Here is a 226269-nt window from a genome sequence, read left to right as displayed (position 1 = left end):
GCCAGACGCTCATCGGATGTCGGCGCTCCGTCGATGACCTTCGTCGCGCGGGCGATGATGCGTCCCCGCAGATCGGCGATCAGGACGCGCACGTTCCGCGGCCCTGCATCGATCCCCGCGACGACAGAGCTCGTCGACTCCAGCGCATAGCGTCGGGCCGGCCGTCCTCCGCTGCTGGCGGCCTCGGCAGCAGCGGCCTCCGCGACGAGACCTCGTGCCTCGAATCCCGAGATGACCGATTCGATCGTCGGGCGTGACAGCCCCGTTCGCGCGGCGATGTCGCTGATCGACAGTGGCTCCTCCACGGAGCGGAAGGCATCGATGCATGCGAGCGCGTTCGCGTGGCGGATGTTCGCCGGCCCGAGTGTGTTCATGTGCATCCTGCCTTCAGATGTGTGCGGGAGTAACGCTACCAGGTTACATAACCAGCTTATTAAACCTGAATTACGCCTGTGTTACAAGTGCGAGGGCACAGCAGATCTGCCTGCAGCGCAGGCGGTTAAGGACGCGAGTCAGATCGCGGGAGCCGCCGTCGTCGTCCCCGCACGGAAGCGGCAGGTGAAGTGCAAGGACGCCGACGGCTCGCCGCGCAGCATCCGCGCGACCTGCTCCCCCGCCGCTCTGCCCTTCTCCACGGCGGGCTGCACCATGGTCGTGAGCATGTGGGGACCGATGCCATCGACTCTGATCCCGTCGAATCCGGCGACGCTGAGGTCGTCCGGCACGCGCAAGCCGAGGTCTTCCCCCGCGCGGATCACGCCGGCCGCGAGAAGATCGCTCTGCGCGAGGATCGCGGTGGGTCTGGTGGTGGGATCGCTGAGCAGTGCGCGACCTGCGATCAGACCGTCGTCTATCGAGCTGCTTCCGGCAGAGATCGCAGGCAGCCCAGGGAAGACGTCCCGCGCGCCGGCCAGTCTCTCCAGCGTGACGTCGATCGTGGCGCGCTCCAGACGGTCCTCGGTGATCCGACCGCGGACGCGATCGCTGTCCAGCGGCAGAGTCACGGCGGCGACGCGCTCATGACCGAGGCCCTTCACATGCCGGGCGACCTCGGCCGCCGCCTCACGGTTGTCGAGCGTGATCCGCGGGATCCCCTCCCCCGCATCGCCTTCGATCACGACGACCGGGATCCCTCTACTGCGCACGATCTCCAGTGACGCCCGAGTTCGTCCGGAGCATCCGATCAGCACGACGGCATCGACCGGCGCCGAGGTCAACGCCGGGGCCTCTCCGTCCCCCGGCTCGTCACGCAGCAACAGCACTCCGGCGCCGAGTGAGGCAAGGCCGTCGGTGAGCCCATCCATCATCGGAATCGTCACCGGATCGAGGAACGCAGCGCGCAGGTGGCCTTCGAGCACGACGGCGACGATGCCACTGCGCCCGCGTCGAAGTGACGCCGCGCGCGGGTCCGGCCCGGCGTAACCGAGATCGGCCGCCGCGGCGAGCACACGCTCGCGTGTGGCATCCGAAACCTTCGTCCTGCCGCTGAAGACGACGGATGCCGTGGACGTCGACACGCTCGCCGCACGGGCGACGTCCGCAAGCGTCGCCCGACGCGGTGCGGGGGACAGGGCAGAGGACGATGTCATGCTCTGAGGATAACCCCGACCATTTCCAGAAATCGAATCGATTCGATACGCTCATTCCATGGACCACGCTCTCACCCGTTCGCAGTACGTGCGCTGGCGCAATGCGATCTTCGCGATCTTCCTCGCCAGTGGTGTCTCGATCGCGACGTGGGCCTCTCGGGTGCCCGACATCAAGATCGCCCTCGGCATCGACAATGCGCAGATCGGGTTGCTGCTGCTGGGCATGGGCATCGCGTCGATCCTCGGCATTTCGACGAGCCCGGCGGTCATGGCGCGCACTGGCGCCCGCCGAGGGATGCTGTCGTTGATGATCATGCTCTCGATCGGTCTCGTACTGATCGGCGTCGGCACCACGGTGCTCGAGTCATTCCCCGTCGTCATCATCGGCCTGGCACTTTTCGGGTACGGCAACGGATGCCTCGACGTGATGATGAACGTCGAGGCGACTGCCATCGAGCAGGAGGCGGGAAAGACGATCCTGCCGCTGTTCCATGCGTTCTTCAGCTTCGGCACTGTGATCGGCGCCGGCCTCGGCTGGGCGGCGACCAACTGGCACATCGCCGTCGCACCACACGCGATCGCCGTCGCCGCGCTCATCCTCATCGGCGCGTTCATCTGCATCGCGAACGTGCCGAACCGCGATGCGACGCTCGACCCCGAAGAGTCCGGCGAGAAGCCGCACTGGCGCGAGCGTATGCACGTCGCGATGTCCGCGTGGCGCGAACCGCGCACCTACGCGCTCGGCGTCGTGATGCTGGGCATGGCCTTCGCAGAGGGCGGCGCCAATGACTGGCTGGCACTCGGCACGAGCGAGGACCACGGCGGCGGAGCCGCCATGGGGGCTGCAGCACTCACAGTGTTCTCGGTGGCGATGACGACGGTGCGCATCTTCGGCGGCCCGCTCGTCGACAAGTTCGGTCGCGTGCTGGTGCTGCGCATCCTCGCGGTGGCTGCGACCGGCGGCATCCTGCTGTTCATCCTCGCGCCATCGCTCCCTCTCGTCTTCGTCGGCGCCGCGCTGTGGGGAGTCGGTGCGTCACTCGGATTCCCGCTCGGCATGTCCGCGGCGGCTGACGACCCGACCAAGGCCGCAGCCCGCGTCAGCGCGGCGGCCACGATCGGCTATGTCGCGTTCCTCGGCGGTCCGCCCATCCTCGGGCTGATCAGCGAGCACATCGGCCTGCTGAACACGCTCTACATCCTGGTCGTGCTCGTCGCCGCATCCGGCCTCGCGTCGGGGGCGGCGAAGCCGCTGAAGGCGAAGGAGCCATCCGCCTGAGTCGCGAAGCTCAGCGCTCCCGCAGCTCCGACGTTCGCGAGATCGCACCCGCGTGCACGAGTGCGGCGGCATGCGACCTGCTCCTCGCGCCGAGCTTCGCGAGCACGCTCGACACGTGGGTCTTCACCGTCGGCACCGAGATGCGCAACCGCTGACCCAGCTCTGCATTCGACAGCCCCTGCAGGATGCCGGTGAGGACGTCCTGCTCCCTGTCGGTGAGCTCAGCCGACCGCTCCGCCGATGCCGTCGACCCCTCGCCGCCCGCTATCGCGGCGAGCGCACGCCTGGTGACACGCGGGTCGAGAACACCGTCGCCGGCGGCGACCGTGCGCACAGCATCGATGAGAGTGCCAGCATCCGCAGTCTTCAACAGGAAGCCGGACGCTCCTGCCCTGAGCGCCCCCAGCACCAGCTCGTCTTCGTCGAAACTCGTGAGGACGAGCACGTCGCTCAGCCCGCGCTGGACGATCTCGCGTGTCGCCGAGACACCGTCGCGGCCCGGCATCCGCAGGTCCATGAGCACGACGTCGGGGCGGAGCGCAAATGCGTTGCGCACGGCGATGTCTCCGTCCGCTGCCTCGCCGACGACCCGGATACCGTGCGATTCGAGCATGATGCGCAGCCCTTCGCGGATCGCACCGTGATCGTCGGCGAGCAGCACCGTGACCGCGGTCATGTCCGCACCGTCAACGGCAGCTCTGCGTGAACCGACCACCCACCGTCCACCGGCCCGGCATGGAATGTGCCCTCCAGCGCCCGCACGCGTTCATTGAGCATGCTCAATCCCCAGCCGTTGCCCGCCGCGTGCGCACGCGGTGACCCTCCGCGCGACTCGACGCTCACCCCCACGCTGCCGTCTGCGTGGGCGATCACGACATCGACCTTGGCGCCGGCGGCATGCCGAACGCAGTTCGCCAGCGACTCGCGCACGATCCGGACGAGAGTCTGCTCCACGACGACCGAGAAGCGCTCATCCGATCTCGTCTCCGTCACCTCCAGACCCGTTCGCCTGGCCTCAGTGATCACGCCGTCGAGATCCTCCAGCCTGGGTGCCGCCGCAAGTTCGCCACCACCGCCGCGCAGCACGGAGATCATGGTGCGCAAAGCGGTATGTGCATCCAGGCCGGCATCACGCACGGCCTGAAGTGCAGCACGATCCGCCGTTTCGTCGGGGCTCGTCGACAACGCGGCCTCGGCACGGATGGCCATCGCCAGCACGTGCCCAGCGACCGCGTCGTGGAGTTCACGCGCCATCATCTCTCGCTCACGGTTCACGGCCTCCGTACGATCGCGCTCCGACTCGTGCTCGGCGGCCTCGGCGCGCTGCCGGTGCAGGTCGGCGAGTTCATTCGCCTGCGCGACCGCCACCGCCCACCAGTAGTCGGTTCCGAAGATCGCACCGAATTGGATGGCGATGAGGAACGCGATCGCGAATGGCAGCTCGGCGACGACCAGTGCCGCCGCGAACAGCGCGATGATCGAAGCCCCGAGAAGAAGGAGCAACGTCCGTCTTACACGTGGGGAGGCGACGAACACCGCCAGCCACAGCACGTCGAGCAGGACGACCAAGGTTCCGACACCCCCGACTGTGAGGATGTCGATCGCGAAGAGGACGGCGACGGCGGTCAGTACGAGCATCGGAGCACGATGCTTCAGCAGTGCCAGACCGCACGCGGGAAGGGCGAGCACGAGCGCCCACCATGGGGACACGTCCACCGGCAGCAGTGAATACGACCCCCAGATACCCCGGAATCCGAAGGCCGCCATCACGACGCTGAGCAGCGCCATCGCGATCGGGTCGAGCACCCAGCGCCACCTGCGATACCAGGCGTCGAGTCCTCCTGAAGCCTGTTCCTGCATGACCTCATGCAACCATGTCGTGCGCGGGGTCGCATCCGACCAAAGGATGAGCGGCCACTGCAACCTTCGCCTGATCCGCTCTTGCGTGGACGCCATCATCGTGGAGTCATGGAAATCTTCGCCGGAGCGCCGCTCCTGCTGTCATTGGCCGTCCTCGCTCTCGTGGACAGCCTCAGCATCGGCACCCTCCTCATCCCCGTCTTCCTCCTCCTGAGTCCTGGGAAGGTGCGCGTGGGAAGGGTCCTGCTCTACCTCGTGACGATCGCGGCGTTCTACCTCGCGGTGGGTCTGCTGTTCCTGTGGGGGCTCGTCAACGTGGTGGATGTGGCGGCGGACTTCCTCACATCTCCCACCGGGGCGATCATCCGTCTCGTCATCGGGGCCGGCCTGCTGATCGGATCGTTCCTGCTCCCGACGTCGCAGAAGAAGGACGCGAATCAGCCCGTCTCCACCGCCTCGGCCTCCTCGCTGGAAGGATTCGCGAGCCCGGATGCCGGAACGGATGCTGGAACGGATGCTGGAACGGATGCGGGAACGGATGCGGCCACGACATCCGCACCGGCGAAGCCCGGTCGCGTCATTCGCTGGCGCGACCGCCTGCTCGCTCCCGAGACCACGCGTATCGCTCTGATGTCCGTCGCGGTCGCCGCCGGTCTGGTCGAAGTCGCCACCATGCTGCCGTACATCGTCGCGATGACGATGCTCGCCGACGCCGGCATAGACACGTCTGTGCGGATCGTGTCGCTCGTCGGATACTGCCTGGTGATGATCGTCCCGGCACTCATCCTTCTGCTGCTGCGGATCGTCGCAGCACCGCTCATCACCCGTCCACTGGAACGACTCGCCGAGTGGATGCAGCGCACCGGAGCGGAGAACACCGCCTGGATCATCGGCATCCTGGGGTTCCTCATCGCACGGGCGGCGGCGAACGATCTCGGGCTCTTCAGCCTGCTCTCGCAGATCGGGTAGTCGGCCGACGGCCGGCAGTCGGTCCAGAAGAAGTCGATCGGCGGTTAGGCTCGACGAGTGCGTCTCGTCATCGCCCGCTGCGCTGTTGATTACACCGGCCGGCTCAATGCCCACCTTCCCCTCGCCACGCGTCTGCTCGTCCACAAGGGCGACGGTAGTCTGCTCGTGCACTCCGACGGCGGCAGCTACAAGCCGCTGAACTGGATGAGCCCGCCCTGCACGCTCGTGACCGAGGAGCCAGGTGAGGAAGAGGCCAGTGCCGGTGTCACAGATGTGTGGCGCGTCACGCACAAGAAGACCGGCGACGCCCTGCGCGTGCAGATCTACGAGGTACTGCACGACTCGGCGCACGAGCTCGGAATCGACCCCGGTCTGCAGAAGGACGGTGTCGAGGCCGACCTGCAGCGCCTGCTCGCCGAGCAGGTCGACCGGATCAGCGAAGGCGCGACCCTCGTGCGTCGCGAGTACCCTACGGCGATCGGCCCCGTCGATCTCATGGTGCGGGATGCTTCGGGTGCGGCCATCGCCGTGGAGATCAAGCGTCGCGGCGACATCGACGGTGTCGAGCAGCTCACCCGGTACCTCGAGCTCCTCGGTCGCGATCCGCACCTCGCCCCGGTGCAGGGCGTGTTCGCTGCCCAGGAGATCAAGCCCCAGGCGCGCGTACTCGCCGAGGACCGCGGCATCCGCTGCCTGGTGCTCGACTACGACGACATGAAGGGCATCGAGTCCGGAGTGCCGCGCCTGTTCTGAGGCACAGGCGACCCGTCCGACCCGAATAGGCTTGAGGCATGCCCGACTCCCCCTTCTCCTGTGTGCTGTGGGATGTCGACGGCACCATCGCCGACGCGACGCCGGGCATCTTTCCGCGACTCATGGAAGTGCTCGCATCCTTCGGCCAGCCGGCACCCGACCCTGCATCGTTGTCGCGCTGGGTCGGGCCGCCGATGTACGAGTCGTTCCAGAGCCTTGCGGGGCTGAGCGCAACCCAGGCCGAGGATGCGCTCGTCCGCTACCGCACGCTCGCCGCCCGTGACGGCTACGCGGCATCAGTCGACATCTATCCGGGGGTCCCCGATGTCATCCGTGCCGTCGCCGCGGCCGGCATACCCCAGGCGACAGCGAGCACGAAGCCCGAGAACCAGGTCAGAGCGATTCTCGAGCACAACGATCTGCTCGGTCTCTTCGCTGCCGTGTCAGGCGCACGCAGCGGTACGATCGGGCGCAGCGACAGCAAATCCGACGTCGTGGGATGGGCGATGGAGCGGCTGCGTGCGGCGGGGGTCGACACCTCGAAGCCCGTGCTCGTCGGCGACCGGTATCACGACGTGGACGGCGCGGCCGAACACGGCATCCCGGTCATCTTCGCCGAATGGGGCTTCGGCGATCCGTCAGAGGGCGACGCGGCTGCCTTCCGCGTCGAAGACGCCGACGCGCTGCGCACGCTGCTGCTGCCCTGACAAGCACAACACTCCCCGCCGGAGCACGCTGTTGACGTGCGCCGGTGCGGGGAGTGCGGTGCTATCGCCTCAGATGGGGCGGATGTTCTCGGCCTGCAGGCCCTTGGGGCCCTGTGCAACCTCGAACTCGACGCGCTGGTTCTCGTCGAGTGAGCGGTAGCCGCTTGCTTCAATGGCGGAGTAGTGCGCGAAGACGTCAGCGCCGCCGTCATCGGGGGAGATGAAGCCGAAGCCCTTCTCCGAGTTGAACCACTTGACCGTGCCTTGGGTACTCATTTACTGCCGTTCTGCTGGGATGTCGTCGACGCAGGGTGCCCCGACGAAGCCCACAATATCTGTGCAGCGCGGGAGCGGAATAGCCCGGAGCAGAAGGTAACGCAAATGTTGCACGAGCGTCATGTCGAAGGTGCACAGGGGCAAAAGAGTGCGGCCCCCACCGCGGGGGGAGCGGTGAGGGCCAAAGACGACCGGAGGGTGCGTCATGAAATACCCTAACCCCAAACTGCAGATTTGTCCCCCATTTGGGGGACAAATCTTAGAAAACGTGGGATGATGAGCCGATAGTGGCCCCCTCGAATAGACCATTGGGGACTGACCTACTCGAAAGGGCCAATCGCATGCGCGGATCGTCAGGCTGTGGGAAGCCTAAATCCGTCATCTGGGGAAGACGGTGACGATCAAACCCCGTGCGCATGCACCTTCACATTAGGGGAGGATGAGTGACCTCGTCCAGGAGGATCCAAGACGAGGTCAATGAAGGTTCTGGGGAAAATGATCCCGCGCGGATCGCAGGTTTCGGGACGAGATGGGATGCACAGCACGGAGTCCACCTCCGGCATCTCATCCCTCCCGAACCGCGGGATCGCGCCCGCCATACGCGGATGCCGAACCCGCCGCGCGACCAGCACTAACCCTCGTCGCCGCGCCCGTCAACCCCGTCGCCGAATCTCGATGCCGGTGTGAGAGTCGATCACACGGATCACCTGATCCCGACGAAAGGAATGGATCGATGGGTATTGGAGACAAGGCGAAGCACGCCGCTGAAGAGGCCATCGGCAACATCAAGGAAGCTGCCGGGAAGGCCACGAACAACGACAGCCTCAAGAACGAGGGGCGCGCCGACCAGGCGAAAGCGGACGTGAAGCAGGCAGGCGACGACATCAAGGATGCCTTCGACAAGTGATGCCGCCATCCACGTGATCGCCGCAGGCACATGACGTACTTCGGCATAGAGGAGGAGTACTTCCTTCTCGATCGCAAGACCCTCGCGCCGGTGCCCCTCGGGCCACCGGCGCGAGAGGTCATAGCGGCCGGAACACTACCGGGGACAGTGTCCGCCGAGTTCCTGACCTGCCAGGTCGAGTACTCCACATCGCCGGTGACGGCGCTGGCGGATGCCGGGACGGAACTCCGTGATGCTCGTGCCGCTCTCGCCGGCTTCGCACGGGCCAACGATGCGATCGGTGCGAGCAGCGGCACTCCGTTCGGCACAGGAGCACCGGCGACGACCTCTCCATCCGCCCGCTATGCCACCATCAGCCGCTGGCTGGGCGATCTCGTCGGGGAGCATCAGGTCAACGGCACGCACATCCATGTGGAGATCCCGGATGCTGAGGATCGTATCCGGGCCATGAATGCGCTGCGCCCCTGGCTGCCCGTTCTGCTCTCGCTGTCGGCGAACTCCCCCTACTGGCACGAGAGCGACACGAACTTCCGCAGCTGGCGCAGCATACTTCTGCGTCGTTTTCCGACGTTCGGCTCCCCGCCGCACTTTCAGGACGCGAGCCATTATGAAGCGACGGTGAACCGGCTGATCGACAGCGGCGGCGTACCCGACGCCGCGTCGTTGTCATGGATGGCGCGCATCTCGGAACGCTTTCCCACCGTCGAAGTGCGAGTCTTCGACGCCCAGCTCACCGTCGATGATGCCCTCCTGCTCGCATCTCTCACCCGAGCACTGCTGCTGTCCGCACCGTCTCCGACCGCGCCCATTGATACGGACACCATCGACACCTCCCTCTGGATCGCAGCGCGAGAGGGCCTCGACGCGCGCCTCACTCACCCCCTGTCCGGCGGGGTCACCGCCGCACGCGCGCTCGTGCGGCTTCTGCTGCGGATGCTCGCTCCCGCTCTACAAGCCAACGGCGACCTCGATTTCGTCGAGGATCGACTGATGAGGACTCTGCGAGACGGCACGGGTGCGGACCGGCAGCGCGCGGCATTCGACGCGAACGGGATCGACGGTCTGCGCTCACTGCTCGTCGGGCAGGAGCGGGCTTCAGCCGCGTAGGACCCGGCTCGACGCCTTCTGCGACCAGCGGATGCGCGCTGGACGCGGCGCCGATCAGGGCGCCGCGTCCACTCAGCCCGCGGTCCGATCAGCTCACGGCGTGAACGACGCTGCCGATGAAGACCGAGAGGATGGTCGTCCATCCGATGATCGCGATGGCCTGCCAGAACAGAACGCGTGCCTTGCTGACACCGGTCGCTGCGAGCATCGTCGCGGTGAACTGCGTCGGCAGCAGGAGCGGACCGAGCAGGCTGACGCCGGGGACACCGTAGCGGTCGAGCGCATTCCGGAACTTCGCCTTACGGGCGGCACTGCGGCTGCTCTCGCCGTCGACCTCCGCCTCTACGACGGTGACACCGCCGGCCGTGCCGTCAGCGGCAGCCAGACGCGCCTTGCGCTCCTGGTTGCGGGTGACCACCGCGTTGCGCGCCCCGGAGCTGAGCAGCACGAGCACCAGCACGCAGAGGAAGTTGCCCGCGATGGCTGCCACGGCGGCGATCACAGGGTGGATACCGCCGATGATGCCGATGGTCGCCGCGCCCTCGCCCTCGATGAAGGGCACGGCACCGGCCAGGGCGACGATGAGCGGCTGCACCAGCTCCGGCACCTGAGCGACCAGGTTCTGGAAGGTCTCGATGAGGTTCATGGGATGTTCCTGTCCGTGCGACTGCTGGGGCGTCTCCCCGGCGATGATTCCAGTCCATCGGTTTCATCCGGTACGCAGAAGTGTCGCGCTGTCACCGGTTTCCGGGGTGTTCACACCCCCGATGGGTGACATGTGTCATGGCCGTAATGTGGACGACATGAGCAGTGCGTCCGCCCCCGTTCCCAGCGGTTCCCCGACGGCGGCGCAGAACAGTTCCCTGCGCCTCGCCAGGGGCGTCACGGCAACCTGGTTCTATACCGTCGCGGCACTGCTGTTGTTCGAACTCGGTATCGCGCTCGCGACGACGCTGGTCGTGTGGGGATCCGTCGCGCTCCCGCCCGTGGCGGCCATCACCGTCGCCTTCGGCGGGCTGGCCTGGGTGGGATCGACCGTCGCCCTGATGATCGACTACCGTCACCGCACGGATGCCGCGCCGTTGGTGCTGTGGCGTCGGCAGCTGCTCCCGCTGCTGATCACCCTGGCGTACGCGGTCACCGCCGGCATGGTCTCCGGGCTGTGGATCGTCGGCGTTCTGCCGCTGCTGCAGTCGCTCATGCTTCTCAACTGGCAGTCGGGCGTCCGCCTCCGGGTGGTGCTCGCCGCCACTGTGGTGCTCATCGGCCTCGCAGTGATCGATATCAGGATGTCCGACGTCGGTGTGGCGACCAGTTTCGGTCCCCTCATCTCGTTCTCGCTGATCCTGCCGGCCATGACGGTCACCTCGCTGTGGTGGTGGGATGTGCTGGTGCGGCTCGATCGGGCTCGCGCGTCGGAGAGCCGTCTTGCCGCGACGCAGGAACGCCTTCGCGTCGCGACGGACGTGCACGATCTGCAAGGACATCATCTTCAGGTCATCGCGCTCCAACTCGAGCTCGCGGAGCGGCTCATGACGAAGGATCCGGATGCTGCACTCGAGCAGCTTCGCGCGGCAAGAGGCAGCGTGGCGGAAGCACAGCAGGGCACGCGAGACCTTGCGATGCGGTTCCGCTCCGTGCCGCTGAGCGACGAGATCGCCAACGCCGTCGATCTGCTTCGTGCGGCTGGTACCTCGGCAGAGGCGACAGTCGATGCCGGCGCGGATAGCGCTCCGGCATCCGTTCTGGGCCCCGTCATCCGTGAGACGACGACGAACGTGCTGCGGCACGGCGGCGGCAAGTGGGCGCATCTCTCTCTGAAGAGGGAGGAAGATTCGTGGAGGTACGAGATCGTGAATGACGCGTCCGGCGATTCGGCGGCATCCGTTGACGGCTCCGGGCTCGACGGAGTCGGGCGGCGCGCTGCGGAAGCAGGCGGGACGCTGGAGGTGCAACGTGGCAAGCAGGAGTTCGCAGTCGTGGTCGCGGTTCCGGCCAGTGCCGCGGGGGAGGAGGCGCGATGATCCGCGTGCTGCTCGCCGATGATGAGGCGATGATCCGTTCGGCGCTGGCCGCCCTGCTGCGCCTGGAGGACGACATCGACGTCGTGGCCGAGTGCGCCGACGGAGAGGAAGCGCTCGCGGAGGCCATCCGACTGACGCCGGACATCTGCCTGCTCGATCTGGAGATGCCGGGACTCGACGGGGTCGAGGTCGCCGAGCGTCTGCGACGCCTGACATCGATACATTGCGTCGTCGTGACGCGGCATGCCAGGCCTGGGGTGCTGCGGCGAGCGCTGGCATCGGGAGTGGCGGGGTTCCTGCCCAAATCGCGCGGCGCGAACGAAGTCGCGGCGGTCATCAGGCGCGTCGCGGCCGGTGCGCGCTACGTGGATCCGGAGATCGCTGCCGACGCGCTGAGCGATGAGCGCAGTCCGCTCACCGATCGAGAACTCGACGTGCTCCGGGCGGGTCGCCGCGGAGAGACCACCGGGCAGATCGCGCGGGCGCTGGCGCTCGCGCCGGGAACCGTGCGCAACCACGTCTCGACGGTGCTGGGAAAGCTCCACGTCGCCACCCGCCAGCAGGCAGTTCTGCTGGCCGAAGAGCGAGGTTGGATCTGATGCGAAAGGCGATGCCGTGAAGACGATCGGGGTGCTCGGCGGCATGAGCTGGGAGTCGTCGCTGGAGTGGTATCGGCTCGCGAACGAGCGCGTCAGGGATCGCCTGGGCGGGCACCGTTCCGCTCGCATCCTGCTGGATTCGCTCGACTTCGCCGACATCGAGACGCTGCAGGCACGAGACGACTGGGATGCGGCCGGGCATCTGCTCGCCGGGCGTGCCCTCGCCCTCGAGAACGCGGGCGCGGAGCTGCTGGTGCTGTGCACCAACACGATGCATCTGGTCGCCGAGCAGATACAGGATGCCGTCAGCATCCCCTTCCTGCATATCGTCGACGTCACGGCCGAGGCGATCCGACCCTCCGGGGTGCGCACAGTCGGGCTTCTTGGCACCGCATTCACCATGGAGCGACCGTTCTACGCCGAACGGATGGCCGCACACGGCATCCGTACGATCGTGCCCGACGAGGAAGAACGACGAGTCGTGCACGATGTGATCTACGACGAGCTCGTGCACGGCGTCGTGCGGCCGGAATCGCGGCAGCGCTACCAGCGCATCATGGCGGCTCTCGTCGATCGCGGTGCCGAAGGCATCATTCTGGGCTGCACTGAGATCGAACTGCTCATCAGTGAGGGCGATGCCACCGTGCCGGTCTACCCCACGACCTCGCTTCACGTCGATGCCGCGCTGGCTGCCGCGCTGGGCGACTGACGGCGATGTTCGGACTCTCTGGACTCTTCGGGTCGATGTGGCGCCCGATGCGCCACCGCCGTCGCGGAGTCGTCGAGTTGAAGTGGCTCACTGCCCGGGTCGTACACGACGAAGTGGTACCCGCAGGGCATCGACTTCGGTACCTGGCAGGGCCGGCGAACGCTCGCCGTCAGTTGGTTCCGAAGGGACAAGACGGGTGCGCATCTCGCGTCACGCGTGACGTTCATCGATCTGGAGCGCTCTCGGCACCTCGATGTCGCCCTCACGATCGAGGGGGAGGATGGCGAACTCGTTCCGGCTCAGATCCACGCCGGCGGTCTCGCCTGGTTCGGCGATCGGCTCTTCGTCGCCGCCACAGGGCAGGGGATCTGGGAGTTCGACCTCAGCGAATCGCGGCGACTGCGAGGCGCGGCGGCTCGACGAGTGGTCGGAGCGCGAGGACGCGGCTTCGGTGCGGTGGCATTGGCTGCGGTCAGGACCCAGGTGCACCCGGTTCCGCTGCGATGCTCGTTCCTGGGTCGGGTGTTCGACACCGACGGCGCTTCCCTGCCCCGTGTGCTCATCGGCGAGTACCGCGGCGACAAGCTCGGACGCATCGGCGAGTTCACGATTCCGGACGAAGTCGACGGCTCCTTCGGGTCGGTCGCCGAGACGTCTCCGCAGATCGCGCGCATGCAGGGCGTCGTGCAGTGGGGCACTCGACGCTTCATCTCGCAGTCGCGCGGCCTGCAGCCGGGGGCGCTGTGGGACGGCGATGGCACCGCGCCACAGCGCAGCGACGTCCCGCTGCCGATCGGCTGCGAGGATCTCGCGCTGGATCCGGAAGAGCGGATGCTGTGGTCGCTGGGCGAGCATCCATGGCGACGTGTCGTGCGCGGCATCCCGTTCGCCCGGCTCGGCTTGTGAGCCGAACCGGCCCGGTGGTCTACGAAGCGAACTCCGCGAGGCGTCCTGCGAGTGCGCGCCCCTGCGCATAGCCCCCACGCGCTGCGGGCGGACGCGTCGACGGATCCAGCGCATTGGCATTGAACACGTCGCCGGAGCCGGCGTCGGGAAAGACCGTCTCGACCGTGCTGCCGCCCGCGCGCAGTTCGTCGACCTGGGTTGCGAGATCGATCCCCCACTCCAGCGGCTGCCGCGATCTGCCGCTGAACGGTTCGAGCACGAGCACCCGGGCGCAGCCGGCCGCGAGGTCGGCGTTCGAGCCGCGGCGATAAGCGCCGTTGAGATAGCGGTGCTCGCCGATGGGATACGGCGTCATCGGCGAGGTGCTGGCGGCGACGGCATCCACCAGCTCGATTCCGCTGTCGCGATCGAACACGACCGGTTCTGCCGTGTGAGCGTCCACCGCCGTGATGAACACGCGCTGTCGTGGCCATTCGCTGGTGGGAAGCCGGGCCTCGACGATGCTGCGCCAGCGCGCACCATCGACTCCGTCCGACGTGTCCAGTTCGAGCGCAGCCGCAGCGAACCTGCGGCGCATGTCGGATGCATCCCTCGAAGAGGCGATGATTGCGTCCGACCACTCCATATACGCCGGACCGGAGACACGTGGAGCGCGGTGCTGACCCGGTCCGGTTCTGCGAGCAGCGGGCGGAGGGTCTTCGGCAACGATCGCGGCATACAGGTCGGACGGTCGAGTTCCGCTTGTGATCTGGGCGGCCACCGTGGATCCTGCCGATGTCCCGATGACCAGGTCGACCGCGGTGAGATCGATTCCGACATCGCCGAGGCCTGCGATGAGACCGAGCTGCCAGGCGTTACCGGCAGCTCCCGCGCCTGCGAGAACCAGAGCCGTGCGGTGGGCGTGTGCGGAGACCGCGCCGGAGGGCGTGGCAGAAGAGTTGCGAGGGGAGTGATTCATGGTCGTCGCTTTCGAAGAGTGCTGAAAGCGCTCCGCGCGACCGCTGCGTCAGTCGCGAGATCGTGAACTCGAAGGAGCGCCCAAAGTGGACTGTGTGTGCATCGGGCTCACCTCCTCGAATCGTGTCACGTTCGCCGAAAACTGTATCAGTGTAAGAAAAGGCCCCAGGCCTGAATCCCAGGTCTGGGGCCTTTCACTCGCTGTGCGCGAGGGGGGACTTGAACCCCCACGCCCGTAAGGACACTGGCACCTGAAGCCAGCGCGTCTACCATTCCGCCACTCGCGCGAGCGTCTCGTTCCGAAGAACTCAACTTCCCGAGGATATCATGCACTTTCGCTGCCGCTTAACTCGCTCGACGAGCCACGCTGAGCCGACACCATTCGGCGAGAATGGTATTCCTGCACGAGAAGGTCGCAGGTAGCGACAGTCTCATGCCGCAAATCAATTCTCGTGCTCGTCGGCGGCCGCAAGACGCCCTCGGGAGGCACATATACAGTTCACCTGGCTACGATGTTGCTACCGCCGCCATGCCAGAGGAGCCCAGTGGGACTACTTGACAGCTTTGAGAAGGGTCTTGAGCGCGCCGTCAACGGCGCATTCGCCAAGACCTTCCGCAGCGGCATTCAGCCGGTGGAGATCGCCTCGGCGATCCGCCGCGAGGCCGACATCAAGGCCGCGGTCGTCAGTCGCGATCGCATCATCGCCCCGAACAGCTACGTCGTGCGTCTCAGCGCCGACGATCTCGAACGGATGCAGGGACTCGGCGGTGCGCTCACAGAAGAGCTGCACGCATTGATCAACACCCACGCCAAGGCGCAGGGCTACAGCTTCGCCGGACCGGTCTCGATCGCTCTCGAAGCGGACGAGAAGGTCGCCACCGGGACGGTGCGCGTGAACTCCGGCACCGTCGAGGGGCGCGTCAGCTGGCAGGCCGTCGTCGACGTCGACGGGCATCGCCACTCGATCACCAAGGCGCGCAGTGTCATCGGACGCGGCAGCGATGCCGACATCGCGATCGCGGATGCCGGCTCCAGCCGTAAGCACGTCGAGATCCTCTGGGACGGCGAACGCGCCATGATGCGCGATCTCGGCTCCACGAACGGCACGAAGGTCAACGGCACCAAGGTGCGCGAGGCACCGCTGCCCACCGACACCACCATGACGATCGGGCGCACCGACCTGGTTTTTCGCGTCGTCCCAGTGACGGTCGACCGCCCGTCGGGAGCCGGCCGATGAGCGAACTCGTCCTCCTGCTGCTGCGCATCGGCTTCCTCGTGCTGCTGTGGTTCTTCGTGTTCGGCGTCGTGTATTCACTGCGCGCCGATCTGTTCGGGGTGAAGGTGCGCAAGCTCCCCGCGGAGGCCGCCGGCGGTGCTCCGGCTGCGGCTGCCGCTCCGGCCGCCGCGCCGAGAGCCGCCCCGTCACCGCGCGCCGGTGGCGCTGCACGAGTGAACAGCGTCTCCAAACTCGTCATCACCTCCGGACCTAAGGCCGGGCTCGAACTTCCGCTCGGCACCGAGCCGATGACGATCGGCCGCTCGAGCGAGTCCGGCCTCGTCATCCGCGATGACTACACCTCCAGCCACCACGCGCGCCTCCTTCTGCGCGGCGATTCCTGGGCCGTCCAGGATCTCGATTCCACCAACGGCACCTTCGTCGGCGGAAAGCGCATCTCGGGAGCACCGGTCCCGATCAACATCGGCGACGCCGTCAAGGTCGGCGCCACGACCTTCGAGCTGCGAGCCTGACGTCGGCATGGTCTTCGAAGGGTCGAGCGCGGCGATCTCCCATACCGGGAAGGTGCGCTCCAACAACCAGGACTCCGGTTACTCCGGCGCGAACCTGTTCGCCGTCGCCGACGGCATGGGCGGACACGCCGGCGGCGATGTCGCGTCCAGCATCGCCGTCCAGCGGCTCGAGCGGCTCGACCAGTCCTTCCCCGACGTCGACGAGGCGCAGGCCTCTTTGCAGGCAGCAGTCACCACTGCCGCCGGCGACCTCATCCGCGCCGCCAAGGAGCGCCCGGAGCTCGCCGGACTCGGCACAACGGTCAGCGCGATCATCATGGTCGACGATCACGCCGTCATCGGCCACATCGGCGACTCGCGCATCTACCTCTACCGCGACGATGAACTGACGCAGATCACGGCCGACCACACGTTCGTGCAGCGGCTGGTCGACTCCGGCCGCATCACGCCGGAGGAGGCGCGCTACCACCCGCGCCGTTCGGTGCTGATGCGTGTGCTCAGCGACATGGACCACGACCCCGAGTTGGACATGTTCGTCATGCCCACGTTGCCGGGGGATCGCTGGTTGCTCTGCTCCGACGGACTTTCCGGTGTCGTCGACGAACTGCACATCCTCAAGGCGATGCGGCTCGGCCTTCCGCCAGGACGCACCGCCGACAACCTGCTCAAGCAGGCACTCGACGGGGGCGCCCCTGACAACGTCACCGTCGTGCTCGTCGAGGTCGGCGGCGTGCACCCGGTCTCCTCGGGGACGGCGACGATCGTCGGCGCAGCATCCAACCCGTCGGGTGTGCTGATCCCGGCCGCCCGCGCAGGACGCACGAGCTGGCTGCACCCGGTTCGCCAGGCGGCGAACGAACCGTCGCACTTCGAACCCGCGGCCGACTACCTCGAAGAGCTCATCGAGGAGGATCGCCGCCGCGCGAAGCGTCGCCGGATCGGCTGGATCTCCGCACTGATCGTCGTTCTGCTCGCCCTCACCGGCGCGGGAATGCTGGCGTACAGCTGGACGCAGACGCGCTATTTCATCGGCGCGGATGACGACAGCGTCGTGATCTTCCAGGGCGTGCAGCAGAGCATCGGACCTATCTCGCTGTCGACCGAGATCGACGACACCGGCATCCTGCTGGCCGATCTGCCGCCGTACCAGCGCGCCTCTGTGGAGCGGACGATAAACGCCCGTTCGCTGTCCGATGCCATGGCGATCGTGGACCGCCTGCGTGCCGGCTCAGAGGCTGTCACGGGTGAGACACCCTCGCCGACTCCGCCGCCCACGCCGCTTCCCACTCCGACGCCCGCTCCCACGGGAACGGGCGGAGGAGGTGCCGGATGATGAGCACTGACGTCGCCGCCGACACCGCGGTCATCAAAGCCCTCAAGCGGATGCGATTGCCGCAGACGCAGCGCAACCGTGAGTTCTGGCTGCTGCTGTTCGCCTGTGCGATCAGTGGCGCAGCCCTGTGCCTGGTGCAGCTCGGCGCACTCGGCCTGATCGACCCTTTCATTCTGTTCATCGGCGGCGGGCTCGCGGTGCTCGCCTTCGCCCTGCACTTCGTGCTGCGGATCGTGGCATCCGATGCCGACCCGTTCGTGCTGCCCATCGCGACCCTGCTGACCGGCCTCGGCATCGCGATGATCTATCGGATCGACATCGCGCTGCACAACACCGGTTGGGCGGCGTACTCGACCAAGCAGCTCGCCTGGACGGGCATCTCACTCGCCGGCGCCATCGCGATCGTCATCCTTCTGCACAACTACCGCGTGCTGTTCCGGTACACGTACCTGTTCGGGCTCGCCGGAATCGTGCTGCTGCTTCTGCCGTTCGTCCCCGGGCTCGGAGCCTCCGGGTCGAATGCCGACGTGTGGGTCACCCTGGGCGGAATCTTCGCGTTCCAGCCGGGCGAACTGGCCAAGATCTGCCTGGCGATCTTCTTCGCGGGCTACCTCGTCCGCACCCGCGAGAGCCTCACCTCGGTCGGGAAGGTCTTCCTCGGCATCACGTGGCCGCGAATGCGTGAACTGGGCCCGGTGATCGTCGTGTGGCTGATCTCTCTCGGCATCATCGTCGTGCAGCGCGACCTCGGCACCGGCATGCTCATCTTCGGCATGTTCATCGCCATGCTCTACGTCGCCACCGGCAAGACCAGCTGGGTGCTCATCGGCCTGGCGATGGTCGCAGCTGGAGTCGCCGTCGCCACGCAGATCCTCAGCTACGTGCAGGGGCGCTTCACCAACTGGCTCGATGCGTTCAACCCCGATGTCATCGCGGCGCAGGGCGGGAGCTACCAGCTCGTGCAGGGCATCTTCGGCCTCGCGCACGGTGGCCTGATCGGCACCGGTCTCGGGCAAGGGCGCCCGACTGTGACCCCGCTCGCGCACAGCGACTACATCATCCCCAGCCTCGGTGAGGAACTCGGTCTCATCGGCCTGTTCGCGATCCTCGCGCTGTACATGGTGTTCGTCAGCCGCGGCGTGCGCATCGGCATCGCCGGGCAGGATGACTTCGGCAAGCTGCTCGCGACCGGCCTGTCGTTCACCATCGCGCTTCAGGTGTTCATCATGGTCGGCGGTGTGACGCGCGTCATCCCCCTGACCGGTCTCACCACCCCGTTCCTGGCCGCCGGCGGATCGTCGCTGGTCGCCAACTGGCTCATCGTGGCGCTGCTGCTGCGCATCTCAGACGGCGTGCGCCGTCAGCCCAGGGTGGTGATCGGATGACCAAAGAGCTCCGCAGGCTCACCATCGTGATGCTGTTCATGTTCCTGTCGCTGTTCGCTGCGACCAGCTGGATCCAGGTCGTCGCGGCCGACGAGCTCGGGCAGGCCGAGCGCAACACGCGCTCTCTGCTCGACAGCTACGGGATCCAACGAGGCTCGATCATCGCCGACGGCGTGCAGATCGCGCACTCCGTAGCCAGTGAAGACGAGTTCCAGTACCAGCGCGTGTACGCCGACTCACCGATGTGGTCGAGCGTCACCGGATTCTTCAACCCTGCACTGCAGTCGTCGACCGGCATCGAGAACGCGTTGAACGCCGATCTCTCCGGCACCGGTGCCAGTGCGTTCCTCGCGGAGATCGAGCGGATCGTCTCGGGCCAGGCGCAGACCGGGTTCAGTGTCGAACTGACCTTGGATGCCGAGGCCCAGCGGGCCGCATACGAGGCGCTCGGCGACCTGCAGGGCGCCGTGGTGGCGATCGAGCCGTCGACGGGACGGATCCTCGCAATGGTGTCGACTCCCGGGTACGACGCCAACGCGATCGCCGTCCACAGCGCCTCACAGGCTGAGGCCGCGTACGACGCGCTCGACGCGCTGAAACCGAACCCGTTGCAGAACCGCGCGATCGCGGGCAACCTGAACCCCCCTGGCTCGACGTTCAAGATCGTCGTCGCTGCGGCAGCCTATGCGACAGGCGAGTGGACGCCGGAGTCGGAGCTTCCGAACCCCGCCCGCTACACGCTTCCGGGTTCCTCCTCCCAGGTCTCGAACGCCACGGGTGGCACGTGCGGCTCCGGTGCGACCGTCACGATCGCGGACGCCATACGTCTCAGCTGCAACATCCCGATGGCCGAGCTCGCGGTAGAGCTCGGCGATGCGAAGATCCTCGAGATGGCGGAGAAGTTCGGATTCAATCAGAGCTTCTCCACACCGCTGGAGTCGACGCCTTCCCGCTACCCGCGCGGACTCGACGACGCGCAGACGGCACTCACCGGATTCGGTCAGGGTCAGGTGACCGCAACGCCGCTGCAGATGGCCATGGTCTCCGCAGGGCTCGCCAACGACGGCATCGTGATGAATCCTCGGCTCGTGGATGCCGTGATCGGAAACGACCTCTCGGTGGTCCGCCAGTACGAGAACAGCGAGTTCGGTCGCGCGACCGAGGCTGATGTCGCGAACGCGGTGAGCGACGCCATGACGGCGAGCGTCGCAGACGGCGCGGCGACGGGTGCAAGAATAGACGGCATCGACGTAGCCGGTAAGACGGGGACCGCCGAGAACGATGGCGACGAGCCGTACACGTTGTGGTTCACCGGTTTCGCACCGGCGGACAATCCACAGGTAGCTGTGGCGGTCGTCGTCGAAGACGGCGGCGGAATGGGACAGTCGGGATCCGGTGACACGCTCGCCGCCCCGATCGCGAAGAAGGTCATTGAGGCGGTGCTTAACGGATGAGGCCGACGCAGGGTGTGTCGTTCGGTGGTCGATACGAGCTCCAGTCGCGTATTGCGATCGGTGGCATGGGCGAGGTCTGGGAAGCGACGGACCACGTCATCGGACGGACCGTCGCCATCAAGATCCTCAAGGACGAGTACATGGGGGATCCGGGATTCCTCGAGCGCTTCCGCGCCGAGGCCCGTCACGCCGCACTCGTCAACCATGAGGGCATCGCCAGCGTCTTCGACTACGGCGAGGAGAACGGCAGTGCCTTCCTCGTCATGGAACTCGTCCCCGGTGAAGCACTCTCCACGCTCCTCGAGCGGGATGGGGCGCTGAGCGCCGACAAGACGCTCGACATCGTCGCACAGACGGCATCGGCGCTGCAGGCCGCGCATGCCGCGGGTCTCGTGCACCGCGACATCAAGCCCGGAAACCTGCTGATCACTCCGGACGGCCGGGTCAAGATCACTGACTTCGGCATCGCACGCATCGCCGACCAGGTGCCGCTGACCGCAACGGGTCAGGTCATGGGCACCGTGCAGTACCTCTCGCCGGAACAGGCCTCGGGGCACCCGGCCTCGCCCGCGACCGACACGTACTCGCTCGGAATCGTGGCGTACGAGTCGCTGGCGGGCAAGCGCCCGTTCACGGGCGAATCGCAGGTGGCGATCGCGATGGCGCAGATCAACGAGCAGCCGCCGCCGCTGCCGCCGACCGTGCCGATCCCGGTGCAGAACCTCGTGATGGCGATGATCGCGAAGAAGCCGTCCGACCGGCCTTCTTCGTCAGCCACTGTCGCACGCGCTGCACAGGCGCTGCGCCGCGGCGACCTGAACTCCGCAGCGATCGCCGTACCGGCCATCGCCACCGGCGGTGTCGCTGGCGATGACGCCACCCGCATCCTCACCGCCAGCGGCGACGACGGCACGACACGCATCCTCCCGACCACTGCGCAGCTGCCCGCCGACGGTGCCGGCACAGACGCAGAGGGCAAGAAGAAGAAGCGCAGCCCATGGACCTGGCCGCTGATCGCGCTGATCGTGCTCATCGCTATCGTGCTCGCAGGAACGGTGTTCGCGCTGATGAACCAGGGCGATCCGGACCCCGTCGAGAGCACCACCACATCCGCGCCACCGTCTCCGACGCCCAAGCCCACCACGCCCGCGCCGACGCCCCCTCCAGAGCCCGATCGCGTGGACGTGGCGTCGCTCAACCTGGTGGGCCTCGACTGCGCCGCCGCGACGACGACGCTGAAGGACAACGGTTTCTCGGACATCAGCTGCGTCACGGGCGATGCCGCACCGTCCGATGACCAGGTCGGCAAGGTCTACAAGGTCGAGCCGCTCGGGAACGTGGCGGTCGATCAGACGATGACGCTGACCACCTACGGCGACCGTGCTGCGCTTCCTGCGCCGACGGATGCGCCCGCGATCACCGGTGATCCCGTCGCCGACGGGACCGTGACGATCTCGTGGGGCGCTGACTTCGTCTGCCCGAGCGGATCCAACCTCACCCGCTACACCGTGCAGCTCACCAACGGCACCCCCGTCTCCGGGGGGCCCAACTTCCCGCCGACGCAGCGCAGCGCCGAGGTCAAGGTGGCGAACGCGGAAGGCCAGCAGCTGATCGCGACGTACACGGCGACATGTGCCAGTGGCGACGAACGTGTCACCCCGTCGTCTCCGCCGCTGTCCGTGACGATCCAGCCGGCCTCGATCCTTCCCGGCGACGGGGGCGAACTCCCCGAAGGCTGAGAGTTATCTCAGGGGAGCTGAGGGTAACCTTAGGAAGTCCATGCCATTGTCGCACCAGGGGGAGTCACCAGTGTCCGCAGAGCCGCGCATCATCGCTGAGCGATACCGCGTGGACGAACTCATCGGCCGGGGCGGCATGGCGAAGGTCTATCGTGGCTACGACATCACGCTCGGACGTGAGGTCGCCATCAAGATCCTCGATCCTGATCTCGCGCGGGATACGGCGTTCCGCACGCGTTTCCGCCTGGAGGCGCAGGCGGCGTCCCGCATGTCGCACCCCTCGATCGTGCGCGTCTTCGACGCCGGCGATCCCACTTCCGCACCGCACGGCGTCCCCGCCGGATCCGCCGGCAGCGAGCCGTACATCGTCATGGAGCTGGTCCAAGGTCGCCAGTTGAAGGAGATCATCGCCGAGGGTCCGGTCCCCGTCGAGGACGCGGTGCGCTATGTCGACGGCATCCTCGAAGCACTCGACTACTCGCACCGCGCAGGTGTCGTTCACCGCGACATCAAACCGGGCAACGTCATGGTCACTGCCGCCGGCAAGGTCAAGGTCATGGACTTCGGCATCGCCCGCGCCGTGTCCGACTCGTCCTCGACGGTCGCCGAGACCACTCAGATCATCGGCACTGCGGCATACTTCTCGCCGGAACAGGCCAAGGGCGAACCTGTCGATGCACGCGCCGACCTCTACTCGACCGGCATCGTGCTCTATGAGCTGCTTACCGGACGACAGCCGTTCCGCGGCGAATCACCTGTGGCGGTCGCCTACCAGCACGTGAGCGAGACGCCGCTGGCTCCGACCGAGGTGAACGACCAATCCCCTGGTGCTCTCGATCCGATCGTGCTGCGCGCCCTCGCGAAGGATCCCTATCAGCGGTATCCGGATGCCGCGCACTTCCGCGCGGCACTCGATGACGCCGTCGCGGGCAAGGCGCCGAGCAAGAAGCAGCTCGGTGCGCTCACCAGCGAACTCTACGGCCCGAGCCCTCGTCAGGCGCAGGAGACCGCGCGTTCGCTGCGTCAGCTCAGCAGCGACACCACGATGACGCGCACGCAGTCCGGACCGCCGGTGGTGTGGATCTGGGCGGGCGTCGCCCTGCTGGCGGTGCTGCTCATCTCGGTGCTGGTGTGGGTGCTCACGATGCCGCGCGGCGAGCAGATTCCCACGTCGTCGCGCACCGTCCCCGACCTGATCGATGTGTCGTACGAACGCGCGCAGGAAGACCTCGAGGCTCTCGACCTCCAGTCCACGCTGGTCTACGAGGCGAGCCCGAGCGTCACCGAGAACAACGTCATCCGTACCGACCCGGAGGCGGGCCAGTCCGTCGAGGCCGGTCAGCGGGTCACGATCTACGTCTCCTCAGGTACAGAGACGGTTGAGGCCCCTCCGCTCGTCGGGCTCTCGCAGACGGCGGCGAAGGAAGCCTTGAGCAAGGCCGGCCTCGCACTCGGCAATGTGATTCAGCGCAATGATCCGGACAGCGCCGCCGACACCGTGCTCGAAGCGAGCGTGGAGGCCGGTGCTGAGGTCGCGCCCAAGACTGTCGTCAACCTTGTCGTCGCCAGCGGCCTGGTCACGCTGCCCGACGTCTCCGGTTGGACGGTGGATGCGGCGACCGCGAAGCTCGAGGAGCTCGGACTCACCGCGGTCGCGACCGAGCAGGCCGATTGCCCCGCCACAGATCCGACGACCGTCGTCTCGATGTCCGTGGCCCCCGGCGACGTTCCCGTGCACTCCGAGGTGCTGCTGCGGTACTGCAGCGCCCCCGCGAAGTGACCCGGTCCCGCTGCTAGCGTGCGAGCGGATGCAGTCGGGATGAAACTTCGACGGCATCCGGATAACCGACCTGCGCCAGCCAGTTGGCCAGCAGGCGGTAGCCGTGAGGGGTGAGCACGCTCTCCGGGTGGAACTGAACTCCGTGGATCGGCAGCTCACGATGCGTCATCGCCATCACGGTTCCGGATGCCGTTCGCGCAGTGACGCCGAGCTCCGTGGGAAGGTCGGTCTCGGCGATCGCGAGCGAGTGATACCGCCCGACATCGAAGGGCGAGGGGATGCCGTCGAACAGGGCAGAGCCATCGTGGGCGACTGCGGAAACCATGCCGTGCATGAGTTCCGGCGCTTCGGACACTTCTGCGCCGAATGCGGTGCCGATCGCCTGATGCCCGAGACAGACCCCGAGCAGCGGCATGCGGCGCTCAGCGGCGAGCGCGACGATGTCGACTGACGCCCCGGCGTCCCGTGGCCGGCCGGGGCCCGGCGAGAGCAGCACCGCGTCGAAGGCGGGCAGGAGGCGGGCGAAGCCCGCGGCGTCCGCAGCATCCGCTTCGATCAGTTCGACGCGCGACCCGAGCTCTCGCAGATACCCGACGAGCGTGTGCACGAAACTGTCGTGATTGTCGACGACCAGCACCCGTACGCTCACGCCAGATCGACCTCACCGGGAGTGATGAGCGGACTCACCCAGGGGAACACGTAGAAGAACAGCCCGTAGAGGATCGCGGCGACCACCACCAGCAGGATGAGCAGCCGCAGCCACCATGGGCCCGGCAGAATGCGCCAGATCGCTGCGTACATCAGGAAGCCCCCTCGGCGGACGGTGTCGCGGGAGCGACCGGCGACAACGAATCGGGTGCGCCCTCTGCGCGCGGTTGGAAGTTCTCGAACACCCCGTAGGCGACGATCCGCTCGTCCAGAGAGTACAGCGGCGAACACGCGGTCAATGTGATGTAGCGCTCGCCTGTCGTCAGCTGCGGCGCCTGCGGCACGTCGAGGAGTACATCGACTTGCGACGGCTTCACGTATTCGAGCGTACGGAAGCGATAGGTGTACCAGCCATCGGGCGTTTCGACCACGATCGCGTCGTTCAGCTTCAGCTTGTCGAGCTGGTTGAAAGGCTTGCCCCACGTCGTCCGGTGACCGGCCAAGGAGAAGTTGCCGACCTCGCCCGGCATCTTCGAGTTCGTGTAGACGCCGATCCCCAGGTTGTCGAGAGTGCGCGCACGGCTGGTGCCGCCGTAGATGCCGACGTTGTAGTCCGTGCCGAAGCGCGGGACGTGCATCTGGGCGAACCACTGTGCGTCGGCGGGCGCTGCGGGTATCGGAGGTTCGTAGTAGGTGGTGCCGTCGTCGGCTTCGACGAGCGGAGGAGGCTCAGGTGCCGGTTCCTGCGCGAGCTGTTCTGAGACGGCCGCGCCCTCTTCGTTGTTCTGTGCAGCGATGATGATGTCACCGATCCACATCTGCCAGGCGACGAAGAGAAGAACGAGCACTCCGGCCGTCAGCAGCAGTTCCCCGAGCACACTCGTGAAGGTCGCCCGGGATGCTCGACGAGGCCGGCGGGCGGGCACGGTCGCGGCCGCCCCAGATGCACTCATAGCGGCGATCTTATCCCGCGCGGGTGCACACCGGATTTCGGAGATGGGAGTCATCGCTCTCTTGGGTAGACTGACCCCATGGCACGAGACCGTAAGAGCGAAGAACCCGCTGTCGAGCGCGCTGAAGGCGAGGCGGCACCGAACGCCGTGTGGTTCAAGCCGGTGATGCTCGGCTTCATGCTGCTGGGACTCGTGTGGATCCTGGTGTTCTACATCTCGGGCATGCAGTTCCCTGTTCCGGGCATCGGTTCATGGAACCTGGCCATCGGCCTCGGCATCGCGCTGATCGGGTTCCTCATGACGACGCGCTGGCGCTAACCGCAACTTTTATTCAGAGGGCCTCTCGCTTCGCGAGGGGCCCTCTCTCGTTGGTGTCCGGACTTCGTAGTGCAGTTATCCACAGGCTTGTGCACAGCCTGGGGAGAATTACACCGGTGTTATTCACAGGGGTGGAGAACGCTGTTAACAACTTCTGACCGGGGGTGAATGCACCCAGTCAGGATTTCTCAGACGGCGCCGACGAGGAGGGGCGGGATGACGAAGACCGCGACGAGGAGAACGGCGGCGAGGGCGATCAGGAGAAGGATCTGCCAGACGCGCTGCTCCCGCTTGCGGGTGCGGAGCACGATCAGTCCGACCAGCGCACCGACGACGGCTCCTCCCACATGCGCCTGCCATGCGATGTTGAAGCCAGGGATGAAGCCGATCACCAGGTTGATGCCGAGCAGCACGAACAGTCCGGTCATATTGGCGCCCAGGTGCAGGCCGATCACCAGCAGCGCTCCGAAGAGCGAGAACACTGCGCCGGACGCGCCGACCGTCGCGGACCCCGGGGAGAGGATTCCGACGGCGACTGATCCGCCGATACCGCCGAGAACGTAGAGCGCGAGGAAGCGCCATCGTCCGAGCATGGGCTCGAGGCTGCGGCCGATCATCCACAGCGCGAGCATGTTCAGACCGATATGCCAGATGCCGCTGTGCACCAAGGCTGCGGTGATCAGACGCCAGGGCTGGAACGGCGCCCCGGAGAGCTCGGGGAAGAGGTAGCCGACCCAGAACTCGAAGAGCCCGGTGATGTTGAGTCCCGGAACCAGCTGAAGCAAGCCGACGAACGCGGTCACCGCGATGATCCCGTAGGTCATCAACGGCCGGCCGGACTGAACGGTGGCGATCGACCCGCGAGAGCGAGCACCCCGGCCCCACTGCCGCTGCGCGCGCTTCTGCGCGGGTGTGCGATTGCTGCGCTCGGCCTTCATGCACTCCGGGCAGATGACGCCGACGGCCGCCTGCGTCTGGCACTCGGGGCAGATGGTGCGCATGCACCGCTGGCAGAGCACGAAGCTCTGCCGATCCGGATGGCGGTAGCAGAAGTTGTCACGATTGCTCGTGAACTCGGGTGTCGTCATCCGGATCGGCCTGAGAGTCAGAACTCAGACGGCAACGATGTCGACCGACTGGAGGACGACGTCCTCCAGCGGCTTGTCGCCGGCGGCGGTGGGAACAGCGGCGATCGCGTCGACAACCTTCTTGGAGGCGTCATCCGCAACCTCACCGAAGATCGTGTGCTTGCCCTGCAGCCACGGGGTCGGGTCGGTCGTGATGAAGAACTGCGAGCCGTTCGTGCCCTCGGCCTTGCCGGTGATCGCGTTGCGGCGCAGGCCCGCGTTGGCCATGGCGAGGATGTAGGGCTCGTTGAAGTTGAGCTCCATGTTGATCTCGTCGTCGAAGTTGTAGCCGGGGCCGCCGACGCCCTGACCGAGCGGGTCGCCGCCCTGGATCATGAAGTTCGGGATGATGCGGTGGAAGATGACGTCCGTGTACAGGGCACCGTCGCCGGGCTTGCCCGTTGCGGGGTCGGTCCACTCCTGGGTGCCGTCGGACAGGCCGACGAAGTTCTTGACCGTCTTCGGAGCGTGGTCGCCGAAGAGGTTGACGACGATGTCGCCGTGGTTGGTGTGCAGGGTTGCGACATGTGAATGCTGAGCCATGCGTCCATTCTCGCAGAGCTTGCAGTGTGCTGGCCGGAAGTGCCGACACGTTAGCGCGCGCAGTTCCGGTTGACAAGGGCCAGCGCAATCACTGCCAGCATCCAGTCTCATCTGGCAGTATGGGATTTCCGTACTCCAATGGACAGGAGAACACCGTGAGCATTAGCCGCAAGCGCAAAAAGCAACTGCGTCGCCTCCAGAAGGACGCCAACGAGCTGTGGGAATCGCAGCAGGTCGTGGTCGGACACGCAGCCGATGTCGCCCGCGAGGCCGGCCGTCAGCTCAGTGGCCTCGGTCGTGAGCAGGTGGTTCCCGTCGTTCAGGACGCCTACAACCATCGGATCGCCCCGACTGTGAATCGCGGCGTGAAGTTCGGTCGCCACGTCGTGGACGACAAGGTCGTCCCGATCATCGGCGGCGTCGTCGGCTCCGCCCTCACGGCGTGGGATGTGGCGAACGCCAAGCGCCAGGGACTCGAGTTCGCCAACGGACGCATCGTGAAGAAGAAGCAGGGTCCGGGCATCGGCTCGGTCATCGCGATCATCCTCGGCGCGGCTGCGGCCGTCGGCGTTCTCTACGCCGCATGGCAGGCACTGCGCACGGACGACGAGCTCTGGGTCGCGGACGACCCGCTCTCCGCACCCGACGCGTGACCCCCTCGGCTTCTGCCGCTTCGACCCCTGAGCCTTCGATCGGCTCAGGGGTCGAAGTCGCGTCGCAGCACGCGCGCGTGCGGGATGCCGCGGCGGCCCGCGGTCTCGACATCGAGATCCGCGAGCGTCCGAAGGCGAACAGCCTGCATGAGGCGGCGGCACTGCTCGGTCTCGACCCGTCAGGCATCGTCAAGACGCTCGTCGTCAAGCGCGCCGATGACACCTACCTCTTCGCACTCGTGCCAGGCGGGCGATCGATCTCGTGGCCGAAGCTGCGCGCCGTCGTCGGCGTGAACAAGCTGCGCCTGCCCGAGGCCGAACTCGCACTGGCCGCGACCGGATACGAGCGTGGCACGATCGTTCCCATCGGCAGCACCACCGACTGGCCGATCTATGCCGATGAGTCGATCGTCGGCCAGCGCGTCGCCATGGGCGCGGGCGCACACGGTTACAGCCTCTTCGTCGATGCGGACGACCTGATCGACGCCTACGGCGCGACGGTCGCCGATATCACCGTGCCGGAGCAGCCGCGCGACTGATTGCACCCGTCCCGCGGGTCAGAGAATTTCCGCCATCCGCAGCGCGATGTCGACGAGCTTCACTCTCTGCAGCTCCGCCAGTGCGGGCAGCGAGAACCAACCCGCCATGTCGGTGGAGCCGTTCTCCTCGAAGCGCAGCTTTCCCCCGCTGATCTTGGCGCGGTACACGATTCGCAGGGTGTGCAGCGGTGCGCCCGACTTCTTCACACGTCGGCCGGCGGGTATCACTCTCGAATGGATGCCGAGAAGCCCTTGTACGTGCACGGTGTAGCCGGTCTCCTCGCGGACTTCACGACGAACAGCGTCTTCGGGATCCTCCCCGGGTTCGAGCCCACCGCCTGGCATCGTCCATGCGACGCGGCGGCCCTCGGTCCACCGGGCGAGCAGCACCCTGTCGTCGTCATCGGTGACGACCGCATATGCTGCAACGCGCAGATCCATGGCCTCACACTACCCGGAGCCATGAGACCCGCCCTGCCGTGTGTCCTAGGCTGTGGCCATGCCGAACATCAGAGTGGAACTGCTCCCCGGACGCACTGTCGATCAGCGCCGCGCCTTCGCTGCGGCAGTCACATCCGCTGCAGTCGACGCCCTCGGCGCGCAGCGCGAGCACGTGCGGATCATGTTCGAAGAGGTCGCCGCCGACTTCGTCGCCAACGGCGGCGTGCTGGCGAGTGAGGACGACGACCGCGCCACCGCCGTGGCCCGCGCGGCATCCCACTCAGCCTGACCTCGGATCAGGGCATGCGGGTGCCGCCGAGATAGGTGGCCTGCACCCGCGTTTCGGCGAGCTCCTCGGCCGTGACCGTGACCGGATCCCGGTCGACCACGATGAAGTCGGCGAACAGTCCTGGTGCCAGGCATCCGACCTCACGCTCGCTGAACAATTGCCACGCGGCGTTCGTCGTCTGTGCCGCGACGGCCTGGGCGCGCGTGACGGGTGTGCCGCCCGGCATCCGGAACCCTGAACGCGTGGTGCGCGTCTCGGCGACCGCCATGTTGCGGAACGGCTCGTTCGGCGTGACCCAGCCGTCGTTATGGAATGTGGCGCGATGCCCCGCGGCGAATGCTGCACCGGCATCCGCCCACGCGCCGCCATGCTCGGCGCCGAACAGGTCGTCGACGAGCACCTCACCCCAATAGGTGATGTGGTCGACGAACAGGCTGACGGTGACTCCGAGGGCTGCCGCGCGAGTGAACTGCGCCGGTGTCATGGCGCCGCAGTGCTCGAGCCGGAAACGGTGATCGGTCAAGGAGTGCTTCGTGATGATCTGCTCGTAGACATCGAGTGTGGCCTCCACTGCCAGATCGCCATGCACGTGACAGGCGAGCTGCCATCCACCGGCCGCATAGGGCTCGGCGATCGAGAGCAGTTCGTCCGCCGTGTAGTTCGCCTGCCCGATGTGGTGCGGCTCGAGGCCGAGTCCGCGGGTTGCTTCGGTGTCGAGGTAGGGGAACGATGTGGCGATGTTTCCGACCCAGGGGGATCCGTCCGACCAGGTCTTCACGCCGGCCTGACGGAACATCGGGTCTTCGCTGCCGCGTTCCGCGGGAAGGCCGCCAGGGCGCGACATCTCGTACGTGCGCAACCTGACCGGCAGGAGGTTCTTCTCCTGCAGCGCCGCGACGAGCGGATTCATCTCCGGGTTCCAGGTGAGATCCGACACGGTCGTGATGCCGCGCAGCGAGAGGTCGCGCAGGTGACCGGCGAAGATCTCCGGCAGGTGCGCCTTCGCTGTCGCGAGCAGCGGGGCGATGATCTGTCCGACCGCCGCCTCCTCGAAGGCCACTCCGCTGAGCTCACCGTCCGCTTCTCGTCCGAAGCGGGATCCTGCGGGGTCGGGGGTGTTCCGGTCGAGTCCGGCCGCTTTCTCGGCGGCGGTGTTGAAGTACGCGGAGTGGCCCGAGTTGTGGATCACGACGAGCGGGATGTCACCCGCGAGATCGTCGAGGAATGCACGCCGCGGTTCCGGAAGGCCGCGCTGGAGCAGCGCATCCCACCCGTTCGCGAACACCGCCTTCCCATCAGCGGTGGCGACGGCTTCCTTGAGCGCAGAGAGGACTCCCGCGGCGTCTGAGAGCGTCACAGGGCGGATGTCGACGACGAGGTGCGACAGCAGGATCGACGAATATCCGGGATGCCCGTGCGGTTCGATGAGTCCGGGCATGACCCAGCCGTCCAGAGCTACGGTGTCGGCATCCGGATGCTGCGCCGTGAGCTCTGCGGTCGATCCCAGCGCGACGACCCGACCATCGGCGACGGCGACGGCCTCGACTTCCGTATCGAACGCTGGTGCGAGCGGGCGGATGCGGCCGGTGAAGACTGTCGTCATGGCGCCAGTCTGGCAGGGCCGCGGGCCGAAAGGTTGAGACGGACGATCAGAACCGCCCAAGACTCGAGGCGCATCCCGGAGTAGCGTGGCAGGCGTGAGCAGCCTGCCTTTCCCCGCCTCCGTGTATGCCGCCCGACTCGAACGCGCCGCAGCCCTCGCTGCAGATGGCGGATTCGATGCGATCGTCGTCGGACCAGGTCCAGACCTGCAGTACCTCGTCGGCGTGGAGGGTGACACGATCGAACGCCTGACCGTGCTGCTGATCGGTCCGTCGCTCGCGCCGACGATCGTCGTGCCTCGGATGGAGCTCGCGAAGGTGCGATCGACAGCGGTGGGGGAGCTCGGTCTCACGGTTCTCGACTGGGTGGACGGTGAAGACCCCTACGCTCTGGTGAGCAGTGCGCTCGACCGGGTCACTCGCGTCGGTGTCTCGGATGCGCTGCCGGCTCTGCACGTCATCCCGATCGGCGAGCGCCTCGGCGTGCGGCTCGAGCTCGCGACGCCTGTGCTCCGCGAGGGGCGCATGATCAAGGATGAGACCGAGATCACCGAACTGCGCCGTGCCGGTGCCGCGATCGACGCTGTGCACCGCCGGGTTCCGCAGTGGCTGCGCGCCGGACGCACCGAACGCGAGGTCGCCGCCGACATCGCCGAGGCGATCGTGGCAGAGGGGCACCGGACGGTCGAGTTCGTGATCGTCGGCTCCGGCCCGAACGGCGCCGACCCGCATCACGAGGTCTCGGATCGCGTGATCGACGACGGCGACATCGTCGTAGTAGACATCGGCGGCGCGGTGCCCAGCGGTTACAACTCGGACAGCACCCGCACGTACGTCGTGGGCGATCCCGACCCTGACGTGGCCGAACGGATCGCGGTGCTCGTGAGCGCTCAGCAGGCCGCCGTGGACGCCGTACGACCGGGTGCGACGGCATCCGAGGTGGACGCCGCCGCCCGGGAGGTGCTCACTGCCGCCGGTCTGGGCGATGCGTTCCTGCATCGCACGGGGCACGGCATCGGAGTATCAGTGCACGAGGAGCCGTACATCGCCCCCGGCAACGACCTGGTTCTGCGCGAGGGCATGGCGTTCAGCATCGAGCCCGGCATCTACTTCGCGGGCGAATGGGGAGCGCGCATCGAGGACATCGTCGTGGTCACTGCCGACGGTTGCGAACGGCTCAACGTCGCTCCGCACGAACTCACGCGGGCGGACGGCTAGAGTCCAAGGCCGCAGCGAGCCGTGACACCGTTCCCTCGACATCGGCGAGCTTGTCGAGGCCGAACAGCCCGAGCCGGAAGGTCGAGAAGTCCTCCGGCTCATCGCAATGCAGCGGCACGCCGGCGGCGATCTGAAGTCCCAGCTCCTTGAACGCCGCACCCGACTTCAGAGCAGGGTCATCCGTGTGCACGACGACGACACCCGGGGCGGCGAACTCAGCGGCCGCGACCGACGAGAATCCGTGTTCGGTCAGCAGCTCCCGCACCCGCGTGCCGAGTTCGATCTGCGCTGCGCGCAGCTCATCGAAGCCGCGGCTCTGCGTCTCGAGCATGGCGGCGAGGTTGTGGGTCAACGGGTCGGTGGGCATGGTCGCGTGGTACGCGGCACGGCCGGCGCGGTACTCGTCGGCGATGACCAGCCACTTTCCGAGGTCGGCGGCGAAACTCGTCGAGGTCCGGTCGCGCACAGCATCCGCACCCGCTTCGCTGAGCATGACGAAGCCGGCGCAGGGGGAGCCGCTCCATCCCTTCTGCGGTGCGCTGAGCAGCACGTCGACGCCGAGGGCCTTCATGTCGACCCACATCGCGCCGGAGGCGATGCAGTCGAGCACGAGCAGGCCGCCGACCTCGTGCACGGCATCCGCCAACGCGCGCACGTAATCGTCGGGAAGGATCATGCCCGCTGCGGTCTCGACGTGCGGGGCGAAGACCACCTCGGGGCGGCGAGCGCGAATCGCCGCCACCACCTCCTCGAGAGGCGCCGGCGCCCATGCGGCCTGAACATCGTCGGAGTCCGGTCGGGCGGCGAGCACCGTGACGTCGTCGCTGATGCCGCCGGTCTCGAGGATCTGCGACCAGCGATACGAGAACAGACCGTTGCGCACGACGAGGACGCGTCGGCCGGTCGCCAGTTGACGCGCGACGGCTTCCATCGCGTAGGTGCCGCCGCCGGGAACTATCGCCGAGGTGTGCGCGTTGTACGCCGCGCCGAGGATCTCGAAGGTCTGCTGCATCACCGCGACGAAGCGCGCGGACATGTGATTCAAGGACCTGTCGGTGAAGACCACCGAGTATTCCAGGAGGCCGTCTGGGTCGACATCGGCGTGCGGAAGGCTCATGCGCCCAGCATCCCACAGGGCCCCGCACACGGCGATCCTGTCGCCGTGGATTTGAGGTCGCACCACGTGCATGACAGTGTGGAAGACGGACCGATGCTGTTTCACCCAGCGGAGATCACACCCAATGGACACCAATTCTTGCGAGCTGCACACCCCGATCCGGGACGGTGACACGCTCTGACTTCCCCCGGCTCTGTCGAGCCGAGCACGTCAGCACAGGCCGCGCATATCGATGCACGGTCGGGTGAGACGAGCCTGATCCGGCCGCCCCGCATCGACGAGGGAGTCGAACTCTGGCGCATCGCCCGCGATTCGCGGACGCTGGATCTGAACTCCTCGTACGCGTACGTCCTCTACGCTCGCGACTTCGCCTCGACGTGCCGCATCGCACTCGTGGGCGGTGAACCGGCCGGCTTCGTGATCGGCTATCGCCGTCCGGCAGACCCCTCGTGCCTGTTCATCTGGCAGGTCGCCGTCGACGCCCGCTTCCGTGGGCTCGGCCTCGCCGGACGGATGCTGGACGATCTGCTCCACGACCGGACCATCACCCCTGCCGTGCGCACACTGCAGACCACCATCACCGACGACAACGTCGCGTCGCAGCAGACCTTCCGCAGCCTCGCCCGCCGCTGGAACGACGCGCCCGTGACCGTCGCCCCCCTTTTCGAGAGCGCGCATCTGATGCACCCGTCGGATGCGGCGCATCACGAACCCGAACGGCTCTACGAGATCGGTCCGCCGATGTAGCCGTCGACTCCGCCCACCCGGGGCGGCGTGCGCTCCCCGCACGTGATCAATCAAGGAGGAGAACCACCACGCAATGAACATCTTCACCCAGCTGGAATCCGAAGTCCGCAGTTACTCGCGCGCATGGCCCGTCGTGTTCGATCGCGCGATCGGCAGTCTGATGTACGACGAGGACGGCAAGGAGTACCTGGACTTCTTCACCGGAGCCGGTGCGCTCAACTACGGGCACAACAATCCCGAGCTCAAGCGCGTACTCCTCGACTACCTGGCCGATGACCGCATCGTGCACTCGCTCGACATGTTCACCTCTGCCAGGCGCGACTTCCTCGAGACGCTCGACGAGGTCATCCTGAAACCTCGCGACCTCGACTACAAGGTGGTCTTCCCCGGCCCCGGCGGAGCCAACGCCGTCGAAGCCGCGCTGAAATTGGCACGCAAGGTGACCGGTCGCGAATCAGTGGTCAACTTCACCAACGCCTTCCACGGCATGACGCTCGGCGCCCTGTCCGTCACCGGCAACTCGCTCAAGCGCGGCGGCGCCGGCGTGCCGCTCGTGCACGCGACACCCATGCCGTACGACGACTACTTCGACGGCGACTACCCCGACTTCTTCTACTTCGAGCGGCTGCTCGAAGACTCCGGCAGCGGGCTCAACATCCCGGCCGCCGTGATCGTCGAGACGGTGCAGGGCGAGGGTGGCATCAACGCGGCACGCGCAGAATGGCTGCGACAGCTCGCTGCGCTCTGCACGCAGCACGACATCCTGCTCATCGTCGACGACATCCAGATGGGCTGCGGTCGTACCGGCGACTTCTTCAGCTTCGAAGAGGCAGGCATCGTGCCCGACATCGTCTGCCTGTCGAAGTCGATCTCCGGCTACGGCATCCCGATGGCGCTCACCCTGATCAAGCCCGAGCTCGACGTCTGGCAGCCGGGGGAGCACAACGGCACCTTCCGCGGCATCAGCCCGGGCTTCGCGACGGCCGCTGCGGCGCTGCGGCGCTACTGGTCCGACGACGAGCTGCGCGACTCCACGATCACGAAGGGCGCACGCGTCGAGGGATGGTTCAACACCTTCGTCGCCAGATACCCGCAGCACGAGCTCATCGCCAAGGGGCGCGGACTCGCCCGCGGTCTGCAGTTCCCCTCCGGCGAGCTGGCGGATGCCGTGTGCCAGGCCGCCTTCGAACGCGGACTGCTCATGGAGACCTCCGGACCCGAGGGCGAGGTCATGAAGATCCTCCCGGCCCTGACCATCACCGACATCGAACTCGAGCGCGGCCTGCGCATCATCGACGAGTCCGTGCGCGCCGTGCTCGGCGAGCCCGACCCGCATGCCGCGGATCACACGGTCGACCACGATGCAGACCGCGCAGACCACAACGCAGAGAACAAGGAGCACACCCCCGCATGATCGTCCGCACACTCGACGAGATCACCGACACCGACGCCGACATCAAGACCGAGAACTGGCGCAGCAAGCGCATCGTGCTCGCCAAGGAGAAGGTGGGCTTCTCGGTGCACGAGACCACGCTCTATGCCGGCACGGTGAGCCGGTTCTGGTACGCCAACCACATCGAGGCCGTGTTCGTCGTGGCGGGCGAGGGAGAGATCACCGAACTCGCCAACGGGAAGACGCACCAGCTCGCACCCGGATCGCTGTATCTACTGAACGAGCATGACAAGCACGAGGTGCGCCCGCGCACCGAGATGCGCGTCGTGTGCGTGTTCAACCCGCCCGTCACCGGCCGGGAGGTGCACGACGAGAACGGGGTCTATCCGCTCGTCACCGAACCCGCATGATCGGGATCACCCCAGCATCCGCATGAGAAAGCACCCGCAGAAGAAACAGGAGAACGAAGCATGACGACCACGACCACCGCAGAGGACCTGTTCCCGACCCGGCTGGCACAGCCTTCCGACTTCATCACCCGAACGCAGCCCGCTGTGTGGGGATCGGCCGGCGACGGTCCCTTCTCGGCGACCGAACTCGAGACCCACGAGCGGCGCGGGTTCACGATCCTCGACGACTTCATCTCGTCCGATGATGTCGCCCTGTACTCGAGTGAGCTGGACCGGCTCGCATCCGATACCGCGCTGCAAGGCGACGACCGGCTGATCGCCGAGCGCGCCACCGGCACCGTGCGTTCGGTTTTCGAGGTCGAGAAGCTGAGCTCAGCACTCGACGCCCTCGCCCGCGACCCGAAGGTGCTCGACCTTGCACGCCAGATAGTGGGTTCTGAGGTGTATCTGCACCAGACGCGGATCAATTACATGCCGAGCTTCACCGGCACCGGGTTCTACTGGCACTCCGACTTCGAGACCTGGCATGCGGAGGACGGCATGCCGGTGCCGCGGGCCGTGAGCCTGTCGATCGCGCTGACCGACAACTACCCGTTCAACGGCGGGCTCATGGTGATGCCCGGTTCGCACCGCACGTTCGTGCCTGCGGTGGGGGAGACTCCCGACAACAACCACGAGCAGTCGCTGCAGGCGCAGGAGGCGGGCGTGCCGAGCCATGCGGCCATCACGGCGCTCGCTGACCAGTACGGCATCGACCAGTTCACCGGGGCCGCCGGTTCTGCGCTGTGGTTCGACTCGAACATCATGCACGGCTCGGGCAACAACATCACCCCGTATGCCCGCTCGAACGTGTTCATGGTGTTCAACAGTGTCGAGAACGCCCTGGTCGATCCGTTCGCCGCGAAGTCTCCGCGGCCTGAGCACATCGCGAACCGAGACTTCACCCCGCTGGTCTGACAGTGTGATGCCACCGACGCCCCCTGCTGCCGCCGACGCGCTCCGTGCATCGAACGCAACAGGGGGCGCGGACGGCGGTGGGCGGCGCCGATGCCTTCGCGGATGGGGTAGTGTCTTTCGCATGACAACCCGTTGGTATGCGTATTTCGAGTCGGCTCTGGAGGGGCCGGCGCTGATCTAGCGCACACCGACACCTTCAGAGCCGACAAGCCAGAGCATTTGCTCTGGCTTTCGCCGTTTCATCGGCGGGCTCTGCATCCGGGTCCGCCTTCAGACAGGACAGGACCCATGAGCACCATCCACGCCGAGACCACTGCCGACCTGCACGTCGCGAGATTCACGACTCTCCCCGCCCCCAGCGACATCGCCGCTGAGCTCCCGATAGGTGACGAGCGGGCCGCCCTCATTGCGCGCACGCGCGACGAGGTCCGCGCGATCATGTCCGGGGACGACGACAGGTTGCTCGTGGTCGCCGGGCCATGCTCGATCCACGACCCCGCGGCGGGGCTCGAGTACGCCGGGAGGCTGGTGAGGGAGGCCGAGAAGCACCGGGATGACCTGTTGATCGTGATGCGCACATACTTCGAGAAGCCTCGTACGACCATCGGCTGGAAGGGCCTGATCAACGACCCGCACCTCGATGGCAGCCACGACATAGAGGAAGGGCTGCGTCTCGCACGCGGCTTCCTTCGCGATGTCACCGCACTCGGGATGCCGTGCGCCACCGAATTCCTCGAGCCGATCAGCCCGCAGTACACCGCTGACCTCATCACATGGGGTGCGATCGGTGCACGCACCACCGAGAGCCAGATCCATCGACAGCTGGCTTCAGGCCTGTCGATGCCGATCGGCTTCAAGAACGGCATGGACGGTGGACTGCAGGTGGCGCTGGATGCTGCGGCAGCGGCATCCAGCCCGCAGGCGTTCCTCGGTATCGGCTCCGATGGCCGTGCGAGCCTGGTGGCGACGACGGGCAACCCCGACACAGGCGTGATCCTGCGCGGCGGCGCCGACGGACCGAACTACGGCGCCGATCACGTGCGGCGCGCTGCTGAGCGCCTTTCAGCGGCCATGTTGGCGCCGCGCCTGATCATCGACGCGAGTCATGGCAACAGCGGTAAGGACCACGTTCGTCAAGCGACCGTGGCCGCAGAGCTCGGCGAGCAGATCGCGACGGACGGCTCGGCGATCGCCGGCGTGATGCTCGAGAGCAACCTCGTCGCGGGTGCGCAGAAGCTGGACGTGTCGGCGGGTCGGACCCGGCTCACGTACGGTCAGAGCGTGACGGATTCCTGCATGGGTTGGGATGCCACGGAGGGCGCGCTCGCCCGTCTCGCCGACGGTGTGCGTCGTCGTCGAGCATGAGACGGCCCGCCGGCCGACGGATGCCGGTGCTTCAGGCGGTCGCGCGAACGCTGAGGAGCTGCCAACCCTCTGGGACCTTGGCGTGCAGCGCGTCCATGTCATCAGCCTCGATCTGCTCGATGCGGTCACGGCTCTGGAAGGTGCCCTTCGCCTTGAGGATCGCGGCGCCCTTGATCATCTCGACAGGGGCGGAGATGAGGTCGAAGCCTTCAGGACGGTGGGTCGAGAGCTGAGCCTGCACGCCCGCGAGATCAGCGGCCTCGACGTCGACGGAGCGAGTTTCCACAGGACGCATCAGACCGATCAGCACCCTTCGATCCTACGTCGGAACGCGAGAGAGTCCCGGTCGACGCCGGGGTTCTCGTGCTGCATCCTGTGCTTCGTCCGACTGTGTCAGCCGGAATCCTGCAGCCGCTACTCAGTCGCCGAGCGCCGCCAGAGCCGCCCGACGACGACCAGTGTGCTCCGTCCGGTTGCCAGCCGTGTTCCGCGCACCCGTCACGGTACGACGTATCCGGCGGCGCGGAACAGGTCATACCACTCGGCGTGTGTGAGCGGAATCTCCGAGCCCTGGGCTGCAGCTGCCACGCGTTCCGGGGTCGTGGTGCCGAGCACGACCTGCATCTGCGCGGGGTGGCGCGTGATCCACGCCACCGCGATGGCCTCTGGTGGGACGCCGTACTTGTTGGCAAGACGGTCGACCGCTGCGTTCAGCTCAGGGTAGCGAGCCGAGCCCAGGAAGGGTCCGTCGAAGAAGCCGGCCTGGAACGGCGACCACGCCTGGATCGTGATGTCGTTCAGACGGCAGTAGTCGAGGATGCCGTCGTCGCGCGTGATCGACTGATCCAGCTTCTGCATGTTGGCGGCCACGCCCTGCGCGATCATCGGCGCGTGCGTGATCGACAGCTGAAGTTGGTTGGCGACGATCGGTTGCGTGACGTACTTGCGCAGCAGATCGATCTGGCGAGGCGTCTGGTTCGATACGCCGAAGGCGCGTACCTTGCCTGAGGTCGATAGCTCGTCGAATGCCCGGGCCACCTCTTCCGGTTCCACGAGCGCGTCGGGACGGTGCAGGAGCAGGATGTCGAGGTAGTCAGTACCGAGCGCCTCGAGTGAGCCGTTCACAGACTCGATGATGTGCTCGTACGAGAAGTCGAAATACGGGCCCTCGCGCACGATGCCTGCCTTCGACTGGATCACGAACTGTTCCCGCTCGGCGGACGTGAGCTGCATCGCCTCTGCGAAGCGACGCTCGCAGCCGTGCTTGCTCGAACCGTACACGTCGGCGTGGTCGAGGAAGGTGATACCGGCGTCGCGGGCGGTGTTCACGAGCGTGCGCACTTCTTCGTCGGTCTTGTCCTGGATTCGCATCAGGCCCAGGACGACGTTGGGCACCACCAGATCGGTGTGCGGAAGGGTGAAGGTTCTCATGGGTCACTTTCGGTAGGTCGACGGTGAATGAAGCCGAAGTTATGGGTCAGGCGGACAAGCGAGCAACCTGCTCGATGGTGAGCGTCAGACCCGTCGCCGCTGCAGAGTCACGGATGCTCTCGGGGCGCGAGGCGCCGGGAATAGGAATCACGATGGGAGCGAGGGCGAGCTCCCACGCGAGCGCGACCTGATAGACGCTCGTGCCCAACTCGTCCGCCACCTCCTGGAACGCGCCGTGGCGGTCTGCGAGGTCCTTCGCATCTTTTATGCCCCCGAGCGGGCTCCACGGCAGAAACGCGATGCCGAGCTCGGCGCAGTGCTCGAGTTCGCCCTGGCTGGAACGGAAAGCCGGAGAGAACTGATTCTGGACGGACACCAGACGTCCGCCGAGAACTTCGCGGGCCTCGTCGATCTGGGCGACGTCGGCGTTGGAGATGCCGCCCATCAATATCACGCCCTCGTCGAGCAGATCGCGGATCGCGCCCACCGATTCCGCGTACGGCACCTGAGGGTCAGGACGGTGGAACTGGTACAGACCGATGGCGTCGACGCCGAGGCGGCGTGCGGATTCCTTCGCGGCGCGCTTGAGATACTCCGGGTCGCCGTTGCGCGTCCAGGTCCCGTCGCCCGGACGGAGATGACCTCCCTTGGTGGCGACGAGCACATCGCCCGCGCCAGAACCATACTCGCGCAAGGCGCGGCCGATGAGCTCCTCGTTGTGGCCGACCTCGTCAGCGCCCATGTGGTACGCATCCGCTGTGTCGATGAGTGTGACGCCGGCATCGAGAGCAGCGTGGATCGTGGCGATCGAACGCTCGACTTCCGGTCGCCCCTCGATCGACATCGGCATGCCGCCGAGGCCGATCGCCGACACGGATCGGTCACCGATGGTGCGCTGCAGCATTCGTGAGCTCCTTCGTAGAGTTGCTGTGACTCCGTTCGGCGCCACACCTTCACCCTAGGATTGGCTAATCTAGAAGTCCAACAGTTGATGGTTCTGGAATTCAGAAGCAGGAGGCGTGAATGGATCTGCGCCAGATGGAGTACCTCCTCGCAGTGGCCGAGGAACGCCACTTCACCCGCGCGGCCGAGCTCGCGGGCATCTCGCAGTCCGGCCTCTCCTCAGCGATCCGCAATCTCGAGAAGGAACTGGGCACCCCGCTGTTCGATCGTACGACCCGCCGCGTGGAGCTGACCGAAGCGGGCTTGGCGCTGCTGCCGTATGCGCGGCAAATGCTGGCGGACGCCACGCAGGCGCGCGATGCAGTGATCAAGGCGAGCCAGGAGGTGACCGGCTTCCTGCGCATCGGCGCCGAACAATGCCTGGGGTTCGTCGACGTGGCCGATCTCCTTGAACGCTTCCATCGGCGCCACCCGCGCGTCGAAACTCACTTCACGCAAGCCGGCTCGCAGGACCTCATCGCGCTGACGCGCGCGGGTGAGATCGACGTGGCTTTCGTGGCGACGACCAAGCACCTCGGCGCGCTGCCGCACCGGATCCTGGGCCGGGAGCCACTGATGTTGCTCGCCGCACCGGATCACCCGCTCGCTGCACGCGCTTCCGTCCGCCCGGAAGTACCCTGGGATGCGCTCGACGGCGAGGACTTCATCGACTTCACCGGGGCATGGGGTATTCGCGAGCTGAACGACGAGACCCTCGCGATGCATGGCGTCCATCGACGGGTGCGGTGCACCGTCAACGATGTGCACACACTTCTGGATCTCGTCACCCGCGGCCTGGGGGTCGCGATCGTGCCTCGCCACGTCGCGGCCAAGCCACAGGCGGTCGGTCTGCGCATGGTCGCGCTCCCTCCCACCGCGGGTCCGTCGTGGGTCGTGTCCGCAGTCTCGGCCCCGCACGATCACGTCGCGGCACCCTCGACACACCTGCTCGAGTTGCTCGCGGACCTTGGCGCGACCACCGAGACGCACCTCCACGCCGGCTGATCCGGTGGGCGCGCGGGTGGACAGGCACGAATTGATCAGCTTGATCAAGGCGAGAAGCGCCGCCCTTGCGGGCGGCGCTTCTTGTAAATGTGGAGCCTAGGAGATTCGAACTCCTGACATCCTGCTTGCAAAGCAGGCGCTCTACCAACTGAGCTAAGGCCCCGAAAGGGTATTGAATTTGAGTTGCGGAGTGGGGCTACCAGGATTTGAACCTGGGACCTCTTCATTATCAGTGAAGCGCTCTAACCAACTGAGCTATAGCCCCGTCAACCTCCAAGACTTTACCGGAGATCGACGGAAAATCCGAATCGACGCCGGTCAGTCACCGGGCCGCAGAACCGCGCTTCCGGCAGAGACGCTGGCCACGATCGAATTCCGCGCGTTCGGCGACGTCTGCAGTCCGTTGTCGAGTGATCCGGCACTGACCTCCTGCCGTACGTCGTACTCGTCGTCGGGAAGGGTCAGCAGCAGCGAGCCTGCACTCACATCGACCTGTACCTCGGTGGGCGCCGTCCCCGTGAGCTCGGCCTCGAGTCGCCCGGCCGAGATCGAGAAGGCGGCCGTGGACACGTCATCGAGTTCGAACTCGGCACGCCCCGCACTCAGATCCGCATCGATCGTATCCGCTGATCCGGTGATGAACAGCGCGCCTGCTCCCATCTCGACGTCGATGTCACCGAAGTCGCCTACGACATCGAGACTGCCGGCGCCCAATGAGATGTCCGCATCGATCCGCTCGCTGAGCAGATCCTCCGGAAGAGTGAGCACCACGGTTCCTTCATCTTCGAACCAGTCTCCGAACCACCAGCCGAAGTTCATGTCGGGACTGTTGACGAGGAGCTCCTCGTCATCACGAAGCAACGTCCATCGTTCACTGCTGGTGCCCGACACCTCGAGCTCCGCCTGTTCGACATCACCGAATTGAACATGCACTTCCGCACCCCCGAGATCCAGGTCGATGCCTGTGATCCCCGTCGCGTCGGCCTGCTGCTGCGAAGAGACCGACGTGGTCACGTCGTTGACGGCCGCGACCGCAGCTGTGCCGCCGGTCGCGAGCAGAGCCACCCCGCCGAAGGCAGCGATCGTGATGGCGGCCGCTCGTGCACCAGAGCCTCGCGGCGCCTCCGGTCCGGACGTCCTCGTGGCCGAACCTGAGGGGGTTGCGGCACCAGGCGCGACGTTGCCCGAAGACGGCGCCGAAGACGCTTCGGCCGGCGCGGCGGGCGGCGGGCTCAGGGGGGTGTCGTGCCTGCCCTGGTTGTTCTGCGATTCGGCGTTCATCGTGCCGCTCCTGTCTGTGGCGTGTTTCCGAGCGGACCAGTGCCGCCGACGGTGTTCTCGATGTGGGCGAGCGCTGCGAGCACGCGGCGGTTGCCGGCTTCGGGTTCGAGGCCGAGCTTCTGGAAGATCGAGGTGATGTACTTCTCGACGCTGCCCTCGGAGAGGAACAGCAGCCCGGCGATCGTCTGGTTCGACTTGCCCTCGGCGATGAGCGAGAGCACGGTGCGCTCGCGCTCGGTGAGTTGCAGCATCCGATCGTCGCGATTGCGACGCGTCAGCAGCTGAGCGACCACCTCCGGGTCGAGGACCGACGCACCTTCGGCGATGCGCTCGACCGAAGCGACGAACTCGGAGACATCAGCCACACGATCCTTGAGCAGGTAGCCGAGCGGGCCACCCTGCGCGGCGATCAGGTCGCTGGCATAGCGCTCCTCGACGTACTGCGAGAGCACGAGGAGGGGGAGCGAAGGATGCGTCCTCCGCAGCCCGAGTGCCGCGCGAATGCCCTCGTCTGTGAAGGTCGGTGGGAGCCGCACATCGAGGATGCAGAGCTCAGGATCTGTCGTGCGCACGGCCTCGGTGAGTCCGTCGGTGTCGGGAAGAGCAGCGACGACCTCGTGGCCGGAGTCCTCGAGCAGTCGCACCAGACCTTCGCGCAGGAGCACGGAATCCTCGCAGATCAGGATGCGCATGGCACGCTCACCTCCAACGAAGTCGGACCGCCCTGCGGACTGTCGAGTCGGAACGTGCCGCCGGCGGCGAGCACGCGGTTCGAGATGCCGTCCAATCCACCGCCGGGCTGCACCTGTGCGCCACCCATGCCATTGTCTTCGACGCGTGCCCACAGCACTCCGCCGTCGCGCAGCCGTACGACCACCCGGCATTCGCTGGCGCGGGAGTGCTTGGCGGCGTTGGTCAGCGATTCCGCGATCGAGAAGTAGACGGCGGCCTCGGCCTCCCGGCTGCAGCGCCCGTCCATGCGCACGTCGAGCTGCACGGGGATGTGCGACCTGCTGGCGAGGGCCGACAGCGCAGCATCCAACCCTCGATCATCGAGAACCGACGCGTGGATGCCGCGGGCGAGCTGTCGCAGCTCGGTGATCGCGGCCTTCGTCGAGGTGTGCGCCTCGGCGATGAGATCCTTGGCCTGGGCGGGGTCGTCGTCGATCTTCTGGTGGGCGAGGCCCAGCGTCATCCCTACCGATACCAGGCGGGGCTGAACGCCATCGTGAAGATCACGTTCGATGCGCGTACGCTCGACGTCGGCTGCACGGACCGCGCCTTCACGCTGCGCGCTCGTCGTGCGCACCTGCTCGGTGAGCTCTGCCTCGCGGTTGGGAACCACGAGTGCGCGGCTGATCGTGCGGTGCAGCAGGGCGAGGCCGATGATGCCGGCGGCCGCGGCGAGGACGCCGAGGATGCCGACCAGCACGGCCCATTCGACGCCGACCTGTCCGACGCCGAAGGCGAGCGGGATCGAGATCGTCTCGGCGGCACCGAGCGGGGCGAAGATCGTGATGGCAGAGAAGATCAGCGCCCAGAAGAGCCGGAGCACCAGCGCACCGAAGATGCATGCGATGACGAAGCTCGCGACGGCCCGCCACATGCGTCCGTCGATGCTCTGACGACCGAGTGAGCGGAGCCAGCCGCCGAAGCCGGGCCGCTGACGGCGGCGGGGCTGGAGGTCGGAGACGTCGAGGTCGTACAGCCCTCTGACGCGAACCACTTCGAACCAGCCGAGGCCGAACAGGGCGTAGACGAAGCCGACCAGGAACAGCAACCCGATTCCGACGACGAACAGCAGTGCCAGGCCGGTGCCGAAGGTTGCGGCCAGGATGCCGATCACGACACCGCCGAGCGCTCCGAGTGCGGCGAGGTGCAGAATCGTGAAGAACAGCCGAAGCGGCGGTGCCTTCACCGGTGTCGCGGACACCGTGGCGGGGACAGTCTGAGTGGTCATGCCTCAAACGTAGGCCGAGGGCCACCGGCTACGACACCGTGTCAGCCGGAGAGCTCTGTTCTGGTTTCCCCTACTCCGACCGTGTGATCTGCTTCACTGAAGCCATGACCGCACATGAAGGAGAGCCGCACGCCGCCGGACTCGGACAGCGATTGAACTGGCTGCGCGCCGGAGTGCTCGGAGCCAACGACGGCATCGTCTCCGTCGCGTCACTCGTCGTCGGCGTCGCCGGCGCAACCACTGACAACGCCGCACTGCTGACCGCGGGCCTTGCCGGTCTGGTGGGTGGCGCGATCTCCATGGCGCTCGGCGAGTACGTCTCGGTGAGCAGCCAGCGCGACAGCGAACGCGCCTTGATACAGAAGGAGCGCGAGGAGCTGCGATCGATGCCGGATGCTGAGCTCGCCGAGCTCGCAGGTCTCTATCGCGAGCGCGGGCTGAGTGACGAGACCGCACTCAAGGTCGCTGAAGAGCTCACCGCGCACGACGCGCTGGCAGCGCATCTCGAGGTCGAGCTCGGTATCGATCAGGAAGACCTGGTCAATCCGTGGCATGCAGCACTCTCGTCGGCGATCGCATTCACGCTCGGCGCCCTGCTGCCGCTGCTGGCCATTCTGATCCCTCCACCGGAGTGGAGAGTGCCCGTCACGTTCGTCGCGGTTCTGATCGCGCTCGCAGTGACGGGCGCGGTCGCCGCCTGGATCGGTGGTTCGCCACCGCTTCGGCCGTCCATTCGCCTTGTGGTCGGTGGGGCACTCGCACTGGCGGCCACCTGGCTGATCGGCACTCTGCTCGGCACTGCAGGCGTCGTCTGACGACGATGGAGCGGATGCCGCAGCATCCGCCCCATCGCTCGGTCAGTCAGTTCGAGGTGAAGCCGACGAGCAATCCACCAGTGACCTTTACGGCCAGGTTGTAGATGCCGGCGCCGACGGCGCCCAGCACGGTGACGACGATCAGGTTGAGGATCGACACGACGGCCGCGAACGCCATCACCTGGGGCAGGCCCATGAGCGAGGCGAGCGAGACGGAACCGTCTGTGATGTTGCCGACGAACTCATCTGCCTGCGACATGATCCCGGTCGCCTGCAGCACGAGGAAGATCAGGAAGAACGAGACCATGGTCACGATCGCGAGCGCGACCGCTGCCAGGAACGAGAGCTTCACCGCCGACCAGAAATCGACGTAGACCAGGCGCAGGCGAACCTGCTTGCCGCCGGTCTTGCGCGTCGATTTCTTCGCCAGCTTGTCGGCTACTGTGCTCATACGTCGTTGCTTTCCTCAGGGGTCTCAGTGTCGGAGTCCGCCTCGTCCAGTTCTTCGACGATGCGACGTTCTCCGTTACGTGCGATGGCGAGGATCCGGTCCTTCTCGGAAGTCCGGGCGAACACCACTCCCATGGTGTCACGGCCCTTGGCGGGCACCTCGGCCACGGCAGAGCGTACCACCTTGCCGCTGGACAGAACCACCAAGACCTCGTCGTCCTCAGACACGATCAGACCGCCGGCGAGAGTGCCCCGATCGTCGTTGAGTTTGGCGACCTTGATGCCGATTCCGCCGCGTCCTTGAACGCGATACGCGTCGACCGCGGTGCGCTTCGCGTAGCCCCCGTCGGTGACGACGAACACGAAAGCGTTCTCGTCGGCGACGGATGCCGAGAGCAGGTTGTCCTCTCCGCGGAAGCTCATCCCCTTCACGCCCGCCGTGGCGCGTCCCATCGGGCGCAGCGCCTCGTCCGTGGCGTTGAAGCGCAGCGACATGCCGTGACGCGAGATGAGCAGGATGTCGTCGGTGTTGTCGACGAGCAGGGCACTGACGAGCTCGTCCTCTTCGCGCAGGCGGATCGCGATGACGCCGCCTTGGCGATTGGTGTCGTACTCGGTCAGACGGGTCTTCTTCACCAGGCCGTCGCGCGTCGCGAGCACCAGGTACTCTGCCACGTCGTAGTCGCGGATGTCGAGCACCTGCGCGATGCTCTCATCCGGCTGCAGCGCGAGCAGATTCGCGACGTGCGTGCCCTTCGCGTCGCGGCCGGCCTCAGGCACCTCGTACGTCTTGGTGCGGTAGACGCGCCCCTTGTCGGTGAAGAACAGCAGCCAGTGGTGAGTCGTCGTGACGAAGAAGTGCTCGACGATGTCGTCTGCCCGCAGCTGGGCGCCCTTGACGCCCTTGCCCCCGCGGTGCTGCGAGCGGTAGTTGTCGCTGCGCGTGCGCTTGATGTAGCCGTCACGTGTGACGGTGACCACCATCTCCTCCTCGGCGATCAGGTCTTCCATCGAGACGTCACCGTCGAAGCCCTGCAGGATGTGCGTGCGGCGGTCGTCGCCGAACCGCTCGACGATACCCGTCAGCTCTTCGCGGATGATGGTGCGCTGGCGTGCCTCGTCGGCGAGGATCGCTTTGAATTCAGTGATCTGCGCTTCGATCTCGTTCGCTTCGTCGATGATCTTCTGACGCTCGAGTGCCGCAAGGCGGCGCAGCTGCATCGCCAGGATCGCATCGGCCTGCACATCATCGATGTCGAGCAGCGACTTCAATCCGGTGCGAGCCTCGTCGACCGTCGGGGAACGGCGGATCAACGCGATGACCTCATCGAGCGCGTCGAGCGCCTTGAGGTACGCGCGCAGGATGTGCATGCGCTCTTCCGCCTTGCGCAGGCGGTAGGTGGTGCGCCGCACGATCACGTCGATCTGGTGTGCGATCCAGTTGGTGATGAAGCCGTCGAGGGCGAGCGTGCGTGGCACGCCGTCGACGATGGCCAGCATGTTGGCGCCGAAGTTGTCCTGCAGCTGGGTGTGCTTGTACAGGTTGTTCAGCACGACCTTGGCGACGGCATCCCGCTTGAGAACGACGACGAGGCGCTGACCGGTACGGTCACTGGTCTCGTCTCGGATGTCGGCGATGCCGGTGATCTTGCCGTCACGGGCGAGATCACCGATCTTCACCGCGAGGTTGTCGGGGTTCACCTGATACGGCAGCTCGGTGATCACGAGGCACGTACGGCCCTGGATCTCCTCGACGTTGACGACGGCGCGCATCGTGATCGACCCTCGGCCGGTGCGATATGCCTCGTGGATGCCCTTGGATCCGAGGATCTGCGCGCCGGTCGGGAAATCAGGACCGGGAATCCGCTGGATGAGCCCCTCGAGGAGCTCCTCACGCGGAAGGTCGGGGTTGTCCAGTGCCCAGAGCGCGGCATCCGACACCTCGCGGAGGTTGTGAGGGGGGATGTTGGTCGCCATGCCGACCGCGATGCCGACCGACCCGTTGACCAGCAGGTTCGGGAATCGCGCCGGCAGGACGTCGGGCTCCTGGGTCTGGCCGTCGTAGTTCGGCGAGAAGTCGACGGTCTCCTCTTCGATGTCGCGCACCATCTCGAGCGCAAGCGGAGCCATCTTGGTCTCGGTGTAACGGGGAGCGGCCGCACCCATGTTGCCGGGGGAGCCGAAGTTACCCTGCCCCAGAGCGAGCGGGTACCGCAGCGCCCACTGCTGCACCAGTCGCACGAGGGTGTCGTAGATCGCAGTGTCACCGTGCGGGTGGTACTGACCCATGACCTCGCCGACCACGCGCGCGCACTTCGAGAACGCCTTGTCCGGACGGTAGCCGCCGTCGTACATGCCGTAGATCACCCGGCGGTGCACGGGCTTCAGTCCGTCGCGCACATCCGGCAGCGCACGCCCGACGATGACCGCCATGGCGTAGTCGAGATAGCTGCGCTCCATCTCGAACTTCAGGTCGACCTGGTCGATCTTGCCGTGTTCGTGGAAGGGTACGGCGTCGGGGCGTTCTTCGTCAGTCATGTCTGTTCTTTCAATTCCGGTCGTTCACGCGAGGGGAGACGAACGTCTAGATGTCCAGGAAACGGACGTCCTTCGCGTTGCGCTGGATGAAGTTGCGGCGCGACTCGACGTCCTCGCCCATCAGCACGCTGAAGATCTCATCCGCGGCGGCGGCGTCCTCGATGGTCACCTGGCGGAGCGTACGCGTGTTGTGATCCATCGTGGTCTCCCACAGTTCCTTGGCGTTCATTTCGCCGAGACCCTTGTAGCGCTGCACGCCGTTGTCCTTGGGGATTCGCTTGCCGTTGTCGACCCCGTGCTTGAGCAGAGCGTCGCGCTCGGCATCCGAGTAGACGTACTCGTGCGGCTGGTTCGACCACTTCAGACGGTACAGCGGCGGCATCGCGAGATAGACGAATCCTGCCTCGATGAGCCCGCGCATGTAACGGAACAGCAGGGTCAGCAGCAGCGTCGTGATGTGCTGCCCGTCGACATCGGCATCCGCCATCAGCACGATCTTGTGATAGCGCGCCTTCTCGATGTCGAAGTCCTCGCCGATGCCGGTGCCGAAGGCCTGGATCATCGCCTGGACCTCGCGGTTGCCCAGCGCCTTGTCGAGTCGAGCGCGCTCGACGTTGAGGATCTTGCCGCGCAGCGCGAGGATCGCCTGGGTGTGCGGATCGCGGCCCTGCACGGCCGAACCTCCTGCCGAGTCACCCTCGACGAGGAAGATCTCACTGATCGACGGATCCTTGCTCGTGCAGTCCTTGAGCTTGTCGGGCATCGCGGCCGACTCGAACACGCTCTTGCGGCGAGCGGTCTCGCGGGCCTTGCGCGCGGCCATGCGCGCGGTCGCCGCATCGATCGACTTGCGGATCACGTTCTTAGCCTGGGTCGGGTTGCGTTCCAGCCAGTCACCGAGCTGGTCGCCGACGACCTTCTGCACGAACGCCTTCGCCTCGGTGTTGCCGAGCTTCGTCTTCGTCTGCCCCTCGAACTGCGGCTCGCCGAGCTTGATCGAGATGACGGCCGTCAGCCCCTCGCGCACATCATCTCCGGAGAGGTTGTCATCCTTCTCCTTGAGCAGGTTGTTCGCACGCGCGTACTTGTTGACCAGCGTCGTCAGAGCAGCACGGAAGCCCTCTTCGTGGGTGCCGCCCTCGTGGGTGTTGATCGTGTTCGCGTAGGTGAAGACGTTCTCGGTGTAACCGGTCGTCCACTGCATCGCGACCTCGAGCGAGATCTTGCGTTCGGTGTCCTCCGACTCGAAATCGATGATCTCGTCGTTGACGACCTCGGCGTGACGCACCCTGTTCAGATACTCGACATAGTCGACGAGGCCTCGTTCGTAGAGGAAGACGTCGCCACGCTGCTTCGTGACAGTGGTGCCCTCTTCTTCGACCTCGTAGGTCGAGCCTTCGCGCTCATCCTGCAGTTCGATGCGCAGCCCCTTGTTCAGGAACGCCATCTGCTGGAAACGCGTGCGCAGGGTCTCGTAGTCGAACTCGACGCCTTCCGTGAAGATCTCGGCATCCGGCCAGAACGTGATGATCGTTCCGGTCTCGTCGGTCTCCGCACCCTTGACGAGTCCCTCAGCCTGCGGCACACCGCCGTTCGAGAAGCTGTGGCTCCACACGTGGCCCTGCCGCATGATCTCGATGTCGAAGCGTGTGGAGAGCGCGTTCACGACCGAAGAACCCACGCCGTGCAGACCACCGGAGACGGCATATCCGCCGCCACCGAACTTGCCGCCAGCGTGCAGGATCGTCAGCACCACCTCGACGGTGGATTTGCTCGGGTCTGAGGAATGGGGGTCGACCGGAATGCCTCGACCGTTGTCGACGACACGAACTCCTCCGTCTGACAGCAGTGTCACGAGGATCGTGTCGGCGTGACCCGCCATCGCCTCATCGACGGAGTTGTCGACGATCTCCTGCACCAGATGGTGCAGTCCGCGTGGACCGGTCGATCCGATGTACATGCCGGGGCGCTTGCGCACAGCTTCCAGACCCTCGAGGACCTGGATCTCGTTGGCTCCGTACTCGCCCTGCTGCTTCTGCTTGGGGGTTGCGATGGGCTCGGCGTCGGGGGTGCCCCCGGTTGTCGATTCAGGCTCGTCAGCGGGGGTTTCAGGCGTCATCAGAGGTGATTCTCCACATCGATATCTCGAATGTCCAGTCTAGCGTGTCTGGAACCCGAAAATGCGGCTATACGGCCGTGTGTGGCCCTGAAATCAATCGAGGGGGCTTCGTTGATGCCCTACCCGTAGGTATCGCGTGGACCACGCCCTGGGACGGCTCTCGGCCCCCATTTCCAAGAGGGAACGTCCGGCCCGATGAAACGGAGGTTGTTCACACCCGCCTTCGGATACTGTCGTCCGATCTCGGTGAGGATGGTCGCGCGCATGAACTGGAGGTTCTTCGCCCAGGCCGTCGAATCGCATTTGACCGTCAGCATCCCGTTCTCCAGCGAGACCGGTTCCGAGTGCTTCGCGGTGTCCGAGCCCGCGAGATCCGCCCACTGCCTCACGAGATCCTCGCGGGACAAGGTGATCTCCCACCCCGACTCCCGACTGAGCTTGTCGAGCACCGCACCGAGCGCGCCCGGGTCGCGACCAGGCGTGAAGGGAGCATTCTCGTCGTCGTCACGGATGCGGCGCTTGCGCTTCCAGGATTTCGAGCTCGGCTTCAGACCTCGCAGACGCAGATAGGTCGCGATAGTCTCCGGGGTTTCGGATGCCGCGTCACTCATCATCTGCCTCCTCACTGCTGTCGTCGGCGCTTTCAACGGCTGCGATCTCTGCACTGCTCTCGTCGGCTGGGGCACGATCATCGGTGATCGTGCCCGCATCGATGCGAACGACATGGCGATGCAGCTCCTCGGGGATATCCTCCTCGACTGCAGCGGTCACCACCACCTGCTCGTAGCCGACCGTGAGACCGGCCAGCCGCTGCCTGCGATCGGCATCCAACTCCGCGAAGACGTCGTCCAGGATGAGCACCGGATCGCCGGCGGGGGATTCCGCACGCAGGAGTTCGGCCGACGCCAACCGCAGTGCGAGTGCGACCGACCAGGATTCGCCGTGCGAGGCGTACCCCTTCACCGGCAACCCGCGAACGCGCAGCAGGAGATCGTCGCGGTGCGGTCCGACCAGCGTGAGTCCGCGATCGAGCTCCTGGGTACGTTTCGCGTCCAGCGCCACGCGGAACATCTCGGCGATCTCACCGCGCGAATCCGAAGATCCTTCTTCGCCTTCTTCCGGATCTCCACCGCGCACCGACAAGGCCCATTCGATCTCGGGGGTGTGATCCGCACCGGCGATCGCCGTGTACGCGGCGGCCAGTGGTTGCTGCAGATCTGTCGCGAGGCGCACCCGCGCGTCGATGATCTCGGATCCGAGCGCGACCAACTTGTCATTCCACACATCGAGAGTCGAGAGTGCTTCGTCGCGGATGCCGCGGGCGCGAGCAGATTTCAGCAGGGCGGTTCGCTGCTTGAGCACGCGATCGTAGTCGCCGAGCACAGCAGCCATCCGCGGAGTGCGCTGGATCAGCAGCTGATCTGCGAAACGCCGCCGTGAGGACGGATCACCACGGACGATCTGCAGGTCCTCCGGCGCGAAGAGCACGACGTGCGCGTATCGGGGGAGCTCATTCGTCTTCGACGGCGACCCATTGATGCGTGCTTTGTTCGAACCCTGCCTGTTGATCTGCACCTCGGCGAGCACTCGCCGCTCGCCGACGGAGAGACGCGCACGGATCACCGCGTATTCCTGGCCGTCTCTGACCATCGGAGCATCCGATGACACCCGATGCGAACCCAGAGTCGCGAGGAAGACCACTGCTTCCGCGAGGTTGGTCTTGCCCTGGCCATTGCGGCCGACCAGCACATTGGGCCCGGGGAGCAGGGCGAGTTCGGCGGTCGCATAATTGCGGAAGTCCACCAGGCTCAGATGCTCCACAATCACGGGTTCACCCTACCTTTTGCCACAGACACGAGGCCGGGCCGGCGGAAGGAGATCAGCGGAGGAGGAGGTTGGGCTGCAGGAGGTACTTGAACGAATCGTTGCCGGCCTGCTCGACGGAGGTCTGGCTGGTGATGAGCACCGGACTGAGCTTGTTCGCGTTATCGCTCGAGGTGAACGTCACGCGCACGAACTCGCTCTTGACGGCGCTGAGCGCTTCGGTCAGGTACTGGGGATTCAGGCCGAGTGTCACATCGTCGCCACCAGAGAGGTGAGCATCGACCGACTCCGACGCTCGCGCGTGCTCGCTGCCGGATGCGTCCATCGTCACGCTGTCCGAGGTGAAGGTGAATCGCAACGGAGCCGCACGGTCGAGCACCAGCGCGACTCGGCGAACAGCCTCGATCAGGTCGGCGGTGTTCACGACTGCGTAGTGCTCGGTCTGCTCGGGGAACAGGCGCCGAACCGGCGGGAAATTGCCCTTGATCAGGAGCGAGGTCACGGTCTTGTTGCCGGCGGTGAACGCGATGATCTCACGATCGCCCTGACCGGAGAACGCGACCTGGATCGTGCCGGCATGTCCGAACGTCTTGCCGACTTCCGTCAATGTACGAGCGGGTACCAGCGCTGTCTGCTCCGGCGCCTCACCATCCCACGGCACATCGCGGAGTGACACGCGATAGCGGTCGGTGGCCACCAGACTCAGGCTGTGACCCGATACCTCGAGCTGCACACCGGTCAGAACCGGCGTCACGTCATCACGGGAGGCGGCGAAACCGACCTGTGCGATCGCAGTGCCGAAGTCATCGGCGGGGACGACACCTGACGAGCCGGATACCTCGGGAATGGAGGGATATTCCTCAACCGGCATGGCGGCAAGCGTGAATCGTGCAGATCCGCAGCTGACAGCGATGCCGCCGTCTTCCTCGACGGCGATCTCGATCGGCGCGTTCGGGAGGCGGCTCGCGATGTCTGAGAGCAACCTTCCGTGCACGAGGATCGTGCCGGGGGTGTCGATCGTGGCTTCGATCGTGGTCCGCGCTGAAGCCTCGTAGTCGAATGCCGAGAGGGTGAGCCCCTGCTCGCCCGCTTCGATCAGGACTCCGGCGAGGATCGGCTGCGGGTTGCGCTGGGGCAGCAGTTTGACGACGAAGGACACAGCTTCGCTGAAGACATCGCGGTTGACCTGGAACCTCACGGGCGCTCCCTCGTCGTAATTACATGACCTGGCGCAGGTGGACCCACGTCAGGGGTTCCCATCGTATCCCCACAGCTGCGGTGCGCCATACGACGGGTTCCCACACCTTCGAGGTGATCGGATCGCTATCTCAAAGGGTTAACTCCTTAATAGTGTTAACCGCTGTGGAAACTGTGGATAAGTCGGTGGATATCAGTAGCGAGTAGGGAACTACACGCGTGTGAGATGTGGAATCACTGAGGAATCCGCACCAATACGGGGTGTTGGCTACATCCTTGTCATTCCGAGTTATCCACAGGATGCGGCGTTTGGCGCACATTCGTCCCGAGGTCGGCGCGATTCATCCACAAGTTATCCACATGTGCAAACTGGCATTTATCGTGTGGTACCAGGACGTGTCAACCCGCCCTATGGGGACAAAGGGGTCGCCGAAGGAACGGCTCAGCGTCGGATCCGGGTCAGATGGAGCTCAGCGCCGACCGAGCTGTGTGGTGATCTCGGTGACCTGGTTGTAGATCGAGCGACGCTCCTTCATGAGCTCGCTGATTTTCTTGTACGCGTACATCACCGTCGTGTGGTCGCGATTTCCGAACAGCTGACCGATCTTCGGCAGTGACAGGTTCGTGCGCTCTCGGCAGAGGTACATCGCGATCTGACGCGAGGTGGCGATCTGCTGTGACCGGCTCGACCCGTACAGGTCGTCGACCGTGAGCTTGAAGTACTGCGCGGTCGCCGTGATGATGTCCGTCGGCGAGATGATGTTGTCTTCTGCCGTGTCGATGATGTCGCGCAGCACAGTCTGGGCGAGAGATATGTCGAGGGACGATCGATTGAGGCTCGCGAAGGCCGAGACGCGGATGAGGGCGCCTTCGAGCTCACGGATGTTGGAGGAGACGACGGTCGCGATGTACTCGAGCACCTCGTCGGGGATGTGCAGCGCCTCGCTCTGCGCCTTCTTGCGGAGAATGGCGATGCGCGTCTCGAGGTCGGGCGCCTGGACATCAGTGATCAGGCCCCACTCGAAGCGGCTGCGCATCCGATCTTCGAATCCGGTGAGGTGTTTCGGAGCGACATCACTGGTGATCACGACCTGCTTGTTGTGGTCATGCAGTGTGTTGAACGTGTGGAAGAACGCCTCCTGCGTCTCGGCTCGACCCTGAAGGAACTGGATGTCGTCGATGAGGAGGATGTCGACGTCGCGGTAGCGAGCCTGGAACGCGGAGCCTCGGTTGTTGGCGATGGAGTTGATGAAGTCGTTCGTGAACTCCTCGCTCGAGACGTAGCGAACCTTCACGCCTGTGTACAGGGACTGCGCGTAGTCGCCGATCGCGTGGAGAAGATGTGTCTTCCCGAGCCCGGAGTCCCCGTAGATGAACAGCGGGTTGTACGCCTTGGCAGGGGCCTCCGCGACTGCGACAGCCGCCGCATGCGAGAAGCGGTTGGACTGACCGATCACGAAGTTGTCGAACGTGTACTTGGGGTTGAGTCGTGATTCGTGCCGCAGCGGGGTCGGCTGTTCGATGGGGGATTCGGTGCGCGAGGACTCGGCGCGGGTGAAGTCGCCGACGACGATCGGTGCGGTCGGCTGCTCCGCGAGCTCATGATTCACGACAACGCGGAAGGCCGTGACCTCCTCACCCAGGTGCGTGAGGGCCTCCATTATCGGCATCCGCAGACGCTTGTTGATCTGAGCGGCGGTGAGATCGTTCGGTACGTCGAGATAGAGCGTCGCGCCCATGACGCCGGCAGGCACCACGAGGCTCAGAAATCCCTGGAGTTGTGGTGTGACGCGGTCGTCGTGGTCGAGGAGATCCGCCACCTGCGCCCAGATCGGAACGTCGGGCTGGGCAGGAGAGGACATGTTGCTCCGGGCAAGGGCTCGCGGAGGTCAGACCCATTCGGCTGTCCCCCCTGTGGATAACTTCGGATGCCACGGTAGTCACCCACGCTGTGAACGGCAACCTGCCTGTGGAAAACCGCGGGTGTGTTGCGCGCGCCTCGAGTGTCGAGGTTGTGGATAATTGCTGTGCGGAGTGTTGACGCTCGGACCGGTCGTGGCGCGGAGATTTGCCCTCTGCGCCGGTAAGACGTACCCTTAATCGGTTGACTTATGTCCGAAATCGGGCAGTTCCCTATGTCTCCGGTCGTACACATCCGGTGACAGCGTTCCCGGAGTGATCCCATGACCAAGCGTACGTTCCAGCCCAACAACCGCCGCCGCGCCAAGAAGCACGGTTTCCGCGCCCGCATGCGCACACGTGCCGGCCGTGGCATCCTCTCGGCTCGCCGCGCGAAGGGCCGCACCGAGCTCTCGGCGTAAGCCTCGTGCTCGCCCGTCCGTTCCGACTGACGCGAGGCACCGACTACAGATCGGTCGTCCGTCGCGGTGTTCGGTGCGGGGGCGCCCGAGTCGTCACGTCTGTTCTGACGACCGGTGAAGCACGTGAACCCAGGTTCGGGTTCATCATCAGCAAGCAGGTGGGCACGGCTGTGATCCGCAACACCGTTCGTCGCCGGCTCAAAGCCGTGTGTGCGTCGGCGATCACAGACGTTCCCGAGGGCACGGATGTCGTCATCCGTGCCCTTCCTGCGTCTGCGACCGCCACATTCGCCGACCTCGAAGCTGATGTGACCAGGTGCCTTGCACGTCTGCGTCGCGAGCGGACCACGACATGAGCACGCTTCCGTCCTATGCGATCGGATCGGCGCATCTGCATGGCAGTGACCTCGTGCGCAGCATCCCACTCCTGCCGCGGAATATCGTTCTGGGATTTCTGACCGGCTATCGCGCAGTGATCTCTCCCCTGTATGGAGACGTATGCGCTTATTACCCATCCTGCTCGGCTTACGCTGTAGGTGCGGTGCAGCAGCACGGTGCGGTGAAGGGGGCAGCGCTCTCGGCATGGCGGATCCTGCGCTGCAACCCCTGGACCAAAGGCGGCGTCGACGACGTCCGTCCTCACGACCATTTCCGATACGACTTGACCGCTCGAGGTTTCGTCGTACCTTCCCGAAAGGACTGATCAGTGGGTCTTGACCTTCTGCTCGCCTCTGCGACCCCGACGCCGGATGCCGGTGGCGGTGGTGGCTTCGACCTGCTCGGCACCATCCTGTGGCCGCTGAAGTGGGCCGTCGAGCTCATTCTCGTCGCCTGGCACTCGCTGTTCACGCTTGTAGGGCTGCCCGCAGCATCCGGTATCACCTGGATCCTGTCGATCATCGGCCTGGTCATCGTCGTTCGTGCTTCGGTATTTCCCCTGTTCGTGCGGCAAATCAAGAGCCAGCGCAAGATGATGGAAATCGCTCCTGAGATGAAGAAGGTCCAGGAGAAGTACAAGGGCAAGAAGGATCAGCTCTCGCGTGAGGCTATGAGTCGCGAGACCATGGCGCTGTACAAGAAGCACGGCACATCACCGATGTCGAGCTGTCTGCCGTTGATCGTGCAGATGCCGATCTTCTTCGCGCTGTTCAGCGTGCTCAATGACGTCACCAAGCATGCACAGAACAACCTCGGCGGGGTGGGGCTGCTCAGCCCCGAGCTCACCAAGGAGTTCTACGACGCCACGATCTTCGGCACGGTCTCGTTGCACGGAACCCTGGGGCACGCAGTTGAGACGCAGAACACGATCGCGATCGTGCTGCTGGTCATCCTGGTGGTGCTGATGATCGCATCGCAGTTCTTCACGCAGCTGCAGATCATCTCGAAGAACCTGTCGCCGGAAGCCAAGACCGGCCAGGCGTACCAGATGCAGAAGATCATGCTCTACGTGCTGCCGCTGGGCTTCATCTTCTCGGGTATCTTCTTCCCGCTCGGCGTGGTCGTGTACTGGTTCATCTCCAACCTCTGGACGATGGCCCAGCAGTTCCTCGTCATCCGCGAAATGCCGACGCCCGGTTCAGAAGCGGCCAAGGCACGTGAAGAGCGGTTGGCTCGCAAGGGCAAAGCGATCGACTCCTCAGGCAAGGTCGTGCCGATGTCCGTATACGAAGCAGAGCAGCAGCGTCTGCTGGATGAGGCCGAGAAGGCCAAGCTGAACGCGCCGAAGCGCCAGCAGCCCGTGGGCAAGAAGCGCGCCAAGAAGAAGGGCCCCAACTCATGACCGGTGAGAACATCGCGGAGCGTGCGGTTGACCGTTCCGAGCCCACTGTCGAGCAGCTGGAACACGAAGGCGATGTGGCTGCGGATTTCCTCGAGGAGCTCCTCGATATCGCAGACATCGATGGGGACCTGAACCTCGACGTGCGTCAGGGCCGGGCCTACGTCTCGGTCGATGCGGAGGGCGAGGACATCTCTGTGCTCTCGGATCCGGACACCGTGCAGGCATTGCAGGAGATCACCCGACTCGCCGTGCAGAGCAAGACCGGTTCTTTCTCTCGGTTGATTCTCGACGTCGGTGGGTCCCGTGTGATGCACGTCGTCGTCAGCTCGAGAAGCTGGTGGACGCTGCGGTCGTGAAGCTCGATGAGGGTGCATCCCAGGCTTCACTTCCCTCCATGTCGAGCTACGAGCGCAAGCTGGTGCATGACATCGTCGCCGATCGCGAGCTGGTTTCCGAGTCGTACGGCGACGGCGCGGATCGCCACACGGTGATCCGCCGTCGTTGATGTTTCACGTGAAACATCGCGGGGCAGAGTCATGACTTCTGTCGAGGCTGAGCCTGGTGCTGCGAAGTCGCTGTTCGGTGATCGAATCGACATCGCACGTGAGTTCACGAAGGCCCTTGCAGAGCAGGGAGAAGAGCGCGGACTGATCGGCCCGCTCGAGCTTCCGCGCTTGTGGACGCGTCACATTCTCAACAGTGCGATCGCGGCGCCGTTGTTCCATGGATCTGCTGCGGACATCGGATCCGGTGCAGGGCTGCCGGGACTCGTGCTCGCTATCGCGCGACCTGATGTGAAATGGACTCTGGTGGAGCCCATGGAGCGTCGTGTGAACTGGCTCAACGAGCAGGTCACCGAACTCGGACTGGACAACGTCGACGTCCTGCGTTCACGCGCTGAAGATGTACGCACGGTCGAGAAGTTCGACTTCGTCACGGCGAGAGCCGTGAGTGCGCTGCGCACACTCATTCCATTCACCGCACCGTTGCTGCGTGATGGGGGAGAACTCGCACTACTCAAAGGCATGAATGCGCCGGCGGAGATAGGTGCGGCCGCAAAGCAGATCAAGAAGTACCGACTCAGCGACGTGCGTGTCGAGGTTCTGGGCGAGGGTGTGCTGGACGAGACGACTCGCGTCGTAAGGGCTACGGTTCGGGGCTAGCTCCTGCATTTGTCTGCGCTACCGGGCTCCGGGTGCGGACTCTCCCGCCAGTGCGGGGACCACACCGCTTTCTGGGCCGTCCGGTGCTCGTGCGCTCGGCATCCTGCGCCCCGATCCACCCGGGGAGCGATCGAGTTCTAGCGTTCATCATCGGGGCTGGACGGTGGTGTTTCACGTGAAACATAGTCGGGCGAGGCTCGCTTGGTTCGATTGTGTTGAGCGATTGCCATCGCGCCTGGAACTGGCCATGCAGAGGGATGAGAGCGTCTCGGTCGATCAGTGGCGACGTTGCGATGTGTTGGGACGAGTTGTCACTCTTGGGCGAGCACTCGTAGCCGTGTTTCACGGTGAGCTCGCGATCAAGTGATCTTGCGATCTCGGGATCCTCGCGATCGCGTGGCCGAGTAGTTTGACTCAACGTTTCACGTGAAACATCGGATCCAGAATCTTTGTCTTTGCGTGTGGCAGGGCGACGCTGTGAACGTGGCTCCATCCTCAGCGCGAAGGGTGCCAGTAAGCAGCCGCTCTCATCATGGACGATGCTCTGTGGCCGCTCGTCCGATCGGTGCTCTTTGTTCGTATCCATGAGCGACAAGGCGTCCGGTCTCAACGTTTCACGTGAAACATCGTGACCGTTGGGCATCGATGGAGGTGACTCAGTGGGATGTTGGTCGCGTCGGTTGTGGAGGAGGGACCCATGCCCACGGCTGCTCGAGCGCTTCCGTCCATCAGAACCACCCGCGTGCAGGTCGCCCATGTAGCCGGTATGTCGAACCAGGGATCGCAAGTCCGAGGAGGTCATGTGACTGACTCTGGGGAGTCCAGGCGAGGAGTTCGTGAAGAGGTTCGGCTGAGTGGTCTGTCGCGCCTCGCGTCCTTCGAGTAGCCGGGCCCGCTCGGCCTCTTCTACGGCGGGGTCCGCCGGAGCCCACCTGAGCGCCAACGACCGATGCTGGCAGAACGATGTTCGGCCGTCATACACGCGCCGTGCTCATCCATCTCCTCGGTCTAGATCGGGCGCGCGCTCCCGAGATGTGTCGCCGAGTCCACGAGACAACGCCACGTTTCACGTGAAACATCAGTCAAGACGGGCGCCCTCGCGAGCCTGTGTCCCACTGGCGGTGCGAGCAGACGTCAGTGGGGGAGGAGCCCGGGTGGCCGATCGAGCGAACATCGCGATGGAGACGAAGCGGGGGCTCGGCTGAAAGAACTCGGCCCAGATCCCGACATCGGAGGCCAGATGAATGTCCGGCGGTTCGCAACGTCCGCCCCAGCGATTAGAGTGGAACACGGTCCCGAAAGGAGCGGATGTTTCACGTGAAACAGTCTGAAAAGGCAGCACCGAACAGTACTTTCGGGGTAGATACTCCACTGGCACGAGAGATCGCAGATCTGAGCGCGCGCAGGCGTGTACTTGAGGCGACTACAGTCCAGTTCGACGGGCAGACGCGCGTACTCACGGTGTCCAACCAGAAGGGCGGCGTCGGTAAGACGACGACCGCCGTCAACGTCGCTTCCGCACTGGCGAGCTTCGGGGCGAAGGTTCTGGTCATCGACCTGGATCCGCAGGGAAATGCGTCCACCGCCCTCGGTGTCCCGCACAATGCGGAGACCCCGAGCGTCTACGACGTTCTGATCGACGATGTTCCCCTCGCCGACATCATTCAGCAGAGTCCTGAATCGCCGAACCTGCTCTGCGCGCCCAGTACGATCCATCTCGCGGGGGCGGAGATCGAGCTCGTCGCTCAAGTCGCGCGGGAGCACCGGCTGCGCAATGCGCTCAGTCAGTACCTGATCGAAAACACTGTTGACTTCGTCATCATCGACTGCCCACCGTCGTTGGGGCTCCTGACGATCAACGCGTTCACCGCAGCATCCGAGGTGTTCATCCCGATCCAGTGCGAGTACTACGCACTCGAGGGTCTGAGCCAGTTGCTCGGCAGCATCCAGATGATTCAGAAGCACCTCAATCCAGAACTTCACCTCTCGACGATCCTGCTCACCATGTATGACGGACGCACCCGTCTGGCGCAGCAGGTCGCCGACGAGGTGCGCACGCATTTCCCCGATCAGGTGCTGAACACGGTCATTCCGCGGTCTGTGCGAGTGTCGGAGGCGCCGAGTTTCGGCCAGACGGTGATCGCGTACGACGGAGCATCCGCCGGAGCGATCGCATACCGTGAAGCCGCTGTCGAAATCGCGTCGCAAAAGACGCAGAGCAAGGAGAACTGATGGCAAAGCGCACCGGATTGGGCCGAGGAATCGGCGCACTCATCCCCACCGCAGACCAGGCGGAGCGTCCGGTCGACGTGTTCTTCCCCGGTGCTTCACTGCGCCCAGCAGCCGACATGACGATCACGGTGCCGGACGAGTCATCCACGGATGAGGCATCTACGGATGAGCCCGATCTCACTGCGGTGCCCGGCATCCATCTGATCCAGATCGACCCGAACCAGATCGTTCCGAACCCACGTCAGCCGCGCACGCACTTCGATGAGGATGACCTCGCGGAGCTCGTTCACAGCGTGCGCGAGTTCGGCGTACTGCAGCCGGTGATCGTCCGGAAGAACGCCGACGGCGAGTACGAACTGATCATGGGGGAGCGCCGCACGCGCGCCGCCCGTGAAGCCGGACTCGAGGCGATCCCGGTGATCGTCCGCGATACGGCCGACGAGAATCTCCTACGTGATGCGCTGCTCGAGAACCTCCACCGATCCGAGCTGAACCCACTTGAAGAGGCCTCCGCCTACCAGCAGCTGCTGGAGGACTTCGGCATCACCCAAGAGGAACTTGCGACCCGTATCGGACGCTCCCGTCCGCAGATCAGCAATACGATCAGGCTTCTCAAGCTTCCGATGCCCGTGCAGCAGCGTGTCGCGGCCGGCGTTCTCTCGGCAGGACACGCAAGGGCGCTGCTCTCCCTCGAAAGTCCTGAGGCGATGCAGAAGCTCGCCGACAAGGTCATCAACGAAGACCTCTCCGTGCGTGCGACTGAGGAGGCGGCGAAAGCAGTGCCCTCCACCGGAGCGCGGAGCCCCAAGCCGCAACCGGGAGCGCGCCGCGCCTATCTCGATGAAGTGTCGGGAAAGCTCGGTGACCGACTCAACACCCGGGTGAAGATCACTCTTGGTGCGAGAAAAGGCCAGGTCGCAATTGAATTCGCATCGATCCAGGATCTCAACCGCATCTTGTCGGAGCTGGGCGAAGAAGGATACGGCTCCTGAGGAAATGACCGCCCACTCGCGTCGGAGCGGGTTGGCCTCCTAGAGTGAGCACAGACGGGGGAGGGCACATGTCAGAGAAGAAACGCACGGCCGGTCGACTCAGCGCCAGAGTCGTGGGAATCAGCATCGCCGCCGCACTCGGTGGTTTCCTGTTCGGCTTCGACACGGCCGTGATCAACGGAGCGGTCGATGCTCTCGCCGGAGCATTCGACCTCGGACCAGCACTTCAGGGCTTCGCCGTGTCGTCGGCCCTGCTCGGCTGCGCCGTCGGTGCGTGGTTCGCCGGCAGCCTGGCGAACAGACTCGGCCGCATTCCTGTGATGGTGATCGCCGCTGTGCTGTTCCTGGCCTCATCCATCGGCTCGGGCCTTGCCTTCGGGGTCATCGACCTCATCGTCTGGCGCGTGATCGGCGGCATCGGTGTCGGAGCTGCGTCCGTCATCGCTCCTGCCTACATCGCGGAGGTATCGCCGGCGAAGGTTCGTGGCCGACTCGGATCCCTGCAGCAGCTCGCGATCGTGACCGGTATCTTCACCGCGCTGCTCTCCAACGCTCTGTTGGCGAACATCGCCGGTTCCGCTGCCAACGTCCTGTGGTTCGGGATCGACGCCTGGCGCTGGATGTTCATGGTCGAAGCGATCCCCGCCATCGTCTACGGAGTCATGGCTCTTCGGCTGCCCGAATCGCCACGCTTCCTGGTCGCTCGCGGGCAGATCGACAAGGCGTCCCAAGTGCTGTTCGACTTCACCGGCGAGACCGACGTGAACGTCAAGATCGAAGAGATCCGCTCGACGCTGAATGCCGAGAAGCGCGAGTCGTTGAGCGACCTGCGAGGTGATCGGTTCGGTCTGAAACCCATCGTCTGGGTCGGGATACTGCTGAGTGTTTTCCAGCAGTTCGTCGGCATCAATGTGATCTTCTACTACTCGACGACGCTGTGGCTGTCGGTGGGATTCGACGAATCCCAGGCTCTGATGACCTCGGTATTCACCTCGGTCACGAATATCGTCGTCACGATCGTGGCAATTCTGCTCGTGGACAAGGTGGGTCGACGGCCCATGCTGCTCACCGGTTCAATCGGCATGGCCGTGACCCTGGGCATGATGGCCGTGGCGTTCTCGTTCGGCACGCTGCAGGACGGCAGCGTCGTGCTGCCGCAGCCATGGTCGCTGATCGCCTTGATCTGCGCCAACGGATTCGTCGTGTTCTTCGGAGCGACGTGGGGTCCATTGGTATGGGTGCTGCTGGGGGAGATGTTCCCGAACAGCATCCGTGCCGGCGCACTCGCGGTGGCCGCAGCCGCGCAGTGGGTCGCGAACTTCTTCATCTCGACGACGTTCCCGGCCTTCGCGGAGATCGGGCTCACGTTCGCCTACGGCTTCTACGCGTTCTTTGCCGTCGTATCGTTCTTCTTCGTGTTCTACCAGGTGCCGGAGACGAAGGGCAGAGAACTCGAGACGATGACCGATGTCGTGAACCTCCCGCGCCGAGGCGGCAGCAAGCGCGCGTAGGCTTGAGGTATGTCAGAAGCCGTTCCGCGCCGTGCCAGCCTCGAAGTTCTGAGGGCGGAGGCGGCCGACGAACTGGCTGTTCTCATCCAGGAGCGTCTGCTGAGCGGTGAGGACCCGTGGGACTTCATGGAAGATCTTCCCAGTGTCGACGAACTCGTGGTCTATCTGCTGCGCGCTGACAACATCGCAGCCAATGACGGGGTGCGCCCCAACGCGACGCGCAACTACCGCGTCATGCGCCAGATCGCACTCGAGTACCCGGAGTTGACGCCGGCTGTCTGGCGCCTGCTCGGCGTGGAGACGCGTCACCGCAAGTGGGATACCACCGTCGCCGACGTGCAGTGAATCCGCGCGGTACCGGCTCGGACGGCGTCACGAACCAATGCATGCCGTGAGGTGCATATAGAAAAGGCCCGCCTCTCCGAGTGGAGAGACGGGCCTTCGATCACTGCGCGATCAACCGATGAACGCGGCGAGATCCTTCTCGAGCGCGGGCTTCGGCTTGGCGCCGATGATGGTCGTCTTGACCTCGCCGCCCTGGAATACCTTCATCGCCGGGATCGACGTGATCTGGTACTTCATGGCCAGTTCGGGGTTCTCGTCGACGTTGAGCTTGACGATCGTGATCTTGTCAGGGTTCTCCGACTGGATCTGGTCGAGCACCGGCGCGACCATGCGACACGGTCCACACCATTCAGCCCAGAAGTCCACCAGAACGGGGCCTTCGGCCTGCAGCACATCCTGGTCCCACGTCGCCTGGCTCGTTACCTTGGCAGTCATCAGATTTCTCCTTGGATTGAGGTTCACCCGCTACAACAGCGTGTGAGTTGAAAGTGTTCCCGTCAGGCGATGATCGCCGCAGCCTCCGCCGCGGGGAACTCCACGGAGGCGTCGTCAAAATCCGCGAGGAAGTGCTCGGCGTCGAGCGCCGCAACCGTGCCGGTGCCCGCTGCCGTGATCGCCTGACGGTAGGTCGGGTCGATGACGTCGCCCGCAGCGAAGACGCCGGGCACCGAGGTGCGCGAAGAGCGTCCGTCGACCCAGATCGTGCCTTCGGGAGTGAGCTCGAGCTTGTTGTGGACCAGGTGCGTGCGCGGGTCGTTGCCGATGGCGACGAACAGCCCGTCGAGCGCGAGTTCGCTGGTCGTGCCGTCGATGGTGTTGCGGAGCTTCACGCCGTTGACGCTGTCGGCACCCGTGATCTCGGCGACCTCGGTGTTCCAGATGAACTCGATCTTCTCGTTCGCGAAGGCGCGCTCCTGCATGATCTTCGAGGCACGCAGCGAATCCTTGCGGTGGATGATGTAGACCTTGTCGGCGAAGCGGGTGAGGAAGGTCGCCTCCTCCATCGCCGAGTCGCCGCCGCCGACGACCGCGATGTTCTTCTCGCGGAAGAAGAAGCCGTCGCAGGTCGCGCACCAGGAGACGCCGTAGCCGGAGAGACGCTCTTCGCCCTCGATGCCGAGCTTGCGGTATGCCGAGCCGGTCGCGTAGATGATCGTGGCGGCCTCGTGCGTGGTGCCGCTGCCGAGGGTGAGCTTCTTGACCGGACCGTCGAGCTCGAGGGAGGTGACGTCGTCGTAGACGACTTCGGTGCCGAACTTCTCGGCCTGCTCCTGGAACTTCGCCATCAGTTCCGGCCCCTGGATGCCCTCGGGGAATCCAGGGTAGTTCTCGACCTCGGTGGTGTTCATCAGCTCGCCACCGACCTCGACGGAACTCGCGATGAGAAGGGGCTTCAGATTGGCGCGCGCCGCATAGATGGCAGCCGTGAATCCGGCAGGACCCGAACCGATGATGATGACCTGACGCATGTGCTCCCCGTCTTAGAAATGCCGGCTTCGAATGGTCTGAAGGATGCTGGCTTCGAATGCTTCAACCAATGGTAACCGCGAGTCATTCCCGGAAGGCTGCACGCTTTCGTGGAGCGGAAAGCAGGAGTCGGCGGCGCGGGGTGCGTCGCAGCGTGACCTGTGCTCATTGCGAGCGGGTGCAACGGCCTCTCTGTCGCCCGATCAATCCGAAGAGCCTGCATCCGCAGCATCCCGGCGCCGTCGCACGACAGTGCGAACGATGCCGAGAACGAACAGCAACGCGATGACGCCGCCGAGGATGCCGAGGCCGATGGTCTCCCATTCGGCGCGCACAGTGACCGAGGCGGTCTGATCGGTGCCGATCGGCACTCCAGTGGGCGAAGCGAGTGAGAAGTGCACGCTGAGCGAACCGCTTCCCACACGAGCTTCCACCGGCACCTTGACGCGAGTGTTGCTGGCCGCGCCGGCGGCGACCTCCGTGGACGGCTGGACATCGAGCCTGGCATCGGAGGGCGTCGCCGTGAGTTGCACGTTGACCGGCCAGGGCAGGTCGTTGCGCACCCACACCGGCAGCGGGGCCGCTGATGTGAAGAGCTGGATGGGGCTCGGCTCCTGCACCCCCACCGCGTCGAGCGTCGCCGTCGTCGCGGTCCGGTGCGTGACCACCGCAGCGGTGTACGCATCGGCATCCGCGACACCCAGAAGACGCAGCAACTGGAGTCGCTCCGGTGAGAGCAGCACGAGCGGATCGTGGAGGATCGTCGCGAAGTCGGTCAGGCGCGACTCGTCGGAGATGAGCGTGTTCAGAAGGGCTGCGCGATCGGATGATTCCGCGGCATCCGATTCCGACACTCGGAGGGTCGCCGACTGCGGTGACGTGGTGCGCAACGTGCTGAAATCGGTCGGATCGCCGATCGATGACACCGACAGGATGGTCTCGCGCAGGGCCTCCGCCGTACGGCTCTCATCCCGGTCGAGCCCGACCAGCAGCGTCGGCGAGGGGCCGGTCAGCGCGAGATGAGCGATGCCTTCGGCGATCTCGCGCTCGCGGGCTCCGTCATCCACCGCCGCGGCGGCATCCGAGAGGGCGGCAGAGGCAGCCGCGTCCATCACGAGCACACGACTACCGTCTATGTCGACGACAGCGCCAGTGGGGGCGGCGATCGAGGTCGACGGCAGGATGATCGTCGTCACATCTGCAGACATCCACTCATTGAACTTCGTGAGATCTGCAGTGTCGATCCCCGCCGTCGGCCACAGCACGGCGGGTGCCGTCTGCTCGATGGCCATCAGCTCGGCGTCGGTCGGCAACTCGGGCTCAGTCGGCGTCGGAGACGGGGTGGGTGTCGCGGAAGAAGTGGGATCCGGTGTCGGCGTCGCCGTCGCGGCGAAGTTCTTCGGATCCATATAAGAGGCGAGCGGCAGAGGAGTCAGGAGTTCGGGGAGGTCCGCGCGCGACTGCGTGGTCGCATCCGCGTCTCCGGCTTGCAGCGCGAACCGATCATTGGGGAGCACCTCGAGTCGGTTCAGCCATCCGAGTGCGCTGGCCGGCGCTGCGGTGCCGAGCGCGCGGATCGCGGCAGGGATCAGCGGGTCGACAGCGAGCGCTGCTGAGGTGCCGGCGACACCGTCGAGCTGAGCGGTGAGAGCGCCGTCCGGGGCTGTGAGCGCGGTGAGCTCTTCAGCCGTGAGCAGACCACCGTCGGCCGGCGTCGCCGTCACTGGCACGAGCACTGTCACCTGCGCAGCGGTACCGCCCTCGATGATCAGCACGCTCTGGCCGGTGGGCGGCGTCATGGCCGACCCGGCATTCGCAGCGAGGCTGACACGGATCGGGTAGACACCTGCGGGCAGCGCGCCGAGCACGCCGACCGGGGTCAACACCGAGGTCGTGGAGGTTTCGGATGCCGCGACCGCTTCCGATTCCTCGATTCCGAGCGATGAGAACGTGCCCTGAGTCTGTCCGGAATCGAGCCACGCCGTGAGTGCGGCGCCGTCCGCGAGAGCGGTGCGATTCAGTTCGACGCTCACCAGACCGGGGGAGAGCTCCTCCCGGGTGCCGTTGTCGATCGTGACGGTGGTCAGCAGAGGTGAACCGGGCTGCGATACCCCGTGCACACCCGTCGTGAGTGAGACCTCGACGGTGCCGTCCTCGGGCGCTTCTTCGGCAGCGACGGCCGGTGTCACTGAGATCAGCTGGGGAGCGGCGATGAGCGCGGCGGCCAGCGCGAACACCACGGCACCGCGTGCACGGCGCTGCGCGCGCACACGACGGCTGAATCGGGGGGTGATCAACGTCTCTGGTCTTCCTCGGGCACCGCGGCGGTCATCCCGTGAGTTGTGACCCTGTGATTCTAAGCGGGTGGGGTAGGGGAACCCTGAAGGCGCGTAGAGTGACGGCCGTGTCCGACGCGCTCCCACCCACGCCCGATCCGTCTCTCGCTGCCGCACTGGCTGCGGATCTGGATGCTGCCGACTTCCGTTCCGAGCCACTGCGGCGCCTCTGGGGCGAAGAGGCCGATGATGCGCTCGGTCGGGGCGTTCGCGAACCCCTGCTGCGCGCGATCGCGCGGGATGTGGGCGCGCTGGCGACGCTCGGTCGCCTCTTCGTGCTCGGGATGCCGCAGCCGCACCAGCTGGTCGCAGCAGCGCTGCCACGGCTGGGTGTGGACGGTCTGATCGCTCTCGGACTCGCCGCCGTATCCAGCGATGATGGGGCTCTCGAAGAGGATGTCGTGCCTTCGGCGCTCATCCGGCCGCAATCGTTCGTGGACGCGGACGGCATCGGCGAATGGTGGATCGCCAGCGACCTCGACGAGCTCGCGCTCGGTACGGCGCTGCCCGCCGACCACGTGCTCGGTGTCGGCGGAGCGTCGCGAACGCTGGCAGAGCTGATCGTGCCCGTGTCCGTCGGCCGTGCCCTGGATCTAGGGACCGGATGCGGCATCCAGGCCCTACTCGTGTCTCGTCATGCGGGAGAGGTCGTCGCCACCGACATCTCGGCACGAGCACTGGCGTTCGCCGAGCTCAACGCGCGTCTGAACGGCGTGAACAATGTGACCTTCCGGCAGGGCAGCATGTTCGAGCCTGTGGCCGGAGAGGCGTTCGACCTGATCGTCTCCAATCCGCCGTTCGTCATCACCCCGCGCGTCGACGGTGTGACGGCGTATGAATACCGGGACGGTGGGCTGATCGGCGACGCGCTGGTGGAGCAGTTCGTGCGCGATGTTCCCTCGCACCTCACGCCCGGCGGGATCGCCCAGCTGCTCGGCAACTGGGAGTCGCGTCCCAAGACCACGGGTCTCGCTCGCCTCGAGTCATGGATAGATCCGTCGCTCGATGTCTGGGTGATCCAGCGCGAAGAACTCACGCCGCTCGGCTATGCCGAGTTGTGGATCCGCGACGGCGGCACAACCCCTCGCGAGGATGCCTTCGGACGGATGCTGGAGGCCTGGCTCGATGATTTCGCGGAGCGCGACGTCACTGCGATCGGCTTCGGGTATGTGCTGCTGCGTCGTCCAGCAGATCCGGTGCCTTCGCGCCTGCGCCGTTTCGAGACGGTGTCGCAGCCGCTGTCGGCCCCTGGCCGTGCGCTGGGCGAAGGGCTCGCCGCGCACGACTCTTTGGCCGACGGCATCCCGCACACCCTCATCACCGCCGGGGATGTGACCGAGGCGCGGCATTTCATGCCAGGTGATGACGACCCGAGTGTGATCGAGCTGCGCCAGGGCGGAGGGCTCGGCCGCACGGTGTCGGTGGATTCGGCGCTCGCCGGCTTCGTCGGCGCGTGTGACGGCGAACTCAGCGTCACCCAGATCGTGTCGGCCCTCGCCGACCTCTTCGAGGTGCCTCTCGTCGACCTGTGGAATGACCTCGAACCCCGCATCCGCCAGCTCGTGCGGGACGGGTTCCTGGTTGCGGGCTGACCTGGTGCCGCGTGAACCGGAGGACTTCGCGTGATCCGGAGGATGACGTCCGGGCATCCGGTCCTCCGTTTCGTGCGATCTCCTCCGATTCGTGCGAGCCGTCCCACCCCGGCAGCCTCGCCGGCTGGATGGGAATGCACGCAGCATCCATTCGGTTGCATAGAGCATGAAGGCTTTCGGATTCCTCTCGTTCGGGCACTACGCACCCGTCGCCGGTTCTGGCACTCGCACCGCCGGCGACATGCTGCACCAGACGATCGACCTCACGGTCGGGGCTGATCAGCTCGGCGTCAACGGCGCATACGTGCGCGTGCACCACTTCGCCCGCCAGGCGGCGTCTCCCATGCCGCTGCTGGCTGCGATGGCGGCGAAGACCGAGCGCATCGAGGTCGGTACTGGTGTCATCGACATGCGGTACGAGAACCCGCTGCAGTTCGCCGAAGAGGCCGCAGCCCTCGATCTCATCGCCCGCGGCCGCATAGCGCTGGGCGTGAGCCGTGGTTCACCCGAGACCGCACTCCGCGGTTACGAAGCGTTCGGGTACGTCGGTTCGGAAGACCCGCGCGGTGCCGATCTCGCACGGGACAAGTTCGACCTGTTCCTCGAGGCGATCGATGGCGCCGGTGTGGTCCAGGGCGACCCGCAACAGGTCGGCGAGGGGCGGTACCTGGCCATCGAGCCGCGATCGGAGACGCTGCGCGATCACATCTGGTGGGGATCGGGTTCGCGTGCAACAGCTGAGGACACCGGCCGCAAGGGCCTCAACATGATGAGCTCCACGCTCCTCACCGAAGCGACCGGCGCGCAGTTCCACGAGCTGCAGCGTGAGCAGATCGACCTGTATCGAGCGGCGTACAAGGCCGCAGGTCACACCGGTTCGCCACGAGTCTCGGTCAGTCGCAGCGTGTTCCCGCTGATCAATGACATGGATCGGGCGTACTTCGGCCTCCGCAGCGCCGAGAACGGTGACCAGGTCGGCATCATCGACGGCTTCCGCTCGACATTCGGCAAGACATATGCCGCGGAGCCGGATGTGCTGATCGAGCAGCTTCTTGCTGATGAGGCCGTGATGGCTGCCGATACGCTCATGCTCACCATCCCCAACCAGCTGGGTGTCGACTACAACCTGCACGTGCTGGAGTCGTTCGCGACCCATGTCGCACCGGCGCTGGGTTGGAAGCCGAACACGGAAGGTCCGGTGCAGGGCGACCCGGCCTGAGACGACGCCCGCTACGCTTCCGGCATGAGCTACTCGCTGAACGGCAGTTCGAACGATCATCGTGTCGATGAGCTGAGGCGGCAGCACCAGCAGCGTCAGACACGGTTCTTCGTCACCTTCGGCCTCGTCGAAGGGCTCGCGCTCGCGGCCGCAGCGATCCTGATCTTCGTGCTGGGGCTTATCGACCCGGAGCAGGGTATCTGGGTTCTCATCGGGATCGCCGCTGTCGGTGCGTTCATTCTGTCGACGAGCCTGATGTCGATGATCCGCCGGCATGCCAGGGAGATGCGTGACCTGACAGGGCGCTGAGCGCCCGCCCTGCACTCCTGCCGGGAACGACGATGCGCCCCCGAGGACGACGATGCGCCGCCGGGGACCGAGCCCCGACGGCGCACCATAGAGACGCGTTGGCTACTCCGCGTGCCGGCGGCGCCGCATCGCGAAGAGGCCGAGGCCCAGAGCGAGCAGCACTACGGCACCGAGGATGAGTCCGGTGCTGTCGGCGCCGGTGGTGGCCAGATCGCCATCACCGGATGATCCACCTACCGAGCCGCCCCCTGAGCCGTTGCCGGCACCGGGATCCGCGCCGCCACCGGCGACAGCGACGGTGACGCCGGCCGTCACCTCAGTGCCGTCGGGAAGGATGACCGCGAGCGTGTGCGAACCCGCTGGTGTGGCCTTCGGAATGGTCACTGCGGTGGTGAATGAGCCATCGGCACCTGCCGTCGCCGTGCCGACCGTCACCGGCGTCGAACGCAGTTCGATCTCGAGTTCTGCGCCCTCGGCGAAGCCGGTGCCGGAGACCGAGATCCTCTCTCCCGCGACGACCGAGGTCGCGCTCAACTCGATCTTCGCCGGAACCTCGGGCTCTGGATCGACCGGCGGGTTGATGCCGGCCTCGGTGACCCACTTCTCGCCCGAATCGTCCTTGGTGACGGTGAACTCGTCGTAGACCGCGCCGATGGGGAGGTCGGTCGTGGCGTTCTCGGTCTTCTCCGCGAGATACGAGCGGTAGACGAGCTGGCCCTCGCTGACGTCGATGACCTGGTACGTCGTCACACCCGCGCCGCGAAGTACCTGGGTCGCGCCGTTGTTGGTCCACACGTTCTCGGCGTCGGGTGCGAGTTCGTAGTGCTTCGCGCCCGAGTTGGAGACGACGTACACCGGGCCGGTCGTGATGCCTTCGGTCTCGGTCGCATCCGTGTTCACGTAACCGCGGGCGTAGGTGTGGTCGTGGCCCATCAGCACCATGTCGATGTCGTTGTTCTGGAACACCGGCACCCACTCCGCACGCAGGATGGGCTCGTCGCGACCCTCGGATGCCGAGAACACCGGCTGGTGGAAGGTGACGACGTTCCACTTCGACGGGCTGCTCTTCAGAACCTCGTCGAGCCAGGCCGCCTGGAACTTCGTCCACATCTCGGAGACCTTCGTCGACGGGCACTCGTCGCCGTTGCACGACGGCAGTTCCGAGGGGGTGAGGAAGGTCGTGTCGCGCGTCGCGTTCAACGTGATGAAGCGCACGTCCTGGTAGTCGGTGAAGTACACCGTCTCGGCTGCGAACTCCGCCCAGTGCTCGAAGTACGCTCGGTACTGCTTCGCGACCTCAGAGTCGCCCTGCGCCAGGTTCGCCAGATCGCCGATCGAACCGATCGCGGGGTTGTTGTGGGGGTACTCGAAGTTCGCCTTCCACGCGGTGAGCAGTTTGTCTCCGGAGTACTCGTGGTTGCCGGGGGCGGCCATCACGTTGGTGCTGACGGCGGAGTTCTGCATGCCCTTGAACCAGTTCAACCACTCCGTGTCGTTGCCACCGGTGTTGATGAGGTCACCGGCGTGCACTGATCCGATGGAGCGGGGCGCGTTCGCCTCCGCCTGCGCGACGACGCTCGGCCAGGTCGTGTCGAGACCGATCTGGGCATCGCCGTAGTAGACGAACTGGAAGTCCTTCTGGTTCGGATCCTCCGTACGGAACTCGAACCAGTCGCTCCAGCTGCCCTCGAGGCCGACACGGTAGCGGTAATCGGTCGCCGGAGTCAGGGCATCGACCGTGGCGGAGAAGTGCTGGTTCGGGTTTCCACCCGCCACGCCGGCCGAGTACGCGTCGACCGTGCGGATGTCGCCGCCCTGGGCCGGTGCGATCTGCACCTGGCCGGACGCGTGCGACGCGTCACCGGCGAGCCACGAGAACGACTGCGAGGTCGCGGGCGTCTCGGTCGGGGTGAGGACGACTCGAGTCGGCGGCGCGACGATGGGCTGGCCCGGCTCGGATGCCTCCACGAGCGTCAGCGAAGACATGTCGAAGTAGATGTCCGAGCTCGTGTCGCGGTCCTGGTACAGCGCGACCGCGACCGTGTTGGTGCCGTCCTGGAGCACACCGGCGTCGGCGGAGAACGTGCTGGTGACCGGGTCGCCGTTGCTGTCGCCGGCATACTCGATGTTCGTCGTCTCGGTGATGCGGCCATCCGCGTAGCTGGCGACCTTGGTGCCGTTGACCCAGACGACGATCGCATCGTCGTAGGTGATGGTGCTCTGCAGCGCCGCCAACTGCTCGGTGACACCGGATCCCAATTCGAACGTCGTGCGGAAGAAGAAGGTGGGGACGTTCGGCGCACTCGAACCGTCGAGGTACTGATTCAACTTCGTCGTCGGCACATGAGGTCCGACGCTGGCGAGTTCGCCGCGCTTCGCCCCGAAGCTGCCGGGGGCGCTCTGCCACGTGGCGTCATCGAAGTCGGCCTTGGTCCAATCGCGGACCCCGGCAGGGGCAGGCGATGGGTCGGTGCCGTCGTCGAGGTAGCGCCAGGTCGTGTCCGTCGTGATCACCGGGGCGTCTGGCACCTCGGCTTCGACCGATGCGGCCATGGCCGCGGGGGCGGCGAATGAACCGCCCAGCAGAGTGAGCAACGCCGCGGACGCGAGTCCACTGCGCCGCCACCGCACGGCAGGGGAGGGGGAGGTCATGTCAGTCCTTCGGGAGGGGGAGGCCGCGCAAGCGCACGGCCTCCCCAGCAGACCGGGGTCAGATGACCGGATGCTGTCGCTTCGGCGTCGCTGGGGTGAACGCGCGGTGCTGCGTCCTGCACTGCATGCCCGAACCTGAGGCGGCGACGGTCGCGGGTCGCAGACTCCTCCGGGTCCCGCGAACGAATCAGGCGATGACGATCGTCTTCCGCACGAGGATCGGGCGATCCGTTCCCTGCGCGGTTCCCTCCACCGTGTAGGTCCCCGCTGTCAGTGCTGTCGGCGGTCGGTAGGTGTTGTCGTGGTAATACGGTCCGTCCACCGCCGTCAGTGCGTCGGACGTCGCGAACTGCAACACGTCGGTCTCGCCTTGCTTCTGCAGCGTCAATGTCCAAGGGACGGTGTAGGCGCGGTCTGCGTCAGCGCCGGTGTAGCCGACGGTCACGGCGTAGTTGAGCACGTCGATATCGCTGAAGATGTCATCGTGCATCTCGGCTGTGAAGTCGAACGTGATGTCGTCGGCGGGCGCCCGTAGGCCGGCGATCGGTGCCAGGACTCGGATGCCGCGCCAAGTCGGGATCGTGCGCGCCGATGTCACGTCCAAGGTGACTCTGTAGTAACCGCGGGGTACCGCTGTCGTGTCGAAGACGTCGGACGTCGTCCAGGTCTCGCCCTTGTTGATCTCCTGAGATCCGTTCGCGATCGGGATCGACGGAGCGGATTCGTCGTAGATGTTCTTCAACGTGAGGGTCCAGATGAAGAGGCCGATCGTCGGGTCGCCGGCATCAGTCGAGTCGTAGAAGATGTTCGCCGTGTAGCTGAGGGGGCCGGTGAAATCGTTGGCCAGATCGGCCGACGGCACGGAAGGGAAGAAGAACATCGCGTTGTTCTGCACGGAAGCGGCGGCCAGAGGAAGCGCGACGGCCGTCGCGATCACCGGGACGCTCCAGGCGGTTGCCTTCACGAAAGTGCGCCGATCGATCGAGGAGGATGCCGACGCGGTTGTCATTTCGTTGGAAGAGTTCACGAGGCCATTTAATCAGAGGGATTCAGAATGGTCCTCGTCAGGTCGGTATTCTGGAACCCATGCTCAACATGGCCGAGGGACTCGCTCGTCTGGGTGCGCTCGCCGAGGGGCCCGTCGTCGCCGAGGTCGCGCGCGCGTTCGAGGCTGCGGGGTTCGAACTCGCCGTCGTCGGCGGTCCGGTGCGCGACGCGCTGCTCGGACGAGAGGTGAACGATCTCGATTTCACGACGAACGCTTCGCCCGACGAGATCCTCAAGATCGTGACGCCGATCTCATCCACGCAGTGGGACATCGGCCGCGCCTTCGGCACGATCGGCGCCAGGGTACGCGGCGAGCAGGTGGAGATCACCACTTACCGTGCTGACAGCTACGACGGAGTCACCCGCAAGCCCACGGTCGAGTTCGGCGACACGATCGACGGCGATCTCGTGCGCCGCGACTTCCGGGTCAACGCGATGGCGCTGCAGGTTCCCGCCGTCAAGCTCATCGACCCGACCGGTGGCGTGGAAGATCTGGTCACCGGCATCCTGCGCACCCCCACCGACCCGAACGTGAGTTTCGGCGACGACCCGCTCCGGATGCTGCGCGCCGCGCGCTTCAGTGCACAGCTCGGCTTCGAGATCGAGGCGGGCACCCTCGAGGCGATCGGCCGGCTGCGTGAGACCCTCAAGATCGTGAGCCCCGAGCGCATCCAGGGCGAGTTCGTGCGCCTCATGCAGACCGACGACCCCGCCCGCGGCATCCGCGTGCTGGTCGACACCGGGCTCATCGAGGAGTTCCTGCCCGAGGTCAGCGCGCTGCGCCTCGAAGTCGATGAGCACCACCATCACAAGGATGTCTACGAGCATTCACTGACCGTGCTCACCCAGGCGATCGAGCTCGAACACGCACGTCACCCTGATGCCGCGCCCGACGTGCCGCTGCGTATCGCCGCGTTGCTGCACGACATCGGCAAACCCCGCACCCGCAAGCTCGAGCCGGGAGGGGCGGTGACCTTCCATCACCATGACGTGGTCGGATCGCGCATGGCGCGCAAGCGGCTGCAGGGCCTGCGCTTCGATGGTGACACGACCGATGCCGTCGCGACCCTGATCGAGCTGCATCTGCGCTTCTTCGGCTATGCAGAGGGAGCGTGGACCGACGCCGCTGTGCGTCGCTATGTGCGTGACGCCGGTGATCTGCTGGAGCGCCTGCACATCCTCACCCGCGCGGATGTCACGACCCGCAACAAGCGCAAGGCGTCCCGTCTCGCTTCCGCCTACGACGATCTCGAGAAGCGCATCGCCGACCTGCGCGAGCAGGAGCAGCTCGACGCGATGCGTCCGGAGCTCGACGGCAACCAGATTCAGAAGGCCCTGGGTATCAGCCCCGGTCGAGAGGTCGGCGAGGCCTACAAGTTCCTGCTCGACCTCCGGCTCGACGAGGGCGTGCTCGGTGCGAACGTCGCCGAGCAGCGCCTGCGCGAATGGTGGGCGACGCGGGGCTGAGCACAGCGGTGCGCTCCTGCCGCGGCGTCGTACACTGAGATCACGCTCCGTCACTGAAGACAGGAGAGCCTTGTCATCATCATGGTCAGCATCACGTGACGTCTCCGCTGAGGCATCGCGTCTGATGATCGAGCGTGCGCACGAGGAACTCGTGGCCGGGAACCTCGAAGATCGACGGCTCGAGAACGTGCGTCCCCTGGTGCGGGACTCGTGGGAGCGATCCTGGCGACTGCGGGTCGGTGCTGAGGGCCTTCCTCCTCTCGCGCTCGATGCGGAAGAGCTCGAACGGTATCGGCTCGATCATCCTCTCGCTGATGCGATGGCCATGATCCGCAGACTGCTGCTACCGGGCGATCCCGCGGAGTCGGGGGTGGTTGTTGCCGTGGGAGATCACGCCGGACGTCTGCTCTGGGTCGAGGGCGATCTGGACAAGAGGGTGCTCAGCGGCGAGATGGGATTCGTCGCAGGAGCGGACTGGTCCGAGGGCGCGGTCGGCACATCCGCGCCGGGAACTGCGCTTCGGCTCGGGGAGTCTGTGCAGATTCATCAGGCAGAGCACTACAACCGGCTCGTGCACCCGTGGTCGTGCACGGCAGCGCCGGTGCTCGATCCTGAGACGAAGCGGATCCTCGGCGTGATCGATGTCACCGGAGGGCCGGAAGTCGCCACGCCGCAGGCGCGCCTGTTGGTGGATGCCACGGCGAGGGCCGTCGAGTCGGAACTGCTGGTGGCCAGGCTGCGAGCGCGCGGCACGAACGCCTCCGCCCCGCCTCGGAGAGCTGCGCGCCGCGCGGCCCCGATCAGGACGATGCTGCGGGTGCTCGGGAGGGATCGAGCGCTGCTGGAGGTCTTCGCCACCGATGCGGAGACCGTCGTAGAACTCAGCGCGCGGCATGCGGAGATCCTGCTCATGCTCGCCATCCACCGTCAGGGGATGTCCGCAGAACGTCTGGCCGAACTCGTCTACGGCGAAGGCGCATCGCCTGACACGCTGCGGCCCGAGATGGTGCGGTTGCGCAAGGTACTGCAGCGCTCCGCGCCCGAGCTCGCACCGGAGTCCCGGCCGTATCGTCTGGGCGTGCCCCTGGAGACCGATGCGCATAACGTGCTCTCGTTGCTCGATCGCGGCGCCCATCGCGTGGCGCTGCGCTCCTATCGAGGTCCCGCTCTTCCGGAATCGACCGCTCCCGGCGTGGAAGAGCTGCGTGACGGCATCCGTGCCGCGCTCCGCGAGGCGATGCTCACCGAGGCCAGCATCGATGTGCTGCTTGCGTACGCCGACATCCCGGAAGGTGCGGAAGACGTGGAGGTGCTGCGCATGTGCCTCGAGATGCTCCCCGCACGTTCGCCGCGTCGTGCGGGATTGGTGAGCAGGATCGAGAAGCTCGAGTCCTGATCCGGCCGGCGGCGCAACCGGATGCAACGTGCCGCACCCCCGCGCAACCTCGCCCGGCATACCTTCGACGCACAGCCCCGCAGCAGTGCAGCTGCCCGTCGAAGGAGACGCACATGACGATCGTCGAAGAGACCGTATCCACCGCGTATGCGGCCCCCGGCACCGCCGGCGCCGTGGCACAGTACCGCCCACGGTACGGCCACTACATCGGCGGGGAGTTCGTCGAACCCGTCAAGGGCCAGTACTTCGAGAACGTCAGCCCTGTCAACGGCAAGCCGTTCACCGAGGTCGCTCGCGGCACGGTGGAGGACATCGATCGTGCCGTCGACACGGCATGGAAGGCGTTCTCCTCCTGGGGAAGAACGAGCCCCGCCGAGCGCAGTATCGTGCTCAACAGGATCGCCGACCGCATGGAGCAGCACCTCGAGGAGATCGCGGTCGCCGAGACCTGGGAGAACGGTAAGCCGGTCCGCGAGACGCTCGCCGCGGACATCCCGCTCGCCGTGGATCACTTCCGCTACTTCGCAGGCGTCCTGCGCGGTCAGGAGGGTTCGCTCAGCCAGCTCGACGAGAACACCGTCGCGTACCACTTCCAGGAGCCGCTGGGTGTGGTCGGTCAGATCATCCCGTGGAACTTCCCGATCCTGATGGCGGTGTGGAAGCTCGCACCCGCGCTCGCCGCAGGCAACTGCATCGTACTGAAGCCGGCGGAGCAGACGCCGGCATCCATCCTGTTCCTGTTCGAGATCATCGGCGATCTGCTGCCGGCCGGCGTCGTGAACATCGTGAACGGCTTCGGCATCGAGGCGGGTGCGCCGCTCGCGCAGCACAAGAAGATCCGCAAGATCGCGTTCACAGGTGAGACCACCACGGGCCGCCTGATCATGCAGTACGCCTCGCAGAACCTCATCCCGGTGACTCTCGAGCTCGGAGGCAAGTCACCGAATGTGTTCTTCGAGGATGTCGCCCGTTCTACGGACGACCTGTTCTACGACAAGGCGCTCGAGGGCTTCGCGATGTTCGCGCTGAATCAGGGCGAGGTCTGCACCTGCCCGTCGCGCGCGCTCATCCAGCGTTCGATCTATGACGGATTCCTCGCCGACGGCCTCGACCGCGTCGGCAAGATCGTTCAGGGCAACCCGCTCGATCTGAACACCATGATCGGCGCTCAGGCGTCGAACGATCAACTGGAGAAGATCCTCAGCTACATCGACATCGGCAAGCAGGGCGGCGCGAAACTGCTCACCGGTGGAGAGCGCGCGGACCTCGGCGGAGATCTCAGCGAGGGCTTCTACGTCACGCCGACCGTCTTCGAGGGCACGAACGACATGCGCATCTTCCAGGAGGAGATCTTCGGCCCCGTTCTCGCGGTGACGAGCTTCGACGACTACGACGATGCGATCGACATTGCCAACGACACCCTGTACGGGTTGGGATCAGGCGTATGGACGCGCAGCGGCGACACCGCCTACCGCGCGGGCCGCGCGATTCAGGCGGGTCGCGTGTGGACGAACACCTACCACCAGTACCCGGCGCACGCCGCGTTCGGCGGATACAAGCAGTCCGGCATCGGTCGGGAGAACCACCTGAAGATGCTCGATCACTACCAGCAGACGAAGAACCTCCTCGTGTCGTACGCCGAGGGCCCCATGGGCTTCTTCTGAACCGACTGAACAGACCTCGGGCGGGCGCCGCCGCTGGCGCCCGCCCGAGAGCCAGTTGCCATCGGAGGAGGATGACATGCCGAGCATCGGCACGTATCACCGGGTCGACGTGACGGATGCCGCGGCATCCCTGCTTCGTGATCTCACCGTGCAGCACGGCCCGTTGATGTTCCATCAGTCCGGCGGATGCTGCGATGGCTCGAGCCCGATGTGCTATCCGATCGGGATGTTCATCACCGGCCCGAGCGACGTGCTGCTCGGCGAGATCGATGCGGGCATGGATGCTCCGATCGAGGTGTACATGTCCCAGTCGCAGTTCGAGTACTGGAAGTACACGCACCTCACCATCGACGTCGTGCCGGGACGCGGTGCGGGGTTCAGCGTCGAGGGCCCGACGGGGATGCGATTCCTCATCCGCTCCCGCATGCTGAACGACGCGGAACTGGAGTACTTCGGGCTCGGCTGACCGCGTGCCGCCGGGTTAGTGCGCGAGCTCGACACGCGCTTTCACTCGCAGCCAGGTGCCGTGGCGCGCTTCGGTCCCGTCGGATTGGGCGACCAGATCGTCACGGCTCCGGAGTCGGTGTGGCCCCATCCACCGGAGCATCGGTCGGAGTCGGAGTCGGCGACGGCGTCGGCGACGGCGTGAGGAGGCCGGGTGCGCGGAGGAACGGTGCCGCCGCATCCCTGACCGTCGACGTGCGGATCTTGCCGGTGTTCGGATCGACCCTGCCCTCCTTGAGTGGGTAGATGTTCCAGACCTCTGCTTCACGGGCATCACGGAAGGGGACGCGGACAGGGGCGTCGCCGTCCCACCCGAAGCCCTGCCATATGCCGTCGCCGCTCTCCTCGATCGTTCCGCCGAAGAGATTCAACGGTGTGCCGCGGTCGGTGTACAGCTGCACACGGTTGATGAGCTCGCCGTTCTCGTCGTACGCGAAGATGTTGCCGACCTGCACGCCGTCCAGCAGGAGGCCGGGCTGCTGGTAAGCACCGTTGTCGACGTACTCGACCCGTGGAATCAGGACTGAGGAGAGAGCGAAAGGCAGCGTGAGCACGGCGATCACGCTGATCACCGTCCGCATGTGTCGTAGCGCGTTCTGGGGGAGCCATCGGCCACGACCCCATTGCACGCTGACGAGCATCATGGCGAGGAGGATGAGCCATCCGAGCGGCGAGTCAGGTAAGACCGATCCGCTGCCGCCGAATGACGGCGCCCCGAACAGCGCGTGCGCGATCGCGTAGATCGCGAAGCCGCGCAGCAACCACCACACGGGTCGAAGCGCGATGAACAGATCCAGCAGCCACGCGCCGAAGGCGCTGCGACGCATGCCGGTAGCGATGTGGCTGAGGCGCCTGGACACTCGCGCGCGCAACGGCTGCCGCTTGACGGCATCCGACCGCTCAGGCAGTCCGGCTGCCGATCGCAGCTCGGCGGCGTACGCGGTCGGATCACCGAGTTCGAGTACGCCCCCGCGGTCCGCCGCCTGTTCGGTGAGGTCGGCGGTGAGTCCCACGATGATGTCGTCGACCTCGTCTGCAGGCAGGTCGTCGAGGTGCTTGCGCACGGCATCGGCGAAAGTGCGGATGCGCTCGTCGAGCGTGATCTCAAGGTTGTTCATCACTTGTCTCCGATCGTGCGGGATGCGGTGCGGGCGGGTGTGAGCAGGCCGCTCATCGCCGTGGCGAACTCGGCCCAACTGGCGGTCTGCGCATCGAGCGACTTCACGCCCTGCGGATTGATGGCGTAGTACTTGCGGTGCGGCCCGCCCTCGGACGGTACGACGTAGCTCGACAATGAGCCGGCGGCGTACAGTCTGCGCAGAGTGCCGTAGACCGAAGCGTCTCCCACGTCTCCGAGTCCGGCGTCGCGCAGGCGTCGCACGATGTCGTAACCGTAGCCGTCCTCCTGTCGGAGAACAGCGAGCACTGCCACATCCAGTACGCCCTTGAGCAATTGCGTCGTATCCACAGAACCCCTCCAATGCATCGCACACTACCACGCACTGCGCGGTAGTGTGCGAAACGTAAGTTCCAACGCCGATCGTCTCGAGGGTTTCCGTCAAGTTCTGTCGAGAACTAGGCAGAATATGCATCGAATCGTTGACGTAATGATTACCCCTTCCCACACTGAAGGAGTGCCAACGACGACATCTCCTTCTCGGCCCTCGCCCCGAGCTCATCACGAAGCCCAGGTATTGGACGTGCTGCGCGTACGCGGCAGTGCGAGTCGGGCGCAACTGGCTGCCGGTACACGCCTATCACGCGCCACGATCTCCGAGATCGCCGCGGATCTTCGTCGCTCCGGGCTGATCGTTCGGTCGCAAGGAGGGTCCTCCGGCCGCCGAGCTGGACGCATCCCGGAGCTTCTCACCTTGAACCCCGACTTCGGCGTCATCGTCGGCGTCGAGTTCAGCCACACGCGTGTGACAGTGATCGCCACCGACGCGACGCACCGGATCATCGGCTCGAAGACGCGAGATCACGATCGCGAGGAACCGTGGCCGCAACGGCTCGGCTCGGCGGTCGGGTTCATCGATGCCCTTGTGCCTTCACGCGCGCCATTGATCGCGATCGGGTTCGGCGTTCCCGGTGCGATCGCCGGTCGAGCCGGAGTCCTCGCGGGCATCGCACGGCAACTCACCGAACGCTATGGCGTGCCGGTTCGCTCGGAGAACAACGCTCGTCTGGCGGGTCTGGCGGAATTCTCCTGGGGTGCAGGGCAAGACATGAACGACCTGATCTACGTGCGTCTGTCGGAGGGCGTCGGTGGTCTTCTGATTCTCGACGACGAACCGCGTCTCGGAACCACAGGTGCGGCCGGCGAGTTCGGGCACGTCTGCCTCGACCCGAACGGCCCAGTGTGTCGCTGCACGAACCGAGGGTGCCTTGAGGCGTACGTCGGGTTGCGGACTGTGCTCTCGCGTGCGGGGGCGGAGTCGGTCAACGCACTGCGAGACGCTCTGGATCGGGATGAACCACGCGCACATGCGGTCGTCGCCGACGCGGGCGCGCGGATCGGACTGGTTCTGGCCAACGCCTGCAGTGTCCTCGACGTATCGTCTGTGGTCCTTGGCGGCCCGTTCACCCAAGTGGGGGATCACCTGCTGCGGATAGTCCGTCAGTCGATCATGCGCCACGCGCACAGCGGGAGCGCAGACGGACTGCGAATCCGTCTCGCGGAGCTGGGAAGCGTGGACGGAGCCCTGGGCGGCGTCGCACTCGTCCTGCGCGACCACACGATCCCGCTCGCCATCCCCGCCACATCCGCCTCGAAGCGCTCGGAAGAGGCTCGCACCGCATGAGATCGAACATCCTCTTCTTCTTCACCGATCAGCATCGCATCGACACGCTCGGCTGCTACGGCAACGACATCGTCTCGACTCCTGTTCTCGACGCCATCGCCGCACAGGGAACGACGTTCCGCAGGTTCTATACCCCGACTGCGATCTGCACTCCAGCCCGCGCGAGTCTGCTCACCGGAGCCGCCCCGTTCCGGCACCAGCTGCTCGCGAATTACGAACGCAACGTCGGGTATCGGGACGAACTCGCGGACGACCAGTTCACTTTCAGCGCGGCGCTGCGCGAAGCGGACTACAACGTCGGATTGATCGGCAAGTGGCATGTCGGTCTGCATCGCACTCAGCACGACTACAGTTTCGACGGCATCCCCATGCACGGATGGCACAACCCGGTGGACCACGCCGAATACCTCGCTTACCTCGAGCAGCATGATCTGCCGCCGTATGCGCTCACGGATGAGATCCGCGGCACATTCCCGAACGGCAGCCCTGGCAACCTCCTGGCCGCGCGGCTGGACCAGCCCGTCGAGGCCACATTCGAGTACTTCCTCGCAGAGCGCGCGATCGGTCTGCTCCGCGGATACGCGTCAGACCACGAGAAGACCGGGAAGCCATTCTTTCTCGCGACGCACTTCTTCGGGCCCCACCTGCCATACAACATCCCGTCGCACTACTTCGACATGTACGACCCGGAGGACATCGACCTGCCGAAATCCGTTGCGGAGACGTTCGCCAACAAGCCACCTGTCCAGGCGAACTACTCGGCGCATTGGGCTTTCGACACGCTCACGGTGGCGACGTCGAAGAAGCTCATCGCCGCCTACTGGGGCTACGTCACGCTGATAGACGAGCAGATCGGACGCATCGTGGACGTCGCGAAGGAACTCGGTGTCTATGACGACTCGGCCATCTTCTTCGGCGCTGACCACGGCGAGTTCACGGGTGCCCACCGCCTGCACGACAAGGGCCCTGCGGCCTACGAGGACATCTATCGCGTTCCCGGTGTCGTTCGGCTTCCGGGTGGGCACGATCCACAGGTCGCCGAACACTTTGCGACCCTGATCGATTTCACGGCGACGATCCTCGATGTCGCTGGTCTCGACAGCGCCCAGGCAGAGGACGGCTCCAGCCTGGTTCCGGTCGTGCGCGGCGAGGACCCGCCGTGGCGGGACGACCTGGTGCTCGAGTTCCACGGACATCACTTCCCGTATCCCCAGCGCATGCTCGTCACCGACAGCTACAAGCTCGTGATCAATCCCGAGTCGATGAACGAACTCTACAACCTCGTCGACGACCCGGACGAGATGCACAACAGATACGAGCACCCTGAACTCGAACTGATCCGAAACGCCCTGTTGCAACGGCTGTACACGCAGCTGCGAGAGCGGGGCGACAACTTCTACCACTGGATGACATCGATGTACCCGGTCGGAGAGAGGGACTACGACGTCTCTCTCAGCTCCTTCGACCAGGTGCAGACGTGACCCGAGCGAATGGGAAACAACCATGAACACCAGCAAGCACGACGCCTTCGGGGTTGTCGCCGCCCGCAGCAGGGCGATCGAGCTGAGCCGACGCGGATTCCTCGGAGCCGTAGGGGTCGGTGGCATGACGGCGCTCCTCGCGGCGTGCACTGGCGGCGGCCAGTCCGCACAGCAGGCATCCACCGATGACGGCACGCTGCAGTGGTGGGATCAGTTCCGACCGTTGACCACGATGCTCGAGGCCAGTCTCTTCGCGCCGTACATGCAGTCGAACGCAGGCATCGAGATCGAGCGCCGGCAGATGGAAGCGCCCGACCTTGCGCAGGCGATTCAGGTCGCGCGTCGCAGCAACCAGATGCCCGACGTGCACTCTCTCGCGGGGCTGGGGGCGGCGTCCGCGGCTCTGGTCAGCGAAGACTGGTTCCAATCGATCAGCGCTCACGCCGACTTCGAAGGCAGCGATATCGGCGACCAGCTGTTCGACGGCATCCATCGCTTCGACGGCGAGGTGTATTCGGTCCCACTCTTCTCCGGCCGATTCCATGAGGCCACCCCATGGGTCAACACGGAACTGCTGGGAAGGGCTGACATCGATCCGGCGCAGAGCCCGGCCACCTGGGACGACCTGCGTGCCACAGCCAGGCAGATCACAGACAAGACGGGTGTGCACGGCCTTGTGATCCCGACGAAGGAAGTGCCGTACCTCACTGCCCTGGTCACTTATCTCGCGCAGAGCGCGGGCGCGCCGGGGACCATCGACTGGAAGAGCGGTGAGTACGCGTTCAACTCGCAGGGGTTCGTCGACGCGATCGAGTTCCTCCTCTCGCTTCAGACGGACGGCGTGGTCCACCCGTCCTCGCCCTCAATGGGTGCCCGCGACGCTCGCGCGCGCTGGGCGGCCGGTGAGGCGGGCATCTACATGTGGGGACCGTGGATCATCGGCGGGCTCATGGTGGACGAGCCCCACGCCGTGGAACGAGGAGTGGATGCCTGGCGGGTGCCGACTGCGGAATCCACCCGACCTATGCTCAACCGTGGCCCAGGCGCGGGTGTGTTCTGGGTCAACAAGGATTCGCAGCAGGCGGAGGTCGCGGCGGAGCTGCTGCTGCAGATGAGCTCGCGCGATTTCCAGCTCCAGCTCGCGGCCGCGATGGATCAGCCGCCGGCCCTCGACGTCGTCGCAGAGGCAGACGTGCATCCCGCCTATGCCCGCAACATCGGATACATGGCGGATGACGTCCGCATCAGTCCGGTTCCCGAGGCAGGCAACCCGTCGACGTGGCGGGTGGCCGCGGAGATGCAGGACATCCATCCGAACCTGGGTGAGGTCGCTCAGGCGATCCTCACCGGCAGCACCACCGACATCAAGGGCGAGCTGACCAAGCTCAACGACGCGATGAGCGCGGAACGTGACCGAGCGATCGAGTCGGTCAAGAGAGACGGTGCAGAGGTCGGCGCCGAGGACTGGGTGTTCGCGAACTGGGATCCGACCGCTGACTACGACCAGGCCGCGTACGCGGCGCGATGACCTCATGACGATCACAGCATCCGCGCCACCACCCGTCAAACAGAAGGGCGCAGCGCGCCCGAAGCGATTGAATCACCTCCGCCAGAACTGGTGGATCTACGTCTTCCTGCTCCCGACGTTTCTCGGGTACGGCGCCTACACCGTCTACCCGTTGCTGGCATCGTGGTGGTACGCGTTGCTCGACTGGCCAGGGTTCGCGATGTCCGGCGAGTTCATCGGATTCGAGAACTTCGAACGGCTGTTGACGGACGATCAGTTCTGGAACGCGTTCGGGAAATCGCTGCTGTTCCTCGTGATCGCCGTGCCGGCCCGCGTAGGCCTGGCCCTGCTGCTCGCGTTGTGGCTGAACAGCAAGAAGACGCCGTTCCCTGGCTTCTTCCGCACGCTTTTCTTCCTTCCCGTGGTCACGACGGGCGCGATCATCGGCATCGTCTTCACTCTGCTGCTCGACGCGAACGGCCCCATCAGCCTCGGGCTGGTGTGGGCCGGGATCACCGAGACCCCGACCAACTTCGTGGCGAACGCGGGAACGTCGCTGTACGCGGGCATCGCGGTGTGGGTGTGGAAGTGGCTCGGCATCACGATGATCTACTGGCTGGCCGCGCTGCAGACCGTTCCACAGGATGTGCACGAGGCCGCGATGCTCGACGGAGCGAACGGACGCAAGGAATTCTGGCACGTCACGTTGCCGCTGCTGGTGCCTTTCCTCGTCATAATCACCCTCATCGACACGGTCAGCGCTCTCAACGTCTTCGACCTGATGCACACGCTCACAGGCGGAGGTCCCGCGTTCTCCTCCGAGGTGATCGAGATTTTCATCTACCGCACAGCCTTCGCAGCGACGGTTCCCCAGCTCGGCTATGCATCTGCGGCTGCTGTGCTCTTCGGCCTGCTGACTGTGATCATCGCCGTCGCCCAGGCAGTCGGTGTGCGGTGGGCGCGCAAGCAGATGGGAAGCGGCTCATGAGCGCTCTGGACACCCGAACCATGACCACGCAGGACAGCGACCGATCCGTGCTCCGCAAACTGCGGCGAGGTCGTCCGCTGCGACCGGGACGCATACTGACGTTCGTGGGGCTGCTCGTCCTGTCCCTGGTGTGGATCTACCCCTTCATCTGGCTCGTATCCGCCTCGTTGAAGGACTCGTCCGAGATCTTCGGAGACGGTCTCGCCCTCCTGCCTGAAGAGCCCATGTGGGAGAACTACGCACGAGCCTGGACGGAGGCCGGGTTCTCGTCCTATTTCCTGAACACCGTGCTGATCACCGCCGGCACGATCGTGTTGGTCGTCGTTCGCAGCGCCCTCGCCGGATACGTGCTCGGGCGGTTCGACTTCCCTGGAAAGAAACTGCTCATCGGCGTCTTCCTCGTCACGTTCTTCCTGCCGGAGGGCTACACGATCATTCCGATCACGCAGCTCACCGACCAACTGGGCCTGCTCAACACCCATGCCGGCGTGATCCTCGGTCTCGGGGCCGGCGGGCAGATCGCCGCCACGCTGCTGTACGCGGGTTACTTCCGCGGGCTTCCGAAGGAACTCGAAGAGAGCGCGAAACTCGACGGCGCAGGTCCGTTCCGCACATTCTTCCAAGTGATGATGCCGATGGCATGGCCTATCACGGCCACCGTCGTGATCCTGACCTTCCTGTTCGCGTGGAACACCTACCTGCTGCCCCTGGTCTTCACGCTGAGCGAGCCGAACCTTCGCACCCTGGCGATCGGCATGACCGTTTTCGTCGGCGAGTACGGTCAGGACTGGTCGGGGATGGCAGCAGCCGCAGTGCTCTCGATGATCCCCGTCATCATCGTGTTCGTGATCCTGCAGCGCAAGTTCGTGGACAGCATCGCCGGGGCAGTGAAGCAATGATCGAAACCCGGAGAACGGAGCCGCCCAGCATGCACACCGACAACACCACCCCCCGACGTGAAGCACGCGCGTTCATCGACACGACCCGGCCAGTGGGGAGGATCGACGACGATGTCTACGGGCACTTCCTCGAATCAGCGTTCTTCGGCAACATCGAAGGCGGGGTCTTCGATGAGGGGTCGCCCCGGTCGGTCAGCGAGCCGGGGCTGCTCAACGGCGTCCGCCGGGATGTCCTCGACCTCGTCCGCGACCTCGCTCCCGGTCCCATCCGATGGCCGGGAGGCAACTTCACCTCCGGCTACCGGTGGGAGGAGGGCGTCGGACCGCGCGATGATCGTCCGACCAGGTTGGACCTCGCGTGGGGCGACACCGAGAGCAACCGCTTCGGCACCGACGAGTTCCTCGCCTGGGCCGAAGCCGTCGGCGCCGAACCATACCTGGTCCACTCCTGCCGCGACGTGGATGAGGCCGTGCGGTGGGTCGAGTACACGAACTCTCGCCACGACACCACTCTGACGCGGAACCGCAGGACCAACGGGCGGGACGAGCCGTGGAAGGTCCGCTACTGGGGCATTGGGAACGAGGTGTACGGGCCGTGGCAGATGGGACATCGGTCGGCAGACGAGTATGCGCTCGCCGCCCGTGAGCATGCCCGCTTCATGCGCCTCGTCGACAGCGATCTGAAGCTCATCGGCGTCGGTATCCCCTGGGATCAGGAGCACTGGACCCGCGCTGCGCTCGAACAGGCGGGGAAGTACTTCGACTACCTGTCATTGCATCTGTACGGCGCGACCACCGAGCTCTGGGCAGGTGACGACTACGAGAACATCGTGGCGCAGTCCCTGTACTTCGAGCAGGGCATGAACACGTACTCGCATCTGATCACCTCCCTGTCCGACGAGATCGGCCTGCCGAAACCGCCGCAGATCACACTCGACGAGTGGACGATGCGGCACCTCGAGCCCGCAGCCTGGGATGAACCCCAGCGGGGAGACGACGGCGGCGTCGCGCCGCGCGATACGCCCGAGGTCGACGGCTGGCCGAACGCGCTCCGAGTGAACCGCTACGCACCGCGCACCGTGGGAGACGCGCTGTTCAGCGCGGGAGTCCTCCACGCGATCCACCGCACCGCCGGGCATGACACGGCGGTGACGATGGCGAACCCCGTCAATCTCGTGAATGCCAACGGCATCATCGTCGCCCGCCCGGAGGGTGCCTTCGGATCGGCGCTCTATCACGTGTGGCACTTGTACGGTCGGCAGCTCGGCCGCACCGTGCTCCACGCGGAAGTGGACGGGCCATCCCGCAGCGCATCCGTCCCTCTCGGCGACAACCGGGTGCCCTCGGGAGGCCTGCAGACCGCGAGCATGACCGTGCCGTTCATCGACGTCTCCGCGACTCGCGCAGAAGACGGAACGGTTCGGATCGCCGTCATCAACCGGCATCGCGATGAGGCCATCCGGTTCCGTCCCGTCTTCGACGGGCGAACCGATCGTACGCCGCCAGCGGCACGCATCCACCGCATCGGCGCCGACATCGCGGTGACGGATTCGAACAGCCTCTCGGCGCCAGACGTGATCGGCACCCGGGATCTCGGTCAGGTCGACGCGGTCGATGGAGTTTGGCTGATGCCGCCGCACTCGGTGACCGTGCTGACGATGGACCTTCATGGACGGTGACGCGTCGAGGCCGAACATCCTGCTGATCAGCACCGACCAGCAGCGGTTCGACATGGTCGGAGCCTATGGGAACCCGGCCGTGTCGACTCCCAACCTCGACCGCCTCGCCGAGCAGGGTGTGGTGTTCGAGAACTGCTACGTGCAGAACCCCGTCTGTGCGCCGTCTCGCGCGAGTCTGATGACCGGACAGTACGTGTCGACGCACGGACTGCATGCCAACGGCGTAGATCTGGCGCCGGAGAAGGCGCTGTTCTCGAAGCACCTCGCCGACGCCGGGTACGACTGCGGCTTGGTGGGGAAATTCCACCTCGGATCCGCGTTTGACGGCCGCACAGAGCCCCGCCTCGATGACGGATTCCGAGTGTTCCGCTGGGCGCACGACCCGTATCCCGGGTCGTCCGAGAACTCCTATCACCGGTGGCTGAAGGCGAGCCATCCGGACCTCTTCGCGGCGGTGGTGGGGCGCCGTGGGCTGTTCGACACCATCCCGACCGAGGCCCACTACAGCCACTGGATCGGTGAGGAGACCATCGACTTCCTCCGGTCGGACCGTGTCAAGGACAAGCCGTTCTTCTTCGTAGCGAACTTCTTCGATCCGCATCACGGCTTCGGCGCACCGGAGGAGTACATGCGTCGTTACGACGATGTGAGGCTTCCCCCGGTCGTCACACGTGAGGGAGAACTGGACAGCAAGCCGGCGATCCAGTCGGAGTCATCTCTCGCCTCGTACGCCGGGCACGCCCGCGGCTACGCCTCGTACAGCGAGGAAGAACTGCGCGAGACGCGTAAGGCGTACTACGCGATGGTCTCCCTCGTCGACGACGAGGTGGGGCGCATCCTCGACGTGCTCGCGGACGAGGGGCTCGCTGAGGACACCATCGTCGTGTTCACCAGCGATCACGGCGAGATGCTGGGCGATCACCAGCTCATGCTCAAGGGGCCTTTCATGTACGACTGCGCCGTACGCGTACCGCTCATCGTCCGATGGCCTGGCCTCGCGAGTCCGGGGGACCGAAGTAGCGAACTCGTGCAGTGGATCGATCTCGCACCTACCTTCCTGCAGGCAGCCGGAGTGGGCGTGCCCGCTGCGATGCAGGGGAAGAGCCTCGAAGGCCTCATCGGCGGCGACGACGTCGAGTGGCGGGACTGGGCGATGTGTCAGTACCGCGACAGCGGTCACCCCCATGACCCAGCCGTGCATGTGACGATGCTCCGACACGACCGGTGGAAGCTGGTGGTCCACCACGGTGCACCGGCCTCAGGGCGAGCGCGCGCCGGTGAGTTGTACGACCTGGAGAACGATCCCGACGAGCTCACGAATCTCTGGGATGACGACGCCCGACGACAGGTACGGGCGGATCTGCAGGAGAAGCTCATCGATGTCCTGGTGGCATCCGAAGATCGCAGCAACCCTCGACTCGCCGCCTGGTGAGCGTAAGACATCGTGGAGGCCGACGTGACTGATCCCGACTACCCGCGTCCGATGCTGGTCCGCCCTCTGTGGCAGGATCTGACCGGCCCGTGGGGGTTCGCTTCCGACGCTGACGATCGGGGGCGCGCTGCCGGATGGCATCAGGATGCCGCCCCCTTCACCCGAACGATCGCCGTGCCGTATCCACCGGAGAGCAGGCTGAGCGGGATACACGATTCTGACTGCCCGGATGTGGTGTGGTACCGCCGTGAGGTGATGCTGGATCGAACTCCCGCCCAGGGGGAGCGGCTCGTGCTCCACTTCGGAGCAGTCGACTACCGCGCCTCCGTCTGGGTGAACGGTCTGTTCGTCGGCGATCACGAGGGAGGGCATACGCCGTTTGCGTTCGACGTCACGGAAGCCCTGGTCCCGGAGGGAACGCAGACGATCGTCGTGCGGGCTGAGGATGAGCGGGACGACCCGTCCCAGCCGCGGGGAAAGCAGGATTGGCAGGCGGAGCCGCACGGGATCTGGTACCACCGCACCACCGGGATCTGGCAGCCGGTGTGGGCCGAGCTCGTGCCGGACGTGCATGTGCGGGCGGTGCATTGGACTCCGGATGTGCCGACCGCCACGGTCGGATTCGAGATCGAGCTGTCGCAGGTTCCGGCGGCGCCGGTCGACATCAGGGTGCAACTGACGCTCGGTGAAGAGGTGATCGCGCACCAGACGTTCCGCACGACGCGTCGCAACGATCACTGGTCGATATCGCTCCCGGCAGGCCGCCACGAGATGGAACTCGGACGTCTGCTGTGGAGTCCGGAACGCCCCACGCTGCTCGAGGCCTCGGTCGAAGTGCGAGACGGCGACCTGACGATCGATGCGGTCGAGTCGTACGTGGGATTGAGGAGCGTCGGCATCAAGGACGGACGATTCCTCCTCAACGGGCAGCCGCGATACCTGCGCCTCGTTCTCGCGCAGAACTACTGGCCGGAGTCGCACCTTGCGGCGCCGTCCGCTGACGCTCTGCGCCGAGAGGTCGAGCTCGCGAAGGAACTCGGCTTCGACGGGGTCCGAATTCACCAGAAGATCGAGGATCCGCGTTTTCTCGCCTGGTGCGACCGGCTCGGCCTGTTCGTGTGGGGGGGAGATGCCCAGCGCGTACGAGTACTCGAATCGGATGCTCGGGCGCCTCACCCGCGAATGGCTCGAGATGATCGAGAGGGACCGGAGCCATCCGAGCATCGTGACGTGGGTGCCCTTCAACGAGAGCTGGGGCGTCTGGCACGGTCTGGCTGTCGCGCAGCAGAGATCGGCCACGCGGGCGCTGTATCACGTCACCAAAGCCCTGGATCCGAACCGACCCGTAATCTCGAATGACGGGTGGGAACACACCGAGAGCGACATCTGGGGCCTGCACGACTATGCCCCTGCCGGCGACTCGTTCCGGGAGCGGTACGCCGACCAGGACGGCATCGCCCGGATTCTCGGTGATCGACCGCCGGCCCGCCGCACGGCCCTCCTCGACGATCCGGTCCACCGCGGGCAACCGGTCATGCTGACCGAGATCGGCGGCACCAGTCTCAGGCCGGGCGAGGGAGAAGCCTGGCACGGCTACGCGACGGTCGCCTCGGCAGATGCGCTGACGGACCGCGTGCGCGACATCGTCGATGCGGTGCTCGACAGCCCGGAAATCGCGGGGTTCTGCTGGACGCAGCTCACCGACACCGAGCAGGAGACGAACGGGCTGCTGACCGCGGATCGCGAGCCGAAGGTCCCGTTCGAGGTGATCCGGCGCATCCTTCAGAGGCCTGCTCGCTCGGTCCCCGCAGAGGCCATCGACGCGGCGCGCCGCGAGGCAAGGGAGTGACGTCATGAAGATCGTCAGCTTCGGAAGCGCACTGGTACTGCTCGCAGGCCTGCTCGCCCCAGGGACTGTCTCAGCGCAGGAGGATGATGCCGTGAGCACGTATACGAACCCGGTGTCGGCCGGATTCACCGAGAACTTCGCTGATCCGACGATCATCCGGGGGCACGATGGCTTCTGGTATGCCTACGGCACCAACGGGAAACGGTACGAAGGCGACGTCAAGCAGAACATGATGATCAGCAAGTCCGCTGATCTGATCGACTGGGAGTGGGTCGGCCCTGTCTTCACTCCGGAGACGATACCGACGTACGACGGCAAGCCACCCGGCGCGAACCGGCAGTTCTGGGCGCCGGAGATCGCCTATCTCGACGGCCGCTACGTTCTCTACTACTCGTATGTCGTGCAGGCCCCCGGCACGCCATGGCGCACGATCGCGGCCGCGACCGCGGAGCATCCGGCCGGACCCTGGACGGACACTGGTGAGGTCGTGGTGGGCAACGAGACCTGGGAGGTGCGCCCAGGCGTCACGGAGATCCGCAACAACATCGATCCCGAGTTGCTGACCGCCCCTGATGGGACGCGCTACATGTACTACGGGTCAGTGCAGGGCGGTGTTCGGGTCGTGGAACTCTCTGCTGACGGCCTGCACGCCGACGGCGAGCCGGTGCAGTTGACCGACGCGCACCGATACGAGGCGCCCTACGTCGTGAATCGTGATGGCTTCTACTACCTGTTCCTGTCGGTGATCGGTGGATGCTGCGCCGGCGCAGCATCCGGCTATCCGATCATGGTCGGTCGTTCCACCGACCCCACCGGCCCGTTCCTGGACCGGGACGGACACTCGCTGAACGGGCCTCAGGGCGGCGGCACTCCGGTGCTGGCACCCAACGGCAACGAGTTCGTCAGCACCGGGCACAACGCGATCGCCACTGATCTGTCGGGTCAGGACTGGATCGTCAGCCACGCGATAGACCGGTTCGATCCCTACGTCTCCGGCACGGAAAGCGCGAGGGGTCTCGCCCTGACACGGTTGGACTGGATCGACGGATGGCCCATCGGCAACGGTGGTGCGGGAATGCCTTCGGGTCCTACAGAGGGGCCGGACAACAATGCGTTCATCAGCGACGCATTCGAGGGTGATCTCTCGGGATGGATGAGCGCGGACGGATGGGCGAAGAGCGAGGGACCCACGGGCGGTTACGCACACGCAGATTCCGACGCGCCGCTTACCTCGATTGCTGTGGTGAACGGCGATCTGCGGGTGCGGGCGCTCGTGCGTCTGGCGGGCGGTGGCGGCGGTGAGGCCGGCATCTCGATACCGGCGCAGGGCAGGCACAGCCTGACCGCGTCGATCGATCGAGAATCGGCACAGCTCACCGTCAAGGGGCAGGGCAATCGCACCACGACTGCGCCGTTGCCAGTCGGATTCAACTATGAGACCTGGCATGAGATCGAGATCGTCGTATCCGACGGCAGCCTTCGGGTCGCCGTGTCCGAGTCGGGCCAGTACGACCCGGTTGCTGAGGTCACGCTTCGCGTGCCGAATGGCGTGCGGTCCGGCCAAGTGGCGCTGCAGGCGAAGGGTATCGGTGCCGACTTCGATGATGTGACTGTCGCGCGACTCTTCACACCGGAGACCGACCGGGTGCCGGATCCGATGATCGGTGCGATCGACTCCGCATACTCAGACGAGTTCGAGGGAGAACTCGCCGAGGACTGGAGTTGGCTGCGCGAACCCGCGGCCACGGTCGACGACGGAGGTCTTGACTTCGAAATCCAACGGTCGACGTTGATCAATCAGCGTCCGCAGGCGGACATTCTGCCGTCGCTGCTGCTGCGGGACATGCCGCCGGGAACTTGGACGGCTGAGACGAAGGTGACGATCCCGTTCGGAGATTCCATTCCCTACGGGTGGCCGCAGGCGGGCCTGATCGCCTACACGGATGACGATGAATGGGTCGAGCTGGCCTATACGACGCGCGAGTCACGTCGCTTCACGGCGTTCGCCAAGGAGACAGCCAGCGCGGGCACCGTCGCATACGGGCACGCGGCGCTCGGACCGAGCCGGGACACGATGTGGTTGAGGCTGCAGCACACGGTCGGCGAGAACGGAGAGCATCTGTATCGCGCCGCGGTCAGCATCGACGGGGAGCAGTGGACGTGGCACGGCACCCGAACCCTGCCTGCCGGCCCTCAACCAAAGGTCGGTCTGGTGGCACAGGACCTGGCGCAGCTGTCAGCGCAACCTGGCCAAGCGTCGATCTCCGCGCAGTTCGAGTGGTTCCGCACCTATCGCTGAGCGCTGACGTCAGATCGGCGCGCGTCAGACGGGCGTGAGTGTCTCCTGGGTAGGTTCGTGCTCTCGTACGGCGCCCACGCCGGTTCACGCAGGCCCGGGCAGTGCTCGGGCGTCGGATGGTGCGCGATGTCGACGATCCGGTCGAGGGCGTCGCGCGCGGCGGCGAGGTCGGCCATCGCGGCGGTGATGCGGTCACGCTCCGCCGCGAGCATCTCGAACACCTCGGGCGACCCGTGCCCGCTGTCGACGCAGGGCAGCAGTTGCAGGATGGTGCGACTCGGCAGGCCCGCGGTGAAGAACTGCTGAATGAGCTGCACGCGTTCCACGGCCGACTCCGGGTAGAGGCGCTGACCACTGGGCGTCCGCTCCGCGGCGAGCAGGCCCTGCTCCTCGTAATAGCGGAGAGCGCGGGTGCTGACCCCGGCTCGTTGCGCGACGTCGCCTATCCGCATGGTGGCCCTCCTGAGGTGGCTGAAAGAATCTCGACTTGCCCTTGACGTCAACGTCAAGTTTTAGAGTAGCCCAAGCGCGGCCCGAAGCGCCCCGCATCACCTCAAGAAGACCAACGCAGAAAGCGGAGAATCCATGGACATCGCCGATCAGATCGCCCTCGTCACCGGAGCCAACCGCGGCATCGGCCGCGAGTTCGTACTCGAGCTGCTCGAACGCGGGGTCAGCAAGGTGTACGCCACGGCTCGGCGCCTGGAGAGCGTCGACTTCGACGACAACCGGGTGGTGCCTGTACGTCTCGATCTGCTCGATCACGAGTCGATCGTTGCGGCGTCGGTGATCGCGCACGACGCGACGCTCATCGTCAACAACGCGGGCATCTCCACGGGCGCCGCGCTCGTCACTGGCGACCTCGCAGAGATTCGCCGTGAGATGGACACCCACTTCTGGGGCACGCTCGGCGTGACCCGCGAGTTCAGCCAGGTCCTCGCGGCGAACGGTGGCGGCGCGATCGTGAACGTGCTCTCAGCGCTGTCGTGGTTCGCCACCCCCAGCAGCGGGGCGTACTCCGCCGCGAAGGCTGCGGAATGGAACATGACCAATGGTGTGCGCCTCGAGCTCGCAGCTCAGGGCACTCTCGTTCAGGGCGTCCTCCTCGGCGCAGCGGACACGGACATCGCCGCGGGATACGACGGTCCGAAGATCGATCCGCGCGATGTGCCGCGCCAGTCGCTGGACGGTCTGGAGGTCGGATCCATCGAGGTGATCGTCGATGACTGGACCACGATGGTGAAGGGCTCGCTGGGCGGAGACCCTGCGCCGTTCTACGAGCGGATGACTGCGTTGCTCGGCGCGAGCTGATCCATCGATCAGGTCAGGATCCGCAGCCAGAACCAGCCGATCGCGAGGACAGCCACGATCACGATCGGCACCCAGCGTGCGCTGCGCTTCAATCGTCGGCCCTGTTGCGCGACGCCGGGTGGGGGCTTCAGCATCCCCGCCGGCGCCGCGAGCGGCAGCGACTGCGCAGCCGGACCGCCCGAAGCGGGAGCACCCTGGGCCTGCGCGTACGTCCGGCCCTGCTCTTCGAGCAGCCGATCGTCCCGCCACCTCGCCCACTGATCGAACTTCGTGATCAGGGCTCCGACGGTGCCGAACAGCCACGCCCACGTGCTCGGGTCGAGCGTCGACGCCTCGCGTTTCGTATAGAGGAAGAGCCAGTCGTCGACGATCTCGACATCGAGCTGTGCGGCGCTGTCGATGAAGCGCGCCATGATGTCCGGGGTGAACAGGTAGAGGGCATCCTGTTCGTAGCCGGCAGGGCAGTACAGCGTGAAGTACTGATCGAAGTCGCCCTCCAGAGAGAGACGCTGCTCCTTCTGGAACGAGGCGGGCAGGTTCGTGCCGAAGCCGTTGTTGCCGAGCGCGTCCAGCACGATGTTGGGCAGCGGCACATCAAGCTTCACGGCGACGTAGCCCCACTTGTGCGTCGTCGAATTCTTCCCCGAGCCCGTCGTGTACTGGTAGTTGCCGAACTCCACGAACCGGGGGGAGTGGCCGCGGACGAGCCGTTCGGATTGCCGAGAGCGACCGAGGCTGAAGATCATGCCCGGCAGTGGCGGGTTGTCGATCTGATCCTCGTAGGTCATGTTGTTCGCAGCAGCGAACCGGCTGAGCCGGTACCGGGCGATTCTGCTGCTGCGATATGAGAACCACACCAACAGCCCGCCGCCGACCACGATCACCGCGATGATCGCGACGGGCAGGAGCAAGAAGGGCGGCCCTCCTTGGCTGACTCCCGCCAGGAGCAACCCGATGGTCGGGATCAGGATCATGGCGAAGACGAGGCCGATGAACGCCGTGACGACGATCACGATGACCTTCGATGCGGAGGCCGAGGACGTGCTTCTTGCGCGCATGGCGGCGGTGAAGGTCCGCACAGCCCTCGGGTCGACCGGCTCGGTGAGAGGACGGGCGTCGAAGGTCATCGGCCGTGGGGTCGTACTCGGCGTGCTCACGCGTCAACGCTAACCCGGCCCTTCGGCGGTTGCCATAATCGAGGGGTGAACACGCACACAGCTCTCCCGTCACTGGACGGCCGCACCTTCCGGATGATCTCCTCCACCACCTCCGCCGTGAACCCCGACGCGCCCAGCGTGTTCCGCTACCACGAGCAGGACGGCGTCGTCTGGGGTGACTACACCGGCGACACCGTGACCTTCGGGCGTTTTGTCGGTACCAGGGCGGGCGACGTGATCAGCATCAACTTCGTGCACGTGCTCGTCGCCGACGGGGCGGTGGTCACCGGCTCCGGCGACAGCGACATCGAACAGGACGAGAACGGCCTTCGCCTGGTCGAGCATTACGAGATGCACGGCGAGCCGCAGCTCAGTGTCTGCGCGGAGGTCGCCGAGAACTGAGCCAGGTCAGCGCGGAGGCAGCGGTTCCCTCGCTCCCGGCGCCGGGGTCCATCGCGTCATTCCGAGCGATTCCGCCGGAGCGCGCGCAGGGATGTCGGTGGGGAGGATGTACGGACGCCGCACGACTTCGTCCAGGATCACGACGCTCACCACCGTGCGCACCTCCGGCAGCTGCGCGATCACGCCGGTGGAGAAGTCGTGCACGCCGCCCACATCGGTGGCCCGGATCATCAGCATGGCGTCGTGCTCGCCGGTCGTGACGGCGCAGTACTCGACTTCCGGCATCTCGCGCACCTTCTCCCGGAACGACGGCCAAGCCTGCGGGTGCACGGTCACGAACACGTGCGCGCCGATCGACAGTCCGGCCTTCGCCGGATCGATGGATGCCGAGAATCCTGTGATCACTCCGCTGTCGATGAGCGCTTCGACCCGGGAGTACGCATTGGCTCGGGATATGCCGATGCGCTCGGCCAGCGCAGCCATCGACAGGCGGCCGTTCTCGCGAAGCACCTCGAGGATGCGGTAGGCGATGTCGTCCAGCACCGGCGCACTTCGTCCAGCGGATGCCGAGTCACTCGGCCGTTCGTTGGACATTCTGTCTGTCATCTCCGAATTCTAGGATGAATCGTGTCGCAGCCCCCGCTCTCATTGGACAGATCGTCGCGCATCGTGCCAATCTGAACACGGTCGTCCACAGCAGTCCGACCTTTCCCGAATCGCTCCTCTCCCTTGGAGGGTCTATGTCCTCGATGTCTCGCAGGTCTCTGGTCGCAGTAGGAGCCGTGGCGCTCCTGGCCGTCACCGGCTGCTCCGGCGGTAACTCCGGTGCCAACAACAGCAGTTCGTCCGATTCGCTGGTGATCGACACGGCGTTCACGATCGAGACGGCCGACCCCGGCCACAACTACGACCCGACCGGCAACATGCTGGCGAAGGCGCTCTACGAGACGCTGGTCGACTTCGAGGGATCCGATGTCTCCACGCCGGTTCCCGGACTCGCGTCCTGGGAGCAGAACGACGAGGCCACCGAATTCACGTTCACCCTCGAGGGCGAGCGCGTCTTCTCCGACGGCACGCCGATCGAGGCGAAGGACGTCGTGTTCTCGCTGCAGCGCATCCAGGGCATGGCCGAGGCGAAGCCGAACTTCCTCCTCGCCGGCGTCACGATCGAAGAGGTCGACGAGAAGACGATCAAGTTCACCACTGAGACACCGCTGCTGCAGCTGCCGGCGATCCTCGCCAACCCCTCGCTCGGCGTCGTCAACTCGGATGTCGTCATCGAGAACGGGGGCACGACCGACGGAACAGACACGGCACAGGCCTTCCTGGACGGCGAGTCCGCAGGCTCAGGGCCGTTCGTGCTCGACACCCTCGACCTCTCATCGCAGATCGTGCTCACCAAGAGCGACGAGTACAACGGTGACGAGGAAAGCGCATACGACCGGGTGGTCCTCCGCAACGTCAGCGAGAGCGCCACGCAGCTGGCCAACCTCAAGGGCGGCGACACCATGGTCGCCATGGACCTCAACGGCGACCAGGTCGCGACCCTCGGTGACGACCTGAATGTCGACTCCGTCCCGTCCGGCCAGATGATCTTCCTGCTGCTGAACCAGTCGACCGACTACGCCGGTGACCTCGCGAACGTCAAGATCGCCGAGGCCATCCGCTACGCGCTCGATTACGACGCCCTGCTGGAGCTGGCGGGCACCGGAGCCGTGCAGGCCACCGGAGTCATCCCACCCGGATTCGAGGGTGCTCTGGATGCCGGTGTCGAGCAGGATCTCGACCGCGCCGCGGCCGCGCTTGCCGAGTCCGGCTACGCCGGTCAGACGCTGAAGCTCCAGTTCCCGAACGACTACCCGGCCGGTGGCGTGGAGTTCACCCCGCTCGCCGAGCGCGTGCAGGCCCAGCTCGGGGACGCCGGCATCGACGTCGAACTCGCACCAGCGCCGTTCGCGACCGAGCTCGACGCCTACGTCAACGGCACCGAGGGCTTCGGCCTCTGGTTCTGGGGGCCGGACTACGCCGACTCGGCGAACTTCCTGCCGTTCGGCCCCGGCCTCAAGGTCGGTCTCCGCTCCGGGTGGGCGGCTGACGCCAACCCGGAGATCGCCGCACTCGCCGCCGATGCCGCCAGCGCGACCGACCCGGACGAGCGCACGGCAGCCTTCACGGCCTTCGCCGAGGCGATGCAGGTCGACGGTCCGTTCGTCCCGTTGGTCGTCCCTGGCCGCAACATCGCGGCAGCAGGCGACGTGAGTGGCGCGGTCTACAACTCGGTGTGGGAGATCGACATCGCCGAGATCGCACCCGCCGGCTGAATCCTTCGATGAGTACGACCATCGGCGCACGCAGGCGCCCGACCCGCTCCCCGCTGGTCGGGTACCTGCTGCGCCGAATCGGCACCTCGGTGCTGCTGCTGATCGGCGTCACCATCGTGACGTTCCTGCTCACCAACCTCGTTCCCGGCGATCCGGTCTCGGCCGCGCTCGGCGAAGGCGCGTCGCAGAACCCGGCGACGCGTGAGGCGTTCATCAAGGCGCACGGGCTGGATCAGCCGCTCTTCGTGCAGTACTTCATCTACATGGCGAATCTCCTGCAGGGCGACCTCGGCACGTCGCTGGTCACGGGCCGACCGGTGACGGCCGATCTCGCCACCGCGGTACCGGCGACGATCGAGATCGCAGTGTGCGCGATCGTCGTGAGCCTCGCCGTCAGCATCGTGCTCGGAACTCTCGCCGCGTATCGCCGAGGGCTGGTCACCGACCAGGTGGTGCGCGTGATCACGCTCGTCGGACTCAGCGTCCCGACGTTCTGGCTCGCGCTGGTCAGCTACTACTTCTTCTTCCTGCAGTTGGGGATCGCGCCCGGTTCCGGACGTGTATCGCCATCGATCACGCCGCCGCCGCGGATCACCGGCTTCTACACGATCGACTACCTGCTGAACGGCGACAGCGTCGGATTCTTCGACGCTGCTGCGCACCTCGCGCTGCCGGTCATGGTGCTGTCGCTCGTCACGATCGGTCTGCTCACCCGGTTCGTTCGCACTTCAGTGCTCGAGGTTCTCGACAGCGACTACGTGCGCGCGGCGCGAGCCAAAGGCCTGTCCGGCACTCGCGTGGTGGTCGACTACGTGCTGCGAGGAGCCGCGCTGCCGATCCTCACGGTCGTCGGCGTGGCCTTCGGGGCGCTGCTGTCCGGCACCGTCCTCGTCGAGTCGGTGTTCGCCTGGCCGGGCCTCGGCACGTACGCGTACAACGCGGCTGCGAACCTCGATCTCACCGGCATCATGGGCGTCGGTCTCGTGGTCGGCGTGATCTACCTGCTCATCAACCTCGTCGTCGACCTGCTCTACGGCGTGCTGGATCCGAGAGTGAGGATCGCATGAGCGCCTTCGACGACCGCCGTGTCGCCTCCCGCTGGAAGATCCGCTTCCGCTGGCCGCGCGCCTGGCGCACACCGCTGGGCGTCATCGGCTCGGTGATCGCCCTCGCCTGGGTGATCGTCGCGTTCACGGCGCAGTGGTGGGTGCCGTACGGGGCCAACGCGCAGGTGCTGCCACGCCTGCAGGCGCCCGGCATCGAGACCCTCATGGGTACCGACGGCAACGGCCGTGACATCTTCTCGCGCCTGATGACCGGTGCCACCGTGACGATTCCGCTGGCGCTCATGCTCGTCGTCGCCGCCCTGATCATCGGCACCGTCCTCGGCGCGGTGGCCGGCTACTTCGGCGGCTGGGTCGATGAGACGCTGATGCGGATCACGGATCTGTTCATGGCATTCCCGACCGTCATCCTGGCGATGGTGGTCGCCGCATCCCTCGGTCCCTCGCTTTTCAACGCGGTGATCGCGGCGATCATCGTGTCGTGGCCGCAGTACGCACGCGTCACCCGCAGCCTGGTGCTGAGCCTGCGGCGACAGAACTACGTGATCGCTGGCCGCCTGCTCGGGCACTCGCCACTGCGCAGCCTCACAGTCGACATCCTGCCGAACATCGCCGGGCCGGTGCTGGTGCTGGCCACTCTCGACATCGGCGCCGCGATCCTGCTGCTGTCCGGGCTGTCTTTCCTCGGGCTCGGTGCGCAGCCACCGACCGCCGAATGGGGCCTCGATGATCTCCGCAGCGATGCAGAACTTCGACTCCTGGTGGCTCGGCGTCTTCCCCGGCCTCGCGATCCTCACCGTCGTGATGGCGTTCAACTTCCTCGGCGACGCGATGCGCGATGTCCTCGACCCCACGGCCGAGATCGCTCACGAGAACCAGGCCGACCTCACGGCATCCGCGAAGGGGGCGAACGCATGAGCACCGCAGCATCCACCGCCCTCAGCATCCGCGACCTCACGATCGAGATCGGCCGCCCGCTCGTACACGGCATCTCGCTCGACCTCCACCCCGGCCGGGTGCAGGGCCTCGCGGGCGAATCCGGCTCAGGCAAGACACTCACCTCGCTCGCGGTGCTCGGACTGCTGCCCAGGAAAGCGCAGACATCCGGCTCGATCCGTCTCGGCGACGAGGAACTGCTCGGGATGCCGCGCCGTGCTCTCAACCGCGTCCGCGGCAAGCGCATCGCGATGGTCTTCCAGGATCCTTCGGCGTCGCTGCATCCGCAGCTCACCGTCGGCAAGCAGCTGACGGATCACATGCGCGTGCATCTGGGGATGAAAGGCAAGGCGGCCGAGCAGCGCGCGGTCGAACTGCTCGAGACCGTGCAGGTGCCGCGTGCTGCGGATTCGCTGGGTCGCTACCCGCACCAGTTCTCCGGCGGACAGCGTCAGCGCATCGCGATCGCATGCGCACTGGCCTGCGACCCCGAGGTGCTGCTGGCGGATGAGCCGACCACCGCCCTCGACGTCACGGTGCAGGCCGGAATCCTCCAGCTGCTCCGCGACCTCGCCGTCGAGCGCGATCTCGCCGTGCTGCTGGTCACGCACGACCTGGGTGTGATGAGCGCGATCGCCGACGACGTCGCCGTCATGAAGGACGGCCGGATCGTCGAACGTGCCGACCGTGCGACACTGTTCGCCGATCCGCAGCACGAGTACACGCGGACGCTGCTCGCCGCGCTCCCCGGCTCGAGGACCGATGGGAGTGTCGATGAGTACTGATCTGGTGCTCGACGCGCAGGGCGTCGTCGTTCGCTACCCGGGAAACCCGCCAGTGGTCGCCGTCGACGATGTCTCGGTACAGGTCGCAGTAGGGGAGACCGTTGCGCTCGTCGGCGAGTCCGGCAGCGGAAAGTCGTCGCTCGCTCGCGCCGCCGCCGGAATCGAGAAGACTGCCGCCGGCACAGTGCTCTTCAACGCGCTGCCGGTGTCGACCATGGGCCTGCGGCGCCGCCCGATCGAGCTCACCGGCATCCAGATGGTCTTCCAGGATCCCTCGACGTCACTGAACCCCCGTCGTCGTATCGGGGATCAGATCAAGGACGGCATCCAAACCGCTCTGGCACGCGGCGATGAAGACTCACGCGTCGAGGAGTGGCTCGAGCGAGTGGGCCTTGATCCCGCGTGGACCAGCCGGTTCCCGCATCAGTTCTCGGGTGGGCAGAAGCAGCGCATCGCGATCGCGCGTGCGCTCGCCGCACGGCCGAAGCTGCTGATCGCCGACGAGCCGATCTCCGCACTCGACGCCTCCACGCAGACCAGTGTCGCCGCGCTCATGCGCGATCTCGTCGCCGAGGTCGGCGCCGGGATGCTGTTCATCTCGCACGACCTCGCGGTCGTGCGTCGCATCGCCGATCGGACGCTCGTGATGTACGCGGGGCAGGTGCTCGAGTCGGGCCCGACGGCAGCCCTGTGGGCCGATCCGCAGCATCCCTACACGCGCTCGCTGCTCGCCGCGATCCCCGAACCGGATGGCAAGGGCCGCATCCCCGCCGCGCCGACGGCGGAGGACCGTGCGGCCTGGTCGACGGTCCCACCGATCGCACGCTGACCGTCCATCACACCCGCGGGCGCGGCACCGGGTGAGAAGGCATCTGCTGCATGAGACTGCGCCACGCGCAGCACTTCTCATGCGGCAAGGACCTTCTCACACAGCAAAGCCCACCTCACCGGATCTGGCGGAGGCAGGCAGGCGCATACACCGCCCGTTCACCCCGGCGCCATGAGGCGGCAAGGTGCGGATGCGACCATTCCGGACGCCATCGACCCACCGGGAGCCCTGTGCGCACACCCCTCGTCACCGTCATCCTTCCCGCGAAGGATGCTGCGCCGTATATCGGAACGACCCTCGACACGCTGCTGCGGCAGTTCGACGATCCGACGGCGCTGAAGCTCGTCGCGGTGGATGACGGTTCGAGTGATGACACCGGCGCCCAGATGCGCCACTACGCCGAACGATTCGCGAACGCCGAGGTGCTCGTCAATCCACGTCCGGTAGGACTGGCGAGCGCACGCAATCAGGGGTTGGCTCACGTCGAGGGCGATGCATTCTGCTTCATCGACGGTGACGATTGGATGCAGCCGCGGCGGCTGCAGGTGCTCGCCTCTCGGCTGCGCGAACTGGACTGCGACTTCCTGCGCACCGACCACGCGCGTGTCACTGGCTCCGTGCGCAAGCTCGTGCGTGCCCCGTTCGCCTGGCGTGGAGTCGTGGCATCCCCGCGTGAGGCGATCCTCCCCTCCGACGACACGACGATGGTCGACTACCCGTACGCCTGGGCGGGGATCTTCCACCGGCGCATCCTCGAACAGGGCCTCGCCGCGTTCCCCGAGGGGCTCTTCACCGCGGAGGACCGTCCGTGGATCTGGCGCCTGCACCTGCAGGCCGCATCGTTCGCGGTCGTCGACGCTCCGGCGCTGCTGTACCGCCGTGGGGTGGCGACCTCACTGACCCAGGTGCGAGATCGACGACAGCTCGACTTCGCGCGCGCACTGGCGCAGGTGGTGCAGATCGTCCAGCAGGATGCCGAGGCAGACCGCTTCATGCCGAAGGTGGTGCGCACTGCCCTTGCACTGAGCTCGCACCACATCGTGCGCTCCAGGCGCATGACGCCACCGCTGCGGCAGGAGATGCGCAGTGGCATCCGCGACCTGCTCGCCACGCTTCCGCCGGCCGATGTCGCGCATGCACTCGACAGGCTCGAAGGGTCCAAGCGACGCGTGCTCGCGCGGACGCTGCGCCAGGCAGGACACGCGAGATGACCCAGCTCTTCGTCCTGCACAGCGCATACGGGCTCACGACGGCTGCGGCCGCGCTCGATGAGCGCCTCATCGAGGCAGGTGACGAGCGGATCCTCGTCCCGGTCAATTCCGCGCGGATACCCGAGACGAGCCTCGCGATCCACGAGCAGCCGAACCTCCGCGCACTGTGCGCGCGCTTCGATCGCATCGAACCGCTCGACGAGATCCTCTCGCCACGGCATCCGAGCTCGTGGCATCCCGCCGCGGCCGACCTTCCGATCCTGAACCGTCTCCTCACGCGGGCGTGGAGTCTCGACGGCGACCTGGAACTGTTCGTGCAGAGCCCCCAGGTGGCACCGGCTCGCACGCTGCTCACGCTGTTCCCGAATGCGCGCATCACGATCATCGGCGACGGCCTGATGACCTATTCGCCGATTCGGGTGAAGCTGCCGCGCACCGTCGTCGAACGGGTCGGCCGCGTCGTGTATGCCGACGTCGTCCCCGGTGTCGAGCCGCTCGTCTTCGGTGCGGCGAGACCGACTCTGCTGCACGAGACCGAGCCAGGCAGGCCAAGCCTCGTGCCGCAGGCTCGGTCTCGCGGCGCGGACGGCGCACAGCGGATGCCGGTGCCGCCGGCCGCGTTCCGAAAAGCGCTCCTGGAGACCACCGCTGCGGACCCGCAGCTCGACGCCCTCGCCGACGGAACACCGACCGTGCTGGTGCTCGGCCAGTATCTGTCCGCGCTCGGCCTGGTCTCGGTGGCCGAGGAGATCGCGATGCAGTGCGACATGATCGATCGGGCGGCGGCCTGGGATCCGCAACGCATCGTGTTCAAACCGCATCCGTCCGCCCCGCCGCTGGTCACCGACGCGGTGCGGGAACGCGCAGAGCACCACGGGGCGGAGTTCATCGAGTACCGAGGCGTCGAATCGGCCGAGCTCGTCGCAGAGCGCCTGGACGTCACGGGTGTCGTCGCAGGGTTCTCGACCGCCCTTCCCACGGTGCGGGCCCTGTTCGGCCGCCCGATCGCATCGTCCGGCACTCCGACCGTGCTGCGCAGGCTCACTCCGTACGAGAACAGCAATCGGGTTCCCGCGACGATCGTCGACGCACTGACGCGGCCTGATGGCCCGTATCGCGATCCGACTCGGCTGCAACTGCTCATCGACGGCGTGGGCTATGCCATGCAGCCGAAGATCGCCGTGCACCTGCGCCCTCGAGCCGAAGAGCTGCTCGGGCAGCTCGATCAGATGGAACGCGATCGCTACTTCGCGCGGGATCGGCTCGTCGAACTCCGCCTGCCCGGCGCTCCCGCCGAGCCGATTGCGCGCCGCGCGTTGCGCTCGGCAGGCGGAGTGGGTCGGGCCGAGGAGATCAGGCTGACCATCAAAGGCGCTCGCCGACGCGCTGCCAGAGCCTGGAAGGCGATACGCGGACTATGACGAACGAGGCCGAGATGACCCAGGACCAGACCGACCATGCCGCGAGCGGGATCATCGTGGCGATCATCCCTGCCCGCGGCGGCTCCAAGCAGGTGCCGGGAAAGAACGTCACGCGCATCGGCGGGATCCCCCTCATCCAGCGCGCCGTGCGGGCGGCCGCCGCCGCCGAACGAGTCGATCTCGTCGTCGTCTCCACCGATGACGACAAGATCGCAGAGCTCAGCGTCGCGGCCGGCGCGCGCGTCATCCGGCGACCCGCCGAGATCTCCGGCGACACCGCCTCGTCCGAGAGTGCTGTGCTGCACGCTCTCGACGAAGTCGAATCCGGCGGCGTGACGGTGGACGTCGTCGTCTTCATCCAGGCGACGTCGCCGTTCATCCCCAGCGATCGGATCGACGTCGCAGTCGACGAGGTGCGCTCGCGTCAGTACGACAGCATGTTCTCCGCCCACGAGACATATGGCTTCCTCTGGCGCCGCGACGACGCAGGGGCCGCAGTCGCGATCAACCATGATGCCGCCGGTCGGCCGCGCCGCCAGGATCGCGAGCCGCACTATCTGGAGACCGGCGCGTTCTATGTGCTTGAGGCGGAGGGCTTCCGCCATGCCGGGCATCGATTCTTCGGGCGGGTCGGGATCGTCGAGGTGCCGGAGTGGAGTGCGGTCGAGATCGACGACGCGCAGCATGTCGCCGTGGCATCCGCTCTTGCCGGCCTCGTGGACCAGCCGGTGAGCATCGATGTGAAGGCGGTCGTCACTGACTTCGACGGCGTGCACACCGATGACACCGTGCTCGTCGACACCGCTGGGGAGGAACAGGTGCGGGTCAGTCGGGAAGACGGGATGGGGGTCGCGCGGCTCAGGCGTGCCGGCATCCCGATGCTCATTCTCTCCACCGAGGTGAATCCCGTCGTGAGAGCACGTGCGAACAAGCTCCGCGTGCCGGTGCTGCACGGCATCGACGACAAAGAGCAGGCGCTCGCCGCGTGGGCGGCGGAGAACGGTATCGCGCTGGCGGACATCGCCTACCTCGGCAACGACGTGAACGACCTTCCGGCCATGCGCATCGTGGGGTGGCCGGTGGCCGTCGCGAACGCGCACCCCGAGGTTCGCTCTGCGGCCAGAGTCGTGCTCGGGAAGTCAGGCGGACAGGGCGCGGTGCGTGAGCTGATCGAGCGCGTTCTGACAGCCGACCGACCCCGGTAACCCGTAATTCGCGTGGTGTTCACAGTCGCGGCGTACTCAGGAATGAGGGGTACGACGACTGGAGGACCACCATGACTGTCAGCATCGGATCGCGCGTGATCGGCGGCGGTCGACCCGCCTATGTCATCGCCGAAATCGGCCTGAACCATAACGGCGATGTCGACATCGCCAAGCGACTCATCGACGTCGCCGCGGATGCCGGTGCGGATGCCGTGAAGTTCCAGAAGCGCACTCCGGAGATCTCCACCCCCGAGCACATGCGCGATGTGCCGCGAGAGACGCCCTGGGGCACGATGACCTACCTCGACTACCGGCGCCGGGTCGAGTTCGGCCGGGACGAGTACGTCGAGGTCGGCGACCACGCCACGCTGCGCGGACTCGACTGGTTCGCATCCCCCTGGGATGTGCCCAGCGTCGCGTTCCTCGAGGAGCTGAACGTCGTCGCCCACAAGGTCGCATCCGCCAGCGTCACCGACCTGGAGTTGCTGACCGCTCTGCGCGAGACGGGTAAGCCCATCATCCTCTCGAGCGGCATGTCGACCATCGAGCAGATCGATCGGGCACTCGAGACCCTCGGCACCGACCGCGTCGTTCTCATGCACGCGACGTCGACGTATCCGATGGAGCCGGAAGAGGCCAACCTCCGCGTCATCACGACGCTCCGTGATCGCTACCCCGGTGTGCCGATCGGCTACTCCGGACACGAGCGCGGCCTGCAGATCTCGCTCGCAGCCGTTGCGCTCGGTGCCGTCGCCGTCGAGCGGCACATCACGCTCGATCGCACCATGTGGGGCTCCGACCACGCCGCATCGCTGGAGCCCACGGGGCTCTCGCACCTCGTGCGCGACATCCGCGTGATCGAGACCGCGCTCGGAGACGGCGTCAAGCGCGTCTTCCCCGGCGAGCAGGCTCCGATGGCGAAGCTGCGTCGCGTACCGGCATGAACAACGCCGAACTGCGAGTCGTCGCGATCGCGGATGCCGACTCGTTCGTGAAGTGGTCGGCGTCGCTGCTGTCCGGCATCGCCGGCATCCGCCGCCACATGCTGCTGGTACGCACGCCGCTCACGGTGAGCGCGGCGCAGGAGCGCACGGCTCTCACCGGCACGAGCTTCACGGATGCCGACATCACCCGTCTCGGCTTCGACGAGGTGCACGGATGGCTGACGGGCCACATGCCCGACGTCGTCGTGCTCTCCGGACGTGGTCCGTTCGTGCGACTGATGGCACGGCAGATCGACCGGCTGACGCAAAGACCGGTCGTGGTGAGCGGACTGCCTGGCATGTCGATTCCGGCTCAGCGCGGAGCACTCGAGTATCGGAGAGAAAGCGACCTCCTCGTCGTGCACTCGCACCGGGAGGAGCGTGCCTTCGCCGAGCTGGGGCGCCGCATCGGCATCCAGGTGCCGACCGCGCTCGCGGTGCTTCCCTTCGCGCGCATGGCGCCGGATGCAGTGACAGCGATGCCCGCTCGCGTGTCGGAGCGCGAACTGGTCGGTGCTGTCGCAGGTGGCGCTTCACGGTCCGCTCGTCCGGCCCCCGCTCCCAGGACCCGAGTCGGTGGAACCGATCTGGTGTTCGCCGCCCAGGCCCTAGTGCCCGCGGCACGGCACGAGCGCGAGCAGATCGTCGAGATGCTGCGCCTCGCGGCAGTCGCGGATCCGACCAAGCGCGTCGTCGTCAAGCTGCGGTCGCGTCCCGGCGAGGCAGAGGCCCATCTGGAACGAGACGCGTACGCCGATCTGCTGGCGGATCGACCTCGCAACCTCGTCATCTCGCACGCACCTATGTCGACGGCGCTCGCGCGCGCCGAAGGGCTCGTGACGGTCAGCTCGACCGCGGCGATCGAAGCGCTCGCTCAGAAGGTCCCTGTCATCGCGCTCGACACGTTCGGCGTGCACAAGACGCTGCTGAACACGGTGTTCACCGGCAGCGGTCTGCTGGGAGGGGCCGAGGAGGTCGTCGGACGCCGGTTCCGGCATCCGCTCGCCGGCTGGCAGCGCGACAACTACTTCCAGCCGGAGTCCGACACGAACTGGTGGCGCTGCGTCGAAGAGCTCGTCGCGCTGCGCCGCGAGGGTCGCCTGCGGGCGAAGGTCGTTCCGACCGGTCGTGGCGGCGCGCTTCATGCGGCCTGGCATCGCAAGAGCGTGCTGGCGGGCGAGGATCGTTCGGTGCTCGGCAGTGTCGCGCTGGGCGTGGGCGCTCCGCTGGTGAACGGCATCCTGTCGATGCGGCGGGCGCGTGGCAAGGCGGGGGAGGACACGTGGTCCGACCCGACGACCGACTACACGCTCGAGCCGACGCCGCACCACGACCCCATCCGGCGCTGAGCGGGTACCCACCGTTGCGCGCCGGGCGTAGCCTGGCCGCGTGACAGTGATCATCGCCTTTCTCGCCAATCTGCTCGTCGCGGTCGCCAAGACCTTCGCAGCGATCATCACTGCCTCGGCATCGATGGTCGCGGAGGCCGCACACTCGTGGGCTGACGCTGGCAACGAGATCTTCCTACTGATCGCCGACAGGCAGGGCGCGCGCAGCAAGGATGCCCGCCATCCGCTCGGATACGGTCGCAGCGCCTTCGTCTGGTCGTTGATCGCGGCGTTCGGGATATTCACCGCCGGTGCGATCGTGTCGATCATGCACGGGATACAGGAGCTCGGATCCGACGAGCCTGTCGAGAGCCCGGTCGTCGCCTATGCCGTGCTGGCCGTGGCGTTCGTGCTCGAGGGGGCGTCGTTCACGCAGGCGCTCATCCGCTCGCGTCGCCTCGCGCGTGAGCGTGGGAGCTCGACCTGGGACTTCGTGATCGAGACGAGCGACACCACGCTGCGCGCGGTCTTCTTCGAGGATGCTGCGGCGCTCATCGGGCTCGTCCTCGCCGGCGGGTCCATCGCGCTGCATCAGATCACCGGGATCGCCGCATGGGATGCGGTCGGGTCGATCCTCGTCGGGCTCCTTCTGGCGGTCGTGGCAGTGGTGCTGATCGGACGCAATCTTGCGTTCATCGTGGGCACGAGCGCGTCACGGGCACTCCGATCACGGGTGGGCACCGCACTGCTCGCCGCCCCCGCGATCGAACGCGTCACCTATCTGCACATCGAGTACGTCGGCCCGAACCGTCTGTTCATCGTGGCCGAGATCGACCTCGCCGGAGATGATCGGGAGCACGACGTCGCGCGGCGCTTGCGCGATGTGGAACGGCAGATCGAGGCGCATCCAGTCGTCGAGACGGTCGTCCTCTCGCTGTCCGTGGACGATGAGCCTTCGCTCGTCTTCGATGACGTCACGTACCCGATCGGACGGGCGGACGCGACCTCGCCGACAATCCGCTAGACTGTTCAGGTTGTCTGCCCATCAGACCGCAATCGGCGGCGAGAAGGGCGGGCACGTGCACACACCCTCCTGCTTTCGGGAAATGCCCGAAAGCCGTTCTAGTCCGAAGGAGGTGGGTAAGTGACGCACCAGTACGAACTCATGGTCATTCTGACCCCCGAGATCGACGAGCGCCAGGTAGCCCCTACGCTCGACAAGTTCCTGAAGGTCATCACCAACGATGGTGGCTCGATTGACAAGGTCGACATCTGGGGCAAGCGCCGTCTTGCATACGAGATCCAGAAGAAGAACGAGGGCATCTACGCCGTCGTCAACTTCACCGCGACAAGCGCTGCCACGCAGGAGCTCGACCGTCAGCTGGGCCTCAACGAGCAGATCATGCGCACCAAGGTGCTGCGTTCTGAGGAAGCTCAGGCAATGGTCGCTTTCGAAGCCAAGCGCTCCGAGGAGAAGGCAGCTCGTAAGGCTGCCAAGGCAGCGAAGGCCTAAGGCTCATGGCCGGCGAAACCGTCATCACCGTGGTGGGCAACCTCACGGCCGACCCCGAGCTGCGTTATACGCAGAACGGGCTGCCGGTGGCGAACTTCACCATCGCATCGACGCCGCGAACCTTCGACCGCCAGGCGAACGAGTGGAAGGACGGCGACGCGCTGTTCCTCCGTGCGTCCGTGTGGCGCGAGTTCGCCGAGCACGTGGCGGGTTCACTGACGAAGGGCATGCGTGTTGTTGCGCAGGGTCGCCTCCGTCAGCGCTCCTACCAGGACCGTGAGGGCAACAACCGCACGGCCATCGAGCTCGAGGTCGACGAGATCGGCCCTTCGCTGCGATACGCGACGGCACAGGTCACCCGTGCAGCTTCCGGCGGTGCCGGTGGCGGCGGTGGTGGACAGTCTCGTCCCGCACAGCAGCAGCAGGTGTCGGAGGAGCCGTGGTCAACGCCCGGTTCCTCGACCAGCGCAGATGCCTGGAGCACTCCAGGCAGCTTCGGCGACGACACCCCATTCTGAACAACTTCTGGATCCGATTCTCGTAAGGGGCTCGGCATCCGCTCATCAAAGGAAAAACCATGGCTGGAAAGTCGAGCGGCGACCGCCGCAAGCCGCGGAAGGGTGGCAAGCCCACCGCTCCCGCGAAGTCGATCCGGGTTGGCGTCATTGACTACAAGGACGTTGCAACCCTTCGCAAGTTCGTCTCGGAGCGTGGCAAGATCCGCGCCCGTCGTATCACCGGTGTTTCGGTGCAGGAGCAGCGTCTGATCGCCACGGCGATCAAGAACGCACGCGAGATGGCACTCCTGCCTTACGCCGGCGCTGGCCGCTAAGGGGTATCGACATGGCAAAACTGATTCTCACGAATGAGGTCGCCGGGCTCGGAAGCGCCGGTGACGTGGTCGAGGTCAAGAACGGGTACGCCCGCAACTACCTCATCCCCCAGGGCTTCGCTACGGCGTGGACCCGTGGTGGCGCAAAGCAGGTCGAGTCGATCCAGGCCGCACGCAAGTCGCGCGCGATCCACGATCGCGACGAGGCTGTGGCTCTCAAGGACAAGATCGAAGACACGAAGGTCCGCCTGGCGGTCAAGGCCGGCGGCGCCGGACGTCTGTTCGGTTCGGTCAAGACCGAGCACGTCGCAACTGCCGTCGAGGCTGCCGGTCTCGGCACGATCGACAAGCGCAAGGTCACCATCACCTCGCCCATCAAGGCGACCGGTGAGCACGAGGCGACCGTGCGTCTGCACGAAGACGTCGTGGCTGTCATCACCCTTCAGGTCGTCGCGGCCAAGTAGTCCGCAACGCCTTTCAGAACGCCCTCCGTCCTTCGGGATGGGGGGCGTTCTGCATACCCGACGTGATGAATTTGCTTTTGACCGGCCCGTTATCGGGCGGCGGATCGTAGACGCGCCCGAGAAATCAGTGCTTGACTTCTCCCCAGGTTGTACACATGGGTGGTCCGCGTCCCTCAACCTTCAATGGGGCGTTTAAACAGATTCTCATCCACAGGATGTGAGAACCGAAAATGCCAGGTCAAAGCAAATAAATTGTCTCCAAATCTGTGGGTCACACAGGGTTATCCACATCGGTTCTGCACAGACACTCCGAAGTTCTCCGCACATTCTCCACAGAGTTATCCACAGGCTGTGTTGCGGGTGGAGTAAGGCGCTTCTAGCGTGGACGAGCGACGAGATGTCGGTGGCGTGTGATTCGCTCATTGCTACCGCGGAACACTCCGCCGTTGCACGGCACCGGGGACTCAGGTCTCACGCGCCACACCAGCCACAAGCGCACCGAAGGGAGCAATGTGTCGATTGCCGACATCTCGGAGGAGCGACTCGGGGGCCAGCGCAAGCCAGAGCGCGTGCCACCGCACGACCTCCTCGCCGAACAGAGTGCGCTGGGCGGCATGCTGCTGTCGAAGGATGCTGTCGCCGATGTGATCGAGACCCTCAAGGGTGCCGACTTCTACATCCCCAAGCACGAGCTCATCTTCGAGGCCATCCTCACGCTGTACTCCCACGGAGAGCCCACCGACGTCGTCGCCGTCACGGATGAACTGATCAAGACCGGCGAACTGGGCCGCGCGGGCGGTGCGGACTACCTTCACACCCTGACCTCGATCGTTCCGACTGCGGCGAACGCCGGGTATTACGCCGGCATCGTCGCCGAGCGTTCGATCCTGCGCCGCCTCGTCGACGCAGGCACGCGCATCGTGCAGCTCGGGTACGACGGCCAGGGCGACGCGACCGACCTGGTCAACAACGCGCAGGCTGAGATATACGCCGTCACCGGCACCGAGACGGCCGAGGACTACGTCCCCTTGACTGTCGCGGTGGATGCTGCGCTCGAGGAGATCGAGGCGGCCAGCGGGCGCGACGGTTCGATGACGGGCGTGCCGACCGGATTCAAGGAGCTCGACGAACTCACCAACGGCCTGCACGGCGGGCAGATGATCGTCGTCGCTGCACGACCCGCGATGGGTAAGTCGACGCTGGCGCTCGACTTCGCCCGCGCCGCAGCGATCGGCCACGGCCAGCCTGCGATCTTCTTCTCGCTCGAGATGGGCAAGAGCGAGATCGCGATGCGTCTGCTCAGCGCCGAGGGCGCGATCCCGCTGCAGCACATGCGCAAGGGAACGCTCGACCCGCGTGACTGGACCACGGTCGCGGCAACCCGTGGTCGCATCAATGACGCCCCGCTCTTCATCGATGACAGCCCGAACATGACGCTGGTCGAGATCCGGGCGAAGTGCCGCCGCCTGAAGCAGCGCGAAGGTCTGCGCATGGTCGTGATCGACTATCTGCAGCTGATGACGAGCGGCAAGCGCGTCGAGTCGCGTCAGCAGGAGGTCTCGGAGTTCTCGCGAGCGTTGAAGCTGCTCGCGAAGGAGCTGCAGGTTCCGGTCATCGCGCTGTCGCAGCTGAACCGTGGTTCAGAGGCCCGTCAGGACAAGAAGCCGCAGATCAGCGACCTGCGTGAGTCGGGCTCGATCGAGCAGGACGCCGACATGGTGATCCTGCTGCACCGCGACTCCGTTTACGACAAGGACGTGCGCCCCGGCGAGGCCGACCTCATCGTGGCCAAGCACCGAAACGGTCCGACCGCGACGATCAACGTCGCATTCCAGGGACACTACTCACGGTTCGCCGACATGGCGCCTGGTGGCGACTTCAACTGAGTGTAGGTTCCGTCTGAACTTGGCAAAATCCACCGCTAAATGGCAGTCACTTGGCAGTAGTGCCAAGTAACTTCAGCGGCATCCGCATCTGAATTGAACGGCGTGCTGGGCCGAGGTCAGCGACCACAGGATGCCACCGCCGACCAGTTGCGTGTCCTCGCGCCGCGAGGGCACCGCGATCGTCATCACTCTTCAATCAATCTCGTCGGCTGCCCCACTCCCGATTCCAATAGGTGGCGTCTTGACTGCTGGTCTTGAGGATCGCATCTTCGCTGGCTGGTGCCGGCCAGAACTGGATCAGATATGAATCGACGGCGATCTCCGCGAACTCGTTCGCGCTGCCCTCGTCTCGGCCGATCGCACTGACCCGAGTTCTGTACGACCCAGGGGGGATGGCCAGCGGGCCGCTGGTCTCCGCGGCCCATGCCTCCCACGCCACCGGCGTATCGGGCTGGAACGTCACGGACCCTTCGACAATGTCCTGTGACCGTTCGAGTTGGGGCTCATCCGTCGACAGTTCGATGCGTACGCGTGAGCCGCCGGAACGGCGGCCGAGCACGACGTGCAGGGTGCCGGGCACGTCGGCGCCGACCCAACCGTTGGCTTGACCCGCGAAGAATCGGGCGGCGTCGCCATCAAAGCTTCCCGCATTCGACACGATCGTGAACTGCCCATAGTCCGTGTAGATGACGTCATCCAGTAGTACCGAGATCATTGGGCCAAAGATAGCGCGGCCGCACGCGGCCGCACCAGGAATCGACCGAACGTACCTCGGCTGCCACGCAAGCGCAGGTCAGAAGACAGATTTCATCCGGATCTTCACCGGCGACATTCGAATCGGTGAGGACGTTGCCGCGGCGCCGCGCGAGGAGGCTGCATGAGAATCGACCGCATCGTCCCTATGTTCGTGACATCGTTCCCGTCCGAACTGGAGACGGGCATGTTGTACCTCTCGGCGACGTTGGGCGTGGAACTTGAGCGCAATCGAGGCGCTACGCAACTGCGGTCCCGACGACCGTGCGCTGGACGCCGGGAGGCCGTCGACGAAGCGATCCTGGTGGCGCCAATTCGCGGGCTTCGCGAGGCGGCGCACGTCGGCGATCAAGCACTGAATCGCTCCCGACCAAGAATCAGAACAAGGGCGCAGCGCGGACCCTGAAGTCACGTTCGGAGGTAGGAATCGGCCACTTGTCGCGGACGAGCACGTTGAGAATCGCTGCCAACTACCCCGGGTTCGGCCCGATCCGCCGCCATATCGGGCCCGAACCTACACTGAGTTGTAGGTGCCGCGTGAATCGATGTCAGCACGACCGGGTGGGCACTGAGTAGTTCGACCGGTCTGAGGAGTTGCTCAAGATGCCGCAGTCGACTGAACCAGCACCTGTGCGCTGAAGCTCGTTCGTCGCGGGGGCGGCAGTGATTGATCGAAGAGCGCCTAGGGCGCTGTGGAGAGGACTTTGGCCAGCACACGCTGCTGAGTTCTCCCGGGATCTGGACTGGACTGGTCCGACATGGTTACAAGTGCTTTCCAGAGGGCCCATCCTCGCGCGCGTTGCCATGTCGCATCATCGAGGGCGACCGACTCGCGAAACGCCGCACGCGCCTCGCCATCAAAGTAGGTCCATGCGATGACGAGATCACATGCGGGGTCGCCGATCCCGCATGTGCCGAGATCGATGACTGCCGAGAGTCTTCCTTGCTCTGTAAGGAGGTTGCCGGTGGCAACGTCTCCGTGAAACCAGACGGGCTCGGCATCCCACGCAGATGTCGTCGCGGCGAGCCAGATCTCTCGGCACCGCTCCGCATCGACGTCGTCTCCCAGACGTTCGAGGGCGATCTGCACTTGATCGCTGTACACGCTCGGGTGACAGCCGCGGTAGAAGGAATGTCGTCCCGCTGAGGCGCCCGCATCTGTCGGGAGCGATCTCAGTGCGCGCAACACGGATCCCAGATCGACGGCCAAGGAGACCCGGTCGATCAGCGAATTCTCGTCGATCGTGTTACCGGGCAACCATCGACGTACGGACCAAGGAAGCGGGTAGTTCCCGGCTTGGCGCTCCGACTGCCATGACACTGGGGACAAGAACCGGAAGCTTCCCGTCGAGGAACTCGAGCGCGCGCTTCTCTTTCTCGACAGCCGCGGCATAGGCCTCGCCACTGGGCAACCGCACGGACAGGTCATCTCCCAGGCGAAACGTCCGGTTGTCCCACCCCTGTTGCGGAACCGCGCGAACGCGCAGTGTGCTCCAGTGTGGAAACTGCTCCGATATGAGTTCGGCCACCAGGGGCTCGTCGATATCGATCATCTTTCCTCACCACTGCTTCATCGCGACCGAAACGAATATTCCTCGGAGTCAAGGGCTCGCGACCCAGCGTATCTCGCCATGCCGTTCGTTGAACTCGTCCTCGATTGGGCACGCCACCCGAATCTCCACCACTCCACGGACGTCACCGATCAGCGTGCACGCGAAGTGCCGCTCGTCCGCATGGCTCAGCAAGGCGCATCACACCCGACACCGCCCCATTGACATCTCATCTGCCCAGTGCCAAAGTTCCTGTAATCGTTTACACCACCCGATTCCCTGAACAGGAGCACCACAACGATGTGGAAAAAGCCCTTTGCCGCGCTGCTATGCGGAGCCTTCGTCGCCGCATCGCTCGTCGCCTCCGCGACACCGGCTCATGCAGCAAGCCAACTCCTCGGAGGAGCAGCAACGAGCGCATCGCTCGGCGGGAGCATCGAATACTCGGTGTATCTGCCAGAGGGCTACGACAGTGAATCCTCCACCCGCTACCCATCGCTCTACCTGTTGCACGGACGCGGCGACACGCAAGCCGCGTGGCAGCAGGTGGCCGGCGATCTCGACGAGCTCATCGCCTCCGGTGCCATCCCGCCGATGATCGTCATCATGCCGGATGCGCCCTGGAGTGGTCGCGGCAGTTACTACGTCGACTCCCAATACACCGGAATCGCGGCAGGCTCGACACCAGGCGTCGCGGTCGAGACCGCGTTCACGACCGATCTCGTCGATCACATCGATGCCGAGTTCCGCACCATCGACGACCGCGCCTCGCGGGGCGTCGGTGGATACTCCATGGGCGGCGCAGGGGCCGTGCGCTTTGTATCGGCCCACCAGGATCTCTTCTCGGCTGCGTTAGCGCTCAGCCCGGCTGTCTACTTTCCGACGACTCCGCTCGACTCCTCCACGCGGGAGTTCGGCGCCTACGGCGTCGGGGACGCGCTCTACGACGAAGGACGATACCAAGAGCTGAGCTACCCGGCGAGCTTCGGGGCGCTCGATCCGGCCATGCCGGTGCACGTCTTCGTCGCTGTCGGTGACGACGAATGGGCGAACCCCGACCCGGCCAACGCGATTCATGACCTCGACTACGAGGCGGCCACTCTCTACAACCACGTCAAGCGAGTCCCCGGGGTGAGCGCCGAGCTTCGGGTCTACAACGGAGGTCACGACTGGGGCGTGTGGAAGACCGGGTTCCGCGAGGGCATCGTAGATCTCGCCAGCTACTTGCAGACAACGCCCCCGTCGCCGTTCGAGGGCCAGCAGTTCGGTAGCTCCGGAGACGATCGCGCCGGCGGCGTCGTGGGCTTCCCCGGAGACGGGACGGTGCAGGCGCTCAATTCGGCCGGCGCGATGCTCGACATCGAGAACGCCGGCGGATTCGACATCGTGGTGACGAAGCAGTCCACTGACGGCGAGGCCTTGTGGGCCACCCCCATCTCAACGCCGCTCAACGAACGAGCGTACGGAGTGGTTCCGGCATCCGACAATGCCGTTATCGTTGGCGGATTCCAGAGAATGGAGCACGAGGCGGGCACGAACGACGATGCCTTTGCCGTGAAGATCGATGCGGTGGGCCAGGAGAGTTGGCGCACACATCTCGGCAGCCAGGCCGCTGCGGATCGGATCTACGGCATCGCGCCGGACGGCACGGGTGGCGCCTACCTCAGCGGCTATACCTCCGGCTCGCTCGACGGATTCGACAGCGCCGGCGACAAGGACGTGATCCTGGCCCGTGTTTCGTCCGACGGAGAGGTGCTGTGGTCGACTCAGTTCGGTAGCAACGGCGAAGACAAGGGCTTCGCCGTTGCCCTCGCCGACGACGGCGGGGTGTTCGTCGGTGGCACGAGCGGCGGGGCTCTACCCGGTTCGACGAGCGCTGGCGGCTACGACGGCTGGGTGGCGGCGTTCGATGCCGACGGCTCGCAGAGATGGATGTCGCAGTTCGGAACCGAGGAGACTGAGCAGGTGGCCGCACTCGTTGCGAGCGGCGGTGGCGTCGTCGCCGCGGGCTTCACCGGCGGCGTCCTGGGGGAATCGTCCGCGGGTGGCACCGACGCGTTCGCGCTGGCGCTTGACGCAGATGGTGCCACTCGCTGGGTGTCCCAGCAGGGCACGAGCGGCGATGATCGCGGCGCGGCGATCGCCGTGGATGCAGACGCGAGCCTCCTTCTCGTCGGCCACACCAGCGGGCTGTTCGCCCCCGGCTCAGGAGGCGTCGATGTCTTCGCGACAACCATGGCCCCCGATGGCTCCGTCGTCGAACAAAGCCAATTCGGCTCAATGCAGCGCGATGGTGCCGACGAATGGGACGAGGCCAACCTGTACATCGCGGGCGGCGGGTCCACTTGGGTGCAGGGCCTCACCTACGGAGCGATCGACGGCGCCGTGAACGCCGGTGCAGGCGACATCTTCCTGAGTGAACTGGATTTTGATGCGGTGCTTCCCGGCCTGGGCACGGTCGTTGTTCCGCCGGTCGATCCGGCCGTCGTCACCCCACGCAACGACGCATCGGCGCTCGCGATGACCGGCGCAGAGGTCGCCCGTTTGGCCGCCGTCGCCCTGCTTCTCCTGCTCGCCGGTGGCGCGCTCTTCGTGCTCAGACGCAGGCTCGTGCGCAATCCCACCTGAACTCCACCGGTGCGCCTTGTGATAGCTCGTTGTTCCGTCGACTAAGCCGGTTATTTGAGCCTCACCAGCCCCCTCACCAACCGTCTGCTCATGGTGTCGGCCGAGGGAGTCTGCTCGTGCACTCCGACGGCCATGACGGCTTGTTCGGCTGGGCGTAGACCCGCAGCGGGATGCCTGTCCAGGACACGCGCGAAGCGGCCCGCCTCGATCCGAAGACCGGGACGAGCCGCGTGGTGAGATCGCTTAGCGCTTCTCGATGTTGCGCTGCGCGAGCAGGTCTTCGAGCACGTCTGGGCGGTTGGTGATGATCCCGTCGACGCCGTAGTCGAGCATGCGCGCCATGTCGGCGACCTCGTTGACCGTGTAGGTGTTGATGACCATGCCGGCCGCGTGTACGGCGTCGACGTAGTCGGCCGTCACGGCCCCGAAGTTCGGGTTGACCTGGTCGGCCCACTGGCCGTAGGCGGCGAGGTCGGCGACGGGCACCGTGCCGAGAAGGCCCACCGGCACCTCGGGCTGCAGTTCGGCGTACGTCGCCATCGAGTCCCAGTTGAAGCTCTGCACCGCGAGACGCTCACTCGCGAGCGCCGAGTTCACGTAGCCGGGGAACGAATCGAAGACGTCGATGACTTCCTGCTCGACGCCCGGGTACAGCTCGGGTGCCTTGAGCTCCATGATGATGCCCGACCGGCTCGACCGCACCTGCGACACCATCTCCGCGAGCGTGGGGACCTGTTCGCCGGCGAACTCCTCGCCGAACCAGGATCCGGCGTCGAGCTGCTTGATCTCCTCGAGAGTGAAGTCGGCGACCTTCCACGGCGCACGGTCGGGGAAGACCTCCTCGACGTTCGTCGTGCGGGTCAGGGTCGTGTCGTGGATGAGGATGGGCACGCCGTCCTTGCTGAGCTGCACATCCGACTCGATCCAGGTGGCCTTCTGCTCGATGCCGACCTTGAATGCGACGAGCGTGTTCTCGGGTGCGTAGGCCATGGCGCCGCGATGCGCCGTCGTGATGACCGAAACCTTCTCCGGTTGGGCTGCGATGGCCGGGGTGGCGACGAGCGAGAGCCCGACGATGCCGGCCGCGGCGGCCAGCGTGAGGGTGCGAGTGCGCATTGTTGTTCTCCTTGAGAGATGGGGAGCATTGAACACCTCCACGGTTGTGCCCGCGCGTGACGTGACCGTGTCCTCGAGATGAATGATCACGGAAAGGTGACGGCCGGTTGCGTTCGCCGAGACGGCACCGAGCACAGGGTTGTGTTGCGTATTGGCCCTCGAGCGAATAAAATGAACATAGGTTCACTGGAAGGATCGTCGTGCCGCGAACAACGGAACAGAACAAGGCGTTGCGCTCAGCCACGCGCTCTGCTGTCGAGACAGCCGCCGTCCGCGTGTTCGCCCACCGCGGTTTCGCTGCCGCGAACATTCGACAGATCGCCGTCGAGGCGGGGATCAGCACCGGTTCGATCTATCGGCACTACGCCGGCAAGGAAGAGCTGTTCGACGAACTGATCGAACAGGCCTCGCGTGGACTCGGCGCTGTCGCTGCCCAGCTCTCGACCGACGGGGATCCGATAGCCATGATCCGTTCCTTCACTGAGACGTACGTGGCAGACCTCGTGGCGAACAACGGCGCCGCGGAGTTCTACATGGTGATCAACCAGGGCTTCACGACCGACACGCCTGAGGGGACCGCGTCGCGGCTGGCCGCAGCGCAACGGACGCTCTGGCGGGCCTTCGCCTCGCTCGTTGAACGTGGCCAGGCGGAGGGTCAGATCACAGCGGGAGAACCTGCCCGAATCACCGCTCACTACTTCGCCATGCTTGCCGGTATGACGACGATGCATGTTGCTCTGCGGGAGGCATCTGCAGAGCCTGATGTCGACCTGATTATCCGAATTCTCACAGGAGGAACCCGATGAAGATCGATATTGCACGCGCAGACGAACTCGGCGAGGAGTATCGGCACAGGGTCGCGGGGGTTCTCGTGCAGGGGTTCGCCGAGGATTTCGCCTTCTTCTCCAAAGACGCGCGCGTGCTCGCCGATGCCTTCGCCCCCATGCTCATCCTGGCGCGCTTCCACGTCGCGTTGGTCGATGGGGAGCCTGCCGCGGTCGCCGTCGTCACTGAGGGAGGGCAGGAGTGCTTCGAGCCGGATCGGCGAGAGCTTCAGCGCGTGCTCGGCGCTGTGCACGGTGCGATCAGCTTCCGCATCATCCGAAGTCAGTTCATGGGGGCGTACGAAGATGCTCGCGAAGGGCTCACGGAGATCGCGTTCGTCACGACGGCGCCGCAGCATCAGGGCAGGGGCGTGGCCACAGCGCTCATGCTGCGGCTGTTGGAGCTGCCCTCCGACGAGTTCGTGCTGCGTGACATCAAGGACACGAATGTCGCCGCTCTCAGGCTGTACGCCAAACTCGGGTTCACCGAGATTCAGCGGAGGCGCATCAGGTTCGCGAAGCGTGCGGGGTTCTCCGCTTACATCTCCATGGGTCTCACCCGCACGAAGGTTGACGCAGTGAAGGGCTGAGAACACCGTGAAGGCGCTTGCGGCTCAGCCCTGGCTCACCGACTCGTCCCGGTGATGGCGACGCTGCGCGAACGAGGATTCCTCGGCGGCGGACTCGATGAGTCCGCGAAGCTCTTCGATCGGAAGATCGGCTCCGAACGTGGGCATGCCGGGCTCCAAGAGCGCGCCCGCGGCGAGAGGCCCGGCGATAAGAGGGTCGAATCCCAGCGCGTCGATGAACTCGCCCACCTGCGCGAGGTCACCTTTCAGATCGCCCGCGATCGCAATCGCCTTGCGCCCGTCCGCACCTGCCGGCCGGGCTTCCTCCTCGAGGTCGTGATAGCCCATGTGGTTCAGCGCCTTCACGACGCGCGAACCCGGCAGGAACTCCTGCACGATCTCGCTCGTCGAGGTGCGCGGGTCGTTCAGGTCGTCGCGGATGCCGTCGGTCTCCCACCAGTAGTTCATGGCATCCACGACAAGCTTGCCTTCGAGCGACGCGACCGGAAGATTCCGGTACTTGCCGAGGGGCAACGCCAGAACGACGATGTCCGACTCCCGGGCAGCCTCTTCTGAACGCACAGCCTTCGCACCGGGCGCGAGCACATCGATCGTGAGGGCGATCCGCTCCGGGTCTCCGGAGCCGGCGATGAGCACGCGATAACCGGCGGCCATGGCAAGGCGGGCCAGAACCGTGCCCACCTTGCCGGCTCCGAGGATGCCCACGGTCACGTCGTCGACCTTGTCGTTCCGATCACTCATGACCGGAACCCGTTCCGGTCATGACGGACTCCGCAGGCGTCTCGGCCAGTAGTTCGCGCACCATCGGGATCACCTTCGTGCCGTACAGCTCGACGGCACGAAGACGCGCGCTCGCAGACATGGCGCCACCCGCTGAGTAGATGAGGTCGAATCGTCCGGCATCCAGCGTGCGGATGGCACCGGCCATCTTCCGGGCGACGGTCTCCGGCGAGCCGATGTACAACGATCCCTGCGCGACGTCAGCCTCGAAGTCGGACCGAGTCAGAGGCGGCCAGCCGCGCAGCGCACCGATCCTGTCTCGGACGACCTTGTACCCGGGGTAGAAGGTCTCCTTCGCCTCCGCGTCCGTCTCGGCGATGAAACCGGGGGAGTGCATTCCCACCGGGTGAGCAGTGGTGCCCAACTGCTCGGTCGCCCGACGATAGAGGTCGACATACGGTGCGAAGCGGGCGGGCGCGCCCCCGATGATGGCGAGCATGAGCCGGAACCCGTAGTGCGCGGTGCGGATCACGGACTGCGGTGAGCCACCGACACCCACCCATGTGCGCAGCCGCCCCGAATCGGTCTTCGGGAAGACGTCCGCCTCGTGCAGTGCAGCACGCGTCGTCCCTTCCCAGGTGACGGGCTTCTCGTCGAGCAGCGCGTGGAAGAGATCGATCTTCTCGTCGAACAGCAGGTCGTAGTCGGAGAGGTCGTAGCCGAACAGCGGGAACGATTCGGTGAAGGATCCTCGGCCCAAGATGACCTCGGCACGCCCGTTCGAGAGGGCGTCGAGTGTGGCGAAGCGCTGGAACACCCGCACCGGGTCGTCAGACGACAGCACAGTGACCCCGGAACCGAGTCGGATGCGCTCCGTCGCCGTCGCGATCCCCGCCAGAACGGTCTCAGGGGAGGAGATCGCGAACTCGGGGCGGTGATGCTCTCCGATGGCGACCGCGTCGATGCCGACGTCATCGGCGAGTACCGCTTCCGCCACGGTGGCGCGGATCGCCGCACCGTATGAGACGACGGCGCCCTGGTCATCGCGGGGCAGGTCCCCGAACGTGTCGATGCCGAACTCGAGGTCGGTGAAGTCGTTCATGATCTCTTTCTTCTCGTGGGTGTCAGGTCTGGGGTCTCAGGCATGGGCGGCTTTGCCGCCCTTGACGATCTCGGCAGGCGCGCGTCCGGTGAGGTGCCACTCGCCCGGATCCTCCTCGAGCAGCTCGCGCACCCGAGGCGCGACGCGCTCGCCGAAGAGGCGGATGCTGTGCTCACGCGCGTCCCGCGGCAGGTGCAGCACGTCGTACTTCAGATCGAAGCGGGACAGATGGTTGGTGCGGACGATGTGCGCGATCTTCTGCGACACCGTCTCTGGGGAGCCGACGTACAGCGCCCCTGTACTGACCTCTGTGTTGTAACGCTCGAGGGTGGGGGCGTAGAAGCCGCGCTCCTTGCTCATCGTGGTGACCACGGGCTGCCAGTGCTTCCAGTGCACGTTCTTCGCCTCCTCATCGGTGTCGGCGATGAAGCCGAGGGAGTGCTGACCGATCGGGAGCTCCGACCGTCCGAACCGGGAGAGTGCACGGAGGTAGAGCTCGGCGTGCCCGGCGAACCGGTCGGGGCGTCCGCCGATGATCGCCATCATCAGCGGCAGACCGTTCCGGGCCGCGCGTATGACCGAATCGGGACTCCCGCCGATGCCGATCCAGGCCGGGATCCCGCCCTCCGGCATCCGGGGATGCAGTCGCACGTTCTCGAGCGGCGCGCGGTACTGCCCGGTCCAGGTCACTCGGTCCTCACGCATCAGACGCAGGAAGAGCTCGAGCTTCTCGTCGAAGATCTGCTCGTACTCGGCGATGTCGTAGCCGAACAGCGCGAACGATTCGATCGCCGAGGCCCGCCCGAGTACGAGATGCGCCCGCCCGCCGGAGAGTGCGTCGACGGTGGCGAACTGCTGATAGAGCCGCACCGGGTCCTGCGTCGACAGGACGGTCACCGATGTGCCGAGACGGATGGTCGATGTGGCCTGCGCGGCGGCAGCGAGGATCACGGGAGTCGCCGAGTCGACCATCCCTTCCCGGTAGTGCTCGCCGACGCTGAACACATCGAGCCCTACGGCCTCCGCGAGCTGCGCCTCGTCGACGAGCAGCCGCAGCGACTCAGCATCCGACAGCACACGCCCGCCATCGCTGGCGACATCGCCGAAGGAGTTCAGTCCGAACTCGATCTCACCGATTCGAATGGCCATGGTCTGCACCCTCTCCGTCACCGGGCGTTCCGGATTGACGTGTCAATGCTGCAACATGGGTATTGACATGTCTATTCCAGGGAGATCAGATGGCCAGCAATCACCGGACGATGCCCACGCAAGAACAGCTGCGCGTCTGGCGCGATTACATCGAGACGGCTCAGGCGCTGCGAACGCGTCTGGGCAGTCGCCTGCTGAGTGAGTCGTCGCTGTCCACCGGGGACTATCAGGTGCTGCTCGCCCTGACGGAGGCGCCGCAGCACACGCTGCGGTCGGCGGAACTGGCGGCGCTGGTCGGATGGGAGCGCAGCCGCCTCTCGCATCACCTGGGACGGATGGAGAAGCGCCACCTGATCCGACGGGTTCCTTGCATCGACGATGTGCATGGCGTGGATGTCATCGCGACGGATTACGGTCGAGAAGCCTTCCGTGCCGGATCTGTTCCGCATCTGCGTGCGGTGCGCGAGCTCTTCGTGGAAGCTCTCACGCCGCAACAGCTCGCCCACCTCGACGACATCTCGGCCGCGCTCCAGCGTCATCTTGGTGTGGACGGCCCGGCTGCACCGGCGGCGTGATCTGACGCCCGCTGCACGCTCTCCAGGATTGGTCAGGCGAGCTCGCGCAGGCCCGCAGTCATGTCGCCCCCGGCATCCCCGGTGTTGACTGTGCCCTTCGGCTCGAACAGGATCGCGTGGACCTCGTCTGTGGCTTTCGGGCAGTGCTCGACACCGCGCGGCACCACGAACACATCGTTCGGATTCAAGACGACATCGCGGTCGCGGAGTTGAATCGTCAGTTGCCCGCTTACGACCATGAAAAGCTCGTCGGTATCAGGATGGGTATGCCAGACGAACTCGCCTTGCAACTTGACCACCTTGACGTCGTAGTCATTGACGCTCGTCAGCCGGTGTGGCTGCCAATGCTCAGCAATCGTGGAGAGGGCGTCGTACACGTTGCGAACTTCGTCTGTCATACAGCAAAGACTAGCCACGTTGAATTGGCAGGGACTCGAGAGCCGATCGCTCAGCTACTCAGGCGGCGACACATGGTGAGCAGCCTGCGCGATCATCTCTGCATACCCTTCGACGTATGTCGGGTACTCCAGGTGTCCCAGCAGCGACTGAAGCAGGGACCCATCGTGCACCTGCCCGGTCGGTCCTGCCGTCGGATCATCGCGCGGTGCGTCGACGCCGAGTGTGCGGGCGATGTACTCGACGACCTCGCCCAGCGGTGCGGGTGCCGTGTCCACCGCGTGGACGAGCGCGGGCGGCTCCGGCATCCGCAGCAGCAGATCCAGCGTCCGAACCAGGTCGTGCTCGTGGATGCGGTTCGTGAGCCGACGATGGTTCACGACGGCGTTCTCGCGCACCTGGCGCAGGAGGAATCCGCGACCGGGGCCGTAGATTCCGGCGGGGCGCACGACCACGGCTGAGAGCAGCTCGATCGCTGCGCGTTCTCCGTCGTACAGTCCTCGTGCGCGCTCGCTGGTCGGGGCGGGTTCGTCCTGCTCGGTGATCGGATGCGCGGATGTCGGGCCATCGAAGACACCGGTCGATGAGACGAACAGCGTGCGCGCGGGAACCGCCGGCAGAGCATCGGCGAGGTGCGTCAATGCAGTGCGATACCCGGAGACACCTCCGGGCGGCGGCAGGGTCACGACCAGCGCGTCGACGGCCGGCAGGCGTTCTTCGAGGGGAGCGGCCAGATCGGCACGGATGCCGACGACCCCTGCAGGCAGGTCATCGTCGCTGCGGCGGAGCACGATGACGTCGCCGCCGTCGGCGAGAAGCCGTGGCGCGAGACCGCGCCCGAGCTTGCCGAAGCCGACGAGGAGCGTGCGGCCGGGCGGCGCGGGGATGCGAGGAGCGGGCGAGTTCATCGATTCCAATCTGTCACACGAAACAAAAGGCAGAACGATCCATGATCAATTGATACCAGTACCCCCTATGGGTATAGTCTGTGATTCGCTCGGCACCCGAGCCCGCTACTCAGGAGGAATCACATGTCTCACCCGCCCATATCGTCCGCGAAGCGCTGGCTCGGCCTGGTGCTGATCGCGACGGCCCAGTTCGTGGTCATCATGGACACCTCGATCATCGGGGTCGCCCTCCCGGACATTCAGAGGGATCTCGGGTTCTCACCCGAGTCCCTGTCCTGGGTGTTCAACGCCTACGTGGTGGCCTTCGGTGGACTGCTGCTTCTCGGCGGACGGCTCTCCGACATCTTCGGCGCACGGAAGATCTTCGTCCTGGGTTGGCTCGTTCTGATCGCCGGGTCCGTGCTCGCCGGCGCCGCGACGAACATCGGGATGGAGATAACCGGCCGTGCCGTGCAAGGCGCGGGTTCCGCGATGATCGCGCCCGCGGCGCTCACTCTGCTCATGATGCTCTTCGGCGGCACATCAGACCTTCCGAAGGCCTTCGCCGTCTATGGCGCCGCGGCCCCGATCGGCGGAACGGCAGGCGTGTTCCTCGGCGGAGTCCTGACCGAGTACGTCAGCTGGCCGTGGGTGTTCTACATCACCGTCCCGATCGCCGCGCTGGTTCTCGCTTTCACCGCCACCTCGCTGCCGCGCACCCCGAGAAAGGCGGCCGGCTCGATCGACGTCTGGGGCGCGCTCACGGTGACGCTCGGGCTGGCGACCGTGGTGTACGCGGTGGTCAATGCTCCAGAGGTCGGCTGGCTCACCTGGTCGACGCTTGGTCTGCTGGCGGCAGGGATCGTGCTTCTGATCATCTTCTTCGTCATTCAGGGGAAGGGCAGGAACCCGCTTCTGAGGCTCGGCCTGTTGCGTGCACCGCTCCTCGCAGCGGCGAACAGCGCCCAGTTGCTGTTGGGCGCTGCGTGGGTGTCGATGTGGTTCTTCCTCAACCTGTACCTCCAGCAGGTGCTCGGAGCGAGTGCGTTCGCAGCCGGGGCCGCGCTCCTTCCGATGACGGGTCTCGTGGTTCTCGTGATGATCGCCTTGGCTCCGCGGCTCCAGGAGCGGTTCGGTGCGAAGTCGATGATCGTCGGCGGTCTGCTGCTGCTCGCAGGCGGACTCTTCTGGCTGTCGTTCGTCCGCGCGGACGGCGTCTACGCGGTCGACGTTCTTCCGGCCTCGTTGCTTGCGGCGCTCGGAATGTCGCTCGCCTTCGTCCCTTCGCTGGGTACGGCGATCAATGCGGCACCCGCCGCGGAGACCGGGGTCGCATCCGGTCTGGTGAGCACGAGCTACCAGATCGGTTCAGCTCTCGGACTCGCGGTCCTGACTGCGATCGTCTACGGCATTTCCGGCACCGAACCATCCGCCGCCCAACTCACCCATGGTTACTCCGCCGCGTTCATCGGCGCAGCGATCCTCGCACTCGTCGGAGCGATCGTCACCGCCATCTGGATGGCGAAGCCTCGCGTCTCAACGCTCTCGGCCGAGAACGCGACGGTGGCGTGATGCAGGTCTCGATGATCGATCAGCCAAATGAAAGGAACACAAGATGTCTCGTCTGAAGTTGCTCATCGCCTACGACGGCTCGCCCAACGCGAAGGCGGCAGTGGCAGCAGCAGCTGCTCTCTTCCCCGGTGCAGACGCCACGCTCCTGTACGCGCGACAATCCATGGAGGGTCTCGCCGCGCACCTGGAAGGGCATCCTGCGCTCGAGGAGCTCAGAGAGCTCGACGCCGCGACGTTCGATGCGTCGGAGCTGATCGCCGCACAGGGTGCCGACCTCGCCCGGAGTCTCGGTCTGCGCGCCGATCCGCGTGTCTCCTCCACGATGGCCACGGCCTCAGAGGTGATCGTGGGCGCGGCGGACGAACTCGAGATCGATCTGATCGTTCTCGGATCGCGGGGTCGCCGTGGGCTGGCAGCCACACTGCTGGGCAGCACCTCCGCCGACGTGCTGCACCACGCCACCCGTCCGACGCTCGTGATCCCCTCGGACGCCGTCGCTCTGTCCCGACGCAGAAATCGGGCACAACTCGAGGGGGAACCCGGGGGAGACGATTCGTCGTCGATCCCATCCGCGTGAGGACGACCGGACGTTGAAATGACGAAGCGCCCCACCCGGCCGCGACGTGACCAGGCGGGGCGCTTCTTTCGACGGATGCGGTTCGCGCGCGAATCTCGTCACCGGTTGTGGGAATAGTGCCCACCCGGGTACGTTGGACTACATGTACCCCGTAGGGGTATTCAAATCTTGAGGAGGACACCATGAACATGAACACCAGCGAGTACCAGGTGACGGGCATGACCTGCGGGCACTGCGAGATGTCGGTCCGTGAAGAAGTCAGTCAGGTCACGGGTGTACAGGACATTCAGGTCAGCGCACAGACCGGCAAGCTCGTCGTGAGCTCGGCCGGCGACCTCGACGATGACAAGATCCTCGCCGCTGTCGAGGAGGCCGGCTACTCGGCCGAGCGCATCTGATGAACGCCGGAACACGATTGGGACTGTACGCAGGAGGTCTGGTGGTGGCGTTCGGCGCCGCCTTCGGACTCTCCGGAGCGCTCGTCCCCCAAAGCCTGGTCGCAGGCTGGACGGAAGGAAGCCCGATGCAATCGCACGATGAAGGTCACAGCGGCTCTACGACGCAACCCACCGGGACGTCGCTCAAAGGGCTCTCACTGTCCGACGGCGGGATGGTCCTCTCGGCTGTGGACGGCCCCCGCATCGTCGGGGAAGAAGGAAGCCTCAGCTTCCGGGTGGAGGACACCGAGGGATCGATCGTCACCGAGTTCGCAGAGGCGCATGACAAGAAGCTGCACCTCATCGTCGTCCGCAGCGATGGCTCCGAGTTCCGGCATGTGCACCCCACGATGGATGCTGACGGCACCTGGACGATCCCGTGGACGTGGCAGGAGGCGGGCAGCTACCGTGTCTTCGCCGATTTCACTCCCGCGCACGAAGGCGCCACCGGCGTCACTCTCACGCAGACCATCCACGTCGACGGCGCCTTCACCTCGGTACCCACCGAGGCGAGCCGCGTCGATGAGGTCGACGGCTTCACTGTGGAACTGGACGGCGATCTGCTCACCGGCTCAGCCAGCGAGCTGACCGTCACCGTATCCCGCGATGGCGAACCGGTCACCTCTCTCGAGCCGTATCTCGGTGCCTTCGGACACCTCGTCGCACTCCGCGAGGGTGATCTGGCCTATCTCCACGTTCATGCGGAAGGCGACGAGCCTCGGGCCGGAGAGACCGCAGGACCCGAGATCGGGTTCGGCGCGGAGGCTCCTACGGCCGGCCGCTATCTCCTGTACCTGGACTTCCAGGTCGACGGCGAGGTCCACACCGCGGAGTTCGTCCTGGATGCCTCGCACGGCGGCCACGCCGAGGACTCCGACGAGTCCGACGACCAGACGCATTCGGACGGGCACTGACCTGACGGTCAGACCACTCGAACTCACGAAGGAAATCACATGAGCACATCAGCACCCGCGAGCGGGACGACAGGCATCGAACTGGAGATCGGCGGCATGACCTGCGCCTCCTGCGCGATGCGGATCGAGAAGAAGCTGAACAAGCTCGACGGCATCACGGCCACCGTGAACTACGCCACCGAGAAGGCAAAGGTCACCGTCCCCGACGGCTACGACGCGGCCGCGCTGATCGCCGAGGTCGAGAAGACCGGATACACCGCCGCCCTGCCCGCACCCAAGAACGTCAAGGGCGTGGTGGAGCAGGACGGAGAGCACAGCGACCCGGAGCTCGACTCGCTGCGTACCCGTCTCATCGTCACCGTGCTGTTGACGATTCCCGTCATCGCCATGGCCATGGTGCCCGCGTTCCAGTTCACCTACTGGCAGTGGGCTTCCCTGGCGCTCGCAGCACCCGTCATCGTCTGGGGCGCGCTCCCGTTCCACAGAGCCGCGTGGACGAACCTCAAACACGGTGCTGCCACGATGGACACTCTCATCTCGATGGGTACAAGTGCGGCGTTCCTGTGGTCGCTGTACGCGCTCTTCTTCGGCACCGCCGGCACCCCCGGCATGGTGCATCCCTTCGAGTTCACCCTCGCACCGTCCGACGGCGCCGCGAACATCTACCTCGAAGTCGGTGCCGGGGTCACGATGTTCATTCTCGCGGGCCGTTACTTCGAGAAGCGGTCCAAACGACAGGCCGGTGCCGCGCTGCGCGCACTGCTCGAACTCGGGGCGAAGGAAGTCGCCGTACTCCGGGACGGCGTCGAGACGAAGATCCCGGTCGAAGACCTGCATGTCGGCGATGAGTTCATCGTCCGTCCTGGCGAGAAGATCGCCACCGACGGCATCGTCACCTCAGGCACCTCTGCGGTAGACGCCTCCATGCTGACCGGCGAGTCCGTGCCGGTCGAAGTCGGTGAGGGCGACGCGGTCACGGGGGCCACGGTGAACGCCGGCGGCCGCCTCGTGATCAGGGCGACCCGGATAGGTTCCGACACCCAGCTCGCCCAGATGGCGCAGCTCGTCGAGGATGCGCAGACCGGGAAGGCCGAAGTCCAGCGACTCGCGGACCGGATCTCGGGCGTCTTCGTACCGATCGTGATCGTCATCGCGGTCGTCGCTCTGGGCGGATGGCTCGGCGCGGGCTTCCCCGTGGCGGCGGCGTTCACCGCTGCAGTCGCCGTGCTCGTCATCGCCTGCCCGTGCGCCCTGGGTCTCGCCACCCCGACCGCCCTGCTCGTCGGCACTGGCCGTGGCGCTCAGATGGGCGTTCTCATCAAGGGGCCGGAGGTGCTCGAATCCACTCGCAAGGTCGACACCGTCGTTCTGGACAAGACGGGTACGGTCACCAGCGGCAAGATGACGCTCGTGGACGTCGTACTCGAACCGGGAAACGACCGCGCCGAGCTGCTTCGTCTCGCGGGCGCGCTCGAAGACGCCTCCGAGCATCCGATCGCCCAGGCGATCGCGAAAGGCGCCACCCAGGAGGCCGGGATCCTCGCCGCCGTCGAGGGTTTCGCGAACATAGAGGGCAAGGGCGTGCAGGGGGTCGTCGACGGCCGGGCGGTCATCGTCGGCCGCGAATCGCTTCTCGCCGAATGGTCGCAGAAACTCAGCCGTGAGGTCGCCTCCGCGAAGGCGAGAGCCGAGAGCGAGGGCAAGACCGTCGTCGCCGTCGGCTGGGACGGCCAGGCCCGCGGCATCCTCGTGGTCGCCGATACGGTGAAGCCCACGAGTGCTGAAGCCATCGCGCAGCTGAAGGCCATCGGGCTCACCCCGGTGCTCCTCACCGGCGACAACGAGGCCGTGGCTCGTCAGATCGCGCTCGAGGTGGGCATCGAAGAGGTGATCGCCGAGGTGCTGCCGCAGGACAAGGTCGAGGTGATCACCCGACTGCAGTCCGAAGGGCGGGTCGTAGCGATGATCGGCGACGGCGTGAACGACGCACCCGCGCTCGCCCAGGCCGACCTCGGCCTAGCGATGGGTACGGGAACCGATGTCGCGATCGAAGCATCCGACATCACCCTCGTCCGTGGCGACCTGCGCAGTGCCGTCGACGCCATCCGCTTGTCGCGGAAGACCCTCAGCACTATCAAGACCAACCTGTTCTGGGCCTTCGCCTACAACGTCGCCGCGATCCCCGTGGCAGCTCTCGGACTGCTCAACCCGATGCTCGCCGGCGCAGCCATGGCGCTGTCCAGTGTCTTCGTGGTCGGCAACAGCCTCAGACTGCGCGGCTTCAAGAGCATCACCCGATAACCTCCGAACCAACAAGAGAAGGACATGCACATGAGCACTGACCACCGCAGCGACACCTCGACCTCGAGCTGTTGCAGCATTTCCGCCGTCAACCCTGCCGCGGCCGGTAACGGGCGCGAAAATCTTCTCGGCGGCGGCGGCGCCGGTGGCGGCACCGACGACATGACGACCTGCCCGGTCATGGCCGGCACTCCGGTGGTCAAGGCCGTCGCCGAGGCCGCGGGGCTGTTCCGCGACCACGACGGTGAGCGTTACCACTTCTGCTGCGCCGGCTGCGGCCCGGCCTTCGACGCAGATCCTGAGCGCTACGCCAGGGTGGCCTGACGTTCGGGGCGGGGGCTTCGGCCCCTCGCCCGTTCGACACTCTTAGTGGAAGGAACTCCAGTGACCGATCCGCACGCGCACCACATGAACCTCGAACCCGACGTCCACGCAGGCCCTCAAGGGCACCAGTCCCACGACGCCCACGGTCACAGCGACCACGGTCACGGCGACCACGGTCAGGGCGGACACGGTGGCAGCAGTGGGAATGGTCACGGCGGTCACGGTGGTCATGGCGACCACGTCGGCCAGTTCCGGCGCCTGTTCTGGATCAATCTCCTGATCGCGGTGCCGGTCGTGGCGTTCTCGCCGATGTTCGCGATGATCTTCGGGTACGAGGTGCCCGGATGGGCGCGCTACGTCGCGCCGGTGCTCGGCACCGTGATGTACGTGTGGGGCGGATGGCCGTTCCTCACCGGTGCCGTCAGCGAGATCAGGACGCGCAAGCCCGGGATGATGCTCCTCATCGGGCTTGCCATCACCGTCGCGTTCTTCGCATCGTGGGGTGCCACCCTCGGCATCCTTCATCATGAGCTCGAGTTCTGGTGGGAGCTCGCACTCCTGATCGTGATCATGCTCCTCGGGCACTGGATCGAGATGCGCTCTCTCGCGCAGACGACATCCGCGCTCGATTCGCTCGCCGCGCTCCTTCCCGATGAGGCGGAACGGATCGAGGGTGACGAGATCGTCAAAGTCTCGCCCACCGAGCTCATCGTGGGCGACCTCGTCGTGGTCCGACCCGGTGGGAGTGTTCCCGCAGACGGCCGCATCGTCGACGGAGCCGCCGCGATGGACGAGTCGATGGTGACCGGTGAGTCGCGACCCGTCACCCGGGCGTCGGGAGACACGGTGACGGCCGGAACGGTCGCGACCGACTCCGGCATCCGGATCGAGATCACCGCGACCGGTGACGACACCCGCGCTCGCCGGCATCCAGCGTCTGGTGACCGAGGCGCAGAATTCCTCGTCCCGCGCGCAGCGCATCGCGGATCGTGCCGCAGCCCTTCTGTTCTGGTTCGCTCTGTTGTCGGCCGCCGTCACCGCAGCAGTGTGGACGTTCGTCGGCAATCCGGATGCCGCCGTCGTTCGAAGCATCACGGTGCTGGTCATCGCCTGCCCTCATGCACTGGGTCTGGCGATCCCTCTGGTCGTGTCGATCGCCACGGAGCGTGCCGCCCGCGGCGGCGTGCTCATCAAAGACCGTCTCGCGCTCGAGAGCATGCGCACGGTCGACGCGGTCCTGTTCGACAAGACGGGCACTCTCACGAAGGGGGCCCCGACCATCACGTCCATCGAGACGGCGGGCGATATCGATGCCGACCGGTTGCTCGTCCTCGCCGCCTCAGCCGAAGCCGACAGCGAGCACCCGCTGGCTCACGCCATCGTGCGCGCGGCGCAGGACAAGAACCTGAAGCTCTTGCGAGCATCCGGGTTCACCTCATCGCCCGCGGTGGGTGTCACGGCCGCCGTCGACGGCAGCGAGGTGCGCGTGGGCGGGCCGAAGCTCCTCGACGAGGTCGGTGGGCAGGAGATCTCGGCTGCGGAGGAATGGCGGCGCGAGGGCGCCATCATCCTCCACGTGATCGTCGACGGACGGGTGGCGGGGGGCCTGAAGCTCGCCGATGAGGTGCGTCCCGAATCTCGCCAAGCCGTCGACGCGCTGCACAGGCTCGGCGTCGAGGTCGTCATGATCACCGGCGACGCCCAGGCGGTCGCGGAATCCGTGGCGATAGACCTCGGCATCGACCGTGTATTCGCCGGCGTGCGTCCGGAAGACAAGTCGGCCAAGGTCAAGGAACTGCAGTCGGAGGGCAAGAAGGTCGCGATGGTCGGCGACGGAGTGAACGATGCTCCCGCTCTCGCGCAGGCCGACGTGGGGATCGCCATCGGCGCAGGAACGGACGTCGCCATCGCTTCGGCCGGCGTGATCCTCGCCAGCTCCGATCCGCGGTCCGTGATCTCCGTCATCGAGCTGTCCCGCGCCGCGTACCGCAAGATGAAACAGAACCTCTGGTGGGCGGCCGGGTACAACCTCCTCTCGGTTCCCCTCGCCGCAGGGGTCCTGGCGCCGGTCGGCTTCGTCCTTCCGATGTCGATCGGAGCTGTTCTGATGTCTTTGTCGACCGTGGTCGTCGCCCTCAACGCGCAGTTGCTGCGGCGCATCGATCTCACCCCCGAAGCAAGCACGCGGGCCATCCTGGACCGTTGACCACCTACCGCTGAGACGAAGGAGCTGGACATGACCGCGCAGGCGACGTCTGAGGAGCACGCGCACGGGTACATCACCGACAAGGCGAAGTACCTGAACCGGATGCGCCGTATCGAGGGGCAGGCCCGCGGCGTGACGAAGATGGTCGATGACGAGAAGTACTGCATCGACATCCTCACCCAGATCAGCGCGCTGACCAGCGCTCTCCAGGCCGTCGCCGTCGGACTCCTCGACGACCACCTGAAGCACTGCGTCCTGGATGCCGCGCGCATGGATTCGGCGGATGCCGAAGAGAAGATCAAGGAGGCATCCGACGCGATCGCGCGTCTCGTGCGTTCCTGACCCTCTGCGCCGGGCTGCGGCCGGTTCAGTCGTTCAATAGTTCAGCAAATCATGTACTATCGGCTGCATGCTCACTACGACGGCCACCGTGGCGCACACTGCCGCCCTCGCGCGGCTCGGGCATGCCATGTCGGACCAGACCCGAGCCAGTGTGCTTCTCGCTCTGCGTGAGGCGCCGGCGTATCCGTCCGACCTCGCCGACGCGCTGGGAGTCTCACGTCAGGTGATGTCCAACCAGCTCGCGTGCCTGCGCGGTTGCGGTCTGGTCGAGGCTGTTCCGGAAGGGCGTCGCACGTCGTATCGACTCGCGGACTCGCATCTGGCGCCCGCACTCGATGAACTCCTGCGCGTCGTGCTCTACGTCGAGCCCGGATGCTGCGCCGGCGAGAACTGCAGTTGCGCGTGACCGCCTCGAACATCGCCGACGACAGGCGCAGACGCCTCCTGCAGCGGCGTATTCGCTGGATCGTCACCGCCACGATCGTCTACAACCTCATCGAGGCTGTCGTCGCGATCGCCGCCGGAACGATCGCCTCGTCTGCTGCGCTGATCGGATTCGGACTGGACTCGACCGTCGAGGTGCTCTCGGCGGCCGCTGTCGCCTGGCAGTTCACTCGCCGCGACCCCGAACGGTGGGAGCGGGGCACTCTGAGGGTCATCGCCGTCGCGTTCTTCGCCCTGGCGATCTACGTGAGCGCGAGCTCGGTTCTTGCGTTGCTGGTTCGTGTCGAGGTCGAGCATTCGCCCGTCGGAATCGCGATCACCGCGCTGAGCGTCGTCGTCATGCCGTTCCTCTCCCTCGCCGAGCGCCGCGCAGGGGAGGAGCTCGGATCCGCCACGGCGATCGCCGACTCCAAGCAGACCCTCCTCTGCACCTACCTCTCCGCAGCCGTCCTCGTCGGTCTCGTGCTGAACAGCCTTCTCGGCTGGTGGTGGGCAGACGCGGTCGCGGGGCTCGTCATCGCCGTCTTCGCGGTGCGCGAGGGCATCGAAGCCTGGCGGGGCGACGCATGCGCCACATCGGTCGGGATGCTCCTCGACGAGGAGGAAACCCGCGATCACTGAGCAGTTGAGAAGTACGCCTTCTCGCGCTGGCTTTCGAGCGCCGATCTGCGGCTGCGCTCAGTCCAGACCGAGGGTGTCATCCAACCAGTCGAGTACGCGGCGGTTGAGAGTCGACCGGTTACGCATCGAGCAATGTCCGCCGGCGCCTTCTGCGGAGGTGAACTCGACGACGGTGACATCGTGCAGTGCGGCCGCGAAGGCCGGGACGGCCGAGGCGATCGGGTCGCCCTCTGCCTGCGTCAGCAGAACAGGGCAGCGGATGGCGTCGACGTCGTCGATACGATACTCGGCGCTCTTGGCCAAGAAGCTGCGCAGATCGCTCACGCCGTTCACCCAGAACCCCCGTTGGACGATCGACCAGCGCAGCTTCCTGTTGCTTTCGATGGCGCTCATGAGGCGGTCGAGCACCGCGTCATCAAGCGACGTGAGGTTCGCCGCCTCGTCGTCGGTCGCGCCGAGCTGCCGTGCGAATCCCGCCAGCCCCGCTCCGAGGTCCCACTGCCCGGGATCAGCGATGCACGCAGCGATCCGCGAGTCGCCCGACGCCGCACGCGGTGCCAGATAACCGCCGAGGCTCCATCCGCTGATCACGATGCGATCAGGATCCACGATCGGCGATGTGAGCGCGTAGTCGATCACGGCTGATACGACCACCTCCCAGTCCGGTCGCATCGGAACCCCCTGCTCGAACAGGACTGCGCCCTGCCCTGGACCATCGAACACGAGGCAGTGATACCCCCGCTGCAGTGCCGCCACGGCGGAGGCGAAATAGGAGTCGGTCACGGTCGCGTCGTAGCCGTTCACGAGGATGAGGAGCGGGCGCACCTCATCCTCGCGACCGAAGGCGGGGATCAAGTACGCGGGGATGCGCGCCTCGTCCACCTCCACGGCGACAGGGTGAACACCGCGCAAGGCCAATCCCGCCTCGAAGGCCTCGATCTGCCGACGGAAACCCTCGAGCAGCCGCGGATCGACAGGATCACCGAACAACGGGTGATACGCGCTGGCATAGAAGGCGCTCGCTCGCAGGTAGAGGTCGGACGCGCTCCGACGCCCCATCGCCTCAGACTCCTCCGCCTCCGCGCGCAACCGGTCACCCGCACTGACCCAGGCGTCGAAGAACGCGCCGTCGTCGCCTTCCCCGACCGCCGCAGCGACGGCGGCGACCTCCCCATAGCCACCGCCGCCGTACGGCGTGTATCCCCACATCCACGTGCCGAACTCCTCGTGGAACGGATCGGCGAACAGTGCTCCAGGCGACGCGCTCATGCCTGAACGCTAGACGTCGCGGGCGTATGTGTCACAGGAGCGGGCCATATTGGCGACCTGGGTCTACACGAGCCAGGAGAGGCCATCCGGGTTGACGACTTAGGTCCATCGCGAACGGTGCCGCCCAGTCCATAGCGTCGGGCTCATGACTGAAACTTCGGACGCCGGCGCGCGATCTTTGAGACGTGTTGTGGCGGGAGCGCTCGGATTCGGCGTCGTTGCAGCGAGCATCCTGGTCGCTTCGCCGACGCTGGCCGCCGTCGGTGGCGATATCGCCACGGTGACGACCGTGAAGATCGCCGGCGACCTTCAACTGCATTCGATCCGCTACGACCTCCGCGAGGACGAGGAGCCGGCTCCCCCTGGTCCCAACGTCGAACCAGGCCCGGCCAGCACGACTTCGTCGGCGACGTGGTCACTTGGCACGACCGACGGATCTCTGCATTCGGAGATGATCGCACAGATCGTCGACTTCGATCGCACGACCGACTACTGGATCAAGGCGTTCGCCTACATTCAGGAAGACGGCCTGATCTACGGAAGCGACTGTCAGATCTTCCTCGGCGATCCGGCGACGGGTAGCCCGCCGCTGGGTGAGGACAACTCTCCGTACCGATGCTGGTCGCCCGGCCACGACAACACACCGGGAGAGCAGCCTCGACGGCTGTTCTCCGAAACGTTCACGATCACGTCGCTGAACTGGGCGGCGGCACGTGGCGCGATCATGCCGCAGGGCACAGTGAAGCTCGGGGACGGCTATCTCGAGTCGCCGAGCACGCGGTTCATCGTCGATAAACGCTGGTACCCGAGCGATCCCAGCGAGCAGACGCCCTACGTGACGATCGAGCCGGGTGCGACGCTGAACTTCGCAGCGTTCCGTCGCAACGGCGAGTCGGACGCGAACGCAGAGGGACTCTTCTCCTACCGGATCTACGACGGCGGTGTACCGACCAGGTTCTGGGTGTCGGGCATGGCTTCCAACTGGCGTGGCGTCGAATTCAATTGGGACTACAACTGTGACGTCTACGATGGTGACCCCCTCGCCGGCGCTCTCATCGTCAAAGGTTCGCCCTACGTCTGCGACATGTCGACGACGAAAATAGACGGCAACGCTGACTACCGGGTCGACTTCACGGTTCACGTCGCTCCGATCACGACCCTCGGACCACTCGAGGCGCGCGACTACATCACAGCCGGCTGCAGTCATCCGAGTGATGCGTGCTACTTCGTGCCCACGTCGGATGAGGCGATAATCGAGCCGGGTACGGTACTCGGCGCCTCCTACGCGAACACAGGGTCGGAGATGGCGCCCTACTCGTTCCGCTATGCCAGCAATCGCTCGACCACGCATTCCTTCAACGTCAGCGTCGCCGCCGAAGTGAACGTGCTGGACGTGTTCAAGGCTTCGATCAAGCTGGCGTACGGCTACCAGGTGACGAACGAGACGGCCAGGATATGGACCGCGACCATGAACGTCCCTCCGCAGCAAGTGGGCTGGTTCGAATTCGCGCCGGCGTATCGCAAGATGTCAGGGGACTTCCTGTTCGAGGTCGACGGCACTTGGTATCGCGTCACTGGCGGCACCTTCACCGTCCCCGATGACAGGTTCCATGGACAGCTGGCGTCCAAGTTCGCCGATATCGGCTCAGGCCCCGGCGATGAGGTCGGAGCTGAGCCGCCGACGACGCCCGCCCCGCTCGATCCGACACGCCCAGTGACAGGCCACTCGGCGACGAAGGCTGAAACGGCAGGAGCATTGGCCGCGACCGGAACCGACGCCGACCTGACCGGCACGATGTTGTGGGTCGCGGTCACGACAACGTTGGCGGGCGCGGCGCTGCTTACGACGAGAATCGCGCGACGTCGCTCCGGCAGATGATCGCACCGACGCCCTGAGGACTCACGAGCGGCGTCCGCCGGAACGTGGACGCTGCTCGATCCCGTGGTCTCGGAACCTCAATCCCGGTTCAAGAAGAGCATCACCGCGTGGACGCGCCGATGCGTGTCGGCGTCGGGCGGAAGCCCGAGCGCACTGTATATGCGAGACACGTGCTGCACGACAGCCTTCTCAGTGAGGAAGAGCTTCGTCGCGATGCTGGCATTGCTGCGGCCCTCGGCCACGAGAGCGAGCACCTCCTGCTGACGAGCCGTGAGGTTGCCCACGGCGCTTTCGGAATGACGTGCGCGCCCCATCATGACAGCGATGACGTCCGGATCCAGCGCGGTACCGCCACTGGCGACGCGCTCCAGATCCGCCAGAAACGTCCCGATATCGGCGATCCGCTGTTTGAGCAGATAGCCGACACGATCGCTGCCCTGCGCAAGAAGGTCCTTCGCGTAGCGGCGCTGCACATGCTGCGACAGCACCACTACGGCGGTCTCGGGATGTTCGCGCCGGATGCGCAGCGCCGCAACGAGCCCCTCGTCCGTGTGGGTCGGAGGCATCCGGATGTCGGTCACCACGAGGTCCGGTCGGTGACGGGCGACGGCATCCGCCATCTGGTCAGCGTCGCCGACGGCGGCGGCGACCTCGTGTCCGCCTGTTTCCAAGACGAGTTCGAGGCCTCGTCTGATCAAGGCCTCGTCTTCAGCGATGACTACGCGCATGGCACCTCCGTCCACACTCTTGTCCCCCGACCCGGGGGGCTCGAGATCGAGATGGTTCCACCGATGGCCTCCACGCGGTCAGCGAGGCCGCGAAGACCGGAGCCTGCTTCCATCGATGCGCCGCCGACACCGTTGTCCTCAACTTCGAGAAGAAGTCGACCGTCGTCGAGGGTGAGACGCACGCGCACGCTCGACGCCCGGGCGTGCTTGACCACGTTCGCGAGTGTCTCGGCGAGCACGAAATAGGTGGTGGTCTCCACGAGGTCGCTGAGTCCACCGTCGCTCACATCGGATTTGAACACGGTCGAGATCGGCATGCGATCGGTCAGGTCTTCCGCTGCGGCGCTGAGGCCGCGTTCGACGAGGGCTGCCGGAACGAGGTCGCGCACGAGCGTACGCACTTCGGCGGCGGCATCATCGAGGCCGACACGAAGCCGGGTGGCGCGCTCGGGCACCGTCGAAGCGGAAGCTGTGGCGATCTGCTGCGCTTCGAGTGCCAGCAGGACCAGTTGAACCTGAAGTCCATCGTGGAGATCGCGCGCGATGCTGCGACGTTCACGGTCTGCGGCTTCGACGATGCGCTCCCGTGAGCGCATGAGAGAGCGCCGGCTCGCGCGCAGGTCGGCCGTCAGCCGCTCGCGATCGACGGCGATCGCCACGATCCGCCCTGCGGTGTGCACGATCTCTCGGTCGGTGAGCAACGACGCGTCGTACTCGATCGCGCCGATCGCACGTTCGTCGAGCGCGATCTCCTGCCATCCGCGCCGTGGGTCTGTCCGAACTGCTTCGGGAGCTGCCCGGCCTTCAGCATCGACAAGCTCAGCACGATCTTCTGCCCAGAAATAGAGCCGCAGCGATGGGTCTCCCAATGTGCGGGCGAGCGCGACGACAAGAGGCTGTCGCGATGTGTGGGTGGTGCCGAGCCACGTCCCGAGCTCTTCCAACTCTCCCGTGCGCGCGAACCCGCCACGCAGCAGACCCAGCGTGAATGCGATCGGGATGCCGGCGACCGCCGTGAACTGCAGCATCCCTCGCACCGTCGGGTCGACGTGGAACACCCGGTCGAGCGCGATGGCGATGAGGGGCAGGAAGAGCACCGTGAAGATGCCATATGAGAACAGCGGAATCAGCACGCGACGGTGCACGGCATCCGCTCGACGAAGCCGACGGAGCAATACGATCGCCACCACGATCATGATCGCTGTCGCCACCACGGTCTGTACCGTTCCGGTCAGCGCGACCACCGCAGGCGCGTCGGCGATCGCGAACGGCGGATAGGAGCCCTCGGGGTTGAGGAGGTACTTCGGCATCTGCAGCACGAGCGACGTCGTGTAGAGCGCGGCCACGATCGCACGTGCGTGACGGTCGGAGAGTCGCCCGGTCGGGAAGGCGAGCAGCAGGTGCACGGTCGCGGGAAGCGCAAGCGTCGCCCCGACGGCCCCGATCGCGAGGAGAACCGGCACCTCGGTGTTCGCGACGCCGCCGACTAGGACCATGAGCCCCGCGAGGACGATGAGGAATCCCATCCCGTTGCTAGGGCGCCGCAGCCAGGCGATCAGTCCTGCGGCAACGTAGATCCCGAAGATGATCGGCAACGCCACCAGCAGCAGTCCGGCAGGCCCGTCGAGCGGCATCAGACCGATCACCGTGATCATCAGCAGCGCCGACAGCAGCGCCACGATGAGCAGCGCGCGACCGAGAGACCGCGAGAGCGCGGGTTGCACGTGGGACGCAGCAGGCATCGCGGCCTTTCCGACGGACGAGGTGTTCCCATTGTGGCGCGCCCGGCCATTGCTGTGCGTTCTGCTCGCCGATAGGCGACCTACATCCCTAGCGACAGCATCCAGAGCCTGTCATCGTCAACGGTAAGGCGGTACGTCATGCCTCGCGTGTGAACCGATCAGGAGGAACGCTCTTGAGCCAGTACGACCGTAAGAGCTCGTGGCTGCGGCGACCTGCTATCGTCGCGGCGGTCATTGCCGGCGTCGTGGGCGTCGTCGGCTGCACGGCGTCTCCCACCACGAAACCTGCCGTGTCGGAGACTCCTGGGATTCTTCGCCCCTCGGCGCCGGAGGGCGAACTGTCCACCACGCTGCAGTCGCAGTTGCAGGCAGCACTCGACGACACGATGGCGGAGTACGACGTGCCAGGGGCGGCAGTCGGCGTCTGGATCCCCGGGGAGGGCACATGGACGGCCGCGGCCGGTTTGGCCGATATCGAGAACGATGAGCCCGTCGACCTCGACATGATGTGGCCCCTGCGCAGCGTCACGAAGTCCTACACGGTGACGCTCCTGCTGCAGTTGGTCGATGAAGGCGAGGTGAGCCTGGACGACACCATCGGGCAGTACGTCGACGGAGTGACGGCGGGCGACGAGATCACTCTGCGAGAACTCGCAGAGATGTCCAGTGGCAATGCGGACTACACGAACGACGACTTCCTCGCAGCCTTCACCGCGGATCCCGAGACGATCTTCACCCTCGATCAGTTGAACGGCTTCATGCTCGGCACGCCGGCCCAGTTCGCCCCTGGCACTGAGAAGGTCTATACGAACGCCAACACCAATCTGCTCGGCGCGGTCATCGAGGAAGTGACAGGACAGGGGTTCGCCGAGGTCCTCGACGAGCGCATTCTCGCACCGCTCGGGCAGAATGACACGCGATACATCGTGGACGCCGCGGACTGGACGGAACCTCACGCTGTCGGGTACGCGCCCGAGGGGGATTCCCTCGCGTCGCAACCCCGGAACCTCTCCATCTTCGGCCCGGCCGGGTCGATGATCACCACCCTCGACGACGCCCGTGTGTGGGGACAGGCCCTCGCCACCGGCACATTCCTGCAACCGGAGACTCAGGCGGAGCGTCAGGATGGTGCGCCCCTGGACGTCGGCCCACCGTACGGCATGTATGCGCTCGGCATCGGCGAAACCGACGGATGGTGGGGGCATAACGGCGAAGGCCTCGGATTCACCGCCGCCGTCTTCCATCACCCCGATTCCGGGGCCACCGTCGTGGCGTTCATGAACGAATCGAACCTCGCGAACAAGGCACACCCGGCCGACCAGATGTTCCGCCGGGTGGCCAAGATTCTGACGACAGGAGCAGAACAATGAACGGCAACGGAGTCCGACTCGTGGCGGGAGCCCTCGCGCTCGTCGTCATCGCGGCGACGGCGGTAGCGTGCACGGCGGATACTTCCGGCCAGGCGAATGAGACCGGTCTTCCGGACGCGGCGCTCGAAGTCATGAACGAGCCGCAATACGACAACGCGCGCTGGTTGATCTCGGTTTCCGACCTCGACACGGGCGAGGTGCTCATCGACCTCGACGGTGACAAGATGGCCGAGCCCGCTTCATTCGTGAAGACCTACAGTGTCGGTGCCGCCTGGCTGAACTGGGGACCTGACCACCAGATCGTGACGCCAGTGAAACGCACTGGCGAGATCGTCGGGGCGACGTTGGAAGGCGACCTCGTACTCGTCGGCAAGGGCGACTTCACGCTGGGCGGCCGGACAAAACCGGACGGCACCGTCGACTACACGAATCTCGACCACAATGATGCCAACCCGTTGCCTGGCGCCACCCTCACGACCGAAGATCCTCTGACGGGCATCGATGACCTCGCTGCACAGGTCAAGGCGTCGGGCATCGACACTGTGACCGGCGATGTCATCGTCGACGACCGCCTCTTCCAAGGCGAATTGGCCGGAGAACCGATCACGCCGATCGTCGTCAACCAGAACCTGATCGATGTCCTGGTCACCCCCGGCACGGCGGGCGAGCCGGCGACGGTGGAGATGACGCCGGCCGTCGCTCCATGGCGGGTCGTCGGCGAAATCGAGACTGTGGCCGCTGGTGAGGAAGCGTCGGTCTCTGACCCGGAATCCTCGACGCGCGGAGAGATCTCGATCGGCGGCACGATCGCCGCCGACAGCGAGCCAGTGTTAAAGGTATTCGCGCTCGAGGATCCGGCCACCTTCGCTCGAACCGCCTTCATCGAAGCCCTGGGCAGGGCTGGTGTGACGGTGAGCAGTGACCCGGTCGCGGCGAACTCGACCGCTGCGCTCGCCGACAAGGATGCTGTGGACGCGCTGCCATCGGTGGCCGAACTCGAGTCGCTGCCGCTCGCCGAGCAGGCGAAGTACGTGATGAAGATCAGCTACAACCGTGGTGCTCAGACCTACGTCTGCCTTCTGGCCGCTGAAGCCGGAGCGGATGACTGCAGCACCGGCGTGGGTGAGGTCGGCCGAATCTGGGCCGAGGCGGGGCTCGACATCGAGGGTGCGTCCCTTGTGGACGGTTCGGGCCTGAACGGCAACTTCGTCACTCCGCAGAACGGCGTCGCCATCCAGGCGATCATGGCCGAGCGCCCCGACGCCGAGGCGTGGAAGGCGACCATGCCGATCCTCGGGGTCGACGGCTCGCTCGCGGAAGTGCAGGCCGAAAGCCCTGCTGCCGGCCATGTGTTCGCCAAGACCGGAACGCTGCTGGGCGGCGACGAACTCAACGGACGCTTCCGCTTGAACACCAAGGCGCTGGGCGGCGTCATGGAGACCAAGAGCGGGCGCAACCTGGCATTCATCATCATCATGAACCAGGGATTCACCTCCGACATCGACGGGGTGTTCAAGGCGAACGATGACGTGGGAGAGGTCGCCGCGAGTATCCAGCAGCACTACTGAGCGTCCAGTGTGCACGGCCGCCGACCAAGGAAGGGGTTGAGATGACCACCGAAACGACACAAGTGCGGACTTCGCGCGGCGCAGGGCTTATGCTCGCCAGCACTCCGCTGGTGCTTCTCGTCACGCACTATCTGGCCGTGCTCCCGCACGAGTTCACGCACTCGATACTGGCCTGGGCTCTCGGAATCAAAGAGAATCCGTGGCTGATCGATTGGGGCGGGGACAGCCTGCTCAACATTCTGCTGCTCGTGCACATCAACGAGAACGTCGACTATCACAGTGCGTTGGACGCTGGTAAGACTTTCACCGTTGCCGTCGTCGCGCTTTCCGGACCAGTGTTGGCGAATGGAGGCATGTTCCTGATCTTCCGGAAACTGTCCACGACTGCGTGGGTCAAGGCGAGGCCGTTCGCCGCGTGGATCGTGTTCTGGTTCATCGTCGTCAATCTCGGGAACCTGTGGTGCTACATCCCGATCCGGGCCTTCGCAGCCGACGGGGATTTCCGTCACTTCATCTGGGCGACGGGGGCGTCCCCATGGCTGCTCTATGTGATCGTGGGGTACCTCGTTCTGTGGGCGCTCATCGACTTCTATCGCCACGTGCTGCCGAACGCCCTCGACACGTGCGGCCTGCTTCCCACCTGGCCGCGGGCGATCGTGCTCGTGGTGTCGACCTGCGTTATCTTCGCGTACTTCGCGATTCCGGGCTTCCTCGAGACCGATGCCGTCTCACTGTTCATCGCGGGCACCTCGGTGATGGTGATTCCTCCGGTGATACTCGTCACGTGGCGACGAGTGATGGCGACTCCGCGCCATGTGACGGATCAGGCGTCGCCGGTAGGTGCGTTGGGATGATCGCGATCGAGGCCGACGCCTAAATCACCGTCTGTGGCTACTGTGGAGCCGTGACGCATCAGCTGACGCGGGAGCAGGCGCGGCGGCTGGCGGTGCGCGCGCAGGCACTGGATGCCGACCGGCCGGGTGACGTCGTCGAGGTGGCCGAACGACTCGGTGCGATCAAGATCGATCCGACAGCCGTGATCGCGTCGTGCGAGCACACTGTGCTGTGGTCGCGCATCGGGTGGGGATACGAGACATCTCAACTGCGCAAAGCGGTCGAGGACGATCGGATGCTGTTCGAGTTCGATGGCGCGTTCCGGCCGATGAGCCTGCTGCCCCTGATGCTGCCCGCCATGCGCCGGTGGCCGACGCACGACCGCAGCCGCGAGTGGCTTGCGGCGAACGAGCAGTTCCGCGGCGAGGTGCTCGCACATCTACGTGCGAGGGGCCCGCTGCTGGCCGGCGACATCCCGGACACCGCGCAGGTCAGACGCGCACCCGATGGCTGGTACGGGCCGAACCAGGCGGTTCACATGCTGGAGTTCCTGATGCGGCAGGGCGAGGTCGCGATCGCGCGACGCGAGGGCCGCCAACGCGTGTGGGATCTGGCCGAGCGGGTGTACCCGAAGGATCTTCCGGAGTACGGCGATGACGAAGCGGCCCGCCTGCTCGAAGAGCGTCATCTGCAGGCCGCGGGAATCGTGAAACCGCACCGGCACTGGAACGGAGTGGGCAAGGAGACCGGCCAACCTGCGGTGGTCGAGGGCAGCCGGTGGAAGTTCCGCGTCGATCCGGTTGCGCTCGCCGTGCTTGATGATGATCCGGGCGGGCGGGTGGCATTCCTCAACCCCTACGACGGATTCCTGTTCGACCGCGCGAGGCTCACCGAGCTGTTCGACTTCACATATGTGCTGGAGCAGTTCAAGCCCAAGCCCCAGCGCAAGTACGGGTATTTCGCGCATCCGATCCTGTTGGGCGATCGATTCGCAGGCCTCCTCGATGCCGAAGTCGATCGCGAGCGCGGGATGCTGCGCATCAATGCCGTGCACGAACTCACGCCCTTCGAACCCGAAGAGAAGGACATGGTCCGCGCCGAGCTCACCGATCTGGCGGGATGGCTCGGCGTGGGAGTGGAAGACCCCTGGTGAGCTGTGGTGGATGCGCTGTCTCCCAGCGCACCCACCACGCAGCCCACTCGTCACACGTGCGTTACTTGCGAGGCGGGTTGAGCGGCAGCCACTCGTCGAGCCGCGTCTCGAAGATCTGCGCGCCATCGAGTGGGATGAGCGTGCGTTCCTCGATTTTGGCGCCGTAGTACGGTGCATCGTCGTCGCGGACGACGGTGCGGGAGTCGCCGCGGAACGTCAGCCCTCGGCGGATGAACTCGTCCATGCCGAACGCCTCGGGTCCGGCGATCTCGACATCGCCCAGCGGCGCGCCGGCCGCGGCACGCGCCACGGCAGTGGCGACGTCTTCCGCGGCGATGGGCCGGATGAGCGCCCCGGGAAGGCGAACAGTGTCGCCCTCGGTCGAGATGTCGGCGATGCTCCCGATGAACTCGAAGAACTGCGTGGCGTGCACGAGCGAGTACTCGATGCCGGATTCGCGGATGAGCTTCTCCTGGGCGACCTTCGCCGCGAAATAGGGGATGCTCTGCGGGCGGTTCGTGCCGACGATCGTGAGGGCGACGTGGTGGTTGATGCCGGCAGCGGCCTCAGCCTTGAGCAGATTGCTGGTGGAGGTGGTGAAGAACTCCAGGACATCATCGGGTGCGAACGACGGCGAGTTGGACACGTCGACGACCACGTTCGCCCCTGTGAGGACCTCGGCGACGCCCTCTCCGGTCAGGGTGTTGACCCCCGTGTTGGGCGAAGCGGCGACGGCCTCGTGGCCGTGCTCGGTCAGCTTCGCGACGACCTTCGAGCCGATGAGGCCGGTGCCTCCGATGACGACGATCTTTGCCATTTTCATGCCTTTCTGATTGGGGGAGTGCCGTCGTGGCATCCATGAGCTAAGACAGGAGTTCCTCGTCGGATGTGACGAACCCTGCGACTATTCGGATCAGGATCGCGACGCGGCTGCGTTCCGGATGCGCCAGTCGTGGTACCGGGTCGACGCGATCGTGGCCGTGGCCTCCGGCAGCAGATCACGGTGAGCCAGATGGGCTCCGAAGTAGGTGCCGAGCGGGTCGGGGACGACCTCGCGTTCGTCCTGGCGGTACCGCAGATCGAGCACGGCCAGCTCATTGAGACTGAAGACCTCCGGCCCGCCGAACTCCACCGTGCCGTAGATCGGCTCTCCGACTGCCGTCTGCGCGACAGCTGCTGCGACATCGTCGGCGGCCATGGGCTGGACGAGAACGTCGGCGACCCGCACGACGCCGCTGCGCACTGCATGATCCGTGATGTTCCGGATGAATTCGAAGAACTGCGTCGCGTGCACGAGCGAGAACGGTCGCTGCGACGCCGAGATGAGACGTTCCTGCTGCTCCTTGGCGATGAAGTACCCGCCTTCGGCGCGGGCGAGACGATCGGTGCCGACCACCGACAGCGCGACGTGATGGCGCACGCCGGCGGCCTCACCGTAGCTGAGCAGATTCATGGTGGAGGTGTAGAAGAACTCGCGGGCGGCCGCCTCGTCGGTATACGACGAGTTGGAGACGTCGACGACGACTTCTGCGCCGGACAGAGCTTGCTCCAGGCCCTCGCCGGTGTAGGAGTTGACGCCCGTCGCCCGCGCCGCGACGACGATCTCGTGACCGGCCGATTGCAGAGTTCGAACGAGCCTGGCGCCGATCAGACCGGTTCCACCGATGACTGTGATTCTCATGTCGCTCCTTCGAATGTCATTTGGTCACGGACGTCTGTCCTCACTCCATAGACCGGACAGCCCTCTCATCTGTGACGGAACCTGGCTGATCTGTCACAGAACACCGCGCTGCACGGTCAGAGCTTCCGAGAGGAGCCATGCGGATGGATCATGAGAGAGGGAAAGACGAATGCTGATGGTGACGAACGACGCTCACATGCGAACCGAGGACCTCGACGACGCGGTGGAGATCTTCGCCGCGCATCGACGACGCCTGTTCGGAATCGCCTACCGGATGCTGGGTACGGTGGCCGATGCGGAGGACATCGTTCAGGAGACGTGGATCCGGTGGCAGAACACCGACCGGACGGGAGTTCTCGAGCCTGCGGCCTTCCTGGCGACGATCGCGACGAGGCTTTCGATCAATGTCCTGCAGTCCGCTCACACGCAGCGCGAGACGTACATCGGTCCCTGGCTCCCTGAGCCGGTGAACACGGACGACGACCCTGCCCTCGGAGCAGAGCGCGCCGAGGCGCTGCAGTTCGCGATCCTGCTGACCTTGGAGAAGCTCACTCCGACCGAGCGGGCCGCCTATATCCTCCGCGAGGCCTTCGATTACCCGTATCCGCGTATCGCCGAGGTGATCTCGTCCACTGTCGTCAGCGCCAGACAACTGGTCAGCAGAGCGCGCTCGCACCTGGAGTCCACTCGCCGCATGACGGTGGAACCATCCGACCAGCGTCGGCTGCTGGAGGCGTTCCTGATCGCAGCTCAGAAGGGCGACGCCCAGGAGCTCGAAAGCCTCTTCGCCGCCGATGTCGTGAGCTACACCGATGGGAACGGCGTGAAGCTCGCAGCCAGGATCCCCGTGATCGGGCGCGGCCGGGTGGCGAAGTTCGTCGCGGCGTTCTCCCACCATTTCTGGACCGGAAAATCGATCGGCTGGGTGCAGGTGAACGGTCAGCCAGCAGCCACGCTGATCGAGGACGGAGTGGTCACCACGATGGTGACGGTCACGACCTCGAGCGACGGCATCCTTCAGCTCCTCTGGGTGATGAGCCCGCCCAAGCTTCGGCATTTCGCCGCGGTCGGCTCATGATCCGGAGGCAGTACCCGGCGTGGATACGCCGGAGACGTCGTGGTGCACCCGATCTCGCCACGATGGAAGAACTGGCTCGCGCCATGGTCTTCGCCGACGAGGGCGCCATCCGTGCCGTGCTCCATCCGGAAGTGATCCTGACCATCGACAGTGGCGGGCTGGTACCGGCCGCGCCCACGCCGGTGGGAGGACATGCTGCCGTGGCTTCGTCGTTGGTGGTCCTGATGACGCCGGAGACGTCTGTCACGATGGCATCGATCAACAGCGTTCCAGGGTTCACTCTCATTCGTGAAGAAACGGTCGTCGGAGCGGTCACGGCAGACACGCGGTCGGGTCAGCTCTCCAGCGTGTGGGTCGTCTGCAACCCCGAAAAGCTGCGGCACTGGAACCGGCGGTGAGCGCGAATCGCAACCAGGTGAAAGGGTGGACGGATGACGGATGCGCGGCCGGTGCGGTGGAACAACAACATCCACTATCACCGTCGTATCCTCGATGCGGTGCCGGCAGGGGCGCGAACAGCGCTCGACTTCGGCACAGGGAACGGCCTGCTTGCCGCCGACCTGCATGCGCGTGTGCCCGACGTGACCGGAATCGACATCGATGCCGCAGTGCTGGAATCCGCACGGTCAGAGGATCCGGGTGTGCGCTGGATCCAGGGCGACGTGATGAGTCATCCGTTTCCGCCCGCGTCGTTCGATGTGGTCGCCTCAGTGGCCACCGTTCATCATCTGCCGGACCTCGACAAGACGCTCCTCCGCCTGGCTGAGCTCACCGCCCCGGGTGGGGTGCTGGCCGTGGTGGGGCTGGCGAGGTCGTCGGGGCCGATCGACTTCCTCTACGACCTCGCCGGGCTCGTGCAGCAGAACGGCTACAGTCGCCGCCACGGCATCTGGGAGCATTCGGCGCCGATCGTGTGGCCGCCTCCGCACACATATGCCGAGGTGCGCCGCAGCGCCCGCACCGTGCTGCCGGGCGCCACCTGGTCACGACTGGCGATGTGGCGCTATCTGGTGGTCTGGCACAAGCCGGTGGCCTGACAGCCCCCGTCAGGGCCGAACGCGAACCGTCCGTCCCTCGAACGTGACGAGATCGCCGTCGTGCAGCTGCCGCCCGCGGCGGCGCTCCTCTTCGCCGTTGACGGAGACGTAGCCGTCGATGATGACCTCCTTGGCGTTTCCGCCGGAGTCGAGCAGGCCGGAGAACTTGAGGAACTGTCCGAGGCGGATGACCTCGCCCCCGATGGGCACGTCGTCGATCTGATCAGCGTTCGTCATTCCTGAATGCTAACCGCCTGGGCGGGAGCGGATGCTGACTGCCCCACCCGCTGTCGGTGTTCCTTGCTATCGTGGCGCCGTGCGATGGCTTGCAGACGAGGCGGGTGGTTCACGATGTGTTCCGCCCTCTCCGGGGTCACCCCGGGGCACGCAGTTTGATCTGGAACGAACGCCGCAGGCGCCTCACTGCGCTTCGCGCAGACCGGTGCCCGCACTGATGGACAGGTCGTCCGCAAGCCATCGCACGCTGCACGACGTTCCATCCGCCGCTCCGTCGATGGCCGCCTTCTGATGACGGAGGCGGCGACGGTCGCATCGCGCGTGCTCGCGCGGAAGCCGCGTCCGTCGTCCTCCGCGGTCGCCGCGGCTCTGGCCGATGCGTTCCTCGCAGCAGATGTCTGGGCGACGGGTCAGCTGATCGAGTCCGGGGCATACGTCATGGGAGCGCGGCGCCGATGGCTCCTACCGCTCGTCGGCGATGTCATGAGCGCGTTCGTCCGCCCACCCCACGACGCCCCGCGTCTGCTCACCTCGCTGATCTTCAACGCCCCCGCATTCCAAGAGGCGGTCCGCAAGGCCGACGAGCGCCGCTCGCCACTTCGAGTGCACCATCACGTCCTCAGCGCTTCGGCGTCGCGCGAGATGTCCGGAGCGCTCCCCAGCATCGACAGCATCCGAGATCTCGCTGCCCTGCTCGCCCTCGACATCGGCCAGTTGCAGTGGTTCGCCGACACGAAGCACTGGAATCGGCGCGCGCGCCCCGGCCCCCTCCACCACTACCGCTACGAATGGCGCACGAGGCCGGGAAGGATCCCGCGACTGCTGGAAGTTCCGGAGCAGCGGCTTCGTCGTGTCCAGAGCACGCTGCTCTCGAGCGTGCTCGCCCTCATTCCGGCCAATGACGCAGCCCATGGCTTCATCCCCGGCCGAAGCGCTGCGACCGGGGCCGCGCGTCACATCGGGTCAGACGCGGTCATCTCCCTCGATCTCACGACGTTCTTCGCGCGAGTGACCGCAGGTCGCGTCTACGGCACGCTTCGCCAATCGGGCTATTCAGAATCCGTCGCGCACATCATCACCGGACTGTGCACCAACGCCGTCCCGCCGTGGGCACTCGCGGCGATGCCGTCGGGGGGATCGCCGGATGAGCGCTTCGCACTGCGCCGCGCTCTCGCCACGAGTCACCTCCCGCAAGGTGCACCGTCATCGCCGATGCTCGCGAACCTCGCCATCCGACGTCTCGACTCGCGCCTCGCCGGATGGGCGGAGTCCGTCGATGCGACATACACGCGATACGCCGACGACCTCGCGTTCAGCGGTGGACGTGCGCTCGCGAAGCGAGCGGATGCCTTCGTGCGCGGAGCGGAGCGGATCATCGAGGACGAGGGGCATTCGGTCAACGCGAGGAAGACGAGAGTCAGACGCCAGGGCGTCAGGCAGACCGTCACCGGAATCGTCGTCAACCAGCACGTCAACATCTCGAGATCCGAGTACGACCGGCTGAAGGCGACGATCCACAACTGCGTCATGCATGGCCCGACGAGCCAGAATCGTCGCCAGATCGACGACTTTCGCGCCCACCTGCTGGGGCGGATCTCGTGGGTCGAAAGCTTGAACAGCAGTCGAGGCGAGAGACTTCGTGAGGAATTCGCGCGCATCCGGTGGTAGCGAGAGAAGCCGGCTGGGCCGACGCCGAGCTGCAGTAGACTCCGAGCGCATGCGGCCGAGAGGAAGTGAAATGGCGACCTTCGCACTGATCCACGGAGGCGGTTCGACTGCCTGGGACTGGCACCTCGTCACTCCTCTGCTCGAGAGCGTCGGCCACGAGGTGTTCGCCGTCGACCTTCCCATCGAGGACCCGGGCGCCGGACTCGAGGACTATGCGGATGCTGTGGCCACAGCGGTCGGAACGAGGGATCGCGTCATCGTCGTCGGTCATTCGCTGGGCGGCTTCACTGCTCCACTCGCCGCCGAAGCACTGCGCGCCGACGGGCTCGTCTATTTCGCGAGCATGATCCCGGCGCCGGGCGAGAGCTTCATGGAATGGTGGTCCAACACGGGCCACGACCTCGAGTCGATCGATGACGACGAGGCCGTGTCCTTCTTCAACGGCGTGCCCGAGCCGCTCGCCGAGGAAGCGCGCCGGAGAGAACGCGACCAGCAGGGCGACTGGATGTCCCGTCCCTGGCCGGGCGCCCATCTCCCCACCATCCCCACGATGGCCGTGCTGTGCACGGAGGATCAGTTCTTCCCCGCGACCTTCATGAGGCGGCAGATCCGAGAACGACTGGGCATCGAGCCGATAGAGGTGCCCGGCGGGCACTACGCGACGCTCAGCCACCCCGATGCGGTGGCTGAAGCGCTGAACGCCTTCGCGGTCGAGACCGTCATCACTAGCGTGGGGGAATGATCAGTCCCGTTCCCGCGCCCACGAGCGACGCCGCATACTCGAAGCACGCCTCTCCAGCGAGGCCGACGCTGGAGCGCATGCTCGATGAACTCGGATCGACATTCCTCACGCCGCTCACGTCGGTGCAGGACGCGTCGAGGCGGATCGGCGGAGCCGTCGTCTTCGACCCCCTTGACGATCAGGCGATCGCTGACGGCGCGGTGATCCTCGGAGTCGGGCTCTCGGACGGGCCGACTCTCCGTGACGTGCTCGCGCGATTGGGAAGCCGGGGGGCGAGTGCCTTCGTGCTGCGCGAGCCCGTGCTGGTCGACGACGCCACGGTGCTCGTGGCGCGTGAGCATGACGTGGCGCTCCTCGGCCTCACGCGCGGGGCATCCTGGACTCAACTCAGCGCGATGGTGAGTGCGCTCTTGACAGCGCCCGATGAATCACGCGCCGACACGACGATCGCAGGACTGCCCGGCGGCGACCTGTTCACTCTCGCGAACGCAGTGGGGGCTCTGCTGAATGCACCCATCACGATCGAGGATCGCAACTCCCGCGTCCTGGCATTCTCGAGTCGTCAGGGTGAGGCCGACCTCTCGCGCATCGAGACGATTCTCGAGCGGCAGGTGCCGGAGAAGTATTCGCGACTGCTCGCAGAAGCCGGATTCTTCAAGGAGTTGTACTCCTCGGAGGAGCCGGTGTTCATCGAACTGCGGTCTGCGGAGACGCCCATCCAGCCCCGTGTCGCGGTCGCTGTGCGTGCAGGAGACGAGATCCTCGGATCGATCTGGGCCGCAGTACCGGGTCCGCTGAGCACGGAGCGCACTGCTGCGCTTCGCGAAGCGTCCAAGGTCGTGGCGCTTCATCTGCTGAGCATCCGTGCCGGCGCCGACGTCACGCGCCGCATGCGTGCCGATCTGCTGAGCACGGCCCTCGAGGGCGGCGAAGGCGCCGCGTACGCACTCGAGCGTTTGGGCATCTCCGATGAGCCTGTCGCGGTGTTCGCAGCGGGGATGCTCGCGGCCGACGACGGAAACCTCGACGAGGCGAGCGACCGTCAGGCGCGCAGACAGCATGTGGCTGACGCCATCGCCGTGCACCTCGCCGCCGTGCATCCGAGGGCGTGCGCCGCGCTGCTCGGGGGCACGATCTACGGGTTGCTGCCCGTGCAATCGTCCGAGACGGGTGAAGCGCAGGCAGCGCGCCTCGGTAACGACTTCGTCACTCGGATCGGCCGCGGTTCCGGCGTGGCCATCGGCATCGGACGGGTAGCGAGCGGTCCGCGCAGTCTCGTCTCATCCAGAGACGGCGCCGAGCGTGCTCTGCGAGTGCTGCAGGAACAGGCATCCCCGGCGAGGGTCGCGCTCTTCAGCGATGTGCACGTCGAGTCGTTGCTGCTGGAGATGCGGGATCGCTTCGGATCGGCCGGTGAGCAGGCCACCGGTCCCGTCGCTCGGCTGTTCGCTCATGACAAGGACAACGACACCGAGTTCATCGAGACGCTGCGCGTCTGGCTCGACAGCATGGGAGACGTCTCGAGCGCCGCAGAGCACCTGCACATCCACCCCAACACGTTCCGCTACCGACTTCGCAGGCTCGCGGAGGTCGGCGATATGGACCTCACTGACGCCGATGTTCGTTTCGCCGCGCAGCTTCAATTGCGCATCGTGCCCGAGCTCGTGCGCCGTGGATCACCTCTTGGTGCCGGGGAGCATTGAGCATCCGGACAATCACATCGACCGCGGTCTGGCGAAACTGACGAAGCGGCAGAACTGATCCCGCGGGAGGCTCCAGTGTGAAGGATGTCCCGAGAGACGAGGTGAGAGTGGCGTCCACGACGACAGTGCTGGCTCTGGCTCATACCCGACGCAGAAGCCCTTGGGTCTCGTACCTCCTGAGGCGGGGGCTCTATTTCCTGATCTCGCTGTTCGTGCTCGTGACCCTTGCCTTCCTGCTCGTGCAGTTGATCCCCGGCGACCCCGCCCGCGCCTCCGCGGGAGAGATGGCGTCGCCGGAGATCGTCGAGGCGCGTCGCACGGAGCTCGGTCTCGATCTGCCGATGATCGTGCAGTACTTCCGTTTCTGGGCGGGGCTGTTCACCGGTCAGCTCGGGGACTCGTTCATCTCCCGCACCCCGGTGATCGACATCATCGCGACTCGCGCACCTGCAACTCTCGAGCTGGCCCTCGCAGCGGTGGCGATCGTGCTCATCGTCGCGATTCCACTCGGGCTCGCGTTCGGCGCCCTGACCCGAGGTGATCGCCGGCCCTTCACCCAGACCGCCTTCACCGGGGTCACGGCCGTTCTCGCAGTGATACCGGAGTTCCTCGCCGGCATCATCCTCGTCTACCTGTTCGCGGTGAACATGCAACTGCTCCCCGTCGCGGGCCGATCGGACTTCGCGTCGTACATTCTGCCGGTCGTGGCACTGGCCATCGGACCGACGGCAGCGCTCACCCGCATCGTGCGGGCCGAGACCTTCACTGTGCTGGAGCAGGACTACGTGCGCACGGCCAGGGCGAAGCGCATGAGCGCTGCGCGGCTGTACGGGCGTCACGTCCTCCCGAACCTGCTCACCTCGACGTTGACGATCTCGGGACTCCTGCTCGGCGGGATGATCGCAGGCACGGTCCTCGTCGAGAACATCTTCGCGTGGCCCGGATTGGGCGGCACCATCGTCTCGTCCATCCAGGGCAAGGACTACCCCCTGGTGCAGGCGATCATCATCTTCTACGGCGCCGTCGTGCTGCTGATCAACCTGGTCGTCGACATTCTGCTCATCCTGCTAGACCCGCGAACGGCATTGGACAAGTCGTGAAGAAGACTCCTCAGAGGCTGCTCGCCGTCCTGCGCACTCCGCTGGGGGTCGTCGCTCTCGTCGCGTGCCTTCTCCTGGCGTTCCTCACGGTTTTCGGGCCGGCGATCTGGGGCGATGCGGCGGCGGTGTCGGATACGGAGCTGATCTCGAAAGGGCCGAGTCCTGACCATCTCTTCGGAACGGACGGAAGCGGCCGTGACATCCTGCTCCGCACGCTGGTGGCGACGCAGCTGTCGGTCGTGATGGCGCTCACCGCCACGATCGTGGGAGTGGTCGGAGGGGTGCTCCTCGGCCTGCTTCCCCTCATCATCGGAGGCAGGCTCGGGCGCTGGATCGTCGCCGCGATCAACATCGGCGTCGCCTTCCCGAGCCTGCTGCTGGCGATCGCGTTCTCGGTCATCCTCGGACAGAGCGGCACGGCGGCGACCTTCGCCATCGCGATCGCCATGGTGCCCAATTACGGCCGCTTCACCCACAACCTCGCTGCCTCCGTCTGGGGCAGGGACTACGTCTCGGCCGCGCGCGTGCTGGGTCTGCCCACCGCCCAGGCGGTGTTCCGACACGTGCTGCCGAACGTGCGTGACCCGCTGATGGTGAACGCTGCCATCAGCGCCGGCGGTGCCCTGGTCGCTTTCGCTGGACTGTCCTTCCTCGGACTCGGCATCCAGGTGCCCCAGTACGACTGGGGCAGGATGCTGAATGAGGGCATGACGCGCATCTTCGTCACTCCGGCGGCCGCCCTCGTCCCCGGCATCGCGATCATCCTCGCCGGTTTGACGTTCGTACTGCTCGGCGAGGTCCTCGGAAAGGCGCTCACCCCGTCGACGCATCGTCGACTCACTTCCCGGCTGCGCAGGAATGCACCGAAGGGCGAGGACGCCGGGTCGGTCTCGCCGATCGACGGCGGTGCGGTTCTCTCGGTACGAAATCTTCGCGTTGCGGCGCCCGGAGGCGAGGATGGATGGCAGCCGCTGGTGCACGGGGTCTCATTCGACGTCGGTCGGGGAGAGATCGTCGGCGTCGTAGGGGAATCTGGATCGGGTAAGAGCGTCACTCTCATGGCGGTCGCGGGACTGCTGGATTCACCGCTGCGCGTCGCGGCCGATGGCGCGCAGTTCGACGGTCAGCCCCTCACCCTCAAGACCGGTGCTCACGCCTCGTCGCTCGACCACCATCTCGGCAGACGTCTGGCCATGATCTTCCAGGACCCGATGTCGTCCCTCAATCCCGCACTGTCCGTCGGTTCGCAGGTCGCAGAACCCGGCATCCTTCACCTCGGGATGTCCCGAGCGGAGGCGAAGGCCGCGGCGATGGCACGCCTGGAAGCGGTCCGCATCCCCGATGTGGCGCGCCGCTACCGCCAGTATCCGCACGAGTACTCGGGGGGCATGCGGCAACGCGCGATGATCGCGATGGGACTGATGGGCACACCCGCGCTGATCCTGGCCGACGAGCCGACGACGGCTCTCGATGTCACGGTGCAGGCGGCGATTCTCGACCAATTGCGGCGCGTAAATGAGGAGTACTCCACGGCCATCGTGCTCGTGTCGCACGATATCGCCGTCGTCACGTCACTGTGCACGCGCGTTCTCGTGATGTACCGCGGCCGCCTGGTCGAGGACGTCACGACGGAGGACTTGAAGGCCGGGCGCGCGCGGCACCCGTACACGCAGGCGCTGCTGGCGACGGTGCCGACCATGTCGAGTCCGCGCGATCGGCCGATGGCGTCGATCCCCGAGGATGCCGACTTCACATCGGGCACGGGGTCGACGGGTATCGAGATCCTCAGAGCGGGCGAGGAACCCGACCTGATCGCCGAGTTCAGCAGCGCGGCATCACGAGAGGGGACGGCGTCGTGACCGAGCCTTTGACATTCGAGTCCGTGAGCATCACCTTCGGTCACGGCGCCTCGACGTTCACCGCTGTGAATGCCATCGACCTCACCGTGCATCCGGGGGAGATGCTCGGGCTCGTCGGCGAGTCGGGATCGGGAAAATCCACCCTTGCCCGCGCGACCGTCGGACTCGAAGAGCCCACCTCCGGACGCATCCGACTCGGTGAGACCGAGATCTCGCACGCCAGACGTGCGGCGGTGCGCGAGCGTCGCCGTGTGCAGATGATCTTTCAGGACCCGCAGTCGTGCTTCAACCCGCGACGCACGATCGGGCAGTCTCTTGATGAGGCGATCGTGCAGGCATCGCGGCGTGAAGGCACCCGCGCGGCGAACGCACGAGTGCGGCGGGACGAGATCTCGGACCTTCTCCGCGCTGTGGCGCTGCCGGCAGACACCTCAGAACGGATGCCGACACAGCTCTCCGGCGGACAACGTCAGCGCATTGCCATCGCACGTGCCGTCGCGGCGAAGCCCTCCGTGGTGCTCGCCGACGAGATCACATCCGCGCTGGACGTCTCGGTGCAGGGTGCCGTGCTCAACCTCCTTCGCGATCTTCAGCGCGATCTCGGGTTCTCGGTTCTCTTCATCAGCCACAACCTGGCCGTGGTCCGTGTCGTGTGCGACAGGGTCGCAGTGATGCGTCGTGGCGACCTCATCGAGGTCGGCGACACCCTCCAGGTGCTCGACCGACCCCGTGAGGACTACACCCGCGAACTGATCGCTGCTGTGCCCAGCCTCTGAGGCGCCGCAGCGGTCAGTCGAGGTGGCCGACGACCCAGTCGACGACGCGTCGGTTGTAGTCGGTCCTGTGCGCCAACGGGCCGTTCAGGATGAACAGGTGCGATCCGCCGGGATACACGACCATCTCGGTCTCCACATCATTGTCCCGCAGCCTGGCGTACCAGAGTTCGGCCTGTGCCAACGGGCAGCGCTGATCGTCCTGGCCATGGAGGATGAGAGTGGGCGTGGTCACCGCGTCGACGTACGTGACAGGGGAGAGGCGAACGGCGTTGCGGCTGCCGCCGATCTCGAGGTCGCGCAGGAAGCCGCCGAGGTCGCTGGACGCGTTCATCGCATGGTGATCGCATACGAGCCCGCCGGGCACCGCTGAGCGGAAGCGATCCGTGCGGCTCGTGAGCCAGCACGTCATGAAACCGCCGTAACTGTACCCGGTGACCGCGATCCGATCCGGGTCCGCGATGCCGTCGGCCACCAGCCGGTCGAGCGGCTCCAGGAAGTCCTTCTCGTCCGCCTCGCCCCACGCGTCGATCGCCGCTCGATAGAACGGTTCACCATAGCCGTCCGAGCCGCGCGGATTCAGGGTGAGCACGTTCCAACCCTGTGCCGCGAGCAACTGATGGTAGAGGTGCGCGGTGTCGGCGGTCCCGGTCCACGCGTTATGGGGACCGCCGTGGATATCGAGCAACGTGGGCGCGGGTCCGGTGGTGTCGTCTGCGCGCAGCAGCCACCCGTGCACCGTCGTGCCATCGGAGATCGTGAACCGCACGGGGCGTGTCGGAGCGAACGCGACATCCGGCACGGCATCCGCCAGATAATTGGTCAGGCGAACCGTTCCGCCCTCGACGAGGTCCACGAGGGCGAGCTCGCCAGGTGTGGTCGGATCGGACACCTTGATCGCGGCGAACCCGCCGCGTATCGAGAGAGCACTGATGACGCTCCCTTCCCCCGTGTCATGGTGGCGGATCTCGGAGGATGCGGGATCGATCGAGAGGAGGATGCTCTGCCCTCCGTCCCGCACGCAGAAGAAGAGCCTTCCCTCAGGACCGAAGGCAGGCTTTCCACCCGGATACCCTGGGCCTCCGCCCATGACGTTGCGATCCACATCTCCGGTCATGACGGTCGCCGCACCGCCGGCCAGATCCAGGCGCACAAGACGATTCACGCCGACCCGAACCTCCAGGTCGCCGATCGCGATCACCGAGGTGCCGTCTGGCGTCCAGACGAGGGGTCCACCGACTCCCGTCGCGGCGAAGGGGAACCGTGCCGAATCCTGCATCGTCTCCGTGTCGACCAGGCCGACCCGGAGGGCGAAGCGATGTCCCTCCACACCGGTGGAGATCTGGGTGAACGCCAGCATGGATCCGTCTGGCGACCAGGCGGGGTCACCGCACTGGCCGTCGGAGCGCACGCGCACGGCGTCGCCCCCGGCGATGGCGATGACGTGCACTTGAGCGCGGGCCGTGCCCACCCAGCCCAATCCATCGACCTTGTGAACGGGGTCACCACTGATCACCAGCGGCGGGGCCGGACTCCCCGCAGCGTCATCCACCAGCGCCACGAAGGCGATGCGCGAGCCGTCCGGAGAGAACTCCGGTGCACCGACGACCATCAGGTCGCGTGTCAGCCGCACAGGGTCACCACCGCTGAGGGGTACGACATGGATCGACGGCGTGCCGTCGACCTTCCGCACGAACGCCACGGACGTTCCATCGGGAGACACCGCAGGTGCCGTGTCGAGAGAGCCGGACGTCAGTCGAATCGCGTCGCCGCGGGCTTCGGTCGCGACGCTCCACAGCTCTGACCGGGCGTCGCCGTCATCGTGGCGGTTCAGCGCGTACACGACGCGCGTCGCATCCGGGGTGAGCACGGGGCTCGCCGGCTCCGCGAGGGCGGAGAGATCCTGAAGGGTTGGTGGGCGCATCATCGGGTGACCTCCACGAGCTGTGTGCGGAACCGCTCCAAGTGGTCCTCGTCGATGTCGACCCCGAACCCTGGACCGTTCGGCACGTCGACGACCCCGTCGTGCATGCGCAGCGGTTCGGTGACGATGTCCTCGCGGAAGAAGCGGTCCGATCCGGAGATGTCACCGGGGAGCGTGAAGCCGGGGAGAGCGGCGAGTGCGGCATTCGCGGCCCTTCCGATGCCGGTCTCGAGCATGCCGCCGCACCAGACGGCGATGCCGTGCGCCCGCGCGAGGTCGTGGATGCGCCTCGCCTCGAGATAGCCGCCGACGCGGCCGGGCTTGATGTTGATCACCGATGTCGCCCCCAGAGAGATCGCATCGGCGGCGGCCTCGGCCGACACGATCGATTCGTCCAGACAGATCGGCGTGGTCATCAGAGCGGCGAGCTGCGCGTGCTGACGGATGTCGGCCCTCGCCCAGCGGCTGCTCGATGAGCAGCAGTCCGTAGTCGTCGAGGCGACGCAGGTGGGCGGCGTCGACGAGCGTGTACGCGGCGTTGGCGTCGACCTGGAACAGCAGATCGTCGCCGAACTCACGACGCACGGCCGCGACGTGCGCGATGTCCGCCCCCGGCTGGATCTTGAGCTTGATTCTCGCGTACCCCTGTTCGAGGTAACCGCCGATCACGCCCAGAGTTTCGGTGACGGAGTCCTGGATGCCGACGGAGACGCCGGACGGAACAGTGCTGCTCACCGCACCGAGGTAAGAGGCGAACGAACGGTTCTCGGCGCGGAGCTGGGCGTCGAGGATCGCCATCTCCACCGATGCCTTCGCCATGGGGTTTCCGATGACCTTGCGGAGGTGGTGGAACACGGTCTCGGCGGTGAGGTGTTCCATGTCGAAAAGGAGCGGCGCGATCCATCGCTCCACGACATCCGCCGACCCGTCCAGGTACTCCGCGGAGTAGTAAGGCCGGTCCAGGGCGACGTTCTCACCCCATCCGGTGATCACATCGCCGGCGTCGGTCTCGAGCTGAGCCTCGACGAGGAAGCAGCGCTTGTGCGTCTGGGTCATGAACGACGTGGTGAACGGGGAGACGAGGGGGATCTCGAGGTGGTGAAGGCGCAGGCCGAGGAGTTTCATGACGTCCTTTCGCGGTGGAGCACGTACTGGCATGAGCGGGTGAAGTCTGTGATGATCCAGCCGTTGACGAGGAGGTCGTCGAGCGCGTCGCGCGTGCTCGCACGCCACCGGCGTGCCAGGTCGGGATCCGTGCGACGCATCTCCTCGATCTCACGGGGGATCGCGATCAGCGTCGTGTTCGTGTCGCGGGGAGGAGGGCTGTACGCAGACGGCGCTCCCGCGAGGTTCTCGATCGCGGAGTGGGAACCCCGGCCCGGATCGACCAGGGGCGCGCCCGCTTCCGGTGGGGTGGTGGTCAGATCCCAGCGGATCAGCATGCGGTCCGATCCCTGGCCTGCATTGATGGCGTCGACCATCTCACCGTAGAAGCCGGCGTAGTAATGCACTGCACGCGCGCCGAGCCGCCGGATGTTGAAGTATGCATTCCGCGCCACCAGCGGATCGTATGTCCAGGTCATCGTGTCGATGCCGTGCTCCAGGCACCAGGCGCGCTGATAGAGCTTCACCGCACGTCCGAGCCCGCGGCCGGTGGCGGAGGGGAGAAGGCCCACGATGTGGGAATGGAAGGGAGTGCCGGGCGGCCCGCAGAAACCTGCCGCTGCCCCGATCGGCTCACCGTCAGCGGTTGCGACGGTGACGAGATTGCCGGCGTGCGCGATCGCCACGAGCATCGCGGGATCGATCATCTCGGTGCCGTGCCTGCCCCAGATGGTGCTGAGCACTTCGGCCGCGCGCCGTGCGGCATCGGGTTCGTGTGCGTCGTGCATGATGAGCCCTGCAGCGGCACAGGCCTGATCTGCGAGTCTCCATGCCGCGGCCGCGGCGGGTGCAGCGAGCGTCGAACCGGCGGACGGCTTCATCCACGGCCCCTTTCAGTCGGTGGTATCAGCGTCTCGGTTCGAACGGGCCAGTGCTTCGTTCATGCGGATCATGCGGAAGGCCTCGGCTTGTCCGACGCGACAAGCCCGGCCGGTGCGAAGAGCGGCGCTGTGCGCGACGACGAAGATCGCGCGTGCACACTGTGACGATCGCCGAAGCAGACGCGCTCACGGGCGCGGAAGCTTGCAGGATGACATTGCGGCAGGTGGTCGAGGAGATCGAAGCATCGACAGGGTTGCGCGCCTACGTGCACGCGCAGGAGTTCGATGGCGGCGAGGTGGGGGTGCGCCCAGACGATTCCGTCGTCGCGGCGAGCGTGTTCAAAGTGCCCGTCCTCGTTGAAGCCTGCCGGCAGATGGCAGCCGGTGAGCTCGACGCGACGCGGATGATCGAACTGGCTCCTGAGGATTTTCCGGTGATGGGTTCGACGGGGATCGCGGCCTTCGTCGATCCCGTCTCGATCTCGCTGCGTGACCTGTGCCTGTCGATGATGTCGGTGTCGGACAATCGTGCGACCGATGTCGTGATGGATGCTGTCGGTCTCGATCGCATCAATGAGATGCTGCGCGGTCTCGGTTTGACGAGGACGGTTCTCGAGGGCGACTGTGCGGCGTTGTTCGCGACGATCAGCGATGATCTCGGCATGGGGACCGGCACCGAGTTCGACCTGCTCGCGCGGGGCGAGGAGGCGCTCCTCGGCGCGCGAGCTCTGGACGCGGAGCGGACCAATCGCACGACGCCCCGCGAGACGTCCCAGTTGCTGGGCCGCATCTGGACGGAAGACGGAATTGCGCCTGAAGCCTGCGCGGAGGCGCGCCGCATCCTGCGCCTTCAGGTCTGGCCGCACCGACTGCGCAGCGGCTTCCCTGACGATGAGATCCTGGTGAGCGGAAAGACGGGGACGCTCCCGTTCGTTCGCAACGAAGCCGCCGTCGTCGAGTACCCCGACGGTGCACGCTACGCCGTGTCCGTGTTCCTGAGGACCCCGAGCCCCGCGACGGTCTCGCCGCGCTTCGACCGCGCGATCGGCGAGATCGCAGCGGCCGCCGTCGCCGAGCTCCGCTCGGCCTGACGATCGGACTCACCATGACCGACGCGTACCTTCGTCTCCGGCTGTCGGCTGTCGGTTCGTCCAACCGAGATTGTCACGTTCGGTCGTATTCGACGATGCCGCCCGGCTCCGGGCGCGCCAGAGTGCGAGCATCCCTTCACCCGACTCCGTGCATCACAAACCCTGGAGGACCTTCATGAAGAAGAAGCTGCTTCTGAGCGCCGCCGCTTTGGCCGTGGCGACTCTCGCACTCAGCGCGTGCACCGGTGCCGGTGGCGGGCCCGGCGGAGACGCCGGAGAGCCGGTCATCGACGGCACGCTCACCGTGGCGCTGAACGAGGACCCGGGCAATCTGCTCCGGCACGTAAACTCCAGCGCGACGCTCAGTTACGTGTATCCGTGGGCCTACGAAGCGCCCGTCTACTTCGACGCGGACGGCCAGGCGCAGGGCTGGCTGGCCGAGTCCTGGGAGGAGACGCCCACGTCGCTGCAGTTCACGATCAAGGAGGGCGTGAAGTGCGAGGACGGAAGCGACCTGACGGCGGAGACCGTGGCGAACAACTACCGCTGGATCCTCGACCCCGCCAACGGGTCGAGCTTCGTCGGGCTCGTGATCCCGCCCGACGCCGTCATCGAGCACGACGAAGCGGCCAGGACGGTGACGCTCACCACCGAGACACCGAACTCGTTCCTGCTTCCCTCGATCGGAATTCATCCCATCTACTGCCAAGGGGCGCTGGATGACCCGGACAGCGTGGCATCGGCCACGAACGGCACCGGTCTTTACAAGCTCACCGAGGCCGTGCAGGGCGATCACTACACGTTCGAGCGGAAGGACGATTACGACTGGGCGCCCGAGGGCGGCGTCGACGGCTCGACACCCGGCGCCCCGAAGAGCGTCGTGCTGCGCATCATCGAGAACCCGAGCACCCGTGCGAATCTCCTGCTCTCCGGCGAACTGAATGTGAGCGCGGTTCAGGGCCCGGATGAGGATCGGGTCGCTGCGTCCGCAGATGCCATCATCGAATGGCCTCTCGTCACAGGAGGCTTCGCGTATAGCCAGGCCGAAGGTCAGGCGACCGCTGACGAGCAGGTGCGGATCGCGTTGACGAAGGCGCTCGATCTCGACGCGCTGATGCGAGTGCAGACGGCTGACAAGGGTGAACGCGCGACGCGCCTCGCAGTACTGGCGCCGCAGATCTGCCAGTACGACGCAGCCACCACGAACCTCCCGTCGTACGACCCGGAAGAAGCGGCCGCGATGCTCGATGAGCTCGGCTGGACGGTCGGCGCTGACGGCACACGCGAGAAGGACGGCGAGAAGCTCACGTTGAACTTCGCATGGAACACGCGCTGGCCCGAGACGTCAGCGACGGCGGAGATGATCGCCCAGCAATGGGGTGAGATCGGTGTCGAGGTCGCGCAGGAGGGCTCGGACTACGCGATCTTCAACGAGAAGATCCGCGCAGAGAATGCCGCGTCCGACCTCGACGTCATCTGGATCGCCTCGAACTACTCCGTGCCCAGCGTGCTCACCGCCTTCCTCTCGGGCCCGACTCCGCCCACAGGAAACAACTTCGCGGCCATATCGAACCCTGACTTCGACGCCCTTGTCGCCGAGACCACGCAGTTCACGGGAGCGGATGCCTGCGGCGCATGGGAGGACGCGGAGGCCGAGATGTATGCCTCCGCTGACTATGTGCCCTTCGCCATGCGACCGGACGTCACCTACGCCAACGGCGTCGAGGCGAAGATCCCCGACATGTACTCGTCATTCATCCTGGTGGACTGACAGCACTTCGCAGACAAAGAGATCGGAGAACCTGATGACACCTCTTTCACCGACGGCATTCGATCCGGCGCCCTGGGATCACCTTCTCGCTGAGATCGCTCGGCGTCACCACGTGCCGGGAATCGTTGCCGGCGTGCTGAGCATCGATGAGGAGACGGGACGTGAGAGCCGCCTCGTCGCTCGCACCGGCGTGACCAACAACCGGACGGGCGTCGCCACGGATCGGGACACCGTGTGTCAGGTCGGCTCCATCACGAAGGTGGCCACCGCCACCATGATCATGCAGCTCCGGGAGGAGGGAAAGCTCGACCTCGACACGCCGGTACTCGATCTGCTCCCCGGCGTCGAGCTGGACTCACCCCATGCGTCGGAACTCACCGTGAAGCATCTGATCACCCACACCTCGGGGATCGACGGCGACCTCTTCACCGACACCGGTCGCGGCGACGACTGCGTAGAGAAGTACGTCGCGACGCTGAAATCGGCCGATGCGCTGTTCGCCCCGTCCGCCGGCTGGTCGTACTGCAACTCAGGCTTCGTTCTGGCGGGTCGCATCATCGAGGTCCTGGACGGCCGCACATGGGACGCATCCCTGCGTGCGCGGATCACCGGACGCCTCGAGCTCGACACCTTCCTGACCCTCCCGGAGGAGGTCATGGCCCATCGGTACCAGCACGGTCACGTGCGGGCTCCAGGGACCTCGTCCTGGGTGCCGGCTCCTGTCTCTTCGATCACACGCTCGATGGGGCCGGCCGGACTCATCTCGAGCACGGTCGACGATCTCCTGTCGTTCGGCGGCGCCTTCGTGCGCGGCGGTCGGACGCGCGACGGCGCACGTCTGGTCAGCGACGAGACGGTCGAGATGATGACGCAGTCGCAGTGGGCGCTCGACCCGGCGGCAGCCGCGACGGCACCGGAGTGGGGCCTGGGCTGGATGCTGGACGACTGGGGCGGTCATCGCATGTTCTGGCACGGTGGAACGACGATCGGGAACAACGCCTGGCTGCAGGTGCTGCCTGACGACGGGCTGGTGTTCGTCGTGTTCTGCAACGGCGGTGTCGCTCCGTATGCTGCCGCGGAGGTGTACGAGGCCTTCGCCCGAGAGTTCTCGGATGCTGTCCCCACGTCGACGAGGCGGCCGTCAGGACCAGCCGCGGACGCCGTCCTCGACGAGTCGTGGCTGGGGACGTACGCCGATGCATCGACGTCCCTCGTCGTGGAGCGCGCCGACGACGGTGGGGTTCAGGCCACCGTGGTCGTCACCGGCGTCGCGGCGCCCCCCGAGCCGCCGAAGCCGTTCGCGCTGTTTCCTCGTTCGGAACCGGATCAGTTCGTCGGTCGCCCCGACCCACTGACGCCATGGGCGCCGGTGTCGTTCACGACCATTGAAGACCGTCCCGTCGCGTACGTCGGCATTCGTGCTCTGCCGCGGTGTGAGCAGGCGGCGTCATGACACCGTTGCTTCTGAGGGGCGGCCGTGTCATCGATCCGGGCAGCGGACTCGATCAGGCATCCGACGTCCTGGTCGAGGACGGCAGGATCGCGGCGATCGGCTCGGGCCTGGAACGAGAGGGTGCCCGTGTCGTCGACGTCACCGGCATGATCGTCGGCCCAGGGTTCGTCGACCTGCACAGTCACGTGAACAGCGTCGCCGGTCAGCGTCTTCAGGCGATGGACGGGGTGACGACCGCGCTGGAGCTGGAGGCGGGCCTGCTGCCAGTGGAGCGCGCGTACACCAGGGCTCTCGAGGAGGGACGTCCGATCAACTTCGGCTTCTCGGCATCCTGGGGCATGGCGCGGGCTGAGGTGCTGGCGGGGCGGGATGCGGATGCGGACTTCGTCGGCGGCCTGTCGATTCTGGCCGATCCCGCGTGGCAACAGGACTCGTCGCCCGCTCAACTCACCGCATGGCTCTCCCGATTGGAGAGGGAATTGAGTGACGGCGCCCTCGGCATCGGCATCCTGCAGGGATACGCACCACGGACTGATCCTGCGGAGTACCGGGCCGTCAATGAGCTCGCCGCCAGGGCCGGAGCGCCGACGTTCACGCACGTACGGGAGATCGTCGAGGCGGACCCGAGCACCCCCATCGACGGGACCGTCGAGGGCCGCGCAGATGGCCATGGAATTCGGTGGTCAGGTTCATCACTGCCACGTCAACAGCACGTCCCGCCGTCACATCGATCGGGTTCTGCAGACCATCGACGATGCACGAGCGGGCGGTGCGACCATCACAGTCGAGGCGTATCCATATGGTGCGGGCAGTACCGGGATCGGTGCTGCCTTCCTCGCGCCGGAGCGATTGCCGGTGTGGGGACTCTCTCCGAGCAACATCGTGATCGTCGCCACGGGCGAGCGCATCCGGGATGAGGCGCATCTGCGTCACGTCCGCAGCACCGACCCCGGCGCGGCGTGCATCGTCGAATTCCTCGACGAGGAGAATCCGGCCGACAGGGCGTTGCTGGAGAGATCGCTCGGTTTCCCCGACAGCATCGTCGCCTCCGACGCGATGCACGTGACATGGCCGGATGGATCTACGGAGAGCAGGGAATGGCCGCTGCCCGCCGGGGGAATGACCCACCCGCGCACCGCAGGCACGTTCGCCCGTTCGCTGCGGACGATGGTTCGTGAGCGCGGGGCATGGACGTGGGCTGAGGCCTTCCGGCGCTGCAGCTATCTCCCTGCCCGTGTGCTCGATCTCGTCGCTCCCGCCTTCAGGGACAAGGGGCACCTCGGGGTGGGCGCGGATGCCGACATCGTCGTGATCGACCCTGAGCGCGTCACCGACCTGGCGACGTACTTCGATTCGACGAGACCGTCCGTGGGCATCGAGCAACTCCTGGTCAGGGGAGAGTTCGTTGTCCGTGACGGCGACATCGTCTTGGACGCGTACCCCGGCCGCGGACTGCGGGGCCAGGTCCGGTGAGCACCGGGCCGGTCGAGTGGGCCGAAGCCGCGCTTCCGGCGATGCTGGATGACATCGAGCGGCTCGTCCGATGCGAGTCGCCGTCGGCCGATCTCGACGCCGTAGCGCGATCGGCGGAAGTCGTCGCGCTGATCGGCGCGAAACGCCTCGGCACACTGCCGGAGCGCGTCGAGGTGGACGGCTGCACGCATCTGCGATGGAGGCTCGGATCCTTGGATGCGGGTGCACCGCGCGTGCTCGTCCTCGCGCATCACGACACGGTCTGGCCAGTCGGATCGCTCGCAACCCATCCGTTCTCGGTGCAGGACGGCATCCTCCGTGGCCCCGGATGCTTCGACATGCTCACCGGGCTGGTCATGGCAGTCCATGCGCTCAGCGCACTCGGTCTTCGACCCGATGGGCAAGGGTCGGTGACCCTGCTGGTGACCGGCGACGAGGAGATGGGTTCTCCGTCGTCGAGGCTCCTCATCGAGGAGGAGGCGCGCGGCTGCCGAGCCGCTCTGGTGCTCGAGGCGTCGGGAGACGGCGGCGCGCTGAAGGTCGGTCGCAAGGGTGTCTCGCTCTACCGCGTCCAGATCGACGGCCGCGCCGCGCACGCCGGCCTGGAGCCGGAGAAGGGCATCAACGCAACGGTCGAACTCGCCCATCAGGTGCTGGCGGTCGCCGGTCTCGGCGACGAGGCCATGCGCTCGACCGTCACTCCGACCGTCGCCTCCTCCGGCAGCACGACCAATACCGTGGCCGCCCATGCGGAGTTCAGTGTCGATGCGCGTGCGTTCAGCCTCGTGGAGCAGGAGCGGGTGGACCGCGCCATTCGAGGGCTCACGTCCGAGACGGGCGCACTGATCACGGTGCACGGCGGGATCAACCGTCCTCCGCTCGACCCGTCGGCGGCAGAACCTCTTCTGACCAGGGCGCAGGCAATTGCGGCACGCCACGGCCTGCCGCAACCCGTGGGCATCGTCGTCGGCGGCGCATCCGACGGCAACTTCACGGCCGGGATGGGCGTGCCCACGTTGGACGGGCTCGGCGCGGTCGGCGGTGGTGCGCACGCCGACCACGAACACGTGATCGTCGGGGAGATCCCGCCGCGTACCGCTCTCCTGGCGGAGTTGATCCGCGACCTCATCGCGCAGGAACGCGATGCCACCTGAGGATCTGGGCTTCTCATCGTCGTGGGGTCACTGGTCCATGCCAGTATGAACGAGTGCCGACCATCCGTCGATTTCGAGAATCCGACCGTTCCGATGTCGCGGAGATCTGTCTGAAGACCGGGAACGGCGGCGCCGATGCCACCGGCATGCACGGCAGCGACGACCTGCTGGCCGACATCTTCGCGTTGCCGTACGTCGATTTCGAGCCGGAGCTGACGTTCGTCGTCGACACCGGCACCAGGGCGTCGGGCTATGTGGTCGCCGCCGCCGACACTCGTGCTTTCGTCGACCGCTATCGCCGTGAGTGGTTGCCCGCGTTCGAGCGGAAGTACGCGCGTCTCGCACCATCCGCCATCCTCGAGATGGGGCGCGATCCGGAGCGGATGATGATCGCCGAACTGGACGAGTATCCGGCGCATCTGCACATCGATCTCCTGCCAGAACTCCAAGGTCAGGGCGTCGGACGCGGGTTGATCCGCGCGCTGCTCGCTGCACTGCACGGGCGAGGAGTACCGGGTGTGCACCTCGGGGTCTCGCCGCAGAACACCGGCGCCCGGGCCTTCTATCACCGGCTCGGATTTCGTCCGTTGCCGTCGGATTCCGGCGCAGGCAGTCTGCTCGGCATTCGCACCGACGCCGTCGTATAGCTCCGGCCGTCAGTTGCGTTTCGGTCGGTACGTGCGCCCGAAACTCCGCTCCGCGCCCTCGTAGATCTCGACGAGCTCCCAGTCGTAGCGGCGCCCGCCGGGAACGTCGAAGATGCGGATGCCGTCACCGAGGAACACCGGAGCGACGAAGACCTGCAACTCGTCGATGAGATCGTGCTGCAGTGCCTGGCGCGCGATGTCCGCGCTGATGATCTGCACGTCCTCGTCGCCGGCGATCTCCTTCGCCCGGCGGATGGCCTCGACGACGTCGACGTTGAGCGGAACGATCGTCGGATCGTCTGCGATCTCCTCCGGTCGGTGCGTGAGGATGAACTCGGTTCCCGACCACGCGCCGCCGTACGCTTCGGAGGTCATCTCGTCGCGCTCATCCCGCTGCGCTTTCGCGGCGTCATAGCCGGATCTGCCGGAGATGATCACCCCCACCCTGCCGGCCATGCTCGCCGTCATGCCCTCCGGCATCGGGTCCGACGCCGACAGCCAGCTCATGTCGTGATCGGGGCCGGCGATGAAGCCGTCGATCGAACAGGTGAATCCCCACGCGACCTTGGCCATGACTCAACTGATCCGATAGGTGATGTGCGTGGCGAGCGCCGACGCCCGAGCGGACACGATGCTCACCGTTCGGGCGGGGACGTCAAGCAGGAGACGCTCTCCTTCGCCGAGGATCACTGGTGCGATATGTGTGCGCAGCTCATCGATCGATCCGGCCCTGAGGTACTGATTGACGGTGGATGCTCCGCCCGCGATCGACACCCGCCCTTCGGGCCCGGCCGCCGCTTTAGCCTGCTCGAGGGCGGCATCGATGCCCTCGTTGACGAATGTGAACGTCGTGCCCCCGTCCATCACGAGAGGTTCGCGCTTGTGGTGGCTGAGCACGAAGACCGGCCCGTGATACGGAGGGTTCGGTCCCCACCACCCAGCCCAGTTCGGGTCGAGCTCGCCACGGTCTGGGCCGAACATGTTGCGCCCCATCACAAACGCCTCGGCGGTGGCGACCGCCGCGATCTCGGCGGCATTCGACTCGGGCTCCTCGAACATCCAACGGTGCAGCTCCTGTACCGGCCCATCACCGAAGGGCTTCTGGGCTGTCTGGCCCAAGCCCGCCGCGAACCCGTCGATGGAGATCGTGATGTCACTGAATACGTACGTCATGCCAGCCCCTGACCACTTGTGTTCTGCAATTGGATTGAGAGTAACCATAACCAGTGGTAGATTGCAAGTGGTTTACGAAAGGACCCTGCAGTGGACGCGCACCGATCCGGATGCCCGATCAACCTCTCCCTCGAGGTTTTCGGCGATAGATGGTCGCTGCTCGTGCTTCGCGACATCATGTTCGGAAACCGCCGGCACTTCGGAGAACTGCTTGCGAACTCGGATGAGCACATCGCCAGCAACATCCTCGCGAACAGGCTCGCTCGGCTCGTCGACTTGGGCATGCTCTCCCGTGCCGCGGATCCCTCCCACAAGCAGAAGGTGATCTACAGCCTTACAGAGCCGTCGATTCAGCTCGTGCCGGTGTTCGCCCACCTCGGCGCCTGGGGCCGGCGTCACCTTCCGGTCTCGCCCGAGCTCGCCATCCGCGCAGAGCTGCTCGAGAACGGCGGTCCCGACCTCTGGGACGCGTTCATGGATGAGCTCAGGGAACTGCACCTGGGAATCCCGAGCGCCGCCGGCGCCGGCAGCGTGCTCGGCGCTCTCACGGCAGCGTATCTCGAGGAGCTCGAGCGCTCGGGTGCTGCCTAGTCATCACCGTCGAAGAGGCCGCCGTCGAGTATCCAGTTGTAGCGCATGCGAAGAGCCCGCTCGGTGCTCGCCACGAGCCCCGCGACGACCAGTGAGATGTTCGCCCACGCCGGAAGATGGAACGGGCTGACGAAAGTGCCGACAGCGTCGGCGACGGGAGGAATCCGTGTGATGTCTTCGACTATCTGCGGCACACCGAGCACGAGTGCGATCAAGAGCACCACCACCGACACGACGCCGATGGCGCGACTCATGGTCGGACGGGTCTGATCGAGGCGAGCGCGTCGCCCCTCGGCAGAGGCGGGGTCAGGTACGAGCATCCGAGCTTTCCCGTCGTCGGTGACGTAGTGACAGCGCTTGAGACCGTAGTTGCTCGTGGCCACTTCGATGGTGCCACCTGGGATGCGGAACGCCGCGGGAAGCTTGGAGCGGGACTGGTTGCGTCCGTCGAGGTAGAGCAGGGCCCACACCTCTCCGTTCGAGTCGCCACCATGGCGGACATCGACCGACCAGACTTCCGGTGCACCGGCGACGCCGTCGAGACGCAGATGGAACAGCGAGCGGGAGAACAGCTGCCACCAGCGGTAGCGCTGCAGCGGGTGATCGTCTCCTGGCTTGGCCCTGCGCACCATTCGTCTTCCCCGTTCGGCGTCCGTCAGATCGACGCTACAAGCGGTTCGCAAGGCGAAGAAGTGCAAAACCGTCCCCTATTGGCATGACATTGGTCACGGTCTTCGGCCGGCGGACTCGTCCGGTCGAAGACGGTCGGTGCCGCAGGTCACATGGGTTTCAGTGCGCTCAGTGGTCCCCACCGGCGATCTGGTCGAGCAGATGGTCGAGCACACCTTCGAGCACGGCGAGGCCGTCGCGCACGCCACCGCTGGAGCCAGGCAGGTTCATCACGAGCGTGGCGCCGGCGACGCCGGCGACCGCTCTGCTGAGGATCGCGGCGGGCGCGGCCTCCGCACCGCGTCGACGCACCTCCTCGGCGATTCCCGGCAGTTCCATGTCCAGCAGAGCCCTCGTCGCCTCCGGGGTGCGGTCATCGGGCGAGACGCCGGTGCCGCCCGTCGTGAGGAGCAGATCCGGATGCTGCGCGAGCAGTTCCGCGAGCGACTCTGCGATCGCGGCATCCGGAACGACGACCGGCCCCACCAGTTCGAATCCGCGAGAGCGCAGCCATTCGGCGATCACTGGCCCGGTGCGATCCTCGTATGCGCCCGCTGCCGCGCGGGTCGAAGCGACGAGAACCGCAGCCGTCCGAGTCATTCGCGAGACCAGTCGCCGCTCTTGCCGCCCGACTTCGAGAGCACGAGCACGTCGGTGATCACGGCGCGGTTGTCGACGGCCTTGATCATGTCGTAGAGGGTGAGCGCCGCGACGCTCGCCGCGGTCAGCGCCTCCATCTCGACGCCGGTGACACCGTTCGTCACGGCGGTCGCGAGGATCCGCACCCGGTCGCCCTGCGGCTCGAGGTCGACGGAGAGCTTGGTCAGTGGCAGAGGGTGGCAGAGCGGAATCAGGTTCGACGTCTGCTTCGCGCCCATGATGCCCGCCAGCCGCGCCGTTCCGAGGGCCTCGCCCTTGGGCAGCGATCCGTCGGCGATCTTCGCCACGACGTCTTCGGTCGTGATGAGTACCGCCTGCGCGCGCGCTTCGCGCCGTGTGACTGCCTTGTCGGTGACGTCGACCATGTGCGCCGAGCCGTCAGAACGCAGATGCGTCAGGTCACTCATCGATTCTCCATACCTCGACCTCAGCGCCGGCCGGGAGCGCCGCGACACTGATCGGAACATGCACCAGGACCGTCGCCCGCGCGTAGTCATGCAGCAGATGCGATCCGGGAGCCCCCACCTCGACGCTACCGTCTGCACGGAGCCTTCCGCGACGGATCTGATGCTTGTCCTGAGGCGAGCTGAGCGCTTCGGCCAGTGCGGCGCGGTGCATACGACGAGAGGGAGCCAGGCCCGCAGCAGCCCGCAGCACCGGGCGCAGGAACATCTCGAATGACAGCAGCGCCGAGACGGGATTTCCGGGGAACGCGATCACCGGCACCACGCGCTCCACCTCGCCCATGAGCACCCGTGCAGCACCGAGGCCCTGCGGGCCACCCGGCTGCATCGCGACCTTCCCGAAGCGCACGCCGGCCGGCTCCAGAGCGTCGCGCACCACCTCGAAAGCACCGGCGCTGACCCCGCCGGTGGTGACGATCACGTCGATATCCGGATGCTGCGCTATCGCGTCGAGCACGGCTGGGGCATCGTCAGGAGCGAAGGCGCAGTGCACCATGGCCCCCGCCTCCTCCATGGCGGCCGTGAGCGAGGCGGTGTTCGCATCGTAGATCTGCCCGGGCTGCAGTGCATCGCCTGGTGCGCGCAGCTCGTGTCCGGTGGAGAGCAGCAGCACGACGGGACGCGCGCACACCCGCACCTCGGTGACTCCGGCGGAGGCGAGTGACCCCAATTGGGCGGGGCCGAGCCGAGTGCCGGCGGGCAGGATCATCGACCCTTCGGCGAGGTCGGCGCCCGCTTCGCGCACGAAGGCGCCGGGTTCGACGGTGGCGTGAAAGCCCACGGTGGTATCTGCGGGACTCTCGGGTTGGTCATCGCCACCGGCGTCGTTGCCGATCCCGATGAACCGCGGAGGGTCGGCGAGTTCGATCGGCACGACGGCGTCGGCCCCTGAGGGGATCGGCGCGCCCGTCATCACCGGAGCTGCGGTGCCGGCGATGTGCGCGTGCACGGCGTCACCGGCAGCACTCGTCTCGCCGATGCGCAGACGCACCGGCGAATCGGCAGTCGCGGATGCCAGATCAGCGGCGCGAACGGCGTACCCGTCCATCTGCGAGTTGGTGAACGGTGGCACCGTGATCGGGCTGAGCACATCCACCGACAGCACGCGACCCGCCGCGGCACCGGGCGTCAGAGTGACCAGTTCGGCGCGCGCCTCATCGGCGAGTCGCTCGAGCACCGGAGCGAGCAGCGTGGAGACGGCGTCGGCGTGCTCGGCGGGGGTGGTCGGATTCGAGGTCATGGGTTCGATCATCCTCCGGCGAACGGCGGAAGGATATCGACCTGCGCGCCGACCGGGTGCGAAGGATCACGCCGCACGACGCCGTCGACGAGGAACGAGCCCGAGCGGAGGACGCGCGACATCGGCGCGCCGTATGCGTGCTCCAGAACCTCGCGAAGCCCGCCGAGTGTCGGATCGGAGCCGAGGTCGAGCTCTTCCTGCTCGCGACCCGCTGCTTCTGAGGCGGCAGCGAAGTATCGCACCTTCACGATTGCCATACTGACCATCCTAGCTCGCAAGGCGGAAATAAAACTTCGTATCGTGGAAACTGTCTGTCGTGGAGCGGAGTTCGACGCGTACTATTGCAACATGATCCCGCTCGTCGAGCCGGGCCCCGCGCTGGAGCCCGAGCGCATCACACGTTACAGCCGTCAGCTGATGCTGCCCGGGTTCGGTGAGAGTGCGCAACGCCGGCTCAACGCTGCCCGTGTTCTCGTCATCGGTGCCGGCGGTCTGGGCAGTGCCATCGTGCCAGTTCTCGCGGGCTCCGGAATCGGCACGATCGGCGTGGTCGATGACGACGTCGTCGAGCTGTCGAATCTCCATCGTCAGCTGAGCCATGGTGTCGAGGACATCGGCCGGCCCAAGGTCGACTCGCTCGCCGACACGGTGCGGGCCATCGACCCGCAGCACGAGCTGATCGTCCATCGCGAGCGGCTGACCTCCGAGAATCTGCCGGCCATGCTCGAGGACTACGACCTCATCGTCGACGGCAGTGACAACTTCCCGACGCGCTACCTCGCCAATGACGCCGCAGAACTCGCGGGCAAGCCCCTCGTCTGGGGTAGCATCCTGCGCTTCCACGGGCAGATCGGAGTGGCGTGGCGCGGGCATGGACCGACGTTCCGCGACCTGTTTCCCTCGCCGCCCCCGGCAGACGAGACGCTGTCGTGCGAGTTGGGCGGAGTCCTGCCCAGCCTCTGCACCGCGATCGGATCGCTCATGGCGACCGAGGTCGTCAAGCTCGTCGTCGGAATCGGCGAACCCCTGCTGGGACGGGTGCTCTTCTACGATGCGCTCAGCGCCCGCACGCGGGAGATCGCGTATGCCGCTGACGAGATGCGTGCGCCGGTCACAGAACTCATCGACTACGACGAGTTCTGCGGTGTTCGCACCGAAACGGCTGCCGACGATATCGCCGCCACATCCGCTGCCGAGCTGCTGCAATGGATGAGAGAGCGGACCCCGGTGCGATTGATCGACGTACGCGAGCCTCACGAAGCGCGTGCGCGTCGCATCCCCGGCGGGCAGCTGCTGCCGATCGGCCGGATCGACGCGGGGGAGAGCCCCGAAGACCCGAGCGGCGAGTCGGTCGTCATCTACTGCGAGCGCGACCCGCGCTCGCAGCGCGCTGCGCGGACGCTCACCGAGCGCGGGTTCCGCGTGACGTATCTCGCCGGCGGCATTCAGGCCTTCGCTGCCGTCGGCGGAGATGTGGTCGGAGATGCGGTACCGGATGACGCGAGTCAGACAGCCGCCCAGATGGAGCCTGTGACCTCATGACGAACACCTTCGCGCTGATCTCCGAGAACCCGATCGACGAGGAGGCCGTCCGCGCCGCCGTTGGTTCGGACGAGCACGGTGCCGTCGTCACATTCTGCGGCGTCGTGCGCGATCACGACGGCGGGCGAGCGGTGCGCGCGCTCGACTATCGCGCGCATCCGGATGCTGCGCGGTTCCTGGCGGAGATCGTCGAGCGCGTGCGTGCGGAGACCGGGCTGCTGGTGGCGGCCGCCCATCGCGTCGGCGATCTGCGCATCGGCGACATCGCGCTGTACGCCGCGGCCTCCGGCGGCCATCGGGCCGAGGCGTTCCGCGCGTGCGAGCTGGTGGTCGAGGAGATCAAAAGAGGCGTGCCGATCTGGAAGCGCCAGCACTACGACGACGGCGTCTCGGAGTGGGTGGGGCTCTGAGCCGTGCCCGTCGGTGAATGGCCGGTCGGTCAGCCGCCGATGTAGCTCATCTCGACCCGCTGGCGCGAGGCGCGCAGCTCAGGGGTGAGACTCGACCGGATCTCGGAGTACCGGTCGTCGCGAGCGCCCCAGATCGAGGCCATCGCCGCGGCGAGCTGCTCGTCGTCGGCGCCATCGCGCAGCAGCGCGCGCAGGTCATGCCCCTCTGTCGCGAAGAGGCAGGTGAAGAGCTTGCCCTCCGTGGAGATGCGCGCGCGGTTGCACGTGCCGCAGAAGGTATTGGTCACTGACGAGATCACGCCGATCTCGCCAGTGCCATCCGCGTAGCGCCAGCGCTGCGCGGTCTCGCCCTTGGTCACGGCATCCATCGGCACGAGCGGATGCTGCGCGCTGATCCGCCTGACGATCTCTGCGGATGGCACCACTTCATCGAGCGACCACCCGTTGGACGTGCCGACGTCCATGTACTCGATGAAGCGCAGCGTGTAGGGCGTGCCCTTGAAGTGGGAGGCCATCGCCTCGATCTCGCCGTCGTTCAATCCGCGCTTGACCACCATGTTCAGCTTGATCGGCCCCAGCCCCACCGCATCGGCGGCATCAAGACCGTCGAGCACCCGCGAGACGGGGAAGCGCACGTCGTTCATCCGTTGGAACAGCTCATCGTCGAGCGAGTCGATCGAGACGGTGAGACGGCCGAGGCCGGCATCCTTGAGGGCCTGCGCCTTCACGGTCAGCGCGGAGCCGTTCGTGGTGAGGGCGATCTCGAGCTTCTCGCCGTCCGGTGTGCGCAGCGCCGCCAGGCGGGCGATGAGATCCTCGATGCCGCGGCGCAGCAGCGGTTCGCCGCCGGTCAGGCGCAGTTTGCGCACGCCGTGGGCGGCTGCGACTCGTGCGATCCGCTCGATCTCCTCGAAACTGAGCAGTTCATCACGATCCAGGAATGCGTAGTCCCGGCCGAATACCGTTCGCGGCATGCAGTAGACGCAACGGAAGTTGCAGCGGTCGGTCACGGAGATCCGCAGGTCGCGCATCGGGCGTGCGAACCTGTCGACCAGGCCACCCGTCGAGGGCAGGCGCGACGCCCCTGTCGCCCGCTCAGGTGCGGGAATCGGAATGATCGCCATCGCCGTCCCTTTCGTGTGGGCAACGGTAGCACCGCTCAACGCGAACGGCGCACAGAGACGTCCTGCGCGAGGATCGAGAAGGACAGCACCGCATCGGGCCGAACGCCCGCCTCGACCGCTGTCATGGACGAACAGTCGACGGCGATGCTCGGATGCTCGGTGGTGAACAGACGCACTCCGCCGGGGATCGACTCGAGGTGCGCGACGGTGCCGGTCCAGGTGTTGGGCGGTGTGTCGATCATGGTGATGTCGCGATGCGCAGCCTGATGGATCCGGACGGCACCGGGGGAGAACACCGCCGTGCCCGCATCGCCAGGACGCAGTTCGTCGCCGCGGCCGCTCCAACGGATCGCGCCAGCCGTGCCGTGATCCGTCTGGAGCAACCCGTGCCGATCGCCCACACCCGACACGAGATCCACGCCTGCGATCGCCGCGACGAACGGCGAGTTCGGGTGACCGAGCACCTCTCCGGTCGGGCCCTGCTGCACGACCCGCCCCTCATGCAGCACCACGGTGCGCGACGCGAGCATGACAGCATCCATTGGATCGTGTGTCACCAGCACCATCGGCACACTGACCTTGTCGCGCAACTCGGACACCAGGCGCCTGGCCTGTGCCGAGGTCTGCACGTCGAGAGCGGCGAACGGCTCATCCAGCAGCAGGGCATCCGGCGCCGCGGCCAGCGCACGAGCGAGCGCGACGCGCTGGCGCTGTCCGCCGGAAAGCTGCGCGGGCCGCCGCTCGGCAAGATCGCTGAGCCCGACGTCGGCGAGGTGTCGGCGAGCGATGTCGTCGGCCTCGGCACGCGGCATCCGCTGCGCTCGCGGACCGAACGCCACATTGTCCAACGCGCTCAGATGAGGGAACAGTGTGGTGTGCTGACCGAGCAACCCGATCCGCCTGCGCTCGGGTGGCACCGAGCGATCCAGTTCGCGATCGCCCAGCGCGATCCGGCCGGTGACCTCGCTGTGACGGCCTGCGTGATCGAGGTGGCCGGCGATCGCGCCGAGCAGGGTCGATTTACCCGAGCCGTTGGGGCCGAGAACGGCGAGCACCTCGCCCTCGGCGGCGGTGATCGCCGCCTCGAGGGTGAAGCTTCCGACACGGGCGCGGATGTCGACGTTGAGCGTCATCGGACGGCATCCGCTCGCCAGCCCCGCATCAGCAGGAGAACCGCGACCGCGACCATGATGAGCAGCAGCGACAGGGCGATCGCGGTGTCCTCCTGCACGCCTGCGCCATTGAACGCCGTGTAGATGGCGAGCGGCATGGTGCGGGTGACGCCGGGGGCATTGCCGGCGAAGAGCGCGGTTGCGCCGAACTCGCCGAGAGCGCGGGCGAAGCAGAGCACGGTGCCGGCCACCAGCCCCGGCGCGACCAGGGGGAGTGTGACCCTCCGGAACACGGTGAACCGACTCGCACCCAGCGATGCGGCCACGAGTTCATGGCCGGTCCCCGCAGTGCGCAGGGCGCCCTCGGCTGAGATCACGAGAAAGGGCAGGGCGACGAACACCTGCGCGATCACGACGGCGGTGGTCGTGAACGGGATCTGCAGTCCGGCCGCGGCAAGCGCCGATCCGAACAGTCCGCCCCTTCCGAGGAGCGAGAGCAGTGCGATGCCGCCGACCAGCGGGGGCAGCACGAGCGGCAGGGTCGTCAGGGTGCGCAGGATCGCGGCGAGCCACTGCGGACTGCGCGCGATCACGAGGGCGAGCGGCACGCCGAGTATCACGCACGTGATTGTCGCGATCGAGGCCGTCGACAGGGACAGCGTGAGCGCCTGCATCGCCGCCGGAGAGGTGATCGCCGCAGGAACTCCCGCCCAGTCCAGGCGCACCAGCAGGGCGACGAATGGCAGCACCAGCACGAGCGCGCCGAGCGCGGCCGGTACCGCCAACCACGGCGGAATGCGCCTCAGCACCGAGCCGCTCGCCCTGGTCTGGAGCCCTGCCTCGGCCGTCACGCTCATGGTGCGCCGAAGCCGAAGTCGCGCAGGACCGCCTGCCCGGCATCCGAGAGCACGAAGGCGACGAACGCCTCCGCGGCTTCCGGGTTCGCGGCATCCGTCAACGCCGACAACGGATACACGTTCGTCGCCTGCTCGGCGCCCTCGATGTCGACGGCGTCCACTGCATCACCGGCGGCCGCGATGTCGGTTCTATAGACCAGGCCGGCATCGGCCTCACCGGATTTCACCTTCGCCAGAACCGCCGTCACGTTCTGCTCCTCGCTGACCGGTGTCACCGCGATCTGGGCGGCATCGAGCAGCGTGTGCGCCGCAGCACCGCACGGAACCTCCGCAGCGCACATCACGACGAGCAGGTCGTCTTCTGCGAGGGAGGCAAGAGAGTCGATGTCGTCAGGGTTGTCGGGCGCGACAGCGATCTGCATGGTGTTCGTCGCGAATGCCTCTGCGTCAGGGGTCAGCCCCGCATCGATCACCTTGGTCATGTTCCGCTCGTCGGCTGACGCGAACACATCGGCGGACGCGCCCTCGATCAGCTGGGTCGCCAGGACGGAGGAGCCGTCGTAGCTGATCGGAAGCACGTCGACATCCGGATGCTGTTCCTCGAACCGCGTGGAGAGTTCATCGAAGGCACCGGAGAGGGACGCCGCAGCGAAGATCGTGAGCTCGCCGCTCGGCCCGTCAGCGGTGCCGTTCTCCACCGCACCGTCTCCTGCCCCCGTGCACCCGGTGAGAACGAGCGCACCGACCAGCGCCGTGATCACGGCTGCACGCCGACCGGGAGTGCTCACTGTCGTGCGTCCTTCTCGGTCTCGAGGATGACCATGGTCGCCTTGACGACCGCGACGGCCTTGGACCCGACATCGAGCTTCATCTCTCGGGCGGCCTCGGACGACATCAGCGAGATCACCCGGTTCGGGCCGCACTGCAGCTCGACCTGGGCCATGAGCCCGTCGATCTCGACCTTCGTCACGAGTCCCGTGAAACGGTTGCGCGCGCTGCGGCGGACATCGCCGACGTCGGCGACCTCGGTCGCCAGTACTTTGGCGCGCGCGGCGAGTTCGGCCCCCTCGACGACCTGCCGACCCGATTCGTCAAGAGACACCGAGAGGATGCCGTCCGCGCACCATCTGCGAAGAGTGTCATCGCTCACGCCGAGGAGAGCGGCCGCTTCGCTGATCCGAAAATGCGTCATACAACGAACACTAGCCCCGCATCTGCGGAACTACAATCACGAATATCGTCTAGCGGAAAACCGATTCCAAAAAAGGTGGACGAGGGGCCGTTTCGCTGTTAGTGTCGGATAGCCCCGCGACCCGCGAAGAACGGGCAGGGAAGAAACCAGAATCCAGCGGATCGACGAGGATCGCGCGAAACACCCGGCGTGACCTCGTTGCATCAGCGTTCAACGCAAGGGACTCTCCAACATGGACACGATCGGTATCACCACGTCCACTGAATCAGCGGCCGCAGACGCCGAACCGACACCGGCTGAATACCTGGCCCGTGCAGTGGAGCTCGCGACCGAGAACGTCCGGAACGAAGGCGGGCCGTTCGGCGCCATCATCGTCTCGGCCGACGGGCGCGTCTTCGAAGGCGTCAACCGCGTCACCGCCAACCTCGACCCTTCAGCCCATGCCGAGGTCACCGCCATTCGGAATGCCTGTCAGGCGCTGGGCACCTTCGACCTGAGCGGTGCCGTGCTCTACACGAGCTGCGAGCCGTGCCCGATGTGTCTCGCCTCCTCGCTGTGGGCGCGGGTCGAGAAGGTCTATTTCGCCGCCGACCGCAACGACGCCGCCGACGCAGGCTTCGATGATGCCGTCTTCTACCGCTATTTCGAAGGGGGAGCGCAAGACCGGGCGATCATGCCGGTCGCACAGGAGCCTCTTCCGCCGGCACAGCGCGTCGCCGCTTTCACCGAATGGACGCAGACGGCCACTCGTACCGAGTACTGACCCCCGACTGCCTACCCGATCCACCGACTGGAGCCAACGATGTCTTCACCAACTTCAACGCGCGACGACTCCGGCGAAGCCTCGTCGCTTCCACCGGAGCATCCACCGCTGCCCACCGGCGCCACGACCACGGTCGATGCGAAGCCGAAGAACGCGCTCGACCGGTTCTTCGAGATCACTCAGCGCGGCTCCACCGTCGCTCGTGAGATCCGCGGGGGCGTCGTCACGTTCGTCACCATGGCGTACATCGTCATACTGAATCCGCTCATCCTCGGCGGCGTGGAGGATGTCGCAGGAAACGCGCTGCAGAGTGCGCAGATCGGTGCCGCGACCGGTCTCACCGCCGGCGTCATGACGATCCTCTTCGGCGTGATCGCCCGCCTTCCGTTCGCGCTCGCCGCGGGCCTCGGCATCAACTCCTTCCTCGCGGTGGCCGTCGTCGGTCAGGTGACCTGGCCGGAGGCCATGGGACTCGTCGTGATCAACGGCATCCTCATCGTGCTGTTCGGAGCCACCGGCATCCGGACAGCGATCTTCAACGCCGTGCCGCACGCGCTGAAGGCGGCCATCACGGTCGGCATCGGCTTGTTCATCGCGTTCATCGGCTTCGTCGACTCGGGCTTCGTGAGTCGCACTCCCGGTGGCCCGCCGGTGCAGCTCGGCGACGGCGGCTCTATCACTTCAGTGCCGACGTTCATCTTCCTCATCGGCCTGATCCTCATCGGTGTGCTGGTGGCGCGCAAGGTGCCTGGCGGCATCCTGATCGGCATCGTCGCGTCGACGGTCATCGCGATCGTCGCGCAGTCCTTCCTCAAGCTCGGCTCGAGCGCAGACGGCCCGGGCGGATGGCACATGACCATCCCAGAGCTTCCGACGTCGTTCGTCACGATCCCCGACTTCGGACTGGTCGGCCAGTTCGACCTGTTCGGTTCGTTCGGGCGCATCGGCGCCCTTGCCGCGACGATGCTGGTGTTCACCCTCGTGTTCTCGAACTTCTTCGACGCCATGGGCACGATGACCGGTCTCGCCAAGAACTCGGGTCTCGCGTACAAGGACGGCACTTTCCCTCGTCTGCGCTCCGCCTTCGTCGTCGAGGGTCTGGGTGCGGTCGCCGGTGGTGCGACGTCGACGTCGTCGAACACGGTCTTCGTCGACAGCGCTTCCGGTATCGGCGAGGGTGCCCGCACCGGTCTCTCGTCGGTCGTCGTCGGTGTGCTGTTCCTGCTGTCGATGTTCTTCACGCCGCTCACGCTCGTGGTGCCGATCGAAGTCGGATCTGCGGCGCTGGTGGTCGTGGGCGCGATGATGATGGCACAGGTGAAGGAGATCAAGTTCACCAAGTTCGCTGTGGCGCTTCCGGTCTTCCTCACGATCGTGACGATGCCGCTGACCTACTCGATCGCCAACGGCATCGGCGTCGGCTTCATCTCCTGGGCCCTGGTCAATGCGCTCTCCGGCCGCGCCAGGAAGGTGCACTGGCTGATGTGGATCGTCGCGGCGGGCTTCACGCTCTATTTCGTGCGCGGGCCTATCGAGACGCTTCTCGGCGGCTGAGTAGGTCCCGCTCTGTGCCCGGTTCCGCTCGCGTGGTGCCGGGCACAGTCGCGTACGCGGCATCCGCGTGTCCACGGCATCCGCGTGTTCCGGCATCCGAACCCAGCCGAGAAGGATTTCCCGGCTCCGAACGCACCGGGACCCCGGAAACTCTTCCCGCATCCGGCCGGAGATCGGGTCTGCTGGGGCAGTTCGTGCTGTGGCCGTTCTCGGGATGGCCACGGATGGGAGAAGGGTTTCCGGGGTGCGATCGCACCCGAACCCGGGAAACTGTTCTTGCGTGCCCCCACAGGTCGAGCCGTCAGCCGCGGCCGATGAACGGCATGCCCGTTGCGGTGACCGTCAGCTGGGGCACGCTGACCTCGAGCGGCATGCGTGCGAGCTGGACCACGAAGTCGGCGACGTGGGTGGCATCCATCGTCGGCTCCTGACGACGTGACCCGTCGGCCTGCAGAGCGCCGTCTGCGACGAGCCGATCGATCAGCTCGGTGCGGGCGTTGCCGATGTCGAGCTGGGTCGCAGTGATCCGGTGCGGGCGTCCGTCGAGCTCGATGGACTTCGTCAGCCCCGCGATCGCATGCTTGGTCGTCGTATAGGCGACCGAACGTGGGCGCGGCGTCTGCGCCGAGATCGACCCGTTGTTGATGATGCGACCACCCGCGGGGGACTGCGACCGCATCTGCCGGAAGGCCGCCCCTGCGCAGAGCATCGCCCCGGTGAGATTGACCGCGAGCGTCGATTCCCACTCGGAGGGTGCGAGGTCGCCGATGTCGGCGTTCGGGCCGAAGACGCCGGCATTGTTCACCAGCACGTCGAGGCGGCCGAAGCGCTCCACATGGCGGCCGAGGAGCCGCTCCACCTGCGCACGGTCGGTGATGTCGGTCTCGACGATGAGGCCGTCGGTGTGCGGGGCGCCGTCGACCGCGGCCGTTTCCCGCAACGGAGCGCTGCGCCGCCCTGCCAGGGTCACGCCGAAGCCGGCAGCGAGAAGGGCGCGCGCAATGGCGCGTCCGATGCCGCTGCCCGCGCCCGTGACGATCGCAGAGGCGAGCGGGGCGTCGCTCATGAAGCGGCCTCGTTCACGGCATCCGGTTCATCGCCCTGATCATCCTGGACGGCGACCGGAGCCGCCTCGTCGATGAGCTGAAGGATTCGGGCGGCGACGCTGACGGCGATGACCGCCGGCTGCTTTCCCGTCACCTCCGGCACGCCGATCGGTGTGGTGACACGAGCGAGGTCGGCGTCGCTCTGGCCGAGCTCGGTGAGTTTCTTGCGGAAGCGCGCCCATTTCGAGGATGAGCCGATCAGGCCGATCGAGCGGATGCCGTCGGTGCGGAGCGACTGGTCGACGACGGCGAGGTCTTCGACATGATCGTGGGTCATCACCAGCACGTGCGCGCCGGCCGGCAGCGCGGAGAGCGCAGCCTCGGGGACGGGCGAGTGCGTGATGCGGACCCGTGCGACAGCATCGCCGAAGACGCCGTCGCGCCCCGGCTCGCCCAGCCGCGAAGGCGCGAGCATCTCGGGTCGGGAATCGATCAGGTGCAGATCGATCTCGTGCCGCGCGAGCACGCGCGCGAGCTCCAGCCCGACGTGGCCCACGCCGAAGATCGCGACCACGGGTACCACCCGCATCGGCTCGAGCATCATCGTGACCTCTCCTCCGCAGCACTGCACGCCGTACTCCGTCGTCGCCTTGTCGCTGAGCGTGAGCGTGAGCAGCTCAGGCTCAGCCGCGCCGGAGGCGAGCATCGCACGGGCTCGATCGATCGCGGTGGCCTCGAGATTGCCGCCACCGATCGTGCCGAACACGTCATCAGGGGAGACCACCATCTTCGCGCCGCCGTTGCGGGGCGCGTGACCGCGTACGAGGGCCATGGTCACGACGACGGCAGGAACGCGCCGCGTGCGCAGATCCTGAAGAGCGTCGAGCCAGTCCATCCCGTGCCCCGTTCAGCGAATGGCGGCGAGTTCGTGGGCGCCGGCGCGATCCGGCGTGACGGCCGCGTCCGTGGCAGCCTGCTGCACGGCGCGGACGGCCCAGAACACGGCCTCCGGTGTCGCAGGCGACCCCAGCTCGACCATGTGGCCCTCGGGCCCGAACGCGCCGACGGCTTCGCGGATCGCCTCACGCGCGCTGAACGCGAGCATGAACGGCGGCTCTCCGACGGCCTTGGATCCGTAGACCGCGCCGTCCTCGCGGGCGTCCTCGAACAGCCGCACATTGAACTCCGAGGGCATCTCCGAGAAACTCGGCAGCTTGTACGTCGACGCCGACTGCGTCTGCAGGCGTCCGCGGTTCGGGCCGTCGCTGGTGTCCCAGCGCAGTTCCTCGAGCGTCAGCCAGCCGACGCCTTGCACGTACGCGCCCTCGATCTGGCCGATGTCGAGCATGGGCGAGAGCGAGTCGCCCACATCGTGCACGATGTCCACGCGCCGCACGGTGTACGCACCGGTGAACTCGTCCACCTCGACCTCGGTGGCCGCACTGCCGTACGCGAAGTACTTGAACGGCGAGCCCTGCATGATCTCGGGATTCCAGTGCAGGCCCTCTGTGCGGTAATAGCCGGCCGCGAACAGCTGCACGCGCTGCAGGTAGGCGGCATTAGCGACCTCGCCGAACGTCAGGCGCTGCTCGATGTTGCCGAGCCCCGTCACGTAGCCGCCTTCGAAGCGGACATCGCGCTCATCGACGTTCAGCAGGCGCCCTGCGACAGCCGCCATGCGCTCACGGATCTGCTCGCAGGCGTTCTTCACGGCACCGCCGTTGAGGTCGGCGCCGGATGATGCCGCAGTGGCAGAGGTGTTGGGAACCTTGTCGGTACGAGTGGGCGCGAGCCGCACCTGGTGAAGCTCGAGGCCCAGCGCGGTGGCCGCGACCTGCATCATCTTGGTGTGCAGCCCCTGGCCCATTTCGGTGCCGCCGTGATTGATCAGCACCGATCCGTCCTTGTACACGTGCACGAGGGCGCCGGCCTGGTTGAAGGCGGCGAAGTTGAATGAGATGCCGAACTTGATCGGCGTCACCGAGAGCGCGCGCTTGGAGTGGGCACTGCCTGCATTGAACTTCGCGATCTCCGCCCGGCGCTCATCGATGTCCGCTTCGTCGCGCAGCTGGTTCCAGATCGTGCCGAGGCGATCAGCATCCTTCACGAGCTGTCCGTACGGCGTGCTCTGACCCGCCCGGTAGAAATTCTTCTCCCGGAGTGCGAGCGGGTCGATTCCGAGCGCGGGGGCGACGCGGCCGAGGATGTCCTCGATGAGGAACACTCCCTGGGGGCCGCCGAAGCCGCGGAAGGCGGTGTTCGACGCCTTGTTGGTCTTCACGATCCGTCCGTGGGCATGCACGTTGGGGATCCAGTAGGCGTTGTCGAGGTGGCAGAGCGCCCGGCCGAGCACCGGCTCGGAGAGGTCGAGGCTCCAGCCGCCGTCGCAGGTGAGCACGGCATCCAGGCCCTGCAGCATGCCGTCGGCGTCGAAGCCGACCTTCCAGGAGATGTGGAACGGATGCCGCTTGCCGGTCATCGTGATGTCCTGCGTGCGGTTCAGGCGCAGCCGCACCGGCCGGCCGGTGAGCTTGGCGCCGAGCGCGGCGATCGCCGCGAAACCGTGCGACTGCATCTCCTTGCCGCCGAACGCGCCGCCCATGCGCAGCGACTGCACGGTGACCTGGTTCGCCGGCAGGTCGAGCACGTGCGCGACGATGTCCTGCGTCTCGGACGGGTGCTGCGTCGAGCACTGCACGAAGTACTGGCCCTCTGAGTCGAGCGTCGCGAACGATGCCTGCGTCTCGAGGTAGAAGTGCTCCTGGCCGCCGAACTCGCTCACGCCTTCGAAGACGTGCGCAGCGGATGCCAGGGCGGATGCCGCGTCTCCGCGTTCGACGGTGCGCGCGATGCCTTGGAACGAGTCGGCGTCGATGGCGTCCTGCACGGTGATCAACGACGGCAGGGGGTCGTACTCGACCTTGACGGCGGCGGCACCGAGCCTGGCGGCCTCCTGAGTCTCGCCGAGCACCCAGACCAGGGCGTGTCCGTAGAACATCGCCTCGTCGGGGAAGAGCGGTTCGTCGTGCTTGATGCCTGCGTCGTTGACGCCGGGAACGTCGTCGGCGGTGAGCACGCGGACGACCCCTGGCACTTCGTATGCGCCGGAGACGTCAAGGGTGACTTTGGCGTGCGCGTTCGTGGACTGCACCGGCCAGGCCGTGAGCACGCCGGCGGTGTGCGCGGCGAGATCGTCGGTGTACATGGCGGCACCGGTGACGTGCAGTGCGGCGCTCTCGTGGGCGGCGCGGATCCCGACGACGGGGTTGGCCGGACGGTCGGCGAGAGCACTCATGCCGACACCTCCTTCGACTCGATGACGGCCGTGCTGTACAGCTTCAGCAGCGCGGTGTTGAGCATGAGCGCGCGGTACTCCGAGCTCGCACGGTGGTCGGACATCGGGGTGCCTTCGCCGCCGAGGATCTCGGATGCTGCGCGGACTGTTGCGACGTTCCACTCTCGACCGATCAGCATCTCTTCCGTCGCACGTGCGCGCAGCGGAGTAGCGGCCACACCGCCGAGTCCGATCTTCGCCGCCGTGACGATGCCGTCCTCGATGTCGAGGGCGAACGCGACGGCGACGCTGGAGATGTCGTCGAAGCGGCGCTTCGCGATCTTCTGGAAGGAGGTCACCTTGGCCAGTGGCAGGGGGATGCGCACGGCGCGGATCAGCTCGTCTGCACGCCTGACCGACTGGCGGTATCCGGTGAAGTACTCGGCCAGGTCGACCTCGCGCTCACCGTCAACGGACGTCAGCACCACGCGGGCGCCGAGAGCGAGCAGGGCTGGTGGAGTGTCGCCGATCGGCGATCCGGTGCCGAGGTTGCCGCCGAAGGTTCCGCGGTTGCGGATCAACCGGGACGCGAACTGCGGGAACAGCTGCGCGAGCAGCGGCACGCTGCCGTTCAGGCGCGTCTCGACTTCTGAGAGCGGGAGGGCCGCGCCGATCTCGATCTCATCGTCGCCGACGACGAGCGTGCGCAGTTCTTCGTGATGCTCGATCGCGACCACGAGCGGTGCACGGGAGCCGCGGATGTTCACCTCGACGCCCCAGTCGGTCGAACCGGCGACGAGGAGGGCATCCGGTTCGTCCCGCAGGAGGCGCAGGGTCTCGTCGAGGGATGCCGGACGGATGAAGCGGGACCCGTCGACCGTCGCGGCCGTGGCGACCGGCACGGGTGCAGGATCGGCGAGCCGCTGCTGGAGGGGATCGTCGCTCTCCGGCGAGCCCAAGGCATACGCGGCGTCGCGGATCGGGCGATAGCCGGTGCATCGGCAGAGGTTCCCGCTCAGCGCGTGCAGGTCGAATCCGTTCGGTCCGTGCTCCGCATCGTGCACCGGGCAGTCCTCGTCGGCCTCAGCGTCGTTCGCATCCACTGCCTTGCGATCGCCGCGGTAGAACTCGCCGGCCATGCTGCAGGCGAACCCCGGAGTGCAGTAACCGCACTGCGAGCCGCCGGCCTCGGCGAGCTTCTCCTGGACGGGATGCAGCGCATCAGGGCTGCCGAGCCCTTCGGAGGTGACGATCTCCTGACCGTTCAAGGCGTACACCGGTACCAGGCAGGAGTTCACCGACGTCCACGCGGTGCCGCCTTCGGTGGTCGGCGTTGCCAGGAGCACGGCGCACGCGCCGCATTCGCCCTCGGCGCAGCCTTCTTTGGCGCCGGAGAGTCCGGTGCTGCGCAGCCAGTCCAAGGCGGTGGTGTGGGCGGGGGTGCCCGCGAGCGGCCGGCTGTTCCCGTTGACGTTGACGGCGATGTCATTCATTGGTAGATCTCCTCAGATCCGGCGTTGCTGCAGGGCGCGGGCGCCGATCCGGATCCAATGATGCGAGTCTAAGCGCCCGACGATGCCGGGTGGGGGCCAAACAGATTGTCCTGTTTCCGTTATTCGGAAACACTATTCTGTTCCATGGAAAGGATATGACGGACTCGGGGCGCGGTCAAGTGCGTGTCGGACCATGCCCTCGACGGCGCGATCGACTCTCCCGGCAGCACGGCCGAGGGGCACCAGGGCGGAGGCTGGGTATTCGACACCGAGTTCGTGCCCGATGCGTACTCGCTGAAGGCGGAAGAGCTCGAGGAGACGACGGCTCTGCTGTTCGGCCGTAACAGTTACGAGGCGTTCTCGACCTTCTGGCCGACGTCGCCCGATCACGCGGCCTACCGGGACCTGCCGAAGTACGTCGCATCCACGACGCTCGCCGACGACGCTCTGGTCGACGGCTGGGGTACGACGAAAGTCCTGCGCACCACCGAGGACGTCGCCGACCTGAAGCAGACCGACGGGGGTGCCATCTTCATCCACGGCAGCGCCGATCTCGCCCTTCACCTGGGTGAAGCGGGCCTCATCGACCGCTACAACCTGCTGATGTTCCCGTATCTCCTGCCAGGGGGCAAGACGATCTTCAGCGCGAGCGGTGCCGATCGCCGCGGGCTGAGGCTGCGCGACTCCGCGGTCTACGCCAATGGAGTGGTGAAGCTCGTCTACGACGTCCGTCGCTGACGGACTCGCAGCACCGGATGGTCGTGCTCGGCGAAACCGTCATCACCAATCGTGCACAGTGCCGTCGAGCAGGCGGTTCACCGGCAGGTAGGCCTTGGTGTACTCGTGGCCGGCGGCGGCATCCTCGTCGAGTTCGACGCCGAGACCGGGCTGGTCGCCGGGGTGCAGGAAGCCCCGATCGAACGTGAACGAGGTCTGGAACACCTCGAGCGTCTGCTCGTTGTGCGGCATGTACTCCTGAATGCCGAAGTTGTGGATCGCAAGATCGAGGTGCAGGGCGGCGGCCATGCCGACCGGCGAGATGTCGGTCGGCCCGTGGATGCCGGACTTGATGCCGTAGATCGCGGCGAAGTCGAGCAGCTTCTTCATCGCGGTGATGCCGCCGGTGTGGGTGACGGCCGAACGCACGTAGTCGATCAGACGCTCAGTGATGAGGGTCTGGTAGTCGAAGACCGAGTTGAAGACCTCGCCGATCGCGAGCGGCGTCGTGGAGTGCTGGCGCACGAGACGCAGTGCCGTCTGGTCCTCACCAGGGGTGCAGTCCTCGAGCCAGAAAAGGTCGTACGGCTCGATGTCCTTCGCGAATCGGGCGGCCTCGATCGGGGACATCCGGTGGTGCCCGTCGTGGAGGATGCGCAGATCGCTGCCGAAGTCCTCGCGGATCTGCGCGAAGATTCCCGGCATGTGGTTGAGGTAGTTGCGGGTGTCCCACGACTCCTCGCTCGGGCGGTCGCCGGAGCGCTTGGCGGGCTCGTAGTCGTAGCGCACGCCGGGGCCTGCGGCTGAGACGCCGTAGATCTGGCCGAGCCCTGGCACGCCCGTCTGCACGCGTACGGCGGTGAAGCCCAGCTCCTCGTATCCCGAGATCGCGTTCTTGAGGGCGGCGTAGTCCGTGCCCGAGGCGTGCGCGTAGACGCGGACGCCCTCGCGGCTCGCGCCGCCGAGCAGCTGGTACAGCGGCATCCCGGCCTTCTTGGCCTTGATGTCCCACAGTGCCATGTCGACTGCGGCGATCGCGGCCATCGTGACCGGACCACGGCGCCAGTACGGTCCGCGGTAGAGGTACTGCCAGGTGTCCTCGATGCGGTCTTCGTCGCGGCCGACGAGCGTCGATGCGACGTGGTCGGAGAGGTACGACGCGACGGCGAGCTCGCGTCCGTTGAGCGTCGCGTCGCCCCAGCCGACGATACCGTCGGAGGTCGTGATCTTGAGCGTGACGAAGTTGCGGCCGGGGCTGGTGATGATGACGTCGGCGATCTCGATGGTCATGTCGTTCTCCTGGAAGTGCGGGGTGCGGGCGTTCGGGCGCCCGCACCCGTGGTCGTGGTGAGCTGCTCGGTCAGATCGCGTCGCGCGGGTCCGTGAGGTCGCGTCCGGCGACCTCGGGCATCCAGATGGCGGCGATGAGTGCGCTCAGCGTGAAGATCATGAGCATGATGATGATCGGGATGAACGAGCCGGTGACGGCCGAGACCCACGCGGCGGCGATGACGGGGCCTGCGCCGGTCGCGACGATCGCGGCGATCTCACGGGCCATGGCCGTGAAGGTGTACCGGTTGCGGGAACCGAAGAGCTCGGGCAGCGTCAGGTTCTCCAGCGACGCGAAGCTCATCACGGCGAGGTTGTGCAGCACGACATAGCCGACGAAGACCTGCACGGTGTCCTTGCTGCTGATCATGAGCATCGTCGGGACGATGACGATCAGCGCGATGATCGCCCAGATCAGGTACATCCGCTTGCGGCCGAAGCGGTCGCCGAGCCAGCCCGACAGCGGCACCGTGATGAAGGCGACGAGCGAGGAGACGATCACGGCGTTCACGCCGATCGAGCGATCCAGCAGCAGCACGACGGTGATGTAGCTGATGAGGTAGGTCTGGATCATTCCCGAGTTGCCGGCCTGGCCGAAGCGCAGCAGGAGCGCGATCGAGAACGCCTTCCATGGCTTGCGCTGCATGGCCTCGAGCGTGCGGATGTCGTTGGTCTCGGTGGCGAGCTTCACAGCCTCGTCGCGCGAGAGGGCCTTGCCGTCGACGACGTCGTCGCGTTCCTCGAAGACCGGGGTCTCCTTGAGGTTGAAGCGCACCCAGATCGCGAACAGCATGATGACTGCGCTGGCGATGAAGGGTATGCGCCACGCCCAGGCGATGACCTCGTCCTCGCTGTATGCGAAGAGGAGGATGGCCCAGATGCCCGAGGCCAGCAGCGTGCCGCAGTTCGTGCCGAGGGCGACGAGCGAGGCGATGATGCCTCGACGCTTCGCCGGCGCGTACTCGGCGAGCATGACACCGGCACCGGAGATCTCCGCTCCGGCACCGAAGCCCTGCGCGATGCGCAGCAGCACGAGAAGGATCGGGGCGAGGATGCCCACCTGCGAGTACGTCGGCAGGAAGCCGATGAGCGTGGTCGCGAGACCCATCAGCAGGATCGTGTAGAACAGCACCTTCGTGCGGCCGGTCTTGTCGCCGAGCCGAGCGAAGAAGAAGGCGCCGACCGGACGGGCGACGTAGCCGACGCCGTAGGTGGCCATCGCCGCGACGACCGCGATCGCCGGGTTCTCGGACGAGAAGAACAGATCGGCGAAGACGAGCGCTGCAGCCAGCGAATAGAGCTGGTAGTCCATGAACTCGAGGGCGGTGCCGAGCCATCCGGAGATGGCGGCCCTGACGAGGTCGCGCACCGACCTCTTCGCGGCTGGGTCGACGGCCGGGGCCGTCATCTGCGGTTCTGACATGGGAGGTACTCCTTCGGACCAGGAACGGTGTGGGGTGTGACGGTGCGGCGGGGCCGCCGGGTGGAGGGAACGGGCTAGAGGGCCAGGAGGACCTTGGCCGAAGCGGACGAGTCGCGGGCGAGTTCGAACGCCTGCACGGCATCGGATGCCGCGAGGACGTGGGAGATGACCGGATCGAGCGCATCGGATTCGGCCAGCAGGGCGACGGCGTCGTCGATTTCGGTGGAGAAGCGGAAGGCGCCGCGGATCGTGAGCTCTTTGGCCAGCAGGGGTGCGAGGTTCACGCCGATCTCGGCGTCGGGGAGCATCCCGACCTGCACGATGGCTCCCGCGCGGCGGGCGGCACGGACGGCCTGAGTGAGGGCGACGCCGACGCCGGAGCATTCGAAGACGACGTCGTAGGACTCGCTCTCGATCGTGTCGCGGCCGACGAGGGCGAGCTCCGAGGCGCCGAGCGACCGCGCCCGATCGAGCGGCTCGGGACGCACGTCGCTGGCGCCGACGACGGCAGCCCCCGCGTGCATCGCAGCGGCCACGACGAGCAGGCCGATGGGGCCGGCGCCGATCACGAGGACGCGCTTGCCGCCGATGTCGCCGGCGAGGCTCACGGCGTGGATCGCGACGGCGAGCGGCTCCGCGAGGGCGGCGCGTTCGAGGGGCAGCGAGGTGGGGAGCACGCGGATCATGTGGTCCTCGACGATCAGCAGCTCGGATGCTCCGCCCTGACGGTGCGGGTTCGCTGCGGCGCTGCCGAAGTAGTCGCCGCCGGAGCGCAGATGCGGGTGCTCCTCGAGGCCGGGCACCGCGGGACCGTAACGCGCGGGGTGCACCGTGACCGGAGTGCCGGGGGCCAGGCGGCCGGACGGGTCGAGGTCGACGACACCGGAGATCTCGTGACCCGGGGTCAGGGGTTCGCGGATCGTGTACTCGCCGTTGGCGCCGTGAAAGTAGTAGTGCAGGTCGGAACCGCAGATGCCCACGTAGCTCACGCGGAGGCGCACCTCGCCGTTGCCGGGGGTCGGAACCTCGCGGTCCTCCCAGCGAATGTCTTCCTTGCCGTGGATGGCGAGAGCCTTCATGGCTGCAGCTCCTTCGTGGTGGTCTCGGATGCCGAAGTGGCATCGGCGATCGCGGCATCGACGCCGCGCCGCTGAATGATGTCGATCAGATCGCCGACGCGGTCGATGAACGCGTCCTGTGATCCGAGTCCATCACCGAAGAGGTGCAGTTCGCCGATCACGCGCTGCGCCAGCTCGCGGCCGTTGCGTGCGCTCGCCGCGTATCCGGCGAGGCGCTCACGGGCGCTGTCGGTCATGGCGGCGGCGTGCCGTCCGGGGTCGAATCCGGCAAGCGGCGCGATGCACGACAGATATCCGGCGACGGTCAGCGCGATCAGGTGCGGCATCTGGCCCATGCGGAGTGCGCGCAGCGCCGGCTCCGGGATGCGCTGGCGCAGCTTGACCGAGCCGTCGGTTCCCACCTGGCTGGTGCGGTGACCCAGGGCGCTGTTGGCCCAGCGCTCGAACAGCTCGCTCTCATACGCGCGGATGTCGAATCCCGATGGCACCTCGACCGAGGGTTCGTACTCGTCGCGCAGCACGGCGCGGGCGGCACTCTCGATGCTCTCGAGTCCGATGGCCTCGGGGATCGTGCCGACGCCGCTCAGCGCGCCGAGGTAGGCGATGAGGGAGTGCGTGCCGTTGAGGAGCCGCACCTTCATCTGCTCGTAGCGTCCGACCTCGTCGGTGAACACGGCGCCACCCGCTTCCCAGGCCGGGCGGCCGCCGGCGAAGCGATCTTCGATCGCCCACATCGTGAACGGCTCTGCCGGCACGGGGATGTCGTCGCGAGCGCCGAGCAGCGTGCTGACCCGTGTGCGCAGCTCGGCTGTGGTCGCCGGCACGATGCGGTCGACCATGCTCGAGGGGAACGACACGGCGCGGTCGAGGAACTCCAGGGCTTCTGCTCCGTCGGACCCAGGGAGCTCGTGCAGGAATTCGCGGACGAGCTTCTCGGTGTGGGTGCCGTTGGATGCGAGGTTGTCACAGCTGAGGATCGAGATCGGTGCGCCGCCAGCCGCGGCACGGGCCTGAAGGCCGCGGGCGAGCTGACCGATCGTCGAGCGGGGCGCGCCACCACGCAGATCGGCTCGCACGGTCTCGTCATCGAGGTCGAGGTGCTGTGTCGCGGGGGAGTAGCTGTAGCCGTTCTCCGTGACCGTCAGGGTCACGATCCGGATGCCGGGGTCGGCGATCTGCGCGACGACGCGCTCGGGTTGCTCGGCACCGACGAAGGCGTCGGTGTGCACGCCGGGGATGACCAGCGACGTGCTTCCTGGGGCGATCGTGGCGACCGAATAGAGAAAGTCCTGTGCATGCAGTGCATCGGCGATCGAGCGGGAACGCGAGGCGACGCCGATGATTCCCCAGTCGCCGCCGGCGGCCCGGAGTGCGGCAGCCGTGTAGACGGCCTGATGCGCTCGGTGGAAGCTACCGAGGCCGAGGTGCAGGATGCCGGAGCCTGTGGGGGATACCAGCGGCTCCGCAGTCGCCGAGGTAGCGCGGCGCAGGACTGGGGCTTCGAGGCTCACGCAGTGGCTCCTTCGCTTGGGCCGCGCACCGCTGAGGTGATCGGCGTTGATCGTCGTGCAACTAGTATGTATGAGTTGTACAAACACGTCAACCCGATTTGCATCGCAGTCGAGGATCGTAGGATTGTCGCGAGGGTGGGAGATCGAGATGGCAGCGACGCTGACGGACGTGGCGCGACATGCAGGTGTGTCCATCGCGACCGCATCCCGTGCCTTCGGAGAGCCGGACCGTCTGGCGCCGGGCACGCTCGGGCGCGTTCTCCAGGCGGCGGGCGAGCTGGGTTACGAGACACCGCAGTCCGCCACAGCCACCCGCACCTTCGGGGTCGTCGTACCGGACGTCGCCAACCCTGTCTACGCCACCCTGCTCAAGGCGATCCAGGGTCAGGCCTGGCACGGACGTCATCGCATCGTGCTGTTCGACGCCGACGAGGACTTGCGCAGAGAGCGCGAGCAGATCGAGCAGGCCCGTCGGCTCGACGGCATGCTGCTGTGCTCCCCTCGTCTGCCCGATGCCGAGGTGCTCGAGCTGGTCGGTGACACCCCGTACGTCGTGGTGAATCGTCAGATCGACGGCGCCCCCTGCGTGCTGATGGATGCCGAGCACGGTCCCGCCCAGGCGATCGAGCATCTCGCTGCCCTCGGCCACACCCACATCGCGTATGCGGCCGGTCCCCGTGGATCATGGGCCGACATCCGCCGCGCGGATACGATCGCGCGAGCGTGCGAGCGCCACGGCATCCGGCTCACTCCGCTCAACCATCAGGCGGCATCGATCCAGGGCGGTCGCGCCGCCGCAGCGCCTGCCGCAGCGAGCGGTGCGACAGCCGTCGTCGCCTACAACGACCTCGTCGCTCTCGGTCTCGAATCGGGGCTACTGGAACTCGGCCGGAAGTGTCCGGCCGACATCAGCATCGTCGGCATCGATGACATCGACCTCGCCGGTGCGGTCACGCCAGGGCTCACCACGGTGCGGATGCCGATCGCCCGCAGCGGCGCGCTCGCGGTCGACCTGTTGCTGCAGGCGATCGTCGGAACGGTCATAGATGACATCACGCTCGGCTCGCAATTGATCGTGCGCGCCTCCACCGCGGCGCCCGCCGTCTGAGCACAGCGCGGTCACCCGATGGGCGTCGGGGTCGCGCCGTCAGGAGGCGCTGGAGAGCGCCGAGATCTCAGCGACGACCTCGCGCAGCACGGGGATGGCCCGCTCGGCGAACCCCTCGTCGACGCGGGCGACCGGGCCCGAGACCGAGACGGCGGTGAGCGTCGGCATGTCCGGCACTGCCATGGCGTAGCAGCGCACGCCGATCTCCTGCTCGCCGTCATCGATCGCATAGCCGCGCTCACGCGTCACGGCGAGGTCGGCGAGCAGCGCATCGATCGTTCCGAGCGAGCGCTCGGTGTCGTGCGGCATCCCGGTGCGGGAGATGATGTCGCGCACGGCCTCATCGCTCATCTGCGCGAGGATCGCCTTGCCGACGCCGGTGGAGTGCAGGTAGGAGCGGCGGCCCACCTCGGTGAACATGCGCATCGCGTGCGGAGACGGCGCCTGCGACACGTAGATCACGCGGTCGCCATCGATCGTGGCGAGGTTCGAGGTCTCGCCGAGGCGTTCGACGAGGTCTTTGAGCTGCGGCATGGCGATCCGGCCGAACTTGCGGTTCGCGGCCTCGCCGAGGCGGACCAGCCGCGGGCCGAGTGCGTAGCGCCGATTCGCGAGCTGACGGGCATACCCGAGTGAGACGAGCGTGCGCAGCAGGCGGTGGATCGTGGGCAGCGGCAGGTCGGCGGAAGCCGACAGCTCGCTGAGTGTGACATCACCGCCGGCGTCGGCGATGAGCTCGAGCAGGTCGAAGACTCGGGTGACGGACTTCACTCCGTCTGACGCTGCTGCGGGCATTGCTCAACCTCTCGATTCGCTCTCGTCCACAGGGTGGATCGGCGCAGTTATCCACATGGTGGAAAGGACTTCCCGATCAGGCTATCTCATCAGCGAATGACGGCAGCTCTTGAAACTTCCGTATTGTGGAGGTTATTATCCACATGACAGAAGGGGTCGCATGACCATCCAGATCACACGTGAGCCCCGCATCGACGCTGCGGAGGAGATTCTCACGGCAGAGGCACTCCGATTCGTGGAAGACCTGCACCGTGAGTTCGACGCCAGGAGGCGCGAATTGCTTCTCGCGCGACAGCTGCGTCGTGAGCAGGTCGCCCGCACCGGACGGCTCGACTTCTTGGCGGAAACGGCCGACATCCGCGATGCCGATTGGCAGGTCGCGGCGGCCCCTGCAGCGCTGCAGGATCGTCGCGTCGAGATCACCGGGCCCGCATCGCCCGCGAAGATGGCGATCAACGCCCTGAACTCCGAGGCCAAGGTGTGGCTGGCCGATCTCGAGGACGCCTCGAGCCCGACGTGGGAGAACGTCGTCGAGGGGATCAGGAACCTTCGCGACGCCGCCCGCGGCACGCTCGCCTACACATCGCCCGCAGGCAAGCCGTATGCCCTGCGGACGGACGTGCATCGCCCGACCGTGGTCGCCCGTCCCCGCGGCTGGCATCTCTCCGAAAGTCACGTGCTGATCGACGGTGAGCGTGCGAGTGCGTCGCTCGTCGACTTCGGGCTGCACTTCTTCCACACCGCCCGTCAGCTGATCGCCAACGGGCACGGTCCGTACTACTACCTGCCGAAACTCGAGAGTCACCGCGAAGCGCGGTTGTGGAACGATGTGTTCGTGCACGCTCAGGATGCTCTCGGCATCCCCCAGGGGACGATCCGCGCCACGGTGCTGATCGAGACGATCCCTGCGGCCTTCGAGATGGACGAGATCCTCTACGAGCTGCGCGATCACGCCTCGGGGCTCAACGCCGGTCGCTGGGACTACCTGTTCAGCCTGATCAAGGTGTTCCGCGACCAGGGCGAGGCGTTCGCGCTGCCCGACCGCGCCGATGTCGCGATGACCGCGCCGTTCATGCGCGCCTACACCGAGCTGCTCGTCAAGACCTGTCACCGCCGCGGTGCCGTCGCGATGGGCGGCATGGCCGCGTTCGTGCCGAACCGCAACGACGTGGAAGCGACCAAGGCCGCCTTCGACAAGGTCCGCGCCGACAAGACCCGCGAGGCCGGCGACGGCTTCGACGGGTCATGGGTCGCGCATCCCGACCTCGTCCCGATCTGCCGTGAGGTCTTCGACGCGGTGCTCGGAGAACGCCCCAACCAGCTCGATCGACAGCGCCCCGAGGTGTCGGTCACCGCTGATCAGCTGCTCGATGTGGCGTCGGCATCCGGAAGCGCGACCGAAGTCGGCCTGCGCACCAACCTCGCCGTGGCCGTCACCTACACAGCGGTCTGGCTCTCCGGCAACGGTGCCGTCGCGATCAACAACCTCATGGAGGATGCCGCGACCGCAGAGATCTCGCGTTCGCAGATCTGGCAGCAGCTGCGTAACGGCACCACGCTCGCCGACACTGGCGAACAGGTCACGGCGGATCTCGTCCAGCGACTGCTGGCGGAAGAAGTCGCGAAGCTGGCCGCCGGGGTAGGCGACGAGGACTTCGAGCAGTTCTACCAGCCGGCAGCGCGCCTGATCTCGCAGATCTGCCTCGATGACGAGTACGTCGACTTCCTCACCCTTCCCGCATACGAGCTGCTCACGGATGCCAGAACCTCGAAGGTGGACGCATGAGCTCCGGCCTCAACGGTTCCGACCTGGAGAAGATCGAGCAGCACCTCGCCGAGACCGACGACCTGCTTGAAACGGTCTATCCGGGCGACAACGGTTCGCGTCAGCCCGTTCACACTGTCTACGTTCCCGCGGATCGATTCACGCCGGAACTCGCCGCGCAGTGGGGAGCGCAGGCACTCGCTGCGGTGGAGTCCAACGGCGGAATGGAGAACCTCGCCGCGCAGGTCGGCATCGAGCCCGGCCTCATCAGCACTGTCGCGGAGCGCGTGGCGCGCAAGCTCGTCACGGAGCCGATCGAGGATCTGCGCCTGGATTTCGAAGACGGCTACGGTGATCGCGGTGACGTCGAAGATACGGATGTCGCGGATGCGGCATCGAAGGTGTCGGATGCCGTGGCAACCGGGTCTGCTCCGCCCTTCATCGGCATCCGCTTCAAATGCGTCGAGAAGCCGACCCGGGCTCGCGGCCTTCGCACCCTCGATCTCTTCATCGGCGGACTGCTCGATGCCGGAGCCCTGCCGCACGGCCTCGTGCTGACGCTGCCGAAGGTGACGACGACTGCCCAGGTGGAGGCGATGGTCATCGCCGTCGAGGCATTGGAGCGCGCGCACGGACTGGATGCCGGTCGCATCCGCTTCGAAGTGCAGGTCGAGACGCCGCAGCTCGTGCTCGGTGCCGATGGGCGCTCGCCGTTGGCGCAGCTGCCGCTGGTCGCCCCCGGCCGCATCTCGGGTCTGCACTACGGCACCTACGACTACAGCGCCTCGCTCGGCATCGCCGCCGGGTATCAGTCGATGGAGCATCCGGCCGCCGATCTCGCGAAGGAGATCATGCAGCTCGCGGTCGCGGGTACCGGCATCCGCCTCTCCGACGGCTCGACGAACATCCTGCCGGTGGGCGAGCGCGCGGCCGAGGCCTGGTCGCTGCACGCCCGGCTCGTGCGGCGCTCGCTCGAGCGCGGCTTCTACCAGGGCTGGGACCTTCACCCGCACCAGCTCGTGACACGGTATCTGGCCACCTACGCGTTCTACCGCGACGGATACCCCGACGCCGCAGCCCGACTGCGCGCCTACCTCGCACAGGAGGAGGGTGCCGTCATGGATGAACCCGCGACTGCGCGCGCACTCGCGTGGTTCGTGCTTCGTGGAGTGCAGTGCGGGGCTATCGATGCTGACGAGGTGGCTGCAGACATCGGCGTCCGGATCGACGCGCTCACCGCGCTCGCGCACCCCCGGCTCGCCGACAACACGCTCGTCCGCGCCTGACGCGGAAACAGACAGAGGAGAATCATGGGCTACTACACGCCGGCCGGCGGACTGCCGGATCAGAGCACGCTGCTCACGGATCGCGCCATCGTCAAAGAGGCGTACACCGTCATTCCCAAGGGAGTGTTCCGCGACATCGTCACGAGCAATCTGCCGGGCTTCGCGAAGACGCGTTCATGGATCATCGCCCGCCCGATCGCCGGGTTCGCGACGACGTTCTCGCAGCTCATCGTCGAGATCCAGCCGGGCGGCGGGGCGGAGAAGCCGGAGCCGGAAGCGGGCGTCGAGGGCGTGATCTTCGTCACCGCAGGCGAGCTGACGGTGACGATCGCCGGGCAGGCGCATGTTCTCGCCGAGGGCGGCTACGCCTTCCTGGCTCCCGGTGAGGCGTGGTCGCTGTCGAACGATGGTGCGGGGACGACGTCGTTCCACTGGATCCGCAAGGCATACGAACGCGTGGAGGGCATCGCGCTGCCGACGTCGTTCGTCACTCGTGACCAGGATGTCGAGCCGCGCGAGATGCCCGATACGGATGGCGCATGGGCGACCACGCGCTTCGCCGACCCGGATGATCTCTCGCACGACATGCATGTCAACATCGTGACCTTCCAACCGGGCGGTTCGATTCCGTTCGCCGAGACGCACGTCATGGAGCACGGCCTCTTCGTGCTCGAGGGCAAGGCCGTCTACCGGCTCAACGATGACTGGGTCGAGGTCGAGGCCGGTGACTTCATGTGGCTGCGCGCCTTCTGCCCGCAGGCCTGTTACGCGGGAGGGCCAGGGCCGTTCCGCTACCTGCTCTACAAGGACGTCAACCGCCAGGTCATGCTGACCCGCGGCACGGATCCGCGCCCCTGGGGCTGAGCCGGCGCGCGGCGAGCTGAGTCGGAGCTGGGTCGCTGCATGTATCGGATCGCACCGCGTGGATCTCGGAAGCATTTCCCGGGTTCAGCATCGTGATGGCCCGTGATTTCCTTCCAGCAGTCCGCTGACTCTCGGCGCCCCTCGCATCCGCCTCGTCGCCAGACCGGAACCGTCTGGTAATCAGCGGATATGGCGTGCTCATCCTCGGCGTAGAGCGATCGCACGGCGGATGCTGGCGATGAGCATCTCCGGCTTGTCGAGGTCGGCCTGGGTGAGGCGGATGACGATCCAGCTCGCGCTTTCGAGATAGCGCTGTCGCTGGATGTCTTTGCGCCACTGGTCCTGGTCCGTACGGTGGCCGTCTCCCTCGTACTCGAACGCGATCTTCCACTCCGGATATGCGAGGTCGGTGCGTCCGAGGAACTGCCCGTCGGCCCATACCTCGTGCTGCACGACGGGCTCGGGCAGTCCGCTGTCGATGAGCAGCAGCCGGGTCTCGGTCTCCTTCGGAGATTCGACGAGTTCGCGAGCCAGCGGCAGCGCCGCGCGAATCGTCGCGCGCCCGCGGAACCTCTCCCATTCCTCAAGCCGACGGGTGATCTCGGAGCGCGTGCTGAGCGGCCTCCCCGGCCCAAGATCAGGATAATTGGATGCCGTTGTCAGCAGTGCGTCGAGCACGATGACCGCCTGCGTCACGGTCAGGGTCGCAGCGCAGGTGAAGAGCGCGGCGACGGGATCGATGACAGGGTGTCCGCGGAGCGTGCGGGTCTCAGCGCGATCCTCGCGCATGCGCCGACCGCGAACCCCCGGTGTCTTCGGCGGAGCCCCTGACCACGGTACGAAGATGTCGAGAGGTTCCTTCGCCGTCCATCTCGTCGGCATCGGCAGGCCCCAGTCGCGGGCTGCCGTCATGCCCCCGAATCGCTGGGCCGGCTTCAGCCGTGGCACGTAACAGGCGACGAAGTCGTGGAACGTCGTTGGCGCCTCGATCGAGCGGATCCCGCTGAACGGCCGGTGCAGATCGGGAGTGCTGCGGCCGGGGCGGAGGCCGACGGCTTCCGCAGTGCGCACCGAGAACCTGTCGCCCAGTCGGCGGGGAAGTCTGACCCGGTGTCGCATCCGTCGATATTGACGGAGCTGCGCGATGCGGCATACCGAGTTCTCCGAGAATATGAGCAACCCCCGCCTCTGCTCACCTCGTGCAGGAAGAGTCGTCTGCATCCCGCCCGTGGTGGTACCAGAAGGGCTTCGCGGGTTCGAGACGCGATGAACCCGCGAAAGTGTTCCGGCAATGCAATCGCCGCGCGCCACCCGCGCTCAACCACCCCCGCTTGACGGATCCCACCGTTGACACCTCACCTGCGGCATCCTAGACTTTCATCTAGCAGAAGTTATCTTCCATAATGTGGAAACTGATCTGACTGACGAGGGAGTCGAAATGACGTACACGGTGAACTGCTCGATCCTGCTCACCGAGCTGCCGCTGCTCGAGCGCCCAGCCGCAGCGAAGGCTGCTGGATTCGACGCGGTCGAGTTCTGGTGGCCGTTCTCCACTTCCGTGCCGCTCGATCACGAGGTCGACGCATTCATCGCGGCCATCCGTGACGCCGGTGTGCAGCTGACGGGTCTGAACTTCAACGCCGGCGACATGCCTAACGGAGATCGCGGCCTGGTCTCGTGGCCCGCCCGTGGCAAGGAGTTCCGTGACAACCTCGCAGTCGTCGTCGGCATCGGTCGCGAGCTGGGGACCAAGGGCTTCAACGCCCTGTACGGCAACCGCATCGACGGCGTCGACCCCGCCGCGCAGGATGCTGTCGCGATCGAGAACCTCGCCGCCGCAGCCGAGGCCGTCGCGGCCATCGGCGGAACCGTGCTGGTCGAGCCGGTCAGTGGCGCGGAGCGCTACCCGCTGCGTACGGCCGTCCAGGCGCTCGACGTGATCGACCACGTGCGCACCTCGACAGGAACACGCAACCTCGCCCTGCTCGCCGACTTCTATCACCTCGCCGTCAACGGCGACGATGTGCCGCAGGTCATCGAAGAGCACGCCGCGTCGTTCGGCCACATCCAGATCGCAGATGCGCCCGGGCGCGGTGCACCAGGAACAGGATCGCTTCCCATCGACGCCTGGATCGCGCGGAGCCAAGAGCTCGGCTACTCCGGTTACATCGGCCTCGAATACAAGGCGCCGATCGAGACCGCATTCGCGTGGGCGGCCGAAGCCGTCGCCGCAGCGCGCTGAACACGACCCTCAACTCCGCGGCATCGACGCCGCAGACACATCGCAGACGTACCGAAGGAACAATCATGAGCAACATCGCAGTCATCGGCCTCGGCATCATGGGCCTCCCCATGGCCAAGAACCTCCTCGCCGCCGGTCACACCGTCACCGGTTACAACCTCAGTCAGGACCGCATCGACGAGCTCGTCGCCGCAGGCGGCCAGGGCGCGAACGGCATCCCCGCCGCGGTGAAGGACGCCGACGTCATCATCACGATGGTGCCGGACTCCCCGGATGTCGCAGCCGCCGTCCGTGGCGAAGAGGGCATCTTCGCCAACGCCAAGAAGGGCGCACTGTGGATCGATGCGTCCAGCATCCGTCCCGATGTCGCCAAGGAGCTCGCCGACGAGGCGACCGCCGCCGGCCTCCGCGCGGTCGACGCCCCCGTCTCGGGTGGCGAGCAGGGCGCGATCGACGCCGTGCTGTCGATCATGGTCGGCGGAACTGACGAAGACTTCGCCTCCGCGCTCGAGGTCCTCCAGTCGGTGGGCAAGACCATCGTGCACGTCGGTCCCGCCGGTGCCGGACAGACGGTGAAGGCGGCGAACCAGCTGATCGTCGCCGTGAACATCCAGGCGCTCGCCGAGGCGATCATCTTCCTCGAGGCCTTCGGCGTCGACACGGATGCTGCGCTCAAGGTGCTCGGAGGGGGCCTCGCGGGCTCCAAGGTGCTCGACCAGAAGGGGCAGAAGATGCTCGATCGCGACTTCGCACCCGGCTTCCGCCTCGCCCTCCACAACAAGGACATGGGCATCATCACCGCCGCCGCACGACAGGCCGGCATCACCATTCCGCTCGGCGCCCACGTGGCCCAGCTCGTCGGCTCCGCCGTGCAGCAGGGCGACGCCGGCCTCGACCACTCCGGGCTGTTCAAGCTGACCGCGGCCTTCGCCGGTCGCGCCTGACGTCCGACAGAAACTCTGGAGATTGAAATGACTCGCATGCGTGCGGCAGATGCCGCCGTGGCCATCCTGGTGAAGGAGGGCGCCATCGAGGCGTTCGGCCTGCCAGGGGCTGCCATCAACCCGTTCTACTCCGCGATGCGCGCCAACGGCGGCATTCGGCACACCCTCGCCCGCCACGTCGAGGGCGCAGCCCACATGGCCGACGGCTACACTCGCGCCGCCGACGGCAACATCGGCGTCTGCATCGGTACGTCCGGCCCCGCCGGCACCGACATGATCACGGGGCTGTACGCGGCCTGGGCCGATTCGCTTCCGATCCTCTGCATCACCGGCCAGGCGCCGGTCGCCAAGCTGCACAAGGAGGACTTCCAGGCGGTCGACATCGAGAGCATCGCGAAGCCGCTGACGAAGATGGCGATGACCGTGATGGAGGGCGCGCAGGTTCCCGGTGCCTTCCAGAAGGCGTTCCAGCTGATGCGCGAGGGCCGGCCGGGGCCGGTGCTCATCGATCTGCCCATCGACGTGCAGCAGACCGAGATCGAGTTCGACATCGACGCCTACGAGCCGTTGCCGATTGCAAAGCCTGCCGCGTCGCGCCGCCAGGCCGAGAAGGCGATCGACATGCTGACCGCGAGCGCGTATCCCGTCATCGTCGCAGGCGGCGGCATCATCAACGCCGGTGCCTCGGCTCAGCTCGTCGAGTTCGCCGAGGTGCTCGGCATCCCGGTCATCCCGACCCTGATGGGCTGGGGAACCATTCCCGACGATCACGAGTTGAACGCCGGAATGGCGGGCCTGCAGACCTCGCATCGCTACGGCAACGCGACGCTGCTGGCATCGGACTTCGTGATCGGCATCGGCAACCGGTGGGCGAACCGCCACACCGGCAGCGTCGACAAGTACACCGAGGGCCGCACATTCGTGCACGTCGACATCGAGCCGACGCAGATCGGTCGCGTGTTCGCGCCGGACTTCGGGATCGTGTCGGATGCCGGTGCCGCCCTCGATGCGTTCCTCGAGGTGGCGCGGGAGCGCAGCATGTCCGGCACTCTGCCGGACTACTCCGCGTGGGCCGACGAGAGCCGCGAGCGCAAAGCCACGCTGCAGCGCAAGACGCACTACGACGACGTGCCGATGAAACCGCAGCGCGTGTATGAGGAGATGAACCTCGCCTTCGGCAAGGACACCACCTACGTCACGACGATCGGCCTCTCGCAGATCGCCGGCGCGCAGCTGCTGCACGTCTTCGGTCCGCGCAAGTGGATCAACGCGGCGCAGGCCGGGCCCCTCGGCTGGACGGGGCCGGCGGCGCTCGGCGTCGTTCGCGGCAAGCCGGGGGAGACCGTCGTCGCGCTGACCGGTGACTACGACTTCCAGTTCATGATCGAGGAGCTCGCCGTTGGCGCGCAGCACAAGCTGCCCTACATCCACGTCGTGGTCAACAACAGCTACCTGGGTCTGATCCGTCAGGCGCAGCGGGGCTTCGAGATGGACTTCGAGGTTTCGCTGGCGTTCGAGAACATCAACTCTCCCCACGTGGAAGGCAGCACCGCGAACGGCTATGGTGTGGACCATGTCAAGGTCGCAGAGGGGCTGGGATGCCGGGCGATCCGCGTCGAGCGCCCCGAGGATCTCGCCGCGGCGTTCGCCGAGGCGCAGTCGCTCATCGATCAGTACCAGGTTCCCGTCGTGGTCGAAGCGATCCTCGAGCGTGTGACGAACATCCCGATGGGCACCGAACTCGACAACGTGAACGAGTTCGGCGAGCTCGCCGTGACGCCCGAGGATGCTCCGACCGCGATCCTCTCGCTCGCGAAGGTCTGAGATGCGTCTGGTCATCGCCCCCGACAAGTTCAAAGGGTCGCTGACGGCTCCCGAGGTGGCCGAAAGGGTCGCCTCGGGAGCGCGACGCGCCGACCCGACGATCGAGGTCGTGACCGTCCCCGTCGCCGATGGCGGCGAGGGGACGCTGGATGCTGTGCTCGCCGCAGGCTTCTCTTCGCGTACCGCGCTCGTCGCCGGGCCCACCGGCGGGGAGATCTCGGCGGAATTCGCGGTGCGCGGTGAACAAGCGGTGGTCGAGATGGCGCGTGCCTCGGGCCTCGACCTGCTGCCTGGAGGGCGGAAGGACGCGCTCAGTGCGACGAGTCTGGGCACCGGACAGCTGGTGCGGGCGGCTCTGGATGCCGGATGCCGGCGCATAGTGCTCGGAATCGGAGGCAGCGCCTCCACCGATGGTGGTGCCGGTCTTCTGCAGGGTCTCGGCGTGCGATTCCTGGATGAGGCGGGCGAAGAGCTGCCGCCCGGCGGAGCCGCCCTGGTGCGCCTCGCCTCGGTGGATCTCAGCGCGCTGGACGCGCGACTGACCGATACCGAGATCATTCTGGCGAGTGACGTGGACAATCCGCTCACCGGACCCACCGGTGCTGCAGAGGTGTTCGGGCCGCAGAAGGGGGCGAGCGTCGAGGACATCGCGACGCTGGAAGTGGGTCTCACGCGCCTCGTGGAGGTGCTCGATGCTGCGGGCGCGCTCTCCGTCCCGGCCGCGGAGGCGGCATCGCGGGCAGGTGCCGGCGCCGCCGGTGGCGTGGGCTTCGCCGCCATCGCGCTCGGTGCGACCAGGCGCGCGGGCGTCGACGTCGTGCTCGAAGTGACCGGACTCGCTGCTCGACTCCGGGGCGCGGATGCCGTGATCACCGGCGAGGGCAGCCTCGACGAGCAGAGCCTGATGGGCAAGACTCCGGTGGGAGTCGCGCGGGCGGCGAGTGCTGCCGGTCTGCCGGTGTATGCGGTGTGCGGGCGGACGACGCTGTCCGCGGATGCGATCGCGGATGCCGGGTTCGCCGGCGCTCGCGCGCTGTCCGAGCTGGAACCCGACGCTGAGCGCAGCATGGCCGAGGCGGGACCGTTGCTCGAAGAGCTCGCCGAGCAGTTGGTGCGGGAAATCATCGAGGCCACCGGCCCCAGCTCGGCTGAGCGCGCGGAGCGCTACGACCTCGTCCTCCGCGGACGCGCCCTGATCGACGGCGCCTTCGAGCCAGCCGAGATCGGCGTCCGCAGCGGACGGATCGCTCGCATCGCCGCTACCGGAACCGGCCTTGCCGCCGATCAAGTCATCGAGCTCGCGGCCGACGAGGTGCTGCTACCCGGCCTGGTCGACACGCACGTGCACGTCAACGAGCCGGGCCGCACCGAGTGGGAGGGCTTCGAATCCGCCACCAGGGCTGCGGCGGCCGGCGGCGTCACGACGATCGTGGACATGCCGCTCAACAGCATCCCTCCCACCGTCTCGGTCGCAGCGCTCGACGAGAAACGGGCCGTCGCGGAGGGCCGGGTCTTCGTCGATGTCGGATTCTGGGGAGGAGTGATCCCCGGCAACATGGCCGAGCTCGTCCCGCTGCACGACGAGGGCGTGTACGGATTCAAGTGCTTCCTGCTCCCTTCCGGCGTGGAGGAGTTCCCCGACGTGTCCGTCGCGGAGATGCGCGAGGCGATGGCGGTGCTGGCGGGGCTCGACTCACTGCTCGTCGTGCACGCCGAAGACGCCCACATCATCGAGGAATCAGTGCAGCCGGGCAGCCGCGAGTATGCACCGTTCCTCGCCTCGCGTCCGCGCTCCGCCGAGGATGCGGCGATCGCCGAGGTGATCCAGGGCGCTGCAGACACCGGCGTCCGCGCGCACATTCTTCACCTGTCCAACGGCGACTCCCTCGGCCGCATCGCCGCGGCTCGCGCCGACGGCGTGGATCTGACGGTGGAGACCTGCCCGCACTACCTGACGCTCGCCGCCGAGGACATCCCAGAGGGGAGCACGGCGTTCAAGTGCTGCCCTCCCATTCGGGAGGAAGACAATCGCGAAGAGCTCTGGCGCGGGCTCGCCGAGGGAACGATCGACTACATCGTCTCGGATCACTCGCCGTCCACCCCCGAGATGAAGTTCGCCGGGGACGGCGACTTCTCGCTGGCCTGGGGAGGCATCGCCTCTCTCCAGCTGGGGCTCTCGCTCGTGTGGACCCACGCGCGCACGCGCGGCCTCTCCCTCGAGCACGTGGTCTCACTCATGTCCGAGAAGCCGGCTGCCAGGGTGGGGCTCACGGACAAGGGGCGAATCGTCGAGGGCGGTGCGGCCGACTTCGCGGTCTTCGCGCCTGAGGACACGTTCGTCGTGGATGCGAAGCGGCTCTCGCATCGGCATCCGATCACTCCCTATGACGGGCAGGAGCTCACGGGAGTCGTGCGGACGACCTACCTCGCCGGGGCGCCGGTCGAGGGCGACGCTCCCCGCGGGCGGTTGCTGCGTCGTGGAGTCACTGCTCAAGCTGGGAACGCTGAATCTATCGAGAATGGAGAAACCGCATGATCAACTCATCTGAAGAGCTCGAGGTCGGCCAGGCCGCGCCGGACTTCACGCTCACCGATGCATCCGGACAGCAGCGCACTCTGTCCGAGCTGCGCGGCACGCCCGTCATCGTCTACTTCTACCCGGCGGCGTTCACGCCCGGATGCACCACCGAGGCCTGTGACTTCCGCGACAACCTCGGATCGTTCCAGGGCGCCGGCTACACCGTGCTCGGGATCTCGCCCGATCCGGTGTCGAAGCTCGCGGAGTTCGCTGATGCCGAGCAGTTGAGTTTCCCGCTGCTCTCAGACGAGGATTCCGCCGTCGCCAAGGAGTGGGGCGCGTGGGGGCAGAAGACCGTGAACGGTCGCACGTTCGACGGGCTGATCCGCACCACGGCGGTCGTCGATGCCGACGGCGTCATCTCGTCAGTGGAGTACAACGTCAACGCGGAGGGCCACGTCGCCCGCCTCAGAGACGCTCTGCTGAAATGACCGCTGAACTGGGGCGCAGGGCTTGCAAGCCCCTGCCTCCAGTTCTATGATTGTCGTATGCTGAAATAACAGTTCCACGATACGAGAGAATCCCTCCCGTATTCCTTACACCGTGGATGCCAGCACGCAAGAGAAAGAGATCAAGCGATGTTGCTTGAGGAATTCAATCTGGCGGAGCAACGCGACGCTGTCGCCGCGCTCAGACCGTGCATCGATGTGACGCGATGGTGTGAAGACATCGTCGATCGGCGCCCCTTCGAGTCGATCGACTCCCTCGTGGCGGAGGCGGCTCAGGCCGCCGATCCGTTCACGACCCAGGAGATCGACTCTGCCCTCGCCCACCATCCTCGGATCGGCGAGCGAGCAGGAGGAGACAGCAGAGAGGCGACGCTTTCGCGGTCGGAGCAGGCCGGGGTCGACCCGTCCGACGAACAAGTGCAGCAGGCTCTCCGCGAGGGCAACCTCGCGTACGAGGAGCGCTTCGGCCGGGTCTTCCTGATCCGTGCGGCCGGGCGCTCGGCGACGGAGATCCTGTCGAGCCTGCGAGAACGGTTGCAGCACGACTCCGACTCGGAAGAGCGGATCATCGCCGGGCAGCTGCGAGAGATCGCACTGCTCCGACTGAGAGGAACGATCACCGCATGACTGCTGTGTCGCACATCACCACCCACGTGCTCGATGCCGTGCAGGGTCTGCCGGCTCCAGGTATCGCCGTCGTGCTGTCCGCCCTCAAGGACGGCGAGTGGATGCTGCTCGCCGAAGGGGTCACTGATGCCGATGGCAGGGCGAAGCAGCTCGGGCCCGAGGCGTTGCCCGTCGGTACCTACCGACTCCATTTCGACACCGGCGGGTATTTCGCACGCACCGATACCCCCACCTTCTATCCCGAAGTCGTGCTCACGTTCGTCGTCGATGACGAGCATCGTCACTACCACGTGCCGCTGCTGCTGAGCCCCTTCGCATATTCGACCTACCGAGGAAGTTAGAACGATGACCGACATCATGACCCGCACCGAGACCGACACCGAGACGCCCAGCGACGGCATCGTCCTCGGCCCGAACCAGTACGGCAAGGCCGAGGTTCGCGTCGTCAAGGTCACCAGAGACGGCGACCGCCACTCGATCGAAGACCTCAACGTCACCTCGCAGCTGCGTGGCGACTTCCAGGCCGCGCACCTCGATGGCGACAACGGCCATGTCGTCGCGACCGACACTCAGAAGAACACCGTCTTCTGCTTCGCCCGCGAAGGGATCGGCTCGCCCGAGGCCTTCCTGCTGCGCCTCTCAGACCACTTCACCAGCGAGTTCGACTGGGTCGAGGGCGGGCGATGGCTCGCTGAGAGCTATGCCTGGGATCGGATCCAGGTCGATGGTGAGGGGCACGACCACTCGTTCGTCCGGTCGGGGCAGGAGACGCGCACGGCCGTCGTCGTCGCAGAGGGGTCGACGCGTCACATCATCGCCGGTCTGAAGGGGCTGACGGTGCTCAAGACGACGCAGTCCGGATTCGTCGGCTACCCGAAGGACCGGTACACGTCGTTGAAGGAGACCACGGACCGCATTCTCGCGACCGACGTCTCTGCGCGGTGGCGGTATGCACCGGATGCCGGGTCCAGAGACCTGGACTTCAACGAGATCTATGCGGATGTGAAGCGCATCCTGCTCGAGGAGTTCACGCGGCGCTACTCGGCCGCGCTGCAGGCGACGTTGTTCGACATGGGTCGTGCTGTGCTCGAAGCGCACCCAAAGATCGCGGAGATCCGCTTCTCGATGCCCAACAAGCATCACTTCGTCGTCGATCTCGAGCCTTACGGTCTCGAGAACCCCAACGAGGTGTTCTTCGCGTCCGATCGCTCGTATGGCCTGATCGAAGCCGCGGTGACGCGGGAAGGCCAGGCCGAGGTCGCATCCGCGTGGGAGGCGGTCAGCTCCTTCTGCTGACGCGTGCTTCGTGACGACGGAGAGTCAACTCGTCATCGTCGCCGCCACCATCACCGGGATCATCGTCGCCGTCATCGCGGCGGCGATGACGGCGTTGACGGCGGCGGCGACGGCATCTCCGGCGGCATCTCCGGCGCCGGAGTGCACGCTGAGCTGCTCGATGCGCTTCTTCAGTTGTCGGGCGGACATCCCCGCGGATTCTTCGCGCAACAGGGAGTGCGCAGCCTGCATCGATTGGAGGATCGCGAGGATCGTGAGGTCGGCCTGAGACGGTGCGCCCGCACCGGACAGCACCTCCGCTAGCCGGCGGCGCAGAACCGTCTCGGGCGTGGCGTCCGCTTCGGGGGTTCGCAAAGCGCCCATGCCGAAGAAACCGCGCTCGCCGCGCAGCAGGATGCCCTGAGCGATCAGGGAATCGACTACGTGATCGCGAGGATCCAGAGCGCTCTTCGACACCAGCGATGACAGTCGCTGCCCGCTCAACGGTGCAAGCTGCTGCAGGGCGGCATCCAGCACCGGGTGGCCCGTCGAGGCCGAGGAGATGACGTGGACGAGTGGGTGCTTCTCCGTGGTGACCGTGACGCGACCGTGCAGAACGAGATCGACGATCACGGCGGCGACCTCGCCATAAGCGCGATAGGTCGACGCGGCGATCTCGCCACGTCCGTCAGGACGGATCAGCAGCAGGTGGAGTTCTTCGGTGACCAGCATGCCGTTCACGCTACGCCGCGTCGATGGACTGCGCGTCCTCCTTGCGGCTGATTCGAGCGCCGGGGTGCTCGAGGGCCGGGATGTTCGGTAAGGAAACCGACGGCCTCACACGAATCGCACGGTCTGCTGCAGGCGCGTGCGCACATCGAACAGCTCATTGCCGCCGATGTCGCGCGCGCCGGGCACGCCCTGCCGCAGCACGGTGCGCAGGGCGCTGCGGCGCACGACGACCACCGGAACGCCGCGCACCTTGCCGAGCGCGGTGATCGCCTGGTCGAGGTCGTCGTCGGGCAGCACGACGATGGCACCGCCGAAGCGCACGCGGGCCGCGCGGGCGACGACGCGCATGCGGGCGAGGAGCGCGGCGATGGGTGACCCGTCGACGCCTGTGCCGATGATCTCGCCGCGACGGAAGCGGACGATCTCGCCGAAGTCCTCGGACAGCACGCCGTAGAGGCCGGACGGGCTGAGGATGACATGGTCGAGCTTCTCGTCAGCATCCGGGCCGGTGGCGACATCGTGCCAGACGGTGAAGCCCATGCCGAGGTCGGAGACGGTGCGCGCCGTCTCCTCTTCGGCGAGGGCGTCGGCGAGCATGCGGCGCAGCTCGTGGGGTGCTGATCGCACCAGCGCGGGGTCATAGGGATCGGGGACCTCGACCCCGTGGCCTGCCCACTCACGGATCAGCGACAGATAGCGCTCGCGACGCCACCCTCCGGGGTGCCCGTAGGAGCGCGCTTTCGGGCGGGTGTCGGTGCGCGCGGGCGGCGCCTGCCATCCGTTCCAGCTCACGTCCTCGTCTGAGAAACCGTGGCCCCTGTCGTAGGTGGCGCGTGCTTCGGCTGTGCCGATGAGTTCCCATGCCCGTTGCACCTGGATGAATGCAGCGGCGTCGCCGCCGGCATCCGGATGCGTCTGACGCAGCCTCAGCCGGAACGCGCGCCGCAGCTCGTCCTCAGTGGCGGTGGGGTCGACGCCGAGCACCTCGTAGGCCGAGGCGGAGAGCGGGCTGTCGAACATCACTCTCCATTCTCGTCGGTCTTCACCACCCGTGGATCCGGCATGATGGTGTCGATCTTCGGTTTCGCGTTCGCGTGCGCGCGCCACCAGACGACGAAGCCGACGGCGGTGAAGATGCCGTAGAAGACGTACATGAAGCCGGTGGCGTAGTAGCCGGAACTGAACAGCAGCGGCACTCCGACGACATCGACGGCGATCCAGATGAGCCAGAACTCGGTCCAGCCCTTCGCCATGCCGTACGTCGCCAGCAGCGAGCCGACGAAGGTCCAGGCATCCGCCCAGACCGGTTCCCAGGATCCGAGCAGGCGGAACAGGGGAGTCAGGGCGATCGTGCCGATGATGAGGGCGAGTACGAGGCCGACGCGCGCGCTGTTCGGTGCCCAGCGCGGGGTCAGCTGTCCGCCGTCTGCCTTCGCCTGGCGCCAGCGGATCCAGCCGTAGATCGCGACGGCGATGAACATGATCTGACGCCCCGCCTGACCGAGCAGGTTCGGGAGTGAATGGTCGGGGTTGAGGATGGATCCGAGGAACACCGTCAGCAGGAGCAGGTTGCCGATGATTCCGACCGGCCACGCCCAGATCTTGCGGCGCATGCCACCGAGGGCGCTCGCCAGGCCGAACACGTTGCCCACGACTTCGCGGATGAGCAGACTCTGCCCGCCGGGCAGCACCCATTGCGAGTTGAAGGCGTCGACCAGCCAGCGCAGGGTGTCCATCGTTCTCCATTCGGCATTGATGCTGCCGAGGAGGATGCGGTGCGCCACCGTGCGCGCTGTCGCGCACGGCTCACGCTGTGCTTCTCCCATCCAGACTGTGACTGTCGGTACCGGAATTCCACCGGTTCAACCGAAGCTCCGAAGAGCTGCGGGTCGCGGACTATGACCGCCGGTTCGGAATTTCACCGACCCCGGAGCACGTGTGTGTTCATGGGGAACATTACCGGAGGCCGGCGACGAGCTCGTCCAGTCCGGCGACGGCCGCATCGAAGTGATCGGATGCTGTGGGTGGGTCACCTACCGGCCGGTCGACGTAGCAGGTGCGCATGCCGGCATCCTGCGCGGCGCGCAGATCACATGCGTGTGCGGCGACCATGAGGATCCTCTCGGGTGGGCGGTCGGCGACCTGCACAGCGCGCTGATAGAGCGCCGGTGCTGGTTTGTAGGCGGCGACGTCGTGGGCGGTGACGGCGTGGTGCCAACGCAGGCCGGTACGCGCGGCGAGGTGGAGGAGCGTCGTCGGCGCGGCGTTGGATAGTGCGAGCACCGGCCGTAGTGCGGCGATGCGCTCGAGTCCGGCGACGGAATCCGGCCACGCTGGGAGGCACCTGCTCGCGGTCGCAAGGTGCGCAACGGCCTCGGAGGGTGCGCCCGCTGCGTGCGTCGCCGCTGGGTTTGCCGAGGTGCCGGATGTTGTCGCAACGCCAGATGCCGCAGGAAGACCCAGCGCTGCTGCGTCGTCGAGAACATGGTGAGCAGCTTCTGCATCGAGTACTTCGGAGTCGACGTACGCGCGGCGTCCTTCGGCGATCTCGGCCTGCTGATCGGCGACGAAGCCCTGCCAACTCTCTGCCAGAGCCTGCGCGTGCCGGGCGTCGGCGTCGGGAATCGCCTCGTGAATCGCTGTTCGCAACCCCGTCGGCTCATCGACGAGAGTCCCCAGCACGTCGAACACGACGACATCGATATCAGTCGGCTGCAGCATGACAGGACCAACAGTCGGCGATCACCAGGTGTTCCATGCGGGTTCTCGTTCGCGTTCTCGTTCGTGGTTGAGGGCGTTGTCGACGACGGTGTAGTCGAGGTGTGGGGATCGCCATTTGGCGTAGGGGTCCCACCAACCAGGGCCGCGGATTTCAGGGAGTCCGTCACGCATTCGGATCCTCCAGATGCCGTCGTCGAGGGTGCGGTGGTGGTGCCAGCACAGGGGCACGCCGTTGCTGGTGTGGGTGGGGCCGCCGTGGGCGTGTTCTTGGACGTGGTGGATCTCGCACCATTCGGCGGGGATGTGGCAGCCGGGGATGAGGCATTCGCGGTCGCGGAGCACGATCGCCCGTCGTTGGGTCGCGTTGAACAGGCGTGCGCTGGTGCTGATTCCGACGATCGCACCCTTGTCATCGAACAGGACACGTTGGATCCCGCCCGCGCACCCGGCGTGGTCGGCGGAGCCGAGCGGGACGTCGTATCCGGCGCCTTCGACTTTGGCCCGTCCGGTGCGGTGGGCGAAGTCTTCTGCGGTGATGGAGACGACCAGCGTCGGTGCAGCCCCACCGAGGGTGGGCATGCCTCCGGATGCGGCGGCGACCATCAGTACGGTCGCGAACGCGTCGTGGCGTTTCTGGGCGTGCGTGCGCAGATCCGCCCCGCCTGCGGGCGGGGCTTTCGCTTTGTGGGGTTCGAGCCCGTCCGCACGATCCGAATGCTCCCTCGCCCCGTACTCGGTGCTGCTGCTGGAGGCGTACTTCGCATCCAAGTCCGCGTCACTGAGACCCTCACCGTCGCCGCGGTCCCCGTCACCGTCGTCGTCGGACGGCCGGAACCGCACCGTGCCGCTCCCGGCACTTGCTTTGTCTTCGGCTTTCGGGTTCATCAGGCTATCGATGAGTTTCTGCAACTGTGCCGCGACTTCCGGCAGCAGCTCTCCCCGCACCGGCACGGACCCGTCGCGGAGTTTCCCGATCGTGAAATGCCGGCGGCGCTTCCCGGCCCGATCCGATGGCTCGGCGCCATCCGGATCCAACCGGGCCACGATATGCGCGACCAGGGCGGCGAGTTCATCCGTCGTCGGCAACGGCCCACGCTCACCGTCTCCCGGATCCGTGCCGTCCAACGGCAGCCCTGACGCGAAGCGTGCCAGCACCGCATCCGCCGCCAGGCGATCTGCAACCCCGATCCGGGTCGCTTTCTGCAACGGGACCGTGCACGCCGAGAACCCGCCCACAGACAAGAATCCGTCCGCCAGAGCCGCAGTCAACTCAGGGAACTTCCCCGGCAACAACGCCCCCGAGGTGATGTCCTGCTCCCGACGCACCGCCCCGGCCGCGGTCACATAGCGGCGTGCGGCAGGCCCATCAACGAGCAGCGTGCGTCGCAGCACTTCTGCCGCATCACGGCATCCCGCCCTGGTCGAGAAACGTGCATCACGCTCCACGTGATCCCGCTCCACGACCTGGTCTGTCACCGCGACGATCGCACCATCCAGGCGTCGCTGCACACGCCCCAACACCTGCATCACATCCAACAGTTCGGTGTCGTTCGCGAAGCGTACCCCGCCATCTGCACCGCCACCCGCACCGGAGGAACCCATCGCATCGGCCAACAACCGATCGATGCTCTCCAACTCCTCCACCAGTGATGCCATACCCCCATTCAACCCAGGGCCACCGACATTTAAACCCCAGATCAGACCACATTCACGACCCGTGGATAACCACCCCAGACCCCCGACCTGTGGAGGAACAGTGGCGGCGCAACCTGGCACCGCAAGGTCCTCCGGCGTACCGTCGAATCATGTCTGCGATCAGAGTGGACCCCGGCACAGAGACCCGTGTACGCGCGGCGATGTCGTCCACGCCGCGGGCAGATTTCCTGCCCGAAGAGTTGCGTCACTTGGCAGACGCCGACCACCCGGTGATGATCGGCTGGGACTCGACGAACTCGCAGCCGTCGACGGTGGCGAGGATGCTGGCGCTGCTCGACGTGCAACCCGGCGATCGCGTGCTCGATGTCGGAAGCGGCTCGGGATGGACGACCGCCATACTGAGCACGATGGTCGGCCCGGAGGGCACGGTCATCGGCGTCGAGCTGGTTCCGCAGCTCGTGAGCTACGGGCGCGAGCGCCTCGCAGAGACAGGGGCTCGCGCTGACATCAGGGAAGCCATCCCCGGCGTGCTGGGTCTTCCCGAGGAGGCACCGTTCGACCGCATCCTGGTATCCGCGCAGGCGACGACCGTTCCGGTGCGCCTTGAGGCGCAACTCGCCGAGGGCGGCCGACTCGTCGTGCCGGTCGCGGGTGTGATGACGGTCGTTGACATTCGCGGTGGCATCCCGCACAGGAGAGCGGATGCCGGGCGCTACAGCTTCGTGCCCTTAGAGGAGAGCGAGCTCTAGCGCCGCGTGCTGGCAAGCACCCGCTCGGCAGCACGCACCATTGCGATGTCGATGAAGGTTCCGTCTTCGAGAACGAAGGCGCCGGTGCCGTCCGCCGCGGCAGAGCGCACGCGGTCGACGATGCTCTGCGCACGGGCGATCTCCGTGGCATCCGGTGTGAAGACTCGGCGAATGACGTCAAGCTGACGCGGATGCACGGCGGTGCGGCCGGCGAAGCCGAGAGCGCGGCCGGCGCGGCAGCTCGCCTCAAGGCCATCGAGATCGGCGACACCGGCGAACACCGCCATCAGAGGAGCGGGCAGCCCCGCCGCGGCTGCGGCATTGACGATGCGACTGCGCGACCAGGCCAGTCCCGCCTCGCCCTCCGGTCCTGCGGGAACGCCGAGCTCGGCCCGTAGATCTGCTTCACCCGTCGCTATCGAGGAGACACCAGAGCAGGCGATCTCGAACGCGCGCTCGATCGAGAGCGCCGACTCGAGGAGCGCGTGCACCTCGCGGCCGGGCAACGCGGCACGGAGTGCGTCGACATCCTCGGAAGATTGCGTCTTCGGCAGGCGCACCCCGAATGCGACCGGCAGCGCGTCCACCGCCGCGAGATCGGCGTCGTGCGAACGTGATCCGATGCCGTTGACCCGCACCTGCACCGCGGGCGCATTCGCACCGCAGGCCTCCCACACCGCCGCGAAGTCGGTGAGCGCCGCGCGGGCATCCGCCTTGTGCGATGCCGCGACGGCATCCTCGAGGTCGACGATCACGACATCCGCCCCCGCGTTCAGCGCCTTCTCGAAACGTTCGGGCCGATCGGCTGGTGCGTACAGCGCGACGATGATCGATCGCGTCATCCGATGCTTCCTTCCTCGCGCAGTGCCGTGAGCTCGTCGTCGGAGTATCCCAGCTCCACCAGCACGGCATCCGTGTCCGCACCGTGGGCACGACCGGTGAACCCGATCGTCGCGTCATCCTGCGAGAGCCGGAACAGCGGGCCCTGCATCGCGATCTCGCCGAGATCGGCATCGTGGATGCGGTGGATGGTGCCGAGCGCGTTGAACTGCGGATCGGCGACGATGTCGGACGGATCGTAGATCGGTGCGACCGCAGCATCGGCCGCCTCGAACGCGGCGACGACCTCGTCACGGGAGCGCTGGGCGATCCATGAGCCGACAGCATCATCGAGGAGGTCGGCGTGCTCTGCGCGGGCAGCCCCGGTCGCGAACCACGGTTCATCGGCCAGTTCGGGTCGACCGACTAGCGTGACGACGCGTTCGGCGATGGACTGCGCGCTCGTCGACACCGCGACCCAGGAGCCGTCGGCCGTGCGGTAAGCGTTGCGGGGCGCGTTGTTCACGGAGCGGTTTCCGGTTCGCGGCTGCACGGTGCCCAGCTGATCCCATCGGGTGATCTGGGGGCCGAGCATCGCGAGGATCGGTTCGATGATGGCGACGTCGACCTCCTGCCCCTTGCCGTCCCGGTCACGAGCATGCAGAGCGACCATGATCGCATAGGCCGTCGCGAGCGATGCGATCCCGTCTGCGAGACCGAACGGGGGGAGTGTCGGTGGACCGTCCGGCTCACCGGTGGAGGAGGCGAACCCGCTCATCGCCTCCGCAAGCGTGCCGAATCCCGGCCGGCGCCGGTACGGCCCGATCTGTCCGAACCCGGTCACGCGAGCGAGCACCAGCCCTGGATTCTCCACGGAGAGCGCGGCGTAGTCGAGGCCCCAGCGTTCGAGCGTGCCTGGTCGGAAGTTCTCGATCACGACGTCGGCGGTTCGGGCGAGACGCAGGAACGCATCGCGCCCGCCGTCGGTGTGCAGATCGATCGCCACGGTGCGCTTGTTGCGACCGAGCGTCTTCCACCAGAGGTTCTGCCCATCCTTGCTCGGTCCGTGACCGCGCGCCGGGTCGGGCCGATTCGGATGCTCGACCTTGATCACGTCCGCGCCCATGTCACCCAGATGCATCGCAGCCATCGGACCGGCGAACAGGGTCGAGGCGTCCACGACCCGAAGGCCCTCGAGTGCGCTCACGGCCTGTCCTCGATGCAGATGCGGAAGCCGATCGACGGCGACGCATCCTGTCCGAGACCGGGCAACAGCAGCTTGGCGCTGAACTCCGGTGGCTTCACACCACCGTCGAAGTACCAGTCCGAGCCCTCGCTGCGGTGGGCGCTGCCACCCTTGAGCATGACGAAACGGGTGCGGCCGTCCGAATGCTCCGACTCGGTCCAGTTCCAGACCTCGGGGGAGCGTCGGATGAAGCCCGTCCGGGTCGCCGCGAGCTGCCACTCGTCTTCGGTGGGGAGTCGTCCCCCGGCCCAGGCAGCGTACTCGCGGGCACGGGCGAACGTGACATTCGTCACCGGGCGGTCTGGGTCACGGCCATCCGCGACTTCTCCGATCGCCTCGAGGAATCGGGCGTACTCGGCTTCGCTCACTTCGGCAGCAGCGATCTGCACCGGCTGCGCGACGACCACCGTCCGGTCGAGGGTGCGCTGATCGTGCAGTCGTGGCGGGAGCGGCTTCCACTCGTCGACGTAGGGTGCGCCGTCGTACATGCCGGTCTCCCTCATCCGGAATCGCACGGTGAGCGTGTACTCGCCGGCGGGTACCGCGACGGAGCGGAATGAGGTCGGCTCGACCGGGCCTTCCCATCGGGGTGCGACCACCCGGCGTGAGATGCGGTGCCCGAACGAGGCATCGCGGTGGACGGTCTCTCCGACGAGCGCGGCCTGCACAGCGTCGAGCTCGTCCGGGACGACGGTTCCGTGGTCGACCCTCACCGCGGCGGCGATGCCACCCGCCGGGACGGTGATCGCCTCGGCGGTGTCGCCCGCGTGCAGCGCCGACCATCCGGTGCCGACAGGACGGTATACGGCATCGTCCTCTGATGTGTTGGCGAGGAGCAGCAGGGTCACGCCGTCGAGCTCGAAGGCGGACCCGGCGACCGCGCCGTCGAGCACGGTGAGCGGCGTCCACTCTCCGTCGACGAGCCAGCGGTGGAAACCGCGCTGAACGGGGAGCATACGGCGCAGCGTCGCGGCATCCCGATCGTTCCAGCCGACCCACGCGCCGAAGACGACCTCCCACACCATGACGCCGACGCCGTTGAGCCAGGCTGAGCGGAGTTCGGCGGCGTGATCGCGATGCCAGCGGCGGATGTGGTGCTGCATGTGGCGGCGTTCGAACCACCGGGCGCGAAGCACACCGGGGGTGTCGGAGTCGGCGAACCACTGCGCCCAGGAGAGTGTGTGGTCGGCGATCCGTTCGGTCGCGAGTTTCGATTCTCCCTCGAGACCGATCCCTGGCCGTGCCTCGTCGAGCGCGGCGACGAGTTCGGGATCGGCCTTCTTGAGAGTGTCGAGGAAGACGCCGTCCGCGCCGAGGCGCCGCACGGTCGCGGCGAGCTGACTGGAGTCATCGCCCGCGCGGCGGGTACCGGTGTCCCAGGGGTTGTAGTCGAGGAACACTGCGACGCCGGCCGCGCGCAGTTCCGCGGCGACGTCGGCGAGCCCTGGCACGTCGTAGAAGTCCCATTGATTCCGGTCGTCGATGCCGATCACAGGATAGGCGTGCCACAGCACGACGCCGTCGAGACCGCCGAAGCGTTCTCGGGCATCGGCGAGAAAACGCTCGGGGGTGAACCGCTGCGCCTCGAAGTCGAAGAACAGTTCGTCCCACAGCCACGTCTGCGCCACGGTGAAGCATCTGCTGGCCCATGCCGATGCCGGATCGTCGTATCGGGTCGGTTCACCATGGCGCTGTCTCGCGCCTTCTCGCCAGGCGGTGAGCTGCGTCCGCCACCGTTCGAGGTCGGCAGGATCGGACGGTGCCGCGAAGATCTTGGCGTCGTCGAGTGCGGTCGCGGCGTCGCCAGTGGTGAGGTCGATGTCGAGCGGCACCGGCGTGGGCAGATCCAGTTCGCGCGGGTGCAGGGGATCGAAACCGGCGCTCATGCGTGGGTCCTTTCAATCAGCGCGGCGACCTCCGCCGCGAACGGCACCGCATCCTGCGCGCCGGTGCGGGTCACGGCGATCGCGGCCGCTGCTGCTCCCGCGCGTGCGGCATCCGCGAGCAACGCGGCGTCGACGCTCTCCGGCGCACGACCGGATGCTGCGAGCGTGGCGGCGAACATGCCGCAGAAGGTGTCCCCGGCCCCCGTTGTGTCGACCGCGTCGGCGGCGAATGCGGGAACGTTCACCCGCTCCGCACCGCAGACGATCATCGACCCCTGTCTGCCGAGCGTCACGACGAGCGCGCGCACGCGAGGTGCGAGTGCGGCGACGGCCGTTTCCAGATCGTCCACGCCTGCGACGTCGAGCGCCTCATGCTCGTTGACGATGAGTACATCGACGGAGGGGAGAAGTGCGGAACCGGCCGTCACGAACGGCGCCGACGGCGCGGCATTGAGTAGATGCCAGGCGTGCTCGCCGCGGACGGCAGCGGCTTCCCGCACCAGAGCGATCGGAATCTCCAGCTGTGTGAGCACGACCTGCGCCGTCGCCACGACCGAACGCTGCGCCGGCGTCAGAGCGCTGGCCACCGCATTCGCGCCAGGCACGACGACGATGGTGTTCTCCGCGGTGTCATCGACCGAGATGAGTGCCATGCCGCTGGGGCCATCGACCTGCGAAAGTCCGGAGACGTCGATGCCGTCGGCGACGAGCGCACCGCGAAGAGTCTCCCCGTCCGGGTCCGTGCCCACGGCCCCGACGAAGGCGACGACCGATCCTCCTGCACGACGGGCGGCGACAGCCTGGTTGGCGCCCTTCCCTCCGCCCGTGCGTACCAGCGATGACGCGAGCACCGTCTCGCCGGGGGCAGGAATGCGGTCGACGCGGGCGACGACATCCTGGTTGATGCTGCCGACGATGACGACGCTCATGACGTTCCGCCGGAGAGGTGAAGCGTGCGCTCGGCGAGTTCACGGATGGAGCGCTCCGCCCCACCGGGCATAGAGGTCGCGATGCGATCCTTCAGCGGCGCTGTCCATGCCTCGCCGATCCCGTCAGCGCCCACGAGTCCGCCGACGACCGATCCGACGGTCGCCCCGACCGAGTCGGTGTCCCAGCCGCCGGCGACGGCGAGTGCGATGGCAGCGCCGAAGTCGTCGCCGTACGCTTGAAGGGCGCATGCCGTGAGGGCCGCGTTGTTGAGCGTGTGCACCCAGTGCATCCCCTCGAAGGCTGCATGCAGAGTGTCGAGCGCCGAGTCGACTGTCAGTGCGCCGGAGGCGAGCGTACGCCCGGTCTCGCGCCCGAGGCGCACGGCGGCAGCAAGACGCGAAGCCGGCGGAACGACAGTGTCGGCAGCATCCAGAACCTCATCGGCAGACCCGGCGACCAGCGACGCGGAGCACAGCACGGCGGCCCACATCTCGCCGTATATGCCGTTGCGGGTATGGCTCAGTCGTGCATCGGTCCATGCCGATGCGGCAGCAGCGCGCACATCACCGGGGTGCGCCCAGCCATGCACGTCGGCGCGGATGAGAGCGCCGATCCATTCGCGGAACGGATTGTGATGTTTCGCCGTGTCCGGCACGGTACGGGCGTCGAGGATGTTCCGGTACGCCGCACGCTCGGCGGTGAAGACTCGGCCAGCAGGAAGTGCTCCCAGCCAGGCTTCTGCGACGTGCTCGGTCGTCAGGCTCGCGCCATGCGCTTCCAGCAGATCGAGCGCGAGGATCGGGAAGTTGAGGTCATCGTCCTCTGGCATCCCGTCGATGTTCTCCAGGAGCGAAGTGGGCGCAGAGCGACGGTTCCATGGCCACCGCTGTGCGACCTCTTGGGGGAGCCCGAGAGCCGTGAAATACGTCTGGATGGGCCAGTTGCCTGTGGCACGCGCGATCTGCTCGATGCCCTCGCGCGGGATCTTCTCCACCGGCTTCCCGAGCAGGCAGCCGGCGGACCGGCCGAGCCATGCCCCGTGCACGCGCTCGAACGCCACAGGCGCCACGGATGCCGGACCCGGCGAGGCCTCGTCTGGGAGCAGCGCGACGATATCGGCCCATTCGTCCGGTTCATCGGCGCTCGGCGTCTGCAGAGTCTGCAACTCATCGAGCACAGCGCGCGCCAGCGCGCGTACCTCTGGGGCAGCGGGGGTCGCGCTGGCACCCGAGGGGGCGAGTCGGGTCGATCCGCCCGCATCCGCCCATCGCTGCTCGATCGGAGCGATATCACTCTCGGCGACGCCCTGCTCGCGGAGGGCTGCGAGTTCGGCGGGGACCAGGTCTTCCGGCTGCGCCCAGGTCAATCTCACGCCGCGCCCTCCCGGTCTTGCGACGCGCCGAGCACCGTTGCGAGTGCTGTCACCCGCTGAGTCGCGCGGTCGGCGTCAGCACGCGCGACGTCGCGCACGACCTCTGTCATCGAGGTCACCACGCCGTCGAGGTCGAGGCGACTGGCCGTTGTGACGCCGGAGACCCATTCGCTCGGCACGGCATCCTGGCCATGAAGGCCGCCGCAGATGGCGCCGGCCATCGTCGCGATCGAGTCGGAGTCGCGACCGTAGTTGACAGCGTCGAGCACGGCGGCGCGCAGGTCGCCGTCCCGAGCGACGACGAAGCCCAGGGCGACAGGAAGCTCCTCGATCGACTTGGTGCGAGACGGCAGTCGGGCATCCATCGCGGGCGCGCGGTACTGGTCGCCGACGGTGTCGAACGGTGCGACCGCAGCGCGAACGGTGCGCGCGAGGTCGCGTGGATCATCCGATCCTCCGGCCGCGAGGAAGGCGTCGACGGCTTCGAACACGGCGCGGATCGCCGCGGCGGTGCCGTCGTGAGCGACATCGAGCACGGCCGCGCGCACATCGGCGACGGTCGCGCCGGATGCTGCGGACGCCGCCACGGCCGCGGCGAACACGCCTGCGGCCTCGCGCCCGTAGGACGACTGGTGTGCTCCGGCGATATCGATGGCCTCGGCGTATGCACCGCGGGGGTCGCCGATGTGGACGAGCCCGACCGGGGCCATGTACATCGTGGCACCGCAGTTGACGATGTTCCCGACGCCCGCCTCGCGGGGGTCGGCGTGTCCGTAGTGCAGCTTCGCGACGATCCACTTCTCGGCGAGGAAGACGCGCTGCAGGATGAGCGCGTCGTCCTCGAGTTCGGGAACCCAGCGGCGCTCACCGATCATGAGCGGGACGAGGTCCCCGGCGACATCGTACGCGTCGAGGTGGCGACGCCGCTTGGCGTACACCTCCACGAGCGCATGCGTCATGAGAGTGTCATCAGTGACGTGCCCATCGCCCTTGTGGTACGGCGCGATCGGCCGCGCCGTCTTCCAATCGGCGAGGAACGGACCGACGATCCCCTCGACTCGACCGCCGTGGCGCTCCTCGATCTGCTCGGGGGTCCAGCCCTCGGTGGCACCTCCCAGCGCGTCTCCCACTGCGGCGCCGGCGAGCACTCCGGCCACTCGGTCCTGCAACACGAACATTTCCACTCCTTGTTTGCCTCTGATGTCGATGACAGGCGGGGGCGAACCGGCGGCTCGCCCCCGCGAGCGTCATCAGCCGGCGATGTCGGCCCAGCCGTCGGACAGCTGGGTGGCCAGCTGCTCGCTGGTGATCTGGTCGGCCAGGTACTGCTGGAAGGCGGGCGTCGCGATGGTGTCCTTCCACTCGGTGTACTTCTCCACTTTGAGGAACGGCGGTCCTACCAGGCCCTCACCGGACGCCAGCACCTGGGTCCAGGCTGGGTTGTCGGCGGCCAGCGTCTCCACCTCTGCGCGCGCCGAGCCGGACGACGGGATGAGCGCGTCGGCGTAGGCGATCTGGCCGAGGTTCTCGCCACTCATGAGGAAGTTCAGGAACTCGGCCGACTCCTCGACGTGCTCGGAATCGATGTTCACCGAGTACGTCTGGGGATTGGCTGCCTGGATTGCCCCGGCTGAGCCTTCCAGCGGCGGCAGGGCGACCCAGTTGAATCCCTCCGGCGCGTCATTGGCGATGTTCGTCGCCTGGAACGAACCCTGCACGGTCATCGCGATCTTCCCGCCGTAGAACGATGCGAGAACATCGGATCCCGACTGCGTGAGCGAGATCGGGTCGATCGACTTGTCGGTGTACGCCATCTCGTGGATGAGCTCCGGCACGGCGAGTTCGGCATCGCCGACCTCGATCGAGGCGTCGGTGCCCTCGCCGGAGAAGTAGCCCCCGTCGAAGCCGAGCGAAAGGCTCATCATCGTCGCGGTGGGCGATGCGAGCCCCCATCCGAGCCCGTGGGCGCCGCCGGTGGTCGTCGCCTTCGCGATCTCCTGCAACTCCTCCCACGTCATCGTGTCGCCGCTCGGCACCTCGACGCCGGCAGCCGCGAGAAGATCGGCGTTGGCGAACACCATGTACGACTGCAGTGTCGACGGATACGCGATGATCTCGCCATCCTGGGTGACCGACTCCCAGATGCCATCGGAGATGTCGGACTTGAGATCGTCATCGATGTAGTCCGTCAGGTCTGCGAGATAACCGTCCGCAGCGAACGATGCGATGGAACTCGCCTCGTAGTGGATGATGTCCGGTGCTGTTCCACCCGTGAACTGGGTGATGAGCTTGTCGAACGTGCCATCCCATCCGGCCTGGATGATCTCGACCTGGACGTCGGGGTTCTCCGCGTTCCAGTCGTCGACGACCGACTTGACTGCGGCCTGGGTCGCCGGCTGGTCGGACAACGACTGGAACTGGAGGGTGACGGCGTCGCCCCCGCCCTCGTCGCCTCCGCCGGTCGCGCTGCCCTGCTGGCATCCGCTCAGGGCGAGGACGGCCGCGCCCGCGAAAGCGATGGCGCCTATGCCTCGGATTCTGTTCATATTGCTCGCCTTTCTCATTTGTGATCTCCCCTTGGTGGCCGGGTCAGCCTTTGACCGCACCGGCGAGCATTCCGCCGGTCAGCTTCTTCTGCAGGATGCTGAAAATGATGAGCGACGGGATCGTCGCGAGGATCGCACCTG

General features: G+C 66.3%; 213 protein-coding genes, 3 tRNA genes, 4 pseudogenes and 1 riboswitch (2 of these 221 only partly in view). Of the genes and pseudogenes, 126 read left to right on the top strand and 94 right to left on the bottom strand.

The annotated features are described in order from the left end of the window. Both QFZ46_RS08875 and QFZ46_RS08870 read right to left on the bottom strand, forming a co-directional pair. Positions 1 to 374 carry the 5' end (the start) of an ROK family transcriptional regulator gene (locus QFZ46_RS08875; RefSeq protein WP_307360501.1) on the bottom strand. It extends 796 nt beyond the left edge of the window, so 374 of the gene's 1170 nt are visible here — the first part of the coding sequence; its start codon is at positions 372 to 374; its stop codon lies off the left edge, out of view. 138 nt (positions 375 to 512) lie between these two features. Continuing rightward, positions 513 to 1589, bottom strand: coding sequence for a LacI family DNA-binding transcriptional regulator (locus tag QFZ46_RS08870; RefSeq protein ID WP_307360499.1), 1077 nt, complete (start codon positions 1587 to 1589; stop codon positions 513 to 515). A 58-nt stretch (positions 1590 to 1647) separates the two neighbouring features. Here QFZ46_RS08870 and QFZ46_RS08865 point away from each other — a divergent pair, with 58 nt between their 5' ends. After that, positions 1648 to 2868: an MFS transporter gene (locus QFZ46_RS08865; protein ID WP_307360497.1), complete on the top strand. Its 1221-nt coding sequence runs from the start codon at positions 1648 to 1650 to the stop codon at positions 2866 to 2868. A 10-nt stretch (positions 2869 to 2878) separates the two neighbouring features. On the opposite strand, the gene QFZ46_RS08860 is transcribed toward QFZ46_RS08865, so the two are convergent. Together QFZ46_RS08860 and QFZ46_RS08855 are read right to left on the bottom strand one after the other, a co-directional pair. Beyond that, the gene (locus QFZ46_RS08860) at positions 2879 to 3544 is read right to left on the bottom strand and encodes a response regulator (RefSeq protein WP_307360496.1); all 666 of its coding nucleotides are present in this window, start codon (positions 3542 to 3544) and stop codon (positions 2879 to 2881) included. Continuing rightward, positions 3541 to 4728 (bottom strand): sensor histidine kinase, encoded by a 1188-nt coding sequence (locus tag QFZ46_RS08855; RefSeq protein WP_307360492.1) that lies wholly within the window; start codon positions 4726 to 4728, stop codon positions 3541 to 3543. The genes QFZ46_RS08860 and QFZ46_RS08855 overlap by 4 nt, the downstream gene beginning before the upstream one ends. Positions 4729 to 4836: 108 nt before the next feature. On the opposite strand from QFZ46_RS08855, the gene QFZ46_RS08850 reads away from it, so the two are divergent. From QFZ46_RS08850 to QFZ46_RS08840, 3 genes are read left to right on the top strand one after another with little or no spacing between them, the layout of a single operon-like run. Beyond that, positions 4837 to 5697, top strand: a complete 861-nt coding sequence (locus QFZ46_RS08850; protein WP_307360490.1) for a GAP family protein — start codon at positions 4837 to 4839, stop codon at positions 5695 to 5697. Between the two features lie 57 nt (positions 5698 to 5754). Beyond that, a complete protein-coding gene (nucS, locus tag QFZ46_RS08845; RefSeq protein WP_307360484.1) occupies positions 5755 to 6450 on the top strand; it encodes an endonuclease NucS in 696 nt (231 codons plus the stop codon). A gap of 38 nt (positions 6451 to 6488) precedes the next feature. Next, the gene (locus QFZ46_RS08840) at positions 6489 to 7157 is read left to right on the top strand and encodes an HAD hydrolase-like protein (RefSeq protein ID WP_307360480.1); all 669 of its coding nucleotides are present in this window, start codon (positions 6489 to 6491) and stop codon (positions 7155 to 7157) included. Positions 7158 to 7226: 69 nt separating this feature from the next. Here QFZ46_RS08840 and QFZ46_RS08835 read toward each other — a convergent pair whose 3' ends face one another. After that, entirely contained in the window at positions 7227 to 7433 is a 207-nt protein-coding gene (locus tag QFZ46_RS08835; RefSeq protein ID WP_033105552.1) for a cold-shock protein, read from the bottom strand. Positions 7434 to 8166: 733 nt separating this feature from the next. Between QFZ46_RS08835 and QFZ46_RS08830 the strand changes: the two genes are divergently transcribed. Together QFZ46_RS08830 and QFZ46_RS08825 are read left to right on the top strand one after the other, a co-directional pair. Continuing rightward, positions 8167 to 8340 carry a CsbD family protein gene (locus tag QFZ46_RS08830; protein WP_307360477.1) on the top strand — a complete coding sequence of 58 codons (174 nt, stop codon included), beginning with the start codon at positions 8167 to 8169 and terminating at the stop codon, positions 8338 to 8340. A gap of 30 nt (positions 8341 to 8370) precedes the next feature. Then, entirely contained in the window at positions 8371 to 9447 is a 1077-nt protein-coding gene (locus QFZ46_RS08825; RefSeq protein ID WP_307360475.1) for a carboxylate-amine ligase, read from the top strand. Positions 9448 to 9535: 88 nt separating this feature from the next. Here QFZ46_RS08825 and QFZ46_RS08820 read toward each other — a convergent pair whose 3' ends face one another. Continuing rightward, the gene (locus tag QFZ46_RS08820; RefSeq protein WP_307360473.1) at positions 9536 to 10093 is read right to left on the bottom strand and encodes a small multidrug efflux protein; all 558 of its coding nucleotides are present in this window, start codon (positions 10091 to 10093) and stop codon (positions 9536 to 9538) included. A 157-nt stretch (positions 10094 to 10250) separates the two neighbouring features. Here QFZ46_RS08820 and QFZ46_RS08815 point away from each other — a divergent pair, with 157 nt between their 5' ends. The 4 genes from QFZ46_RS08815 (at position 10251) to QFZ46_RS08800 (ending at position 13685) form a co-directional block, all read left to right on the top strand. Continuing rightward, positions 10251 to 11471: a sensor histidine kinase gene (locus QFZ46_RS08815; protein WP_307360471.1), complete on the top strand. Its 1221-nt coding sequence runs from the start codon at positions 10251 to 10253 to the stop codon at positions 11469 to 11471. Further along, entirely contained in the window at positions 11468 to 12070 is a 603-nt protein-coding gene (locus QFZ46_RS08810; protein WP_307360468.1) for a response regulator transcription factor, read from the top strand. Before QFZ46_RS08815 ends, QFZ46_RS08810 begins: the two co-directional genes overlap by 4 nt. Positions 12071 to 12086: 16 nt before the next feature. After that, positions 12087 to 12779 (top strand): aspartate/glutamate racemase family protein, encoded by a 693-nt coding sequence (locus QFZ46_RS08805; RefSeq protein ID WP_307360466.1) that lies wholly within the window; start codon positions 12087 to 12089, stop codon positions 12777 to 12779. 216 nt (positions 12780 to 12995) lie between these two features. Then, positions 12996 to 13685, top strand: a complete 690-nt coding sequence (locus tag QFZ46_RS08800) for a hypothetical protein (RefSeq protein WP_307360464.1) — start codon at positions 12996 to 12998, stop codon at positions 13683 to 13685. Positions 13686 to 13704: 19 nt separating this feature from the next. Here QFZ46_RS08800 and QFZ46_RS08795 read toward each other — a convergent pair whose 3' ends face one another. After that, positions 13705 to 14643, bottom strand: coding sequence for a patatin-like phospholipase family protein (locus QFZ46_RS08795; protein WP_307360461.1), 939 nt, complete (start codon positions 14641 to 14643; stop codon positions 13705 to 13707). A gap of 203 nt (positions 14644 to 14846) precedes the next feature. Further along, positions 14847 to 14929 (bottom strand) — tRNA-Leu (locus QFZ46_RS08790). A 258-nt stretch (positions 14930 to 15187) separates the two neighbouring features. Here QFZ46_RS08790 and QFZ46_RS08785 point away from each other — a divergent pair. The 7 genes from QFZ46_RS08785 (at position 15188) to pknB (ending at position 24083) form a co-directional block, all read left to right on the top strand. Next, positions 15188 to 15880, top strand: coding sequence for an FhaA domain-containing protein (locus QFZ46_RS08785; protein ID WP_307360458.1), 693 nt, complete (start codon positions 15188 to 15190; stop codon positions 15878 to 15880). Further along, positions 15877 to 16392: an FHA domain-containing protein FhaB/FipA gene (locus tag QFZ46_RS08780; protein WP_307360456.1), complete on the top strand. Its 516-nt coding sequence runs from the start codon at positions 15877 to 15879 to the stop codon at positions 16390 to 16392. The genes QFZ46_RS08785 and QFZ46_RS08780 overlap by 4 nt, the downstream gene beginning before the upstream one ends. 7 nt (positions 16393 to 16399) lie before the next feature. After that, a complete protein-coding gene (locus QFZ46_RS08775; RefSeq protein WP_307360455.1) occupies positions 16400 to 17725 on the top strand; it encodes a PP2C family protein-serine/threonine phosphatase in 1326 nt (441 codons plus the stop codon). Then, entirely contained in the window at positions 17725 to 19110 is a 1386-nt protein-coding gene (locus tag QFZ46_RS08770; protein WP_307360454.1) for an FtsW/RodA/SpoVE family cell cycle protein, read from the top strand. Before QFZ46_RS08775 ends, QFZ46_RS08770 begins: the two co-directional genes overlap by 1 nt. Then, positions 19107 to 20564, top strand: coding sequence for a peptidoglycan D,D-transpeptidase FtsI family protein (locus QFZ46_RS08765; RefSeq protein ID WP_307360453.1), 1458 nt, complete (start codon positions 19107 to 19109; stop codon positions 20562 to 20564). The genes QFZ46_RS08770 and QFZ46_RS08765 overlap by 4 nt, the downstream gene beginning before the upstream one ends. Then, positions 20561 to 22303, top strand: a complete 1743-nt coding sequence (locus QFZ46_RS08760) for a protein kinase domain-containing protein (RefSeq protein WP_307360451.1) — start codon at positions 20561 to 20563, stop codon at positions 22301 to 22303. Before QFZ46_RS08765 ends, QFZ46_RS08760 begins: the two co-directional genes overlap by 4 nt. A gap of 70 nt (positions 22304 to 22373) precedes the next feature. Further along, positions 22374 to 24083 carry a Stk1 family PASTA domain-containing Ser/Thr kinase gene (pknB, locus tag QFZ46_RS08755; protein WP_307360449.1) on the top strand — a complete coding sequence of 570 codons (1710 nt, stop codon included), beginning with the start codon at positions 22374 to 22376 and terminating at the stop codon, positions 24081 to 24083. Positions 24084 to 24096: 13 nt separating this feature from the next. On the opposite strand, the gene QFZ46_RS08750 is transcribed toward pknB, so the two are convergent. From QFZ46_RS08750 to QFZ46_RS08740, 3 genes are read right to left on the bottom strand one after another with little or no spacing between them, the layout of a single operon-like run. Next, a complete protein-coding gene (locus tag QFZ46_RS08750; RefSeq protein WP_307360446.1) occupies positions 24097 to 24732 on the bottom strand; it encodes an anthranilate synthase component II in 636 nt (211 codons plus the stop codon). Continuing rightward, entirely contained in the window at positions 24729 to 24884 is a 156-nt protein-coding gene (locus tag QFZ46_RS08745; RefSeq protein WP_307360445.1) for a hypothetical protein, read from the bottom strand. The genes QFZ46_RS08750 and QFZ46_RS08745 overlap by 4 nt, the downstream gene beginning before the upstream one ends. Continuing rightward, the gene (locus QFZ46_RS08740) at positions 24884 to 25684 is read right to left on the bottom strand and encodes a class E sortase (protein WP_307360442.1); all 801 of its coding nucleotides are present in this window, start codon (positions 25682 to 25684) and stop codon (positions 24884 to 24886) included. Before QFZ46_RS08740 ends, QFZ46_RS08745 begins: the two co-directional genes overlap by 1 nt. A 78-nt stretch (positions 25685 to 25762) precedes the next feature. On the opposite strand from QFZ46_RS08740, the gene QFZ46_RS08735 reads away from it, so the two are divergent. Further along, positions 25763 to 26002, top strand: coding sequence for a cell division protein CrgA (locus tag QFZ46_RS08735; RefSeq protein WP_307360439.1), 240 nt, complete (start codon positions 25763 to 25765; stop codon positions 26000 to 26002). A 188-nt stretch (positions 26003 to 26190) separates the two neighbouring features. On the opposite strand, the gene QFZ46_RS08730 is transcribed toward QFZ46_RS08735, so the two are convergent. Both QFZ46_RS08730 and QFZ46_RS08725 read right to left on the bottom strand, forming a co-directional pair. Then, on the bottom strand, positions 26191 to 27090 hold the full coding sequence (locus QFZ46_RS08730) for a rhomboid family intramembrane serine protease (protein WP_307360438.1): 900 nt from the start codon (positions 27088 to 27090) through the stop codon (positions 26191 to 26193). Positions 27091 to 27114: 24 nt separating this feature from the next. Next, a complete protein-coding gene (locus tag QFZ46_RS08725; protein WP_307360435.1) occupies positions 27115 to 27672 on the bottom strand; it encodes a peptidylprolyl isomerase in 558 nt (185 codons plus the stop codon). Positions 27673 to 27827: 155 nt separating this feature from the next. Here QFZ46_RS08725 and QFZ46_RS08720 point away from each other — a divergent pair, with 155 nt between their 5' ends. Next, positions 27828 to 28325 carry a DNA helicase gene (locus tag QFZ46_RS08720; RefSeq protein WP_307360432.1) on the top strand — a complete coding sequence of 166 codons (498 nt, stop codon included), beginning with the start codon at positions 27828 to 27830 and terminating at the stop codon, positions 28323 to 28325. 38 nt (positions 28326 to 28363) lie between these two features. Beyond that, entirely contained in the window at positions 28364 to 28864 is a 501-nt protein-coding gene (locus tag QFZ46_RS08715) for an aminoacyl-tRNA deacylase (RefSeq protein WP_373457671.1), read from the top strand. Between the two features lie 18 nt (positions 28865 to 28882). Here the strand turns inward: QFZ46_RS08715 and QFZ46_RS08710 are convergent, their stop codons facing one another. Then, positions 28883 to 29305 carry an NUDIX hydrolase gene (locus QFZ46_RS08710; RefSeq protein WP_307360429.1) on the bottom strand — a complete coding sequence of 141 codons (423 nt, stop codon included), beginning with the start codon at positions 29303 to 29305 and terminating at the stop codon, positions 28883 to 28885. 58 nt (positions 29306 to 29363) lie between these two features. Here QFZ46_RS08710 and QFZ46_RS08705 point away from each other — a divergent pair, with 58 nt between their 5' ends. Further along, positions 29364 to 29594, top strand: a complete 231-nt coding sequence (locus tag QFZ46_RS08705) for a tautomerase family protein (protein WP_307360428.1) — start codon at positions 29364 to 29366, stop codon at positions 29592 to 29594. A 7-nt stretch (positions 29595 to 29601) separates the two neighbouring features. Here the strand turns inward: QFZ46_RS08705 and QFZ46_RS08700 are convergent, their stop codons facing one another. Continuing rightward, positions 29602 to 31197: an amidohydrolase gene (locus tag QFZ46_RS08700; protein ID WP_307360426.1), complete on the bottom strand. Its 1596-nt coding sequence runs from the start codon at positions 31195 to 31197 to the stop codon at positions 29602 to 29604. Positions 31198 to 31291: 94 nt separating this feature from the next. Here QFZ46_RS08700 and QFZ46_RS08695 point away from each other — a divergent pair, with 94 nt between their 5' ends. Further along, positions 31292 to 32413: a M24 family metallopeptidase gene (locus QFZ46_RS08695; RefSeq protein WP_307360424.1), complete on the top strand. Its 1122-nt coding sequence runs from the start codon at positions 31292 to 31294 to the stop codon at positions 32411 to 32413. Here the strand turns inward: QFZ46_RS08695 and QFZ46_RS08690 are convergent. Then, a complete protein-coding gene (locus QFZ46_RS08690; protein ID WP_307360421.1) occupies positions 32394 to 33530 on the bottom strand; it encodes an aminotransferase class V-fold PLP-dependent enzyme in 1137 nt (378 codons plus the stop codon). The genes QFZ46_RS08695 and QFZ46_RS08690 overlap by 20 nt on opposite strands. Before the next feature lie 177 nt (positions 33531 to 33707). Here QFZ46_RS08690 and ectA point away from each other — a divergent pair, with 177 nt between their 5' ends. The 5 genes from ectA to QFZ46_RS08665 all read left to right on the top strand — a co-directional run bounded on the left by ectA (position 33708) and on the right by QFZ46_RS08665 (position 38402). Further along, positions 33708 to 34277: a diaminobutyrate acetyltransferase gene (gene ectA / locus QFZ46_RS08685; RefSeq protein WP_307364546.1), complete on the top strand. Its 570-nt coding sequence runs from the start codon at positions 33708 to 33710 to the stop codon at positions 34275 to 34277. A 73-nt stretch (positions 34278 to 34350) separates the two neighbouring features. Further along, on the top strand, positions 34351 to 35691 hold the full coding sequence (gene ectB, locus QFZ46_RS08680) for a diaminobutyrate--2-oxoglutarate transaminase (protein ID WP_307360420.1): 1341 nt from the start codon (positions 34351 to 34353) through the stop codon (positions 35689 to 35691). Next, on the top strand, positions 35688 to 36080 hold the full coding sequence (locus QFZ46_RS08675) for an ectoine synthase (protein WP_307360418.1): 393 nt from the start codon (positions 35688 to 35690) through the stop codon (positions 36078 to 36080). The genes ectB and QFZ46_RS08675 overlap by 4 nt, the downstream gene beginning before the upstream one ends. Before the next feature lie 60 nt (positions 36081 to 36140). Further along, entirely contained in the window at positions 36141 to 37037 is an 897-nt protein-coding gene (gene thpD, locus QFZ46_RS08670; protein WP_307360417.1) for an ectoine hydroxylase, read from the top strand. A 288-nt stretch (positions 37038 to 37325) separates the two neighbouring features. Further along, positions 37326 to 38402, top strand: coding sequence for a 3-deoxy-7-phosphoheptulonate synthase (locus QFZ46_RS08665; RefSeq protein WP_307360415.1), 1077 nt, complete (start codon positions 37326 to 37328; stop codon positions 38400 to 38402). Positions 38403 to 38433: 31 nt separating this feature from the next. Here QFZ46_RS08665 and QFZ46_RS08660 read toward each other — a convergent pair whose 3' ends face one another. From QFZ46_RS08660 to QFZ46_RS08650, 3 genes are all read right to left on the bottom strand, one after another. Further along, positions 38434 to 38712: a hypothetical protein gene (locus tag QFZ46_RS08660; RefSeq protein ID WP_307360412.1), complete on the bottom strand. Its 279-nt coding sequence runs from the start codon at positions 38710 to 38712 to the stop codon at positions 38434 to 38436. A 188-nt stretch (positions 38713 to 38900) separates the two neighbouring features. After that, on the bottom strand, positions 38901 to 39833 hold the full coding sequence (locus QFZ46_RS08655; RefSeq protein WP_307360411.1) for an aldo/keto reductase: 933 nt from the start codon (positions 39831 to 39833) through the stop codon (positions 38901 to 38903). Positions 39834 to 39879: 46 nt separating this feature from the next. Beyond that, complete coding sequence (locus QFZ46_RS08650; protein ID WP_307360409.1) at positions 39880 to 40737, bottom strand: aldo/keto reductase; 858 nt, start codon at positions 40735 to 40737, stop codon at positions 39880 to 39882. A gap of 119 nt (positions 40738 to 40856) precedes the next feature. Here QFZ46_RS08650 and QFZ46_RS08645 point away from each other — a divergent pair, with 119 nt between their 5' ends. Beyond that, positions 40857 to 41780, top strand: coding sequence for a LysR family transcriptional regulator (locus QFZ46_RS08645; protein WP_307360407.1), 924 nt, complete (start codon positions 40857 to 40859; stop codon positions 41778 to 41780). Positions 41781 to 41870: 90 nt separating this feature from the next. Here QFZ46_RS08645 and QFZ46_RS08640 read toward each other — a convergent pair. From QFZ46_RS08640 to QFZ46_RS08620, 5 genes are all read right to left on the bottom strand, one after another. Next, a tRNA-Ala gene (locus tag QFZ46_RS08640) sits at positions 41871 to 41943 on the bottom strand. Between the two features lie 28 nt (positions 41944 to 41971). Then, positions 41972 to 42045, bottom strand: a tRNA-Ile gene (locus QFZ46_RS08635). A gap of 53 nt (positions 42046 to 42098) precedes the next feature. Then, positions 42099 to 43061 (bottom strand): DUF4097 family beta strand repeat-containing protein, encoded by a 963-nt coding sequence (locus tag QFZ46_RS08630; protein WP_307360405.1) that lies wholly within the window; start codon positions 43059 to 43061, stop codon positions 42099 to 42101. Further along, entirely contained in the window at positions 43058 to 43753 is a 696-nt protein-coding gene (locus tag QFZ46_RS08625) for a LuxR C-terminal-related transcriptional regulator (RefSeq protein WP_307360403.1), read from the bottom strand. Before QFZ46_RS08625 ends, QFZ46_RS08630 begins: the two co-directional genes overlap by 4 nt. After that, positions 43741 to 45021 (bottom strand): sensor histidine kinase, encoded by a 1281-nt coding sequence (locus QFZ46_RS08620; RefSeq protein WP_307360402.1) that lies wholly within the window; start codon positions 45019 to 45021, stop codon positions 43741 to 43743. Before QFZ46_RS08620 ends, QFZ46_RS08625 begins: the two co-directional genes overlap by 13 nt. Positions 45022 to 45125: 104 nt before the next feature. Here QFZ46_RS08620 and QFZ46_RS08615 point away from each other — a divergent pair, with 104 nt between their 5' ends. Next, entirely contained in the window at positions 45126 to 45836 is a 711-nt protein-coding gene (locus tag QFZ46_RS08615; protein ID WP_307360400.1) for a VIT1/CCC1 transporter family protein, read from the top strand. Positions 45837 to 45882: 46 nt separating this feature from the next. Here the strand turns inward: QFZ46_RS08615 and QFZ46_RS08610 are convergent, their stop codons facing one another. The 7 genes from QFZ46_RS08610 to dnaA form a co-directional block, all read right to left on the bottom strand. Beyond that, the gene (locus tag QFZ46_RS08610; protein ID WP_307360399.1) at positions 45883 to 46287 is read right to left on the bottom strand and encodes a DUF3566 domain-containing protein; all 405 of its coding nucleotides are present in this window, start codon (positions 46285 to 46287) and stop codon (positions 45883 to 45885) included. Then, complete coding sequence (gene gyrA, locus QFZ46_RS08605; protein WP_307360398.1) at positions 46284 to 48824, bottom strand: DNA gyrase subunit A; 2541 nt, start codon at positions 48822 to 48824, stop codon at positions 46284 to 46286. The genes QFZ46_RS08610 and gyrA overlap by 4 nt, the downstream gene beginning before the upstream one ends. Before the next feature lie 46 nt (positions 48825 to 48870). Further along, complete coding sequence (gyrB, locus tag QFZ46_RS08600; protein ID WP_307360396.1) at positions 48871 to 50943, bottom strand: DNA topoisomerase (ATP-hydrolyzing) subunit B; 2073 nt, start codon at positions 50941 to 50943, stop codon at positions 48871 to 48873. Between the two features lie 119 nt (positions 50944 to 51062). Further along, positions 51063 to 51554, bottom strand: a complete 492-nt coding sequence (locus tag QFZ46_RS08595) for a DUF721 domain-containing protein (protein WP_307364544.1) — start codon at positions 51552 to 51554, stop codon at positions 51063 to 51065. Next, complete coding sequence (gene recF / locus QFZ46_RS08590) at positions 51547 to 52770, bottom strand: DNA replication/repair protein RecF (protein WP_307360394.1); 1224 nt, start codon at positions 52768 to 52770, stop codon at positions 51547 to 51549. The genes QFZ46_RS08595 and recF overlap by 8 nt, the downstream gene beginning before the upstream one ends. A gap of 52 nt (positions 52771 to 52822) precedes the next feature. Next, positions 52823 to 53965: a DNA polymerase III subunit beta gene (dnaN, locus tag QFZ46_RS08585; RefSeq protein ID WP_307360393.1), complete on the bottom strand. Its 1143-nt coding sequence runs from the start codon at positions 53963 to 53965 to the stop codon at positions 52823 to 52825. Positions 53966 to 54434: 469 nt separating this feature from the next. Further along, entirely contained in the window at positions 54435 to 55703 is a 1269-nt protein-coding gene (gene dnaA, locus QFZ46_RS08580) for a chromosomal replication initiator protein DnaA (RefSeq protein WP_373457670.1), read from the bottom strand. Positions 55704 to 56147: 444 nt separating this feature from the next. Between dnaA and rpmH the strand changes: the two genes are divergently transcribed. From rpmH to QFZ46_RS08530, 10 genes and pseudogenes are all read left to right on the top strand, one after another. Next, positions 56148 to 56285 (top strand): 50S ribosomal protein L34, encoded by a 138-nt coding sequence (gene rpmH, locus QFZ46_RS08575; protein ID WP_033105593.1) that lies wholly within the window; start codon positions 56148 to 56150, stop codon positions 56283 to 56285. A gap of 5 nt (positions 56286 to 56290) precedes the next feature. Continuing rightward, positions 56291 to 56641 (top strand): ribonuclease P protein component, encoded by a 351-nt coding sequence (gene rnpA / locus QFZ46_RS08570; RefSeq protein ID WP_307360388.1) that lies wholly within the window; start codon positions 56291 to 56293, stop codon positions 56639 to 56641. Next, positions 56638 to 56988 (top strand): membrane protein insertion efficiency factor YidD, encoded by a 351-nt coding sequence (gene yidD / locus QFZ46_RS08565; protein WP_307360386.1) that lies wholly within the window; start codon positions 56638 to 56640, stop codon positions 56986 to 56988. Before rnpA ends, yidD begins: the two co-directional genes overlap by 4 nt. A 3-nt stretch (positions 56989 to 56991) precedes the next feature. Next, positions 56992 to 58065 carry a membrane protein insertase YidC gene (gene yidC, locus QFZ46_RS08560; protein ID WP_307360385.1) on the top strand — a complete coding sequence of 358 codons (1074 nt, stop codon included), beginning with the start codon at positions 56992 to 56994 and terminating at the stop codon, positions 58063 to 58065. Continuing rightward, positions 58062 to 58570, top strand: a pseudogene (locus tag QFZ46_RS08555) (Jag family protein). The gene yidC and the pseudogene QFZ46_RS08555 overlap by 4 nt, the downstream one beginning before the upstream one ends. A 31-nt stretch (positions 58571 to 58601) precedes the next feature. Continuing rightward, a complete protein-coding gene (rsmG, locus tag QFZ46_RS08550) occupies positions 58602 to 59228 on the top strand; it encodes a 16S rRNA (guanine(527)-N(7))-methyltransferase RsmG (RefSeq protein ID WP_307360384.1) in 627 nt (208 codons plus the stop codon). Positions 59229 to 60536: 1308 nt separating this feature from the next. Beyond that, a complete protein-coding gene (locus tag QFZ46_RS08545; RefSeq protein WP_307360382.1) occupies positions 60537 to 61460 on the top strand; it encodes a ParA family protein in 924 nt (307 codons plus the stop codon). Then, positions 61460 to 62452 carry a ParB/RepB/Spo0J family partition protein gene (locus QFZ46_RS08540; RefSeq protein ID WP_307360380.1) on the top strand — a complete coding sequence of 331 codons (993 nt, stop codon included), beginning with the start codon at positions 61460 to 61462 and terminating at the stop codon, positions 62450 to 62452. Before QFZ46_RS08545 ends, QFZ46_RS08540 begins: the two co-directional genes overlap by 1 nt. Before the next feature lie 68 nt (positions 62453 to 62520). Continuing rightward, a complete protein-coding gene (locus tag QFZ46_RS08535; RefSeq protein ID WP_307360378.1) occupies positions 62521 to 63963 on the top strand; it encodes a sugar porter family MFS transporter in 1443 nt (480 codons plus the stop codon). A 9-nt stretch (positions 63964 to 63972) separates the two neighbouring features. Further along, complete coding sequence (locus QFZ46_RS08530) at positions 63973 to 64308, top strand: tryptophan synthase subunit alpha (protein WP_307360376.1); 336 nt, start codon at positions 63973 to 63975, stop codon at positions 64306 to 64308. A gap of 111 nt (positions 64309 to 64419) precedes the next feature. On the opposite strand, the gene trxA is transcribed toward QFZ46_RS08530, so the two are convergent. The 3 genes from trxA to QFZ46_RS08515 form a co-directional block, all read right to left on the bottom strand. Continuing rightward, entirely contained in the window at positions 64420 to 64743 is a 324-nt protein-coding gene (gene trxA, locus QFZ46_RS08525) for a thioredoxin (protein ID WP_033105602.1), read from the bottom strand. A 62-nt stretch (positions 64744 to 64805) separates the two neighbouring features. Further along, a complete protein-coding gene (gene trxB, locus QFZ46_RS08520; RefSeq protein ID WP_307360373.1) occupies positions 64806 to 65777 on the bottom strand; it encodes a thioredoxin-disulfide reductase in 972 nt (323 codons plus the stop codon). Positions 65778 to 65978: 201 nt separating this feature from the next. Continuing rightward, positions 65979 to 68072: a DUF6049 family protein gene (locus QFZ46_RS08515; protein ID WP_307360371.1), complete on the bottom strand. Its 2094-nt coding sequence runs from the start codon at positions 68070 to 68072 to the stop codon at positions 65979 to 65981. A gap of 98 nt (positions 68073 to 68170) precedes the next feature. Here QFZ46_RS08515 and QFZ46_RS08510 point away from each other — a divergent pair, with 98 nt between their 5' ends. From QFZ46_RS08510 to QFZ46_RS08500, 3 genes are all read left to right on the top strand, one after another. Beyond that, positions 68171 to 69703 carry a DUF7059 domain-containing protein gene (locus tag QFZ46_RS08510; RefSeq protein WP_307360369.1) on the top strand — a complete coding sequence of 511 codons (1533 nt, stop codon included), beginning with the start codon at positions 68171 to 68173 and terminating at the stop codon, positions 69701 to 69703. Between the two features lie 166 nt (positions 69704 to 69869). Beyond that, positions 69870 to 70922, top strand: coding sequence for an LLM class flavin-dependent oxidoreductase (locus QFZ46_RS08505; protein WP_307360366.1), 1053 nt, complete (start codon positions 69870 to 69872; stop codon positions 70920 to 70922). A gap of 24 nt (positions 70923 to 70946) precedes the next feature. Further along, positions 70947 to 71231, top strand: a complete 285-nt coding sequence (locus QFZ46_RS08500; protein ID WP_307360364.1) for a hypothetical protein — start codon at positions 70947 to 70949, stop codon at positions 71229 to 71231. Between the two features lie 102 nt (positions 71232 to 71333). On the opposite strand, the gene QFZ46_RS08495 is transcribed toward QFZ46_RS08500, so the two are convergent. Both QFZ46_RS08495 and QFZ46_RS08490 read right to left on the bottom strand, forming a co-directional pair. After that, the gene (locus tag QFZ46_RS08495; protein ID WP_307360363.1) at positions 71334 to 73883 is read right to left on the bottom strand and encodes a purple acid phosphatase family protein; all 2550 of its coding nucleotides are present in this window, start codon (positions 73881 to 73883) and stop codon (positions 71334 to 71336) included. A 187-nt stretch (positions 73884 to 74070) separates the two neighbouring features. Further along, positions 74071 to 74892, bottom strand: a complete 822-nt coding sequence (locus QFZ46_RS08490) for a hypothetical protein (protein WP_307360360.1) — start codon at positions 74890 to 74892, stop codon at positions 74071 to 74073. A 77-nt stretch (positions 74893 to 74969) separates the two neighbouring features. Between QFZ46_RS08490 and QFZ46_RS08485 the strand changes: the two genes are divergently transcribed. The 4 genes from QFZ46_RS08485 to QFZ46_RS08470 all read left to right on the top strand — a co-directional run bounded on the left by QFZ46_RS08485 (position 74970) and on the right by QFZ46_RS08470 (position 79923). After that, positions 74970 to 76397, top strand: a complete 1428-nt coding sequence (locus QFZ46_RS08485; protein ID WP_307360358.1) for a CCA tRNA nucleotidyltransferase — start codon at positions 74970 to 74972, stop codon at positions 76395 to 76397. A gap of 70 nt (positions 76398 to 76467) precedes the next feature. Next, positions 76468 to 77793, top strand: coding sequence for a helix-turn-helix domain-containing protein (locus tag QFZ46_RS08480; RefSeq protein WP_307360356.1), 1326 nt, complete (start codon positions 76468 to 76470; stop codon positions 77791 to 77793). Positions 77794 to 77906: 113 nt separating this feature from the next. Continuing rightward, the gene (gene exaC / locus QFZ46_RS08475; protein ID WP_307360354.1) at positions 77907 to 79457 is read left to right on the top strand and encodes an acetaldehyde dehydrogenase ExaC; all 1551 of its coding nucleotides are present in this window, start codon (positions 77907 to 77909) and stop codon (positions 79455 to 79457) included. A 76-nt stretch (positions 79458 to 79533) separates the two neighbouring features. Then, a complete protein-coding gene (locus QFZ46_RS08470; RefSeq protein WP_307360352.1) occupies positions 79534 to 79923 on the top strand; it encodes a DUF779 domain-containing protein in 390 nt (129 codons plus the stop codon). Between the two features lie 100 nt (positions 79924 to 80023). Here the strand turns inward: QFZ46_RS08470 and QFZ46_RS08465 are convergent, their stop codons facing one another. Both QFZ46_RS08465 and QFZ46_RS08460 read right to left on the bottom strand, forming a co-directional pair. Then, positions 80024 to 81079 (bottom strand): hypothetical protein, encoded by a 1056-nt coding sequence (locus QFZ46_RS08465; protein WP_307360351.1) that lies wholly within the window; start codon positions 81077 to 81079, stop codon positions 80024 to 80026. Continuing rightward, positions 81079 to 81429: a PadR family transcriptional regulator gene (locus QFZ46_RS08460; protein WP_307360349.1), complete on the bottom strand. Its 351-nt coding sequence runs from the start codon at positions 81427 to 81429 to the stop codon at positions 81079 to 81081. The genes QFZ46_RS08465 and QFZ46_RS08460 overlap by 1 nt, the downstream gene beginning before the upstream one ends. Before the next feature lie 232 nt (positions 81430 to 81661). Between QFZ46_RS08460 and QFZ46_RS08455 the strand changes: the two genes are divergently transcribed. The 10 genes and pseudogenes from QFZ46_RS08455 (at position 81662) to QFZ46_RS08410 (ending at position 94896) form a co-directional block, all read left to right on the top strand. Further along, the gene (locus QFZ46_RS08455; RefSeq protein ID WP_307360346.1) at positions 81662 to 82762 is read left to right on the top strand and encodes an ROK family protein; all 1101 of its coding nucleotides are present in this window, start codon (positions 81662 to 81664) and stop codon (positions 82760 to 82762) included. Next, positions 82759 to 84243, top strand: a complete 1485-nt coding sequence (locus tag QFZ46_RS08450; RefSeq protein ID WP_307360344.1) for a sulfatase-like hydrolase/transferase — start codon at positions 82759 to 82761, stop codon at positions 84241 to 84243. The genes QFZ46_RS08455 and QFZ46_RS08450 overlap by 4 nt, the downstream gene beginning before the upstream one ends. A gap of 22 nt (positions 84244 to 84265) precedes the next feature. Then, positions 84266 to 85771: an ABC transporter substrate-binding protein gene (locus QFZ46_RS08445; RefSeq protein WP_307360342.1), complete on the top strand. Its 1506-nt coding sequence runs from the start codon at positions 84266 to 84268 to the stop codon at positions 85769 to 85771. Between the two features lie 4 nt (positions 85772 to 85775). Then, entirely contained in the window at positions 85776 to 86738 is a 963-nt protein-coding gene (locus tag QFZ46_RS08440; protein ID WP_307360339.1) for a carbohydrate ABC transporter permease, read from the top strand. Continuing rightward, the gene (locus tag QFZ46_RS08435; RefSeq protein WP_307360336.1) at positions 86735 to 87637 is read left to right on the top strand and encodes a carbohydrate ABC transporter permease; all 903 of its coding nucleotides are present in this window, start codon (positions 86735 to 86737) and stop codon (positions 87635 to 87637) included. Before QFZ46_RS08440 ends, QFZ46_RS08435 begins: the two co-directional genes overlap by 4 nt. Before the next feature lie 29 nt (positions 87638 to 87666). After that, positions 87667 to 89316, top strand: coding sequence for an alpha-L-arabinofuranosidase C-terminal domain-containing protein (locus tag QFZ46_RS08430; RefSeq protein ID WP_307360335.1), 1650 nt, complete (start codon positions 87667 to 87669; stop codon positions 89314 to 89316). Continuing rightward, positions 89306 to 90748, top strand: coding sequence for a sulfatase-like hydrolase/transferase (locus QFZ46_RS08425; protein WP_307360333.1), 1443 nt, complete (start codon positions 89306 to 89308; stop codon positions 90746 to 90748). The genes QFZ46_RS08430 and QFZ46_RS08425 overlap by 11 nt, the downstream gene beginning before the upstream one ends. Before the next feature lie 51 nt (positions 90749 to 90799). Beyond that, positions 90800 to 91576 (top strand): annotated as a pseudogene (locus tag QFZ46_RS08420) (sugar-binding domain-containing protein); the annotation flags it as partial. 406 nt (positions 91577 to 91982) lie between these two features. Further along, positions 91983 to 92597: a hypothetical protein gene (locus QFZ46_RS08415; RefSeq protein WP_307360330.1), complete on the top strand. Its 615-nt coding sequence runs from the start codon at positions 91983 to 91985 to the stop codon at positions 92595 to 92597. Positions 92598 to 92601: 4 nt separating this feature from the next. After that, positions 92602 to 94896, top strand: coding sequence for a family 43 glycosylhydrolase (locus tag QFZ46_RS08410; protein WP_307360329.1), 2295 nt, complete (start codon positions 92602 to 92604; stop codon positions 94894 to 94896). On the opposite strand, the gene QFZ46_RS08405 is transcribed toward QFZ46_RS08410, so the two are convergent. Further along, entirely contained in the window at positions 94887 to 95348 is a 462-nt protein-coding gene (locus QFZ46_RS08405; RefSeq protein WP_307360327.1) for a MerR family transcriptional regulator, read from the bottom strand. The two genes, QFZ46_RS08410 and QFZ46_RS08405, sit on opposite strands and share 10 nt — an antisense overlap. Positions 95349 to 95481: 133 nt before the next feature. On the opposite strand from QFZ46_RS08405, the gene QFZ46_RS08400 reads away from it, so the two are divergent. Continuing rightward, positions 95482 to 96207 carry an SDR family oxidoreductase gene (locus tag QFZ46_RS08400; protein ID WP_307360324.1) on the top strand — a complete coding sequence of 242 codons (726 nt, stop codon included), beginning with the start codon at positions 95482 to 95484 and terminating at the stop codon, positions 96205 to 96207. A gap of 8 nt (positions 96208 to 96215) precedes the next feature. Here QFZ46_RS08400 and QFZ46_RS08395 read toward each other — a convergent pair whose 3' ends face one another. Further along, on the bottom strand, positions 96216 to 97364 hold the full coding sequence (locus QFZ46_RS08395; protein WP_307360322.1) for a hypothetical protein: 1149 nt from the start codon (positions 97362 to 97364) through the stop codon (positions 96216 to 96218). A 45-nt stretch (positions 97365 to 97409) separates the two neighbouring features. On the opposite strand from QFZ46_RS08395, the gene QFZ46_RS08390 reads away from it, so the two are divergent. Next, positions 97410 to 97766 (top strand): hypothetical protein, encoded by a 357-nt coding sequence (locus QFZ46_RS08390; protein WP_307360319.1) that lies wholly within the window; start codon positions 97410 to 97412, stop codon positions 97764 to 97766. Between the two features lie 6 nt (positions 97767 to 97772). Here the strand turns inward: QFZ46_RS08390 and QFZ46_RS08385 are convergent, their stop codons facing one another. Continuing rightward, positions 97773 to 98372, bottom strand: a complete 600-nt coding sequence (locus tag QFZ46_RS08385) for an Lrp/AsnC family transcriptional regulator (protein WP_307360317.1) — start codon at positions 98370 to 98372, stop codon at positions 97773 to 97775. A 134-nt stretch (positions 98373 to 98506) separates the two neighbouring features. Between QFZ46_RS08385 and QFZ46_RS08380 the strand changes: the two genes are divergently transcribed. From QFZ46_RS08380 to dnaB, 15 genes are all read left to right on the top strand, one after another. Beyond that, the gene (locus tag QFZ46_RS08380; RefSeq protein ID WP_307360315.1) at positions 98507 to 100087 is read left to right on the top strand and encodes an ABC transporter substrate-binding protein; all 1581 of its coding nucleotides are present in this window, start codon (positions 98507 to 98509) and stop codon (positions 100085 to 100087) included. An 8-nt stretch (positions 100088 to 100095) separates the two neighbouring features. Next, positions 100096 to 101154, top strand: coding sequence for an ABC transporter permease (locus tag QFZ46_RS08375; RefSeq protein ID WP_307360313.1), 1059 nt, complete (start codon positions 100096 to 100098; stop codon positions 101152 to 101154). Further along, entirely contained in the window at positions 101151 to 102872 is a 1722-nt protein-coding gene (locus QFZ46_RS08370) for a dipeptide/oligopeptide/nickel ABC transporter permease/ATP-binding protein (RefSeq protein ID WP_307360310.1), read from the top strand. Before QFZ46_RS08375 ends, QFZ46_RS08370 begins: the two co-directional genes overlap by 4 nt. Beyond that, positions 102862 to 103701 (top strand): ABC transporter ATP-binding protein, encoded by an 840-nt coding sequence (locus tag QFZ46_RS08365; RefSeq protein WP_307360307.1) that lies wholly within the window; start codon positions 102862 to 102864, stop codon positions 103699 to 103701. Before QFZ46_RS08370 ends, QFZ46_RS08365 begins: the two co-directional genes overlap by 11 nt. A 230-nt stretch (positions 103702 to 103931) precedes the next feature. Further along, complete coding sequence (locus tag QFZ46_RS08360) at positions 103932 to 104912, top strand: glycosyltransferase family 2 protein (protein WP_307360306.1); 981 nt, start codon at positions 103932 to 103934, stop codon at positions 104910 to 104912. Then, positions 104909 to 106333, top strand: coding sequence for a polysialyltransferase family glycosyltransferase (locus QFZ46_RS08355; protein WP_307360304.1), 1425 nt, complete (start codon positions 104909 to 104911; stop codon positions 106331 to 106333). Before QFZ46_RS08360 ends, QFZ46_RS08355 begins: the two co-directional genes overlap by 4 nt. Before the next feature lie 14 nt (positions 106334 to 106347). Next, positions 106348 to 107538 (top strand): acylneuraminate cytidylyltransferase, encoded by a 1191-nt coding sequence (locus QFZ46_RS08350; protein WP_307360301.1) that lies wholly within the window; start codon positions 106348 to 106350, stop codon positions 107536 to 107538. 71 nt (positions 107539 to 107609) lie between these two features. Then, positions 107610 to 108482, top strand: a complete 873-nt coding sequence (locus QFZ46_RS08345; protein WP_307360300.1) for an N-acetylneuraminate synthase family protein — start codon at positions 107610 to 107612, stop codon at positions 108480 to 108482. Continuing rightward, positions 108479 to 109870, top strand: coding sequence for a DUF6716 putative glycosyltransferase (locus QFZ46_RS08340; protein WP_307360298.1), 1392 nt, complete (start codon positions 108479 to 108481; stop codon positions 109868 to 109870). Before QFZ46_RS08345 ends, QFZ46_RS08340 begins: the two co-directional genes overlap by 4 nt. A 40-nt stretch (positions 109871 to 109910) precedes the next feature. After that, complete coding sequence (locus tag QFZ46_RS08335; protein ID WP_307360296.1) at positions 109911 to 110873, top strand: cation diffusion facilitator family transporter; 963 nt, start codon at positions 109911 to 109913, stop codon at positions 110871 to 110873. A 120-nt stretch (positions 110874 to 110993) separates the two neighbouring features. Next, positions 110994 to 111362: a 30S ribosomal protein S6 gene (gene rpsF, locus QFZ46_RS08330; RefSeq protein ID WP_033105626.1), complete on the top strand. Its 369-nt coding sequence runs from the start codon at positions 110994 to 110996 to the stop codon at positions 111360 to 111362. A gap of 5 nt (positions 111363 to 111367) precedes the next feature. Next, positions 111368 to 111880: a single-stranded DNA-binding protein gene (locus QFZ46_RS08325; RefSeq protein ID WP_307360292.1), complete on the top strand. Its 513-nt coding sequence runs from the start codon at positions 111368 to 111370 to the stop codon at positions 111878 to 111880. A gap of 59 nt (positions 111881 to 111939) precedes the next feature. Continuing rightward, the gene (gene rpsR, locus QFZ46_RS08320; protein ID WP_017829850.1) at positions 111940 to 112194 is read left to right on the top strand and encodes a 30S ribosomal protein S18; all 255 of its coding nucleotides are present in this window, start codon (positions 111940 to 111942) and stop codon (positions 112192 to 112194) included. Positions 112195 to 112205: 11 nt separating this feature from the next. Beyond that, complete coding sequence (gene rplI, locus QFZ46_RS08315; RefSeq protein ID WP_307360287.1) at positions 112206 to 112658, top strand: 50S ribosomal protein L9; 453 nt, start codon at positions 112206 to 112208, stop codon at positions 112656 to 112658. A gap of 512 nt (positions 112659 to 113170) precedes the next feature. Continuing rightward, positions 113171 to 114544, top strand: coding sequence for a replicative DNA helicase (gene dnaB / locus QFZ46_RS08310; RefSeq protein WP_307360285.1), 1374 nt, complete (start codon positions 113171 to 113173; stop codon positions 114542 to 114544). Between the two features lie 196 nt (positions 114545 to 114740). On the opposite strand, the gene QFZ46_RS08305 is transcribed toward dnaB, so the two are convergent. The 3 genes from QFZ46_RS08305 to QFZ46_RS08295 form a co-directional block, all read right to left on the bottom strand. Next, complete coding sequence (locus QFZ46_RS08305; RefSeq protein ID WP_307360283.1) at positions 114741 to 115259, bottom strand: hypothetical protein; 519 nt, start codon at positions 115257 to 115259, stop codon at positions 114741 to 114743. A gap of 720 nt (positions 115260 to 115979) precedes the next feature. Further along, positions 115980 to 116618, bottom strand: a complete 639-nt coding sequence (locus QFZ46_RS08300) for an aminoglycoside phosphotransferase family protein (protein WP_307364542.1) — start codon at positions 116616 to 116618, stop codon at positions 115980 to 115982. Beyond that, on the bottom strand, positions 116545 to 116850 hold the full coding sequence (locus QFZ46_RS08295) for a phosphotransferase (RefSeq protein ID WP_307364712.1): 306 nt from the start codon (positions 116848 to 116850) through the stop codon (positions 116545 to 116547). Before QFZ46_RS08295 ends, QFZ46_RS08300 begins: the two co-directional genes overlap by 74 nt. Before the next feature lie 297 nt (positions 116851 to 117147). On the opposite strand from QFZ46_RS08295, the gene QFZ46_RS08290 reads away from it, so the two are divergent. After that, positions 117148 to 119475 (top strand): alpha/beta hydrolase-fold protein, encoded by a 2328-nt coding sequence (locus QFZ46_RS08290; RefSeq protein WP_307360282.1) that lies wholly within the window; start codon positions 117148 to 117150, stop codon positions 119473 to 119475. A gap of 243 nt (positions 119476 to 119718) precedes the next feature. Here the strand turns inward: QFZ46_RS08290 and QFZ46_RS08285 are convergent, their stop codons facing one another. Further along, positions 119719 to 120591, bottom strand: coding sequence for a glycerophosphodiester phosphodiesterase (locus QFZ46_RS08285; RefSeq protein WP_307360281.1), 873 nt, complete (start codon positions 120589 to 120591; stop codon positions 119719 to 119721). Positions 120592 to 120791: 200 nt separating this feature from the next. Between QFZ46_RS08285 and QFZ46_RS08280 the strand changes: the two genes are divergently transcribed. Together QFZ46_RS08280 and QFZ46_RS08275 are read left to right on the top strand one after the other, a co-directional pair. After that, the gene (locus tag QFZ46_RS08280) at positions 120792 to 121397 is read left to right on the top strand and encodes a TetR/AcrR family transcriptional regulator (protein ID WP_307360279.1); all 606 of its coding nucleotides are present in this window, start codon (positions 120792 to 120794) and stop codon (positions 121395 to 121397) included. After that, positions 121394 to 122005 (top strand): GNAT family N-acetyltransferase, encoded by a 612-nt coding sequence (locus tag QFZ46_RS08275; protein ID WP_307360276.1) that lies wholly within the window; start codon positions 121394 to 121396, stop codon positions 122003 to 122005. Before QFZ46_RS08280 ends, QFZ46_RS08275 begins: the two co-directional genes overlap by 4 nt. 24 nt (positions 122006 to 122029) lie before the next feature. On the opposite strand, the gene QFZ46_RS08270 is transcribed toward QFZ46_RS08275, so the two are convergent. Genes QFZ46_RS08270 through QFZ46_RS08260 form a run of 3 tightly spaced genes read right to left on the bottom strand, consistent with a single transcriptional unit; the run spans position 122030 to position 124976 of the window. Continuing rightward, on the bottom strand, positions 122030 to 122746 hold the full coding sequence (locus QFZ46_RS08270) for an NADPH-dependent F420 reductase (protein ID WP_307360274.1): 717 nt from the start codon (positions 122744 to 122746) through the stop codon (positions 122030 to 122032). Further along, a complete protein-coding gene (locus tag QFZ46_RS08265) occupies positions 122739 to 123827 on the bottom strand; it encodes an LLM class flavin-dependent oxidoreductase (protein ID WP_307360272.1) in 1089 nt (362 codons plus the stop codon). Before QFZ46_RS08265 ends, QFZ46_RS08270 begins: the two co-directional genes overlap by 8 nt. A gap of 36 nt (positions 123828 to 123863) precedes the next feature. Next, a complete protein-coding gene (locus QFZ46_RS08260) occupies positions 123864 to 124976 on the bottom strand; it encodes an LLM class flavin-dependent oxidoreductase (RefSeq protein ID WP_307360270.1) in 1113 nt (370 codons plus the stop codon). A gap of 89 nt (positions 124977 to 125065) precedes the next feature. On the opposite strand from QFZ46_RS08260, the gene QFZ46_RS08255 reads away from it, so the two are divergent. Beyond that, the gene (locus QFZ46_RS08255; protein ID WP_307360269.1) at positions 125066 to 125551 is read left to right on the top strand and encodes a MarR family winged helix-turn-helix transcriptional regulator; all 486 of its coding nucleotides are present in this window, start codon (positions 125066 to 125068) and stop codon (positions 125549 to 125551) included. A gap of 32 nt (positions 125552 to 125583) precedes the next feature. On the opposite strand, the gene QFZ46_RS08250 is transcribed toward QFZ46_RS08255, so the two are convergent. Beyond that, the gene (locus QFZ46_RS08250) at positions 125584 to 125949 is read right to left on the bottom strand and encodes a cupin domain-containing protein (RefSeq protein ID WP_307360267.1); all 366 of its coding nucleotides are present in this window, start codon (positions 125947 to 125949) and stop codon (positions 125584 to 125586) included. A gap of 54 nt (positions 125950 to 126003) precedes the next feature. Then, a complete protein-coding gene (locus QFZ46_RS08245) occupies positions 126004 to 126855 on the bottom strand; it encodes a sugar nucleotide-binding protein (RefSeq protein WP_307360263.1) in 852 nt (283 codons plus the stop codon). A gap of 123 nt (positions 126856 to 126978) precedes the next feature. On the opposite strand from QFZ46_RS08245, the gene QFZ46_RS08240 reads away from it, so the two are divergent. The 10 genes and pseudogenes from QFZ46_RS08240 to QFZ46_RS08195 all read left to right on the top strand — a co-directional run bounded on the left by QFZ46_RS08240 (position 126979) and on the right by QFZ46_RS08195 (position 136572). Further along, positions 126979 to 128406: an MFS transporter gene (locus QFZ46_RS08240; protein ID WP_307360261.1), complete on the top strand. Its 1428-nt coding sequence runs from the start codon at positions 126979 to 126981 to the stop codon at positions 128404 to 128406. A gap of 43 nt (positions 128407 to 128449) precedes the next feature. Then, positions 128450 to 128983: a universal stress protein gene (locus QFZ46_RS08235; protein ID WP_307360260.1), complete on the top strand. Its 534-nt coding sequence runs from the start codon at positions 128450 to 128452 to the stop codon at positions 128981 to 128983. Positions 128984 to 129171: 188 nt separating this feature from the next. Next, complete coding sequence (locus QFZ46_RS08230; protein WP_307364539.1) at positions 129172 to 129381, top strand: heavy-metal-associated domain-containing protein; 210 nt, start codon at positions 129172 to 129174, stop codon at positions 129379 to 129381. 125 nt (positions 129382 to 129506) lie between these two features. After that, on the top strand, positions 129507 to 130334 hold the full coding sequence (locus tag QFZ46_RS08225) for a hypothetical protein (protein WP_307360258.1): 828 nt from the start codon (positions 129507 to 129509) through the stop codon (positions 130332 to 130334). Between the two features lie 39 nt (positions 130335 to 130373). Continuing rightward, on the top strand, positions 130374 to 132635 hold the full coding sequence (locus QFZ46_RS08220) for a heavy metal translocating P-type ATPase (protein ID WP_307360256.1): 2262 nt from the start codon (positions 130374 to 130376) through the stop codon (positions 132633 to 132635). 30 nt (positions 132636 to 132665) lie between these two features. Next, positions 132666 to 132959 carry a YHS domain-containing protein gene (locus tag QFZ46_RS08215; protein WP_307360253.1) on the top strand — a complete coding sequence of 98 codons (294 nt, stop codon included), beginning with the start codon at positions 132666 to 132668 and terminating at the stop codon, positions 132957 to 132959. Between the two features lie 84 nt (positions 132960 to 133043). After that, positions 133044 to 135165, top strand: a pseudogene (locus QFZ46_RS08210) (heavy metal translocating P-type ATPase). Between the two features lie 30 nt (positions 135166 to 135195). Continuing rightward, entirely contained in the window at positions 135196 to 135507 is a 312-nt protein-coding gene (locus QFZ46_RS08205; protein ID WP_307360251.1) for a metal-sensitive transcriptional regulator, read from the top strand. Positions 135508 to 135574: 67 nt separating this feature from the next. Then, positions 135575 to 135913 carry an ArsR/SmtB family transcription factor gene (locus tag QFZ46_RS08200; RefSeq protein ID WP_307360249.1) on the top strand — a complete coding sequence of 113 codons (339 nt, stop codon included), beginning with the start codon at positions 135575 to 135577 and terminating at the stop codon, positions 135911 to 135913. After that, the gene (locus QFZ46_RS08195) at positions 135880 to 136572 is read left to right on the top strand and encodes a cation diffusion facilitator family transporter (protein WP_307360248.1); all 693 of its coding nucleotides are present in this window, start codon (positions 135880 to 135882) and stop codon (positions 136570 to 136572) included. Before QFZ46_RS08200 ends, QFZ46_RS08195 begins: the two co-directional genes overlap by 34 nt. A gap of 57 nt (positions 136573 to 136629) precedes the next feature. Here QFZ46_RS08195 and QFZ46_RS08190 read toward each other — a convergent pair whose 3' ends face one another. Then, positions 136630 to 137841, bottom strand: a complete 1212-nt coding sequence (locus QFZ46_RS08190) for an alpha/beta hydrolase family protein (protein WP_307360246.1) — start codon at positions 137839 to 137841, stop codon at positions 136630 to 136632. A 145-nt stretch (positions 137842 to 137986) separates the two neighbouring features. Here QFZ46_RS08190 and QFZ46_RS08185 point away from each other — a divergent pair, with 145 nt between their 5' ends. Beyond that, entirely contained in the window at positions 137987 to 139720 is a 1734-nt protein-coding gene (locus QFZ46_RS08185) for a hypothetical protein (RefSeq protein WP_307360245.1), read from the top strand. Positions 139721 to 139797: 77 nt separating this feature from the next. On the opposite strand, the gene QFZ46_RS08180 is transcribed toward QFZ46_RS08185, so the two are convergent. Together QFZ46_RS08180 and QFZ46_RS08175 are read right to left on the bottom strand one after the other, a co-directional pair. After that, positions 139798 to 140448, bottom strand: coding sequence for a response regulator transcription factor (locus QFZ46_RS08180; protein ID WP_307360243.1), 651 nt, complete (start codon positions 140446 to 140448; stop codon positions 139798 to 139800). Beyond that, positions 140439 to 142190, bottom strand: a complete 1752-nt coding sequence (locus tag QFZ46_RS08175; RefSeq protein WP_307360242.1) for a sensor histidine kinase — start codon at positions 142188 to 142190, stop codon at positions 140439 to 140441. Before QFZ46_RS08175 ends, QFZ46_RS08180 begins: the two co-directional genes overlap by 10 nt. A 173-nt stretch (positions 142191 to 142363) precedes the next feature. On the opposite strand from QFZ46_RS08175, the gene QFZ46_RS08170 reads away from it, so the two are divergent. The 4 genes from QFZ46_RS08170 to QFZ46_RS08155 are packed head-to-tail and all read left to right on the top strand — an operon-like array spanning position 142364 to position 147115. Next, positions 142364 to 143560 carry a serine hydrolase domain-containing protein gene (locus QFZ46_RS08170; RefSeq protein ID WP_307360240.1) on the top strand — a complete coding sequence of 399 codons (1197 nt, stop codon included), beginning with the start codon at positions 142364 to 142366 and terminating at the stop codon, positions 143558 to 143560. Next, complete coding sequence (gene dacB, locus QFZ46_RS08165) at positions 143557 to 145128, top strand: D-alanyl-D-alanine carboxypeptidase/D-alanyl-D-alanine endopeptidase (protein WP_307360238.1); 1572 nt, start codon at positions 143557 to 143559, stop codon at positions 145126 to 145128. The genes QFZ46_RS08170 and dacB overlap by 4 nt, the downstream gene beginning before the upstream one ends. Positions 145129 to 145169: 41 nt before the next feature. Further along, entirely contained in the window at positions 145170 to 145982 is an 813-nt protein-coding gene (locus tag QFZ46_RS08160; RefSeq protein ID WP_307360237.1) for a hypothetical protein, read from the top strand. A gap of 50 nt (positions 145983 to 146032) precedes the next feature. Continuing rightward, positions 146033 to 147115, top strand: coding sequence for a DNA glycosylase AlkZ-like family protein (locus tag QFZ46_RS08155; RefSeq protein WP_307360234.1), 1083 nt, complete (start codon positions 146033 to 146035; stop codon positions 147113 to 147115). Positions 147116 to 147176: 61 nt separating this feature from the next. Here the strand turns inward: QFZ46_RS08155 and QFZ46_RS08150 are convergent, their stop codons facing one another. Further along, complete coding sequence (locus tag QFZ46_RS08150; protein ID WP_307360232.1) at positions 147177 to 147938, bottom strand: SDR family oxidoreductase; 762 nt, start codon at positions 147936 to 147938, stop codon at positions 147177 to 147179. Between the two features lie 90 nt (positions 147939 to 148028). Continuing rightward, positions 148029 to 148796 carry an SDR family oxidoreductase gene (locus tag QFZ46_RS08145; protein WP_307360229.1) on the bottom strand — a complete coding sequence of 256 codons (768 nt, stop codon included), beginning with the start codon at positions 148794 to 148796 and terminating at the stop codon, positions 148029 to 148031. Positions 148797 to 148992: 196 nt separating this feature from the next. Here QFZ46_RS08145 and QFZ46_RS08140 point away from each other — a divergent pair, with 196 nt between their 5' ends. The 3 genes from QFZ46_RS08140 to QFZ46_RS08130 are packed head-to-tail and all read left to right on the top strand — an operon-like array spanning position 148993 to position 150911. After that, positions 148993 to 149874 (top strand): RNA polymerase sigma-70 factor, encoded by an 882-nt coding sequence (locus QFZ46_RS08140; RefSeq protein WP_307360226.1) that lies wholly within the window; start codon positions 148993 to 148995, stop codon positions 149872 to 149874. Then, on the top strand, positions 149871 to 150272 hold the full coding sequence (locus QFZ46_RS08135; protein ID WP_307360224.1) for a hypothetical protein: 402 nt from the start codon (positions 149871 to 149873) through the stop codon (positions 150270 to 150272). Before QFZ46_RS08140 ends, QFZ46_RS08135 begins: the two co-directional genes overlap by 4 nt. A gap of 33 nt (positions 150273 to 150305) precedes the next feature. Beyond that, positions 150306 to 150911 (top strand): class I SAM-dependent methyltransferase, encoded by a 606-nt coding sequence (locus tag QFZ46_RS08130; RefSeq protein WP_307360222.1) that lies wholly within the window; start codon positions 150306 to 150308, stop codon positions 150909 to 150911. Positions 150912 to 150920: 9 nt separating this feature from the next. Here QFZ46_RS08130 and QFZ46_RS08125 read toward each other — a convergent pair whose 3' ends face one another. Next, a complete protein-coding gene (locus QFZ46_RS08125) occupies positions 150921 to 151148 on the bottom strand; it encodes an RNA-binding S4 domain-containing protein (RefSeq protein ID WP_033105639.1) in 228 nt (75 codons plus the stop codon). Between the two features lie 291 nt (positions 151149 to 151439). Here QFZ46_RS08125 and QFZ46_RS08120 point away from each other — a divergent pair, with 291 nt between their 5' ends. The 6 genes from QFZ46_RS08120 to QFZ46_RS08095 all read left to right on the top strand — a co-directional run bounded on the left by QFZ46_RS08120 (position 151440) and on the right by QFZ46_RS08095 (position 158996). Beyond that, positions 151440 to 152816 (top strand): reverse transcriptase family protein, encoded by a 1377-nt coding sequence (locus tag QFZ46_RS08120; RefSeq protein ID WP_307360219.1) that lies wholly within the window; start codon positions 151440 to 151442, stop codon positions 152814 to 152816. A gap of 70 nt (positions 152817 to 152886) precedes the next feature. Next, positions 152887 to 153558 carry an alpha/beta fold hydrolase gene (locus QFZ46_RS08115; RefSeq protein WP_307360217.1) on the top strand — a complete coding sequence of 224 codons (672 nt, stop codon included), beginning with the start codon at positions 152887 to 152889 and terminating at the stop codon, positions 153556 to 153558. Next, a complete protein-coding gene (locus QFZ46_RS08110) occupies positions 153555 to 155261 on the top strand; it encodes a PucR family transcriptional regulator (protein ID WP_307360215.1) in 1707 nt (568 codons plus the stop codon). Before QFZ46_RS08115 ends, QFZ46_RS08110 begins: the two co-directional genes overlap by 4 nt. A gap of 107 nt (positions 155262 to 155368) precedes the next feature. Continuing rightward, complete coding sequence (locus QFZ46_RS08105; RefSeq protein ID WP_307360212.1) at positions 155369 to 156361, top strand: ABC transporter permease; 993 nt, start codon at positions 155369 to 155371, stop codon at positions 156359 to 156361. Next, a complete protein-coding gene (locus QFZ46_RS08100; protein ID WP_307360210.1) occupies positions 156358 to 158220 on the top strand; it encodes a dipeptide/oligopeptide/nickel ABC transporter permease/ATP-binding protein in 1863 nt (620 codons plus the stop codon). Before QFZ46_RS08105 ends, QFZ46_RS08100 begins: the two co-directional genes overlap by 4 nt. Positions 158221 to 158243: 23 nt before the next feature. Then, the gene (locus QFZ46_RS08095; protein ID WP_307360207.1) at positions 158244 to 158996 is read left to right on the top strand and encodes an ABC transporter ATP-binding protein; all 753 of its coding nucleotides are present in this window, start codon (positions 158244 to 158246) and stop codon (positions 158994 to 158996) included. A 13-nt stretch (positions 158997 to 159009) separates the two neighbouring features. Here QFZ46_RS08095 and QFZ46_RS08090 read toward each other — a convergent pair whose 3' ends face one another. The 3 genes and pseudogenes from QFZ46_RS08090 to QFZ46_RS08080 form a co-directional block, all read right to left on the bottom strand. Beyond that, positions 159010 to 160920, bottom strand: a complete 1911-nt coding sequence (locus QFZ46_RS08090) for a S9 family peptidase (RefSeq protein ID WP_307360205.1) — start codon at positions 160918 to 160920, stop codon at positions 159010 to 159012. Further along, positions 160917 to 162042, bottom strand: a pseudogene (gene menC / locus QFZ46_RS08085) (o-succinylbenzoate synthase). The gene QFZ46_RS08090 and the pseudogene menC overlap by 4 nt, the downstream one beginning before the upstream one ends. Continuing rightward, entirely contained in the window at positions 162039 to 162902 is an 864-nt protein-coding gene (locus QFZ46_RS08080; RefSeq protein ID WP_307360203.1) for a hypothetical protein, read from the bottom strand. The pseudogene menC and the gene QFZ46_RS08080 overlap by 4 nt, the downstream one beginning before the upstream one ends. A 209-nt stretch (positions 162903 to 163111) precedes the next feature. On the opposite strand from QFZ46_RS08080, the gene QFZ46_RS08075 reads away from it, so the two are divergent. The 6 genes from QFZ46_RS08075 to QFZ46_RS08045 all read left to right on the top strand — a co-directional run bounded on the left by QFZ46_RS08075 (position 163112) and on the right by QFZ46_RS08045 (position 170491). Further along, positions 163112 to 163993 (top strand): serine hydrolase, encoded by an 882-nt coding sequence (locus QFZ46_RS08075; RefSeq protein ID WP_307360200.1) that lies wholly within the window; start codon positions 163112 to 163114, stop codon positions 163991 to 163993. A gap of 175 nt (positions 163994 to 164168) precedes the next feature. Then, the gene (locus QFZ46_RS08070; RefSeq protein WP_307360197.1) at positions 164169 to 165764 is read left to right on the top strand and encodes an ABC transporter substrate-binding protein; all 1596 of its coding nucleotides are present in this window, start codon (positions 164169 to 164171) and stop codon (positions 165762 to 165764) included. A gap of 34 nt (positions 165765 to 165798) precedes the next feature. After that, positions 165799 to 167217 carry a serine hydrolase domain-containing protein gene (locus QFZ46_RS08065; protein WP_307360195.1) on the top strand — a complete coding sequence of 473 codons (1419 nt, stop codon included), beginning with the start codon at positions 165799 to 165801 and terminating at the stop codon, positions 167215 to 167217. 558 nt (positions 167218 to 167775) lie between these two features. Continuing rightward, positions 167776 to 168690 carry an amidohydrolase family protein gene (locus tag QFZ46_RS08055; RefSeq protein ID WP_307364537.1) on the top strand — a complete coding sequence of 305 codons (915 nt, stop codon included), beginning with the start codon at positions 167776 to 167778 and terminating at the stop codon, positions 168688 to 168690. Next, entirely contained in the window at positions 168687 to 169844 is a 1158-nt protein-coding gene (locus QFZ46_RS08050) for a M20 family metallopeptidase (RefSeq protein ID WP_307360192.1), read from the top strand. Before QFZ46_RS08055 ends, QFZ46_RS08050 begins: the two co-directional genes overlap by 4 nt. Before the next feature lie 53 nt (positions 169845 to 169897). Continuing rightward, a complete protein-coding gene (locus QFZ46_RS08045; protein ID WP_307360189.1) occupies positions 169898 to 170491 on the top strand; it encodes a GNAT family N-acetyltransferase in 594 nt (197 codons plus the stop codon). Between the two features lie 9 nt (positions 170492 to 170500). On the opposite strand, the gene QFZ46_RS08040 is transcribed toward QFZ46_RS08045, so the two are convergent. After that, complete coding sequence (locus QFZ46_RS08040; protein ID WP_307360187.1) at positions 170501 to 171064, bottom strand: dihydrofolate reductase family protein; 564 nt, start codon at positions 171062 to 171064, stop codon at positions 170501 to 170503. A 3-nt stretch (positions 171065 to 171067) separates the two neighbouring features. Then, on the bottom strand, positions 171068 to 171664 hold the full coding sequence (locus QFZ46_RS08035; protein ID WP_307360185.1) for a dihydrofolate reductase family protein: 597 nt from the start codon (positions 171662 to 171664) through the stop codon (positions 171068 to 171070). A gap of 90 nt (positions 171665 to 171754) precedes the next feature. Between QFZ46_RS08035 and QFZ46_RS08030 the strand changes: the two genes are divergently transcribed. Continuing rightward, complete coding sequence (locus QFZ46_RS08030) at positions 171755 to 172255, top strand: winged helix-turn-helix transcriptional regulator (protein ID WP_307360183.1); 501 nt, start codon at positions 171755 to 171757, stop codon at positions 172253 to 172255. On the opposite strand, the gene QFZ46_RS08025 is transcribed toward QFZ46_RS08030, so the two are convergent. The 5 genes from QFZ46_RS08025 to QFZ46_RS08005 form a co-directional block, all read right to left on the bottom strand. Further along, positions 172252 to 172887: a hypothetical protein gene (locus QFZ46_RS08025; protein WP_307360181.1), complete on the bottom strand. Its 636-nt coding sequence runs from the start codon at positions 172885 to 172887 to the stop codon at positions 172252 to 172254. The genes QFZ46_RS08030 and QFZ46_RS08025 overlap by 4 nt on opposite strands. A gap of 166 nt (positions 172888 to 173053) precedes the next feature. Beyond that, positions 173054 to 173524, bottom strand: a complete 471-nt coding sequence (locus QFZ46_RS08020; RefSeq protein WP_307360179.1) for a MogA/MoaB family molybdenum cofactor biosynthesis protein — start codon at positions 173522 to 173524, stop codon at positions 173054 to 173056. Further along, positions 173521 to 173991, bottom strand: a complete 471-nt coding sequence (gene moaC / locus QFZ46_RS08015) for a cyclic pyranopterin monophosphate synthase MoaC (protein WP_307360177.1) — start codon at positions 173989 to 173991, stop codon at positions 173521 to 173523. Before moaC ends, QFZ46_RS08020 begins: the two co-directional genes overlap by 4 nt. Further along, positions 173984 to 175288: a molybdopterin molybdotransferase MoeA gene (locus tag QFZ46_RS08010; RefSeq protein ID WP_307360175.1), complete on the bottom strand. Its 1305-nt coding sequence runs from the start codon at positions 175286 to 175288 to the stop codon at positions 173984 to 173986. The genes moaC and QFZ46_RS08010 overlap by 8 nt, the downstream gene beginning before the upstream one ends. An 8-nt stretch (positions 175289 to 175296) precedes the next feature. After that, complete coding sequence (locus QFZ46_RS08005; protein ID WP_307360174.1) at positions 175297 to 175545, bottom strand: MoaD/ThiS family protein; 249 nt, start codon at positions 175543 to 175545, stop codon at positions 175297 to 175299. Between the two features lie 91 nt (positions 175546 to 175636). Between QFZ46_RS08005 and QFZ46_RS08000 the strand changes: the two genes are divergently transcribed. Next, positions 175637 to 176830 (top strand): ThiF family adenylyltransferase, encoded by a 1194-nt coding sequence (locus QFZ46_RS08000; RefSeq protein WP_307360172.1) that lies wholly within the window; start codon positions 175637 to 175639, stop codon positions 176828 to 176830. Then, positions 176827 to 177240, top strand: coding sequence for a molybdenum cofactor biosynthesis protein MoaE (locus tag QFZ46_RS07995; RefSeq protein WP_307360170.1), 414 nt, complete (start codon positions 176827 to 176829; stop codon positions 177238 to 177240). The genes QFZ46_RS08000 and QFZ46_RS07995 overlap by 4 nt, the downstream gene beginning before the upstream one ends. 29 nt (positions 177241 to 177269) lie before the next feature. Here QFZ46_RS07995 and moaA read toward each other — a convergent pair whose 3' ends face one another. Genes moaA through QFZ46_RS07970 form a run of 5 tightly spaced genes read right to left on the bottom strand, consistent with a single transcriptional unit; the run spans position 177270 to position 181525 of the window. Next, complete coding sequence (gene moaA, locus QFZ46_RS07990) at positions 177270 to 178364, bottom strand: GTP 3',8-cyclase MoaA (protein ID WP_307360167.1); 1095 nt, start codon at positions 178362 to 178364, stop codon at positions 177270 to 177272. A gap of 35 nt (positions 178365 to 178399) precedes the next feature. Further along, positions 178400 to 179497: a sulfate/molybdate ABC transporter ATP-binding protein gene (locus QFZ46_RS07985; protein ID WP_307360165.1), complete on the bottom strand. Its 1098-nt coding sequence runs from the start codon at positions 179495 to 179497 to the stop codon at positions 178400 to 178402. Continuing rightward, complete coding sequence (locus tag QFZ46_RS07980; protein ID WP_307360164.1) at positions 179494 to 180333, bottom strand: ABC transporter permease; 840 nt, start codon at positions 180331 to 180333, stop codon at positions 179494 to 179496. The genes QFZ46_RS07985 and QFZ46_RS07980 overlap by 4 nt, the downstream gene beginning before the upstream one ends. Next, positions 180330 to 181121, bottom strand: a complete 792-nt coding sequence (gene modA / locus QFZ46_RS07975) for a molybdate ABC transporter substrate-binding protein (RefSeq protein WP_307360163.1) — start codon at positions 181119 to 181121, stop codon at positions 180330 to 180332. The genes QFZ46_RS07980 and modA overlap by 4 nt, the downstream gene beginning before the upstream one ends. Further along, entirely contained in the window at positions 181118 to 181525 is a 408-nt protein-coding gene (locus QFZ46_RS07970) for a TOBE domain-containing protein (RefSeq protein ID WP_307360161.1), read from the bottom strand. The genes modA and QFZ46_RS07970 overlap by 4 nt, the downstream gene beginning before the upstream one ends. 232 nt (positions 181526 to 181757) lie before the next feature. On the opposite strand from QFZ46_RS07970, the gene QFZ46_RS07965 reads away from it, so the two are divergent. Both QFZ46_RS07965 and QFZ46_RS07960 read left to right on the top strand, forming a co-directional pair. After that, positions 181758 to 182288, top strand: a complete 531-nt coding sequence (locus tag QFZ46_RS07965) for a nucleoside deaminase (RefSeq protein WP_307360158.1) — start codon at positions 181758 to 181760, stop codon at positions 182286 to 182288. 39 nt (positions 182289 to 182327) lie between these two features. Beyond that, the gene (locus tag QFZ46_RS07960) at positions 182328 to 183842 is read left to right on the top strand and encodes an NCS2 family permease (RefSeq protein WP_307360156.1); all 1515 of its coding nucleotides are present in this window, start codon (positions 182328 to 182330) and stop codon (positions 183840 to 183842) included. Between the two features lie 301 nt (positions 183843 to 184143). Here the strand turns inward: QFZ46_RS07960 and QFZ46_RS07955 are convergent, their stop codons facing one another. The 4 genes from QFZ46_RS07955 to QFZ46_RS07940 are packed head-to-tail and all read right to left on the bottom strand — an operon-like array spanning position 184144 to position 189655. After that, the gene (locus QFZ46_RS07955) at positions 184144 to 184908 is read right to left on the bottom strand and encodes an SDR family oxidoreductase (protein ID WP_307360153.1); all 765 of its coding nucleotides are present in this window, start codon (positions 184906 to 184908) and stop codon (positions 184144 to 184146) included. Then, the gene (xdhC, locus tag QFZ46_RS07950) at positions 184905 to 185783 is read right to left on the bottom strand and encodes a xanthine dehydrogenase accessory protein XdhC (RefSeq protein ID WP_307360152.1); all 879 of its coding nucleotides are present in this window, start codon (positions 185781 to 185783) and stop codon (positions 184905 to 184907) included. The genes QFZ46_RS07955 and xdhC overlap by 4 nt, the downstream gene beginning before the upstream one ends. A gap of 12 nt (positions 185784 to 185795) precedes the next feature. Continuing rightward, positions 185796 to 188183 carry a xanthine dehydrogenase molybdopterin binding subunit gene (gene xdhB / locus QFZ46_RS07945; RefSeq protein ID WP_307360150.1) on the bottom strand — a complete coding sequence of 796 codons (2388 nt, stop codon included), beginning with the start codon at positions 188181 to 188183 and terminating at the stop codon, positions 185796 to 185798. Beyond that, complete coding sequence (locus QFZ46_RS07940; RefSeq protein WP_307360149.1) at positions 188180 to 189655, bottom strand: xanthine dehydrogenase small subunit; 1476 nt, start codon at positions 189653 to 189655, stop codon at positions 188180 to 188182. The genes xdhB and QFZ46_RS07940 overlap by 4 nt, the downstream gene beginning before the upstream one ends. Before the next feature lie 183 nt (positions 189656 to 189838). Here QFZ46_RS07940 and QFZ46_RS07935 point away from each other — a divergent pair, with 183 nt between their 5' ends. Then, positions 189839 to 190393, top strand: a complete 555-nt coding sequence (locus QFZ46_RS07935) for a dihydrofolate reductase family protein (protein ID WP_307360147.1) — start codon at positions 189839 to 189841, stop codon at positions 190391 to 190393. Between the two features lie 42 nt (positions 190394 to 190435). On the opposite strand, the gene manD is transcribed toward QFZ46_RS07935, so the two are convergent. The 4 genes from manD to QFZ46_RS07915 form a co-directional block, all read right to left on the bottom strand. Then, a complete protein-coding gene (manD, locus tag QFZ46_RS07930; RefSeq protein ID WP_307360145.1) occupies positions 190436 to 191662 on the bottom strand; it encodes a D-mannonate dehydratase ManD in 1227 nt (408 codons plus the stop codon). Positions 191663 to 191732: 70 nt separating this feature from the next. Further along, complete coding sequence (locus QFZ46_RS07925) at positions 191733 to 193124, bottom strand: MFS transporter (RefSeq protein ID WP_307360144.1); 1392 nt, start codon at positions 193122 to 193124, stop codon at positions 191733 to 191735. A 74-nt stretch (positions 193125 to 193198) separates the two neighbouring features. Further along, positions 193199 to 194203, bottom strand: a complete 1005-nt coding sequence (locus QFZ46_RS07920) for a zinc-binding dehydrogenase (protein ID WP_307360143.1) — start codon at positions 194201 to 194203, stop codon at positions 193199 to 193201. Further along, entirely contained in the window at positions 194200 to 195714 is a 1515-nt protein-coding gene (locus tag QFZ46_RS07915) for a mannitol dehydrogenase family protein (RefSeq protein ID WP_307360141.1), read from the bottom strand. The genes QFZ46_RS07920 and QFZ46_RS07915 overlap by 4 nt, the downstream gene beginning before the upstream one ends. A gap of 148 nt (positions 195715 to 195862) precedes the next feature. Between QFZ46_RS07915 and QFZ46_RS07910 the strand changes: the two genes are divergently transcribed. Further along, positions 195863 to 196822: a LacI family DNA-binding transcriptional regulator gene (locus QFZ46_RS07910; protein ID WP_307360139.1), complete on the top strand. Its 960-nt coding sequence runs from the start codon at positions 195863 to 195865 to the stop codon at positions 196820 to 196822. 39 nt (positions 196823 to 196861) lie between these two features. Here the strand turns inward: QFZ46_RS07910 and QFZ46_RS07905 are convergent, their stop codons facing one another. Beyond that, a complete protein-coding gene (locus QFZ46_RS07905) occupies positions 196862 to 197617 on the bottom strand; it encodes an IclR family transcriptional regulator (protein WP_307360138.1) in 756 nt (251 codons plus the stop codon). A gap of 160 nt (positions 197618 to 197777) precedes the next feature. On the opposite strand from QFZ46_RS07905, the gene aceB reads away from it, so the two are divergent. Genes aceB through QFZ46_RS07890 form a run of 3 tightly spaced genes read left to right on the top strand, consistent with a single transcriptional unit; the run spans position 197778 to position 201532 of the window. Continuing rightward, positions 197778 to 199403, top strand: coding sequence for a malate synthase A (gene aceB, locus QFZ46_RS07900; protein ID WP_307360137.1), 1626 nt, complete (start codon positions 197778 to 197780; stop codon positions 199401 to 199403). Next, entirely contained in the window at positions 199400 to 200668 is a 1269-nt protein-coding gene (locus QFZ46_RS07895) for a DUF6986 family protein (RefSeq protein ID WP_307360135.1), read from the top strand. Before aceB ends, QFZ46_RS07895 begins: the two co-directional genes overlap by 4 nt. Before the next feature lie 24 nt (positions 200669 to 200692). Next, complete coding sequence (locus QFZ46_RS07890; RefSeq protein WP_307360131.1) at positions 200693 to 201532, top strand: bifunctional allantoicase/(S)-ureidoglycine aminohydrolase; 840 nt, start codon at positions 200693 to 200695, stop codon at positions 201530 to 201532. A 198-nt stretch (positions 201533 to 201730) separates the two neighbouring features. Here QFZ46_RS07890 and QFZ46_RS07885 read toward each other — a convergent pair whose 3' ends face one another. Beyond that, positions 201731 to 202651, bottom strand: coding sequence for a hypothetical protein (locus QFZ46_RS07885; RefSeq protein WP_307360130.1), 921 nt, complete (start codon positions 202649 to 202651; stop codon positions 201731 to 201733). A 319-nt stretch (positions 202652 to 202970) separates the two neighbouring features. Here QFZ46_RS07885 and QFZ46_RS07880 point away from each other — a divergent pair, with 319 nt between their 5' ends. From QFZ46_RS07880 to pucL, 8 genes are all read left to right on the top strand, one after another. Continuing rightward, positions 202971 to 203774: a hydroxypyruvate isomerase family protein gene (locus QFZ46_RS07880; RefSeq protein ID WP_307360129.1), complete on the top strand. Its 804-nt coding sequence runs from the start codon at positions 202971 to 202973 to the stop codon at positions 203772 to 203774. Positions 203775 to 203839: 65 nt separating this feature from the next. Further along, a complete protein-coding gene (locus tag QFZ46_RS07875; RefSeq protein ID WP_307360126.1) occupies positions 203840 to 204718 on the top strand; it encodes a 2-hydroxy-3-oxopropionate reductase in 879 nt (292 codons plus the stop codon). A 27-nt stretch (positions 204719 to 204745) separates the two neighbouring features. Then, complete coding sequence (gene gcl / locus QFZ46_RS07870) at positions 204746 to 206542, top strand: glyoxylate carboligase (RefSeq protein ID WP_307360123.1); 1797 nt, start codon at positions 204746 to 204748, stop codon at positions 206540 to 206542. Beyond that, positions 206505 to 209078: an allantoinase AllB gene (allB, locus tag QFZ46_RS20005; RefSeq protein ID WP_373457641.1), complete on the top strand. Its 2574-nt coding sequence runs from the start codon at positions 206505 to 206507 to the stop codon at positions 209076 to 209078. Before gcl ends, allB begins: the two co-directional genes overlap by 38 nt. Beyond that, positions 209075 to 209551 (top strand): thioredoxin-dependent thiol peroxidase, encoded by a 477-nt coding sequence (gene bcp, locus QFZ46_RS07855; protein ID WP_307360121.1) that lies wholly within the window; start codon positions 209075 to 209077, stop codon positions 209549 to 209551. The genes allB and bcp overlap by 4 nt, the downstream gene beginning before the upstream one ends. A gap of 147 nt (positions 209552 to 209698) precedes the next feature. Further along, complete coding sequence (uraD, locus tag QFZ46_RS07850; protein WP_307360119.1) at positions 209699 to 210196, top strand: 2-oxo-4-hydroxy-4-carboxy-5-ureidoimidazoline decarboxylase; 498 nt, start codon at positions 209699 to 209701, stop codon at positions 210194 to 210196. Further along, entirely contained in the window at positions 210193 to 210537 is a 345-nt protein-coding gene (gene uraH, locus QFZ46_RS07845) for a hydroxyisourate hydrolase (protein WP_307360117.1), read from the top strand. Before uraD ends, uraH begins: the two co-directional genes overlap by 4 nt. Positions 210538 to 210541: 4 nt before the next feature. Then, positions 210542 to 211492: a factor-independent urate hydroxylase gene (gene pucL, locus QFZ46_RS07840; protein WP_307360114.1), complete on the top strand. Its 951-nt coding sequence runs from the start codon at positions 210542 to 210544 to the stop codon at positions 211490 to 211492. A 24-nt stretch (positions 211493 to 211516) separates the two neighbouring features. On the opposite strand, the gene QFZ46_RS07835 is transcribed toward pucL, so the two are convergent. The 5 genes from QFZ46_RS07835 to QFZ46_RS07815 form a co-directional block, all read right to left on the bottom strand. Then, positions 211517 to 212203: a GOLPH3/VPS74 family protein gene (locus tag QFZ46_RS07835; RefSeq protein ID WP_307360111.1), complete on the bottom strand. Its 687-nt coding sequence runs from the start codon at positions 212201 to 212203 to the stop codon at positions 211517 to 211519. A gap of 105 nt (positions 212204 to 212308) precedes the next feature. Further along, on the bottom strand, positions 212309 to 213223 hold the full coding sequence (locus QFZ46_RS07830) for a J domain-containing protein (RefSeq protein ID WP_307360109.1): 915 nt from the start codon (positions 213221 to 213223) through the stop codon (positions 212309 to 212311). Then, positions 213223 to 213939: a nicotinamide riboside transporter PnuC gene (gene pnuC, locus QFZ46_RS07825; RefSeq protein ID WP_307364533.1), complete on the bottom strand. Its 717-nt coding sequence runs from the start codon at positions 213937 to 213939 to the stop codon at positions 213223 to 213225. Before pnuC ends, QFZ46_RS07830 begins: the two co-directional genes overlap by 1 nt. A 74-nt stretch (positions 213940 to 214013) precedes the next feature. Continuing rightward, a riboswitch (FMN riboswitch) is annotated at positions 214014 to 214142 on the bottom strand. A 17-nt stretch (positions 214143 to 214159) separates the two neighbouring features. After that, entirely contained in the window at positions 214160 to 214924 is a 765-nt protein-coding gene (locus QFZ46_RS07820) for an HAD-IA family hydrolase (protein ID WP_307360107.1), read from the bottom strand. Between the two features lie 21 nt (positions 214925 to 214945). Continuing rightward, a complete protein-coding gene (locus tag QFZ46_RS07815) occupies positions 214946 to 216580 on the bottom strand; it encodes an HNH endonuclease signature motif containing protein (RefSeq protein WP_307360105.1) in 1635 nt (544 codons plus the stop codon). A gap of 149 nt (positions 216581 to 216729) precedes the next feature. Here QFZ46_RS07815 and QFZ46_RS07810 point away from each other — a divergent pair, with 149 nt between their 5' ends. Continuing rightward, on the top strand, positions 216730 to 217329 hold the full coding sequence (locus QFZ46_RS07810) for a protein-L-isoaspartate O-methyltransferase family protein (protein WP_307360102.1): 600 nt from the start codon (positions 216730 to 216732) through the stop codon (positions 217327 to 217329). On the opposite strand, the gene QFZ46_RS07805 is transcribed toward QFZ46_RS07810, so the two are convergent. The 8 genes from QFZ46_RS07805 to QFZ46_RS07770 form a co-directional block, all read right to left on the bottom strand. Then, the gene (locus QFZ46_RS07805) at positions 217326 to 218171 is read right to left on the bottom strand and encodes an HpcH/HpaI aldolase/citrate lyase family protein (RefSeq protein WP_307360100.1); all 846 of its coding nucleotides are present in this window, start codon (positions 218169 to 218171) and stop codon (positions 217326 to 217328) included. The two genes, QFZ46_RS07810 and QFZ46_RS07805, sit on opposite strands and share 4 nt — an antisense overlap. Continuing rightward, positions 218168 to 219355 (bottom strand): CaiB/BaiF CoA transferase family protein, encoded by a 1188-nt coding sequence (locus QFZ46_RS07800; RefSeq protein WP_307360098.1) that lies wholly within the window; start codon positions 219353 to 219355, stop codon positions 218168 to 218170. Before QFZ46_RS07800 ends, QFZ46_RS07805 begins: the two co-directional genes overlap by 4 nt. Then, complete coding sequence (locus QFZ46_RS07795) at positions 219352 to 221280, bottom strand: SUMF1/EgtB/PvdO family nonheme iron enzyme (protein ID WP_307360096.1); 1929 nt, start codon at positions 221278 to 221280, stop codon at positions 219352 to 219354. The genes QFZ46_RS07800 and QFZ46_RS07795 overlap by 4 nt, the downstream gene beginning before the upstream one ends. Then, the gene (locus QFZ46_RS07790) at positions 221277 to 222209 is read right to left on the bottom strand and encodes a ribokinase (RefSeq protein ID WP_307360095.1); all 933 of its coding nucleotides are present in this window, start codon (positions 222207 to 222209) and stop codon (positions 221277 to 221279) included. The genes QFZ46_RS07795 and QFZ46_RS07790 overlap by 4 nt, the downstream gene beginning before the upstream one ends. Then, positions 222206 to 223582, bottom strand: a complete 1377-nt coding sequence (locus QFZ46_RS07785) for an ADP-ribosylglycohydrolase family protein (RefSeq protein WP_307360093.1) — start codon at positions 223580 to 223582, stop codon at positions 222206 to 222208. The genes QFZ46_RS07790 and QFZ46_RS07785 overlap by 4 nt, the downstream gene beginning before the upstream one ends. Continuing rightward, complete coding sequence (locus QFZ46_RS07780; protein ID WP_307360091.1) at positions 223579 to 224760, bottom strand: ADP-ribosylglycohydrolase family protein; 1182 nt, start codon at positions 224758 to 224760, stop codon at positions 223579 to 223581. The genes QFZ46_RS07785 and QFZ46_RS07780 overlap by 4 nt, the downstream gene beginning before the upstream one ends. A 72-nt stretch (positions 224761 to 224832) precedes the next feature. Continuing rightward, on the bottom strand, positions 224833 to 226128 hold the full coding sequence (locus tag QFZ46_RS07775) for an ABC transporter substrate-binding protein (RefSeq protein WP_307360088.1): 1296 nt from the start codon (positions 226126 to 226128) through the stop codon (positions 224833 to 224835). 43 nt (positions 226129 to 226171) lie between these two features. Then, on the bottom strand, positions 226172 to 226269 hold the 3' portion of the coding sequence (locus tag QFZ46_RS07770; protein WP_307360085.1) for a carbohydrate ABC transporter permease. Its footprint extends 742 nt past the window's final position; only the last 98 of its 840 coding nucleotides appear in the window; its start codon lies off the right edge, out of view — the gene reads right to left on this strand; the stop codon is at positions 226172 to 226174.

The organism is Microbacterium murale, assembly GCF_030815955.1.
Taxonomy (GTDB): Bacteria; Actinomycetota; Actinomycetes; order Actinomycetales; family Microbacteriaceae; genus Microbacterium; species Microbacterium murale_A.
The sequence above is the reverse complement of the archived record's forward strand: the minus strand, read 5'-3'. Positions and strand labels throughout refer to the sequence as shown.

What these genes read in the sequence shown, in the direction of transcription:
- QFZ46_RS08870 (WP_307360499.1), bottom strand. Translation starts at nt 1,589, where the DNA reads ATGACATCGTCCTCTGCCCTGTCCCCCGCACCGCGTCGGGCGACGCTT.
- QFZ46_RS08865 (WP_307360497.1), top strand. Translation starts at nt 1,648, where the DNA reads ATGGACCACGCTCTCACCCGTTCGCAGTACGTGCGCTGGCGCAATGCG.
- QFZ46_RS08860 (WP_307360496.1), bottom strand. Translation starts at nt 3,544, where the DNA reads ATGACCGCGGTCACGGTGCTGCTCGCCGACGATCACGGTGCGATCCGC.
- QFZ46_RS08855 (WP_307360492.1), bottom strand. Translation starts at nt 4,728, where the DNA reads ATGCAGGAACAGGCTTCAGGAGGACTCGACGCCTGGTATCGCAGGTGG.
- QFZ46_RS08850 (WP_307360490.1), top strand. Translation starts at nt 4,837, where the DNA reads ATGGAAATCTTCGCCGGAGCGCCGCTCCTGCTGTCATTGGCCGTCCTC.
- QFZ46_RS08840 (WP_307360480.1), top strand. Translation starts at nt 6,489, where the DNA reads ATGCCCGACTCCCCCTTCTCCTGTGTGCTGTGGGATGTCGACGGCACC.
- QFZ46_RS08835 (WP_033105552.1), bottom strand. Translation starts at nt 7,433, where the DNA reads ATGAGTACCCAAGGCACGGTCAAGTGGTTCAACTCGGAGAAGGGCTTC.
- QFZ46_RS08830 (WP_307360477.1), top strand. Translation starts at nt 8,167, where the DNA reads ATGGGTATTGGAGACAAGGCGAAGCACGCCGCTGAAGAGGCCATCGGC.
- QFZ46_RS08825 (WP_307360475.1), top strand. Translation starts at nt 8,371, where the DNA reads ATGACGTACTTCGGCATAGAGGAGGAGTACTTCCTTCTCGATCGCAAG.
- QFZ46_RS08820 (WP_307360473.1), bottom strand. Translation starts at nt 10,093, where the DNA reads ATGAACCTCATCGAGACCTTCCAGAACCTGGTCGCTCAGGTGCCGGAG.
- QFZ46_RS08815 (WP_307360471.1), top strand. Translation starts at nt 10,251, where the DNA reads ATGAGCAGTGCGTCCGCCCCCGTTCCCAGCGGTTCCCCGACGGCGGCG.
- QFZ46_RS08810 (WP_307360468.1), top strand. Translation starts at nt 11,468, where the DNA reads ATGATCCGCGTGCTGCTCGCCGATGATGAGGCGATGATCCGTTCGGCG.
- QFZ46_RS08795 (WP_307360461.1), bottom strand. Translation starts at nt 14,643, where the DNA reads ATGAATCACTCCCCTCGCAACTCTTCTGCCACGCCCTCCGGCGCGGTC.
- QFZ46_RS08780 (WP_307360456.1), top strand. Translation starts at nt 15,877, where the DNA reads ATGAGCGAACTCGTCCTCCTGCTGCTGCGCATCGGCTTCCTCGTGCTG.
- QFZ46_RS08775 (WP_307360455.1), top strand. Translation starts at nt 16,400, where the DNA reads ATGGTCTTCGAAGGGTCGAGCGCGGCGATCTCCCATACCGGGAAGGTG.
- QFZ46_RS08770 (WP_307360454.1), top strand. Translation starts at nt 17,725, where the DNA reads ATGAGCACTGACGTCGCCGCCGACACCGCGGTCATCAAAGCCCTCAAG.
- QFZ46_RS08765 (WP_307360453.1), top strand. Translation starts at nt 19,107, where the DNA reads ATGACCAAAGAGCTCCGCAGGCTCACCATCGTGATGCTGTTCATGTTC.
- QFZ46_RS08760 (WP_307360451.1), top strand. Translation starts at nt 20,561, where the DNA reads ATGAGGCCGACGCAGGGTGTGTCGTTCGGTGGTCGATACGAGCTCCAG.
- QFZ46_RS08745 (WP_307360445.1), bottom strand. Translation starts at nt 24,884, where the DNA reads ATGTACGCAGCGATCTGGCGCATTCTGCCGGGCCCATGGTGGCTGCGG.
- QFZ46_RS08740 (WP_307360442.1), bottom strand. Translation starts at nt 25,684, where the DNA reads ATGAGTGCATCTGGGGCGGCCGCGACCGTGCCCGCCCGCCGGCCTCGT.
- QFZ46_RS08735 (WP_307360439.1), top strand. Translation starts at nt 25,763, where the DNA reads ATGGCACGAGACCGTAAGAGCGAAGAACCCGCTGTCGAGCGCGCTGAA.
- QFZ46_RS08730 (WP_307360438.1), bottom strand. Translation starts at nt 27,090, where the DNA reads ATGACGACACCCGAGTTCACGAGCAATCGTGACAACTTCTGCTACCGC.
- QFZ46_RS08725 (WP_307360435.1), bottom strand. Translation starts at nt 27,672, where the DNA reads ATGGCTCAGCATTCACATGTCGCAACCCTGCACACCAACCACGGCGAC.
- QFZ46_RS08710 (WP_307360429.1), bottom strand. Translation starts at nt 29,305, where the DNA reads ATGGATCTGCGCGTTGCAGCATATGCGGTCGTCACCGATGACGACGAC.
- QFZ46_RS08705 (WP_307360428.1), top strand. Translation starts at nt 29,364, where the DNA reads ATGCCGAACATCAGAGTGGAACTGCTCCCCGGACGCACTGTCGATCAG.
- QFZ46_RS08700 (WP_307360426.1), bottom strand. Translation starts at nt 31,197, where the DNA reads ATGACGACAGTCTTCACCGGCCGCATCCGCCCGCTCGCACCAGCGTTC.
- QFZ46_RS08690 (WP_307360421.1), bottom strand. Translation starts at nt 33,530, where the DNA reads ATGAGCCTTCCGCACGCCGATGTCGACCCAGACGGCCTCCTGGAATAC.
- ectB (WP_307360420.1), top strand. Translation starts at nt 34,351, where the DNA reads ATGAACATCTTCACCCAGCTGGAATCCGAAGTCCGCAGTTACTCGCGC.
- QFZ46_RS08675 (WP_307360418.1), top strand. Translation starts at nt 35,688, where the DNA reads ATGATCGTCCGCACACTCGACGAGATCACCGACACCGACGCCGACATC.
- thpD (WP_307360417.1), top strand. Translation starts at nt 36,141, where the DNA reads ATGACGACCACGACCACCGCAGAGGACCTGTTCCCGACCCGGCTGGCA.
- QFZ46_RS08665 (WP_307360415.1), top strand. Translation starts at nt 37,326, where the DNA reads ATGAGCACCATCCACGCCGAGACCACTGCCGACCTGCACGTCGCGAGA.
- QFZ46_RS08655 (WP_307360411.1), bottom strand. Translation starts at nt 39,833, where the DNA reads ATGAGAACCTTCACCCTTCCGCACACCGATCTGGTGGTGCCCAACGTC.
- QFZ46_RS08650 (WP_307360409.1), bottom strand. Translation starts at nt 40,737, where the DNA reads ATGCTGCAGCGCACCATCGGTGACCGATCCGTGTCGGCGATCGGCCTC.
- QFZ46_RS08645 (WP_307360407.1), top strand. Translation starts at nt 40,857, where the DNA reads ATGGATCTGCGCCAGATGGAGTACCTCCTCGCAGTGGCCGAGGAACGC.
- QFZ46_RS08630 (WP_307360405.1), bottom strand. Translation starts at nt 43,061, where the DNA reads ATGAACGCCGAATCGCAGAACAACCAGGGCAGGCACGACACCCCCCTG.
- QFZ46_RS08625 (WP_307360403.1), bottom strand. Translation starts at nt 43,753, where the DNA reads ATGCGCATCCTGATCTGCGAGGATTCCGTGCTCCTGCGCGAAGGTCTG.
- QFZ46_RS08620 (WP_307360402.1), bottom strand. Translation starts at nt 45,021, where the DNA reads ATGACCACTCAGACTGTCCCCGCCACGGTGTCCGCGACACCGGTGAAG.
- QFZ46_RS08615 (WP_307360400.1), top strand. Translation starts at nt 45,126, where the DNA reads ATGACCGCACATGAAGGAGAGCCGCACGCCGCCGGACTCGGACAGCGA.
- QFZ46_RS08610 (WP_307360399.1), bottom strand. Translation starts at nt 46,287, where the DNA reads ATGAGCACAGTAGCCGACAAGCTGGCGAAGAAATCGACGCGCAAGACC.
- gyrA (WP_307360398.1), bottom strand. Translation starts at nt 48,824, where the DNA reads ATGACTGACGAAGAACGCCCCGACGCCGTACCCTTCCACGAACACGGC.
- gyrB (WP_307360396.1), bottom strand. Translation starts at nt 50,943, where the DNA reads ATGACGCCTGAAACCCCCGCTGACGAGCCTGAATCGACAACCGGGGGC.
- QFZ46_RS08595 (WP_307364544.1), bottom strand. Translation starts at nt 51,554, where the DNA reads ATGAGTGACGCGGCATCCGAAACCCCGGAGACTATCGCGACCTATCTG.
- dnaA (WP_373457670.1), bottom strand. Translation starts at nt 55,703, where the DNA reads ATGGGCGCGACGCTCTATCTCGACGTACCGAACGATCTCACCGCCGCT.
- rpmH (WP_033105593.1), top strand. Translation starts at nt 56,148, where the DNA reads ATGACCAAGCGTACGTTCCAGCCCAACAACCGCCGCCGCGCCAAGAAG.
- yidD (WP_307360386.1), top strand. Translation starts at nt 56,638, where the DNA reads ATGAGCACGCTTCCGTCCTATGCGATCGGATCGGCGCATCTGCATGGC.
- rsmG (WP_307360384.1), top strand. Translation starts at nt 58,602, where the DNA reads ATGACTTCTGTCGAGGCTGAGCCTGGTGCTGCGAAGTCGCTGTTCGGT.
- QFZ46_RS08545 (WP_307360382.1), top strand. Translation starts at nt 60,537, where the DNA reads ATGTTTCACGTGAAACAGTCTGAAAAGGCAGCACCGAACAGTACTTTC.
- QFZ46_RS08540 (WP_307360380.1), top strand. Translation starts at nt 61,460, where the DNA reads ATGGCAAAGCGCACCGGATTGGGCCGAGGAATCGGCGCACTCATCCCC.
- QFZ46_RS08535 (WP_307360378.1), top strand. Translation starts at nt 62,521, where the DNA reads ATGTCAGAGAAGAAACGCACGGCCGGTCGACTCAGCGCCAGAGTCGTG.
- QFZ46_RS08530 (WP_307360376.1), top strand. Translation starts at nt 63,973, where the DNA reads ATGTCAGAAGCCGTTCCGCGCCGTGCCAGCCTCGAAGTTCTGAGGGCG.
- trxA (WP_033105602.1), bottom strand. Translation starts at nt 64,743, where the DNA reads ATGACTGCCAAGGTAACGAGCCAGGCGACGTGGGACCAGGATGTGCTG.
- trxB (WP_307360373.1), bottom strand. Translation starts at nt 65,777, where the DNA reads ATGCGTCAGGTCATCATCATCGGTTCGGGTCCTGCCGGATTCACGGCT.
- QFZ46_RS08505 (WP_307360366.1), top strand. Translation starts at nt 69,870, where the DNA reads ATGAAGGCTTTCGGATTCCTCTCGTTCGGGCACTACGCACCCGTCGCC.
- QFZ46_RS08500 (WP_307360364.1), top strand. Translation starts at nt 70,947, where the DNA reads ATGAGCTACTCGCTGAACGGCAGTTCGAACGATCATCGTGTCGATGAG.
- QFZ46_RS08495 (WP_307360363.1), bottom strand. Translation starts at nt 73,883, where the DNA reads ATGACCTCCCCCTCCCCTGCCGTGCGGTGGCGGCGCAGTGGACTCGCG.
- QFZ46_RS08490 (WP_307360360.1), bottom strand. Translation starts at nt 74,892, where the DNA reads ATGACAACCGCGTCGGCATCCTCCTCGATCGATCGGCGCACTTTCGTG.
- QFZ46_RS08485 (WP_307360358.1), top strand. Translation starts at nt 74,970, where the DNA reads ATGCTCAACATGGCCGAGGGACTCGCTCGTCTGGGTGCGCTCGCCGAG.
- exaC (WP_307360354.1), top strand. Translation starts at nt 77,907, where the DNA reads ATGACGATCGTCGAAGAGACCGTATCCACCGCGTATGCGGCCCCCGGC.
- QFZ46_RS08470 (WP_307360352.1), top strand. Translation starts at nt 79,534, where the DNA reads ATGCCGAGCATCGGCACGTATCACCGGGTCGACGTGACGGATGCCGCG.
- QFZ46_RS08465 (WP_307360351.1), bottom strand. Translation starts at nt 81,079, where the DNA reads ATGAACAACCTTGAGATCACGCTCGACGAGCGCATCCGCACTTTCGCC.
- QFZ46_RS08450 (WP_307360344.1), top strand. Translation starts at nt 82,759, where the DNA reads ATGAGATCGAACATCCTCTTCTTCTTCACCGATCAGCATCGCATCGAC.
- QFZ46_RS08445 (WP_307360342.1), top strand. Translation starts at nt 84,266, where the DNA reads ATGAACACCAGCAAGCACGACGCCTTCGGGGTTGTCGCCGCCCGCAGC.
- QFZ46_RS08440 (WP_307360339.1), top strand. Translation starts at nt 85,776, where the DNA reads ATGACGATCACAGCATCCGCGCCACCACCCGTCAAACAGAAGGGCGCA.
- QFZ46_RS08435 (WP_307360336.1), top strand. Translation starts at nt 86,735, where the DNA reads ATGAGCGCTCTGGACACCCGAACCATGACCACGCAGGACAGCGACCGA.
- QFZ46_RS08430 (WP_307360335.1), top strand. Translation starts at nt 87,667, where the DNA reads ATGCACACCGACAACACCACCCCCCGACGTGAAGCACGCGCGTTCATC.
- QFZ46_RS08425 (WP_307360333.1), top strand. Translation starts at nt 89,306, where the DNA reads ATGGACGGTGACGCGTCGAGGCCGAACATCCTGCTGATCAGCACCGAC.
- QFZ46_RS08410 (WP_307360329.1), top strand. Translation starts at nt 92,602, where the DNA reads ATGAAGATCGTCAGCTTCGGAAGCGCACTGGTACTGCTCGCAGGCCTG.
- QFZ46_RS08405 (WP_307360327.1), bottom strand. Translation starts at nt 95,348, where the DNA reads ATGCGGATAGGCGACGTCGCGCAACGAGCCGGGGTCAGCACCCGCGCT.
- QFZ46_RS08400 (WP_307360324.1), top strand. Translation starts at nt 95,482, where the DNA reads ATGGACATCGCCGATCAGATCGCCCTCGTCACCGGAGCCAACCGCGGC.
- QFZ46_RS08385 (WP_307360317.1), bottom strand. Translation starts at nt 98,372, where the DNA reads ATGACAGACAGAATGTCCAACGAACGGCCGAGTGACTCGGCATCCGCT.
- QFZ46_RS08380 (WP_307360315.1), top strand. Translation starts at nt 98,507, where the DNA reads ATGTCCTCGATGTCTCGCAGGTCTCTGGTCGCAGTAGGAGCCGTGGCG.
- QFZ46_RS08375 (WP_307360313.1), top strand. Translation starts at nt 100,096, where the DNA reads ATGAGTACGACCATCGGCGCACGCAGGCGCCCGACCCGCTCCCCGCTG.
- QFZ46_RS08370 (WP_307360310.1), top strand. Translation starts at nt 101,151, where the DNA reads ATGAGCGCCTTCGACGACCGCCGTGTCGCCTCCCGCTGGAAGATCCGC.
- QFZ46_RS08365 (WP_307360307.1), top strand. Translation starts at nt 102,862, where the DNA reads ATGAGTACTGATCTGGTGCTCGACGCGCAGGGCGTCGTCGTTCGCTAC.
- QFZ46_RS08355 (WP_307360304.1), top strand. Translation starts at nt 104,909, where the DNA reads ATGACCCAGCTCTTCGTCCTGCACAGCGCATACGGGCTCACGACGGCT.
- QFZ46_RS08350 (WP_307360301.1), top strand. Translation starts at nt 106,348, where the DNA reads ATGACCCAGGACCAGACCGACCATGCCGCGAGCGGGATCATCGTGGCG.
- QFZ46_RS08345 (WP_307360300.1), top strand. Translation starts at nt 107,610, where the DNA reads ATGACTGTCAGCATCGGATCGCGCGTGATCGGCGGCGGTCGACCCGCC.
- QFZ46_RS08340 (WP_307360298.1), top strand. Translation starts at nt 108,479, where the DNA reads ATGAACAACGCCGAACTGCGAGTCGTCGCGATCGCGGATGCCGACTCG.
- QFZ46_RS08325 (WP_307360292.1), top strand. Translation starts at nt 111,368, where the DNA reads ATGGCCGGCGAAACCGTCATCACCGTGGTGGGCAACCTCACGGCCGAC.
- rpsR (WP_017829850.1), top strand. Translation starts at nt 111,940, where the DNA reads ATGGCTGGAAAGTCGAGCGGCGACCGCCGCAAGCCGCGGAAGGGTGGC.
- rplI (WP_307360287.1), top strand. Translation starts at nt 112,206, where the DNA reads ATGGCAAAACTGATTCTCACGAATGAGGTCGCCGGGCTCGGAAGCGCC.
- QFZ46_RS08305 (WP_307360283.1), bottom strand. Translation starts at nt 115,259, where the DNA reads ATGATCTCGGTACTACTGGATGACGTCATCTACACGGACTATGGGCAG.
- QFZ46_RS08295 (WP_307364712.1), bottom strand. Translation starts at nt 116,850, where the DNA reads ATGATCGATATCGACGAGCCCCTGGTGGCCGAACTCATATCGGAGCAG.
- QFZ46_RS08290 (WP_307360282.1), top strand. Translation starts at nt 117,148, where the DNA reads ATGTGGAAAAAGCCCTTTGCCGCGCTGCTATGCGGAGCCTTCGTCGCC.
- QFZ46_RS08285 (WP_307360281.1), bottom strand. Translation starts at nt 120,591, where the DNA reads ATGCGCACTCGCACCCTCACGCTGGCCGCCGCGGCCGGCATCGTCGGG.
- QFZ46_RS08275 (WP_307360276.1), top strand. Translation starts at nt 121,394, where the DNA reads ATGAAGATCGATATTGCACGCGCAGACGAACTCGGCGAGGAGTATCGG.
- QFZ46_RS08270 (WP_307360274.1), bottom strand. Translation starts at nt 122,746, where the DNA reads ATGAGTGATCGGAACGACAAGGTCGACGACGTGACCGTGGGCATCCTC.
- QFZ46_RS08265 (WP_307360272.1), bottom strand. Translation starts at nt 123,827, where the DNA reads ATGAACGACTTCACCGACCTCGAGTTCGGCATCGACACGTTCGGGGAC.
- QFZ46_RS08260 (WP_307360270.1), bottom strand. Translation starts at nt 124,976, where the DNA reads ATGGCCATTCGAATCGGTGAGATCGAGTTCGGACTGAACTCCTTCGGC.
- QFZ46_RS08255 (WP_307360269.1), top strand. Translation starts at nt 125,066, where the DNA reads ATGGCCAGCAATCACCGGACGATGCCCACGCAAGAACAGCTGCGCGTC.
- QFZ46_RS08250 (WP_307360267.1), bottom strand. Translation starts at nt 125,949, where the DNA reads ATGACAGACGAAGTTCGCAACGTGTACGACGCCCTCTCCACGATTGCT.
- QFZ46_RS08245 (WP_307360263.1), bottom strand. Translation starts at nt 126,855, where the DNA reads ATGAACTCGCCCGCTCCTCGCATCCCCGCGCCGCCCGGCCGCACGCTC.
- QFZ46_RS08240 (WP_307360261.1), top strand. Translation starts at nt 126,979, where the DNA reads ATGTCTCACCCGCCCATATCGTCCGCGAAGCGCTGGCTCGGCCTGGTG.
- QFZ46_RS08235 (WP_307360260.1), top strand. Translation starts at nt 128,450, where the DNA reads ATGTCTCGTCTGAAGTTGCTCATCGCCTACGACGGCTCGCCCAACGCG.
- QFZ46_RS08230 (WP_307364539.1), top strand. Translation starts at nt 129,172, where the DNA reads ATGAACACCAGCGAGTACCAGGTGACGGGCATGACCTGCGGGCACTGC.
- QFZ46_RS08225 (WP_307360258.1), top strand. Translation starts at nt 129,507, where the DNA reads ATGCAATCGCACGATGAAGGTCACAGCGGCTCTACGACGCAACCCACC.
- QFZ46_RS08220 (WP_307360256.1), top strand. Translation starts at nt 130,374, where the DNA reads ATGAGCACATCAGCACCCGCGAGCGGGACGACAGGCATCGAACTGGAG.
- QFZ46_RS08215 (WP_307360253.1), top strand. Translation starts at nt 132,666, where the DNA reads ATGAGCACTGACCACCGCAGCGACACCTCGACCTCGAGCTGTTGCAGC.
- QFZ46_RS08205 (WP_307360251.1), top strand. Translation starts at nt 135,196, where the DNA reads ATGACCGCGCAGGCGACGTCTGAGGAGCACGCGCACGGGTACATCACC.
- QFZ46_RS08200 (WP_307360249.1), top strand. Translation starts at nt 135,575, where the DNA reads ATGCTCACTACGACGGCCACCGTGGCGCACACTGCCGCCCTCGCGCGG.
- QFZ46_RS08195 (WP_307360248.1), top strand. Translation starts at nt 135,880, where the DNA reads ATGCTGCGCCGGCGAGAACTGCAGTTGCGCGTGACCGCCTCGAACATC.
- QFZ46_RS08190 (WP_307360246.1), bottom strand. Translation starts at nt 137,841, where the DNA reads ATGAGCGCGTCGCCTGGAGCACTGTTCGCCGATCCGTTCCACGAGGAG.
- QFZ46_RS08185 (WP_307360245.1), top strand. Translation starts at nt 137,987, where the DNA reads ATGACTGAAACTTCGGACGCCGGCGCGCGATCTTTGAGACGTGTTGTG.
- QFZ46_RS08180 (WP_307360243.1), bottom strand. Translation starts at nt 140,448, where the DNA reads ATGCGCGTAGTCATCGCTGAAGACGAGGCCTTGATCAGACGAGGCCTC.
- QFZ46_RS08175 (WP_307360242.1), bottom strand. Translation starts at nt 142,190, where the DNA reads ATGCCTGCTGCGTCCCACGTGCAACCCGCGCTCTCGCGGTCTCTCGGT.
- dacB (WP_307360238.1), top strand. Translation starts at nt 143,557, where the DNA reads ATGAACGGCAACGGAGTCCGACTCGTGGCGGGAGCCCTCGCGCTCGTC.
- QFZ46_RS08160 (WP_307360237.1), top strand. Translation starts at nt 145,170, where the DNA reads ATGACCACCGAAACGACACAAGTGCGGACTTCGCGCGGCGCAGGGCTT.
- QFZ46_RS08150 (WP_307360232.1), bottom strand. Translation starts at nt 147,938, where the DNA reads ATGAAAATGGCAAAGATCGTCGTCATCGGAGGCACCGGCCTCATCGGC.
- QFZ46_RS08145 (WP_307360229.1), bottom strand. Translation starts at nt 148,796, where the DNA reads ATGAGAATCACAGTCATCGGTGGAACCGGTCTGATCGGCGCCAGGCTC.
- QFZ46_RS08140 (WP_307360226.1), top strand. Translation starts at nt 148,993, where the DNA reads ATGCGAACCGAGGACCTCGACGACGCGGTGGAGATCTTCGCCGCGCAT.
- QFZ46_RS08135 (WP_307360224.1), top strand. Translation starts at nt 149,871, where the DNA reads ATGATCCGGAGGCAGTACCCGGCGTGGATACGCCGGAGACGTCGTGGT.
- QFZ46_RS08130 (WP_307360222.1), top strand. Translation starts at nt 150,306, where the DNA reads ATGACGGATGCGCGGCCGGTGCGGTGGAACAACAACATCCACTATCAC.
- QFZ46_RS08125 (WP_033105639.1), bottom strand. Translation starts at nt 151,148, where the DNA reads ATGACGAACGCTGATCAGATCGACGACGTGCCCATCGGGGGCGAGGTC.
- QFZ46_RS08120 (WP_307360219.1), top strand. Translation starts at nt 151,440, where the DNA reads ATGACGGAGGCGGCGACGGTCGCATCGCGCGTGCTCGCGCGGAAGCCG.
- QFZ46_RS08115 (WP_307360217.1), top strand. Translation starts at nt 152,887, where the DNA reads ATGGCGACCTTCGCACTGATCCACGGAGGCGGTTCGACTGCCTGGGAC.
- QFZ46_RS08110 (WP_307360215.1), top strand. Translation starts at nt 153,555, where the DNA reads ATGATCAGTCCCGTTCCCGCGCCCACGAGCGACGCCGCATACTCGAAG.
- QFZ46_RS08090 (WP_307360205.1), bottom strand. Translation starts at nt 160,920, where the DNA reads ATGATGCGCCCACCAACCCTTCAGGATCTCTCCGCCCTCGCGGAGCCG.
- QFZ46_RS08080 (WP_307360203.1), bottom strand. Translation starts at nt 162,902, where the DNA reads ATGAAGCCGTCCGCCGGTTCGACGCTCGCTGCACCCGCCGCGGCCGCG.
- QFZ46_RS08075 (WP_307360200.1), top strand. Translation starts at nt 163,112, where the DNA reads ATGACATTGCGGCAGGTGGTCGAGGAGATCGAAGCATCGACAGGGTTG.
- QFZ46_RS08070 (WP_307360197.1), top strand. Translation starts at nt 164,169, where the DNA reads ATGAAGAAGAAGCTGCTTCTGAGCGCCGCCGCTTTGGCCGTGGCGACT.
- QFZ46_RS08065 (WP_307360195.1), top strand. Translation starts at nt 165,799, where the DNA reads ATGACACCTCTTTCACCGACGGCATTCGATCCGGCGCCCTGGGATCAC.
- QFZ46_RS08055 (WP_307364537.1), top strand. Translation starts at nt 167,776, where the DNA reads ATGAGCTCGCCGCCAGGGCCGGAGCGCCGACGTTCACGCACGTACGGG.
- QFZ46_RS08040 (WP_307360187.1), bottom strand. Translation starts at nt 171,064, where the DNA reads ATGGCCAAGGTCGCGTGGGGATTCACCTGTTCGATCGACGGCTTCATC.
- QFZ46_RS08035 (WP_307360185.1), bottom strand. Translation starts at nt 171,664, where the DNA reads ATGACGTACGTATTCAGTGACATCACGATCTCCATCGACGGGTTCGCG.
- QFZ46_RS08025 (WP_307360181.1), bottom strand. Translation starts at nt 172,887, where the DNA reads ATGGTGCGCAGGGCCAAGCCAGGAGACGATCACCCGCTGCAGCGCTAC.
- QFZ46_RS08020 (WP_307360179.1), bottom strand. Translation starts at nt 173,524, where the DNA reads ATGACTCGGACGGCTGCGGTTCTCGTCGCTTCGACCCGCGCGGCAGCG.
- moaC (WP_307360177.1), bottom strand. Translation starts at nt 173,991, where the DNA reads ATGAGTGACCTGACGCATCTGCGTTCTGACGGCTCGGCGCACATGGTC.
- QFZ46_RS08010 (WP_307360175.1), bottom strand. Translation starts at nt 175,288, where the DNA reads ATGACCTCGAATCCGACCACCCCCGCCGAGCACGCCGACGCCGTCTCC.
- QFZ46_RS08005 (WP_307360174.1), bottom strand. Translation starts at nt 175,545, where the DNA reads ATGGCAATCGTGAAGGTGCGATACTTCGCTGCCGCCTCAGAAGCAGCG.
- QFZ46_RS08000 (WP_307360172.1), top strand. Translation starts at nt 175,637, where the DNA reads ATGATCCCGCTCGTCGAGCCGGGCCCCGCGCTGGAGCCCGAGCGCATC.
- QFZ46_RS07995 (WP_307360170.1), top strand. Translation starts at nt 176,827, where the DNA reads ATGACGAACACCTTCGCGCTGATCTCCGAGAACCCGATCGACGAGGAG.
- moaA (WP_307360167.1), bottom strand. Translation starts at nt 178,364, where the DNA reads ATGGCGATCATTCCGATTCCCGCACCTGAGCGGGCGACAGGGGCGTCG.
- QFZ46_RS07985 (WP_307360165.1), bottom strand. Translation starts at nt 179,497, where the DNA reads ATGACGCTCAACGTCGACATCCGCGCCCGTGTCGGAAGCTTCACCCTC.
- QFZ46_RS07980 (WP_307360164.1), bottom strand. Translation starts at nt 180,333, where the DNA reads ATGAGCGTGACGGCCGAGGCAGGGCTCCAGACCAGGGCGAGCGGCTCG.
- QFZ46_RS07970 (WP_307360161.1), bottom strand. Translation starts at nt 181,525, where the DNA reads ATGACGCATTTTCGGATCAGCGAAGCGGCCGCTCTCCTCGGCGTGAGC.
- QFZ46_RS07965 (WP_307360158.1), top strand. Translation starts at nt 181,758, where the DNA reads ATGGACACGATCGGTATCACCACGTCCACTGAATCAGCGGCCGCAGAC.
- QFZ46_RS07960 (WP_307360156.1), top strand. Translation starts at nt 182,328, where the DNA reads ATGTCTTCACCAACTTCAACGCGCGACGACTCCGGCGAAGCCTCGTCG.
- QFZ46_RS07955 (WP_307360153.1), bottom strand. Translation starts at nt 184,908, where the DNA reads ATGAGCGACGCCCCGCTCGCCTCTGCGATCGTCACGGGCGCGGGCAGC.
- xdhC (WP_307360152.1), bottom strand. Translation starts at nt 185,783, where the DNA reads ATGGACTGGCTCGACGCTCTTCAGGATCTGCGCACGCGGCGCGTTCCT.
- xdhB (WP_307360150.1), bottom strand. Translation starts at nt 188,183, where the DNA reads ATGAGTGCTCTCGCCGACCGTCCGGCCAACCCCGTCGTCGGGATCCGC.
- QFZ46_RS07940 (WP_307360149.1), bottom strand. Translation starts at nt 189,655, where the DNA reads ATGAATGACATCGCCGTCAACGTCAACGGGAACAGCCGGCCGCTCGCG.
- manD (WP_307360145.1), bottom strand. Translation starts at nt 191,662, where the DNA reads ATGACCATCGAGATCGCCGACGTCATCATCACCAGCCCCGGCCGCAAC.
- QFZ46_RS07925 (WP_307360144.1), bottom strand. Translation starts at nt 193,124, where the DNA reads ATGTCAGAACCGCAGATGACGGCCCCGGCCGTCGACCCAGCCGCGAAG.
- QFZ46_RS07920 (WP_307360143.1), bottom strand. Translation starts at nt 194,203, where the DNA reads ATGAAGGCTCTCGCCATCCACGGCAAGGAAGACATTCGCTGGGAGGAC.
- QFZ46_RS07910 (WP_307360139.1), top strand. Translation starts at nt 195,863, where the DNA reads ATGGCAGCGACGCTGACGGACGTGGCGCGACATGCAGGTGTGTCCATC.
- QFZ46_RS07905 (WP_307360138.1), bottom strand. Translation starts at nt 197,617, where the DNA reads ATGCCCGCAGCAGCGTCAGACGGAGTGAAGTCCGTCACCCGAGTCTTC.
- aceB (WP_307360137.1), top strand. Translation starts at nt 197,778, where the DNA reads ATGACCATCCAGATCACACGTGAGCCCCGCATCGACGCTGCGGAGGAG.
- QFZ46_RS07895 (WP_307360135.1), top strand. Translation starts at nt 199,400, where the DNA reads ATGAGCTCCGGCCTCAACGGTTCCGACCTGGAGAAGATCGAGCAGCAC.
- QFZ46_RS07890 (WP_307360131.1), top strand. Translation starts at nt 200,693, where the DNA reads ATGGGCTACTACACGCCGGCCGGCGGACTGCCGGATCAGAGCACGCTG.
- QFZ46_RS07885 (WP_307360130.1), bottom strand. Translation starts at nt 202,651, where the DNA reads ATGCGACACCGGGTCAGACTTCCCCGCCGACTGGGCGACAGGTTCTCG.
- QFZ46_RS07880 (WP_307360129.1), top strand. Translation starts at nt 202,971, where the DNA reads ATGACGTACACGGTGAACTGCTCGATCCTGCTCACCGAGCTGCCGCTG.
- QFZ46_RS07875 (WP_307360126.1), top strand. Translation starts at nt 203,840, where the DNA reads ATGAGCAACATCGCAGTCATCGGCCTCGGCATCATGGGCCTCCCCATG.
- gcl (WP_307360123.1), top strand. Translation starts at nt 204,746, where the DNA reads ATGACTCGCATGCGTGCGGCAGATGCCGCCGTGGCCATCCTGGTGAAG.
- allB (WP_373457641.1), top strand. Translation starts at nt 206,505, where the DNA reads ATGCTCCGACCGCGATCCTCTCGCTCGCGAAGGTCTGAGATGCGTCTG.
- bcp (WP_307360121.1), top strand. Translation starts at nt 209,075, where the DNA reads ATGATCAACTCATCTGAAGAGCTCGAGGTCGGCCAGGCCGCGCCGGAC.
- uraD (WP_307360119.1), top strand. Translation starts at nt 209,699, where the DNA reads ATGTTGCTTGAGGAATTCAATCTGGCGGAGCAACGCGACGCTGTCGCC.
- uraH (WP_307360117.1), top strand. Translation starts at nt 210,193, where the DNA reads ATGACTGCTGTGTCGCACATCACCACCCACGTGCTCGATGCCGTGCAG.
- pucL (WP_307360114.1), top strand. Translation starts at nt 210,542, where the DNA reads ATGACCGACATCATGACCCGCACCGAGACCGACACCGAGACGCCCAGC.
- QFZ46_RS07835 (WP_307360111.1), bottom strand. Translation starts at nt 212,203, where the DNA reads ATGCTGGTCACCGAAGAACTCCACCTGCTGCTGATCCGTCCTGACGGA.
- QFZ46_RS07830 (WP_307360109.1), bottom strand. Translation starts at nt 213,223, where the DNA reads ATGTTCGACAGCCCGCTCTCCGCCTCGGCCTACGAGGTGCTCGGCGTC.
- pnuC (WP_307364533.1), bottom strand. Translation starts at nt 213,939, where the DNA reads ATGGACACCCTGCGCTGGCTGGTCGACGCCTTCAACTCGCAATGGGTG.
- QFZ46_RS07820 (WP_307360107.1), bottom strand. Translation starts at nt 214,924, where the DNA reads ATGCTGCAGCCGACTGATATCGATGTCGTCGTGTTCGACGTGCTGGGG.
- QFZ46_RS07815 (WP_307360105.1), bottom strand. Translation starts at nt 216,580, where the DNA reads ATGGCATCACTGGTGGAGGAGTTGGAGAGCATCGATCGGTTGTTGGCC.
- QFZ46_RS07810 (WP_307360102.1), top strand. Translation starts at nt 216,730, where the DNA reads ATGTCTGCGATCAGAGTGGACCCCGGCACAGAGACCCGTGTACGCGCG.
- QFZ46_RS07805 (WP_307360100.1), bottom strand. Translation starts at nt 218,171, where the DNA reads ATGACGCGATCGATCATCGTCGCGCTGTACGCACCAGCCGATCGGCCC.
- QFZ46_RS07795 (WP_307360096.1), bottom strand. Translation starts at nt 221,280, where the DNA reads ATGAGCGCCGGTTTCGATCCCCTGCACCCGCGCGAACTGGATCTGCCC.
- QFZ46_RS07790 (WP_307360095.1), bottom strand. Translation starts at nt 222,209, where the DNA reads ATGAGCGTCGTCATCGTCGGCAGCATCAACCAGGATGTCGTCGCCCGC.
- QFZ46_RS07780 (WP_307360091.1), bottom strand. Translation starts at nt 224,760, where the DNA reads ATGTTCGTGTTGCAGGACCGAGTGGCCGGAGTGCTCGCCGGCGCCGCA.
- QFZ46_RS07775 (WP_307360088.1), bottom strand. Translation starts at nt 226,128, where the DNA reads ATGAACAGAATCCGAGGCATAGGCGCCATCGCTTTCGCGGGCGCGGCC.